The 224,331-nt window shown below is 72.9% G+C and carries 215 protein-coding genes, 6 tRNA genes and 2 pseudogenes (2 of these 223 running past the window's edge); 114 read left to right on the forward strand and 109 right to left on the reverse strand.

Features of this window, described 5'->3' with window-relative positions; translation table 11 throughout:
- The 3 genes from recA to rny all read left to right on the forward strand — a co-directional run.
- Positions 1-326: the 3' end of a recombinase RecA gene (recA, locus tag ACTMSW_RS10145; protein WP_441180288.1), read on the forward strand. The gene continues 721 nt to the left of window position 1, outside the view; only the last 326 of its 1,047 coding nucleotides appear in the window; the start codon falls outside the window, past its left edge; its stop codon occupies positions 324-326.
- A gap of 14 nt (positions 327-340) precedes the next feature.
- A complete protein-coding gene (locus ACTMSW_RS10150; RefSeq protein ID WP_441180289.1) occupies positions 341-1,039 on the forward strand; it encodes a regulatory protein RecX in 699 nt (232 codons plus the stop codon).
- 656 nt (positions 1,040-1,695) lie between these two features.
- The gene (gene rny / locus ACTMSW_RS10155) at positions 1,696-3,462 is read left to right on the forward strand and encodes a ribonuclease Y (protein ID WP_441180290.1); all 1,767 of its coding nucleotides are present in this window, start codon (positions 1,696-1,698) and stop codon (positions 3,460-3,462) included.
- A 67-nt stretch (positions 3,463-3,529) separates the two neighbouring features.
- Here rny and ACTMSW_RS10160 read toward each other — a convergent pair whose 3' ends face one another.
- From ACTMSW_RS10160 to ACTMSW_RS10175, 4 genes are read right to left on the reverse strand one after another with little or no spacing between them, the layout of a single operon-like run.
- Positions 3,530-4,495 carry an amino acid ABC transporter permease gene (locus ACTMSW_RS10160; protein WP_441180291.1) on the reverse strand — a complete coding sequence of 322 codons (966 nt, stop codon included), beginning with the start codon at positions 4,493-4,495 and terminating at the stop codon, positions 3,530-3,532.
- Complete coding sequence (locus ACTMSW_RS10165; protein ID WP_441180292.1) at positions 4,492-5,199, reverse strand: amino acid ABC transporter permease; 708 nt, start codon at positions 5,197-5,199, stop codon at positions 4,492-4,494. The genes ACTMSW_RS10160 and ACTMSW_RS10165 overlap by 4 nt, the downstream gene beginning before the upstream one ends.
- A gap of 38 nt (positions 5,200-5,237) precedes the next feature.
- A complete protein-coding gene (locus ACTMSW_RS10170) occupies positions 5,238-6,116 on the reverse strand; it encodes a glutamate ABC transporter substrate-binding protein (protein WP_441180293.1) in 879 nt (292 codons plus the stop codon).
- 54 nt (positions 6,117-6,170) lie between these two features.
- A complete protein-coding gene (locus tag ACTMSW_RS10175) occupies positions 6,171-6,926 on the reverse strand; it encodes an amino acid ABC transporter ATP-binding protein (RefSeq protein WP_357033427.1) in 756 nt (251 codons plus the stop codon).
- 194 nt (positions 6,927-7,120) lie between these two features.
- Here ACTMSW_RS10175 and selD point away from each other — a divergent pair, with 194 nt between their 5' ends.
- Positions 7,121-8,110 carry a selenide, water dikinase SelD gene (selD, locus tag ACTMSW_RS10180; RefSeq protein WP_441180294.1) on the forward strand — a complete coding sequence of 330 codons (990 nt, stop codon included), beginning with the start codon at positions 7,121-7,123 and terminating at the stop codon, positions 8,108-8,110.
- A 203-nt stretch (positions 8,111-8,313) separates the two neighbouring features.
- Positions 8,314-8,793 (forward strand): hypothetical protein, encoded by a 480-nt coding sequence (locus tag ACTMSW_RS10185; protein WP_441180295.1) that lies wholly within the window; start codon positions 8,314-8,316, stop codon positions 8,791-8,793.
- 164 nt (positions 8,794-8,957) lie between these two features.
- Here ACTMSW_RS10185 and ACTMSW_RS10190 read toward each other — a convergent pair whose 3' ends face one another.
- Positions 8,958-9,176 carry a DUF2277 family protein gene (locus tag ACTMSW_RS10190; protein WP_441180296.1) on the reverse strand — a complete coding sequence of 73 codons (219 nt, stop codon included), beginning with the start codon at positions 9,174-9,176 and terminating at the stop codon, positions 8,958-8,960.
- Between the two features lie 52 nt (positions 9,177-9,228).
- On the opposite strand from ACTMSW_RS10190, the gene miaB reads away from it, so the two are divergent.
- The gene (gene miaB, locus ACTMSW_RS10195; RefSeq protein WP_441180297.1) at positions 9,229-10,734 is read left to right on the forward strand and encodes a tRNA (N6-isopentenyl adenosine(37)-C2)-methylthiotransferase MiaB; all 1,506 of its coding nucleotides are present in this window, start codon (positions 9,229-9,231) and stop codon (positions 10,732-10,734) included.
- 93 nt (positions 10,735-10,827) lie between these two features.
- Here the strand turns inward: miaB and ACTMSW_RS10200 are convergent, their stop codons facing one another.
- Together ACTMSW_RS10200 and ACTMSW_RS10205 are read right to left on the reverse strand one after the other, a co-directional pair.
- The gene (locus ACTMSW_RS10200; protein ID WP_441180298.1) at positions 10,828-12,438 is read right to left on the reverse strand and encodes a cellulase family glycosylhydrolase; all 1,611 of its coding nucleotides are present in this window, start codon (positions 12,436-12,438) and stop codon (positions 10,828-10,830) included.
- Between the two features lie 536 nt (positions 12,439-12,974).
- On the reverse strand, positions 12,975-14,183 hold the full coding sequence (locus tag ACTMSW_RS10205; RefSeq protein ID WP_441180299.1) for a DUF349 domain-containing protein: 1,209 nt from the start codon (positions 14,181-14,183) through the stop codon (positions 12,975-12,977).
- Between the two features lie 248 nt (positions 14,184-14,431).
- On the opposite strand from ACTMSW_RS10205, the gene ACTMSW_RS10210 reads away from it, so the two are divergent.
- From ACTMSW_RS10210 to dapF, 4 genes are all read left to right on the forward strand, one after another.
- The gene (locus ACTMSW_RS10210) at positions 14,432-14,884 is read left to right on the forward strand and encodes a hypothetical protein (RefSeq protein WP_441180300.1); all 453 of its coding nucleotides are present in this window, start codon (positions 14,432-14,434) and stop codon (positions 14,882-14,884) included.
- 89 nt (positions 14,885-14,973) lie between these two features.
- Positions 14,974-15,693: a class III extradiol dioxygenase subunit B-like domain-containing protein gene (locus tag ACTMSW_RS10215; RefSeq protein ID WP_441180301.1), complete on the forward strand. Its 720-nt coding sequence runs from the start codon at positions 14,974-14,976 to the stop codon at positions 15,691-15,693.
- Positions 15,690-16,595, forward strand: coding sequence for a tRNA (adenosine(37)-N6)-dimethylallyltransferase MiaA (gene miaA, locus ACTMSW_RS10220; RefSeq protein ID WP_441180302.1), 906 nt, complete (start codon positions 15,690-15,692; stop codon positions 16,593-16,595). Before ACTMSW_RS10215 ends, miaA begins: the two co-directional genes overlap by 4 nt.
- A gap of 7 nt (positions 16,596-16,602) precedes the next feature.
- The gene (dapF, locus tag ACTMSW_RS10225; protein ID WP_441180303.1) at positions 16,603-17,457 is read left to right on the forward strand and encodes a diaminopimelate epimerase; all 855 of its coding nucleotides are present in this window, start codon (positions 16,603-16,605) and stop codon (positions 17,455-17,457) included.
- A 134-nt stretch (positions 17,458-17,591) separates the two neighbouring features.
- Here dapF and ACTMSW_RS10230 read toward each other — a convergent pair whose 3' ends face one another.
- A complete protein-coding gene (locus tag ACTMSW_RS10230; protein WP_441180304.1) occupies positions 17,592-19,064 on the reverse strand; it encodes an NAD-dependent malic enzyme in 1,473 nt (490 codons plus the stop codon).
- A gap of 177 nt (positions 19,065-19,241) precedes the next feature.
- On the opposite strand from ACTMSW_RS10230, the gene hflX reads away from it, so the two are divergent.
- Complete coding sequence (gene hflX, locus ACTMSW_RS10235) at positions 19,242-20,693, forward strand: GTPase HflX (protein WP_441180305.1); 1,452 nt, start codon at positions 19,242-19,244, stop codon at positions 20,691-20,693.
- Between the two features lie 50 nt (positions 20,694-20,743).
- A complete protein-coding gene (locus ACTMSW_RS10240) occupies positions 20,744-22,618 on the forward strand; it encodes a hypothetical protein (protein WP_441180306.1) in 1,875 nt (624 codons plus the stop codon).
- Between the two features lie 61 nt (positions 22,619-22,679).
- On the opposite strand, the gene lexA is transcribed toward ACTMSW_RS10240, so the two are convergent.
- Positions 22,680-23,462 carry a transcriptional repressor LexA gene (lexA, locus tag ACTMSW_RS10245; RefSeq protein WP_441180307.1) on the reverse strand — a complete coding sequence of 261 codons (783 nt, stop codon included), beginning with the start codon at positions 23,460-23,462 and terminating at the stop codon, positions 22,680-22,682.
- Positions 23,463-24,012: 550 nt separating this feature from the next.
- Between lexA and nrdR the strand changes: the two genes are divergently transcribed.
- The 3 genes from nrdR to ACTMSW_RS10260 all read left to right on the forward strand — a co-directional run bounded on the left by nrdR (position 24,013) and on the right by ACTMSW_RS10260 (position 27,847).
- Complete coding sequence (nrdR, locus tag ACTMSW_RS10250) at positions 24,013-24,516, forward strand: transcriptional regulator NrdR (RefSeq protein WP_441180308.1); 504 nt, start codon at positions 24,013-24,015, stop codon at positions 24,514-24,516.
- Positions 24,517-24,584: 68 nt separating this feature from the next.
- Positions 24,585-27,473, forward strand: a complete 2,889-nt coding sequence (locus tag ACTMSW_RS10255) for a vitamin B12-dependent ribonucleotide reductase (RefSeq protein WP_441180309.1) — start codon at positions 24,585-24,587, stop codon at positions 27,471-27,473.
- A gap of 137 nt (positions 27,474-27,610) precedes the next feature.
- Positions 27,611-27,847, forward strand: a complete 237-nt coding sequence (locus tag ACTMSW_RS10260; protein WP_441180310.1) for a DUF2188 domain-containing protein — start codon at positions 27,611-27,613, stop codon at positions 27,845-27,847.
- Between the two features lie 178 nt (positions 27,848-28,025).
- Here ACTMSW_RS10260 and ACTMSW_RS10265 read toward each other — a convergent pair whose 3' ends face one another.
- Together ACTMSW_RS10265 and ACTMSW_RS10270 are read right to left on the reverse strand one after the other, a co-directional pair.
- Entirely contained in the window at positions 28,026-28,196 is a 171-nt protein-coding gene (locus ACTMSW_RS10265; RefSeq protein WP_441180311.1) for a DUF397 domain-containing protein, read from the reverse strand.
- A gap of 10 nt (positions 28,197-28,206) precedes the next feature.
- Positions 28,207-29,049 (reverse strand): helix-turn-helix domain-containing protein, encoded by an 843-nt coding sequence (locus ACTMSW_RS10270; RefSeq protein ID WP_441180312.1) that lies wholly within the window; start codon positions 29,047-29,049, stop codon positions 28,207-28,209.
- A 478-nt stretch (positions 29,050-29,527) separates the two neighbouring features.
- On the opposite strand from ACTMSW_RS10270, the gene ACTMSW_RS10275 reads away from it, so the two are divergent.
- Together ACTMSW_RS10275 and ACTMSW_RS10280 are read left to right on the forward strand one after the other, a co-directional pair.
- On the forward strand, positions 29,528-29,746 hold the full coding sequence (locus ACTMSW_RS10275) for a hypothetical protein (protein WP_441180313.1): 219 nt from the start codon (positions 29,528-29,530) through the stop codon (positions 29,744-29,746).
- A 238-nt stretch (positions 29,747-29,984) separates the two neighbouring features.
- Positions 29,985-31,445 carry an alpha/beta fold hydrolase gene (locus tag ACTMSW_RS10280; protein WP_441180314.1) on the forward strand — a complete coding sequence of 487 codons (1,461 nt, stop codon included), beginning with the start codon at positions 29,985-29,987 and terminating at the stop codon, positions 31,443-31,445.
- Positions 31,446-31,499: 54 nt separating this feature from the next.
- Here ACTMSW_RS10280 and ACTMSW_RS10285 read toward each other — a convergent pair whose 3' ends face one another.
- Positions 31,500-31,820, reverse strand: a complete 321-nt coding sequence (locus tag ACTMSW_RS10285) for a TraR/DksA family transcriptional regulator (RefSeq protein WP_441180315.1) — start codon at positions 31,818-31,820, stop codon at positions 31,500-31,502.
- A gap of 118 nt (positions 31,821-31,938) precedes the next feature.
- Here ACTMSW_RS10285 and ACTMSW_RS10290 point away from each other — a divergent pair, with 118 nt between their 5' ends.
- Complete coding sequence (locus ACTMSW_RS10290; RefSeq protein ID WP_441180316.1) at positions 31,939-32,067, forward strand: hypothetical protein; 129 nt, start codon at positions 31,939-31,941, stop codon at positions 32,065-32,067.
- 75 nt (positions 32,068-32,142) lie between these two features.
- Here ACTMSW_RS10290 and ACTMSW_RS10295 read toward each other — a convergent pair whose 3' ends face one another.
- A complete protein-coding gene (locus ACTMSW_RS10295; RefSeq protein ID WP_441180317.1) occupies positions 32,143-32,709 on the reverse strand; it encodes a dihydrofolate reductase family protein in 567 nt (188 codons plus the stop codon).
- A gap of 208 nt (positions 32,710-32,917) precedes the next feature.
- On the opposite strand from ACTMSW_RS10295, the gene ACTMSW_RS10300 reads away from it, so the two are divergent.
- The gene (locus ACTMSW_RS10300) at positions 32,918-33,166 is read left to right on the forward strand and encodes a DUF5522 domain-containing protein (protein WP_441180318.1); all 249 of its coding nucleotides are present in this window, start codon (positions 32,918-32,920) and stop codon (positions 33,164-33,166) included.
- Between the two features lie 30 nt (positions 33,167-33,196).
- Here the strand turns inward: ACTMSW_RS10300 and ACTMSW_RS10305 are convergent, their stop codons facing one another.
- Entirely contained in the window at positions 33,197-33,883 is a 687-nt protein-coding gene (locus tag ACTMSW_RS10305) for a metal-dependent transcriptional regulator (RefSeq protein WP_441180319.1), read from the reverse strand.
- 97 nt (positions 33,884-33,980) lie between these two features.
- On the opposite strand from ACTMSW_RS10305, the gene ACTMSW_RS10310 reads away from it, so the two are divergent.
- The 3 genes from ACTMSW_RS10310 (at position 33,981) to ACTMSW_RS10320 (ending at position 38,655) form a co-directional block, all read left to right on the forward strand.
- Positions 33,981-34,826 carry a sulfurtransferase gene (locus ACTMSW_RS10310; protein WP_441180320.1) on the forward strand — a complete coding sequence of 282 codons (846 nt, stop codon included), beginning with the start codon at positions 33,981-33,983 and terminating at the stop codon, positions 34,824-34,826.
- Positions 34,827-34,889: 63 nt separating this feature from the next.
- Positions 34,890-36,071, forward strand: coding sequence for an acetoin utilization protein AcuC (locus tag ACTMSW_RS10315; protein ID WP_441180321.1), 1,182 nt, complete (start codon positions 34,890-34,892; stop codon positions 36,069-36,071).
- A gap of 28 nt (positions 36,072-36,099) precedes the next feature.
- Positions 36,100-38,655: a bifunctional acetate--CoA ligase family protein/GNAT family N-acetyltransferase gene (locus ACTMSW_RS10320; RefSeq protein WP_441180322.1), complete on the forward strand. Its 2,556-nt coding sequence runs from the start codon at positions 36,100-36,102 to the stop codon at positions 38,653-38,655.
- Between the two features lie 74 nt (positions 38,656-38,729).
- Here the strand turns inward: ACTMSW_RS10320 and ACTMSW_RS10325 are convergent, their stop codons facing one another.
- From ACTMSW_RS10325 to sigB, 4 genes are all read right to left on the reverse strand, one after another.
- A complete protein-coding gene (locus ACTMSW_RS10325; protein ID WP_441180323.1) occupies positions 38,730-39,137 on the reverse strand; it encodes a VOC family protein in 408 nt (135 codons plus the stop codon).
- Positions 39,134-39,634 carry an SRPBCC family protein gene (locus ACTMSW_RS10330; RefSeq protein WP_441180324.1) on the reverse strand — a complete coding sequence of 167 codons (501 nt, stop codon included), beginning with the start codon at positions 39,632-39,634 and terminating at the stop codon, positions 39,134-39,136. Before ACTMSW_RS10330 ends, ACTMSW_RS10325 begins: the two co-directional genes overlap by 4 nt.
- Entirely contained in the window at positions 39,631-39,978 is a 348-nt protein-coding gene (locus ACTMSW_RS10335) for an ArsR/SmtB family transcription factor (protein ID WP_441180325.1), read from the reverse strand. The genes ACTMSW_RS10330 and ACTMSW_RS10335 overlap by 4 nt, the downstream gene beginning before the upstream one ends.
- Before the next feature lie 121 nt (positions 39,979-40,099).
- Positions 40,100-41,116: an RNA polymerase sigma factor SigB gene (sigB, locus tag ACTMSW_RS10340; protein ID WP_441180326.1), complete on the reverse strand. Its 1,017-nt coding sequence runs from the start codon at positions 41,114-41,116 to the stop codon at positions 40,100-40,102.
- 259 nt (positions 41,117-41,375) lie between these two features.
- On the opposite strand from sigB, the gene ACTMSW_RS10345 reads away from it, so the two are divergent.
- Complete coding sequence (locus ACTMSW_RS10345; protein WP_441180327.1) at positions 41,376-42,164, forward strand: sporulation protein; 789 nt, start codon at positions 41,376-41,378, stop codon at positions 42,162-42,164.
- 105 nt (positions 42,165-42,269) lie between these two features.
- Here the strand turns inward: ACTMSW_RS10345 and dtd are convergent, their stop codons facing one another.
- A complete protein-coding gene (dtd, locus tag ACTMSW_RS10350) occupies positions 42,270-42,692 on the reverse strand; it encodes a D-aminoacyl-tRNA deacylase (protein WP_441180328.1) in 423 nt (140 codons plus the stop codon).
- The gene (locus tag ACTMSW_RS10355) at positions 42,692-44,176 is read right to left on the reverse strand and encodes a DUF7782 domain-containing protein (RefSeq protein WP_441180329.1); all 1,485 of its coding nucleotides are present in this window, start codon (positions 44,174-44,176) and stop codon (positions 42,692-42,694) included. The genes dtd and ACTMSW_RS10355 overlap by 1 nt, the downstream gene beginning before the upstream one ends.
- A 250-nt stretch (positions 44,177-44,426) precedes the next feature.
- Between ACTMSW_RS10355 and ACTMSW_RS10360 the strand changes: the two genes are divergently transcribed.
- A complete protein-coding gene (locus ACTMSW_RS10360) occupies positions 44,427-45,581 on the forward strand; it encodes a S8 family peptidase (protein ID WP_441180330.1) in 1,155 nt (384 codons plus the stop codon).
- A 150-nt stretch (positions 45,582-45,731) separates the two neighbouring features.
- Here the strand turns inward: ACTMSW_RS10360 and ACTMSW_RS10365 are convergent, their stop codons facing one another.
- The 3 genes from ACTMSW_RS10365 to ACTMSW_RS10375 all read right to left on the reverse strand — a co-directional run bounded on the left by ACTMSW_RS10365 (position 45,732) and on the right by ACTMSW_RS10375 (position 49,529).
- Entirely contained in the window at positions 45,732-46,790 is a 1,059-nt protein-coding gene (locus tag ACTMSW_RS10365) for an ABC transporter ATP-binding protein (RefSeq protein WP_441180331.1), read from the reverse strand.
- 76 nt (positions 46,791-46,866) lie between these two features.
- Positions 46,867-48,402 carry an ABC transporter permease gene (locus tag ACTMSW_RS10370; protein WP_441180332.1) on the reverse strand — a complete coding sequence of 512 codons (1,536 nt, stop codon included), beginning with the start codon at positions 48,400-48,402 and terminating at the stop codon, positions 46,867-46,869.
- A 65-nt stretch (positions 48,403-48,467) separates the two neighbouring features.
- Entirely contained in the window at positions 48,468-49,529 is a 1,062-nt protein-coding gene (locus tag ACTMSW_RS10375) for an iron ABC transporter substrate-binding protein (RefSeq protein ID WP_441180333.1), read from the reverse strand.
- Between the two features lie 157 nt (positions 49,530-49,686).
- Here ACTMSW_RS10375 and ACTMSW_RS10380 point away from each other — a divergent pair, with 157 nt between their 5' ends.
- The gene (locus tag ACTMSW_RS10380) at positions 49,687-50,268 is read left to right on the forward strand and encodes an HhH-GPD-type base excision DNA repair protein (protein ID WP_441180334.1); all 582 of its coding nucleotides are present in this window, start codon (positions 49,687-49,689) and stop codon (positions 50,266-50,268) included.
- A gap of 51 nt (positions 50,269-50,319) precedes the next feature.
- The gene (locus tag ACTMSW_RS10385) at positions 50,320-51,555 is read left to right on the forward strand and encodes a low temperature requirement protein A (protein ID WP_441180335.1); all 1,236 of its coding nucleotides are present in this window, start codon (positions 50,320-50,322) and stop codon (positions 51,553-51,555) included.
- Between the two features lie 25 nt (positions 51,556-51,580).
- Here the strand turns inward: ACTMSW_RS10385 and ACTMSW_RS10390 are convergent, their stop codons facing one another.
- Both ACTMSW_RS10390 and ACTMSW_RS10395 read right to left on the reverse strand, forming a co-directional pair.
- On the reverse strand, positions 51,581-51,889 hold the full coding sequence (locus tag ACTMSW_RS10390; RefSeq protein WP_441180628.1) for a hypothetical protein: 309 nt from the start codon (positions 51,887-51,889) through the stop codon (positions 51,581-51,583).
- 12 nt (positions 51,890-51,901) lie between these two features.
- On the reverse strand, positions 51,902-52,189 hold the full coding sequence (locus ACTMSW_RS10395; protein ID WP_441180336.1) for a hypothetical protein: 288 nt from the start codon (positions 52,187-52,189) through the stop codon (positions 51,902-51,904).
- Between the two features lie 106 nt (positions 52,190-52,295).
- Here ACTMSW_RS10395 and ACTMSW_RS10400 point away from each other — a divergent pair, with 106 nt between their 5' ends.
- Positions 52,296-52,652 carry a DUF3099 domain-containing protein gene (locus tag ACTMSW_RS10400; RefSeq protein ID WP_441180337.1) on the forward strand — a complete coding sequence of 119 codons (357 nt, stop codon included), beginning with the start codon at positions 52,296-52,298 and terminating at the stop codon, positions 52,650-52,652.
- A gap of 30 nt (positions 52,653-52,682) precedes the next feature.
- Here ACTMSW_RS10400 and ACTMSW_RS10405 read toward each other — a convergent pair whose 3' ends face one another.
- Both ACTMSW_RS10405 and ACTMSW_RS10410 read right to left on the reverse strand, forming a co-directional pair.
- Positions 52,683-53,579: a carbohydrate kinase family protein gene (locus ACTMSW_RS10405; RefSeq protein ID WP_441180338.1), complete on the reverse strand. Its 897-nt coding sequence runs from the start codon at positions 53,577-53,579 to the stop codon at positions 52,683-52,685.
- Positions 53,576-54,502, reverse strand: a complete 927-nt coding sequence (locus tag ACTMSW_RS10410) for a pseudouridine-5'-phosphate glycosidase (protein ID WP_441180339.1) — start codon at positions 54,500-54,502, stop codon at positions 53,576-53,578. The genes ACTMSW_RS10405 and ACTMSW_RS10410 overlap by 4 nt, the downstream gene beginning before the upstream one ends.
- 87 nt (positions 54,503-54,589) lie before the next feature.
- Here ACTMSW_RS10410 and ACTMSW_RS10415 point away from each other — a divergent pair, with 87 nt between their 5' ends.
- The 3 genes from ACTMSW_RS10415 to ACTMSW_RS10425 all read left to right on the forward strand — a co-directional run bounded on the left by ACTMSW_RS10415 (position 54,590) and on the right by ACTMSW_RS10425 (position 57,502).
- Positions 54,590-54,808: a DUF3039 domain-containing protein gene (locus tag ACTMSW_RS10415; RefSeq protein ID WP_357042512.1), complete on the forward strand. Its 219-nt coding sequence runs from the start codon at positions 54,590-54,592 to the stop codon at positions 54,806-54,808.
- A gap of 40 nt (positions 54,809-54,848) precedes the next feature.
- Positions 54,849-55,490 (forward strand): trimeric intracellular cation channel family protein, encoded by a 642-nt coding sequence (locus ACTMSW_RS10420; RefSeq protein ID WP_441180340.1) that lies wholly within the window; start codon positions 54,849-54,851, stop codon positions 55,488-55,490.
- Between the two features lie 278 nt (positions 55,491-55,768).
- Positions 55,769-57,502, forward strand: coding sequence for a DEAD/DEAH box helicase (locus tag ACTMSW_RS10425; protein ID WP_441180341.1), 1,734 nt, complete (start codon positions 55,769-55,771; stop codon positions 57,500-57,502).
- A gap of 167 nt (positions 57,503-57,669) precedes the next feature.
- On the opposite strand, the gene ACTMSW_RS10430 is transcribed toward ACTMSW_RS10425, so the two are convergent.
- Positions 57,670-57,903, reverse strand: a complete 234-nt coding sequence (locus tag ACTMSW_RS10430) for a DUF7455 domain-containing protein (RefSeq protein ID WP_089153815.1) — start codon at positions 57,901-57,903, stop codon at positions 57,670-57,672.
- Between the two features lie 246 nt (positions 57,904-58,149).
- The gene (locus tag ACTMSW_RS10435) at positions 58,150-59,751 is read right to left on the reverse strand and encodes an RNA polymerase sigma factor (protein WP_441180342.1); all 1,602 of its coding nucleotides are present in this window, start codon (positions 59,749-59,751) and stop codon (positions 58,150-58,152) included.
- A 287-nt stretch (positions 59,752-60,038) separates the two neighbouring features.
- On the opposite strand from ACTMSW_RS10435, the gene ACTMSW_RS10440 reads away from it, so the two are divergent.
- Complete coding sequence (locus ACTMSW_RS10440) at positions 60,039-60,863, forward strand: inositol monophosphatase family protein (protein WP_441180343.1); 825 nt, start codon at positions 60,039-60,041, stop codon at positions 60,861-60,863.
- Positions 60,864-60,867: 4 nt separating this feature from the next.
- Here ACTMSW_RS10440 and ACTMSW_RS10445 read toward each other — a convergent pair whose 3' ends face one another.
- Positions 60,868-61,383, reverse strand: coding sequence for a LytR C-terminal domain-containing protein (locus tag ACTMSW_RS10445; protein WP_441180629.1), 516 nt, complete (start codon positions 61,381-61,383; stop codon positions 60,868-60,870).
- Between the two features lie 436 nt (positions 61,384-61,819).
- Here ACTMSW_RS10445 and ACTMSW_RS10450 point away from each other — a divergent pair, with 436 nt between their 5' ends.
- Complete coding sequence (locus ACTMSW_RS10450; protein WP_007075406.1) at positions 61,820-62,116, forward strand: DUF4193 domain-containing protein; 297 nt, start codon at positions 61,820-61,822, stop codon at positions 62,114-62,116.
- 142 nt (positions 62,117-62,258) lie between these two features.
- Positions 62,259-63,095 carry a hypothetical protein gene (locus tag ACTMSW_RS10455; RefSeq protein ID WP_441180344.1) on the forward strand — a complete coding sequence of 279 codons (837 nt, stop codon included), beginning with the start codon at positions 62,259-62,261 and terminating at the stop codon, positions 63,093-63,095.
- A 33-nt stretch (positions 63,096-63,128) separates the two neighbouring features.
- On the opposite strand, the gene ACTMSW_RS10460 is transcribed toward ACTMSW_RS10455, so the two are convergent.
- A complete protein-coding gene (locus ACTMSW_RS10460; RefSeq protein WP_441180345.1) occupies positions 63,129-63,677 on the reverse strand; it encodes a DUF3093 domain-containing protein in 549 nt (182 codons plus the stop codon).
- Positions 63,678-63,760: 83 nt separating this feature from the next.
- Here ACTMSW_RS10460 and dut point away from each other — a divergent pair, with 83 nt between their 5' ends.
- The 4 genes from dut (at position 63,761) to ACTMSW_RS10480 (ending at position 66,192) form a co-directional block, all read left to right on the forward strand.
- A complete protein-coding gene (gene dut / locus ACTMSW_RS10465) occupies positions 63,761-64,306 on the forward strand; it encodes a dUTP diphosphatase (protein WP_441180346.1) in 546 nt (181 codons plus the stop codon).
- A complete protein-coding gene (locus ACTMSW_RS10470; RefSeq protein WP_441180347.1) occupies positions 64,303-64,971 on the forward strand; it encodes a DUF3710 domain-containing protein in 669 nt (222 codons plus the stop codon). Before dut ends, ACTMSW_RS10470 begins: the two co-directional genes overlap by 4 nt.
- Before the next feature lie 130 nt (positions 64,972-65,101).
- The gene (locus ACTMSW_RS10475) at positions 65,102-65,482 is read left to right on the forward strand and encodes an OB-fold nucleic acid binding domain-containing protein (protein ID WP_357034091.1); all 381 of its coding nucleotides are present in this window, start codon (positions 65,102-65,104) and stop codon (positions 65,480-65,482) included.
- A 32-nt stretch (positions 65,483-65,514) separates the two neighbouring features.
- The gene (locus ACTMSW_RS10480) at positions 65,515-66,192 is read left to right on the forward strand and encodes a DUF3159 domain-containing protein (protein ID WP_441180348.1); all 678 of its coding nucleotides are present in this window, start codon (positions 65,515-65,517) and stop codon (positions 66,190-66,192) included.
- Positions 66,193-66,235: 43 nt separating this feature from the next.
- Here ACTMSW_RS10480 and ACTMSW_RS10485 read toward each other — a convergent pair whose 3' ends face one another.
- Both ACTMSW_RS10485 and ACTMSW_RS10490 read right to left on the reverse strand, forming a co-directional pair.
- Positions 66,236-66,925, reverse strand: a complete 690-nt coding sequence (locus ACTMSW_RS10485) for a potassium channel family protein (protein ID WP_441180349.1) — start codon at positions 66,923-66,925, stop codon at positions 66,236-66,238.
- A 2-nt stretch (positions 66,926-66,927) separates the two neighbouring features.
- Positions 66,928-67,593: a potassium channel family protein gene (locus ACTMSW_RS10490; RefSeq protein WP_441180350.1), complete on the reverse strand. Its 666-nt coding sequence runs from the start codon at positions 67,591-67,593 to the stop codon at positions 66,928-66,930.
- A 160-nt stretch (positions 67,594-67,753) separates the two neighbouring features.
- Between ACTMSW_RS10490 and ACTMSW_RS10495 the strand changes: the two genes are divergently transcribed.
- The 4 genes from ACTMSW_RS10495 (at position 67,754) to dxs (ending at position 74,446) form a co-directional block, all read left to right on the forward strand.
- Positions 67,754-69,811, forward strand: a complete 2,058-nt coding sequence (locus tag ACTMSW_RS10495) for an APC family permease (RefSeq protein WP_441180351.1) — start codon at positions 67,754-67,756, stop codon at positions 69,809-69,811.
- A 68-nt stretch (positions 69,812-69,879) separates the two neighbouring features.
- On the forward strand, positions 69,880-71,112 hold the full coding sequence (locus ACTMSW_RS10500) for a class I SAM-dependent RNA methyltransferase (protein WP_441180630.1): 1,233 nt from the start codon (positions 69,880-69,882) through the stop codon (positions 71,110-71,112).
- Positions 71,113-71,245: 133 nt separating this feature from the next.
- Positions 71,246-72,418, forward strand: a complete 1,173-nt coding sequence (locus ACTMSW_RS10505) for an anhydro-N-acetylmuramic acid kinase (protein ID WP_441180352.1) — start codon at positions 71,246-71,248, stop codon at positions 72,416-72,418.
- 69 nt (positions 72,419-72,487) lie between these two features.
- Entirely contained in the window at positions 72,488-74,446 is a 1,959-nt protein-coding gene (gene dxs, locus ACTMSW_RS10510) for a 1-deoxy-D-xylulose-5-phosphate synthase (protein ID WP_441180353.1), read from the forward strand.
- A gap of 103 nt (positions 74,447-74,549) precedes the next feature.
- On the opposite strand, the gene ACTMSW_RS10515 is transcribed toward dxs, so the two are convergent.
- Positions 74,550-75,740: a hypothetical protein gene (locus ACTMSW_RS10515; protein ID WP_441180354.1), complete on the reverse strand. Its 1,191-nt coding sequence runs from the start codon at positions 75,738-75,740 to the stop codon at positions 74,550-74,552.
- A gap of 153 nt (positions 75,741-75,893) precedes the next feature.
- On the opposite strand from ACTMSW_RS10515, the gene ACTMSW_RS10520 reads away from it, so the two are divergent.
- Together ACTMSW_RS10520 and ACTMSW_RS10525 are read left to right on the forward strand one after the other, a co-directional pair.
- The gene (locus tag ACTMSW_RS10520) at positions 75,894-77,897 is read left to right on the forward strand and encodes a hypothetical protein (protein WP_441180355.1); all 2,004 of its coding nucleotides are present in this window, start codon (positions 75,894-75,896) and stop codon (positions 77,895-77,897) included.
- Positions 77,897-79,729, forward strand: a complete 1,833-nt coding sequence (locus tag ACTMSW_RS10525) for a hypothetical protein (RefSeq protein WP_441180356.1) — start codon at positions 77,897-77,899, stop codon at positions 79,727-79,729. Before ACTMSW_RS10520 ends, ACTMSW_RS10525 begins: the two co-directional genes overlap by 1 nt.
- A 78-nt stretch (positions 79,730-79,807) precedes the next feature.
- On the opposite strand, the gene ACTMSW_RS10530 is transcribed toward ACTMSW_RS10525, so the two are convergent.
- On the reverse strand, positions 79,808-81,673 hold the full coding sequence (locus ACTMSW_RS10530; protein ID WP_441180357.1) for a hypothetical protein: 1,866 nt from the start codon (positions 81,671-81,673) through the stop codon (positions 79,808-79,810).
- A 75-nt stretch (positions 81,674-81,748) separates the two neighbouring features.
- Here ACTMSW_RS10530 and ACTMSW_RS10535 point away from each other — a divergent pair, with 75 nt between their 5' ends.
- A complete protein-coding gene (locus ACTMSW_RS10535; protein WP_441180358.1) occupies positions 81,749-83,041 on the forward strand; it encodes an outer membrane protein assembly factor BamB family protein in 1,293 nt (430 codons plus the stop codon).
- Positions 83,042-83,057: 16 nt separating this feature from the next.
- Positions 83,058-84,344: an outer membrane protein assembly factor BamB family protein gene (locus ACTMSW_RS10540; RefSeq protein WP_441180359.1), complete on the forward strand. Its 1,287-nt coding sequence runs from the start codon at positions 83,058-83,060 to the stop codon at positions 84,342-84,344.
- A gap of 10 nt (positions 84,345-84,354) precedes the next feature.
- On the opposite strand, the gene ACTMSW_RS10545 is transcribed toward ACTMSW_RS10540, so the two are convergent.
- Complete coding sequence (locus ACTMSW_RS10545; protein ID WP_441180360.1) at positions 84,355-85,551, reverse strand: peptidase C39 family protein; 1,197 nt, start codon at positions 85,549-85,551, stop codon at positions 84,355-84,357.
- 141 nt (positions 85,552-85,692) lie between these two features.
- Here ACTMSW_RS10545 and ACTMSW_RS10550 point away from each other — a divergent pair, with 141 nt between their 5' ends.
- From ACTMSW_RS10550 to ACTMSW_RS10560, 3 genes are all read left to right on the forward strand, one after another.
- Entirely contained in the window at positions 85,693-86,361 is a 669-nt protein-coding gene (locus ACTMSW_RS10550) for a response regulator transcription factor (protein ID WP_441180361.1), read from the forward strand.
- A 23-nt stretch (positions 86,362-86,384) separates the two neighbouring features.
- Entirely contained in the window at positions 86,385-87,542 is a 1,158-nt protein-coding gene (locus ACTMSW_RS10555; protein WP_441180631.1) for a sensor histidine kinase, read from the forward strand.
- Positions 87,543-87,810: 268 nt separating this feature from the next.
- A complete protein-coding gene (locus ACTMSW_RS10560; RefSeq protein ID WP_441180362.1) occupies positions 87,811-88,197 on the forward strand; it encodes a VOC family protein in 387 nt (128 codons plus the stop codon).
- 52 nt (positions 88,198-88,249) lie between these two features.
- On the opposite strand, the gene ACTMSW_RS10565 is transcribed toward ACTMSW_RS10560, so the two are convergent.
- From ACTMSW_RS10565 to ACTMSW_RS10590, 6 genes are all read right to left on the reverse strand, one after another.
- Complete coding sequence (locus ACTMSW_RS10565; RefSeq protein ID WP_441180363.1) at positions 88,250-89,203, reverse strand: hypothetical protein; 954 nt, start codon at positions 89,201-89,203, stop codon at positions 88,250-88,252.
- A gap of 165 nt (positions 89,204-89,368) precedes the next feature.
- A complete protein-coding gene (locus tag ACTMSW_RS10570) occupies positions 89,369-90,205 on the reverse strand; it encodes a hypothetical protein (protein ID WP_441180632.1) in 837 nt (278 codons plus the stop codon).
- A gap of 471 nt (positions 90,206-90,676) precedes the next feature.
- A complete protein-coding gene (locus tag ACTMSW_RS10575) occupies positions 90,677-92,746 on the reverse strand; it encodes a 3-hydroxyacyl-CoA dehydrogenase NAD-binding domain-containing protein (RefSeq protein ID WP_441180364.1) in 2,070 nt (689 codons plus the stop codon).
- The gene (locus tag ACTMSW_RS10580; protein WP_441180365.1) at positions 92,743-93,936 is read right to left on the reverse strand and encodes a thiolase family protein; all 1,194 of its coding nucleotides are present in this window, start codon (positions 93,934-93,936) and stop codon (positions 92,743-92,745) included. Before ACTMSW_RS10580 ends, ACTMSW_RS10575 begins: the two co-directional genes overlap by 4 nt.
- 220 nt (positions 93,937-94,156) lie before the next feature.
- Positions 94,157-95,530: a ribonuclease D gene (locus ACTMSW_RS10585; RefSeq protein ID WP_441180366.1), complete on the reverse strand. Its 1,374-nt coding sequence runs from the start codon at positions 95,528-95,530 to the stop codon at positions 94,157-94,159.
- A gap of 90 nt (positions 95,531-95,620) precedes the next feature.
- A complete protein-coding gene (locus ACTMSW_RS10590) occupies positions 95,621-96,193 on the reverse strand; it encodes a DUF3000 domain-containing protein (RefSeq protein ID WP_441180367.1) in 573 nt (190 codons plus the stop codon).
- 218 nt (positions 96,194-96,411) lie between these two features.
- Here ACTMSW_RS10590 and hemE point away from each other — a divergent pair, with 218 nt between their 5' ends.
- Genes hemE through hemQ form a run of 3 tightly spaced genes read left to right on the forward strand, consistent with a single transcriptional unit; the run spans position 96,412 to position 99,619 of the window.
- Positions 96,412-97,509: a uroporphyrinogen decarboxylase gene (hemE, locus tag ACTMSW_RS10595; RefSeq protein WP_441180368.1), complete on the forward strand. Its 1,098-nt coding sequence runs from the start codon at positions 96,412-96,414 to the stop codon at positions 97,507-97,509.
- 5 nt (positions 97,510-97,514) lie between these two features.
- Positions 97,515-98,921, forward strand: a complete 1,407-nt coding sequence (gene hemG, locus ACTMSW_RS10600; RefSeq protein ID WP_441180369.1) for a protoporphyrinogen oxidase — start codon at positions 97,515-97,517, stop codon at positions 98,919-98,921.
- Positions 98,918-99,619: a hydrogen peroxide-dependent heme synthase gene (hemQ, locus tag ACTMSW_RS10605; RefSeq protein ID WP_441180370.1), complete on the forward strand. Its 702-nt coding sequence runs from the start codon at positions 98,918-98,920 to the stop codon at positions 99,617-99,619. The genes hemG and hemQ overlap by 4 nt, the downstream gene beginning before the upstream one ends.
- Before the next feature lie 318 nt (positions 99,620-99,937).
- Here the strand turns inward: hemQ and ACTMSW_RS10610 are convergent, their stop codons facing one another.
- The 5 genes from ACTMSW_RS10610 to ACTMSW_RS10630 form a co-directional block, all read right to left on the reverse strand.
- Positions 99,938-101,038: a lytic polysaccharide monooxygenase auxiliary activity family 9 protein gene (locus tag ACTMSW_RS10610; RefSeq protein WP_441180371.1), complete on the reverse strand. Its 1,101-nt coding sequence runs from the start codon at positions 101,036-101,038 to the stop codon at positions 99,938-99,940.
- A 119-nt stretch (positions 101,039-101,157) separates the two neighbouring features.
- Complete coding sequence (locus tag ACTMSW_RS10615; protein ID WP_441180633.1) at positions 101,158-101,598, reverse strand: GNAT family N-acetyltransferase; 441 nt, start codon at positions 101,596-101,598, stop codon at positions 101,158-101,160.
- Between the two features lie 35 nt (positions 101,599-101,633).
- A complete protein-coding gene (locus tag ACTMSW_RS10620) occupies positions 101,634-102,530 on the reverse strand; it encodes a cytochrome c biogenesis CcdA family protein (RefSeq protein ID WP_441180372.1) in 897 nt (298 codons plus the stop codon).
- 6 nt (positions 102,531-102,536) lie between these two features.
- Positions 102,537-103,130, reverse strand: coding sequence for a redoxin domain-containing protein (locus ACTMSW_RS10625; RefSeq protein ID WP_441180373.1), 594 nt, complete (start codon positions 103,128-103,130; stop codon positions 102,537-102,539).
- A 195-nt stretch (positions 103,131-103,325) separates the two neighbouring features.
- Positions 103,326-103,586 carry a Prokaryotic metallothionein gene (locus ACTMSW_RS10630; protein WP_441180374.1) on the reverse strand — a complete coding sequence of 87 codons (261 nt, stop codon included), beginning with the start codon at positions 103,584-103,586 and terminating at the stop codon, positions 103,326-103,328.
- A 154-nt stretch (positions 103,587-103,740) separates the two neighbouring features.
- On the opposite strand from ACTMSW_RS10630, the gene ACTMSW_RS10635 reads away from it, so the two are divergent.
- The 3 genes from ACTMSW_RS10635 to ACTMSW_RS10645 all read left to right on the forward strand — a co-directional run bounded on the left by ACTMSW_RS10635 (position 103,741) and on the right by ACTMSW_RS10645 (position 105,487).
- A complete protein-coding gene (locus tag ACTMSW_RS10635; protein WP_441180375.1) occupies positions 103,741-104,016 on the forward strand; it encodes an isoamylase early set domain-containing protein in 276 nt (91 codons plus the stop codon).
- 107 nt (positions 104,017-104,123) lie between these two features.
- Complete coding sequence (locus ACTMSW_RS10640) at positions 104,124-104,864, forward strand: lytic polysaccharide monooxygenase (protein WP_441180376.1); 741 nt, start codon at positions 104,124-104,126, stop codon at positions 104,862-104,864.
- Positions 104,849-105,487: a DUF305 domain-containing protein gene (locus tag ACTMSW_RS10645; protein WP_441180634.1), complete on the forward strand. Its 639-nt coding sequence runs from the start codon at positions 104,849-104,851 to the stop codon at positions 105,485-105,487. The genes ACTMSW_RS10640 and ACTMSW_RS10645 overlap by 16 nt, the downstream gene beginning before the upstream one ends.
- Positions 105,488-105,506: 19 nt before the next feature.
- On the opposite strand, the gene msrB is transcribed toward ACTMSW_RS10645, so the two are convergent.
- Positions 105,507-105,917, reverse strand: a complete 411-nt coding sequence (msrB, locus tag ACTMSW_RS10650; RefSeq protein ID WP_441180377.1) for a peptide-methionine (R)-S-oxide reductase MsrB — start codon at positions 105,915-105,917, stop codon at positions 105,507-105,509.
- Positions 105,918-105,964: 47 nt separating this feature from the next.
- Between msrB and ligD the strand changes: the two genes are divergently transcribed.
- Positions 105,965-107,002 (forward strand): non-homologous end-joining DNA ligase, encoded by a 1,038-nt coding sequence (gene ligD / locus ACTMSW_RS10655; protein ID WP_441180378.1) that lies wholly within the window; start codon positions 105,965-105,967, stop codon positions 107,000-107,002.
- Between the two features lie 201 nt (positions 107,003-107,203).
- Here ligD and ACTMSW_RS10660 read toward each other — a convergent pair whose 3' ends face one another.
- Positions 107,204-107,398, reverse strand: coding sequence for a hypothetical protein (locus tag ACTMSW_RS10660; RefSeq protein ID WP_441180379.1), 195 nt, complete (start codon positions 107,396-107,398; stop codon positions 107,204-107,206).
- 389 nt (positions 107,399-107,787) lie between these two features.
- Here ACTMSW_RS10660 and ACTMSW_RS10665 point away from each other — a divergent pair, with 389 nt between their 5' ends.
- On the forward strand, positions 107,788-108,531 hold the full coding sequence (locus tag ACTMSW_RS10665) for a GntR family transcriptional regulator (protein ID WP_441180380.1): 744 nt from the start codon (positions 107,788-107,790) through the stop codon (positions 108,529-108,531).
- A 138-nt stretch (positions 108,532-108,669) separates the two neighbouring features.
- Positions 108,670-109,095, forward strand: coding sequence for a hypothetical protein (locus ACTMSW_RS10670; RefSeq protein WP_441180381.1), 426 nt, complete (start codon positions 108,670-108,672; stop codon positions 109,093-109,095).
- 55 nt (positions 109,096-109,150) lie between these two features.
- Here the strand turns inward: ACTMSW_RS10670 and ACTMSW_RS10675 are convergent, their stop codons facing one another.
- Complete coding sequence (locus ACTMSW_RS10675; RefSeq protein ID WP_441180382.1) at positions 109,151-109,603, reverse strand: N-acetyltransferase family protein; 453 nt, start codon at positions 109,601-109,603, stop codon at positions 109,151-109,153.
- A 74-nt stretch (positions 109,604-109,677) separates the two neighbouring features.
- On the opposite strand from ACTMSW_RS10675, the gene ACTMSW_RS10680 reads away from it, so the two are divergent.
- Positions 109,678-110,190 carry a potassium channel family protein gene (locus ACTMSW_RS10680; protein WP_441180383.1) on the forward strand — a complete coding sequence of 171 codons (513 nt, stop codon included), beginning with the start codon at positions 109,678-109,680 and terminating at the stop codon, positions 110,188-110,190.
- Here the strand turns inward: ACTMSW_RS10680 and ACTMSW_RS10685 are convergent.
- On the reverse strand, positions 110,117-111,664 hold the full coding sequence (locus ACTMSW_RS10685) for an alpha/beta hydrolase (protein WP_441180635.1): 1,548 nt from the start codon (positions 111,662-111,664) through the stop codon (positions 110,117-110,119). The two genes, ACTMSW_RS10680 and ACTMSW_RS10685, sit on opposite strands and share 74 nt — an antisense overlap.
- A gap of 66 nt (positions 111,665-111,730) precedes the next feature.
- Positions 111,731-112,843, reverse strand: coding sequence for an ATP-dependent DNA ligase (locus ACTMSW_RS10690; RefSeq protein ID WP_441180384.1), 1,113 nt, complete (start codon positions 112,841-112,843; stop codon positions 111,731-111,733).
- Between the two features lie 135 nt (positions 112,844-112,978).
- On the opposite strand from ACTMSW_RS10690, the gene ACTMSW_RS10695 reads away from it, so the two are divergent.
- Complete coding sequence (locus ACTMSW_RS10695) at positions 112,979-113,191, forward strand: hypothetical protein (protein WP_441180385.1); 213 nt, start codon at positions 112,979-112,981, stop codon at positions 113,189-113,191.
- Between the two features lie 423 nt (positions 113,192-113,614).
- Here the strand turns inward: ACTMSW_RS10695 and ACTMSW_RS10700 are convergent, their stop codons facing one another.
- On the reverse strand, positions 113,615-114,109 hold the full coding sequence (locus ACTMSW_RS10700) for a GNAT family N-acetyltransferase (RefSeq protein WP_441180386.1): 495 nt from the start codon (positions 114,107-114,109) through the stop codon (positions 113,615-113,617).
- 88 nt (positions 114,110-114,197) lie between these two features.
- Between ACTMSW_RS10700 and ACTMSW_RS10705 the strand changes: the two genes are divergently transcribed.
- Entirely contained in the window at positions 114,198-114,704 is a 507-nt protein-coding gene (locus ACTMSW_RS10705; protein WP_441180387.1) for a DUF1990 family protein, read from the forward strand.
- Between the two features lie 48 nt (positions 114,705-114,752).
- Here ACTMSW_RS10705 and ACTMSW_RS10710 read toward each other — a convergent pair whose 3' ends face one another.
- The 9 genes from ACTMSW_RS10710 to ACTMSW_RS10750 form a co-directional block, all read right to left on the reverse strand.
- The gene (locus ACTMSW_RS10710; RefSeq protein ID WP_441180388.1) at positions 114,753-115,673 is read right to left on the reverse strand and encodes a DNA-3-methyladenine glycosylase family protein; all 921 of its coding nucleotides are present in this window, start codon (positions 115,671-115,673) and stop codon (positions 114,753-114,755) included.
- Between the two features lie 165 nt (positions 115,674-115,838).
- Positions 115,839-116,489 (reverse strand): COG4315 family predicted lipoprotein, encoded by a 651-nt coding sequence (locus tag ACTMSW_RS10715; RefSeq protein WP_441180389.1) that lies wholly within the window; start codon positions 116,487-116,489, stop codon positions 115,839-115,841.
- A gap of 202 nt (positions 116,490-116,691) precedes the next feature.
- Complete coding sequence (locus ACTMSW_RS10720; RefSeq protein WP_441180390.1) at positions 116,692-117,471, reverse strand: anti-sigma factor family protein; 780 nt, start codon at positions 117,469-117,471, stop codon at positions 116,692-116,694.
- The gene (locus ACTMSW_RS10725) at positions 117,468-118,163 is read right to left on the reverse strand and encodes a sigma-70 family RNA polymerase sigma factor (RefSeq protein ID WP_441180391.1); all 696 of its coding nucleotides are present in this window, start codon (positions 118,161-118,163) and stop codon (positions 117,468-117,470) included. Before ACTMSW_RS10725 ends, ACTMSW_RS10720 begins: the two co-directional genes overlap by 4 nt.
- A 78-nt stretch (positions 118,164-118,241) precedes the next feature.
- Positions 118,242-119,099: a spermidine synthase gene (locus tag ACTMSW_RS10730; RefSeq protein WP_441180392.1), complete on the reverse strand. Its 858-nt coding sequence runs from the start codon at positions 119,097-119,099 to the stop codon at positions 118,242-118,244.
- Positions 119,099-120,049, reverse strand: coding sequence for a hypothetical protein (locus ACTMSW_RS10735; RefSeq protein ID WP_441180393.1), 951 nt, complete (start codon positions 120,047-120,049; stop codon positions 119,099-119,101). Before ACTMSW_RS10735 ends, ACTMSW_RS10730 begins: the two co-directional genes overlap by 1 nt.
- Before the next feature lie 30 nt (positions 120,050-120,079).
- Positions 120,080-122,554: an AAA family ATPase gene (locus tag ACTMSW_RS10740; protein WP_441180394.1), complete on the reverse strand. Its 2,475-nt coding sequence runs from the start codon at positions 122,552-122,554 to the stop codon at positions 120,080-120,082.
- Positions 122,554-123,702 carry an exonuclease SbcCD subunit D gene (locus ACTMSW_RS10745; protein WP_441180395.1) on the reverse strand — a complete coding sequence of 383 codons (1,149 nt, stop codon included), beginning with the start codon at positions 123,700-123,702 and terminating at the stop codon, positions 122,554-122,556. The genes ACTMSW_RS10740 and ACTMSW_RS10745 overlap by 1 nt, the downstream gene beginning before the upstream one ends.
- A 71-nt stretch (positions 123,703-123,773) precedes the next feature.
- A complete protein-coding gene (locus tag ACTMSW_RS10750) occupies positions 123,774-125,525 on the reverse strand; it encodes an ATP-binding protein (RefSeq protein WP_396713433.1) in 1,752 nt (583 codons plus the stop codon).
- A gap of 294 nt (positions 125,526-125,819) precedes the next feature.
- Here ACTMSW_RS10750 and ACTMSW_RS10755 point away from each other — a divergent pair, with 294 nt between their 5' ends.
- The gene (locus ACTMSW_RS10755; RefSeq protein WP_441180636.1) at positions 125,820-127,394 is read left to right on the forward strand and encodes a hypothetical protein; all 1,575 of its coding nucleotides are present in this window, start codon (positions 125,820-125,822) and stop codon (positions 127,392-127,394) included.
- A gap of 8 nt (positions 127,395-127,402) precedes the next feature.
- Here the strand turns inward: ACTMSW_RS10755 and ACTMSW_RS10760 are convergent, their stop codons facing one another.
- Together ACTMSW_RS10760 and ACTMSW_RS10765 are read right to left on the reverse strand one after the other, a co-directional pair.
- Positions 127,403-127,819: a DUF7144 family membrane protein gene (locus ACTMSW_RS10760; RefSeq protein ID WP_441180396.1), complete on the reverse strand. Its 417-nt coding sequence runs from the start codon at positions 127,817-127,819 to the stop codon at positions 127,403-127,405.
- 40 nt (positions 127,820-127,859) lie between these two features.
- Positions 127,860-128,606 (reverse strand): pyrimidine reductase family protein, encoded by a 747-nt coding sequence (locus ACTMSW_RS10765; protein WP_441180397.1) that lies wholly within the window; start codon positions 128,604-128,606, stop codon positions 127,860-127,862.
- Positions 128,607-128,758: 152 nt separating this feature from the next.
- Here ACTMSW_RS10765 and ACTMSW_RS10770 point away from each other — a divergent pair, with 152 nt between their 5' ends.
- From ACTMSW_RS10770 to ACTMSW_RS10795, 6 genes are all read left to right on the forward strand, one after another.
- On the forward strand, positions 128,759-129,304 hold the full coding sequence (locus ACTMSW_RS10770) for a plasmid pRiA4b ORF-3 family protein (protein ID WP_441180398.1): 546 nt from the start codon (positions 128,759-128,761) through the stop codon (positions 129,302-129,304).
- Positions 129,305-129,533: 229 nt separating this feature from the next.
- Entirely contained in the window at positions 129,534-130,823 is a 1,290-nt protein-coding gene (locus tag ACTMSW_RS10775) for an ABC transporter substrate-binding protein (RefSeq protein ID WP_441180399.1), read from the forward strand.
- A gap of 110 nt (positions 130,824-130,933) precedes the next feature.
- The gene (locus ACTMSW_RS10780) at positions 130,934-131,905 is read left to right on the forward strand and encodes a carbohydrate ABC transporter permease (protein WP_441180400.1); all 972 of its coding nucleotides are present in this window, start codon (positions 130,934-130,936) and stop codon (positions 131,903-131,905) included.
- 10 nt (positions 131,906-131,915) lie between these two features.
- Positions 131,916-132,758, forward strand: coding sequence for a carbohydrate ABC transporter permease (locus ACTMSW_RS10785; RefSeq protein ID WP_441180401.1), 843 nt, complete (start codon positions 131,916-131,918; stop codon positions 132,756-132,758).
- Positions 132,755-134,188 carry a GH1 family beta-glucosidase gene (locus ACTMSW_RS10790; protein ID WP_441180402.1) on the forward strand — a complete coding sequence of 478 codons (1,434 nt, stop codon included), beginning with the start codon at positions 132,755-132,757 and terminating at the stop codon, positions 134,186-134,188. The genes ACTMSW_RS10785 and ACTMSW_RS10790 overlap by 4 nt, the downstream gene beginning before the upstream one ends.
- Positions 134,189-134,270: 82 nt before the next feature.
- Positions 134,271-135,317 carry a LacI family DNA-binding transcriptional regulator gene (locus ACTMSW_RS10795; RefSeq protein ID WP_441180403.1) on the forward strand — a complete coding sequence of 349 codons (1,047 nt, stop codon included), beginning with the start codon at positions 134,271-134,273 and terminating at the stop codon, positions 135,315-135,317.
- Positions 135,318-135,457: 140 nt separating this feature from the next.
- On the opposite strand, the gene ACTMSW_RS10800 is transcribed toward ACTMSW_RS10795, so the two are convergent.
- A complete protein-coding gene (locus ACTMSW_RS10800; protein WP_441180404.1) occupies positions 135,458-136,678 on the reverse strand; it encodes an acyl-CoA dehydrogenase family protein in 1,221 nt (406 codons plus the stop codon).
- Entirely contained in the window at positions 136,678-137,748 is a 1,071-nt protein-coding gene (locus ACTMSW_RS10805; RefSeq protein WP_441180405.1) for a phosphotransferase family protein, read from the reverse strand. Before ACTMSW_RS10805 ends, ACTMSW_RS10800 begins: the two co-directional genes overlap by 1 nt.
- A 149-nt stretch (positions 137,749-137,897) precedes the next feature.
- Here ACTMSW_RS10805 and ACTMSW_RS10810 point away from each other — a divergent pair, with 149 nt between their 5' ends.
- Positions 137,898-138,596, forward strand: a complete 699-nt coding sequence (locus ACTMSW_RS10810; RefSeq protein ID WP_441180406.1) for an amino acid-binding protein — start codon at positions 137,898-137,900, stop codon at positions 138,594-138,596.
- Positions 138,597-138,737: 141 nt separating this feature from the next.
- On the forward strand, positions 138,738-139,802 hold the full coding sequence (locus ACTMSW_RS10815) for a GNAT family N-acetyltransferase (protein ID WP_441180407.1): 1,065 nt from the start codon (positions 138,738-138,740) through the stop codon (positions 139,800-139,802).
- 122 nt (positions 139,803-139,924) lie between these two features.
- Here ACTMSW_RS10815 and ACTMSW_RS10820 read toward each other — a convergent pair whose 3' ends face one another.
- Both ACTMSW_RS10820 and ACTMSW_RS10825 read right to left on the reverse strand, forming a co-directional pair.
- Positions 139,925-141,490, reverse strand: coding sequence for an aldehyde dehydrogenase family protein (locus ACTMSW_RS10820; RefSeq protein ID WP_441180408.1), 1,566 nt, complete (start codon positions 141,488-141,490; stop codon positions 139,925-139,927).
- A gap of 357 nt (positions 141,491-141,847) precedes the next feature.
- Positions 141,848-142,591, reverse strand: a complete 744-nt coding sequence (locus ACTMSW_RS10825) for an LPXTG cell wall anchor domain-containing protein (RefSeq protein WP_441180409.1) — start codon at positions 142,589-142,591, stop codon at positions 141,848-141,850.
- Between the two features lie 389 nt (positions 142,592-142,980).
- Here ACTMSW_RS10825 and ACTMSW_RS10830 point away from each other — a divergent pair, with 389 nt between their 5' ends.
- Positions 142,981-145,884: a glycoside hydrolase family 9 protein gene (locus ACTMSW_RS10830; RefSeq protein ID WP_441180410.1), complete on the forward strand. Its 2,904-nt coding sequence runs from the start codon at positions 142,981-142,983 to the stop codon at positions 145,882-145,884.
- A 175-nt stretch (positions 145,885-146,059) separates the two neighbouring features.
- Here ACTMSW_RS10830 and ACTMSW_RS10835 read toward each other — a convergent pair whose 3' ends face one another.
- A complete protein-coding gene (locus ACTMSW_RS10835; RefSeq protein WP_441180411.1) occupies positions 146,060-146,899 on the reverse strand; it encodes a hypothetical protein in 840 nt (279 codons plus the stop codon).
- Positions 146,900-147,023: 124 nt separating this feature from the next.
- On the opposite strand from ACTMSW_RS10835, the gene ACTMSW_RS10840 reads away from it, so the two are divergent.
- Both ACTMSW_RS10840 and ACTMSW_RS10845 read left to right on the forward strand, forming a co-directional pair.
- Positions 147,024-147,587, forward strand: a complete 564-nt coding sequence (locus ACTMSW_RS10840; protein WP_441180412.1) for a DUF488 domain-containing protein — start codon at positions 147,024-147,026, stop codon at positions 147,585-147,587.
- A gap of 9 nt (positions 147,588-147,596) precedes the next feature.
- Positions 147,597-148,121, forward strand: coding sequence for a GNAT family N-acetyltransferase (locus tag ACTMSW_RS10845; RefSeq protein ID WP_441180413.1), 525 nt, complete (start codon positions 147,597-147,599; stop codon positions 148,119-148,121).
- A gap of 1 nt (position 148,122) precedes the next feature.
- On the opposite strand, the gene ACTMSW_RS10850 is transcribed toward ACTMSW_RS10845, so the two are convergent.
- The 3 genes from ACTMSW_RS10850 to bioB are packed head-to-tail and all read right to left on the reverse strand — an operon-like array spanning position 148,123 to position 149,823.
- Positions 148,123-148,614 carry a GNAT family N-acetyltransferase gene (locus ACTMSW_RS10850; RefSeq protein WP_441180637.1) on the reverse strand — a complete coding sequence of 164 codons (492 nt, stop codon included), beginning with the start codon at positions 148,612-148,614 and terminating at the stop codon, positions 148,123-148,125.
- A 19-nt stretch (positions 148,615-148,633) separates the two neighbouring features.
- Complete coding sequence (bsaP, locus tag ACTMSW_RS10855; RefSeq protein WP_441180414.1) at positions 148,634-148,828, reverse strand: biotin synthase auxiliary protein BsaP; 195 nt, start codon at positions 148,826-148,828, stop codon at positions 148,634-148,636.
- A complete protein-coding gene (bioB, locus tag ACTMSW_RS10860; protein ID WP_441180415.1) occupies positions 148,828-149,823 on the reverse strand; it encodes a biotin synthase BioB in 996 nt (331 codons plus the stop codon). The genes bsaP and bioB overlap by 1 nt, the downstream gene beginning before the upstream one ends.
- Positions 149,824-149,980: 157 nt before the next feature.
- Between bioB and ACTMSW_RS10865 the strand changes: the two genes are divergently transcribed.
- The 4 genes from ACTMSW_RS10865 to ACTMSW_RS10880 all read left to right on the forward strand — a co-directional run bounded on the left by ACTMSW_RS10865 (position 149,981) and on the right by ACTMSW_RS10880 (position 154,181).
- Positions 149,981-151,117 carry an 8-amino-7-oxononanoate synthase gene (locus ACTMSW_RS10865; protein ID WP_441180416.1) on the forward strand — a complete coding sequence of 379 codons (1,137 nt, stop codon included), beginning with the start codon at positions 149,981-149,983 and terminating at the stop codon, positions 151,115-151,117.
- A gap of 79 nt (positions 151,118-151,196) precedes the next feature.
- Positions 151,197-151,901 (forward strand): dethiobiotin synthase, encoded by a 705-nt coding sequence (gene bioD / locus ACTMSW_RS10870; protein ID WP_441180638.1) that lies wholly within the window; start codon positions 151,197-151,199, stop codon positions 151,899-151,901.
- Between the two features lie 52 nt (positions 151,902-151,953).
- Complete coding sequence (locus ACTMSW_RS10875) at positions 151,954-153,507, forward strand: sensor histidine kinase (protein WP_441180417.1); 1,554 nt, start codon at positions 151,954-151,956, stop codon at positions 153,505-153,507.
- On the forward strand, positions 153,504-154,181 hold the full coding sequence (locus tag ACTMSW_RS10880) for a response regulator (RefSeq protein WP_441180418.1): 678 nt from the start codon (positions 153,504-153,506) through the stop codon (positions 154,179-154,181). The genes ACTMSW_RS10875 and ACTMSW_RS10880 overlap by 4 nt, the downstream gene beginning before the upstream one ends.
- A 17-nt stretch (positions 154,182-154,198) precedes the next feature.
- On the opposite strand, the gene ACTMSW_RS10885 is transcribed toward ACTMSW_RS10880, so the two are convergent.
- The 4 genes from ACTMSW_RS10885 to ACTMSW_RS10900 all read right to left on the reverse strand — a co-directional run bounded on the left by ACTMSW_RS10885 (position 154,199) and on the right by ACTMSW_RS10900 (position 157,882).
- Positions 154,199-155,017: an ABC transporter permease subunit gene (locus tag ACTMSW_RS10885; RefSeq protein ID WP_441180419.1), complete on the reverse strand. Its 819-nt coding sequence runs from the start codon at positions 155,015-155,017 to the stop codon at positions 154,199-154,201.
- Positions 155,014-155,946: an ABC transporter ATP-binding protein gene (locus tag ACTMSW_RS10890; RefSeq protein ID WP_441180420.1), complete on the reverse strand. Its 933-nt coding sequence runs from the start codon at positions 155,944-155,946 to the stop codon at positions 155,014-155,016. The genes ACTMSW_RS10885 and ACTMSW_RS10890 overlap by 4 nt, the downstream gene beginning before the upstream one ends.
- Before the next feature lie 97 nt (positions 155,947-156,043).
- On the reverse strand, positions 156,044-157,204 hold the full coding sequence (locus ACTMSW_RS10895) for a cytochrome P450 (RefSeq protein ID WP_441180421.1): 1,161 nt from the start codon (positions 157,202-157,204) through the stop codon (positions 156,044-156,046).
- Positions 157,205-157,213: 9 nt separating this feature from the next.
- Positions 157,214-157,882, reverse strand: coding sequence for a class I SAM-dependent methyltransferase (locus ACTMSW_RS10900; RefSeq protein WP_441180422.1), 669 nt, complete (start codon positions 157,880-157,882; stop codon positions 157,214-157,216).
- 188 nt (positions 157,883-158,070) lie between these two features.
- Here ACTMSW_RS10900 and ACTMSW_RS10905 point away from each other — a divergent pair, with 188 nt between their 5' ends.
- Both ACTMSW_RS10905 and ACTMSW_RS10910 read left to right on the forward strand, forming a co-directional pair.
- A complete protein-coding gene (locus tag ACTMSW_RS10905) occupies positions 158,071-158,922 on the forward strand; it encodes a hypothetical protein (protein WP_441180423.1) in 852 nt (283 codons plus the stop codon).
- Between the two features lie 88 nt (positions 158,923-159,010).
- Entirely contained in the window at positions 159,011-160,201 is a 1,191-nt protein-coding gene (locus ACTMSW_RS10910; protein ID WP_441180424.1) for an alkane 1-monooxygenase, read from the forward strand.
- Between the two features lie 51 nt (positions 160,202-160,252).
- Here the strand turns inward: ACTMSW_RS10910 and ACTMSW_RS10915 are convergent, their stop codons facing one another.
- Both ACTMSW_RS10915 and ACTMSW_RS10920 read right to left on the reverse strand, forming a co-directional pair.
- Positions 160,253-160,828, reverse strand: coding sequence for a TIGR03086 family metal-binding protein (locus ACTMSW_RS10915; RefSeq protein ID WP_441180425.1), 576 nt, complete (start codon positions 160,826-160,828; stop codon positions 160,253-160,255).
- Positions 160,829-160,878: 50 nt separating this feature from the next.
- The gene (locus ACTMSW_RS10920; RefSeq protein WP_441180426.1) at positions 160,879-161,481 is read right to left on the reverse strand and encodes a TetR/AcrR family transcriptional regulator; all 603 of its coding nucleotides are present in this window, start codon (positions 161,479-161,481) and stop codon (positions 160,879-160,881) included.
- A gap of 276 nt (positions 161,482-161,757) precedes the next feature.
- Here ACTMSW_RS10920 and ACTMSW_RS10925 point away from each other — a divergent pair.
- From ACTMSW_RS10925 to ACTMSW_RS10935, 3 genes are all read left to right on the forward strand, one after another.
- Positions 161,758-161,830 (forward strand) — tRNA-Gly (locus tag ACTMSW_RS10925).
- A gap of 34 nt (positions 161,831-161,864) precedes the next feature.
- Positions 161,865-161,935: transfer RNA gene (locus ACTMSW_RS10930), tRNA-Cys, on the forward strand.
- Positions 161,936-161,947: 12 nt separating this feature from the next.
- Positions 161,948-162,019 (forward strand) — tRNA-Val (locus ACTMSW_RS10935).
- A gap of 101 nt (positions 162,020-162,120) precedes the next feature.
- Here ACTMSW_RS10935 and ACTMSW_RS10940 read toward each other — a convergent pair.
- Positions 162,121-162,363, reverse strand: coding sequence for a DUF6458 family protein (locus tag ACTMSW_RS10940; protein WP_441180427.1), 243 nt, complete (start codon positions 162,361-162,363; stop codon positions 162,121-162,123).
- 187 nt (positions 162,364-162,550) lie between these two features.
- On the opposite strand from ACTMSW_RS10940, the gene ACTMSW_RS10945 reads away from it, so the two are divergent.
- Positions 162,551-162,623, forward strand: a tRNA-Gly gene (locus ACTMSW_RS10945).
- A 48-nt stretch (positions 162,624-162,671) separates the two neighbouring features.
- Positions 162,672-162,746: transfer RNA gene (locus tag ACTMSW_RS10950), tRNA-Val, on the forward strand.
- A 116-nt stretch (positions 162,747-162,862) separates the two neighbouring features.
- On the opposite strand, the gene ACTMSW_RS10955 is transcribed toward ACTMSW_RS10950, so the two are convergent.
- Positions 162,863-164,368 carry a hypothetical protein gene (locus ACTMSW_RS10955; protein ID WP_441180428.1) on the reverse strand — a complete coding sequence of 502 codons (1,506 nt, stop codon included), beginning with the start codon at positions 164,366-164,368 and terminating at the stop codon, positions 162,863-162,865.
- Positions 164,369-164,585: 217 nt separating this feature from the next.
- On the opposite strand from ACTMSW_RS10955, the gene ACTMSW_RS10960 reads away from it, so the two are divergent.
- Complete coding sequence (locus ACTMSW_RS10960; protein ID WP_441180429.1) at positions 164,586-165,587, forward strand: NAD-dependent epimerase/dehydratase family protein; 1,002 nt, start codon at positions 164,586-164,588, stop codon at positions 165,585-165,587.
- 11 nt (positions 165,588-165,598) lie between these two features.
- Here the strand turns inward: ACTMSW_RS10960 and ACTMSW_RS10965 are convergent.
- The 6 genes and pseudogenes from ACTMSW_RS10965 to ACTMSW_RS10990 form a co-directional block, all read right to left on the reverse strand.
- Positions 165,599-166,241 (reverse strand): annotated as a pseudogene (locus tag ACTMSW_RS10965) (Acg family FMN-binding oxidoreductase); the annotation flags it as partial.
- Between the two features lie 166 nt (positions 166,242-166,407).
- Positions 166,408-167,316: a universal stress protein gene (locus tag ACTMSW_RS10970; RefSeq protein WP_441180430.1), complete on the reverse strand. Its 909-nt coding sequence runs from the start codon at positions 167,314-167,316 to the stop codon at positions 166,408-166,410.
- A complete protein-coding gene (locus ACTMSW_RS10975; RefSeq protein ID WP_441180431.1) occupies positions 167,268-169,670 on the reverse strand; it encodes a phosphoketolase family protein in 2,403 nt (800 codons plus the stop codon). The genes ACTMSW_RS10970 and ACTMSW_RS10975 overlap by 49 nt, the downstream gene beginning before the upstream one ends.
- 153 nt (positions 169,671-169,823) lie before the next feature.
- Entirely contained in the window at positions 169,824-170,645 is an 822-nt protein-coding gene (locus ACTMSW_RS10980) for a universal stress protein (RefSeq protein WP_441180432.1), read from the reverse strand.
- 107 nt (positions 170,646-170,752) lie between these two features.
- Positions 170,753-171,577 (reverse strand): oxidoreductase, encoded by an 825-nt coding sequence (locus ACTMSW_RS10985; protein WP_441180433.1) that lies wholly within the window; start codon positions 171,575-171,577, stop codon positions 170,753-170,755.
- The gene (locus ACTMSW_RS10990; protein WP_441180434.1) at positions 171,574-172,137 is read right to left on the reverse strand and encodes a TetR/AcrR family transcriptional regulator; all 564 of its coding nucleotides are present in this window, start codon (positions 172,135-172,137) and stop codon (positions 171,574-171,576) included. The genes ACTMSW_RS10985 and ACTMSW_RS10990 overlap by 4 nt, the downstream gene beginning before the upstream one ends.
- 467 nt (positions 172,138-172,604) lie before the next feature.
- Between ACTMSW_RS10990 and ACTMSW_RS10995 the strand changes: the two genes are divergently transcribed.
- The 7 genes from ACTMSW_RS10995 to ACTMSW_RS11025 all read left to right on the forward strand — a co-directional run bounded on the left by ACTMSW_RS10995 (position 172,605) and on the right by ACTMSW_RS11025 (position 178,802).
- Complete coding sequence (locus ACTMSW_RS10995; RefSeq protein WP_357033994.1) at positions 172,605-172,841, forward strand: HTH domain-containing protein; 237 nt, start codon at positions 172,605-172,607, stop codon at positions 172,839-172,841.
- On the forward strand, positions 172,841-173,419 hold the full coding sequence (locus tag ACTMSW_RS11000) for a Clp protease N-terminal domain-containing protein (RefSeq protein WP_441180435.1): 579 nt from the start codon (positions 172,841-172,843) through the stop codon (positions 173,417-173,419). Before ACTMSW_RS10995 ends, ACTMSW_RS11000 begins: the two co-directional genes overlap by 1 nt.
- 268 nt (positions 173,420-173,687) lie before the next feature.
- Complete coding sequence (locus tag ACTMSW_RS11005; protein WP_441180436.1) at positions 173,688-174,692, forward strand: diacylglycerol/lipid kinase family protein; 1,005 nt, start codon at positions 173,688-173,690, stop codon at positions 174,690-174,692.
- On the forward strand, positions 174,685-175,686 hold the full coding sequence (locus tag ACTMSW_RS11010) for a YihY/virulence factor BrkB family protein (protein WP_441180437.1): 1,002 nt from the start codon (positions 174,685-174,687) through the stop codon (positions 175,684-175,686). The genes ACTMSW_RS11005 and ACTMSW_RS11010 overlap by 8 nt, the downstream gene beginning before the upstream one ends.
- Before the next feature lie 77 nt (positions 175,687-175,763).
- On the forward strand, positions 175,764-177,254 hold the full coding sequence (locus ACTMSW_RS11015; protein ID WP_441180438.1) for a phosphatase PAP2 family protein: 1,491 nt from the start codon (positions 175,764-175,766) through the stop codon (positions 177,252-177,254).
- A 7-nt stretch (positions 177,255-177,261) separates the two neighbouring features.
- Complete coding sequence (locus ACTMSW_RS11020; RefSeq protein WP_441180439.1) at positions 177,262-178,068, forward strand: endonuclease/exonuclease/phosphatase family protein; 807 nt, start codon at positions 177,262-177,264, stop codon at positions 178,066-178,068.
- Positions 178,069-178,106: 38 nt separating this feature from the next.
- Entirely contained in the window at positions 178,107-178,802 is a 696-nt protein-coding gene (locus ACTMSW_RS11025) for a hypothetical protein (protein WP_441180440.1), read from the forward strand.
- Between the two features lie 139 nt (positions 178,803-178,941).
- Here the strand turns inward: ACTMSW_RS11025 and ACTMSW_RS11030 are convergent, their stop codons facing one another.
- Both ACTMSW_RS11030 and ACTMSW_RS11035 read right to left on the reverse strand, forming a co-directional pair.
- Positions 178,942-179,799 (reverse strand): alpha/beta fold hydrolase, encoded by an 858-nt coding sequence (locus ACTMSW_RS11030; RefSeq protein ID WP_441180441.1) that lies wholly within the window; start codon positions 179,797-179,799, stop codon positions 178,942-178,944.
- A complete protein-coding gene (locus ACTMSW_RS11035; RefSeq protein WP_441180442.1) occupies positions 179,796-180,758 on the reverse strand; it encodes a TIGR03557 family F420-dependent LLM class oxidoreductase in 963 nt (320 codons plus the stop codon). Before ACTMSW_RS11035 ends, ACTMSW_RS11030 begins: the two co-directional genes overlap by 4 nt.
- A gap of 242 nt (positions 180,759-181,000) precedes the next feature.
- Here ACTMSW_RS11035 and ACTMSW_RS11040 point away from each other — a divergent pair, with 242 nt between their 5' ends.
- Positions 181,001-182,359, forward strand: coding sequence for a cellulase family glycosylhydrolase (locus ACTMSW_RS11040; RefSeq protein WP_441180443.1), 1,359 nt, complete (start codon positions 181,001-181,003; stop codon positions 182,357-182,359).
- Between the two features lie 66 nt (positions 182,360-182,425).
- Here the strand turns inward: ACTMSW_RS11040 and ACTMSW_RS11045 are convergent, their stop codons facing one another.
- The 6 genes from ACTMSW_RS11045 to ACTMSW_RS11070 all read right to left on the reverse strand — a co-directional run bounded on the left by ACTMSW_RS11045 (position 182,426) and on the right by ACTMSW_RS11070 (position 189,679).
- Entirely contained in the window at positions 182,426-183,682 is a 1,257-nt protein-coding gene (locus tag ACTMSW_RS11045) for an RNA polymerase sigma factor (protein ID WP_441180639.1), read from the reverse strand.
- 3 nt (positions 183,683-183,685) lie between these two features.
- A complete protein-coding gene (locus ACTMSW_RS11050) occupies positions 183,686-184,087 on the reverse strand; it encodes a YciI family protein (RefSeq protein ID WP_441180444.1) in 402 nt (133 codons plus the stop codon).
- A 104-nt stretch (positions 184,088-184,191) separates the two neighbouring features.
- Positions 184,192-186,333 (reverse strand): alpha-galactosidase, encoded by a 2,142-nt coding sequence (locus tag ACTMSW_RS11055; protein WP_441180445.1) that lies wholly within the window; start codon positions 186,331-186,333, stop codon positions 184,192-184,194.
- A gap of 122 nt (positions 186,334-186,455) precedes the next feature.
- The gene (locus tag ACTMSW_RS11060) at positions 186,456-187,367 is read right to left on the reverse strand and encodes a carbohydrate ABC transporter permease (protein ID WP_441180446.1); all 912 of its coding nucleotides are present in this window, start codon (positions 187,365-187,367) and stop codon (positions 186,456-186,458) included.
- Positions 187,364-188,326 (reverse strand): carbohydrate ABC transporter permease, encoded by a 963-nt coding sequence (locus tag ACTMSW_RS11065; protein WP_441180447.1) that lies wholly within the window; start codon positions 188,324-188,326, stop codon positions 187,364-187,366. Before ACTMSW_RS11065 ends, ACTMSW_RS11060 begins: the two co-directional genes overlap by 4 nt.
- Positions 188,327-188,350: 24 nt before the next feature.
- Entirely contained in the window at positions 188,351-189,679 is a 1,329-nt protein-coding gene (locus tag ACTMSW_RS11070) for an ABC transporter substrate-binding protein (RefSeq protein ID WP_441180448.1), read from the reverse strand.
- A 282-nt stretch (positions 189,680-189,961) separates the two neighbouring features.
- On the opposite strand from ACTMSW_RS11070, the gene ACTMSW_RS11075 reads away from it, so the two are divergent.
- From ACTMSW_RS11075 to ACTMSW_RS11085, 3 genes are all read left to right on the forward strand, one after another.
- The gene (locus tag ACTMSW_RS11075) at positions 189,962-191,974 is read left to right on the forward strand and encodes a beta-galactosidase (protein ID WP_441180449.1); all 2,013 of its coding nucleotides are present in this window, start codon (positions 189,962-189,964) and stop codon (positions 191,972-191,974) included.
- Positions 191,975-192,010: 36 nt separating this feature from the next.
- Positions 192,011-192,787 (forward strand): DeoR/GlpR family DNA-binding transcription regulator, encoded by a 777-nt coding sequence (locus tag ACTMSW_RS11080; protein ID WP_441180450.1) that lies wholly within the window; start codon positions 192,011-192,013, stop codon positions 192,785-192,787.
- Between the two features lie 99 nt (positions 192,788-192,886).
- A complete protein-coding gene (locus ACTMSW_RS11085; RefSeq protein ID WP_441180451.1) occupies positions 192,887-193,843 on the forward strand; it encodes a sporulation protein in 957 nt (318 codons plus the stop codon).
- A gap of 72 nt (positions 193,844-193,915) precedes the next feature.
- On the opposite strand, the gene ACTMSW_RS11090 is transcribed toward ACTMSW_RS11085, so the two are convergent.
- The gene (locus ACTMSW_RS11090; RefSeq protein ID WP_441180452.1) at positions 193,916-194,323 is read right to left on the reverse strand and encodes a hypothetical protein; all 408 of its coding nucleotides are present in this window, start codon (positions 194,321-194,323) and stop codon (positions 193,916-193,918) included.
- Positions 194,324-194,510: 187 nt separating this feature from the next.
- Positions 194,511-196,553 carry a glycerophosphodiester phosphodiesterase family protein gene (locus ACTMSW_RS11095; protein ID WP_441180453.1) on the reverse strand — a complete coding sequence of 681 codons (2,043 nt, stop codon included), beginning with the start codon at positions 196,551-196,553 and terminating at the stop codon, positions 194,511-194,513.
- Between the two features lie 195 nt (positions 196,554-196,748).
- Here ACTMSW_RS11095 and ACTMSW_RS11100 point away from each other — a divergent pair, with 195 nt between their 5' ends.
- Positions 196,749-197,159 (forward strand): hypothetical protein, encoded by a 411-nt coding sequence (locus ACTMSW_RS11100; protein ID WP_441180454.1) that lies wholly within the window; start codon positions 196,749-196,751, stop codon positions 197,157-197,159.
- A 112-nt stretch (positions 197,160-197,271) separates the two neighbouring features.
- Here ACTMSW_RS11100 and ACTMSW_RS11105 read toward each other — a convergent pair whose 3' ends face one another.
- Both ACTMSW_RS11105 and ACTMSW_RS11110 read right to left on the reverse strand, forming a co-directional pair.
- A complete protein-coding gene (locus ACTMSW_RS11105; protein ID WP_441180640.1) occupies positions 197,272-199,491 on the reverse strand; it encodes a HelD family protein in 2,220 nt (739 codons plus the stop codon).
- Positions 199,492-199,775: 284 nt separating this feature from the next.
- Positions 199,776-200,873, reverse strand: coding sequence for a LolA family protein (locus ACTMSW_RS11110; protein WP_441180455.1), 1,098 nt, complete (start codon positions 200,871-200,873; stop codon positions 199,776-199,778).
- 96 nt (positions 200,874-200,969) lie between these two features.
- Between ACTMSW_RS11110 and ACTMSW_RS11115 the strand changes: the two genes are divergently transcribed.
- Positions 200,970-201,626 carry a response regulator transcription factor gene (locus tag ACTMSW_RS11115; protein ID WP_441180456.1) on the forward strand — a complete coding sequence of 219 codons (657 nt, stop codon included), beginning with the start codon at positions 200,970-200,972 and terminating at the stop codon, positions 201,624-201,626.
- A gap of 142 nt (positions 201,627-201,768) precedes the next feature.
- Positions 201,769-203,154: pseudogene (locus ACTMSW_RS11120) on the forward strand (sensor histidine kinase); the annotation flags it as partial.
- 84 nt (positions 203,155-203,238) lie between these two features.
- Here the strand turns inward: ACTMSW_RS11120 and ACTMSW_RS11125 are convergent.
- Both ACTMSW_RS11125 and ACTMSW_RS11130 read right to left on the reverse strand, forming a co-directional pair.
- Entirely contained in the window at positions 203,239-204,819 is a 1,581-nt protein-coding gene (locus tag ACTMSW_RS11125; protein WP_441180457.1) for a tetratricopeptide repeat protein, read from the reverse strand.
- Positions 204,820-204,866: 47 nt separating this feature from the next.
- Positions 204,867-205,328 (reverse strand): MarR family winged helix-turn-helix transcriptional regulator, encoded by a 462-nt coding sequence (locus ACTMSW_RS11130; protein ID WP_441180458.1) that lies wholly within the window; start codon positions 205,326-205,328, stop codon positions 204,867-204,869.
- Between the two features lie 50 nt (positions 205,329-205,378).
- Between ACTMSW_RS11130 and ACTMSW_RS11135 the strand changes: the two genes are divergently transcribed.
- Positions 205,379-205,900 carry a VOC family protein gene (locus ACTMSW_RS11135; protein WP_441180459.1) on the forward strand — a complete coding sequence of 174 codons (522 nt, stop codon included), beginning with the start codon at positions 205,379-205,381 and terminating at the stop codon, positions 205,898-205,900.
- A gap of 59 nt (positions 205,901-205,959) precedes the next feature.
- A complete protein-coding gene (locus ACTMSW_RS11140; RefSeq protein WP_441180460.1) occupies positions 205,960-206,859 on the forward strand; it encodes a hypothetical protein in 900 nt (299 codons plus the stop codon).
- Here ACTMSW_RS11140 and ACTMSW_RS11145 read toward each other — a convergent pair.
- Both ACTMSW_RS11145 and ACTMSW_RS11150 read right to left on the reverse strand, forming a co-directional pair.
- Positions 206,828-207,346 (reverse strand): potassium channel family protein, encoded by a 519-nt coding sequence (locus tag ACTMSW_RS11145; RefSeq protein ID WP_441180461.1) that lies wholly within the window; start codon positions 207,344-207,346, stop codon positions 206,828-206,830. The two genes, ACTMSW_RS11140 and ACTMSW_RS11145, sit on opposite strands and share 32 nt — an antisense overlap.
- A 194-nt stretch (positions 207,347-207,540) precedes the next feature.
- Complete coding sequence (locus ACTMSW_RS11150; protein ID WP_208569874.1) at positions 207,541-207,720, reverse strand: DUF4236 domain-containing protein; 180 nt, start codon at positions 207,718-207,720, stop codon at positions 207,541-207,543.
- 250 nt (positions 207,721-207,970) lie between these two features.
- On the opposite strand from ACTMSW_RS11150, the gene ACTMSW_RS11155 reads away from it, so the two are divergent.
- From ACTMSW_RS11155 to ACTMSW_RS11185, 7 genes are all read left to right on the forward strand, one after another.
- Positions 207,971-208,048 (forward strand): putative leader peptide, encoded by a 78-nt coding sequence (locus tag ACTMSW_RS11155; RefSeq protein WP_349881247.1) that lies wholly within the window; start codon positions 207,971-207,973, stop codon positions 208,046-208,048.
- Between the two features lie 139 nt (positions 208,049-208,187).
- The gene (locus ACTMSW_RS11160; protein ID WP_441180462.1) at positions 208,188-209,219 is read left to right on the forward strand and encodes an ABC transporter substrate-binding protein; all 1,032 of its coding nucleotides are present in this window, start codon (positions 208,188-208,190) and stop codon (positions 209,217-209,219) included.
- On the forward strand, positions 209,216-210,043 hold the full coding sequence (locus ACTMSW_RS11165; protein WP_441180463.1) for an ABC transporter ATP-binding protein: 828 nt from the start codon (positions 209,216-209,218) through the stop codon (positions 210,041-210,043). Before ACTMSW_RS11160 ends, ACTMSW_RS11165 begins: the two co-directional genes overlap by 4 nt.
- A complete protein-coding gene (locus tag ACTMSW_RS11170; protein ID WP_441180464.1) occupies positions 210,036-210,899 on the forward strand; it encodes an ABC transporter permease in 864 nt (287 codons plus the stop codon). The genes ACTMSW_RS11165 and ACTMSW_RS11170 overlap by 8 nt, the downstream gene beginning before the upstream one ends.
- Positions 210,900-210,911: 12 nt before the next feature.
- Positions 210,912-212,246, forward strand: a complete 1,335-nt coding sequence (locus ACTMSW_RS11175) for an LLM class flavin-dependent oxidoreductase (protein WP_441180465.1) — start codon at positions 210,912-210,914, stop codon at positions 212,244-212,246.
- Entirely contained in the window at positions 212,243-212,830 is a 588-nt protein-coding gene (locus ACTMSW_RS11180; RefSeq protein ID WP_441180466.1) for a flavin reductase family protein, read from the forward strand. The genes ACTMSW_RS11175 and ACTMSW_RS11180 overlap by 4 nt, the downstream gene beginning before the upstream one ends.
- On the forward strand, positions 212,827-213,429 hold the full coding sequence (locus tag ACTMSW_RS11185) for a malonic semialdehyde reductase (protein WP_441180467.1): 603 nt from the start codon (positions 212,827-212,829) through the stop codon (positions 213,427-213,429). Before ACTMSW_RS11180 ends, ACTMSW_RS11185 begins: the two co-directional genes overlap by 4 nt.
- Here the strand turns inward: ACTMSW_RS11185 and ACTMSW_RS11190 are convergent.
- Genes ACTMSW_RS11190 through ACTMSW_RS11200 form a run of 3 tightly spaced genes read right to left on the reverse strand, consistent with a single transcriptional unit; the run spans position 213,426 to position 215,438 of the window.
- Complete coding sequence (locus ACTMSW_RS11190; RefSeq protein ID WP_441180641.1) at positions 213,426-213,956, reverse strand: GNAT family N-acetyltransferase; 531 nt, start codon at positions 213,954-213,956, stop codon at positions 213,426-213,428. The two genes, ACTMSW_RS11185 and ACTMSW_RS11190, sit on opposite strands and share 4 nt — an antisense overlap.
- Positions 213,941-214,396 (reverse strand): RrF2 family transcriptional regulator, encoded by a 456-nt coding sequence (locus ACTMSW_RS11195; protein WP_441180468.1) that lies wholly within the window; start codon positions 214,394-214,396, stop codon positions 213,941-213,943. Before ACTMSW_RS11195 ends, ACTMSW_RS11190 begins: the two co-directional genes overlap by 16 nt.
- Before the next feature lie 7 nt (positions 214,397-214,403).
- The gene (locus ACTMSW_RS11200) at positions 214,404-215,438 is read right to left on the reverse strand and encodes a helix-turn-helix domain-containing protein (protein ID WP_441180469.1); all 1,035 of its coding nucleotides are present in this window, start codon (positions 215,436-215,438) and stop codon (positions 214,404-214,406) included.
- A gap of 139 nt (positions 215,439-215,577) precedes the next feature.
- On the opposite strand from ACTMSW_RS11200, the gene ACTMSW_RS11205 reads away from it, so the two are divergent.
- Positions 215,578-216,354: an SDR family oxidoreductase gene (locus ACTMSW_RS11205; RefSeq protein WP_441180470.1), complete on the forward strand. Its 777-nt coding sequence runs from the start codon at positions 215,578-215,580 to the stop codon at positions 216,352-216,354.
- Positions 216,355-216,458: 104 nt separating this feature from the next.
- Here the strand turns inward: ACTMSW_RS11205 and ACTMSW_RS11210 are convergent, their stop codons facing one another.
- A complete protein-coding gene (locus ACTMSW_RS11210; RefSeq protein ID WP_007457244.1) occupies positions 216,459-216,890 on the reverse strand; it encodes an SsgA family sporulation/cell division regulator in 432 nt (143 codons plus the stop codon).
- Between the two features lie 274 nt (positions 216,891-217,164).
- Between ACTMSW_RS11210 and ACTMSW_RS11215 the strand changes: the two genes are divergently transcribed.
- Both ACTMSW_RS11215 and ACTMSW_RS11220 read left to right on the forward strand, forming a co-directional pair.
- Complete coding sequence (locus ACTMSW_RS11215; protein WP_441180471.1) at positions 217,165-217,734, forward strand: TIGR02611 family protein; 570 nt, start codon at positions 217,165-217,167, stop codon at positions 217,732-217,734.
- Positions 217,735-217,786: 52 nt separating this feature from the next.
- A tRNA-Val gene (locus tag ACTMSW_RS11220) sits at positions 217,787-217,858 on the forward strand.
- A 77-nt stretch (positions 217,859-217,935) separates the two neighbouring features.
- On the opposite strand, the gene ACTMSW_RS11225 is transcribed toward ACTMSW_RS11220, so the two are convergent.
- The 3 genes from ACTMSW_RS11225 to ACTMSW_RS11235 are packed head-to-tail and all read right to left on the reverse strand — an operon-like array spanning position 217,936 to position 220,918.
- Positions 217,936-219,156: a tyrosine-type recombinase/integrase gene (locus tag ACTMSW_RS11225; protein ID WP_441180472.1), complete on the reverse strand. Its 1,221-nt coding sequence runs from the start codon at positions 219,154-219,156 to the stop codon at positions 217,936-217,938.
- The gene (locus tag ACTMSW_RS11230; RefSeq protein ID WP_441180473.1) at positions 219,156-219,353 is read right to left on the reverse strand and encodes an excisionase family DNA-binding protein; all 198 of its coding nucleotides are present in this window, start codon (positions 219,351-219,353) and stop codon (positions 219,156-219,158) included. Before ACTMSW_RS11230 ends, ACTMSW_RS11225 begins: the two co-directional genes overlap by 1 nt.
- Positions 219,350-220,918 carry a replication initiator gene (locus tag ACTMSW_RS11235; protein WP_441180642.1) on the reverse strand — a complete coding sequence of 523 codons (1,569 nt, stop codon included), beginning with the start codon at positions 220,916-220,918 and terminating at the stop codon, positions 219,350-219,352. Before ACTMSW_RS11235 ends, ACTMSW_RS11230 begins: the two co-directional genes overlap by 4 nt.
- Before the next feature lie 1,135 nt (positions 220,919-222,053).
- On the opposite strand from ACTMSW_RS11235, the gene ACTMSW_RS11240 reads away from it, so the two are divergent.
- The 4 genes from ACTMSW_RS11240 to ACTMSW_RS11255 form a co-directional block, all read left to right on the forward strand.
- Entirely contained in the window at positions 222,054-222,506 is a 453-nt protein-coding gene (locus tag ACTMSW_RS11240) for a hypothetical protein (protein WP_441180474.1), read from the forward strand.
- Between the two features lie 78 nt (positions 222,507-222,584).
- On the forward strand, positions 222,585-222,860 hold the full coding sequence (locus tag ACTMSW_RS11245; RefSeq protein ID WP_441180475.1) for a hypothetical protein: 276 nt from the start codon (positions 222,585-222,587) through the stop codon (positions 222,858-222,860).
- Between the two features lie 100 nt (positions 222,861-222,960).
- On the forward strand, positions 222,961-223,152 hold the full coding sequence (locus ACTMSW_RS11250) for a hypothetical protein (protein ID WP_441180476.1): 192 nt from the start codon (positions 222,961-222,963) through the stop codon (positions 223,150-223,152).
- A 934-nt stretch (positions 223,153-224,086) separates the two neighbouring features.
- Positions 224,087-224,331, forward strand: partial view of a hypothetical protein gene (locus ACTMSW_RS11255; protein WP_441180477.1) — the beginning only. The gene runs 346 nt beyond the window's last position; the window shows 245 of its 591 coding nt (coding positions 1-245); its start codon is at positions 224,087-224,089; the stop codon falls past the right edge of the window.

Raw genomic sequence — 224,331 nt, forward strand, 5'->3', positions numbered from 1 at the left:
ACCGCACCCGGGTCAAGGTCGTGAAGAACAAGGTCGCCGCGCCGTTCAAGCAGGCCGAGTTCGACATCATGTACGGCAAGGGCATCTCCCGCGAGGGCTCGCTGATCGACGTCGGCGTGGAGCAGGCGATCATCCGCAAGTCCGGCGCCTGGTACACGTACGACGGCGACCAGCTCGGCCAGGGCAAGGAGAAGGCCCGCGAGTTCCTCCGGGAGAACCCGGACGTGGCCGCCGAGATCGAGAAGAAGATCCTGGAGAAGCTCGGCGTCGGGCAGGGCGTGGGCGACGCCGCCGGTGGCCCGGAGCTGCCGCCGGTCGACTTCTGACCGGCCGCTGACCGATGGCAGGACGACGTGCCCGCACGGGGCGCGGCTGGGATGCCAGCCCGCCCCGGTCGGGTGACGGCGACACCACGCCCCGGCCTCGTCCGGGCCGGCGTGCCCGCGGCGCGGACACCGAGCCGGAGGCGACGCCGTCCCCACCCCGGGACGAGGCCGAGGTGGCCCGCGAGATCTGTCTCCGGCAGCTCGCCGTGCGCCCGCGTACCCGGGCCGAGCTGGCCGGCGCGCTCGCCAGGAAGGGCATCTCCGACGAGGTGTCGGCCGAGGTGCTCGACCGCTACGACGAGGTCGGCATCATCGACGACGCGGCCTTCGCGAAGGCCTGGGTCTCCAGCCGGCACGCCGGCCGGGGTCTGGCCCGTCGGGCGCTCGCCAACGAGCTGCGGCAGCGCGGCGTCGACGGTGAGGTGGCCAGCGAGGCACTCGGTGAGCTGGACGAGGAGACGGAGGCCGAGACGGCCCGCGCGCTGGTCGACCGGAAGCTCCGCTCGGCCCGGGGTGAGCCCGATGCGGTGTTCCGCCGGCTGGTCGCCATGCTGGCCCGCAAGGGCTACCCGCCGGGTGTGGCGATCCGGGCGGTGAAGGACGCCCTGGCCGCGCAGAGCGCCGAGGCGGCCGAGTTCGCCGACCAGATCGACGCCGACGCCCTGGCCGACGCCGAGGGGGACCTCGACCGGCCCGGTCGCCCGGTCGACTGAGCGTGACGGGCCGCCGCCTCGGCCGGGCGGCGAGGGGCCCCGGGCACGCCGACCGCCCCGTCTCCGGCCCACCTTTGTCCCCTGGTGTCCGGTCCCCGATCAGCGGTGAGTCACCTCACGAATTCTCTCCGTTCGGGGGGTTTGATCATGAGTCCTTGACCGGAGCACCCCTGGAGACCTAGCCTCGCCATACAGGCTCACATTGCCCGACCAGCGCAGGCTAAGCGCACAACATAGAACGCGTAACGGAACCGCATCACTTTGGCCGATTCAGCGGCCTTCGGTGTCGACTCCGGCCTGGCCGGTCCGGAGTCGAGGCGACAACTGCACCCGGTCGCCGACGATGCCCGCGGGCACCGCCGGCGGAGAAAGCTACCCACGGCCAGCCGCTCCGGTCGGGCGTCCAGAGCCGCAGGAGTGTGCCCACCGGCACGTCCTGCGGCGTGACGTTCAGGGGAGGCACGCCATGGCGAGGCGGCACAGGTCCACCGGGGGACCGGCATGAGCGGGCAGGCCGGCGAGCCCGGCACGCGGATGTCCCGAGCCGCTGACGCGGGCGACCACCACTCCCGCAGGATCCTGGAGCGTCGCGGCTCCTCCAGCGGCCCGTCCCGATTCCTCCGCCCATCCGCACCGCGCCCGGGTGGAGGGGCGGCGTGAACGGCTTCGACCTGCTCCTCCTCGTGGTTGTCCTGCTGCTGGCCGTGGTGGTGGTCGGCGCCGTGCTGGTGGGCGTGCGGACGCTGCGGCGCCTCACCAGCGCTCCGAGGCCCGAGGACCCGGCCTTCATCGCCGAGAAGGATCGCCAGGAGCAGTCCCTGGCCGCCCTGCGTACCGCAGCCGACGAGGTCAACAGCACCATCGACGTGGCGAAGTCGGCGGCCGCCGCCGCCCGCACCGAGGCCGCCGCCGCCAAGGCGGAGGCGAAGTCGGCCCGGGCCGAGGCGCGGCGGGTGCTCGACGACGCCCGGACCGAGGCCGACACGATCCTGGAGCGGGCCCACAAGCAGGCCGAGATCGACGCCGAGCAACTGCGGACCGCCGCCCGGCGCAGCGGTGAGCGGGAGATGGCGGTGCTCGCCGCCACGACCCGCGAGCAGGCCGCCGAGGTGGAGCGGCGGGCGGCCCGGATGGACGAGCGGGAACGCCTGCACACCGAGGAGGTGGAGCGGCTCGCCGAGCGGGAACGGCAGCTCAGCGCGGCCAGCGCCGCCCTCGCCGCGCGCGAGTCGGCGATCGCCCAGCGGGAGGCGGAGCTGGCCGAGGCCGAGGAGCGGCGTCGTCGGGAACTGGAGCGGGTGGCCGGGTTGACCGCCGACGCGGCCCGGGCCGAGCTGATCGAGGCGATCGAGACGCAGGCGAAGCGGGAGGCCGCGCTGCTGGTCCGGGACATCGAGTCCGACGCGCGCAACACCGGTGAGCAGCGGGCCCGGCACATCGTCGTCGACGCGATCCAGCGGGTGGCCAGCGAGCAGACCGCGGAGAGCGTGGTCAGCGTCCTGCACCTGCCCGGCGACGAGATGAAGGGGCGGATCATCGGCCGAGAGGGCCGCAACATCCGGGCCTTCGAGTCGGTCACCGGGGTCAACCTCATCATCGACGACACCCCCGAGGCGGTGCTGCTCTCCTGCTTCGACCCGGTCCGCCGGGAGGTCGGCCGGCTCACCCTGGAGAAGCTGGTCCTCGACGGGCGGATCCACCCGCACCGGATCGAGGAGGTGTACGACCTGGCCCGCCAGGAGGTGGACCAGCTCTGCCAGCGGGCCGCCGAGGACGCCCTGGTCGAGGTGGGCATCACCGAGATCCACCCGGAACTGGTGACCTACCTGGGCCGGCTGCGCTACCGGACGTCGTACGGGCAGAACGTGCTCAAGCACCTCGTGGAGACCGCGCACATCGCCGGCGTCATGGCCGCCGAGCTGCGCCTGGACGTGCCGACGATCAAGCGTTCGGCGTTCCTGCACGACATCGGCAAGGCGCTCACCCACGAGGTGGAGGGCAGCCACGCCATCATCGGCGCGGACCTGGCCCGCAAGTACGGCGAGAGCGAGGACGTCGTCCACGCCATCGAGGCGCACCACAACGAGGTGCCGCCACAGACGATCGAGGCCGTCCTCACGCAGGCGTCCGACGCCTGTTCCGGCGGTCGGCCGGGCGCGCGCCGGGAGAGCCTGGAGGCGTACGTCAAGCGCCTGGAGCGGATCGAGGAGATCGCCGCCGGCAAGCTCGGCGTGGACAAGGTCTTCGCGATGCAGGCGGGCCGGGAGATCCGGGTGATGGTCAAGCCGGACGACGTCGACGACATCGGCGCGGCCGTGCTCGCCCGGGACGTGGCCAAGCAGATCGAGGAGGAGCTGACGTACCCGGGTCAGATCCGGGTGACCGTGGTCCGCGAGTCCCGGGTCACCGAGATCGCCCGCTGACGCCGGTGACGCGGAAGGGCCGGCCCGATCAGTTCGGGCCGGCCCTTCCGCGCATGGAGGCCGAAGCTCAGATGGAGCCCGTGCTCTCCGCCTGCGCAGTGAGGGCGGCAGGAGGCGGGTTCTGCGCCGGCGTGCCGGCGGTCTTCCGGCCCCGGGCGAGGCGGTGCTGCACGTACTGCGCGAGCTTCGACAGCGAGTAGTTGATGACGATGAACAGCACCGCGATGACGAAGTACACCTGGATCGGGTTGTCCAACGAACCGATGATTTGCTCGGCGATCGTCAGGGTCTCCTCGTAGCTGATGATGAAGCCGAGCGAGGTGTCCTTGAGCACCACCACGAGCTGGCTGATCAGCGCCGGGAGCATGATGCGGAACGCCTGCGGCAGCAGGATCATCCAGGTGGTCTGCAGCGGGGAGAGCCCGATCGCGGCCGCCGCCTCCCGCTGCCCCCCGGGAAGGCCCTCCATGCCGGAGCGGAGGATCTCACCGATGACCACGGAGTTGTAGATGGTCAGGCCGATGACCAGGTACCAGAGCGTGTCCATGGTGATGCCGAACTCGGGGAAGCCGCGTCCCACGAAGAAGATCGTGATCACCACGGGCAGGCCCCGGAAGACCTCGACGCAGACCCGGGTGACCGCCGACAGGACAGCGCTCAACCCGCGCAGCAGGTACGCCAGCGGGGTGGCGAAGCCGGTGAAGCGGCGCTGGGCGAGGCTCTTGAGCTGGATCCGCAGCAACGCCAGCAGGGTGCCGACCACCAGCGAGGACACGATGGCCAGCGCGGCCGCAGTGAGCGTGTTGCGGAACCCGGTGCCGATCCGCTGCCACACGAGGGAGAAGTTCTCGTGGGAGGGGTCGATCAGCGGACCCCAGAGCTCCATCGAGAACTGGCCGTTCTCGTCGAGCGGCCGGTAGATCAGGAAGTAGGCGCCGATCAGCAGGACCACCGTGGCGACCACGCTGCTGATCAGGGTGATCCGGCGCTGCCGGGGACCCGGGACGTCGTAGAGGACGCTCTGCTGACTCATCGAGCCACCGCCTGACGCTTCTCGATCCGGTCGAGGAGGGCACCGAGGGGCACGGTCATGATCAGGTATCCGATCGAGATGCCGATGGCGACCGGGATGAAGGCGTAGCCCTCGGCCGAGGTCAACTGGTCGGCCGTGGCCGACAGGTCGCCGACCACTCCGAAGAACCCGACCAGCGCGGAATTCTTGATCATGGCGATGATGACCGACCCGAGCGGCACGATCGATGCCTTCCAGGACTGCGGCAGCACCACGTAGCGCAGGTTCTGCCCGAAGGTCAGGCCCAGCGAGCGGGCCGCCTCCGCCTGGCCGGCGGGTACCGCGTTGACCCCGGAGCGCAGCGCCTCGCAGACGAACGCCGCGGTGTAGAGCACGAGGGCGATCAGCGCGAACCGGAAGTACGGCAGGTCGGTGCCGAGCCGGGTGAACAGCGAGTCGATCACCGGGATGCGGAGGAAGTCTGCGTTGGAGCCGAGCGCCGGCAGGCCGAAGGCGGCGAAGAACATCACCACGGTCAGCGGCATGTTGCGGAAAACGTTGACGTAGCCGGTACCGACCGCGCGCAGCGGCGGGATCGGGGAGATCCGCAGTACCGCCACGACGGCGCCCAGGATCAGGGCGCCGATCGCGGCGAGTACGCAGATCTGGAGGGTGAGCCAGAAGCCACCCGCGAAAACGTCGAACCGGTCGATGAGCACACTCACGGGTCGGTCGTCCTCCCCACCCTCCAGATCAGCAGGAATCAGTAGCGGTTGATGGCCGGCGCAGCGCCGAGCTCGGCACCGAACTTGCCGGCGGTCTCGTCCCAGGCCTTCTTCCAGCTGCCGTCGGCGAACGCCTTCTCCAGCGTGTCGTTGACGAAGTCGCGGAAGGCGGTGTCCTCCTTCTTCACCCCGATGCCGTACGGCTCCTTGGTGAAGTTGTCACCGGCCAGCTTGAACGAGGCCTCGTCCTTGGCGATGTAGCCGAGCAGGATCACGTTGTCCGTGGTGACGGCGTCGACCTGGCCACCCTTGAGGGCGTCGCGGCACTTGTCGTAGGTGTCGAAGAGCACCACCTGCGTGGCGACGTCCTTCACGTACTCCTTGATCTTCTCGGCCGGGGTGGAGCCGGTGACCGAGCAGACCTTCTTGGCGCCGTCCTTGAAGGAGTCCGGCCCCGTGATGCTGGTGTCGTCCTTCTTCACCATGATGTTCTGACCGGCCTCGTAGTACGGACCGGCGAAGGCGATGCGCTCCTTGCGCTTGTCGTTGATCGTGTAGGTCGCCGCGACCAGGTCGACGGTGCCGTTCACGATCACGTCCTCGCGGACCTTCGAGGGAGCCTCGACCCACTCGATCTTGTCCTCGGGGATGCCGAGCTCCTTGACGATGATCTTCGCGACCTCGACGTCGAAGCCCTCCGGGTCGCCCGAGAGGCCCTTCTGGCCGAAGCCGGGCTGGTCGAACTTCGTGCCGATCTTGATCGCCTGCGCCTTGTTGAGGCGCTCCATGGTGCTGCCGGCGGCGAAGGACTTGCTGCCGGCGCCGGTGCCCTCTCCGGCGTCGTCGCCGCCACAGGCGGTCAGGCCGAACGCCAGGGTGGCGGCCGCCGCAAGCGCCGCTACGCGCGTGATACGCATACTCTTCTCCTTCTTCGAGTGGTGCCCGCCGGGGGACGGCGCGCTCCGGAACGCCTAATGCGTGAGGATCTTGGAGAGGAAGTCCTTGGCCCGCTCGCTGCGCGGGTTGGCGAAGAACTCGGCCGGCGGGGCGTCCTCGACGAGCTGCCCGTCGGCCATGAAGATGACCCGGTTCGCCGCGTGCCGCGCGAAGCCCATCTCGTGGGTGACCACCACCATCGTCATGCCCTCGCGGGCCAGTGACGTCATCACGTCCAGCACCTCGCCGACCATCTCCGGGTCGAGCGCGCTGGTCGGCTCGTCGAAGAGCATCGCCTTGGGCTGCATGGCCAACGCGCGGGCGATCGCGGCCCGCTGCTGCTGGCCGCCGGAGAGCTGCGCGGGGAACTTGTCGGCCTGGTTGGCGATGCCGACCCGGTCCAGCAGGGCCAGACCGCGCTCGCGGGCGGCGGCCGGCTTCTCCTTGCGGACCTTGATCGGCCCCAGGGTGACGTTCTCCAGGATGGTCTTGTGCGCGAAGAGGTTGAACGACTGGAAGACCATGCCGACCTCGCTGCGCAGCCGGGCGAGGTCCTTGCCCTCGGCCGGCAGCGGGCGCCCGTCGAAGGTGATGGTGCCCGAGTTGATCGGTTCCAGCCGGTTGATGGCGCGGCAGAGCGTCGACTTGCCGGAGCCGGACGGGCCGATCACCACGACCACCTCGCCGCGCCCGACCGACAGCGAGACGTCGTCCAGCACGTGCAGCGGCCCGAAGTACTTGTTGACCGCGTCCAGCACGATGAGCGGTTCGCCCGTCGTCACGTCGTACACCGTCCCTGTGGTCGCCCGGAGTGGGGTCGGACGACCCCCGGTTGGGCCACTGTAGGCGGGGTGATGTGGCGGATTGCAACTCAGTTGGTCACGGAGCGGTAACACCAGCGTCGAACAGGGTGCGGAGTCCGATTCTGACCGCCGAACGGGTCGCTCCGGTGGCGGCGGCGACACCCCGCCGAGATCATGTGGGGATGACCACACCGGTTCGTCTGACCGAGTACGCGCGCGGTGGTGGCTGCGCCTGCAAGATCCCTCCGGGCGAGCTGGAGGCGATGGTCGCCGGCCTCGGCCCGGCCACCGGCACCGCCGAGCTGCTGGTCGGCCTCGACCACGGCGACGACGCCGCGGTGGTCCGGCTGGACGCGCGCACCGGCCTGGTCACCACCGCCGACTTCTTCACCCCGGTCGTCGACGACGCGTACGACTGGGGCCGCATCGCCGCGACCAACGCCCTCTCCGACGTGTACGCGATGGGCGGCACGCCCCTGGTCGCGCTCAACCTGCTCTGCTGGCCGCGCGACGTGCTCCCGCTGGAACTGGCCCGGGAGGTCCTGCGGGGTGGGCAGGACATCGCCCGCGAGGCCGGCTGCCACCTGGCCGGCGGTCACAGCGTCGACGACGAGGGCCCGAAGTACGGTCTCGCCGTCACCGGGGTGGTCCGGCCCGAGGAGCTGATCACCCTCGACGCCGGTCGGGCCGGCCTGCCGCTGTCGCTGACCAAGCCGCTGGGGGTCGGGGTGCTGAACACCCGGCACAAGACCACCGGCGAGAGCTTCGCCGAGGCGGTCGCCGTGATGACCACCCTGAACCGGGACGCCGCCCGGGCCGCGGTGGCCGCCGGGGTTCGCTGTGGCACCGACGTGACCGGCTTCGGCCTGTTGGGGCACGCGTCCAAGCTGGCCCGGGCGAGCCGGCTGACGGTGGCGATCGACACCGCCCGGGTGCCCTACCTGACGGGTGCCCGGGAGGCGGTCCGGGACGGGTACGTCAGCGGCGGCAGCCGCCGCAACCTGGACTGGGTCTCCCCGTGGACCGACTTCGGCGGGGCCGGCGAGGAGGACGTTCTCCTGTTGGCCGACGCGCAGACCTCCGGCGGTCTGCTGGTGGCCGGCGAGATCCCGGGAGCCCCCGTGATCGGCGAGCTGCTGCCTTCCGGCGAGCACCGGGTGGCGCTCCGCTGAGTCGGGTCGTCCGGCGGCGTGTCGCGGCACCATACCCGATAAACTGTCATCTTCGCGCTACTCGGAGCAACGGCGCCCGAGGAAATTTTGCCCGGAATGGTCACAGACCGGTAACTTGCCCCCGGGTGCGGTCAAATTCCCCCCACCATCGTCAGTAAGGCCCGATTCGGAGGCCGGTGGGACGAGCACAGCGAGGAGGCGGCATGACCGAGCTGTGGAACTGGAGAATCGACCAGGCGAGGCCGGTGGAGGTCTACCCGGCACTGGCCGAGGCGCTCGGCCGGGTGGTGATGCCCCTGGCCGTGGCCGATCCGGCACGACTGCCGACGTACGCGGTGATCTGCGACGTCTGGCAGGCGCCGGGGGAGTTCGCGACGATCGTCGACTGTTACGGGGTGCCCGAGTCGCTACCCGAGCACGCCAGCGTCGCGTCGCTGGCCCGGCTGCTGGACCGCAACTGTCTGCTCCGCGACGACACGCTCGACGCGACCCGGCACCTGCTGGTCGCCCCGGACGGCACGATCCGGCCGGTGCACTTCGACGTGCGGGAGACCGACGACGGCGAGGTACTCGGCAACCAGCGGCTCTGCACGGACGCCGACCCGCGCTGCCGGGGCTGGTCGCAGTGCCACCGCTCCCGCTGGGCCCCCGACTCGGTGCTCCCCGCCCTAGCCGCCGCCTGAGGTGCAAGGAAGGGCCCCCGCTTAACGCCTGGTGCATAGGAAGGGCCCCTTGTTAACAGGGGGGCGGCGCTGGGGCGCCGAACAGGGGCAGGGCTGGGGCGCCGATGACGGCGTTAAGAAGGGGCCCCTGCTCTACCGGAGGCGTTAACGGGGGGCCCTTCCTTTCACCTGGCGCGTTGTCCGCGTACCTCCAGCTGGGCCAGCAGGGTCGCGGTGGCCGCGGCGACCGCGGCCACCGCGGCGTCGAACGCCTCGGCGTTGTGCGCGGCCGGCGCGCGGAACCCGGAGATCTTCCGGACGTACTGCAACGCGGCGGCCTGGACGTCCGCGTCGGTCACCTCGGGGGTGTACGGCTCACGCAGGGTCTTGATGCTCCGGCACACGGCTCCTCCTCGTCTCGGTCCATCCGGTCGGCCCGGATACGCTGTGCATGTCATGACTACCGCAGCGGCGAGCAGCCCGCGCACCTACCAGGTGCGCACGTACGGCTGCCAGATGAACGTGCACGACTCCGAGCGCATCTCCGGCCTGCTGGAGCAGGCGGGCTACGTGCGCGCCCGCGAGGCCGACGACAACCCCGACGTGGTGGTCTTCAACACCTGCGCGGTCCGGGAGAACGCCGACAACCGGCTCTACGGCAACCTGGGTCATCTGCGTCCCGTCAAGGACAAGCACCCCGGCATGCAGATCGCCGTCGGCGGCTGCCTGGCCCAGAAGGACCGGGGCGACATCGTCCGCAAGGCGCCCTGGGTCGACGTGGTGTTCGGCACGCACAACATCGGGTCGCTGCCGGTGCTGCTGGAGCGCGCTCGGCACAACGCCGCCGCCGAGGTCGAGATCCTCGAATCCCTCGACGTGTTCCCGTCGACGCTGCCGACCCGCCGCGAGTCGACGTACGCCGGCTGGGTGTCCATCTCCGTCGGCTGCAACAACACGTGCACGTTCTGCATCGTGCCCTCCCTGCGCGGCAAGGAGAAGGACCGGCGCCCCGGCGACATCCTCTCCGAGGTCCGCGCGCTGGTCGACGAGGGCGTTCTGGAGGTGACCCTGCTCGGGCAGAACGTCAACTCCTACGGCGTCGAGTTCGGCGACCGGTACGCGTTCGGCAAGCTGCTGCGCGCGTGCGGCGACATCGACGGGCTGGAGCGGGTCCGGTTCACCAGCCCGCACCCGAAGGACTTCACCGACGACGTGATCGCCGCGATGGCCGAGACGCCGAACGTCTGCCACTCGCTGCACATGCCGTTGCAGTCCGGCTCCGACGACGTGCTGAAGGCGATGCGCCGCTCGTACCGGTCGGAGAGGTACCTGGGGATCATCGAGAAGGTCCGTGCGGCGATGCCGGACGCGGCGATCACCACCGACATCATCGTCGGCTTCCCGGGCGAGACCGAGGCCGACTTCCAGCGCACCCTCGACGTGGTGCGTGCGGCCCGGTTCTCGTCGGCGTTCACCTTCCAGTACTCCAAGCGTCCCGGCACCCCGGCCGCCACGATGGACGGCCAGCTGCCCAAGCAGGTGGTGCAGGAGCGGTACGAGCGGCTGATCGCCTGCGTCGAGGAGATCACCTGGGCGGAGAACAGGAAGCTGGTGGGGGAGACCGTCGAGGTGCTGGTCGCCGTCGGCGAGGGCCGCAAGGACGAGCGCACCGGGCGGATGTCCGGCCGCGCCCGCGACGGCCGGCTGGTCCACTTCGACGCGGGTTCCCTCGTCGGGCAGATCCGGCCCGGCGACATCGTGCACACCACGGTCACGTACGCCGCTCCGCACCACCTCAACGCCGACTCCGAGCCGCTGTCGCACCGGCGCACCCGGGCCGGTGACGCGGCCGAGGCGGGACGTTCCCCGCGTACCCCCGGGGTGTTGCTCGGTCTGCCCACGATCGGCGCGCCCGCCCCGGCGCCCGCGCCCACGACCGGCGGCTGCGCCGTCGCCCACTGAGCCCACGAAGGAAGGGCCCCTTCTTAACGCATCCTGTTAAGAAGGGGCCCTTCCTCTACACCAGGCGTTAACGGGGGGCCCTTCCTTACACCCTCAGCAGGCGGTGCCGTTCAGCTTGACCGAGCCGGGGGTGGAGGCAGCGCCGTTGGCGGTGAAGCCGACGGTCACCGACGCGCCCGCGGCCAGTGACGGCGCCCAGCTCGGCGCCGCCGCGGTGACCGTGGTGCCGGACTGCGTCACCGTGGCGTTCCAGCCGCTGGCCAGGGTCACTCCGGCCGGCCAGGTCCACGTCACCGACCAGGGGTTGAGCGTGCCCGTGCCGGTGTTCTTCACGGTCAGCTCGCCTTGGAACCCGCCCTGCCACGCGTTGACCTGCTTGTAGGTGGCGGTGCAGCCGCCGGTCGGCGCCGGCGTGGTCGGCGTCGGGCCGGGCGTCGTCGGTGTGGGGGTGACCCCACCGCCCCCGCCGCCGACCGGCGGGATCAGGTACGGCTGGAGGATCGCCTGCTTGGTCGTGTTGATGCTGGTCCAGTCGTCGAGTGCGATGCCGCCGGTGTCACCGGAGTTCGGGTTCCACGACCAGTAGGTGAAGGACATCCCGTTGACGCCGGTGCCGGTGTAGGCCATCAGCTTCTCCAGCCACACCTTGTCCCGCGGGTCGGCCAGCGTGCTGCCGAACTCGCCCAGCATGATCGGGGCGACGTTCTGCTTGTACAGGTAGCCCCAGTACTTGTCCCAGATCGCCGGCAGGTTGTTCGGGAAGTCCGGGCTCTTGAACCAGGTCTGCTCGTAGACGCTCGTGGCGTAGTCGTGTGGGGAGTAGACCAGCCGGTTCGCCACGTTCAGCCGTACCGGGAACTGCCCGGCCTTCGACAGGTTCCCGCCCCACCAGCCGCAGTCCTCGTCGTTGCTGGGATCGTTGTCCCAGACGTTGGAGAGGCCGCCGCTGGGGCAGCTCACCCCCTCCACGAAGATCAGCCAGTTCGGCTGCACGGACAGGATGGCGTTGCCGGCCCGCTCGGCGGCGAGCCGCCAGTCCCGGGCCGGGTCGCCGCAGCCCCAGCACGCGCCGGTCGCGTTCGGGTTCGTACCGTCGGCGTGCGGCTCGTTGTGCAGGTCGGCGCCGATGACCGTGGTGTTGCCCGCGTACCGCTGGGCGAGCATCTTCCAGTCGTTGATCCAGGTCGCCTCGGAGACGGTGCCCGTGTACCAGAGGGCGGACTGCCCGGCGGACGTCGGCCGGTGCCGGTCGAGGATGATCCGCATCCCCTTGCTGCCCGCGTAGTCCACGACCTTGTCGAGGATCTGCAACGGCGAGAGCCCGACCAGGTCCGGGTTGACGTAGTCGTTGATTCCGCTGGCGGTGGCGCCCGGCTTCAGCGCGTCGTTGGAGTACGGCACCCGCAGCGTGTTGTAGCCGAGGCTCGCCATCTTGTCGATCTGCCCCCGCCACGGGTTGCTCGACCAGAGCCCGTGGAAGGTCTTGTTGTCGGTCTCCATCCCGAACCAGTTGATGCCGGTGATCCGGACGGTCGCGCCGGTGCTGTCGACGATCTTGTTACCGCTCGTCTTCAGATAGCCGGTGCCGGTTCCGGCGGGGGCGGCGACGGCGGGTGAGGTGCTGACGGCGGCGGCGACGAGGACGCCGGCCGCGGCGGTGGCGAGCGCGGTGAGCGCGCCGCCGAGGGCGGTGGGTCGTGGCATGGATGCTCCACTTCGGACGCCCGTCGCCGCTCACGGCGGCGCGGGCGGAGGGCCAGGTGGGTGGTCACGCTCTTTCCGGAGTACGCGGACAGGCGTGCTCCGGTGCCGTCACGTGGACGGGTCACTCGCGGATCGACCCCGGCGACTTCCGACGGCGGTGTCCACCGTCGACGCCCTCGCGCCGGGCCCTACCTGGCTCTGCCGCCCATTCTGATCAGCTCAGGTCGATGCGTCAACCACTCCCGCCGCTCCGCCGCCGCAGGAGTGGGGTCGGCCGTCAGGACGCGGCGTGTTGCGCCCCTTGCCGGGGGACGCGGCGCCCCTGCTGGTCGCGGCTCCCGTCATGATCGACTCGATGTCATTGATGTCGGGGTGTCGGCGTGTCGGTGATACCGCGATATCAATGACATCGCGATGATCTTGGTGCGCGGCGGCGCGCGGCGCGGCGGCGCGGCGGCGCGGCGGCGCGGCGGATGGGGCAAAGGGAAGACCCCGGCCCCCACGTGGGGGCCGGGGTCTTCCGTGCGTGTCCGGGGTCAGCCGGCCCGCTCGGCGAGCTGGAGGAACTGCCGCTTGGAGGCGAGGGCCTGCTCGGCCTCCTTGATGCGGCGGGTGTCACCGGCGGCCTGGGCGCGGGCCAGCCGCTCCTCGGCCTCGGCGACCTGGGCCCGCATCTGGGCCAGGAGGGGGTTGTCCTCCTTGGTGGTACGCCGCCACGCGGAGTCCATCACCTCGCGGACCTTCTCGTCGATCGTGCGCAGCCGGCGCTCCAGCCCGGTCGCCGCCTCGCGGGGCACCCGGCCGGCCTCGTGCCACTGGGCCTGGATCTCCCGCAGCTTCGCCTGCGCGCCCTTCGGGTCGCCGTCGATGTCGAGGGCCTCGGCCTCGGCCAGCAGCGCCTGCTTGCGCTCCAGGTTGGCCCGCTGCTCGTTGTCCCGGGCGGAGAAGACCTCGCTGCGCCGGGTGAAGAACTCGTCCTGCGCGGCCCGGAACCGTTCCCAGAGCTTCTGCTCGGCCTCCTTCGAGGCGCGGGGCGCGGCCTTCCACTGGTTCATCAGGTCCTTGAGCTGGTTGGCGGTGGCCGCCCAGTCGGTGGACTCCTTCAGCTTCTCGGCCTCCGCGACCAGCTCCTCCTTGACTCCCTGCGCCTGCTTGCGCTGGGTGTCGAGGGAGGCGAAGTGGGCGCCGCGGCGGCGGGTGAACCCGTCCCGGGCGGCGGCGAACCGCTTCCACAGCTCACCGTCGGTCTTCTTGTCGACCCCGCGGATGGTCTTCCACTCGTCGAGGATCTCCTTGAGCCGGTCGCCGGCGGTCTTCCAGCCGGTCGACTCGGCGGCCAGCTTCTCGGCCTCCTCGACCAGGGCCGTCTTGCGGGCCAGCGCCTCTCCGCGGGCGGCCTCCTTGGCGGCCTTGGCCTCGCCGGCCTTCTCCTCGGCGACGACGGCGAGCTTGTCGAGGCGCGCGGCCAGGGCGTCGATGTCGCCGACCACGTGCGCCTCGGGGAGCGAGGCGCGGATCCGGCGGATCGTGCTCAGTGAGTGGCCGGCGTCCGCCGCGCCCGAGTTGAGCCGGGCCTCGGTCAGGTCCACCTCGGTCACCAGGTCCGCGAAGCGGCGGGCGAAGTGCGCCAGGCCCTCCTCCGGTGCTCCTGCCTGCCAGGATCCGACCACCCGCTCGCCCTCGGCGGTCTTCACGTACACGGTGCCGTCCGCGTCCACCCGTCCGAAGGCAGTCCAGTCGCTCATGTGCCCATCCTCGTTCTCCCGGCGTCGAAGGAGCAGCCCCTCGATCGCCGCCACGGCGCAGCCAAGTTTCTCCGGGCATTGTCACAGGTCCGACCCGGTTCCCGTCGAGCGCCTATCGCCGACCGTGACCATACGGTGTCCTACCACCTCCGGGTGGTCGTCCGGACGGGTGTGTCGGAATTTGCCGTACGGTGTACCGTACGGCGTACGACGACGCTGGCCCGGCAGGGCACGACGAGGAGAAGCAGATGACCCGTTCCCGTACGCAGCTCACACCCCCGGTCGACGGGGGTTTCGTGCCCGACCCGGCCGACCTGGCCGAGCTCGACGAGTGGTTCCGCCGGTACGACGCGCTGGCCGAGGCGGGCGACGTGACGGGCACCGCCGACCTGGCGATGTTCCCGCTCAACACGGTCACCGACGACGTGGCCGGGGAGGGCTCGGCCCGCCAGCTCGACCGGGCGGCGTACCTGGAGATGATGGGTGGCGTGCTCGGCGGCGGGGGCGGCGACCTGACGATGGAGTCGCGGCGCACGCCGTACTTCCTCACCCGCAGCCTGGTCGTCGTCTTCACCGACGCCGAGTTCACGGTCGACGGGGAACGGCAGCGGGTGCGCTACGCCGACCTGCTGGTCCGCACCGGCGGGCAGTGGCGCTTCCAGACCATGGTCCAGGGCGGCTGGGGCGGCCAGGCCGGCTGAGCCGGCCAGCGCCCGGGCGGGTGGCGGGCGGTGGCGGCACCGAGCGAGGTCCGGGGCGTGGCGGCCGGCGCGACCGATACGGTTGCCTCGTGTCACTGGTCGCCGCCGCCGTCTGCCCGCATCCGCCGCTGCTCGTCCCGGAGGTGGCCGGCGCGGCCGCACCCGAGCTGGACGACCTGCGCACGGCCTGCGACGAGGCGGTCGCCGGGCTGCTGGCCGCCGGACCGGACGAGATCGTCCTGCTCGGCGGCGGCCCGGAGACCGCCCGGTTCGACCCCGCCGACTCCGGCACGCTGCGACCGTTCGGGGTGGACCGGGCCGTCCGGCTGTGGAAGGTCAACTGTGCGGGGTCCGAGCGGCTTCCGTTGAGCCTGACCATCGGCGCGTGGCTGGTGAACCGGACCGGCACCGATCTGCCCCGGTTCGCCGAGGCGGTCGCCGGCGACGCGGCGCGGGCCGAGTGCGTCGCGCTCGGGACGGAGCTGGCCGAACGGCCCGAGCGGCGTACCGCCCTGCTGGTGCTGGGGGACTCCTCGGCCTGCCGGGGCGAGAAGTCACCCGGCTACGACGACCCGCGCGCGCCCGCGTACGACGAGGGGGTCGCCCGGGCCCTGGCCGAGGGGGACACCGAGGCCCTGCTCGGCCTGGACCCGGGGCTGTCGGCGGAGCTGAGGGTCGCCGGCCGCGCGCCGTGGCAGGTCCTGGCCGGCGCGGTCCGCGCGGCGGGCGGCAACTGGCGCGGCGAGCTGCGCCACCACTCGGCGCCCTACGGGGTCGCCTACCTCGTGGCGTCCTGGGAGCGGGCATGACCGTCGTGGCGGTCGTCGGGCCGACCGCGGCGGGCAAGTCGGCGCTGAGCATCGCCCTCGCCCACGCCCTCGGCGGCGAGGTGGTGAACGCCGACTCGATGCAGCTCTACCGGGGCCTGGACATCGGCACCGCCAAGCTCACCCCGGCCGAGCGCGAGGGCGTGCCGCACCACCTGCTGGACATCTGGGAGGTCACCGAGCCGGCGAGCGTCGCGGAGTACCAGCGGCTGGCCCGCGCGGCGGTCGACGACATCCTGGCCCGGGGCCGGGTGCCGCTGCTGGTGGGCGGCTCCGGCCTGTACGTGCGGGCCGTGCTGGAGCGGTTCGAGTTCCCCGGCACCGATCCGGCGGTCCGCGAGCGGCTGGAGGCGGAACTGGCCGCCGCCGGGCCCGCCCCCCTGTACGCGCGCCTGCGCGCGGCCGACCCGGAGGCGGCGGCCAGCATCCTGCCCGGCAACGGCCGACGGATCGTCCGCGCCTTGGAGGTCGTCGAGCTGACCGGGCGGCCGTTCACCGCGTCCCTGCCGCAACCCACGCCGTACTACCCCTCGGTCCAGCTCGGGGTCGACCTGGACACCGCGCTGCTGGACGAGCGGATCGCACTCCGGGTCGACCGGATGTGGGCCGACGGGATGGTCGCCGAGACCCGTGAGCTGGTCGGCCGGGGCCTGCCCGAGGGGCGTACGGCCAGCCGCGCCCTCGGCTACCAGCAGGTGCTGCGGTTCCTGGCCGGCGAGCTGACCGAGGCCGAGGCGCACGACGAGACGGTCCGCGCCACCCGCCGGTTCGTGCGCCGGCAGCGCTCCTGGTTCCGCCGTGACCCGCGGATCCACTGGCTGGACTCGGCCGCACCGAACCTGATCGAGACCGCCCTGCGCCTGGTGCCCGCCGCTGCGCGATGATGGAGGCGTGCAGTTCACCAAGGGCCACGGCACCGGCAACGACTTCGTCATCCTCCCCGATCCGGACAACCAGCTCGATCTGACACCGGGGACGGTGGCGGCGCTGTGCGACCGGCGGCGCGGCCTCGGCGGTGACGGCGTGCTGCGGGTGGTCCGGGCGGCGAAGCATCCCGAGGCCGTGGCGATGGCCGGCGAGGCCGAGTGGTTCATGGACTACTGGAACGCCGACGGTTCCTTCGCCGAGATGTGCGGCAACGGCGCCCGCGTCTTCGTCCGCTACCTGGTCGCCACCGGGCTGGCCACGCCCGACGGGGACGCGCCGCTGCCGGTGGCCACCCGGGCCGGCGTCGTGCGCGCGGTGGTCACGGCCGACGCGGTCGCCGTCGAGATGCGCCGCCCCCGGTTGTACGACAGCGCCACCGCCACCCTGGGCGGCCTGACCCTGCCCGGTACGGCCGTCGACGTGGGCAACCCGCACCTGGTGTGTGCGCTGCCCGCCGGGCTGCCGTTGACCGGGCTGGACCTCACCCGGGCGCCGGACGTCGACGCGAGGGTGTTCCCCGCCGGGGTCAACGTCGAGTTCACCGCACCGGGCGAGCCGGTCGACGGCGCCGACGGGCACGTGCTGATGCGGGTGTACGAGCGCGGCTCCGCCGAGACCCTGTCCTGCGGCACCGGGGCGTGCGCGGTGGCCGCGGTCGCCCTCCGCGACGCCGGCCGGGACAGCGGCGTGATGGCGGTCGACGTGCCCGGCGGACGCCTCTCGGTCACCATCGGCGACGACTCGTGCTGGCTGGCCGGCCCCGCCGCCCTCGTCGCCACGGGCGAGATCGACCCGGCAGCCCTCACCACGACGGCCTGACCCCGACCCCCGAGTCCCGCGATCTTGCAGTTGCGGTCGTTGATATGTCTGCTTCTGGGCCGAATGTCGCGACCCAAAGTGCAAGATCGCGGGCTGCGGAGGGGTGGACCGAGCTGCGGAGGGGTGGACCGGGGTTACGGGGTGGCGCTGGCGCCGGCGGCGATCTCGGGGAGGTCGGCCGGGCCCGAGTCGGCGGCGGGGGGCGGGGTGACCGACGGGTTCTGTGCGGCGGCGCGGACGGCCGCCGCGACCGCCGGGGCGACCCGGGAGTCGAAGACGCTCGGCACGATCACCGTCGGGTTGATCTTCTCCTCGCCCACCACGTCGGCGATGGCCCGCGCGGCGGCGATCGCCATCTCCTCGGTGAACTCCTCGGCGTGCGCGTCGAGCATGCCCCGGAACACGCCGGGGAACGCCAGCACGTTGTTGATCTGGTTCGGCTGGTCGGAGCGGCCGGTGGCGACGACGGCGGCGTGCTTGCGCGCCTCCCGCGGGTCGACCTCCGGGTCCGGGTTCGCCAGCGCGAAGACGATCGAGTCCTTGGCCATCGCGGCGATGTCGTCGCCGGTGAGCAGGTTCGGCGCGCTCACGCCGATGAACACGTCCGCGCCCCGGATCGCACCGGGCAGGTCGCCGGAGTAGCTCTCCTTGTTGGTGTGCTCGGCCAGCCACTGCCAGGCCGGGTTGAGGTCGGGCATCCCACGGTGCAGCGCGCCCTGCCGGTCGTACGCGATGATGTCGCCGACGCCCTGGCGCAGCAGCAGCTTCATGATCGCGGTGCCGGCCGCGCCCGCGCCGGAGACCACGACCCGGACGTCCGCGAGCTGCTTGCCCACGACGCGCAGCGCGTTGGTCAGCGCGGCGAGCACGCAGATGGCGGTGCCGTGCTGGTCGTCGTGGAAGACCGGGATGTCCAGCGCCTCGCGCAGCCGGGCCTCGATCTCGAAGCAGCGCGGCGCGGCGATGTCCTCCAGGTTGATCCCGCCGTACGCGGGCGCGATGGCCTTCACGATCTGCACGATCTCGTCGGTGTCCTGAGTGTCCAGCACCACCGGCCACGCGTCGACCCCACCGAAGCGCTTGAACAGCGCGGCCTTGCCCTCCATCACCGGCAGGGACGCGGCCGGTCCGAGGTTGCCCAGGCCGAGCACGGCGGAGCCGTCGCTGACCACGGCGACGGTGTTGCGCTTGATGGTGAGCCGCCGGGCGTCCGCCGGGTTCTCCGCGATCGCCATGCAGACCCGGGCCACGCCCGGGGTGTACGCGCGGGACAGCTCGTCGCGGTTGCGCAGCGCGACCTTCGGGGTGACCTCGATCTTGCCGCCCAGGTGGAGCAGGAACGTCCGGTCGGAGACCTTGCGGACGTCCACGCCCTCCAGCGCGGTCAGCGCGTCCACCACCTGGTCGGCGTGGCTGGAGTCGGCGGTGTCACAGGTCAGGTCGACGAGCACGTGGGTCGGGTCGGAGTCGACCACGTCCAGCGCGGTGACGATCGCACCGGCCTCGCCGACGGAGGTGGTGAGGCGTCCGATCGAGGAGGCGTCCGCGGGCACCGCGATCCGGATGGTGATCGAGAACCCGGCACTCGGGAGACGGGTGATGGCCACGGTGTTTTCCTCCGTCGACGCTGAACGGTTCGCCCCGCATTTCTACTCGCCTCGCTGGTCCGGCCGGCATCCGACCCCGCTACCGACGGGTACGGCCACGGGCATATAGCGGGTGCATCGTGCGTTGACACATGTCAGGATTGCGTTCTACGTGACCAAACGGACAGGAGATCGAGTTTGCGAGAGCAGGAGACCTACGTTCCCAACGAGGACGACGAGTTCGACGCCACAACCGGTGACTTCGAGCTGTCGGAGCGGCAGGCGTTGCGGCGGGTCCCCGGCCTCTCGACCGAGCTCACCGACATCACCGAGGTCGAGTACCGGCAGCTGCGCCTGGAGCGCGTCATCCTGGTCGGGGTGTGGACCGAGGGCAGCCAGAGCGACGCGGAGAACTCCCTCACCGAGCTGGCCGCGCTCGCCGAGACGGCCGGCTCCGAGGTCCTCGAGGGGCTGATCCAGCGGCGCAACCGCCCGGACCCGGCCACCTACGTCGGCCGGGGCAAGGTCGAGGACCTCGGTTCGGTGGTGCTCGCCACCGGCGCCGACACCGTCATCTGCGACGGTGAGCTGTCCCCGTCGCAGCTGCGCAACCTGGAGCAGCGCACCAAGGTCAAGGTGGTCGACCGGACCGCCCTGATCCTGGACATCTTCGCCCAGCACGCGAAGAGCAAGGAAGGTAAGGCGCAGGTCGAGCTGGCCCAGCTGGAGTACCTGCTGCCCCGGCTGCGCGGTTGGGGTGAGACCCTCTCCCGGCAGACCGGTGGTAGCGGTCGCGGCGGCGGTGCCGGCGGCGGCGTGGGTCTGCGCGGTCCCGGTGAGACCAAGCTGGAGACCGACCGGCGTCGGATCCGCCACCGCATCGCCCGGCTGCGCCGGGAGATCAAGGGCATGCGGACGGTACGCCAGACCAAGCGCGCCCGGCGCTCCCGCAACGCGGTGCCGGCCGTCGCGATCGCCGGCTACACCAACGCCGGCAAGTCCAGCCTGCTCAACCGGCTGACCGGTGCCGGCGTGCTGGTGGAGAACGCGCTGTTCGCCACGCTGGACCCGACCACCCGCAAGGCCACCACCTCCGACGGGCGCCTCTACACGCTGTCCGACACCGTCGGCTTCGTCCGGCACCTGCCGCACCAGATCGTCGAGGCGTTCCGCTCGACCCTGGAGGAGGTCGCCGAGGCCGACCTGGTGGTGCACGTGGTCGACGGCACCCACCCCGACCCGGAGGAGCAGGTCCGCGCGGTCCACGAGGTCCTCGCGGAGGTCGGCGCCGACCGTCTGCCCGAGCTGCTGGTGGTCAACAAGACCGACGCCGCGGACGAGGAGACCCTGCTGCGGTTGAAGCGACTCTGGCCGGACGCCGTCTTCGTGTCGGCCCACACCGGGCGGGGCGTCGACGGGCTGCGCGAGGCCATCGAGGAGCGGCTGCCCCGTCCGGCGGTGGAGGTCCGCGCCGTGCTCCCGTACGACCGGGGTGACCTGGTCGCCCGGCTGCACCGGCAGGGCGAGGTGCTGAGCACGTCGCACCTGCCCGAGGGCACCCTGCTGCACGTCCGGGTCGGCGAGGCCCTCGCCGCGGAGCTGGCGCCGTTCGAGGCCGGGGCCGAGCAGGCTCTCGCCCAGCGTTCGTAAGGGCGTCCCGGCGCCCGGGAGAGCCCCGCGGGACATGCGACACTAGCAAGATGCGCCGCGTACTCTCCTCGGTCACGGTTGCCCTCAGCCTGCTGGGGGCAACCGTGGCGTGGGCCGGGGTCGCCCTGGCAGCCCCCACCTCCGCCACCTCCGCGCTCGCTCTCGCCGCAGGTCAGAAGCGGTGCACGGTGGCCGACGAGCGCCTCCGCGAGGTCTCCGGCCTGGTGGCGACGAAGACCGGCTACGTCGTGATCAACGACGGCACCACCGACGAGCGCCGCAAGCGCGTCTTCTTCCTCGACACCAAGTGCAAGATCACCAAGGATCCGGTCCGCTACTCCGGCGGCGGACCCCTCGACACCGAGGACCTGGCGCTCTCCCCGGACGGCAGGACGCTGTGGATCGCCGACACCGGCGACAACGTCACCAGCAAGACCCGCCGCGAGCGGGTCGCCCTGTGGAGCATGCCGGTGGGCGGCGGCGAACAGCCGGAGCTGCACCGCATCGCGTACCCGGACGGCAAGCCGCGCGACGCCGAGGCGCTGCTCCTCAACGGCGACGGCACCCCTCTGATCATCACCAAGGTGACCGCCGGCAAGGCGGAGATCTTCACGCCGGGTGCGAAGCTGCGCACCGGCGACACCGAGCCCGTGCCAATGAAGAAGGTCGGCGACGTCAGCCTGCCGAAGACCGAGACGGAGAACCCGTTCGGCTCCCTCGGCCGGACGGCTGTCACCGGCGCCGCCCGCTCCCCGGACGGGTCCCGCGTGGTGCTCCGCACGTACGCCGACGCCTTCGAGTACGACGTCTCCGACGGTGACGTGGTGAAGGCGCTGACCTCCGCCGAGCCCCGGGTGACCGCGTTGGCGGACCCGTTCGGCGAGGCGATCTCCTACACGCCCGACGGCAGGTCGTTCCTCACCATCTCCGACGGCGGTCAGCTCGAGGACGAGGAGCCCATCAACATCCTGGCCTACAAGCCGTCCACCGAGGGGGCGAAGCCCGTCGCGGGCTCGGCGGCTGGGCCCAAGTCGGCCGCGAGCCAGTCCTGGATGGACTCGCTCACGCTCCAGGACATCACCTATCTGATCGGTGCGGTCGGCGCTCTCGGCGCGGTGCTGGTCGGTGCCGGGGTGGTCGGCATCCTGCGGGCACGGCGGAACCCTCCGCCGGGTCGAGACTCCGACGACGGTCCGGACCGCGACGGCGGGCCCGACGACGACGCGGAGGGCTTCCTGCCTCCGGGTGACCGGGCGGCCCGCGCCGGTGTCTACGGCGGTGCGCCCTCCGCCGGTGTCTACGGCGCACCCGGCGGTGGCCCTCGCGGTGGCGCGGTCCCGCCCGGCGGTGGTCGTGGTGCCGCGGTCCCGCCCGGTGGCGGTCGCGGTGGTGCCGCTCCGGCCGGTGGCGCGGTCTACGGGGGCAAGCCGGCCGGCGGAGGCGTCTACGGCGGTGGCCGCCCGGCCGGCGGTAGCGGCAGTGGTGTGTACGGCGGCCGACCCGGTGGCGGCGGTGCCCCGTCGGGCGGTGGCCGGGCAGGTGGCGTACCCCCGGCCGGCGGCGGTCGCGCCGGTGGTGCGGCTCCGGCCGGCGGTGGCCGTGGCGGTGTGCCGGACCGTGGTGGTGTGCCGGACCGTGGCGGTGTGCCGGACCGTGGCCGTGGTGGCGACGGCGCCCGTGGTGGCGGTGGTCGCCCGGCGGCCGGTGGTCGTCCGGCCGGCGGCGTCTACGGAGGCGGCCCGGCCGGCGGTGGTCAGCCGGCTGGCGGTGGCGGCCGGGCGGAACCCCCGCGCCGCGGCCCGGACCCGGAGGCGGGCGGTCAGCGGTCGGGTCGGCGGCGCGACGACGGCCACCGAGACGAGCGGGGCGGTTCCTACGGCCAGGTGCCCGGGGGTGGCCGCGGCTACCGGGGCGACCGGTACTGAATCGGCCGCACGGAGATCGCGTCCGGGGTGACCGCTCGACCGGCGGCCACCCCGAACAGCGTCAGATTCGGCGGAGCACCGCGACGACCCGGCCCATGATGGTCGCATCGTCGCCGGGGATCGGGTCGAAGGCCGGGTTCTGCGGCATGAGCCAGACGTGCCCGTCGCGGCGCCGGTACGTCTTCACCGTCGCCTCGCCGTCGAGCATGGCGGCGACGATCTCGCCGGAGTCGGCGGTCGGCTGCTGACGGACGACCACCCAGTCGCCGTCACAGATGGCCGCGTCGAGCATCGAGTCGCCCTTGACCTGGAGCATGAAGACCTCGCCCTCGCCGACGAGCTCGCGGGGCAGCGGGAAGATGTCCTCCACGGCCTGCTCGGCGAGGATCGGCCCACCGGCGGCGATGCGGCCCAGCATCGGCACGTACGCCGGGGCGGGGCGCTGTGCCCGGGTCATCTCGTCGTCCACGTCGCTGGGTGCCCGGACGTCCACCGCGCGGGGACGGTTGGGGTCGCGGCGCAGAAAGCCCTTCTTCTCCAGCTCCTTGAGCTGGTAGGCGACGCTCGACGGTGAGACGAGACCAACCGCCTCGCCGATCTCCCGGACGCTCGGGGGGTAGCCGTGGCGCTCGACCCAGGTGCGGATGAACTCCAGGATCCGCCGCTGGCGGGCGGTCAGGTCGACCGTCGTCGGGTCGGGGAAGGCGCTCACCACCGGGGTGACCGGTCGTACGGCCGGCTGCCCGGCCCGGCTGCGTGCGGCGCCGCGGCGTCGGGTGGCCGGCGGACCCGCCTCGGTGATCTGCTGCGGGGTCTTCGGCCGGCTGGCCCGGTCCTCGGTCACGTCCGTCCTCCCTGGTCGGCGCTGGGTGCCTCGGCGGCTCGTGGCGCGTGTGATGTCGTGTCCGGATCGACGGGGGAGCGCCGAAGCCGGTTGTTGATGACCGTATAGGTGAGATCAGTCATTTTCAAACATCTGTACGACCTCGTTCAGCGTGTCGGGGTGAAAATCCGATCAGTTCGTACTCGTGTTCTGATAAATGGTACGTCGGGTCGCACGGCTGTTCGATCCCGGCGGTTCGTCGGCACCTCCCGGCCGGGCGGCCGGTAACCCCCTCGGCGGCGTGGCGTTGGGCTCTCTGGTCGCCCGGACGGAGGTGGTGCAGGTGACGCGCCGGACACGCCCGCCAACTTGACCTCGGATCATCGGCGGCATACGGTCGACCCCTAGATGTAGTAGTCACACGGGCGTAAGTCGCCTACAGGTTGGGTTCGACTACCGAACGCACTCCCGTACCGTCGGCACGGCGACACCATCGGACGATGGTTCCGCCGTGATGACGCGTGCCCGAGGGCGGGTCGGCGGACCCGCGGTCGATGGAGGAGGTCGGGCGATGCGGTGTCCGTACTGCCGGCACCCTGACTCCCGGGTCGTCGACTCGCGGGAGGCCGACGACGGCCAGTTGATCCGCCGGCGGCGGTCCTGCCCGGAGTGCGGCAAGCGGTTCACCACCGTCGAGGAGGCGGTGCTCGCGGTGGTCAAGCGCAGCGGGGTGACCGAGCCGTTCAGCCGTACGAAGATCATCGGCGGGGTGCGCAAGGCGTGCCAGGGCCGGCCGGTGGACGAGGACTCGATCGCACTGCTGGCGCAGAAGGTCGAGGAGACCGTCCGCGCCAAGGGGGCGGCCGAGCTTCCGAGCCACGAGGTGGGGTTGGCGATCCTGGGCCCCCTGCGGGACCTGGACGAGGTGGCCTACCTGCGGTTCGCCAGCGTCTACCGGTCGTTCGACTCGCTCGCGGACTTCGAGCGGGAGATCGACACGCTGCGGGCCGCCGCCCGCGCCCGGGCCGAGGGCGCCGGTGCCGACGCGGCCGGCGCTGCCGGCCGTACCCATTGAATTGTGCGTTTTTGAGAAGACAGTCGGAGCGCGCGGCGGGTGACCGTGCGGACGAGGGGGCGGATGAGATGTCGGGGGATGGTGTGACAACGAGCAGGTCACGGTCGAAGGCTGGCGCGACGGCGGGCCTCAAGATCGAGCGGGTCTGGACCACCGAGGGGGTGCACCCCTACGACGAGGTCGCGTGGGAGCGGCGCGACGTGGTCATGACCAACTGGCGCGACGGCTCGATCAACTTCGAGCAGCGCGGCGTGGAGTTCCCCGAGTCGTGGAGCGTCAACGCGGCCAACATCGTCACCACCAAGTACTTCCGTGGCGCGGTGGGCACCCCGGAGCGGGAGTGGTCGCTCAAGCAGTTGATCGACCGGGTCGTCGCCACCTACCGCACCGCCGGTGAGGAGTACGGCTACTTCGCCAGCCCGGCCGACGCCGAGGTCTTCGCCCACGAACTGACCTGGATGCTGCTGCACCAGGTGTTCAGCTTCAACTCGCCGGTGTGGTTCAACGTCGGCACGCCGTCCCCGCAGCAGGTCAGCGCCTGCTTCATCCTCGCCGTCGACGACTCGATGGACTCCATCCTGGACTGGTACAAGGAGGAGGGGCTGATCTTCAAGGGCGGCTCCGGCTCCGGCGTCAACCTGTCCCGGATCCGGTCCTCCCGCGAGCTGCTCTCCTCCGGCGGCAACGCCTCCGGCCCGGTCAGCTTCATGCGTGGCGCGGACGCCTCCGCCGGCACCATCAAGTCCGGCGGCGCCACCCGGCGCGCGGCGAAGATGGTCATCCTCGACGTGGACCACCCGGACATCCAGGAGTTCGTGGTCACCAAGGCGCGTGAGGAGGACAAGATCCGCGCCCTGCGCGACGCCGGGTTCGACATGGACCTGGGCGGCGCCGACATCGTCAGCGTGCAGTACCAGAACGCCAACAACTCGGTCCGGGTCTCCGACGAGTTCATGACGGCGGTGGAGAACGACGGCGGGTTCGACCTGCGCGGCCGGCTGGACGGGTCGACGATCGAGACGATCAACGCGAAGAAGCTGTTCCGCAGCATCGCCCAGGCCGCCTGGGAGTGCGCCGACCCCGGCCTCCAGTACGACGACACCATCAACGACTGGCACACCTGCCCGGAGACCGGCCGGATCACCGCGTCGAACCCGTGCTCGGAGTACCTGCACCTGGACAACTCCTCGTGCAACCTCGCCTCGCTGAACCTGATGAAGTTCCTCCGCGCCGACGGCGGCTTCGAGGTGGAGAAGTTCGTCAAGTCGGTCGAGCTGGTCATCACCGCGATGGACATCTCGATCTGCTTCGCCGACTTCCCGACCGACAAGATCGGCGAGACCTCCCGCGCCTACCGGCAGCTCGGCATCGGCTACGCCAACCTCGGCGCCCTGCTGATGGCCTCCGGCCTGCCGTACGACTCGGAGCAGGGCCGCTCGGTCGCCGCGGCGATCACCTCGCTGATGACCGGCACCGCCTACCGCCGCTCGGCCGAGCTGGCCGGCGTCGTCGGCCCGTACGACGGCTATGCCCGCAACGCCGAGCCGCACAAGCGGGTCATGCGCAAGCACGCCGCCGCCAACGACGAGATCAAGCCCACCAGCCCGGTGGCCACCGCGATCGTGCGGGAGGCGACCAGGCAGTGGACCCAGGGCAACAAGGTCGGTGACAAGTTCGGCTGGCGCAACGCGCAGGCCAGCGTGCTGGCGCCGACCGGCACCATCGGCTTCATGATGGACTGCGACACGACCGGCGTGGAGCCGGACCTGGCGCTGGTCAAGTTCAAGAAGCTGGTCGGCGGCGGCTCGATGCAGATCGTCAACCAGACCGTCCCGCGCGCACTGCGCAGCCTCGGCTACCCCGAGGAGCAGGTCGAGGCGATCATCGAGCACATCGCCGACCACGGCCACGTGGTGGACGCCCCCGGCCTCAAGCCGGAGCACTACCCGGTCTTCGACTGCGCGATGGGTGAGCGGTCCATCGCCCCGATGGGCCACGTGCGGATGATGGCGGCCATCCAGCCGTTCGTCTCCGGCGCCATCTCCAAGACGGTCAACATGCCGGAGCAGGCAACCGTCGAGGACGTCGAGAAGATCTACTTCGAGGGCTGGAAGCTCGGCCTCAAGGCACTGGCGATCTACCGCGACAACTGCAAGGTCGGCCAGCCGCTCTCGGTGGGCAAGGCCAACAAGACCGCCGAATCGGCTCCGGCCGTGGTCGAGGCGCCCGAGAAGGTCGTGGAGAAGGTCGTCGAGTACCGCCCGGTGCGCAAGCGGCTGCCGAAGAAGCGCCCGTCGCAGACGGTCAGCTTCTCCGTCGGCGGCGCCGAGGGCTACCTCACCGCGTCGTCCTACCCGGACGACGGCCTCGGCGAGGTCTTCCTCAAGATGTCGAAGCAGGGCTCGACCCTCGCCGGTGTGATGGACGCCTTCTCGGTGGCCATCTCCATCGGCCTCCAGTACGGCGTGCCGCTGGAGACGTACGTCAGCAAGTTCACCAACATGCGCTTCGAGCCGGCCGGCATGACCGACGACCCGGACGTGCGCATGGCCGCCTCGGTGATGGACTACATCTTCCGTCGCCTGGCCCTGGACTTCCTGCCGTACGAGCGCCGCGCGGAGCTGGGCATCTTCACCGCCCAGGAGCGGGCCGCCCAGCTGCGGGCCGAGGCGGAGGCGGAGGCCGGCGGTGCGGACCTCACCGCGATGGCCTCCTCCGCCCCGGTCGAGGCTCCCGTCGAGCCGAAGACCGGCCCGATCGCCCAGCCGGCGCAGGAGACCGCCGACGTCGTCGCCGCCAAGCCGGCGCCGTCGGTCGGCTCCAGCACCGAGCTGCTGGAGGCCGTGATCGGCAAGGCCGCCGACGCGCCGCTCTGCTTCACCTGCGGTACGAAGATGCGCCCGGCCGGTAGCTGCTACGTCTGCGAGGGCTGCGGCTCCACCAGCGGCTGTAGCTGACCCAAAGCAACGAGCCCCGGGCGTTGGAGCGCCCGGGGCTCGTGAGCCGGGATGGAGCCCGACCAAATGGTTGCAAGACGGATCCTCGCTCCTCCCGGCTCGATTCCGCAAGTTGATCGAGTACGAAGGAGAAAAGGATGGCGACACCAAGGAAGCCGGTACATGTTGTTCCTCACCCCGATGGCTGGGCGGTGAGGCGGGAGGGCAGCCAAAGGGCAGCCTCAGTCCACGACACTCAGGCCGAGGCTGCAAGGCAGGGCCGCGCGTCAGCTCGAGCGAGCGAGACGGAGTTCTACCTGCACGGTAGGAACGGGCAGATCCGTGAGCGCGACAGTTACGGAAATGACCCTAATCCACCACGAGACCGGAACTAGGTGAACGAGGCTCTGGCCTGCTAGGCAGGCCAGAGCCGTTCGTCTTCTGTCTCGGTGTCCACTCCCATGACCTGATCGGTGCCCGTTGTGCCAGGTCCCGGATCACCTCAAGCCCACTACGGATCCCGGGCCACCAATGGCCATAAATGGCCTGCGCAGCGATGCCCTAAAGCCGCCGTTAGCGCTTCAACTGCGCGAGGAAAGTCAACCAGGTCGACCCGTCGAAGCGAAGAGTTCGACCCGAGCGGTCCTTGCTATCACGGACCTCGACGGTGTGGTCGGCGAACCTGACTTCGACGCAGGCACCGTTGCTGCCGCTGCGGGTGCTCTTGCGCCACTGCGAGTCCACGCCACGCCTCCTACTCCTCGCGCCGCGCGTCCCGGATCTCCTCGATCATTGCGGCCGAGTCCGTCGGTGACATGGCTGCGGCGCGCAGGCTGTTGAAGATGACTGTACAGCGGCGGACATCCTCACCCTCCGCGTAGAGGTCGCCGGTGATGCCCTCGATGTAGACCACGCCGGGGCCGTCTGTGAAGTTCAGGATGTGGAAGCTCGACAGCATGGACGCGTACGCGCCCTCCCTGAACGGGATCACCTGGACTGTCACGTTCCAGCGCTCTCCGGCTTCCAGAAGTGCGGTCAACTGGTCCGCCATGACCTTCGCTCCGCCGATCTGGCGGTGAAGGACGGCCTCGTCCAGGACTGCCACCAGACGCAGCTTCCCTGACGTGATCAGCTCCTGTCGCTGCATCCGGACGGCCACCCGTCGTTCCACCGCCTCCGGAGACGGTTCGAAGGCGTCTTCGCTCGTCATCGCCCGTGCGTAGTCCGCGGTCTGGAGCAGCCCGGGAACGACCAGCGTCTCGAAGTTCTGCACCTCGTCGGCTGCGGACTCCAACCCGATGTACTGACGGTACGACGACGGGAGATCGCCGTACTTGGCCCACCAACCTCGCTGCTTGCCGCTCCTGGCCATGGAGAGGAGCAGGTCGCGCAACTCAGGGTCGGTCATGCCGTATCGATCGAGCAGGGCGTTGAGCGCCGGTGCCTTGATGCCAACCCGCCCGGCTTCGATGCGCCGCAGGGTGCTGGCCGATACCTCGATCACCTCGGCAGCCTGCTCAGCCGTGACGCCTGCTTCCTCGCGAGCCCGCCGGAGCTGAGCGCCGAGCTGGAAGCGAACGAAGGTAGGGCTCTCCATGGCGCTCATTGTGCCGTCGGAGTGCCTGTACGGCACCGACACACGCCCGTCCTCTTTGGCAGGTCGTCGTTGACCAGCCCAGAATGCCCGCGCAAAATGGTGTGCGCAACCAGGGTGCGTGTGGCCGGAGGTTCAGATGGCGCGGCGTGTGTCATACGACGAGTACCTGCTGGCCGTCGCGCTCACCCCGGCCCGTCGGCATTGGCCGGTGTGGTCGTGGCGCCGGTGGCGTCGCACATGCCGCTGCGGTGCCGACCTCCCGTGCCGCGCCCGCCACCGCATCCCGATCGGGCGCGGCCACTGGCCGGAGGAGGAGCAGAAGTGAGCGAGGACCTGATACGCCAGATCCTGGCGATCCACGTCGCCGGCGTCAACGGTCTCTGCGTCGGGTGCCGGTGGCGTTGGGCGCGGCGGACGCCGTACCCCTGCTCTCAGGCCGCATGGGCGACGCGACCTGGCGGTTCCTGGGAGGCCGGTCGTGACCACCCACGGCCCGGTCCTTCCGATGTGGAGCTGCGGTGGTTGTGGTGGGCCGTGGCCGTGCGCGACGAGGCGTGCCGAGCTGCGGGCGGAGTTCGACGGCGTTCCCGTCTCGCTCGCGATCCACATGGGCTCGTACCTCGTCTGGGCCGCCGAGGACCTGACCTGGGTTCCGGCGGGACTGCTGCACCGACGCTTCCTCGGGTGGGTGCGGTGAGTGTCCTGCGGCGAGGGGATGAGCGCTTCCACTACAGCGACGGCTCGCACCGCTGGATTCCGCCCAACCCGGACCACGACCAGGAGGTGTGGGACGAGATGGTCCGCCAGCACCAGCGGAAGCACCTTGAGGAGATATCGAGTCGGAGAACGCCGTTCCGTGGTCCGAAGGGGACAGCTCAAGAGATCGATCATGGCTAGGGTGGGCGGTGCGATGATCGCCGATACGGGGAGGCGTCATGGGGAATCCGTCGATCCTTGCGCGACTGGTAGCCGCCGGGCTGCTGCCGGTGCTGTGGGGAGTGCTGGTCAGCTGGTGGACGCCGCGTGGCCCCGGCACGGGCACGGAAGCGCTGGTCTCGATCGCCGTCAGTCTCACCGTCGGGCTGGCCGCCGGCTGGTTGACGCGGTCCCGCTGGGCCATGCTCGCCGTGCCGGTGCTGTTCGTGGCAGCCGTCGAGGTGGTCCGGATGCGGCTGCGGGGGCCGACCGTCGACGCTCCGCACCTCAGCGGCTTCGGCTTCATCGCCCTGCTTCTCGGCCGGGGTCTGCACGGCCTGTTCACCATGCTGCCGCTGCTCGTCGGTGCCGCGTACGGCGCGGCCGTGGCGCGGCGCGGCGACCCGTCCGCGGTCCGGCGGCCGGTGTGGCAGTGGGCGGGCCGGATCACGACCGGGCTGCTCGCGGTGGTGCTGGTCCTGGTCGGGGTCGCCGTGGCGCTGCCCGCCCGCACCGAGCCGATCCCGGGTGGCGTCGCCGAACTGACCACCGTTCGCAGCGGCGACCGGGACCTGGGGCTGATGGTCCGGGGCGCCAGGCCGGACGTGCCCGTCCTGCTCTTCGTGCCGGGCGCCCCGGGCAGCTCGGAGATCGGCTCGGTACGCCGGCACCTCGCCGGCCTGGAGCAGCACTTCGTGGTGGCTACCCTGGAACGGCGGGGCGCGGCGAAGTCCTGGGCCGCGTTCGCCCCCTCGTCGACGTTCACGCTGGACAGCGAGGTCGCCGACGTCCTGGCGGTCACCGAACACCTGCGGCAGCGCTTCACCAGGGAGAAGGTCTACCTGGTGGCGCACTCCGGCGGCTCGATCGTGGGCGTGACGGCCGTCCAGCGCCGGCCCGAGCTGTTCGCCGCGTACGTGGGGGTGGGTCAGGCCGTGAGCCTGGACGACGCCGACCGCAGCCAGTACGCCGACACGATCGCCTGGGCCCGCCGCACCGGCCGCGCCGACCTGGCGGACCAGCTGACCGACCTGGGCCCGCCGCCGTACCCGGACATGTACACCTACGAACCCCTGCTGGCCAACGAGGCCGGCGCGTTCGACTTCGACCGTACGGGTGCCGGCGAGGGGCGCGGTGGGGCCGTCGAGAACCTGGACGTGCCCGAATACACCCTGCTGGAGAAGGTGCACGCGCTCAGCGGCATCTTCGACGGGTGGGACGTGCTCTACCCCAGGATGCAGGACGTCGACCTGCGCACCCAGGTCCGCGAGCTCGCGGTACCGGTCTGGCTGGTCGATGGCGCCCACGAGGTGCCGGGCCGGCTGACCCTGCTCGCCCAGTGGCACGCCCAGTTGCGGGCGCCCCGCAAGGAGCGGGTGGTCCTGGAGGGCGCCGGACACCGCTCGCTGTTCGAGCGGCCCACCGAGTTCACCGCCCTGCTCACCCGAGTTCTCGGCGAGACGCGGAGCGCCGGCGTCTGACCGTACGCCCACGGCGACTGCCGTGCCGAAACCCGGCACGGCAGTCGTGGGCCGTCAGCCGGCGTGCTTCTGCTGGCAGGGCACGCAGAAGCGCGCGTGGGGGAGCACCTCCAGCCGTTCGGCGGGGATCGGCGCGGCGCACCGCTCGCACACGCCGTACCGCCCCTCGGCGATGCGGCGCAGGGCGTCGGTGACCTGGTCCAGGCTCTGCCGGGTGGCGGCGATCAGCGCGCTGCGGGTGTGGGCCTCGCCCGGGTCGCCGGTGTCCGCGGTGAGCTGGGTGAGCCTCGCCGTGTGCACCTCGAAGTCGTGGGTCAGTGCCGTACGCAGCATGTCGAGTCGTTGCCGCTCGTCCGGGTGCAGGTGGGTGGTCATGGTGTGAACTCCTCCGGAAAAAGAAAAAGGGCCGAAGCGTTGACGCTTCGCCCTGGTGGCTGGTCGGGATGTACTCGTACCGAGCCAGGGAGGGCCACGTCCGGTCGGGCGCGGCGGCATGGAGACCGCCGAACCGGCGGGAGACGGTGCGGCGGTGCGCACCACCCGGATCGCGGGGGCGGTCGACCGGGCGCGGCGGGCGGCAGCGTACGACGCCGCCGTCACGACGGCGGCGCCCGCCTGCTGACCCGACCGACGCATCCGGCCACCATAGGCCGGAAGCACGCGGAAACCAATCGCCATTCCGCGCGCAGCCGCCGCGTCAGCTCCGGACGCGCTCGTGCCGCAGCAGAACCACTCCGTTGCCGAAGGTGCGGGTGCCGGCCAGCCGCAGCGGTCGCCGGTCGCCGTCCGCGGGAAAGAGCGGCCGGCCCGCGCCGAGGAGCACCGGGTGTACGTAGATCCGGTACTCGTCGATGAGGTCGTGCCGGGCGAACTCGGCCATCAGGTCCGCTCCGCCGAGCGCGAGGTCGCCGCCGGGCTGGGCCTGGAGCCGGCGGACCTCGTCCGGGTCCACCTCGCGGACGATGGTCGCGTTCCAGTCGGCCCTCTCCAGGGTGCGCGAGTACACCACCTTCGGCATGTCCCGCCAGATGCCGGCGTACTCGACCATCGCCGGGCTGCTCGCCGGATCCTCGTCCGCCGTCGGCCAGAACTCGGCCATCAGCTCGTACGAGCGCCGCCCGTTGAGGAACCCGCCCATCTCGCGGATCTCGGCGTTGAAGTGCCGGTGCAGCTCCTCGTCGACCTGGTGCCAGTCGAGGCCGCCGTCGGGCCCCTCGAAGTAGCCGTCCACCGACACGTTCATGTGCACGACGATCTTCCGCATGGGCTCGCCTTCCTGCCGGCCGTCAGTCGGCCCCCAGCATCCCGGTCACCTGTGACAACGAGGGCCCGGTCCCGTGGCGTGATCCACGCGGTGTCAAGGACATCGGGGCATCCCGGCGGCGTGGACGACCCGATGTGCGGGACATCGAGTGGATCAAGCGGCCCGCCCGCGGCGGTCGGGCCCTGACCGGTCCCTAGACTGACCCCCGATGACCGGAGAGCGACGACCCCTGGCCGGCCGGCCGCTCACCGAGCCGCACCCGTCCCGCCTCGCGCACGACCACCCCGACCGGAACCGGATCCTCGCCGCGCACACCGCCGCGCTGGCCGCCGGCGAGGCCGGCTACCTGGACCCGGCGACGGGCCTGTTCGTGCTCAGCGCGGGGTTCCTGGCCCGGCGAGGCACCTGCTGCGGGCGCGGCTGCCGGCACTGCCCGTACGTCGACGACCCGGCCTGACAGCCGGGGCCCGCGCGAAAGAGCGGAACGTCAGCCGGCGGCGACGAAGACCCGGGAGGCGACCTCGCGCGGCAGGCGGACCCGATCGCCGGAGCGGTCGATGGAGACGCCGTCGCGTTCCTGGGCCACGGTCACCGTGGCACCCGGGTCGACCCCCGCCGCGTGCAGTTGCCGCAGCACGTCGGCGTCGGTCTGTACGCTCTCGCAGATCCGCCGGACCACGACCGGCCCGGAGAGGCCGGGGAACGCCAGGTTGCGCTCACCCTCGGCGGCCTCGGGGGCGGCCGGCTCGGGGGAGCCCAGCTCCTCCAGCCCCGGGATGGGGTTGCCGTACGGCGAGCGGGTCGGCCGGTTGAGCAGGTCGTAGACCCGCTTCTCGACCGCGTCGCTCATCACGTGCTCCCACCGGCAGGCCTCCTCGTGGGCCTCCTCGTAGGGCATGCCGATGACGTTGACCAGCAGCAGTTCGGCGAGGCGGTGCTTGCGCATGACCGACACGGCGGCGCTGCGACCCTCCGACGTGAGCGCGAGGTGGCGGTCGCCCTCGACGGTGAGCAGGCCGTCGCGCTCCATGCGGGCGACGGTCTGGCTGACCGTGGGGCCGCTCTGCCGGAGCCGCTCGGCGATCCGGGCACGCAGCGGCGGCACCCCCTCCTCTTCCAGCTCGAGGATGGTGCGCAGGTACATCTCGGTCGTGTCGACCAGATCATGCTTCACGTCAGTGGCCCTCCGGTGCACGATGCTACCCCGCGCGACCGACGACGCCCGCTGTCGAACCGCGAGGCCGGTGCCCGGATGGTGTTGACTGGTCGCCATGTCCGGTACCGAAGATCTCCTCGTGGAGGCCGACCGGCTCGCCGTCGAGCTGGACCGCGCCGACCCGCCCACCGTGCTCGACGTCCGCTGGCGGCTGACCGGCCCACCGGGGCGGGACGACTACGCGGTGGCCCACCTGCCCGGGGCGGTCTTCGTGGACCTGGACACCGAGCTGTGCGGCCCGCCGGGCGCCGCCGGTCGGCACCCGCTGCCCGACCCGGCTGCGCTCCAGGCCGCGCTGCGGGCCGCCGGCGTCCGCGCGGGTCACCCCGTCGTGGTGTACGACGGCGGCGACGGGATGGCCGCCGCCCGCGCCTGGTGGACCCTGCGCTGGGCGGGCCACCGGGACGTACGCCTCCTGCACGGCGGCTTCCCGGCGTGGCTGGCCGCCGGGCTGCCCACCACGACGGCGGTGCCCACCCCGGCGGCCGGTGACGTCGAGGTGCGTCCGGGCGCCCTGCCGGTGCTCGACGCCGGGCGGGCCGCCGCGCTGGCCGCCGCCGACGAGGGGGTGCTGCTGGACGTGCGGGCCGCGCCGCGCTTCCGGGGCGAGACCGAGCCGATCGACCCGGTCGCGGGTCACGTGCCCGGCGCGGTGAACGTGCCCGCCCCCGGGTACGTCACCGACGGTCGCTTCCCCGGCGACGACGTGCTGCGGGAACGGTTCGCCGCCGCCGGGGTGGCCGCCGACCGGCCGGTCGGGGCGTACTGCGGCTCGGGGGTGACCGCTGCGCAGGCCGTCCTCGCCCTGCACCTGGCCGGCCGTCCGGACGCCGCGCTCTACGTCGGCTCGTGGAGCAACTGGGTCGCCGACCCGTCGCGCCCGGTGGCCACGGGGGAGTAGCGCGTCGGCGACACCCGCCCGGCGTGCGGCGGGCCGCCGCCGGTGGCGTGCGACGATGGGCGCATGTCCGACGACACGGTGGTGGTGTGGGACTCCTCGCTGCTCGCCTACGACATGGGTGACCACCCGCTGGACCCGGTACGCGTCGAGCTCACCATGGCGCTCGCCCGCGAGCTGGGGGTGCTGGAGCGGCCCGGCGTGCGGCTGGTCAAGCCGGAGCCGGCCGACGACGACCTGCTGGCCCGGGTGCACGACCCGCGTTACCTGGACGCGGTCCGCGTCGCGCCGCGCGACCCGCTGTTCGCCGGCTTCGGACTGGGCACCTCCGACAATCCCGTGTTCGACGGGATGCACGAGTCCAGTGCGCTGATCGCCGGGGCCACCGTCGCCGCCGCCGAGGCGGTCTGGCGGGGCGAGGCACGGCGGGCGGTCAGCGTGGCCGGCGGGCTGCACCACGCGATGCCCGCCCGTGCCGCCGGCTTCTGCGTCTACAACGACCCGGCGGTGGCCATCGCCCGGCTGCTCGCCCTCGGTGCGGAGCGCATCGCGTACGTGGACGTCGACGTGCACCACGGCGACGGCGTCCAGCAGGTCTTCTGGGACGACCCCCGGGTGCTCACGGTCAGCCTGCACGAGACGCCGCTGGCGCTGTTCCCGGGCACCGGATTCCCCGACGAGACCGGCGGACCGGAGGCGCAGGGGACGGCGGTGAACGTGCCGCTGCCACCGGGCATCGACGACGCCGGCTGGCAGCGTGCCTTCCACGCGATCGTGCCGTCGGTGCTGCGCGCGTTCCGGCCGCAGATCCTGGTGACGCAGTGCGGCGCCGACGGTCACCGGCTGGACCCGCTGGCCGACCTGCACCTGAGCGTGGACGGGCAGCGGGCCACGTACATCGCCCTGCGGAAGCTCGCCGACGAGCTGTGCGAGGGCCGCTGGGTGGCCACCGGCGGCGGCGGGTACGCCCTGGTCGAGGTGGTGCCCCGGGCATGGACGCACCTGCTCGCCGTGGCGACCGGTGCGCCGCTGGAGCCGGCCACGCTGACCCCGCCGGCCTGGCGGGAGCTGGCCGCCGCCCGTCGTCCGGGTCGGGAGATCCCGCTGCGGATGACCGACGACGTGGACCCGGCGTACGAGCCGTGGCAGCCGACGGGCGAGCCGACCGCGGTGGACCGGGCCATCGCCGCGACCCGCAGGTCCGTCTTCCCGCTGCTCGGGCTCGACCCCCACGATCCGCGCGACTGATCGTGCGCGGACCCGGGATGGTGACGCGGTGACCACGGTGGACCAGCCGGTGGACGTGCTGCTCAGCGACGGCACCACCATCCAGTTGCGGCCGATCCGGCCGTCGGACGGGCCGGGGATCGTGGCGATGCACTCCCGCTTCTCCGAGCGCACCCGGTATATGCGCTACTTCTCGCCGTACCCCCGGATCCCCGACCGCGACCTGCAACGCTTCGTCAACGTCGACCACCGCGACCGGGAGGCGTTCGTGGTGCTGGCCGGTGACCAGATCGTGGCGGTCGGCCGGTACGAGCGTCTCGGCCCCCAGGCGCCGGAGGCCGAGGTGGCGTTCGTGGTGGAGGACGCCTACCAGGGCCGCGGCATCGGCTCGGTGCTGCTGGAGCACCTGGCCGACGCGGCCCCGCGGGCCGGCATCATGAGCTTCGTCGCGGAGGTGCTGCCGAGCAACGGCGCGATGCTGCGGGTCTTCTCCGACTTCGGCTACCAGGTGCAGCGCCAGTTCGCCGACGGCGTGGTGCACCTGACCTTCCCGATCGCGCCCACCGAGGCGACCCTGGAGGTGCAGCGCGGCCGGGAGCACCGCACCGAGGCCCGTTCCATCGCCCGACTGCTCGCGCCGCGCGGGGTCGCGGTCTACGGCGCCAGCGCCACCGGGCAGGGCGTCGGCGCGGCGGTACTGGGTCACCTGCGGGACGGTGGCTTCACCGGCGCGGTGGTGCCCGTGCACCCGACCGCGCGGACGGTGGCCGGGCTGCCCGCGTACCCCTCGGCCGCCGACGCGGGCCTGCCGGTCGACCTGGCCGTGGTGGCGGTGCCGCCGGAGGCGGCGGCTGCGGTGGTCGCCGACGCGGCCGCCGCCGGGGCGCACGGCCTGGTGGTCATCTCCGCCGGCTTCGCCGAGGCCGGCGCGGAGGGCGCGGCGGCGCAGCGCGCCCTGGTCCGCGCGGCGCACGCGGCGGGCATGCGTGTGGTCGGCCCGAACTGTCTCGGGGTGGCCAACACCGACCCGACGGTACGCCTGAACGCCACGCTCGCCCCGAGGCTGCCGGTGCCCGGCCGGGTCGGGCTCTTCAGCCAGTCCGGCGCGTTCGGGGTGGCGCTGCTGGCCGAGACAGACCGGCGCGGCCTGGGCCTGTCCAGCTTCGTCTCGGCGGGCAACCGGGCCGACGTGTCCGGCAACGACCTCCTGCAGTACTGGCAGGACGACCCCGCTACCGACGTGATCATGTTGTACCTGGAGACCTTCGGGAACCCGCGCAAGTTCGCCCGGCTGGCCCGACGGATCGGGCGGGAGAAGCCGGTGGTCGCGCTGGCCTCGCCGGCCCGGCCCCCCGGCCTGGGCCCCTCCACCGGCCCGGACGAGGTCGCCGTCAGCGCCCTGTTCGCCCAGTCCGGCGTGATCCGCGTGGACACGGTGTCCGAGCTGCTCGACGTCGGGGTGCTGCTGGCCAACCAGCCGCTGCCGGCCGGTCGCCGGGTCGGCGTGGTCGGCAACTCCTCGGCGCTGACCGGCCTCGCCGCGACCGCCTGCGCGGCACAGGGACTGACCCTCGCCGACGGCTACCCGCGGAACGTCGGGCCCCGGGCCGGCGCGTCCGAGTTCGCCGCCGCGCTCGCCGGGGCCGCCGCCGACGACCGGGTGGACGCCCTGGTGGCGGTCTTCGCGCCACCGCTGCCCGGCCAGCTTCCCGATGTGGAGGGGGACTTCACCGCCGCCCTGCCCGCCGCGCTCGTCGCCGGCAAGCCGACCGTGGCGACCTTCCTGGTCGGCCGGGCGCCGGCCGGCGTGCCCGCGTACGGGGGAGTGGAGGAGGCGGTCCGCGCCCTCGCCCGGGTCACCGCGTACGCCGACTGGCTCCGCCGGTCTCCGGGCACCCCGCCCGAGCTGCCCGACGTCGACCCGGAGGCGGCGCAGGCGGCGCTGCGACCGGAGGCGCTGGACCCGATGGGGCTGCTCGCCGCGTACGGCGTCGACGTGGTCGAGTCGGTGCCGGCGCACACGGTCGACGAGGCGGTCGACGCGGCGACGCGGCTCGGGTTCCCGGTGGCCCTGAAGGCCGCCGCGCCCGGTCTGCGGCACCGGCTGGACCTCGGAGCGGTCCGCCTCGACCTGCCGGACGCGGCGAGCGTGCACCGTGCGTACGCCGAAATGGCGGCGGTCTTCGGCGCGGACGTCCTGGTCCAGCCGATGGTCCCGCCCGGCGTGGCCTGCGTGGTGGAGCTGGTGGAGGACCCGGCGTTCGGCCCGGTGGTGGGCTTCGGTCTCGGTGGGGTCGCCACCGAGCTGCTCGGCGACCGGGCCTGGCGGGCGGTGCCGCTGACCGACCGTGACGCCGCCGAACTGGTCGACGAGCCGCGCGCGGCGCCGCTGCTGCGGGGTCACCGGGGTGCGGCCCCGGTGGACCGTGCGGCCCTGGCGGAGCTACTGCTGCGTGTCGGCCGGCTCGCCGACGAGCAGCCGCGGGTGCGTGCGCTGACGCTGAACCCGGTGCTCGCCCGCCCCGACGGCATCTCGGTGCTGCACGCGACCGTCCGCGTCGGGTCCGCCGCCGCCCGCCCCGACACCGGCCCCCGCCGCTTGTGAAAGGAAGGGCCCCCTCTTAACGCCTGCGGTAGAGGAAGGGCCCCTTCTTAACGTCTCCCCGGCGGGGCGGCCCGTCAGGGGCGGCTGGAGATCTGCTGCACGCCCCACGAGTTGCCGTCGGGGTCGGTGAAGAAGACGAAGCCGACGTTGTCCAGTGGGTCCGGCACGGGGTGCGGGTTCGCGCCCAACACCTGGATCTCGCTGACCTCGACACCCCGCTCGACCAGTTCGGCACGGGCCTTGTGGAGGTCCGGCACGACCAGTTGGAGACCCTTGAGCGATCCCGGCGGCATGTCGGGCACCACGCCCTTGCCGATGACGATCGAGCAGCCGGAGCCCGGCGGGGTCAGCTGCACGATCCGCGCGTCGTCGTCGATCACGGTGTCGTGGTCGACGGCGAAGCCCAGCCGCTCGGCGTAGAACTCCTTCGCCCGGTCCACGTCGGAGACCGGTACGACCACCACTTCCAGCGTCCAGTTCACGGCGTCTCTCCTGTCGTCGATGTCTGGTGGAGCAGGTCGGCCAGGCGGGTGAAGCTCTCCCCGACGCCACGGGCCATCGGGTAGCGCAGCACCGTGTCCCGGCCCTCGGGGGTGGCGTACCGCAGGGTGGTGGTGACGGTGGTCCGCCCGACCAGTTCGGTGAACTCGTGGTCGACAAGCGTCTCGCCCGGATAGGACTGGTCCTCGAAGAGTTCGGTGCAGGTCAGCCGGTGCGGCGGGTCGATCGTCCGATACGTGCCGTACTGCACCATCCGACCGCCGGGGCCGCGCGAGACGAAGCGCCAACGACCGCCCACCCGCAGGTCGACCTCGCACTCGACGAGCCGCCAGCCCCGTGCCCCGTACCAGCGGACCAGCAGCTCCGGTCGGGTGAACGCGGCGAAGACCAGCGGGGCCGTCGCGTCGAAGATCCGGCTGAGCACGATCTCCCGGTCGCCGGGGGCGTGCACCACGAGCGGGTCGTCGGTGCCCGTCACGGGGCGCCGCTTCCGGTGTCGGTGTGGTGGAGGTCGTCCAGCAGCGCGTCGAGGCGCTGGTAGCTCTCCGCCCAGTAGTCGCGGTAGTCCGCCAGCCACGCCGTGGCCTCCCGCAGCGGCGCGGCCGCCAGCCGGCAGGGGCGCCGTTGGGCGTCCCGTCCCCGGGTGACCAGGCCGGCGCGTTCCAGTACCCGGAGGTGCTTGGAGATGGCCGGCTGGCTCATCGCGAACGGCGCGGCCAGCTCGGTCACGGTCGCCTCGCCGGCCGCGAGCCGGGCGAGGATGGCCCGGCGGGTCGGGTCGGCGAGCGCCGCGAACGTGGCGTCGAGCGCCTCCGTGTCCACTGAAGGTAACCTCCTGGTTCCATAACCAGATGGTTTCTATCCTGAATCTCCGCCGAGGTCAAGCACCACAGCGACGCGGGGCCCCGGCGAACCGCCGGGGCCCCACGTGGTCCAGATCGCGTCAGCAGGCGTACGCCTCCAGGCGCTGCGCCCGCTCCGGGGCGCGCAGCTTCAGCAGGGTCACCTTCTCGATCTGCCGGATCCGCTCCCGGGACAGGCCGAACTCCCGGCCGACCTCGTCCAGGGTGCGCTGCCGGCCGTCGTCCAGACCGAACCGCAGCCGGATCACCGCCTGCTCGCGCTGGGAGAGGGTGGCCAGGACGATGCTCACCTCGTTGCGCAGCTCGCCCTGCGCCGCGACGTCACCGGGCCCGGCCGCCGGGTCGACGGCGGCGACGAAGTCACCGAGGGCGCTCTCGCCGTCCTCGCCGACCGCCTGGTCGAGGCTCACCGGCTCCCGGTCGTACGAGATCAGCTCGATCACCTGGAACTCCGGGACCTCCAGCGCCCGCGCCACCTCGCCGAGGGTGGGCTCACGGCCCAGCGTCACCGACAGCTCCCGGCGTACGCGGACCATCCGGTTGACCTGCTCGACCATGTGCACCGGGATGCGGATGGTGCGGGCCTGGTCGGCCATGGCGCGGGTGATGGCCTGGCGGATCCACCAGGTGGCGTACGTGGAGAACTTGTAGCCCTTGGTGTAGTCGAACTTCTCGACGGCGCGGATGAGGCCGAGGTTGCCCTCCTGGATCAGGTCCAGGAACGCCATGCCGCGACCCGTGTAGCGCTTGGCGATGCTCACCACCAGCCGCAGGTTCGCCTCCAGCAGGTGGTCCTTGGCCGCGCGGCCCTCGGCGACGATCGTCGCCAGGTCGGCGTGCAGTTCGGCGGAGACGGGGGTGCAGGTGGCGAGCTTCTCCTCGGCGAAGAGGCCGGCCTCGATCCGCTTGGACAGCTCGACCTCCTGGGCGGCGGTCAGCAGCTTCGTACGGCCGATCCCGTTGAGGTACGCCCGGACCAGGTCCGTGGAGATGCCCCGCTCGTCGGTGGCGTCCAGGTCGGCCATGGTCTCGGTGCCGTGGTCGGCGTCGGTGCGACCGACCGTGCTCATCCGGTGCTCCATCATCTGCAGGGCCATCTTTCGTCTCTCCCCGTGTCCACGTCTGCGCCGCTGTCCGGCCCAGTGGTGCCGGTGACAAACAGCTTGGCGGGCGGGGCGTGAAACGGGGGTGAGGCGATCGGGGACCCGACAGAGATCCGCGTGGGTCGCTCGGGGCGTACGCGTGTCGTCGCCGTCCGTGCCTTGTCCCCGCCGGTTACCGTGCCTGCGGTCGGCCGTGGTGGCCGGACCGCACCGGCGAACGCCGGTGGACAGGGGACAGGTAACGGAGGGCGTCGTGGTCTTCAAGCGGCTCATGCAGGCGATGGGCGTCGGTGGCCCCTCGGTGGAAACCGTGCTGGCGAACCCGAACTGCCGCCCCGGCGGCCAGGTGGAGGGCACCGTGCACGTCGCGGGTGGCGACCACCAGGTCGAGGTGTCCTATGTGTCCCTCGGGCTGGTCACCCGGGTCGAGGTGGAGAGCGGTGACAACGACTACCAGACCACCCAGGAGTTCCAGCGCCAGAAGGTCACCGGCCCGTTCCGGCTGGAGGCCGGGCAGCGGTACGACGTTCCGTTCCGCTTCGACGTGCCGTGGGAGACCCCGCTCACCGAGGTGTACGGGCAGCACCTGCACGGCATGACGATGGGGCTGCGTACCGAGCTGGAGGTGGCCCGCTCGGTGGACAAGGGTGACCTGGACGCGGTGGCCGTGCACCCGCTGCCGGCCCAGGAGCGGATCCTGGAGGCGTTCCTGCGGCTGGGCTTCCGCTTCGCCCGCGCCGACGTCGAGCGCGGTCACGTCTACGGCGTGCACCAGACCCTGCCGTTCTACCAGGAGATCGAGTTCCACCCGGCGCCGCAGTACGCCGGGGCGATCAACCAGCTGGAGGTCACCTTCGTGGCCGATCCGCGCCAGATGCAGGTGGTGCTGGAGCTGGACAAGCGGGGCGGTCTGTTCACCGAGGGCCGGGATGCCTTCGGCCGTTTCACCGTCGACCACGCCACCGCCGACCGTACCGACTGGACCGCCCAGCTCGACGCCTGGCTGCGCCAGTCCCTACAGCGCCGCGGCCTCTTCGGCTGACCGACCCCCCGCACCCCCCACCCCGACCGCGTTGATCATGAAGTTGTTGTTGCGACACGCCGTGTCCGAAGGCGACAACTTCATGATCAACGGGAGGGGTGGGGGTCAGAGGTCCAGGAGGATGGTGCGGGGGCCGACGTTGACGCTCTCCACCAGCATGTGGGCGCGGAAGCGGCCGGTCTCGACCTTGGCGCCGCGGCTGCGCAGCGCCTCGACGACCTCGGTCACCAGGGGCTCGGCGACCTCCGCCGGGGCGGCGGCGGTCCAGCTCGGACGGCGGCCCTTGCGGGCGTCGCCGTAGAGGGTGAACTGGCTGACCACCAGGATCGGCGCGCCGGTGTCGGCGGCCGAGCGCTCGTCGTCGAGGATGCGCAGCTCGTGCACCTTGCGGGCCATCGTCCGCGCGGTCTCGGTGGTGTCGGTGTGGGTCACGCCGAGCAGCACCAGCAGCCCGTCCTCGATGGCCCCGATCACCGCTCCGTCCACCGTCACGCCGGCCCGGCCGACCGTCTGCACCACCGCGCGCATCAGTCGGTCACCGGCTCGATGAAGCCGCGCTCGACCAGGTGCCCCACGATCGGGCCGGCCGCCTCGGCCAGTTCCTCCGGTGCGACGTCGTGGGCGACGGCGAGCAGGGCGAGCTGGTCGCGCAGCGCGAGACGACCGTCCGCGCCGCCGACCAGGGCGAGCACCAGCGGGTCGATCTCCTCGGTCCAGCGCAGCCCGTGCGGCATGGCGAGGACCTGCCGGTCCACCGCCCAGCCCTCGTCGCCCATGGTGGCCTCCTGGCGCAGTTGGAGGCCGTCGGCCGCCCGGTAGCGCGCGGCGAGCAGCCCGTCGGTGTCGCGTACGCGGAGCCAGTCCTGGCGGTCGAACCAGCCGGCGACGCGGTCGCCGAGCGGTCCCTCGACCCGCTGGCGCAGGTCCTCGACCCGCACCGTCGGGTCGTCGTGGCCGGCGCGGCGCAGCGAGACGATGCCGAAGCCGATCGCCTCCACCTTGTGCGCGTCGAACCAGTCCAGCCAGTCCGCCATCCGCTGCGGGTCGGCGGTGTGGCCGACGTCGGTGAGCCACAGGTTGACGTACGCCATCGGGTCCGCGACCTCGCGCTGGATCACCCAGGCGTCCAGGCCGGTACCGGCGAACCAGCCGGCGACGCGCTCGTCCCACTCCTCGCCGGTGACGTGCACCCAGTTGGCGAGGTACTGCATGGTGCCGCCGTCGGTGAGCAGCTCCGGTGCGGCGGCGGCCAGCTCCGCTCCGATGGCGTCGCCGACCCGGCCGGAGTCCCGGTAGACGTGGGTGGTGGTGCCGGGGCCGACCACGAACGGCGGGTTGCTGACCACCAGGTCGAACCGGCGACCTTCGACCGGCGACACCATGTCGCCGCGCAGCAGCTCCCAGTCCTGCCCGTTGAGCGCGGCGGTGGTGGCGGCGAACCGCAGCGCCCGCTCGGAGAGGTCGGTGGCGGTCACCCGCCCGGCGTGGGTGGACAGGTGCAGCGCCTGGACGCCGGACCCGGTGCCCAGGTCCAGGGCGGTCTCCACGGGCCGGCGGACGGTCGCGCCGATCAGCGTCTGGGTCGCTCCGCCGATGCCGAGCACGTGCTCGGCGTGTAGCGGCCGGCCCGGTCGGGCGCTGGCCGGAACATCGGCGAGCACCCACCACTCGTCCCCGTACGGCTCCAGGTCCAGGCCCATCCGCAGCCCGTCGCCGTGCCGTTCCACCAGGCCCCCGGCGAGCGCCTCGGACAGCGACAGCGGCGCGAGCGCGGCGGCGACGGCGGCCTCCGGCTCGGTCTGCTCGCAGATGAAGACCCGGATCAGGGTGCCGAGGGGGTCGCGGTCGACGGTGGCGCGCAGGGCGGCGCGGAAGTCGTTGCGGGCCACGCCTCCGGTGGCCTGCGGCCCGAGCCGGGCGGCGATGCCGTTCGAGGTGAATCCTGCCCGCGTCAGCGCGGTCCGCAGCGCGTCCACCCCGGCGGGGGAGAGCAACATGTCGTGTTCGTCCACGTCGTCATCCTGCCTGCCGTTCCCCACGCGGTCGGCGTCACCCGCCGGATCGCCGGCGCCGGCACTTCAGTTGATGAACATGCTAGTGATGACGATCTATGGAATGACTAGCATGACCTGCACAGACCATCGATGGCGTGGCCCCAGAAGGCCAGAAGCCGTCGGGCCCGCCGGTAGGGAGGCAGACGATGCCAGCAGGGTCCGTCCGCGGCGGCGCCTCATCCGGGCGTTCGCCGTCGTCGCCACCGCGGTGGCCGTCTCGGCGGTCACCACCGTCCCGGCCCAGGCCGCGCCCGTCGGCGAGATCCGGGGTGCCGGGGCGCCGAACGCGATCAGCGGAAGCTACCTGGTCGTCCTCAAGTCGGACGCGGTCGGCGCCGCCGGCTCGTTCACCGCCCGCACCGCCGTGCCCGACCGGGCCGCGAAGCTCGCGAAGCGGTACGGCGGCAGCGTCGGCGACGTCTACAGCGCCGCGCTGACCGGCTTCAGCGCCACGCTGAGCGTCGGCCAGGCGCGCCGGCTCGCCGCCGATCCGGCGGTGGCGTACGTCGAGCAGGACCAGGTGCTCACCGCCTCGGCCACCCAGACGAACCCGCCGTGGGGGCTGGACCGGATCGACCAGCGCACGCTTCCGCTCAGCCGCAGCTACACCTACCCGAACACCGCCCCCACCGTCCGGGCGTACATCATCGACACCGGCATCCGGACCACCCACACCCAGTTCGGCGGCCGAGCCACCTGGGGCACGAACACGGTGGACAGCAACAACACCGACTGCAACGGCCACGGCACCCACGTCGCCGGCACGGTCGGCGGGTCCACGTACGGCGTCGCGAAGCAGGTCCGGCTGGTCGCGGTGAAGGTCCTCAACTGCTCCGGCAGCGGCAGCACCACCGGCGTCGTCAACGGCGTCAACTGGGTGACCGCCAACGCGGTCAAGCCGGCCGTGGCCAACATGAGCCTCGGCGGCGGCGCCAGCAGCGCCCTCGACAACGCCGTCGCCAACTCGATCAGCTCCGGCATCACGTACGCGCTGGCGGCCGGCAACTCCAACGCCAACGCCTGCAACTCCTCGCGGCCCGGACCCCGTCGGCTGACCGTCGGTTCCACCACCGGCACCGACGCGCGCTCGACGTTCTCGAACTACGGCTCCTGCGTGGACCTCTTCGCGCCGGGGTCGAGCATCCTGTCGGCGTACCGGACCAGCGACACCTCGACCGCCACCCTCAGCGGCACGTCGATGGCCGCACCGCACGTGGCCGGCGCCGCGGCCCTGGTGCTGTCGGGCAACCCGTCCTGGACCCCGTCACAGGTCGGCAGTTACCTGGTCACCAACGCCACCACGGGCCGGGTGACCAGCCCCGGCACCGGCTCGCCGAACCGGCTGCTCTTCGTCGTCAACTGACCCTCCCCACCGGCCCGGTGGACCGTGCCCGCCACGGTCCGCCGGGCCACCCGCGTGCCGGTCGTCGCGTCCGCACGGCCGCCGCGTCCGGGATGGTGGTGTTAACAGGGGGCCCTTCCTCTACCGGAGGCGTTAAGAAGGGGCCCTTCCTTACACCTGGGCGGGGGTTGGCGTGGGTGTGCCGATCGCGGGGAACGCGCGGGCGGCGCCGTCGACGCGTACCGACACCACGGCGCCGACCGGGGCCGTCGGGCCGCCGTCGAGGATCCGCGCGGTGAGCCGGGTGCCGTCGGCCAGCCGGAGTCCGACCAGCGCGTCGTGTCCGTGGAAGTCGTGCCGCAGGACCGTGGCCGTCACCGTGCCGGCTCCGGGCGTGAGACGTACCTGCTCGGGGCGGACCAGCACGGTCACCGGGCCGCTCGGCGCGGCCCCGGTCAGCGGCACGGTGCCGAGCACGGTCCGGGCGGCGCCGTCCTCGGCGACCGCCGCCAGCAGCACGGCCTCGCCGACGAAGCCGGCCACCCACTCGTCCGCCGGCTCCCGGTAGACGGTGGTCGGGGTGCCGGCCTGGACGACCCGGCCGGCGCGCAGCACCACCACCTCGTCGGCCACCGAGAGCGCCTCGCCCTGGTCATGGGTGACGAGGACGCCGGTGGCGCCGTCGGCGCGCAGCGCCTCCCGGACGTCGTGCCGCAGCCCGGCCCGCAGCCCCGCGTCGAGGGCGCTGAACGGCTCGTCCAGCAGCACCACCGACGGCCGGGGTGCCAGCGCGCGGGCCACCGCGACCCGCTGCTGCTGCCCACCGGAGAGCTGGTGCGGCATCCGGTCGCCGTAGCCGGCGAGACCGACGAGGGTGAGCACCTCCTCGACGCGGTCGCTCCGGCGGGCGGCCCGGTCGAGGCCGTACCCGACGTTGGCGGCCACGCTGAGGTGCGGGAACAGCGCACCCTCCTGCGGCACCACGGCGATCCGGCGGCGGTGGCTCGGCAGGTGCCGGCCGTTCCCGGCGACCGGGACCCCGTCGATGCGGATCTCCCCGGCGTCCAGCCGCTCGAAGCCGGCCAGGCAGCGCAGCAGTGTGGTCTTGCCGCAGCCGGACGGGCCGAGGACGGCGGTGAGCAGCCCGGACCCGATGGTGAGGTCCACACCGGCCAGCGCGGTCACCGATCCGTACCGCTTGACCACTCCGGCCAGCACGACCTCGCTCATGCCGGCACTCCGCTTCGCTCCGTGCCCGCATGAGGCACCAACGCGCTGAGCCTGATGATTCGCTCGCTTCGCTCGCTCATCCCCGGTCCTCCTTGTCGAGCAGGCCGCTGCGGGCGACCAGCAGCCAGGTGGGCAGCGCCGAGATCGCCACCAGCAGGGCCGCGTACGGTGCCGCGGCGGCGTACGCGCCGACGGCGGTGGCGGTCCACAGCTCGGTGGCGAGCGTGTCCGTGCCGGTCGGGCGCAGCAGCAGGGTGGCGGGGAGTTCCTTCATGCCGGTGAGGAACACCAGCGCCGCGCCCGCCCCGATGCCGGGCAGGGTCAGCGGCAGGGTCACCGTGCGGAGCACGGTCAGCGGCCCGCGCCCGAGGGAGCGGGCGACCTCCTCCAGGCCGGGCGGGGACTGGGCGGCGGCACCGGCCACCGCGCCGACCGCGAGGGGCAGGAACAGCGTGGCGTAGGCGAGTGCGAGCAGCCACCGGGTCTGGTACAGCGGGAACGCCACATTGATGCCGAAGAAGATCAGCGACAGCCCGATCACCACGCCGGGCAGGGCGTGGGCGAGGTACGCCAGCCGGTCCAGCGCGGTGGTGAGCGGCCCGGGGGCGCGCGCGGCGAGCAGACCCAGCGGCAGCGCCAGCAGCATCGTCAGCGCGGCGCCGGCCAGCGAGACGGTCAGCGAGTTGCCGGCGGCGGCGAGCACCTCGGACAGCGCACCCGGCCGGGACACCCCGGTGACGAGCCGTCGGGCGAGGCTGGCCGCCGGCACGCCCAGCGCGAGGACGGCCACGGCGAGCAGCGCCGCGAGGGCGGGCCAGCGGACGGCCCCGAGCCGCAGGCGCAGGGCGGGACGGCGGGCGCCGCCGAGGCGGGCGTACCGGGCGCCGCGCCGCCGGGTGACCGTCTCGCCGGCCAGCAGCAGCACGGTCAGCACCACCAGCACGCTGGAGAGCACCAGCGCGCCGGTGCGGTCGAAGCCGAGGTCGAAGGCGACGAAGATGGCCCGGGTGAAGGTGTCGGTGCGCAGGATCGACACCGCGCCGAAGTCGGAGAGCACGTACAGGGCGACCAGCAGCGCGCCGGCCGCGGTGGCCGGGCGGATCTGCCGCAGCGTCACCGCGGTGAAGGTCTGCCAGCCGGTGCGGCCCAGCGAGCGGGACACCTCCTCCTGCGCCGGGTCCGCGCCGCGCAGGGCGGCCGCGACGGGCAGGAAGACGTACGGGTAGGAGCAGAGGGTGAGCACCAGCGCGGCCGGCCAGAAGCCCTCCAGGCCGGCGACCTCGGAGACCCAGGCGAAGGCGGCGATGTAGGTCGGCACCGCCAGCGGCAGTGCCGCCAGCACGGCGAAGAGTCGCCGGGCCGGCAGGTCGGTGCGGGTGACGAGGAACGCGGTGCCGACGCCGAGCACCACACACGCGACGGTGACGACGGCGGCCAGGCCGAGGCTGCGCAGGGCGAGCAGGCCGACCCGCTCGGTCCACAGCTCGTCGGCGACCCGCGCGGCACCCGCCTCGGCGGTGCGTACCGCGAGGTAGACCAGGGGCAGCAGGGCCACGGCCACCGCGACGGTCGAGGCCGCGAGCAGTGTCGGGCGCGGGGCCAGTCGCCGCACCCGCCCGCGTACGCCGGACAGGGCCGGCCCCGGAAGGGCCGGCCCTGCGGTGGTCGTGGGGGTGCTCAGGGCACCAGCCCCGATTCGGTGATCATCTTGACGGTGGCGTCGAGCGTGTCCAGGTCGTTGAGGTCGATGGCCGGGACCTTCAGGTCGGCCAGCGGCGGCACGAACGCCGGGCCCGGCACACCGGTCACCACCGGGTACTCGGAGGTCTCCTCGGCGAAGTACTTCTGGGCCTCGGCGCCGAGCATGAAGTCGACGAACGCCTTGGCGTCCGCGTCCTCGGCGGAGCCCTTGAGCACTCCCACGCCAGCGACGTTGACCAGGGCGCCGGTGTCGCCGCCGGGGAAGAAGTGCAGCTTGGCCTTGAGGCTCTCCGGCGTGGTGCCCTGCTCCTTGGCGACCTCGCCCAGGTAGTAGTGGTTCACCAGGCCGACCGGGACCGAGCCGCCGTTGACGTCCTCGACGATCTTGACGTTGCTGTCCCGGACCTGCGGCTCGTTGGCCTTGAGGCCGGCGAGGAAGTCCTTGGCCTTCTGGTCGCCGTGCTGCACCCGGATCGCGGTGACGAACGCCTGGAAGGAGGCGTTGGTCGGCGCGACGGCGACCTTGCCCTTCCACTTCGGGTCGGTCAGTTCGAAGACGGACGCCGGCAGGTCGGCGGCGGGAACCTGGTCGGCGTTGTAGACCAGCACCCGGGAGCGGGCGCTCAGGCCGACCCACGCACCGTTGCGGGCGCGGTAGGTCTCGGCCACCTTGCCGGTGGTCTCGGCCGGCAGGGTGGCGAGCATGCCCTTCTTGGCCACGGTGCCGAGCGCGCCGGCGTCCTGGGCGAAGAAGGCGTCGGCCGGGGACCGGTCGCCCTCCTCCACCAACTGGGCGGCCAGCTGGGCGGTGGTGGCGTACCGGGTCTGCACCTTGATGCCGGTCTGCTGGGTGAACTTCTCCAGCAGGGGCTTGACCAGCTGCTCGTTGCGGCCGCTGTAGACCGTGATGACCTTGTCGTTCGGCTTGCCGGGGTCGGCGGCGCCGCCGTCCTCGTCGGACCCGCAGGCGACCAGGCCGAATCCGAGCAGCCCGGTGGCGACCAGTGTCGCGGTGGACCTGCGGAGCGAGACGGACACGGTGGAACCCCTTCACGAGGGTGGACGGTTGGCCGAGGGAGAAGTTAGCACAGGCTAACCTCACCGTGAACCGGAGTGCGGGTCGCGTCACGTGGCCGTCCGCCCCGGAACGGGGCGTCGACGCCCCGGTCCGGTCACCGGGCGGCAGGATGGCCCCATGACGCTCGTCCTGCCCATCGACCCCGAGGCCAACCGGCTGCTGGAACGCAACCCGCTGGCGCTGCTCGTGGGGATGGTCCTCGATCAACAAGTCTCGATGGAGAAGGCCTTCTCCTCGCCGTACGTCCTCGTGCAGCGCCTCGGTCACGAGCCGGACGCCGCCGAACTGGCCGGGTACGACCCCGAGGCCCTGGTCGCGCTCTTCGCCACCCCGCCGGCGTTGCACCGGTTCCCCAAGGCGATGGCCGCCCGGGTGCAGGAGGTCTGCCGCGTGCTCGTGGACCGGTACGACGGCGACGCCGCCCGGTTGTGGGCCGACGCCTCGGACGGCACCGACCTGTTGCGCCGCGTCGCCGAGCTGCCCGGCTTCGGCCGGCAGAAGGCGCAGATCTTCGTGGCGTTGCTCGGCAAACGCTTCGGGGTGACCCCGGAGGGCTGGCGTGAGGCCGCCGGTGGGTACGGCGACCCGGGCGCCCACCGGTCCGTCGCCGACGTGACCGACGCCGATTCGCTACGGCGGGTACGCGAGTACAAGCAACAGATGAAGGCGGCGGCGAAGGCGAAGGCCGTGGCGGACTGACGCAACGGGCCCGGCCGCGGCTCGTTGAAGCGAGGTGACCAGGATCACCGGATGAGCAGCGGTAGAGGGGCGGCCCTGCTGCGCCCGTCGAGCAGTTCGCCCCGGACCACCTTCCTGGAACTCTTCTTCGACCTCGCGTTCGTCTTCGCGTTGAACCGCGTGTCCCAACGGCTGGTCGAGGACGTCGGGGCGGGGGAAGTGCTCGTCGGCATCGTGCACACCCTGATGCTGTTCCTCGCGCTGTGGCTGGTCTGGTCGCTCACCACCTGGGTGACCAGCCGGTACGAGCCCGAGCGGTCGGTGATCCAGTTCGCGGTCGCCGGCTCGATGTTCGGCAGCCTGGTGATGGCCGTGGCGTTGCCCCGGGCGTTCGAGGAGCGGGCGCTGATCTTCGTTGTCGCGTACCTGACGGTGATGATCGGCCGTCCGTTGCTCATCGCGGTGGCCCTGCGCGGACATCCGCGCCGGCGGGTGCCGTTGCAGGCGGCCGCCTGGGCGGCGACGGGCGGCGTGCCCTGGGTGGCCGGCGCGCTCGGGCCCGAGGACTGGCGGCTGTCCCTGTGGGCGCTGGCGCTGGTCGTCGACTGCACGGGGGCCCTGACCGGTTGGCCGGTGCTCCGCCTGGGCTCGGCGCCCGCCTCCGGGTGGCGGATCGAGGGGGAGCACCTCGCGGAGCGGTACCAGCAGATATTCCTGATCTCTCTCGGGGAGATGATCCTGGTCATCGGGGCCACCTACAGCGGCACCGAGTACTCCTCCGAGCGGGCGGGCGCGTTCACCGTCGCCTTCCTGATCACCGCGCTGCTGTGGCGGATCTACTTCCACCGGGCGGGGCACCTGCTCGCCGAGGCGCTGCGCCTGGCGCGGTCGCCGGGCCAGCTGGGTGCGTCGGCGGCGCGTACCCACCTGTTCATCGTCCTCGGCGTGCTGGTCACCGGGGTGGGTCACGAGATAGTGATCAAGCATCCGTTCGACCGGCTCGACCCGGCCTGGCTGATCTTCATTCTCGGCGGGCCGGCGCTGTTCCTGCTCGCCCGGGCGCGCTTCGAGTACGAGATCTTCGGCCGGGTCTCCGCAGCCCGGCTGGTGGCGGTCGGGGTGCTGGCCGCCGTCGCCGCGCCGCTCACGGCGGGGTCGCCGATGTTCGCCCTGTCGGTGGTGACCATCGTGCTGGCCGGCGTGGCGGTCGCCGACGCCTGGCGCAGCCGGGGGCGTGACCCGGAGATGTCGGCCTCGCCACTGGGGCGCGGTGAGTCCGGCGGGGGAAACTTCTCGCCGGCGCCCTGAGCGGTCGGCCGGGCGCCGGTCGGTGTCAGGCGGCGGTGGGCCGGGAGAGGGCGGCGAGCGCCCGCCGTACGTCGGCGAGGGAGACTGTCGCCGAGTCGTCCAGGTCGGCCAGGCCGGCCTCGATCCACTGCCGCATCAGGGTGGTGACCCCGATGCCGCGCGCGTCGGCGGCCGCCCGGACCCGCTCGTACGTCTCCAACGGCAGCCGGACCGAGCGGCTCACCATCGGGGTGTCGGTGTCCGGCGTGGGCAGTTCCGCCGCCGCGCTCTCCTCGATCAGCTCGGCGAACCCGTCGCCGCCGTGGAACTGCTTGGTCGCGTCGTCACGGTTCATGGTCACGCCCCCTCATCGGCGAGATCTCCGCACGGCCTCGTCGTAGCGCTTGGCTTCGGCGTCGCTCAGCTCGCGGGCGGAGAGGATGTCCCAGTCGTTGTCGGTGCCGTCGGCCTCGGCGAGCAGCACGGCCAGCCGGCGACCCCGGCGGGCGGCGGCGTAGACGACCATCACGTCGTCGCCCAGGTGACGGATGACCCGCCGGCTGCTGTGCAGCGCCTCCCAGACTTCCCCCGACGTGACGTCGTAGACCCGCAGGTTGGCCAGAGCCTCCTCGGTGAAGCTGAACCTGCTGCCCACGGGCCGAGCGTACCACGTGCGTAACACGGAACCGGATGCGTCGATTCTCGCTGATCATGCACGGGGAGTGACAGGATGGGTCGTAATCCCCTCGAGGAGGTCCGTGGTGAAGCGTCAGGCGTATCAGCCGATTCTGATCACCGACGCCTCGCGCAGCCAGGACGATCAGCTCACCAGTCGCCAGAAGCGTTACGTGCTGATGATGGGCATCCGGGTGGCCTGCGTGATCGTCGGAGCGGTCCTGGTCGGCGTGCAGGCCCCGCTGCTGTGGCTGTGGCTGCCCCTGGTCGGCCTCGGCATGATCCTCATCCCGTGGCTGGCGGTGCTGCTCGCCAACGACCGGCCGCCCAAGGACGAGCACCGGCTGATGAACCGGTTCCAGCCGCGTCAGCAGGACGACACCCCACCGATGAGCCTCACCGCCGAGGAGCGCCCGCACCGGGTCATCGACGCCGAGCCCTGACCGGGCCGCACGCCGGCCCGCTCGTCCCCGTCAGGGCCCCGGCCGGGCACCGATCCGGGAGACCGCCGCCGCGCCCAGGTCACCGGCCCGCCGCAGCGCCGCCTCCGGGGTGGCGCCGGCGAGCCAGGCCGCCAGCAGGCCGGCGGCGAACGCGTCGCCCGCCCCGGTCGCGTCGACCACCTCCATCCGGCGGGTGGGGGCCGACGTGACCGTCGCGGCCCGGTCCACCCAGACCGCACCGGCCGCTCCCCGCTTGAGCACCACCCGCCGCGCCGAGGCGCACAGCACCCGCCCCTGCGCCGCCGGGTCCAGCCCGCCGGCCAGCACCGCCGCCTCGTCGACGTTGACCAGCAGCAGGTCCACCTCGCGTACCCAGGCCAGGAAGGCCGCCGCGCCGACCCGCCGCAGCGGCGCCGCGGACGCCGCGTCGACGCTGGTGGTGAGCCCGCGCTCGCGGGCGGCGGCCAGCGCGCGCAGCCCGGCGCCGCGCGATCCGGCGTCCAACAGGGTGTACGCGGACAGGTGCAGATGCCGCGCGTCGGGTGCGCCGGCCAGGGCCGCGTCGACCGCCTTCGCGGTCAGCGCCAGGTTGGCGCCCCGCTCGGTGATCATGGTGCGCTCGTCGCCGGACGCCAGCACGATCACGGTGCCGGTCGCCCGGTCCGGGTGGCGGGTGACCGCGCAGTCGACGCCGGCCCGCTCCAGCTCCGCCACCCGCTCCCGGCCCGGGCCGTCGTCACCGACCGCCCCGACCAGCGTCACCGGTACGCGCAGCGCGGCGAGCCAGGCGGCCGTGTTCGCCGCCTGGCCACCGCCGCTGAAGCTGATCCGCGCCGGGGTGTCCGACCCGGTGGCGGGCGGTCCGGTGAGCACCGCCACCACGTCGGTGATCAGGTCCCCGACGACGAGGACACGACCTGCGGTCATGCGGCGCGGCGGGCTGCCGCCGCCACCGCGACGCGCGCGGCGAGGTCGGCGTTCCGCAGGATGATCCGGACGTTCACCGCCAGGCTCGCGCCCTGCGTCGACGAGTGGAAGTGCGCCAGCAGGTACGGGGTGACGGCCTTGCCCGTGACCCCGTCGCGCTCCAGCAGCGCCAGCCCCTCGGTCAGGGTGCGGTCGTGCAGGGCCGGGTCGAGCTGCTCGTCGACCGGCAGGGGATGGGCCACGATCAACCCGCCGTGGTGCACCCCGTGCTGCTCACGGGCGACGAGCACGTCCGCCACCTGCTCCGGGGACTCCACCGACCAGTCCAGGTCGAAGCCGGCGTCGGTCAGGTAGAAGCCGGGGAAGCGGCGGGTGCGGTAGCCGACCACGCCCACGCCGAGCGTCTCCAGCCGCTCCAGCGTGGCGCCCACGTCGAGGATCGACTTCACCCCGGCGCAGACCACCGCGATCGGCGTCCGGGCCAGCGTCACCAGGTCGGCGGACTCGTCGAAGGTCTGCGCGGCCTCCCGGTGGACCCCGCCCAGGCCGCCGGTGGCGAAGACCCCGATCCCGGCCGCGGCGGCGACCGCGCTGGTGGCGGCCACGGTGGTGGCGCCGTCCGCGCCGGTCGCCGCCGCGAGGGCCAGATCGCGTACGGAGAGCTTGGCCACACCGTCGACGGTGGCGAGCCGGGTCAGCTCGGCGTCGTCGAGGCCGACCACGAGGTGGCCGGCCACCATGCCGATGGTGGCCGGTACCGCGCCCGCGTCCCGGACGGCCTGCTCGATCTGCCGGGCGACGTGCAGGTTGTCCGGCCGGGGCAGGCCGTGCGAGACGATGGTGCTCTCCAGGGCGACCACCGGGCCGCCGGCGCGCAGCGCCTCCGCGACCTCGGCGCCGTAACGGATGTGAAAGTTGGTCACGATCATCACGGTACGTCGCCGGGCCGTCGGGCCTGAAGTGGACCGGGGGGTGTTGACCTGCCAGACTTGACGGTCGGAGGTGCAGAAGTGAGCACAGAGGTTCTCGAGCGGCCGGAGCTGAAGGATGCGGACACCGGTCCGGAGATGTTCCATTACGTCCGCAAGGAGAAGATCGCCGAGAGTGCCGTCATGGGCACGTACGTCGTGGCGCTCTGTGGCGAGACCTTCCCGGTGACCAAGGCGGCCAAGCCGGGCTCGCCGGTCTGCCCGAAGTGCAAGGAGATCTACGAGTCACTGTCGGAGTGATCCGGGGCGGGCGGCTCGGCCGCCCGCGTAACCTGCGCCCGTGAACACCTCCACCGCCCTGCTCCTGGCCGACCTCACCGGGGTCGCGGTCTTCGCCGCCTCGGGGGCCTCCGCGGCGGTGGCCAAACGGCTCGACCTGTTCGGCGTCGTCTTCGTCGGCTTCGTGGCCGCCCTCGGCGGCGGGATCTTCCGGGACCTGGCCATCGACGAGGTCCCGCCCCTGGCGTTCGCCGACTGGCGGTACGCGGCGACCGCCGCCGTCACCGCCGCCGCCGTCTTCTGGCTCCACCCCCAGTTCGCCCGGCTGCGCACCACCGTGCTCGTGCTGGACGCGGCCGGCCTCGGCCTGTTCACCGTCACCGGCACCCTCAAGGCGCTCGACGCCCAGGTGCCGCCGGTCGGCGCCTGCGTGATCGGGATGCTCACCGCGATCGGCGGCGGTCTCGGACGGGACCTCCTCACCGCCGAGATCCCGGTGGTGCTGCGACGGGAGATCTACGCGGTGGCCGCGCTCGCCGGCTCGGTCCTGGTCGCGCTGCTGGACGCCCTCGGCCACGCCAACGCCGCCTGGCTGACGGCGGCGGCGGCCTTCGTCGTCGGCCTCCGCCTGATCTCGCTGCGCCGCCGCTGGTCCGCCCCGGTAGCCACCGCCCGCCCCCCAAGAACCAACACCCACCCCTAACCCCCGCCCCCCGGGTCCGCCCCCCGCCCCGCCCGCCGGGACTGCGATCTTGCAGTTTCGGTCGGGGCAAAAGCCGCTCTATGGGCCAATTCGGCGACCGAAAGTGCAAGATCGCGGGCGGGATGTGACCAGCGTGGCGTCGAGTGGGTTGTGGGAGCTCCGCTGGTTATGCTGAGTCGGCCTTCGCGGCATCTTCTGCGCGGAGGCGTTTTCATGGGCGGCGGCACCCGTGGCCCTCGGCCGGGGTCCGCTCGTAGGCGGTCGGAGAGGAGCTTCGCGTGGCGGCCCGCATGCCGGCGATCGAGACGTTCCCCGCCCTCCGTGCGTGGCAGCGCAAGGCGCTCGTGGAGTACCTCCGTCGCCGCGACCCCGACTTCACCGCGGTCGCCACCCCCGGGGCCGGCAAGACCACGTTCGCCCTGCGGATCGCCGCCGAGCTGCTGGCGGACGGCACCGTCGAGGCGGTCACCGTGGTCGCCCCCACCGAGCACCTGAAGACCCAGTGGGCCCAGTCGGCCGCCCGGGTCGGCATCCAGCTCGACGCCGCGTTCCGCAACGCCGACCTGCACTCCTCCGCCGACTTCCACGGCGCCGTCGTCACGTACGCGCAGGTGGGTATGGCCCCGCAGGTGCACCGGCGGCGTACCCTCACCCGTCGCACCCTGGTCATCCTGGACGAGATCCACCATGCCGGTGACTCCCGATCCTGGGGCGACGGGGTCAAGGCCGCCTTCGAGGGCGCCGAACGACGGTTGATGCTCACCGGTACGCCGTTCCGCTCCGACGACAACCCCATCCCGTTCGTCACCTACGAGCGGGGCGGCGACGGGTTGCTGCGCTCCCGCGCCGACTCCGTGTACGGGTACTCCGACGCCCTCCGCGACAACGTCGTCCGGCCGGTGCTGTTCCTCGCGTACTCGGGGGAGACCCGGTGGCGCACCAACGCCGGCGAGGAGCTGGCGGCGCGGCTGGGCGAGCCGATGACGCAGGACCTCGTGGCGCAGGCGTGGCGCACCGCGCTGGACCCGGCCGGGGACTGGATGCCGCAGGTGCTGCGCGCGGCCGACGCGCGGCTGACCGTCCTGCGCAAGGCCGGCATGCCGGACGCCGGTGGGCTGGTGATCGCGAGCGACCAGCAGACCGCCCGTTCGTACGCCAAGCTCATCGAGCAGGTGACCGGTGAGCGGGCCGCGGTGGTGCTCTCCGACGACGTGGGCGCGTCCGCGCGGATCGCGTCGTTCGCGGAGTCCGACCAGCGCTGGATGGTCGCGGTCCGGATGGTGTCCGAGGGCGTCGACATCCCCCGCCTGGCCGTCGGCGTGTACGCGACCAGCGCCAGCACCCCGCTCTACTTCGCCCAGGCGATCGGCCGGTTCGTCCGCGCCCGGCGCCCCGGCGAGACCGCCTCGGTGTTCCTGCCCAGCGTGCCCCACCTGCTCGGGCTGGCCAGCGAGATGGAGGCCGAGCGCGACCACGTGCTGGGCAAGCCCAAGGACCGCGAGGGCTTCGACGACGACCTGCTGGAACGGGCCCAGCGTGACGACCAGGCCAGCGGCGAGCTGGAGAAGCGCTTCGCGGCACTTTCCGCCACCGCCGAGCTGGACCAGGTCATCTTCGACGGCGCCTCATTCGGCACGGCGGCCCAGGCCGGCACCCCCGAGGAGGAGGAGTACCTCGGCCTGCCCGGTCTCCTCACCGCCGACCAGGTCTCGCTCCTGCTCACCAAGCGGCAGGCCGAGCAACTGGCCGCCCAACGTCGTCGTGCCGCCTCCAGGGCCGCTGAGCCGGCCGCTACGGCCCCCGCCGCGCCTCCGGCACCAATGAGTGCCGCCCAGCGTCGGGTGGCGCTACGTCGCCAGCTGAACGCCCTGGTGGCCGCCCGGCACCACCGTACGGGCCAGCCGCACGGCAAGATCCACGCCGAGCTGCGTCGGATCTGTGGCGGCCCGCCGAGCGCCCAGGCGACCATCGAGCAGCTCGAAGAGCGCATCGCCACCGTCCAGACCCTCTGACCCCGGGTGCAAGGAAGGGCCCCTTGTTAACGCTTGCCGTTAAGAAGGGGCCCTTCCTCTACCGCAGGCGTTAACCGGGGGCCCTTCCTTACATGCGCGGGATGCGAAAAAAGCCGGCCGGAGGCGCCCTTTCGGGTGCCTCCGGCCGGCTATGTCGGGTTACTGGGTCAGTTCGCCATCAGATCGGCGCCACGCCAGCTGAACTCCGGGTCGGACGCGTAGCGCACGGTGATCTTCACGAGATCCTCCGCGTACTTGTTCGCGTGGTGTCCACAGAACACCAGCTCACTCCCACCCGAGAGGGTGATCCGGAGCTTGCCGGCGGCGTTGCAGCGGTCGCACCGTTCATCGGCGGCCGGGGGGCTCACCGTCTCGGGCGGCGGCGTGAGGGTCGGGGTCATCGCCTTCCTCCTCTGGTCGTCACCGATGAACACTCTCTTCGGTCGTTGCTCACCTATCGTGCAACACCCAGGTCGGGCGCTGCCTTCCCTGTGTGCCCGCGGGGGACCGAGGTCACACATGGCACCGGACAGTGTGCCGTGCACCAAGGGTGCCACGTCAACGATCACAATCGTGCATCCATGTGATCACCATCAGACGTTGCACGCCAAGTGTCCAAAACGACACGCTCAGTTGACGGCCGGGGCTCAGTCCAGGTAGTCCCGGAGAACCTGCGACCGCGACGGGTGGCGCAGCTTCGACATCGTCTTGGACTCGATCTGGCGGATGCGCTCCCGGGTCACCCCGTACACCTGGCCAATCTCGTCCAGCGTCCGGGGCTGGCCGTCGGTCAGACCGAAACGCAGGCGGACCACGCCGGCCTCCCGCTCGGAGAGCGTCTGCAGCACCTGCTGGAGCTGGTCCTGCAGGAGCGAGAAGGACACCGCGTCGACGGCGACGACGGCCTCCGAGTCCTCGATGAAGTCGCCGAGCTGGCTGTCGCCCTCGTCGCCGATGGTCTGGTCCAGCGAGATGGGCTCCCGAGCGTACTGCTGGATCTCCAGCACCTTCTCGGGTGTGATGTCCATCTCCTTGGCCAGCTCCTCCGGGGTGGGCTCGCGGCCCAGGTCCTGGAGCAGCTCGCGCTGGATCCGGCCGAGCTTGTTGATCACCTCGACCATGTGCACCGGGATACGGATGGTGCGGGCCTGGTCGGCCATGGCGCGGGTGATGGCCTGGCGGATCCACCAGGTGGCGTACGTGGAGAACTTGTAGCCCTTGGTGTAGTCGAACTTCTCGACGGCGCGGATGAGGCCGAGGTTGCCCTCCTGGATCAGGTCCAGGAATGCCATGCCGCGACCCGTGTAGCGCTTGGCCAGCGACACGACGAGCCGCAGGTTGGCCTCGAGCAGGTGGTTCTTGGCGCGCTCGCCGTCCCGGGAGATCCACCCGAGGTCGCGGACCATCTCGCGGCTGAGCTTCTCCTCGCCCTCCTCGGAGGCGCGCAGCCGCTCGGCGGCGTACAGGCCGGCCTCGATCCGCTTGGCGAGCTCGACCTCCTGCTCGGCGTTGAGCAGCGGAACCTTGCCGATCTGCTTCAGGTACGCCCGGACGGAGTCGGCGGACGCGGTCAGCTCGGCGTCCCGCCGGGCCTGCTTGAGGGCCTCGGACTCCTCGTCGTCCCACTCGAAGTCGTTGTCGGTGGCCGAGCTGGCCGCGTCGGCCTCGGCGGCCCGGGTCAGCTCCGCGGGCTCCTCGACCACGACGTCCTCGATCTCGGCGGCCAACTGCTCCGGATCGATGTCGCCCTCGGCACCCTCGCCGCCCTCGGCCTTGCCGCCCGCCTTCGCGGTACCGGCGGCGGCCACCGTGGCCTTGGTGGCCCGGGTCGCCTTCTTGGCCGGCGCGGCGGCCTTGGCGGCCACCTCGGCGGTGGTGCCCGCGGCCTTGCGCGGGGCGGCCTTGCGCGGGGCCGGGGCCGGCGCCTCCTCGGCGGCCGGCGCCTGCTTCGGCGCGGGCGCGGCGGCCTTCTTGGTGGTCTTGGCCGTGGTCGCCCGGGACGCCGGGGTGGCGGAGCGGGCGGCCGCGACGCGACGGCGGGTGCTGGCGGAGCCGTCCACCACGACGGTCACCCCCGCCTCGGAGAGCGCCCGCAGGATCTTCTTGGCCTGGGCCGGAGTCACCTCGGCGGACTCGACGGTGCGCGCGAGCTGAGCCGACGTGAGCTGGCCGCCGGCGCTCTGCGCGTGGGCGATCAGGGTGTCGGTGAGCGAGCGAACGTCGGCGCCGTTCTGGCGGGGTTCTGTCACGAATGACCTTCCGGAGGCGAAGAGCGGGCACGGCCGGGTCGTCCGGCGTGGCGCGGAGCGCGGTGCCGGGCGATGTCGTTGAGGGGCCCCCGTGTCCCGGTCCCGCCGGTCGCTGGCGGCCCGTGGCGCGTGGGCAGGGTGAATTGTAACGCCGTCTGCGGCGATCATCCTGCGGCGCACGGCGTACCGGCGGCGGGGACCGCCGATTCGGCGCAGATGTGGACTTTGTAAGGATGATAGCGCGCGCGATCCGCAACACCCCGGACGTGCGGGAAGGGGACCGACGAATGGATCGCTCGACACCGGCGCCGCAGGAGCTGCTGGAGATCGCCGTCGATGTGGCACGGGACGCCGCGGCGACCGCGTACCGCATGCGGGCCGAGGGAGTCTCGGTGGCCGCGACGAAGAGCACGGTCACCGACGTGGTGACCGCCGCCGACCGGGCGGTGGAACGGCAGGTGATCGACGCGCTGCGCAGGCTCCGGCCCGGCGACGCCGTGCTCGGCGAGGAGTTCGGCGCGGGCGAGGCCGCCGGCCCGTCCGGCCCCGGCGCCGTACGGTGGATCGTCGACCCGATCGACGGCACCGTGAACTACCTGTACGGCCTGCCGCACTCCGCGGTCTCGCTGGCCGCCGAGGTCGACGGCAGGGTGGTCGCCGGGGTGGTGCGCAACGTCAGCACCGGGGACGAGTGGACGGCCACGGTCGGCGGGGGCGCCTGGCGTGCCGGTGAGCGGTTGCGGTGCTCCACCGAGACCGACCTCGGTCAGGCGCTCGTGGCCACCGGCTTCGGGTACGACCCGCGGCGCCGGGCGCACCAGGCGCGCGTGGTGGCCGAACTGATCACGCAGGTGCGGGACATCCGGCGACTCGGCGCCGCCGCGATCGACCTCTGCTACGCGGCGGAGGGCCGGGTGGACGCCTACTACGAGAAGGGGCTCGCCGCCTGGGACCTCGCGGCGGGCGGCCTGGTGGCGAGTGAGGCCGGGCTGCGGGTGGACGGCCTGCGGGGTGTGGCCGCCGGACCGGACATGGTGGTGGCCGCCCCGCCGGCCCTGTTCGAGCCCCTGCACGCCCGCCTCGCCGACCTCGACGCCTCCGGCGGCCCCTGACCGGTCAGCCCTTCGCGGGGCCCGGGCAGGAGCCGGGCGGCGCGACCGGCGAGCCAAGGTCACCGAGGGACTGGTTGACCTCGGTGGTGGTGGCGAGCTGCTGGAAGGACGCGCCCAGCACCACGTCGACGATGTCGTCCTTGCGCTTCGGGTCGTACTCGTACTCGGCGTTGTCCAGGAAGTAGGCGCGCAGCAGGTGTGCGGAGCCGACGCCCTTCGGGCCGTACCGGAGCACGGCGATCTCGTCGATCTTCTTCTTCTGGTCGGCGACCTTCTTCACCTGGAACTTGCGGTTACGGAAGTCGTCCGCGACGTCGGCGGCGCGGCCGATCTGGTCGCTGCCGTTGAAGACGTTGATCTTGACGTCCTTCTGCTCGCGCAGTGCCACGTCGGCGACCGGCCAACCCTCGGGGCAGCCACCGGCGACCCCCGCGTCGCTCTGGGTGTCGCGGACCAGGGCGACGACCACGAAGACCAGCGCCACCACCGCCAGCAGACCGACGACAACGAGTGCTCGCACTCGCGCAAAGCTCATCAGGGCGCTCCCCGGACAGAGGTGTGGCGGCGGCCGTCGGTGCGGTCGGGCCGCCCCGCCGGCCGTCGGAGTACGCCGCTGAGGTTAACGGTTGTCCGGCGGTCGCGTGGAAACAGCCGGACATGCCGGCGCGCCATCCGGGAACCGGGTACTACTACCCCTATCTTCGTGTCGCCTGAGTCACATTGGGAACAACTTCGCGTGCGGGGGCGTACATCTCAGCCACGAGGGCGGTATACATGCCACGCCCAACGGGGGGGTAAGGTACCGCGCTCGCTGGAGGAGTTTCTTCTGGCGGCTCCGAACCGGCCTCGGTCGGGTCGGGTGACCGACACAAGTGTTGGCCGGCCAGCGGAACCGAAACAGCGTCGTCCGGCGTTACAACCGGAAGCGACAACATCGATATGGGAGAGTGAAACCGATGGCCACCGACTACGACGCCCCGCGTCGCGACGAGGTCGACCTCGGCGAGGACAGCCTGGAAGAGCTCAAGGCCCGGCGCGTCGACTCACAGTCGGGCGCCGTGGACGTCGACGAGGCCGAGGTGGCTGAGAGCTTCGAGCTGCCCGGTGCCGATCTGGCCGACGAGGAACTCACAGTCAAGGTTCTGCCGATGCAGCAGGACGAGTTCCGCTGTGCTCGCTGCTTCCTGGTGCACCACCGCAGCCAGCTCGCGGTCGAACGCAACGGCGAGCTGATCTGCCGCGAGTGCGTCTGACGCCGTACGAGGAACGACACGGGCGGCGGCTCCCACGGCGGGGCCGCCGCTTGCTCCGCTCGCCGTGCGCCGCACCGGGGGACCTGCTTGACTCGTGACGGGCCACCGTCGCGTCGGCGGCGGGCCACGAAAGGGCGTACCGATGAGCGAGCGGAGCGAGCCGGACGGTCGGCTCGGAGCGGAGCGGACGCGCGTCGAGGGCGGCACTGACGACGCCGGAGCCACCGAGGACCTGGGTGCGACGGTCGCGGCACTGACCGCCGACGACATCGCGCCCGGACGCCGCCGGCAGTTGCTCGGCCGGATGGTGGCGCAGGCCCGCGCGCGCGGCGTGTCCGACCTGTTCAAGCCGAAGGCCGCCGTGCGCTGGATGGTGGACACGGTCGCCGAGATCGCCCCGCACGTGCCCGTCCGCGACCTCGCGACGCTGCGGCGGCACTTCCCCGACCTGGACGGCGAGGACCTCGCCGACCGGCTGGTGCGCAACGCCGCGCGGGCGACAGCCGGTGTCGGCGCCGCCGGCGGGGGCGTCGCGGCGGTCGAGTGGGCCGTCGCACCGACCCTGCTCTCCGCGCCGGTGCTGCTGGCCGCCGAGACGGTCGCGGTGGTCGCGATCGAACTCAAGCTGATCGGCGAGCTGCACGAGGTCTACCGCGTCCCGCTGCCGCCCGGGGGCACGCCGCGCGCGGTCGCGCTGGTGCAGTCGTGGGCCACCCAGCGGGGCATCAACCCGATGATGCCCGGCGTCGGGGTCAGCGCGGTGCTCGGCACCGCCGCCCGCAAGGAACTGCGGGACACCCTCCTCAAGCGCTTCGGCCGCAACCTGACCACGCTCGGGCCGTTCCTCACCGGGGCCGCCGTCGCGAGCTACCTCAACCGGCGGGCCACCTACACGACGGCCGACCAGCTCCGGTCCGACCTGCGCCGCAAGGGCGTGACCCGGCCCGGCGGCCCGGCGGCCCTGCCCACGTCACCCTGACCACGGACCTCTCCCGCCCGGGCCCGAGCGCCGTCAGGCGGGTTCGGCGACGCCGGTGCGGGATCCGGTGTCCGTACCGGCGGCGGCGCCGGCACGGGCCGCGTCGCGCGCGGCGAGCAGCGACTCGGCCAGCTCGACCGGCCGTCGCGAGCTGACCACCCAGAATGGCGTGGGGTCGGCCGGGTCGTCCAGCACGACCTGCACGGCGCCGGGCACCCACGGCCGCTGCACGATGAAGGCCAGCGGGTCCGACCCGACGCCCAGCACCTCGCGCCGACCCACGGCGTCCAGCGGGATCGCGTCCGCGACGAACCGGACCGGCAGGCGGGCGTCGTCCACCCGCAGCTCGCCGTCGGCGACGGCGATCCGGATCCGGCCCAGCCACACCAGGCCGGCCACGGTCGCCGGCAGCAGCACCGCGAAGGGCAGCCAGGCCCGCATCCCGGGTGCGCCCATCCAGATCTCGGCGGCGAGCAGTGCGGCGACCGCCAGGCCGAACAGCCACAGCCACCAGGGCAGGCCGAGCCGCTCGGAGTGCGCGGCGGACGGCGCCGGGGACGACGAGGAGGGCGACAGGCTCACAGTCCGAGGGTACGGCGCACGACGGCCCGGGTACCGGGCAGGATGGCAGGGTCACCCCGCGAAACGGACGGAAGAGGGGAACCGTGACCGACGTCGTACCCGTACCCGTACGGCAGCTCGACCCGGAGCTGCCGCTGCCGGCGTACGCCCATCCCGGCGACGCCGGTGCCGACCTGGTGGCCGCGACGGACGTCGAGCTGCCCCCCGGCGGTCGGGCGCTGGTCCCGACCGGCGTGGCGATCGCCCTCCCCGAGGGGTACGTGGGGCTGGTGCACCCGCGCTCCGGGCTGGCGGCGAGGCTCGGCGTGACCGTGCTCAACGCGCCCGGTACGGTCGACGCCGGCTACCGGGGTGAGATTCTGGTCAACCTGATCAACCATGATCGGGAGGTGCCGGCGAGGATCTCCCGTGGCGACCGCATCGCACAGCTCGTTGTGCAGCGGGTGGCCCGCGCGGATTTCCAGCCGGTGGCCGAGCTGCCCGGGTCCCGGCGCGGTACGGGCGGGCACGGCTCCACCGGCGGGCACGCCGGTCTGGTACCGCCCCCGCCCGGTCCGGACGACCGGGCGGTCGAGCAGGACGGAAGAGGTGGCACGGTGAGTGTGAACAGCGGAGGGTGGGCGCAGTGATCTTCTCCCGAAAGCGGGCCGGTTCCGGACGGCACGCGCGTGACGAGGGGGCCGCGGAGGTCCTCGACTCCACCGATCTGGAGGCGACGCCGACGCGTGGTCCCTACGACGTGTCCGAGGCGCCCGAGGGGGTGCAGCGGCTCGACCTGGGCAGCCTCCAGATCCCCGCGGTCCCCGACGTCGAGGTCCGGGTCCAGGCCGACCAGGAGGGCGTGATCCAGCAGGTCGTGCTCGTGCACGGCGACAACGCCCTTCAGCTCGGCGTCTTCGCGGCGCCCCGTACCGAGGGTATCTGGGACGAGGTGCGCGAGGAGATCCGCAAGTCGCTGTTCGCCGACGGCGCCGCCGCGCAGGAGGCTCAGGGGGAGTACGGCACCGAGCTGCACGCCCGGGTGCGTACCCCCGACGGCCTGACCGACCTGCGCTTCGTCGGCATCGACGGCCCGCGCTGGATGGTTCGCGGCGTCTACCAGGGCCGGGCGGCCACCGACCCGTCCGCCGCCGGCCCGCTCGCGGAGTGCCTCGACGGTCTCGTGGTCGACCGCGGCCAGGAGGCCAAGCCGGTGCGCGAGCCGCTGCCGCTGCGGCTGCCCCGCGAGGTGGCCGACCAGGCGGCCGGTGCCGCCCCGGACGGCGCGCCCGCCCCCGCTGCCCGCGAGGCCTGACCGCCTCCTCGGCCGGACGGCCGGGACCGGCCCTGTCGGCGTACGCTGGCGGGACGGTCCCGGCGTCGTCGGGTCCGCAAGCCAGTGCCGGCGGAGCGCCGGTCAGCGTGGAGAGGGTGACGCGGAGGTCATGACGACCGACGAGCGCCAGAGTTCACTGCGACGGATGCTGCGCCGGCTCACCGCCAGCGAGGCGGAGATCGAGGCGCAGGAGCTGCGCAGGGAGAGCGCCGAGCACGGATGCCCGCCCGCTCAGCAGTGCATGCGGGGCCAGGTGGTCTCGGTGGCCGGACGGCTCCGCACGGTGGTCTACACGCCCCGGACGAACCTGCCGACGCTGGAGGCGGACCTCTACGACGGCAGTGACGTGGTCACCCTGGTGTGGCTGGGCCGGCGGCACATCACCGGCATCGAGCCCGGACGTCACCTGACCGCCCGTGGGCGGATGGCCGTACGGGACGATCGCAAGGTCATCTACAACCCGTACTACGAGCTGGAACCGCCGAGGTGAAGCCCCCGGGTGCGGCGGACGGAAGGCAGGGCATGACGACGGGACAGCACCGCTCGGCGCAGCCGGACCTCGGGCCGGTGGAGGAGGAGCCGCTCCCCACCCTCGCCGAGCAGATGGCCGAGCAGTTGGGCGGCTGGCGGGGGCTGGTGGAATCCAGCATCCCGGTGGTCGTCTTCGTGGTGGCGAACATCCTCGGTGACCTTCGCCCCGCCGTCATCGCCTCGATCGCGGTCGCGCTCGCGATCGCCGTGCTGCGGCTGGCCCAGCGCCGGCCGGTCCGGCACGCGGTCAACGGTCTCTTCGGCGTGGCCATCGGCGCCGCGATCGCCTGGCGTACCGGTGACGAACGCGACTTCTACCTTCCGGGCATCCTCTACGGCATCGGCTACGGGGTGGCCCTGCTGATCTCGGCGGCGATCCGGCAGCCCCTGGTGGGCTGGCTCTGGTCGGTGCTGGTCGCCAAGGGCAAGTCGGAGTGGCGGGACGACCCACGCCTGGTGCGTACCTTCACCCGGCTGACCGTCCTCTGGGGCGTGGTGTGGCTGGCCAAGGTCGGCGTCCAGGCGGGGCTATACCTCGCTCACCAGGACACCGCGCTCGGTGTGGCCCGGTTGGTGCTGGGCTACCCGCCGTACGCGCTGCTGCTGCTGATCACGGTCTGGACCGTCCGTCGGGTCACCCGGGAGACGGCGCCGGTGTCCGGCGCCTGAGCCGGCGCCGCGGGCCGGCGGGCCCGCCGGCCGGCCCGGGGTGTCAGCGGGACCCGCGGGTCCGTTCCACGCTGTCCGGGCCGAGCACGACCGCGCGGACCTCGTCCTCCACCTCGGCGGTGCAGACGAAGATCAGCTCGTCGCCGGCCTCGAGCGGGTCGTCCGGGCTGGGCACCAGGACCCGCTTGCCGCGCAGGATCGCCACCAGGGCGGAGTCGCGCGGCAGGGGCACCGCGTGCAGGGCCTGGCCCACGTACGGTGCGGTGGGCGGGAGGGTGATCTCGACGAGGTTCGCCTCGCCCTGCCGGAAGGTCATCAGCCGGACCAGGTCCCCGACGGTGACCGCCTCCTCGACCAGGGCCGCCATGACGCGGGGCTTGCTCACCGCGACGTCCACGCCCCACTGCTCGGTGAAGAGCCACTCGTTCTCGGCCCGGTTGACCCGCGCCACCACCCGGGGCACCGCGAACTCGGTCTTGGCCAGCAGCGACACCACCAGGTTCACCTTGTCGTCGCCGGTGGCCGCGACGACCACGTCGCAGCCGGCGACGTTCGCCTCCTCGAGGCTGGTCAGCTCGCACGCGTCGGCGAGCACCCACTCGGCGGCGGGCACCCGGTCCGGGCGGAGCATCCGGGGCTGCCGCTCGATCAGCATCACCTGGTGGCCGTTCTCGATCAGCTCCTGGGCGATCGAGCGACCCACGTTGCCGGCGCCGGCGATGGCGATCCGCATGCTCAGTGCCCTCCTTCCGGCGGCGTCGCCGCCACCGACGTGACCGACGCCACGATGTCGTCGGTGACCAGCATGAAGATCTGGTCGCCCTCCTGGACGACGGTGGACACCGTGGGCAGCGTGCCGATGCCGAAGCGGATCAGGTACGCCACCCGCGCGCCGCTCGACGCCTCCAACGCGCGCACCGACCGGCCGATCCACTCCTTGTGCACCGGCACCTCGACGATCGACACGGTGCTGGTCGGATCGCGGAAGATCTCGACGTTGCCCTCGGGGACGAGGTGGCGCAGCATCCGGTCGGCGGTCCACCGGACGGTGGCCACGGTGGGAATGCCGAGCCGCTCGTACACCTGCGCACGGCGCTGGTCGTAGATGCGGGCGGCCACGCGGGAGACGCCGAACGTCTCCCGGGCCAGCCGGGCGGAGATGATGTTGGAGTTGTCGCCGCTGGAGACGGCCGCGAAGGCGTCGGCGCGCTCGATGCCGGCCTGCCGCAGCACCTCGCCGTCGAACCCGGCGCCGGTCACCGTGATGCCCGCGAAGTCGGGGCCGAGCCGCCGGAACGCGTCGGAGTCCTGGTCGATCACCGCCACCGAGTGCCCCCGGGACTCCAGGCTCTGGGCGAGCGTCGAACCCACCCGGCCACAGCCCATGATCACGACGTGCACCGCGTCCCCTCCTCACCGGCCCGCACCGCGTGCGTCACCCCGACAGCGAGCCTGCCACGTTTCCCCGCGCGGGCGCGGCCCGACGGTACTCCGGCCGTACACCCCGTCGTGATCGGCCACCCCGGCGGTCCCGGCGGCGATGGTCGTACGCTTGGCCGTTGTGGCCAGACCCACCTCGCTGCTGAAGCGGCTGCTCCTCGGTCGACCGTTCCGGTCCGACCGCCTCCAGCACACCCTCCTGCCGAAGCGCGTCGCGCTTCCCGTCTTCGCGTCCGACGCCCTGTCGAGCGTCGCGTACGCGCCGGACGAGATCCTGCTGACGCTGTCCATCGCCGGCGCGTCGGCGTACTTCTTCTCGCCGTGGATCGCGCTCGCGGTCGTCGTGGTGATGCTCACGGTGGTGGCCAGCTACCGGCAGAACGTGCACGCCTACCCCTCCGGCGGCGGCGACTACGAGGTGGCCACGGTCAACCTGGGGCCGCGGGCCGGTGTCGCGGTGGCCAGTGCGCTGCTGGTGGACTACGTGCTGACCGTCGCGGTGTCCGTCTCCGCGGGGGTGGCCAACCTCGGCTCCGTGGTGCCCTTCGTGGCCACCCACAAGGTCCTGATCGCGGTCATCGCGGTGGCGACGCTCACCGCGCTGAACCTGCGCGGCCTGCGGGAGTCGGGCAACCTGTTCGCGATCCCCACCTACGGCTTCGTCATCGTCATCGGCGGCATGCTGCTGACCGGCCTGATCCGGATCTTCGTGTTCGGCGAGGACCTGCGCGCGCCGAGCGCCGACCTGGTGATCCAGGCCGAGCACAGCGTCACCGGATTCGCCCTGATCTTCCTGCTGCTGCGCACGTTCTCCTCCGGCTGCGCGGCACTGACCGGCGTGGAGGCGATCTCGAACGGCGTACCGGCGTTCAAGGCCCCGAAGAGCCGCAACGCGGCCACCACGCTCCTGCTGCTGGGCGCCATCGCGGTCAGCATGCTGGTCGGCATCATCTGGCTGTCCCGGCTGACCGGGCTCCAGTTCGTCGAGGACCCGGACCTCCAGATCGTCTCCGGCCCCGAGGGGTACGTGCAGAAGACCGTCACCACCCAGCTCGGCGAGACGGTGTTCGGGTCCGGCTCGGTGCTGCTCTTCGTGGTGGCCGGCGCGACCGCGCTGATCCTGTTCCTGGCGGCGAACACCGCGTTCAACGGGTTCCCGGTGCTCGGTTCGATCCTGGCCCAGGACCGCTACCTGCCCCGGCAGCTGCACACCCGCGGTGACCGGCTGGCCTTCTCCAACGGCATCCTCTTCCTCGCCGTCTTCGCGATCGTGCTGATCGTCGGCTTCCAGGCCGAGGTGACGCGGCTCATCCAGCTCTACATCGTCGGTGTCTTCGTCTCGTTCACGCTCTCCCAGGCCGGGATGATCCGGCACTGGAACCGGCACCTGAAGACTGAGCGCGACCCGCTGGCCCGCCGCCGGATGGTCCGCTCCCGGGCGATCAACACGTTCGGCATGGTGATGACCGGTACCGTGCTGATCATCGTGCTGGTGACGAAGTTCCTCCTCGGCGCCTGGATCGCCATCGCCGCGATGGCGATGATCTACGCGCTGATGCTCGCCATCCGACGGCACTACGACCAGGTCGCCGTGGAACTCACCCCGGACGAGGGACGCCCGGTGCTGCCGGCCCGCAACCACGCGGTCGTGCTGGTCAGCAAGCTGCACCAGCCGACCCTGCGGGCACTGGCGTACGCCAAGGCCACCCGGCCCGACACACTCACGGCGGTGACGGTCAACGTGGACGACAAGGACACCCGGCAGTTGCAGTCCGAGTGGGAACGGCGCGGCGTCCCGATCCCGCTGACCGTGGTCGACTCGCCGTACCGGGAGATCACCCGGCCGATCCTCAACTTCGTGGCCGGCGTCCGTCGGGAGTCGCCGCGCGACGTGGTCACCGTCTTCATTCCCGAGTACGTGGTCGGGCGTTGGTGGGAGAACCTGTTGCACAACCAGAGCGCACTGCGCCTCAAGGGGCGGCTGCTGTTCGAACCGGGCGTGATGGTGACCAGCGTGCCGTGGCAGCTCGCCTCCACCGCCGGCAAGAACCTGGACCGGCTGGACGCCACGCTGAGCCAGGGCCCACCCCGCGGCCCCCGGGTGGTTCCGCGGAGCACCCCACCGCCGGTCGTCTCCGCTCGCCCCGGCGAGCGCGGCAGGGACGGGGACCGCCCGTGAGCGAGCGTGGGAAGCGAACCAGCCGGCACCTCAGCGTGGTGCCGAGCGCCACCGCCGAGCGCCGCGAGGTGGCCCCCGGACGCGGGCTGGAGGAGGCCGAGCGGGTCGAGCTGACCGTCGACGCGGTCGCCCCCGGCGGCCACTGCGTCGCACGGGTCGACGGGCAGGTCGTCTTCGTTCGGCACGCGCTACCCGGCGAGCGGGTCGTCGCCGAGGTGACCGAGCTGCACCGGGGCTTCGCCCGGGCCGACGCGGTGACCGTGCTCCAGGCCGCACCGGACCGCGTCGAGCCGCCCTGCCCGTACGCCAAGCCGGGCCGCTGCGGCGGCTGCGACCTCCAGCACGTCGCCCCCGCCGCGCAGCTGGACTGGAAGACGGCCGTGGTCCGCGAGCAGCTGACCCGCCTGGCGAAGCTGACCGACGCCGAGTGCGACGCCCTGGGCGTGCGGGTCGAGGCACTGCCCGGCGGCCTGCTGGGCTGGCGTTCCCGGATCCGGTACGCCGTCGACGGCGTGGGCCGGGCCGGGCTGCTCAAGCACCGCTCGCACGAGGTGGTGCCCATCGACCGTTGCCTGATCGCCCACCCGGCGATCCAGGAGCTGCCGGTGCTCGCACCCGGCGGGGCCCGGTGGCCGGACGCGGACGCCGTCGAGACGGTCGCCTCCACCGGGGGCGACGTGACCGTCACCGCGTACGCCGAGGGCGTGCCGACGACCGTGAGCGGCCCGGAGCGGGTCCGCGAGCGGGCCGCCGGCCGGGAGTGGGCGCTGCCCACGTCGTCGTTCTGGCAGGTGCACCCGGCTGCCGCGGACACGCTCGTCGGCGCGGTGCTGGAGCAGCTCGACCCGCGGCCCGGAGAGCGCGCCTGGGACCTCTACGGCGGGGCCGGACTCTTCGCCGCGGCGCTCGCCGCGCGGGTCGGCGACACCGGCCGGGTCACCCTCGTGGAGTCCGCCGAGCAGGGCGTCACCGCCGCCCGGGACAACCTGGCCGACCTGCCGCACGTGGAGATCGTCGCCGCCCGGGTGGAGACCGCGCTGGCCCGCCGACGGATCACCGGCCCGGTCGACGTGGTGGTGCTCGACCCGCCCCGCTCCGGCGCGGGCGCCCCGGTGGTGCGGGACGTCGTCGCCGCCGGGCCCCGCGCGGTCGCGTACGTGGCCTGCGACCCGGCCGCCTTCGCCCGGGACGTGCACACGTTCACCGGCCTGGGCTGGCGGCTCGCCGCGCTGCGCGGCTTCGACCTGTTCCCGATGACCCAGCACGTGGAGCTGGTCGGACTGCTCCTGCCACCGGCCTAGACGTCGGCCGGCGGCCCGGATGCGCTGCCGCCGGTCCGGATGTGCTCCGCCGGCCTGGATGTGCTCCGGCGGCCTGGATGTTAAGAAGGGACCCTTCCTCTACCGCAGGCGTTAACGGGGGGCCCTTCCTTTCATGAAGATCGTCGGGTTGATGTCGGGGACGTCGTACGACGCGGTGGACGTGGTCGCCGCCGAGTTCACCGTCGAGGGGGACACGCTGTGGTTGCGCCCGCTGGGGCACCGCAGCCTGGACCACGACGAGGAACTGCGTGGGGAGATCGGAGCGGTGCTGCCCCCGGCCGCCACGACGGTCGAGGCCGTCTGCCGCCTGGACAACCGCCTCGGCGCGGTCTTCGCCGAGGCCGCGGCGGTCGGGGTCGAGCTGGCCGGGGGTGCCGTCGACGCGGTGGTCTCGCCCGGCCAGACGGTCTTCCACTGGGTCGACGACGGGGTCGTCCGGGGCACCCTGCAACTCGGGTCGGTGGCCCGGGTGGCCGCCCGGGTCGGCGTACCGGTGCTCGGTGACCTGCGCGCGGCGGACGTCGCCGCCGGCGGTCAGGGTGCCCCGCTGGTGCCGGCCTTCGACGCCCTGCTGCTGGCACCGGAGGCCGGTGACGCGGCGCCCCGGGCGGCGCTCAACCTGGGCGGTATCGCCAACATCACCGTGGTCGCGCCGCACGCTCCCGTGCTCGGGTACGACGTCGGGCCGGCCAACGCGCTGCTCGACGCCGCCGCCCGCCGCTTCCTCGACCGGCCCTGCGACGTCGACGGGGCCGTGGCGGCGGCCGGACGGGTGCACCCGGGCCTGCTGCGCCTGCTGCTCGCCGAGCCCTACTACGCGGCGCCACCGCCGAAGTCGACCGGCAAGGAGCTGTTCCACGGCGGCTACCTGGACGACCGGCTCGCCGCCCTGGGGGAGCCGGTGCCGGTCGAGGACCTGCTGGCCACGCTGACCGTCCTCACCGCCACGACGGTGGCCGCCGAGTGCGCCCGCCACGAGGTCACCGAGGTCGTCGCCGCCGGCGGCGGCGTGCGCAACCCCACACTGATGTCGCGGTTGGCCGAGCTGGCCGCCGGTCGCTGGCGGCTGCGCACCACCGACGAGCTGGGCGTGCCCACCCAGGCCAAGGAGGCGTACGCGTTCGCCCTGCTGGGCTGGCTGTCCTGGCACGGGCTGCCCGGCGCGCTGCCGTCGGTGACCGGCGCCGCCCGGGCCGCCGTGCTGGGGTCGTGGACCCCGGCCGGACCGGCGTACCGGGGCGGGCCAGCCGTCGCGCCGCCCCGCCGCCTGCGGGTACGGGCCTGACCAGCCGCTCAGAGCCCGCATGTCCGGGCCGGGCTGCGGACCGTGCGGCGGCCGATAGACTCTTCCGTCATGAGTGTTGAAGAGGGCACGGTCCACCACACCGGGCTGCTGGCCACCGTCCGTGGCCCGCAGGACGTCAAGCGGATGTCGGTCGAGCAGGTCGGCATCCTCGCGGCCGAGATCCGTGACTTCCTGGTCGCCAAGGTTTCCCGCACCGGCGGGCACATCGGCCCGAACCTGGGTGTGGTGGAGCTGACGCTGGCCCTGCACCGGGTCTTCGACTCCCCCCGGGACCGGCTGCTCTTCGACACCGGTCACCAGGCGTACGTGCACAAGATCGTCACCGGTCGGCAGGTCGGCTTCGACAAGCTCAAGCAGCGCGGTGGCCTCTCCGGTTACCCCAGCCAGGCCGAGAGCGAGCACGACCTGATCGAGAACTCGCACGCCTCCACGGCCCTGTCGTACGCCGACGGTCTGGCCAAGGCGTACGCGCTGCGCGGCGAGCAGCGCAGCGTCGTCGCGGTGGTCGGCGACGGTGCGCTGACCGGCGGCATGTGCTGGGAGGCGCTGAACAACATCGCCACCGCCGGCAATCCGCTCGTGATCGTGGTGAACGACAACGGCCGGTCGTACGCGCCGACCATCGGCGGGCTCGCCGACCACCTCTCCTTCCTGCGGCTCAACCCGGGCTACGAGAAGGTGCTCGACACCGTCAAGGACGCCCTCGGCTCCACCCCGCTGGTCGGCAAGCCGATGTACGAGGTGCTGCACGCGGTCAAGAAGGGCATCAAGGACGCGGTCGCCCCGCAGGCGATGTTCGAGGACCTCGGCATCAAGTACGTGGGCCCGGTCGACGGCCACGACGTCGTCGCGGTCGAGTCGGCGCTGCGGGCGGCGAAGAACTTCGGCGGCCCGGTGATCGTGCACGCGGTGACCCGCAAGGGGTACGGCTACCGCCCGGCCGAGGAGGACGAGGCGGACTGCTTCCACGGGCCGGGTGCCTTCGACATCGCCACCGGCAAGTCCACCGCCGCGCCGTCGGTCAAGTGGACCAACGTCTTCGCCGACGAGCTGGTCGCGATCGCCGACGAGCGGCCCGACGTCGTCGGCATCACCGCCGCGATGGCCGAGCCCACCGGCATCGTCAAGCTGGCCCGCAAGTACCCCGAGCGGGTGTACGACGTGGGCATCGCCGAGCAGCACGCCGCCACCTCCGCGGCGGGACTGGCGCTCGGCGGGCTGCACCCCGTCGTGGCGGTCTACGCGACCTTCCTCAACCGGGCGTTCGACCAGGTCCTGCTGGACGTGGCGATGCACAAGCTGCCGGTGACCTTCGTCCTGGACCGGGCCGGCATCACCGGCCCGGACGGGCCGAGCCACTACGGCATGTGGGACATGTCCGTCTTCGGCGTGGTGCCCGGCCTGCGGATCGCCGCCCCCCGCGACGCCGCCACGCTCCGCGAGGAGCTGCGCGAGGCGGTCGCCGTGGACGACGCCCCGACCATCGTCCGCTTCCCGACCGGAGCGGTCGCCGCCGACCTGCCGGCCGTACGCCGGGTCGGCCCGGTCGACGTGCTGACCGAGTCCGCGCGTACCGACGTGCTGCTGGTCGCCGTCGGTGCCTTCGGCAAGCTGGGCATGGAGGTGGCCACCCGGGTCGCCGAGCAGGGCTACGGGGTCACCGTGGTGGACCCGCGCTGGGTCCGGCCGGTCCCGGCCGAGCTGGTCGAGCTGGCCGCCGGGCACCGCCTCGTGGTGAGCGTCGAGGACGGTGTCCGGGTCGGCGGTGTCGGTTCGGCCCTCGCGCAGGCCATGCGCGACGCCGACGTGCGGGTGCCGCTCAAGGACCTGGGCGTACCGGCCGACTGGCACCCGCACGGCAGCCGCGCGCAGATCCTGGCCGACCTCGGCCTGACGGCGCAGGACGTGGCCCGCGACGTCACGGGCTGGATCTCCGGCCTGGACGCCGAGCAGGTGGAGCCCGTAGCAACCACCCCCACCACCAAGAACGCCCCCGCCCAAAACTGACCACCCACCCCACCCCCCCGCTCTGATACAGAGAAAGAGTGGCTATCCGCGTCGGAATAGCCACTCTTTCTCTGTATCGGCGTGAACGTGCGGGGGAGGGGGGTCAGCCGCCGGCGGAGCGGTAGTGGGTCTCGTCGGCGGAGGCCAGGCTGAACGTCTCGCGCTTCTCGGGCCAGTCGAGCACCACCAGGCCGGGGCGGTCGACCAGCTTGGTGGTGCCCGGCGGGACGGACAGCGAGCTGTCCCGCGTCGCCCGCCAGCTCAGCACCAACAGCTTCCGCTCGCCCACCGGCAGCAGGTACGACTGGAGGGGATCGACGCGGTCCGCCCGTGACACCGCGGCGGCGCCCCCGCCGGCCGGGCGGTGGACCACCGCGGTCATCGTCCCGTCGGCGGTCTCCCAGCTCAGCTGCTCCAGCTCGGCCGGTGCGCCGCCGCCGAGGGCGAGTTCGCCGACGGTGCGGACGGCGATCTTCGCCATCGGCCAGGACGACGGCACCGACTCGGCGACGTCCCGGTCCCCGACGCGCCGCAGGATGCTGCCGAACGGACCCCGGTCGTCGGCCAGCGCGCAGGTGTCCAGATCGGTGAGGGCCCGCCGACCGGAGCCCGACTCGTCCCGTACCAGCGGGTAGCGCGGTGCGGCGGTGGCCGTACCGAGGTCGAGCAGCCGGTCTGCGGCCCGGCCCCGGGGCAGCGACTCGGTGGCCCGCAGCGTCGCGGTCAGCGGCACGGCGCGGCAGGGCGGTACGGCGACCGGGGTGGTGAGACCGTCGGTCTGCGCCACCGGTCGGCCGTCCGGGCCGAGCAGCCGTTCCACCCGGGAGGAGACCAGGTAGCGACGCTCCCCGGCGGCCCACACCGGGAGCACGTCGGCGTAGACCAGGTAGCCGGGGTCGGTGTACTCGGTGGCGTGGGTGACCGCCCACCGGCCGTCCCGGTTGCCGACCTGCAACAGCCAGGAGGCCTTCTCGCCGGGCACGTCGGCGGCGACCAGGGCCAGCGGGGCCCCGCCGACCTCGCCGGACCAGAGGATCCCCGACGTGGGCAGGTGGGCCCGGTCGTCGACCGGGGACCGCCACGTCCGCACCGCGTCGGTGACGTTCCTGGTCACCTCGTCGTCGTCGGTGAGCGTGCCGCGCGGCGGCCACACCGCCAGGGAACCGTCGAGACTGTCGTAGCCGACGCGCAGGTCGCGCGGCTGACGGTCGGCGACCGGCCCGCAGGCGGTCACGGTCAGCAGCAGGGCCAGCAGAGCGGTGACCGTTGTGCCAGGCCGGCGGGCTGGAACCACCTGGTACGTCCCCTCGATCGCCTCGGCGTCGTTGACGAAAGCGCCATACTACGCAACGCCGGGTGACCGTCGACATTCAGGCACCACGCCGTCCACACCGGACGCGCCGGGGGCTTTGGTGCCTTTTGGCCCCTCGGGTAGACTCCGCCGACTGTGACGCCTGCCGAGACCCGCGCCGAGTCCTCGCCGGAATCCGTCGCCGCCACGGACTCCGCGTCCGCCCTGGCCACCGGCGCCGGGAGCGACGGCGCAACGACGCAACGGCGTACATCCTCGGCCGGCCCGGCCCCCACCGCCGCACCGGCGGCGCCCGCCCTCGACGGCGCCACCGCCGCGGCCACAGCCGAGACCGGAACGACGGCGGACACGCTCGGCGGCCCCGGCCGCGTCCCGGTCGGCACGCGGCTCCGCCGGTTCGTCCGGGGAACCCGGCGGCGGCAGGATCTCACCGTCCTCGGTGTCTTCCTGCTCGCCGCGGTCTGGGTGACCAGCCAGCACTGGGCCGACCCGTCCGGCCGGGTGGCGGCGCTCTACAGCAGCGACCCGGCGCAGGTGCAGTTCTTCCTCGCCCACTCGGTACGGGTGGTGCTGCACGGCGAGTTCCCGTTCTTCACCGAGCAGTTCAACTACCCCGACGGGGTCAACCTGATGGCCAACACGGCCATCCTGGCGCTGGGCATCCCGATGGTGCCGGTGACGCTGCTCTTCGGCCCGGCGGTGACGTTCGTGCTGCTGGTGACGCTGGCACTGGCCGGCACCGCGACGGCCTGGTACGTCGTCCTGTCCCGGAACGTGGTGCGCAGTCCGCTCGCGGCGGCCGTGGGAGGCTGGTTCTGCGGATTCTCGCCGGCGATGCTCGCGCACGCCAACTGGCATCCGAACATCATCTCCCAGTTCCTGCTGCCGTTCATCGTGTGGCGCGTACTCGTGATCACCCGGTCCCGTCGGCCGTACGCGGACGGTGCGCTGCTGGCCCTGCTGGTGACCGTCCAGGCGTTCATCAACGAGGAGATCCTGCTCTTCACCGCGCTGGCCTGCGGGGTCTTCCTGATCGCCGTGGTCGTCCAGCGGCCCGCGATGTGGTCGGCCGCCTGGCGTCCGCTCGGCAAGGCGCTGGCCACCTGCACGCTGTTCGCCGGAGCGCTGCTGGCGTACCCGCTCTACATCCAGTTCGCCGGGCCCATGGCGTACCACGGGCTCAGCGACGCGGTCCGCAACTACGGCAACGACATCGCCGCCTTCTTCGCCCCCGGCTCTCCGACGCTGGGCGGCAACGAGCGGGCCAACGTCAACCTGGCGCCGAACTACTCCGAGGAGAATGCCTTCTTCGGTTGGAGCCTCTCCCTGGTCGCCGTGGGCATCGTGGTCTGGCTGCGCCGGGAACCGCTGGTCCGGGCGCTGGCCGCGACCGGGGCGTTCTTCGCCGTGCTCTCGCTCGGCGAGCGGATCTCCTGGTGGGACCGGGACCTGTTCACCGGGCCGTGGGAATGGCTGGTGCGGCTGCCGCTGCTCGACGCGGTGGTGCCGACCCGCTTCGGGTTGATCACCACGGTGGTCGTCGGGCTGCTGCTGGCGTACGCGGTCGAGCGGTCCCGGACGCTGCCGGTGCCGCCGTCCACCCTGCGGTCGCTGACCGTCGCCGGGCTGACCCTCGTGCTGCTGCCGATCGCGCCGATGCCCCTCGCGGTGACGTCCCGCCCGGCGGTGCCGGCCTTCATCACCGCCGACCGTTGGCGTGGCTACGTCGGGCCGGACCAGACGCTGGTGCCGATCCCGGTGCCGAGCATGGGCAACACGCACGGTATGCGCTGGGCCGCCTCGACCAACCTCGACTTCAAGATCCCCGGGGGCTACTTCCTCGCTCCGCGCAACGGCAACACCGGCGACCCGGGTCGCTTCGGCGGACGGCCCAGCGGGATGGGACAGCTGCTGGAGGAGGTCGCCACGACGGGGCGTACCCCGCAGCTGGACGACCGGCAGCGCCGGCGGTCCCTGGACGAGCTGCGGCACTGGCGGGCGGCGATCCTCGTGCTGCCGGTCGGGCAGCACCAGGTCGAGCCGCTGCGGCGTACCGTCGACCAGCTGGTCGGCCCCGGCCGCCGGGAGCTGGACGTCTGGGTCTGGGACGTCCGGGCGCTGACCGACCCACCGGCCTGATGGCCCCCGCGACGCCCGCCTCCGACGCGCCGCCCGCCTCCGATGCGCCGCCCGCCCCCACCGAGCCGCCCGCTCGGGACCGGGAGCCGGCCCGCCGTCTCCGCCGGGCCACGGCGTGCACCCGGGACGCGCTGGTCGTGGCCGGGTACGTCGGCCTGGCGGTGCTGCTCACCTCCGGTCAGTGGGGTCGTGGGGACCGGATGTTCCACCAGGCCGGGGACCAGATCCTCTTCGAGTGGATGCTGGCCGGTGCGGCCCGCGCGGTGGTCGACCTCGACAACCCCCTGTACAGCGCGGCGCTGAACGCCCCGGACGGGGTGAACCTGATGGCCAACACCTCGGTGCTCGGCCTCGGTGTGCCGCTGACCCCGGTGACCCTGCTCCTCGGCTCGCAGGCCGCGTTCCTGGTGGCCGTCGTCGCGTGCCTGGCCGGCACCGCCACCGCCTGGTACGTCCTGCTGCGCCGCCGGCTCGTCGACTCCCGGGTCGCGGCGGCCGTCGGCGGTCTCGTCTGCGGCTTCGCCCCCGGGATGGTGGCCCAGGCCGGGGCGCACCTGCACATGGCCGCGCAGTTCCTGGTGCCGCCGATCCTGGCGCTGGTGTTCCGCCCCGACAGCGGCCGGGTGGTGCGGCACGGGGTGCTGCTCGGTCTTCTGGTGGCGTACCAGGTGTTCCTCGGCGAGGAGGTGCTGCTCTTCCTGGCGCTCGCCGCGGGTGTGTTCGCCCTGGCGTACGCCGCGGCCGATCCGGGGACCGTCCGTCGTCGGGCACCCGCCCTGCTCGGCCGCGTCGGCGTCGGCGCGGCGGTGGCGGCGCCGCTGCTGGCGTACCCCCTCTGGTTCCAGTTTTTCGGCCCCGGCCACTACCGGGGCATGCCGTTCCACGCCTACGGCTACCAGTTGGACCTGGCGTCGTTCACCGCCTCGGCCCGGCAGACGGTGCTCGGCGACAGCTACGTCCCCGGCCTGCTCGCCCCGAATGCCACCGAGGAGAACTCGTTCTTCGGTCCGGGGTTGCTGATCCTCGCCGTGGTGGTCGTGATCTGGCTGCGCCGCCGGCCGCTGGTCCGCGCGCTCGCCGTCTGCGGCGCGCTCTTCGCGCTGCTCTCGCTCGGTGCGCGGGTACGCCTGGACGGCGCTCCCACGTCGGTTCCGGGCCCGTACCGGCTGTTGGGGGAGTTGCCGCTGCTCGACCTCGCGGTCCCGGCCCGACTGGTCCTGGTGTGCGTTCCGGTGCTGGGCATCCTGGTGGCGCTGTCCCTGGACCGGGTCCGGGCGGCCACCGCCGGCGCGTCCCCCGGCGTGCCGGTGCGGTTGCTGTGGGGTGGTGCGGTGGCCGCCGCGCTGCTCCCGCTGACCCCCACCCCGATCCGTACCGTGCCGGTGTGGCCGGTGCCGGCGCCCGTCGCCGACGGCCGCTGGCGGGAGTACGTCCCGCCGGGCCGGACGGTCGTCGCGGTTCCCCCGGTGACCGGGGCGGGGGAGAGCCCGGCGATGTTCTGGTCGGCGCGGACCGGGCTGGCGTTCCGCGCCCCGGGCGGCTACTTCATCGGGCCGAGCGCCCCGGACGACCCGACCGCCCGGTGGGGTGCCCCGGACCGGCCCACCGCCGCGCTGCTGCGCCGGGTCGCGGAGACCGGTGAGGTGCCCGTCGTCACCGACGCTGATCGCCGGGCCGCCGTCGAGGACCTGCGGCACTGGCGCGCCGCGGTCGTCGTCCAGGGTGGACTGCACCTCGGCCATCCGGTCCGGCGTACGGTCGACGCGCTGCTCGGGCCGGGTCGGCCGGTGGACGGCGCGTGGGTGTGGGACGTCCGCCCGCTGGTGGGCTGACCGCTCGGCCGGAGGCCGACGGTGTTGTTAAGAAGGGCCCCCTGCTCTACCGCAGGCGTTAAGAGGGGGCCCTTCCTTTCACCTCACCAGGGGGCGGACGTCCCAGAGCCAGACGTCGTCGACGCGCTGGGGCGGGGCACCGAGCAGGGCGGTCATCAGCTCGCGCAGCACCACCTCGCGCGGGTGGGCGCCGAGGACCACCACGGACGCCTTCCAGAACCGCAGGTCCTCGACGGCCTGGCGGCGGTTCTCGTCGGTGATCGCCATCGGCGTCGCGTTCCGGTCCATCGTGGAGTAGATGAGGGTGCTGGTCGGCCGGTTGGGCGCGCCGAACACGCCCTCACCCAACTCGTTCGGGCCGATGAAGTAGCCGCCCGGGACCGGGAACTCCTGCCGGGTCAGGGCGCTCCAGCGCAGCGTGGGCAGGCCGTGCACGTTGCTGGGGATCGGCACCGGCACCAGCGTCCGGCCGTCCGGGACGTACGGGCGCCAGCCGCCCGAGGTGATGAAGCGCGGGGGCGGGTCGACGGGCTGCGCCGGCAGGGGACGCGGAAGCAGGGGCAGCACGGCGAGCGCGATGACCGCGTACCCGACCGGGCGGAGCCACCGGCGACCGGGACGGGCGGTCGGGGCTGTGCCGTCGTCCCCGGGGGTGCGCGGCGCGGGCACCGGCGGGCGGCCGTTGCCGGCGACCGCGTCCCACGCCAGGGCGAGCAGCACGCCGACCGCCGCCGCCACCACCAGGGCCAGGCGTGTCGGCATCATCATCTCGACCAGCGGCAGGTCGTCCGGGATGTACGACCACGGGCCGGCGGTCTCCGTCTCCACCCCGTTCAGGCGGATCACCGGGCCGAGCGAGGCGACCGTGAAGACCACGGCCAGCACGGCGAGGATCCGGGCGACGAGGGAGCGGCGGACCAGCAGCACCAGGGCGACGATCGCCACCACGACCAGCGGCCAGCCGAACCACGTGTTCTGCTCGGTCAGACCGATGGTCTTCTCCACCGCCTCGTCGCCGGCGATGGTGTCCCGGGGGAAGGTCACGAACGCGGCCAGGTCCTCGCCCCAGTTGTGGAACACACCGCCCTGCAGGCCGCGGTAGGACTGCGGGCCGTTGAACTGGAACCAGATCGGGTAGGCGGTGAGCAGCAGCGCCAGGCCGCCGCCGAGGCCGAGCGCCGCGGCGTACGCGCCGGCCTGCCGCCACGCCGCACGCGGGCGGAGCACGGCGTACGCGACCACGGCGACCAGGCAGGCCAGCGCGGTCAGCAGCAGCATCTCCTCGTTGATGAAGATCTGGTACGCCACCAGCAGGCCGAGCACGATGCCGTTGCGCCGCCAGCGTCCCGGCTCGCCCAGGCGGAACACCCGCAGCACGATCAGCGGGAGCAGGAAGTTGGAGACGAAGTTCGGCTGGCCGTTGGCGTGGTGCACGATGCCGGGCGCGAACCCGAGGAACGCGCCGCCGACGAAAGCCGCCGCCCGGGACCGGACCAGGTGCCGGGACAGCACCCAGTACGAGGTGCCGGCCGTGGCCGCGAGGGCGCCGCCCAGGTAGAGCGCGTACATCACCTGGGGGCCGAGCAGGAGGGTCAGTGGTGCCAGCGGCAGGGTCACGCCGAGCAGCGAGGTGTTCGCCATCATGTTCACCCCGTCCGGGGCGTTCTGGCGGGTGGTGAAGAGCGGGTTCTCCAGGTGCGACACCGAGTACGCGCCGTGCGCGAACAGCCATTCGAACCAGCTGTGGTCGGTGGGCAGGTGCGACGACACCCGGTTCTGCACGTCCGCCCAGTAGTGCAGGCACACGAGGACGCCCAGAAGCACGTACGCTCCGATGGCCAGGACGTCGGCACGGGCGGGCCGTCGACGAAGCCGTCGGGTCGACTGCGCCTCGACGGGCTCGGAGTCGGTTGTCAGCAGGGGGTGTATCACCGGCACGGCCACGACGCGTCATCGTACAGGCGTGAATGAGTGCGATTTGCCGCGCAGTGATCCATGTCGCTCCCGGCCGGAGGACACATGACCCTGATCGACCTCGGAGACCTCCGGGACGAGGCGGAGCCGTCGGCGCCGTCGCGGCGGCCCCGCGCGGTGGGCCGGCCGGTGCGTGTCGGGCTGGTGTTCGTCGTGCTGCTGGCCGTGCTGGCCGCCGCCGCGCCGCCCGCCGGGAGGGTCCACGCCGTGGTGCCCGGCACGTCCGGTGCGCAGGCGTTCCTGACGGCGCACACACTCTTCGTCGCCGAGCCACCGGCGGGTGGCGGAGAGCTGATCGCCTACCCGCTACCGGACCGGACCACCGGCCGCCCGCAGCGGCTCGAGCCGCGCTGGCGGATGCGGATGCCGTCTCCGGGACCGGTGTGGTGGGTACAGAGCGCCCCGGACGGCATGGTCGTGGTCGCACTGGAGGCCGGGGGTGGCAGCGGGATCGAGACGGTCGTCCTGGACGGTGCGACCGGGCGGGTCCGGTGGCAGCAGCCGGGGTTCATGGCCCACGACGCCACCGGTCAGGCGCTGGTCCAGTCCGTCGGCGGGGAGGGCGGGTCGGGTCTGAAAGGCGTCGACCTGTCGTCGGGTGCGGTGCGGTGGTCACGGTCGGAGTCGCTGCCGGAGGGGTTCCAGATCCACCAGAGCGACGGGGTGATCGAGGCGGTCGTGCTGGTTCGGGAGAAGGGACCGATTGAGGTGCTCGACCCGCGTACGGGCGCGGTTGTCGTCGCCGCCGAGCTGCCGCGGGCGGCCTCCCTCGGTGAGCTGCGGTACCAGGTGGTCGGCGACCTGCTGGTGGGGACCGGGACCGGCGTCGTCGCCGCGTACGGGTTGGACGACCTCGGCCTGCGGTGGCGGACAGCGCTGTCGTTCACCGAAGGTGTCGCCCCGTGCGGAGACCTGATCTGTGCGATGGGGCAGACCGGAGGGGTGCGGGCGCTCGACCCAGCCACGGGTGACGTGCGCTGGGAGGCGCAGGACGTGGTCGGGATCGAGCCGGACAGCGGCCGGCAGGTGCTCGCCTTCGGGCCGGACGGTGCCGCGAGCACCCCACGGGTCCTGGTGCTCGACGTGACCTCCGGCCGGGAGGTCGCCGACCTCGGGCTCTGGATGCCGACGAACTCGCACGACGACGGCGGGTCGCTGGCGGTGACGCGGCCGTTGCGGGGCGGCGGGTTGCTGGTGGCCACACTGGACCCACGGACCGCCTCGACCCGGGGCGTGACACCGCTGCGCGAGGCGGCCGGTGACTGCCAGATCGTGGACGCCACCGTGGTGTGCCGGCGGCGTGGCGGCGGCTTCGGCCTGTGGCAGCTGGCCGGCTGAGAAGGGGGCGCGCCGGATGACCCTGATCGACCTGGGTGACCTGCGCGACGCGCCGCCGCCCGTGCCGTCCCGCCGCTCCCCGCGCCGCCCGTCCGGCCGCTTCCTGCCGTGCGTCGCGGTCCTGGCGGTCGCCCTGGCCACACTCGCCGCGGCGACGCCGCCGGCCGGGCGCGTCGAGGTCACCGTGCCGGCCCCACCCGGCGCCGATCTGCTCGTGGCCGGCGACCTGGTCCTCGTCGTCGACCCGGTCGCCGAACGGCCGGCGGCACGCACCGTGGCCGCGTACCGGCTGGACGGTGGCGAGCCGCTGTGGCGGGTTCCGCTGCCGGTCGACGCCGGCCGGCTGTGGTCCGTCCCGATGGGGTCGGGATCGCTGGTGCTGACCGGCCAGGAGACCGACGGGCCGGGCACGAGCACGATGGCACTCGACCCGGCGACGGGTGCGCTGCGGTGGCGGATTCCGGCCAGCGTGGTCGAACGGGCGGGTGACGGTCTGCTGGTACAGACGTTCGGCGGCGGAGCCGACCCGGGCACCGTGCAGGTCGTCGACCCCTGCTGCGGAACCCTGCGCTGGCGGGCCGCCACACCGGCCGGCGAGATCTCCTTCCGGTCGACGGACGAGGGCGTGGACCGGGTGGTGTTCAGCGACCCCAAGGGACGGGTCGAGGTGCGCGACGCCGCGTCCGGCGCGGTGCTGGCCGCCGCCGACCTCTGGTCGCCGGAGGACCGGCCGTACGGGTCCACCCAGGTGGTCGGGGACCTTCTGGTCACCGTGGGCGGCAGCCCGCCGGTGGTCACCGCGTACGGCCTGGACCGGCTGGACCGGCGGTGGCGGGTGGCGGTCGGCGATGCCCAGTACGCGACGCCCTGCGCCCCCCTGGTCTGCGTCCAGTCCGACGGGGGGCGGTTGCGGGCGCTCGACCCGGCGACCGGTGCTGTGGTGTGGACGGACGACCGGTGGGACGGTTTCTGGGAGGTCGACGGGGCGCTGGTCACCCAACCTGTCGGGAGCGCCGGCCCGGGCGGCGGGGAGTACGTCGTGCTCGACCCGGCGACCGGGCGGGTCATCGGGAACTGGGGACGCTGGGAGATCACGTGGTCCACCGGCCCCGACGTCCGGCTCGTGGGGACCCGGCTGTATCCCGGTGGTGGCCTCGTCGTCGCCGAGTTGGACGTGGCGGCGCGGCGGGCGCGGCCCCTCGACGTGCTGCGGGACGCGGCGGGGGAGTGCCAGGTGACCGGTGACCGGCTGCTGTGCCGCCGGATCGACCGGACCGTCGGCGTGTGGCGGCTGCCCCGCTGACGCGACGGCGCTACCAGTTCGGCTGGGCCGGCGGTGGGGGCAGGGCAACCCCGGGCGGGCGCAACACGTACGTCACGCCGCCGCTGCCGGCCTGCCAGGCCGCCTCGAACGGCCCCCGGGGCACGGTGCGGCGCACGCCCTCGTCGTCGGACGCGTACGGGTCGTTGAGCACCGGGTCGCCGGTCGACGTGAACCCGACCAGCACCATCAGGTGCCCGGCGGTGTCGTAGTCCAGCCCCGGCACCTGCCCGGAGCGGAACGCCGCCGAGACGACCAGGGGTATGCCGGCCGCGACGAACGCCTCCGCCTCGGCGAGCGAGCGCAACCGCGTGACGAAGGCGTCCACCCCGTGCAGACCGGCGTACGCGGTGTTGAACGGCCAGTTGCCCGCGCCGCCGTACGCGTGGTCGAAGCAGTGCCGCGCGGCGTGCACCACCACCGGGCGGGGGCCGGGCGGGTCGACCCAGGCGTACCGGTCGTGGGTCGGGGCGGCGTCCCAGTAGGCCAGCACCATCGAGATGCAGGTGGGGCTGCACCAGGAGTCGCCCCCGCCGCCCCAGCCGTGCACCCCGGCGTGCAGCCGCTGCGAGTAGCGCGGCACGTCCAGCACGGTGCCCCACGCGACCGGATCGCCGGTCGGACCCGCCGGCGGACCGGTGGGCCCGGGATCCGGGCCGGAGGCGACGGCACCGACGGTGTGCAGCAGCGGGCCGTCGGTGGCGTCCTCCGGGCGCAGCAGCGTCACCCGCAACTGCCAGCCGGTCACCGTCGCGTCGTCCAGCACCAGCGTGTCGGTGTCCACCCGAGCGGTCCCGTCGCGCTGCCCGGGCACCGAGGTGCGGCGTACCGCGTGGTCGCCGGCGGCCCAGTCGGCGAGCGCGTACCAGCCGGTGGCCGGCCCGCCGTCGCCCCATCCGCGGACCTCGACCCGCAGCCAGCTGTCGCCGGGCGTGTCCGCGGTCCAGGAGGGCACCACCTCGCGTACGACGAAACCCGCCTCGACCGGCGCGGACGTCCAGCGGCCGGCGACGTGGCGGCGCAACCGGCCGTCCGGGCCGGTGCGGTCGACGAGGCCGGCCGGCTCGGCGAGCACCAGGCTGCGCCCGCGCGATTCCAGCCCCTCGGCGACGCTCCCGTCGAGACCGTCCGGGAACCGGAAACCCCGGTAGGCGATGTCGCGCCCCGTCGTGGGCGTCGTGCTGATCATGGACCGTCCGTTCCTGCCGGTGACGACTGCCGGCAGCATCGCGTACGCCGAAGGTTCTGTGCAACGGTGGCCGGACGCGCGGGACGGCCGGTTGCCGCCTCGCACTAGGTTGTCGGGAGGTCAGGCGGGAGGAGACCGGGGATGCGGGTGCTGGTGGTGGAGGACGAGCGCAACCTCGCCGACGCGATCGCGCGGGGGCTGCGCAAGCGGGGAATGGCGGTCGACGTCGCCTACGACGGCGACGCGGGTCACGAGGCCGCCTTCGTCACGCGGTACGACGTGGTCGTGCTGGACCGCGACCTGCCCGGCGTGCACGGCGACCAGATCTGCGCGGACCTGGCCGCCTCCGGCGCGCTCACCCGGGTGCTGATGCTGACCGCCAGCGGCACGGTCGCCGACCGGGTGGAGGGGTTGCAGCTCGGCGCCGACGACTACCTGGCCAAGCCCTTCGCCTTCGACGAGCTGGTGGCCCGGGTGCAGGCGCTGGGCCGGCGCGCCACCCCGCCCGCCCCGCCGGTGCTGGAGCTGGCCGACCTGGTGGTCGACCCCGCCCGGCGGGTGGCCACCCGCCGGGGTGCGCCGGTCGACCTCACCAACAAGGAGTTCGGTGTGCTGTGCGAGCTGCTCAAGGCGCGCGGCGCGGTGGTGTCCAGCGAGGAACTGCTGGAACGGGTCTGGGACGCCAACACCGACCCGTTCACCACCATCGTCCGGGTCACCGTGATGACCCTGCGCCGCAAGCTCGGCGACCCGCCGCTGATCGAGACCGTCGTGGGGGCGGGCTACCGCACGGCCGGGACGCCGTCGTGAGCGCGCGGGCCGAGTCCGACCCGGTGGCCCGGCGTTCCCGGTTACGGCCCACGCTGCGGCTGCGGCTGACCCTGCTCAACGGTGTCCTGCTGGTCGGTGCCGGCGCGATCCTGGTGCTGCTGGCGTGGCTGCTGGTCCGGGACGCGCTGCGCCCCACCGACGAGCTGCTGCCGGGCACCACCGTGGTGCTCGCCGACGGCCGGTCCCTGGACGCCGCGCAGTGGCAGCGGCAACTCGTCGACGCCGCAGGCCGGGAACTGCTGGCCAAGGGCCTCGCCGCCCTGCTCGCCGTCGGGATCGTCGGGGTGGCCGGGGCGTACGCCGTGGTGGGTCGGGCCCTGCGCCCCCTGCACCAGGTGACCGCGACCGCGCGGCGGCTCGGCGAGACCACTCTGGACCAGCGGATCGGCTACTCCGGGACCGACGACGAGGTGGCCGAGCTGGCCAAGACGTTCGACGACATGCTGGACCGGCTGGGAGAGGCGTTCGAGGCGCAGCGGCGGTTCGTCGCCAACGCGTCGCACGAGCTGCGCACCCCGCTCGCGGTGATGCGTACCGAGATCGACGTGACGCTCAGCGACGACGACGCGGATATCGGTGAGTACCGGCGGATGGCCACCGTCGTCCGGGACGCCTCCGAACGCGCCAACGGCCTCGTGGACGCCCTGCTGATCCTGGCCCGCAGCGAGGCCCAGGCGGGCCGTCGGCTCGGCAGGCGCGCGGAGTGCGACCTGGCCGAGGGCACCGCGAACGCCCTGTCCGCCGTACGCCGGGAGGTGGAGCGGATCGGGGTGCACGTGCAGACCTCGCTGGAGTGCGCGCCGGTCGTCGGCGATCCGGGGCTGCTGGACCGGCTCGCCGGCAACCTCGTCGAGAACGCCGTCCGCTACAACCACCTGCACGGCCGGATGTGGGTGCGGACCGGCTCCGACGGGCACCGGTCCTGGCTGGTGGTGGGCAACACCGGGTTCGAGGTGGACGAGGCCGACGTGCCGGGGCTGTTCGAGCCGTTCCGGCGTGGGGGCCGGGAGCGTACCGGCGCCCGGGGCTCCGGCCTGGGGCTCTCCATCGTGCGGGCCGTCTGCGACGCCCACGGCGGCACGGTCCGCGCCGTGGCCCAGCCCGGCGGCGGCCTGGAGGTCACCGTGACGCTGCCGGCCGGTCCCGGCGCGGCCGGCTGACCGGGTACGGGGTTGCGGCGGGCGCCCCGACGGTGTGAGGATCACGGCGTCAGCCCGATGAAGGAGGGGGGTGCGTCGATGTCCACCGTCAAGCTGTCCGCACCCCGCCTCGCAGGCTGACCCTCACGCTCGCGGGGTGCCCCGACCTCTCAGGAGGAGACCCCGTGCATCCACGGATCCACGACGTCAGTGTCGACTGTCCCGACACCAACGAGTCCGGCCGCCCGCTCGGCGGGGCGGAGCTGGTGTCGAGGACGAAGGAGCCAGCGTGAGCGCACGCATCCACAACATCAGCATCGACTGCCATGACACGTACGCCCTGGCCGGTTTCTGGGCCCAGGTCTTCGAGTGCCCCCGCCATCCGGACGACTTCCCCGGGGACCCGGAGGCCATGCTGCTGCCCCCCGGTGGCCCGGAGGTGCTCTTCCTGGCCGTGCCGGAGGGCAAACAGGTGAAGAACCGCGTCCACCTGGACCTGCAACCGACCGACCGGACGCGCGACGAGGAGGTACGCCGGCTCCTGGAGATCGGCGCCGTCCACGTGGCCGACCACATCGGGCCGCAGGGCCAGGGCTTCGTGGTGCTCCGCGACCCGGAGGGCAACGAGTTCTGCGTCGTCCGCAGCGCCGCCGAGCGGGCGGCGCAGACCGCCTGACGAGACGGGCTCCGTCCAGGTTGGACGGAGCCCGTTCCGGCGGTCGGTCCGATCAGCCCTGCTGCTCGATCTGCCCGCGCATCGTCACCAGTTCGTCCGCCACCTGCGCGCCGGACTTGAAGTAGACGAGAATCATTCCGACGCTGCCCCGGTCGCTCCAGACGCAGAAGCCGATCTGGACCTGCGAGGCCTTCGCGTCACCGCACTTGGCCTCACCGCCGAGCGGCCCCGCCTCGACGTCGGTCATCGGGCCGACCTCGACGCCGCTCTGCCTCGCGCCGGTGATCGTCTCGTTCAGCGTCTTCGCCGGGTCCGCGTTCGGCCCCGACGCCGCGGCGACCATCACCAGGTCCTTCTTGGCCGGGGTCCCGTAGAACGCGCCGACGGTGCTGGTCGCTCCCGGGAGCGACGTGTTCAGGCTCGCTTCGAGCTGCTTCGCGATGTCCAGCAGCTCCGGGTTGGTGACCTTCGGCCGGCCGGCCAGGGTCTCCGGCGCGACCACCCGGGTCTTGGTGGCCGTGTCGACGGCGTCCTTGACCTCGCCGCCGACGAGGACCACCGCCACCGCCGCGCCACCGCCGCAGAGCACCAGCACCGCCAGCAGCACGATCAGCAGGATCTTGCCGGTGGACCGCTTCTTCGGGGCGGGCGTGAACGGGGGAGTGCCGTACGGCTGGCCGGGACCGCCGGAGAACTGCCCCGGCTGCGCGTACCCGCCGGTCTCCGGGGCGGACGGGTAGCCGCCGGGTGCCGGCGGAGGGTAACCGGCCGGCTGCGAGGAATCCGCCGGCGGGTAGCCGCCGTACTGCGGCGCGGAGGGGTAGCCGCCCTGCTGCTGCGCGGGCGGGTAGCCGCCCTGCTGCTGCGGTGCGGGCGGGTAGCCGCCGTACTGGGGTGCCGACGGCTGACCGCCGTACTGGGGTGGCGTGCTACCCGGCTGCGGAGGCGGGTACGCGCCGTACGGCGCCCCGCTTCCCGGCTGGGAGGGGTACGGCGGCTGCGTCATGACAGGTCAGCTCCAGGTCGTCAGGGTGCGAACGCGTGCTGCCGGCCACCCGACCGGCGACCCGCCGCACCCGTCCGACGAGGACGGTGGCGGCGAGCCGGCGGGAAGGGGGCCGTCATCGGTGGGGACGGGTACGGCGGCGGTGGTGCACCGCCGGCGGTGGGGTCAGGAACGCTTCTCGATCTGGCCCCGGATGGAGACGAACTCGGCCTTGGCCTTGGAGCCGGAGGAGAAGAACATCACGATCATCCCGACGCTGCCCTGGTCGGCCCAGACGCAGACACCGAGCGGCACCTCGGAGGACTCGCCGTCGCCGCACTTCGCCAGGCCGCCGAGCGGTCCCGGGCTGACCGTGGCCATCTTCCGGACCGACAGGTCGGTGGTGACGCCCTTGACCGCGTCGTTCAACTCCTTCTCGGGGTCGAGGACGAAGCCGGAGGCGCCGACCACCATGACGATGTTCTGCTTCTCCGGGCTGCCGTAGAAGGCGCCGATCGCGCCGCTCTCGCGGCTCACGGTCGACTTCATGTCGCGCACCATCTGGTCCGCCAGGGTCTTCAGCTCGGGGTCCGTGCTCTTCGGACGGCCCCCCAGGCTCTTCGGTGTGACCAGCCGGGTCCGGGGGTCCGCGCTCGGATCGTCGGACGGGGTCTCCGCCGGCGCGGACTCACCGTCGTCCGGACCGGTGCTCGGGGCCGCGCTCGGAGTGGCGCCGGAGGAGGCGACCGGGGCCGGCTCGTCGTCGCCGGAGAGCGCGACGTAGGCCAGGCCGCCGCCGCCCAGGCAGAGCACCAGGATCCCGGCCAGGGCCAGCGACAGCACCAGGGGGACCCGGGACCGCTTCGCCGCCGGGGCGGCCGGAGCGCCGTCGTACGGCGGGTCGCCGTAGGGCTGGGCGGCGGGGAAGCCGCCGGGCTGGCCGGCGTACGGCTGGCCGCTCGGGTACGCGCCGGACTGCGGCGGCGGGGAGTAGGCGCCCGGGGGCGTGCGGCCGGACGAGATGCGCGGCTGGATCTCGGTGGGCTGGTCCTCGGGGCGTGCCGGCGGGCCCCACGGCTGCGGCGCGGCCGGCGGGGTCGCGCCGGGCCAGGCGCCGGGCGAGGTGGGCTGGTTGCCCGGCTGCCCCGCGGCCGGCCAGGCCGTCGTCGGGGCGGGCTGGCCACCCGGTCGGGGCCCACCCGGCCAGGGAGCGGCCGGGGGCTGGGCGCCCTGGTCGAACGGTCGTGCGGGCGGACCGGAGGGGCCGCCGTACGGCGGGTGACCGGGGGGCTGGCCCTGGTGGGGCTGCCCGGACCAGGGGTCGACCGGCGGTGAGGACATGACATCAGCTCCAGGCGTGTGCGAACGGGCGATCCTAGCGAATCGGCCGCCCGTCGCGCTGCCCCTGTTCGAGGAGGACAGACGAACGCGGTGGCCGCCACCGTCACCCGGGACGGTAGGCGACCACCGCGAACGCGACGGAACGGGGTGGGGTCAGCCGCGCAGGCTGGCCACGCCGCGCGGCAGGAACCGCTGGCCGGTGACCTGCTCGCTGGTGCCGGTCCGGTCCAGGTACGGCGTGACGCCGCCCAGGTGGAACGGCCAGCCGGCACCGAGGATCATGCACAGGTCGATGTCCTGCGCCTCGGCGACGACGCCCTCGTCGAGCATCAGGCGGATCTCCTGGGCCAGCGCGTCGAGCGCGTTCTGGCGGACCTGCTCCTCCGTGAGTGGCTGGTCCCCGACCACGAGCAGCTTCGCCACCTCGGCGTTGATCTCGTCGTCGGCCACGATGGGCTGGCCGGAGTCGGCGATCCGCTTGAGGTTCTCGCTGACGCCGAACCGGTCCGGGAAGGCGGCGTGCAGGGTGCCGCCCACGTGGTACGCGACGGCCGGCCCGACCAACTGGAGCAGGGCGAGCGGGCGCATCGGCAGGCCCAGCGGGTCCAGCGCGCGGTTCGCCACCTCCAGCGGGGTGCCGGCGTCGACGGCGGCGAAGACCGTGCCGAGGAAGCGGGTGAGCAGCCGGTTGACGACGAACGCGGGGGCGTCCTTCACCAGCACGCTCGACTTCTTCAGCTGCCTGCTCACGGCGAACGCCGTCGCGAGGGTGGCGTCGTCGGTCCGCTCGCCCCGCACGATCTCCAGCAGCGGCAGCACCGCCACCGGGTTGAAGAAGTGGAAGCCGACGACCCGCTCCGGGTGCTCCAGGTCCTCGGCCATCGCCGTGATCGAGAGCGACGAGGTGTTCGTCGCCAGCACGGCCTCCGGCTTGACGATCTTCTCCAGCTCGGCCCAGACCTGCTTCTTGACGTTCAGGTCCTCGAACACGGCCTCGATGACGAAGTCGGCGTCGGCGAAGACACCCTTGTCGACGGAGCCGCTGACCAGGCCGTACAGCTTGGCCGCGGTGCCCTTGTCCATCCGGCCCTTGCTGACGGCCTTCTCGATCTGCGAGTGCACGTAACCGACACCCTTGTCCACCCGGGCCTGGTCCAGGTCGGTCATGACGACCGGCACCTGGAGGCGGCGCGCGAACAGCAGGGCGAGCTGGCTGGCCATCAGGCCGGCGCCGACGATGCCCACCTTGGTCACCGGCCGGGCGAGGCCCTTGTCCGGCGCGCCGGCCGGCCGCTTGGCCCGCCGCTGCACCAGGTCGAACGCGTACAGGCCGCTGCGCAGTTCCTCGGAGAAGACCAGGTCCGCGAGGGCCTCGTCCTCGGCGGCGGTGCCGGTCGCGAAGTCCGCGTCCTTCGCCGTCTCCAGCAGGTCCAGCGCCTTGTACGCGGCCGGGACCGCGCCGTGCAGCCGCTGGTCCAGGGTCTGTCGGGCGAAGTAGAGCACCCCGGCCCACATGTCCCGGTCGACCTCGGGCCGGGTCACGGTGACCTCGCCCTTGACCACGCCGGCGGCCCACTCCAGGGACCGCTCCAGGAAGTCGGCCGGCTCCAGCAGCACGTCCGCGATGCCCATCTCGGCCGCCTGCTTCGGCTTGAGCATCTTGTTCTGCATGAGCGGGTTCTGGATGATCACCTGGGTCGCGGCGGGGATGCCGATCAGGTTCGGCAGCAGCTGCGTGCCACCCCAGCCGGGGACCAGCCCGAGCGAGACCTCGGGCAGCGCCAGCGCCGCCGCGCCACCGGACAGCGTCCGGTAGTGGCAGTGCAGGGCCAGCTCCAGGCCGCCGCCCATCGCCGCGCCGTTGACGAAGGCGAACGTCGGGACCGTGCTGTCCTTGAGCCGGGCGAAGACCCGGTGACCGAGCCGGCCGACCTCCAGCGCCTGGGCGCGGTCCTGCAACGCCGGCAGGCCGACGATGTCCGCGCCGACACAGAAGATGTACGGCTTGCCGGTCACCGCGATGAACGCGGGGTCCGCCGCCAGAGCGGCGGTGATCGCCTCGTCCAGGCTGGTCAGACCGGCCGGGCCGAAGGTGTTCGGCTTGGTGTGGTCGAAGCCGTTGTCCAGGGTGATCAGCGCGGCCGGCCGGTCCAGGCCCGGCACCCGTACCGCGCGCAGCAGCGCCTTGGTGACGACCTCGTTCGGTGCGGCGAGCGCGCTCACTTGTTGCCCTCCCAGTGTGGGTTCTCCCAGATCACGGTGCCGCCCATGCCGATGCCGATGCACATGGCGGTGAGGCCGTAGCGGACCTCGGGGTGCTCGGCGAACTGCCGGGCGAGCTGGGTCATCAGCCGTACGCCGGAGGAGGCGAGCGGGTGACCGATGGCGATCGCGCCGCCCCACGGGTTGACCCGGGGGTCGTCGTCGGCGATGCCGAAGTGGTCGAGGAAGGCGAGCACCTGCACGGCGAACGCCTCGTTCAGCTCGAAGAGGCCGATGTCGTCGATGGTCAGGCCCGCGATGCGCAGTGCCTTCTCCGTCGACGGGATCGGGCCGACGCCCATGACCTCGGGCTCCACGCCGACGAAACCGTACGACACCAGCCGCATGGCGACCGGCAGGCCCAGCTCGCGGGCGGTGGCCTCGTCCGCCAGCAGGCTGGCGGTGGCGCCGTCGTTCAGGCCGGCCGCGTTGCCGGCGGTGACCTTGCCGTGGGGGCGGAATGGGGTCTTCAGGGTGGCCAGCTTCTCCAGCGAGGTCTCCCGGGGGGCCTCGTCGGTGGTGGCCAGGCCCCAGCCGTTCTCCTCGTCGCGGATCGCGACCGGCACCAGGTCGCCCTGGAGCTTGCCGTTGGCGTACGCCTTCGCGGTCCTCTGCTGCGAGGCGAGCGCGAACGCGTCGGTGCGCTCCTTGGTGATGTGCGGGACCCGGTCGTGCAGGTTCTCCGCGGTCGCGCCCATGACCAGCGCGGACGGGTCGACCAGCTTCTCCGCGATGATCCGCGGGTTGGGGTCGACGCCCTCGCCCATCGGGTGACGGCCCATGTGCTCGACGCCGCCGGCGATGGCGATGTCGTACGCGCCCATGGCGATGCCGCCGGCGACGGTGGTCACCGCGGTCATCGCGCCGGCGCACATCCGGTCGATGGCGAAGCCGGGGACGGTCTTGGGGAGGCCGGCCAGCAGCGCGGCGGTCCGACCGATGGTCAGACCCTGGTCGCCGATCTGGGTGGTGGCGGCGATGGCCACCTCCTCGACCCGCTCCGGCGGCAGCTGCGGGTTACGGCGCAGCAGTTCGCGGATGCAGCGGATCACCAGGTCGTCGGCGCGGGTGTTGGCGTACATCCCACCCGCCTTGCCGAACGGGGTGCGGACGCCGTCGACGAAGACGACATCCCGGACTTCACGGGGCACTTGAGCCTCCTCTTCGACCATCATCCGGTCACCGCGCCGACAGGCGGCACCACGAACCGGATGAGGTCGCCTGCACGGGCGTGTTCCCCCGGATGCTACTCGCGGGTAACTACTCGCGTCAGCACGCCCCCTGTGGCACGGGACACATTCCCGCCGCCGTTTCCGCCGATCACGAAGCTGCCGCCGCGACACGTCGCGTGCGCCGACGACAACTTCATGATCAACTCGGGTGGGCCGGGGCGGTCGAGGGAGCGGAAGCGGACGGCGAGGTGGAGGGTGCGGGGTCACGCAGGGCCACGGTCAGGTCGGCCGTCAGCAGACCGATCTGCCACTCCCGGGCACCGAAGCCGCGCAGGGTCTCCGCCACCGTCTCCTCGGTCACCTCCTCCGGCGGCACCCAGGCCAGCCGGCGGATCGAGTCCGGGGTGACCAGATTCTCCGCCGGCAGGTCGTGGGCGCCGGCGATGCGGACCACCACCTCCCGGCACCGGGCCAGCCGGGCCGCCGCCACCGGATCCCGCTCGGCCCAGCGGTGCGGCGGCGGGGGACCCTCCACCGCCGGCGCGACCGGCAGCGCGTCGTCCGGCAACTGCCGGGCGTCGTCCAGCGCGGCCAGCCAGGTGCGGGCCAGCCGGCGGACCGACCGACCACCGAAGCCGGGGAGCGTGAGCAGGGTCTTCTCGTCCTTCGGGTCCAGCTCGGCCGCGGCGACGATCGCCGAGTCCGGCAGCACCCGGCCCGGCGCGGCGTCCCGGCGGGCGGCGATCTGGTCCCGGGCGTACCACAGGGAACGAACCCGGGCCTGCGCCCGCGCCCCGCGGACCCGGTGGATGCCGGAGGTGCGGCGCCACGGCTCGGCGCGCACCCGGGGCGGGCGGGCGCCGTTGCGGACCAGGGCGGCGAACTCCTCCGCCGCCCACTCCGACTTGCCCTGCCGGGCCAGCTCGGCGTCGAGGGCGTCCCGCAGGTCGACGAGCATCTCCACGTCCAGCGCCGCGTACGTCAGCCACGACTCCGGCAGCGGCCGGCTGGACCAGTCGGCGGCCGAATGGTGCTTCTCCAGGCTGAACCCGAGCAGCTGCTCGGTCAGCGCGGCCAGCCCGACCCGTTCGAAGCCGGCCAGCCGGGCGGCCAGCTCGGTGTCGAAGAGCCGGCGAGGACGCAGACCCAGCTCGGCCAGGCACGCCAGATCCTGGCTCGCCGCGTGGAGCACCCACTCGGCCTGGCCGATCACCTCGTCGAGCGCGGTCAGGTCGGGCAGCGGCAACGGGTCGATCAGCACCGTGCCGGCACCGGCGCGGCGCAGCTGCACGAGGTAGGCGCGTTGGCTGTAGCGGTACCCCGAGGCGCGTTCGGCGTCCAGGGCGACCGGGCCGCTGCCCGCCGCGAAACGGGCCACGACCTCGTCGAGCTCACTCGGCGTGGCCACCGGCTGGGGCGTGCCGTCGCGGGGGGCGGTCAGCGGAACGGGCCCGCCGGCGGTCGGGGCGTCCCCCGCGTCCTCCGGCTCCGGCAGGGCCGACGGCGGGTGGTGCGGTGCGTTTCCCGTACGGCTTTCGGCGGCCCGACGGCGCAGGGGTGGTTCGTCGGTCACCTGACAACCCTAGTGCGCGAGTCGAATCCGTGTGTGCAGCCGGTCCGGCGTGTGTCGGTCGGATGACGTGCGGGTGTCGTCGGGGGACGCTCAGGCGGCGCCGGCGGGACGTCGCCCGGGCAGCGCCGTGACCCCCGGCGGGGGCAGGCCGGCCGTCGAGGCGAGCAGCGCGCACCAGGCGTGCAGATGCGGGGCCAGGTCGTCGTCGAGGGGCGTCCAGGAGGCCCGGATCTCGACGTCACCGGCGGTCGGTGGCCCGGCCAGGTCGCCGAACCGCGTCGACATGGTCTGGGTGATCGTGCCGCCGATCGCCCGGTGCCCGGCGTCCTGCGCGTCGAGGGCGTCGGTCAGCCACGTCCAGCCCACGCCCGGCAGCAGCGGGTCGGCGGCCAGGTCCACCTCCAGCTCCGCGGTCACGTACGTGACCAGCCGCAGGGTGCCCTGCCACGCCTCGTGCCCCGCCGGGTCGTGCAGCAGGATCAGCCGCCCGGTGGCCACCTCGTCGTCGTCTCGCAGCACGGTCGCGGAGAGCGCGAAGGCGTACGGGGCGAGCCGCTGCGGCGCGCCGACCTCCTCCAGCAGGATCTCCGGCCGGGGCGTCGCGGACCGCAGCCCGGCGACCGCGCGGACGAAGGTCTCCGGGAGCGCGATCGGGGGGGCCATGCCGGAAGCGTATGCCGCCGCCCGTCCGCCGACCCGTACGGCGCGCCGAAGTCCCGGCGGCGGGACGGGGGCGTCCCGCGCGTGCGCGCCGACTGTTAACGAGGGGCCCTTCCTCTACCGGAGGCGTTAACGGGGGGCCCTTCCTTTCACGTTCTTTCGCGTCACAAAAGGTGATGGGGGCCGTGGGTGCGGGTGGGCCGCGTGGCACGATTGCCGCGATGAGCACCGACACCACGGGCACCGTCGCCCGAGACGACGACCCCCGCCCCGGCGGACCGGCCGACTCACCCTTCGTCCGGGCGTGCCGGCGTCAGCCCCGCTCGCACACCCCGGTCTGGTTCATGCGCCAGGCGGGCCGCTCGCTGCCGGAGTACCGGGAGATCCGGGCCAACGTCGCGATGCTGGAGTCCTGCCGCCGTCCGGACCTGGTCACCGAGATCACCCTCCAGCCGGTCCGCCGGCACGGGGTGGACGCCGCGATCCTGTTCAGCGACATCGTCGTGCCGGTCGCCGCCGCCGGTGTCGATCTGGACATCGTGCCCGGCACCGGACCGGTCGTCGCCGAGCCGGTGCGCACCCTCGACGACGTCGAGAAGATCCGCCCGATCACCCGCGAGGACGTCTCGTACGTGGACGAGGCCGTCCGGCTGCTCGTCGCCGAGCTGGGCGACACCCCGCTGATCGGCTTCGCCGGGGCGCCGTTCACCCTGGCCAGCTACCTCGTCGAGGGCGGGCCGTCGCGGACCCACGCGAAGACCAAGGCCCTCATGTACGGGCAGCCGGAGCTGTGGCACGCCCTCGCCGGCCGGCTGGCCGAGGTGACGCTGGCGTTCCTGAAGGTGCAGATCGACGCCGGGGTGTCCGCGGTGCAGCTCTTCGACTCCTGGGCCGGGGCGCTCTCCGAGGCTGACTACCGCCGCTTCGTGCTGCCGCACTCCGCCACCGTGCTGTCCGGGCTCGCCGACGCCGGTGTGCCCCGCATCCACTTCGGGGTGGGCACGGGCGAGCTGCTGGCCACGATGGGCGAGGCCGGTGCCGACGTGGTCGGCGTCGACTGGCGTACGCCGCTGGACGTCGCGACCCGCCGGATCGGTCCGGACCGGGCCGTGCAGGGCAACCTCGACCCGTGCGTGCTGCTCGCGCCCTGGCCGGTGGTGGAGGCCGAGGTGCGGCGGATCGTCGAGCAGGGCCGCGCGGCGCCGGGCCACGTGTTCAACCTGGGGCACGGCGTGCTCCCGGAGACCGACCCCGACGTGCTGACCCGGGTGGTCGCCCTGGTGCACGAGGTGTCCGCCCGGCCGTCCGACCAGGGCTGAGCATCGTGCGGACGCCGTGGCGGGTGGCGGTGGTCGGCGGCGGGATCGCCGGGCTGTCCGCCGCGGTCCGGTTGCGCGACCACGCGCCCGCCGGCACCGAGATCACCGTGTACGAGCAGTCCGGCGCCCTCGGCGGCAAGCTGCGCACGGGCGAGGTGGCCGGCTCGGCGGTGGAGTTCGGTGCCGAGTCGTTCCTGATGCGCGACCCGGCCGGCGGCGAGTCGGCCGCGGTGACCCTGGTCCGCCGGCTCGGTCTGGCCGACCGCATCGTGCACCCCACCGTCGGGCAGGCCGCGCTGGTGGTCGACGGAGGGCTGCGCCCGATCCCGGGCGGCACGCTGGTCGGCGTACCCGGGGACCTGGAACGGGTGACCACGGTCGCGCGGCCGGCCGCGGACGCCGACACCGACGGTGGCGGCCCGCTGCTCGGCGCGGACGACGACGTCGCGGTCGGCGCCCTGGTGCGGGCGCGGTTCGGCGACGAGGTGGTCGACCGGCTGGTCGACCCGATGCTCGGCGGCGTGTACGCGGGCCGCGCCGACGACCTGTCCCTGGTCACCACGATGCCCGCGCTGGCCCGCGCCGCCCGTGTGGAGCACACGCTCGTCGGCGCGGTCCGCGCCGCGCAGGCGGCGGCGCCCCGCGCTCCCGGCACGCCGGTCTTCGGCACCCTGGCCGGCGGCCTGAGCACCCTGGTCGACGCCGCCGCGACGGCCAGCGGCGCGACGGTCCGCACGAACGCGACGGTCCGCGAGCTGACCCCGGTCGGCGACGGCTGGCGACTGACCGTCGGCCCGACCCGCGACCCCGGGTACGTCGACGTCGACGCGGTGGTCCTCGCCGTGCCGGCCCGGCCGGCGGCGCGCCTGCTGGCCGGCATCGCCGACGAGACGGCGGCGGGCGTCGGCGGGCTGGACTACGCGAGCGTCGCGCTGGTCACCCTCGCGCTGCCCGAGCCGGCCCTGCCGGAACTGTCCGGCTTCCTGGTGCCGTCCACCGAGGGGCTGCTGGTCAAGGCGTCCACGTTCTTCACCACCAAGTGGGGGCACCTGCGCCGGCCGGACGGGCTGGCCCTGGTCCGCGCGTCCGTCGGCCGGTACGGCGAGGAGGAGCAGCTCCAGCGCCCCGACGCCGACCTGGCCGCCACCGTGCACCGCGAACTGTCGGCCGTGCTCGGCACCCCGCTGCCGGCGCCGGTCGCGGGCCACGTGCAGCGGTGGGGCGGGTCCCTGCCGCAGTACACCCCGGGTCACGCCCACCGGGTGGCCGCCGCGCGCGCCGCCCTGCGGAGCAGCCACCCGACCCTGGCGCTGGCCGGCGCCGGCTACGACGGGGTCGGCATCCCGGTCTGCGTCCGCTCCGGCGGCACCGCGGCCGAAGAGATCATCACTGCACTGGGAGGATCGGCATGACCGAGCAGACCAACGCGGCCCGGCTTCGGGAGCTCAACGCCAGCATCCGCTACACCATGTGGTCGGTGTACCGGGCCAGCAGCCCGCTCCCGGCGCTGCGCGAGAACGTCACCGGCGAGGTCGACGCCCTCTTCGAGGAGCTGGCCGGCAAGGATGTCGTGGTCCGCGGCACGTACGACGTGTCCGGCCTGCGCGCCGACGCCGACCTGATGATCTGGTGGCACTCCGCCTCCAGCGACGCGCTGCAGGACGCGTACCTGCGGTTCCGTCGCACCACCCTGGGGCGGGCGCTCACCCCGGTCTGGTCGCAGATGGCGCTGCACCGGCCGGCCGAGTTCAACAAGAGCCACATCCCGGCGTTCCTCGCCGGTGAGGAGGCCCGACCGTACCTGTGCGTGTACCCGTTCGTGCGCTCCTACGAGTGGTACCTGCTGCCCGACGCCGAGCGGCGGGAGCTGCTCGCCGAGCACGGCCGGCTGGCCCGTGGCTACCCGGACGTGCGGGCCAACACGGTCGCGTCGTTCGCGCTCGGGGACTACGAGTGGATGCTCGCCTTCGAGGCCGACGAGCTGCACCGGATCGTCGACCTGATGCGCGACCTGCGAGCCTCCGGCGCCCGCCGGCACGTACGCGAGGAGATCCCGTTCTACACCGGCCGCCGCCGCTCCGTGGCCGACATCGTCAACTGCCTCGTCTGAGGTGTAAGGAAGGGCCCCCGCTTAACGCCTCGCGTGGTAGCGGGGGCCCCTTTTAACACACCGCCCCGCACCGGCGGGCAGGATCGGCGGTCTTCGTCGGCGACACGTACGCGGCGGACCACGTCGGGCCGGAGGCGGTCGGCATCCGGGCATTCCTCGTCGACCCGGACCGCCGGTACCCAGTGCCCGCCGGTCGGCGCCGCGACTCCCTCTTCGACCTGCCCGCCCGCGTAACCGCCGGGGCGGGCCGCGTCGGCCGATCGCCGGGCCGGCCGGGGTCGCGCCGGAGGGAGTAGGTGGCGCGACCCCGGCCGGGTCTCAGGTGGCGGTGCAGGTGAGTGTCGGTACGGGGTTGGTGCCGCTCCACGAGCCGAGGAACCCGAACGTGGTGCTCGCTCCGGCACCGAGGGCGCCGTTGTACGACATGTTGCGGGCGGTGACCCTCGTGCCGCTGGTGCTGACGGTGGCGTTCCAGGCCGAGGTGACCTGTTGCCCGCCGGCGAGGGTCCACGTCACCGACCAGTTCGTGACGGCCCCGCCGCCGGCGGTCACCGTGACGTCACCCTGGAAGCCGCCGGCCCACTGGGCGGTCACCCGGTAGGTGGCCGTGCACGCACCGGCCGGCGGCGGCGTGGTGGGCGGGGGAGTGGTGGGCGGAGGGGTCGTGGGCGGCGGGGTGGTCGGCGGCGGCGTCGTGGGCGGGGGAGTGGTCGGCGGCGGGGTGGTCGAGCCACCGCCGAAGTCCACGTCGCTGCACAGGTAGTACGACTGGTCCAGGTGGCTGGCCTGCCAGATGGTGTAGACGACGTGCCGGCCGGTGCGACCGGGTGCGTTCGCCGGGATCTCGATCGAGACGCCGTTGGTCTCCGACTTCCACTGCGACGCCGGGGTGTTGCCGATCTGACCGACCAGCTCCAGGTCGTCCCAGCCCAGCGGCTCGGTGAGCGCGTTGAAGCCCTGCCTGGTCGCGTACACCCGGATGTAGTCGGCGCCGTGGCTGGCCTGGTCGTACAGGCGGACCCGGAAGTTGGTGGACGCCGGGGTGGTCTTCCAGGCGCCGACCGTGTCGAGCGCGTCGTAGCGCCCGTTGGCGGTGTGCCCCGCGCTGCACAACTGCCCGTTCGGGATGGCGCCCTGGTGGTTGCCGGCGACACCCTCCCGGAACAGGCCGTTCCAGTTCCACATGGCGTTCGGGTCGGCCTGCCAGGCCTGCCAGCACATCGGGTCCTCGGTGGCCATCTGGGGACTCTGGAAGTTGCTGCCCCAGCGCTGCCAGCAGCCGTAGTTGCGCGAGGCCGGGTCGACCACGGACCCGTGCGCGGAGACGGGGTTGGCCAGCGCGGTGGTCAACAGGAGGATGGCGGCCGCCACGACGGCGAGCGGCCACAGGAGGCGGGGTGATCGGAGCTGAGGGGACACGTGAGCCCTCCGGGAGAGAGGTCGGACGACGGCGCCCGGACGCGCCGGGAGTTGCCCCTCCCGGGCCGGCGGCGTGGCTCTCGTGCTGGCTCCGCCCGCAGACTCGCACACCTATCGTTCTACGTCAATGCGCTCCTGCGCATGGGAGTGTGCGGGATGCCGTCCTCGACGTACTCCGGGCCGCTGACCGTGAACCCGTGCCGGGCGTAGAAGGCGACCAGGTGCGACTGCGCCTCCAGCACGCACGGCCGGTCGCCGACCTCGTCCAGGGCCGCGGCCATCAGCCGCCCGGCGTGGCCGCCACCGCGCGCCTTCGGCGCCACCACCACCCGGCCGATCCGTGCCACGCCGCCGGGATCGGCGAGGATCCGCAGGTAGGCCAGCGGCGCGTCGGCACCGGCCAGCCACAGGTGGCGGGTGCCCGGCTCGACGTCCCGCCCGTCCAGCTCCGGGTACGGGCACGCCTGCTCGACCACGAACACGTCGATGCGCAGCCGGATCAGGTCGTGGAAGGTGCGGACGTCCAGCTCGGCGAAGGAGGCGGACCGGACCTCGGGCATCTGCGGCACCCCGCGATCGTAGGGCCCCGGTCGGCTCAGGCGTCGACCTGCTCGGCGCTGGCGGGCGTGGGACGCGCGGCGGTGCGCCGGTGACGTACCACCGTGACGCCCGCGGCGACCGCGAGCAGCGCGGCGGCGACGGCCGCGACCCACCACGGGCCCAGACCGTCCAGCCAACCGGCGAGCTCCCGCTGCACCCCGGCGGCGGCGTCGATCACCCGGTCCTCGGCCGAGCCGCCGCCGAAGAGGCGGATCTCGTACCAGCCGTACCACGCCACGTAGCCGCCGGTCAGCACCAGCAGCGCACCGGCGATCCGACCGAGCAGCGGCGCGGCCCGCCGGGTGCGACGCACCAGCGACTCCCGGGCGAGCGCCACCGCGAGGGCGGCCGCGCCGACCACCAGGCCCATTCCGATCGCGTACGTCACGAAGAGGCCCATCCCGGCCACCGGGCTACCGGCGCGGAAGCCGGCGACCACCACCGCCAGGAACGGGCCGATGGTGCAGCCGAGGGAGGCGACCGCGTACGCCGCGCCGAACAGCACCATCGAGCCGAACCGCCGCCGTACCTCCGGCCCGGTGGCCAGGCGCGGCGTGAACGTGGGCAGCTGCCGGCCGGCGAGCAGCCAGCCGCCGGCCACCACCAGCGCCACGCCGATCGCCACCGAGAGCCAGGGCAGCCGTCGGGCCACGGCGTCCGCCGCCGGGCCGGCGAGCAGCCCGAACGCGCCGAACACCCCGACGAACCCGAGGGTCATCGCGCCGGTCAGGGCCAGGGCCCGGCCCACCGGCGCGAGCGGTCCGCGCCGGTCCGCCGGGTCGTCGCCGAGGACCAGCATCGAGAGGTACGCGGGCAGCAGCGCGAAGCCGCACGGGTTGACGGCGGCGAGCAGGCCGGCGCCGAGCGCGAGACCGTAGGGGGCGTCGGTCATCTCGGCTCAGCTCAGTTCGGCGACGCGTCGGCGCAGGTCGGCCTGGGACAGCGGCCCGTTGTGCCGGACCGTCCCGGCGGAGTCCAGCAGCACGTAGTGCTCCTGGCTGGTGACGCCGAACCGGCGCCACACGACGCCGTCGTCGTCGGCCAGGCTCGGGAAGCCGGTGATGCCGGTGTCCCGGGCGAATCGTCGCATCGCGTCGTCGCCGCTGCCGAGGCCGGCCACGCCGACCACGGTCACCCGGTCGGCGTTGTCCCGCTGCACGGCGGCGACCGAGTCGGCGACGCCCCGGCAGCGCGTGCACCACGCCGCCCAGAACCACAGCACCGCCGGCTTTCCGGCGAGGCTGATCCCGGGGAAGCTGCCGCCGTCGAGGGTGCGGGCGGTGAAGTCGAGCGTCTTCGGCACGGCGCCCACGGTCGGGCTCGTGGTGGTGCCGGTACCCGGACTCGCGGCGGCGCCTGTCGGCGCCGGCGTGGCGCTGGCGGCGGTCGGCGCGGCATCGGACGGTGCGTCGTCGGCGCCGCCGCAGGCGGCCAGAGCCAGGATGGCAGCGGCCAGCGCCGCGGCGATCGCTCGGGTGGTCATGACGGGCATGTCCGGATGCTAGCCGCCCGCACCGGCAGAGCCCCCTTACCGCTCGCTTACGTCCACCCCGTCCACCCCACCCCGCTCGGTGAGGATGCAGTTTCACGGCAACAGTCGCCATTCGGCGCGGAATGACGACTGTTTCCGTGAAACTGCGCCCACGCGGCGGGGAGGGGGCGGGAGGGGGCGGGAGGGGGCGGGGGGTCAGGCGGGGCGGGCGCCTACGGCGTCGCGGATCTGGGCGCCCTGGTCGCCCTCCTCGGCGCGGGCGCAGTGCGCGCAGCAGAAGAAGCGGCCGGACACCTCCACGCCGTGCCCGACGATCTTGATCTGGCAGTGCTCGCAGATCGGGGCCATCTTGTGGATGGCGCACTCGAAGGAGTCGAAGGTGTGCACGTCGCCGCTGACCGTACGCACCTCGAACGCCATCCAGTAGTCGTTACCGCAGACCTCGCAGGTCGCCATGACGAAACCCCCGTGAAATGGACAAGTCACCTCAGCGTCGACGAACCGCAGCAGGACGGCAACCGGAACCGGTGAACCTGGTCCGGCCTGCGGCGAGTCGTCCCCGGCGTGTCGCCCGTTGGACCTGGTGCAGGCCTCGATACCGGAGGAATACGTGATCAAGCGCAACAAGCTCTTCGGCAACCAGACCCGGGTGACCTTCTGCCTTCCCCGGGATGCTCCGCCCGGCCCGGTCAGCGTCGTCGGCTGCTTCAACGACTGGGAGCCGGGCCGGCACGAACTCGTCGCCCGTCGGGACGGCACCCGGACCGTCACCGTACGGCTCGGGCCGGGGGAGTACCGCTTCCGCTACCTCGCCAGCGGCGGCGTGTGGCTGGACGACGAGTCGGCCGACCGGGTGGACGAACGGGGCAGCCTGCTGAAGCTCTGAGCTGCTCGCACGTCATCGCTTTTATCGACAGGAGTCTTTACTGTTAACAAGGTTTAATTTATGTTGGGTGGCATCTCGGCAGGTCGAACCTCGAAGGAGATGCCACCATGCGACGAAGACTGACCCTTCCGCTCGCGGCGACCGGCGCGGTCGTCGCCTCGCTGGCGGTAGCCGTGCCCGCCCAGGCCCACGGGTACGTGTCCGGGCCACCCAGTCGGCAGGCGCTCTGCGCCCAGGGCCGGGTACCCGACTGCGGCCAGATCCGATGGGAGCCGCAGAGCGTCGAGGGTCCCAAGGGCCTGCGCAGCTGCCACGCGGGCATCACCCAGTTCGCCGTCCTCGACGACGACGGCCGCGGGTGGCCCGCCACCAGCGTCGGCAGCTCGGTCACCTTCACGTGGACCAACACCGCCCGCCACGCCACCAGCAACTGGGAGTACTTCATCGGCAGCACCCGGGTCGCGGTGTTCAACGGCGGGGGCCAGCAGCCGGGGGCGTCCGTGTCGCACACGGTGAACCTGAGCGGGTACTCCGGCCGGCAGAAGGTCCTCGCGGTGTGGAACATCGCCGACACCGCCAACGCCTTCTACTCGTGCGTCGACCTCCAGGTCGGCGGCGGCAGCGGACCCACGCCGACCACGCCGCCACCGACCACCCCCGCTCCGACGCCGACCGCCGCACCCACCACCCCGCCTCCTGCCCCCGGAGGCACGTGGACGGCGGGCCGCGCCTACCAGGTCGGTGACCAGGTCACCTACGGCGGGTCGAGCTACCGGTGCCGCCAGGCGCACACCGCGATCGCTGGTTGGGAGCCGCCCTACACCCCGGCGCTCTGGACCCAGGTCTGACCGAACCGGGTGCGGCCCGTACCCAGAGCGCGCCGCACCCGCCGACCGTCGATCGGAGGCTCGGCATGATCCGCCGGCTCGCGTACACCCTGCTCGTCGTCATGGTCCTCGCCGGCTGTGCCGGCGGCGACGGTGACACCGTGCCGGCCCCCGCCCCGACCCCGGTCAGCCTTCAGGGCGTCGACGCGCCGTTCCTCGAGGCGCTCGTCGCGCACAGCGAACGGACCCTGGAGATGACCCGCGCGGTCCGCGGCCGGCTGGCCGATCCGCACCTGCAGACCCTGGTCGCCGCCGTCGAGGCCACCGAGACCGACGAGCTGCACACGTCGCGTACGTGGTTGCGCGACGCCGGCCGCCCCACCGCCGGAGGCCGGCACGACCACGCCGGGCACGCCGACGCCGACGACCTGGAGCGGCTGCGCCGGGCCGGACCCGCCGACGTGGACCGGGTCCTCGGTACGGTGCTGACCGCGCACCAGCGGGCGGCGGCGGACCTGGCCCGTGCCCACCTCGCCGTCGGGGGCAGCACGCCGGTCCGGGAGCTGGCCGAACGGGTGGCCCGCTCCCGGGACGCCCAGGTCGAGTTGCTGGCGACGCTGCCGGCTGGTGACCGGAGGCGGTGACCGCCGGCAGGAGACTGCGTCAGGACTCGCGCGGCTCCAGCCGGATGGAGACGGAGTTGACGCAGTGCCGGGTGTCCTTCGCGGTGAAGCCCTCACCGTGGAAGACGTGCCCGAGGTGGCTGTCGCACCGGGCGCAGCGGATCTCGGTGCGGGTCATGCCGAGGGTGCGGTCCTCGATCTCCTTGACCCGGCCCGGGATGGCGTCGTCGAAGCTGGGCCACCCGCAGTGCGAGTCGAACTTCGTGTCGCTGGTGAAGAGTTCCAGGCCGCACGCCCGGCAGTGGTAGACGCCCGGCGTCTTCGTCTCCACGTACTCGCCGGTCCACGGACGCTCGGTGCCGGCCTCGCGCAGCACCCGGAACTCCTCGGGGCTGAGCCGGACCCGCCACTCTTCCTCGGTGCGGGGCAGTTCGCTGTCGTCAAGACTCACCCGCCAACGGTACGTCGGACGTCGCACCCGTCGCATATGGTCGCGCAATGGGTGGCACGAAGAGCGCAGCCGAGGAGGTCGAGGTCGCCGGGCGCACCGTCCGGCTGAGCAGCCCCGACCGGGTGATCTTTCCGCAGCGCGGCTACACCAAGGCCGACGTGTTCCACTACTACCTGGCGGTCGGTGACGGCATCACGCGCGCCCTGCGCGGCCGGCCGACCACCCTGCAACGCTTCCCCGAGGGCGTCGAGGGGGAGATGTTCTTCCAGAAGCGGGTGCCGACCCGGGGCGTGCCCCCGTGGATCGAGACCGCGCGGATCGCCTTTCCCAGCGGTCGGACGGCCGACGAGCTGTGCCCCGCCGACCTCGCCCACGTGGCCTGGGCCGCCCAGATGGGCACCGTGGTGTTCCACCCGTGGCCGGTGCGCGCCGCCGACACCGACCGTCCCGACGAACTGCGCGTCGACCTCGACCCGCAGCCGGGCACCGACTTCGCCGACGCCGCCGCGGCGGCGGCCGAGCTGCGCGGCATCCTCGACGAGCTGGGTGCGACCGGCTGGCCGAAGACGTCCGGCGGTCGGGGCGTCCACGTCTACCTGCGCATCGCACCCCGCTGGACCTTCACCGAGGTCCGCCGGGCCACCATCGCACTGGCCCGCGAGCTGGAGCGCCGCCGGCCCGAGCTGGTCACCACGGCCTGGTGGAAGGAGGAGCGCGGCACGCGCGTCTTCGTCGACTACAACCAGATGGCCCGCGACCGGACGATCGCCTGCGCGTACTCGCTGCGCGCCAACGCCCGCGCTACCGTCTCCACCCCGGTCACCTGGGACGAGCTGCCCGACGTCGACCCGGACGACTTCGACCTGCGCACCGTCCCCACCCGGATGGCCGAGCGCGGCGACCCGCACGCCGGGATCGACGACGCCGCGTGGGACATCACCCCGCTGCTGGAGTGGGCCGACCGGGACGCCGCCGCCGGCCAGGGCGACATGCCGTACCCGCCGGACCATCCGAAGATGCCGGGCGAGCCGAAACGGGTCCAACCCTCCCGAGATCGGGACTTGAACAGGAAAAACACCGACTGAGCGACAAACCTTACGACGACCGGTCGGGGCATCCTGATGGCTACAACAACCGCACCGGACCGACGTACTTCTGGACCGTCGGCACGTCACGCAGGCGCTCACGCTGCTCGCGTACGAATGGAACCTGGAACCACGGGAGAAAAGGGACCGGAGGACGGTCACCCCGATAGACGGCACCGGGGCGGTTGCTTGTATGTCGGCTCAGGTGGCCCGTTGCAGGCCGTACCGGATGGCTCTTTCTTCGCGGTAGGTGGTCAGGATGCAACGGGCGTCGTCCAGGGCCGGACACCCGTCGTCGGTGCAGCGGGCACAGCGGGCCGCGTCGTGCGCGCCGACGCAGTACGACGCCTGTTCGACGTAGAACGGAATCCGCGTCAGGGGCTTACTGGTGGTCACGGCGGCCCCGCGATCGGTACTCCTGGCCCCGCGTCATCAGGGGCCCGGTGGCCGGGTAGACGTCGGTTCGCTGGTTCCATGACGGGACGTGAGGGCCGTGAGCGCCGGACCGGTTCGGGTAGACCGTGGCGGCCCTGGCGATGGGTTCGGCGGGCGGGGTTCGGCGGCGACGGAATGACCACAGGTTCACGGGAGCCTCCCGAGGCTCGGTGACGGGGCGGGGGACTTCGTCACCGGTCGCCGTGGTTGCAGACCGGAAGCAACCGGTGACGGAGCCACTTCGAAAGTTAGTGCACTAACCTTCGTGGGGCAACGACTCTGCCGAGATTTGTCGCACTAACTCGGGTGTGGTCGACTGACCGGGCAGACCGGAGAGGGAGCAGTTCACCGTGCCCGAACCCGCTTACGTGCGCATCGTCAACGAGATGCGCGACGCCATCACCACCGGCACCTATGGGCCCGGTGACAAGCTGCCCACCGAGGCGCAGCTACGCCAGCGGTACGCCGTGTCGACAACCGTCGTGAAAGCAGCCCTGTCGATCCTGCAACGCGAAGGATTGATCGAAGGTCGGCGAGGTTCCGGCAACTACGTCCGGCAGCGACGCAGACTCACCCGTCGGGCTCACGGCCAGGACGTGCGTACCGCCACCGGACCGACAAGCCCGTTCGCCCGCGACGCCACAGCCGCCGGTCAGCGGGGCACCTGGGAACACGAGTCGGCGCACACCACCGCTGGCCCGGATATCGCGGCCCGACTCGGGATCGGACCCGGCGACCCGACCATGACCACCCGGTACCGGTTCATTGCCGACGGCGAACCGATCCAACTGTCCACCAGCCACGAATCGTTGGCGGTGACCGGCGGTACCGCCATCGAGTGGCCCGAAGACGGCCCGGCGGTCGGAGTCGTCGCCCGCATGGACACGATCGGCGTCCGCATCGACTCGTTCACCGAGAAGGTCTCCTTCAGGCCCGCGACCCCGGAAGAGATCCAAGCCTTGAACCTAAAGGCGACCGGGTCGCATGTCCTGACGATCGAACGGACCTACTACGCCGCAGACCTGGCCGTCGAGACCGCTGACATCGTCCTGGGGCCGGATTACGACGTGGTGTACCGGGTGCCGGTGGACTAACGCCGAGATCCACATGGCATCCGCCATGCCGATCCTGTGGACCGGGCGGTGCGTTCCAGGTTGCCTAGGGCCGCGCATACGGGGTACTGAACCACCTCGTCCAGCGTTCGCTCAGACGGGCGGGGCACACTGGCCCCCATGACCTCTCCGAGCGGTGTGATCCGCCGGCTGGTCGGCGTGTACCACGCCGACGGCGGCCTGCGTGGCGAGCTGGCGTACGTCGTCGGCAAGGTCCGCGGCACCGCCGAGTGCGCGCTCTGCGACATCACCCACGGGCCGCTCGGCCGCAAGCGCGAATGGCGGCACCTCGTGCCCGAGCTGGGCGTCCCGGTCGACCTCGTGCACCTCAACGAGCGCTCACCGGAGGTCCGCGCGGCCAGTGAGGGACGTACGCCGTGCGTGCTGGCGATGACCGACGACGGCCCGGTGCCGCTGCTCGGTCCCGCCGACCTGGACGCGCTGGACGGCAGCGTGGCCCGGTTCGCCGAACGGCTGCACGCCGCCGTCGAGGCCGCCGACCTGCGCTGGGTGTCGCGCGAGGACCGGCCCGCACCGACGGCCTGACGGGCATCGGGCCGGAGCCCCGGAGGCCGACGCCACCCGGGTCGACCCGGCCGGGTCAGAGGTGGAGTTTCATGCCCTCGTGGCTGGCGACGAAGCCGAGGCCCAGGTAGAAGCGGTGCGCGTCGTGGCGGGACTTGTCGGTGGTCAGCTGGACCAGCGCGCACCCCCGCTCCCGCGCCCGGTCGACCGCCCAGGTCATCATCTTCCGGCCCAGGCCCCGGCCCCGCTGGTCGGCCCGGACGCGGACCGCCTCGATCAACTGACGCTCCGCGCCGTGCCGGCTGAGCCCCGGGATGTAGGTGAGCTGCATGCACCCCACCACCTCACCGTCGGCCTCCGCCACCACCAGGTCGTTGCGCGGGTCGGCGGTGATGTCGTCGAACGCCCGCTCGTACGCGGCGTCGACCTCTCCGACCTCACGGGACCGGCCCAGCGAGTCGTCGGCGAGGAGCACCAGGACGGCGGGCAGGTCGGACCGGACGGCCGCACGGAAGATCAGGTCAGTCATGGCGCCGAGCCTGGCACAGCAACACCGACGGATGTACGGGCGGTGGTTGCGGTCACCGGGCAGCATGATGCCCCATGGACACCCTCCTGGAGCCGTTCCGGTGGATCTACCGGGGGCTGGTCTGGTTCGCGAACTCGCCACGGACCTTGATCACCTCCTACCTGCTCATGATCGTCGTGGCCGGCATCATCTACAGCCAGGTGGAGAACAGGAGCGCCGCCGACGCGGTCTGGTGGGCGGTGGTGACCGCGTCCACCGTCGGCTACGGCGACATCTCACCGACCACCTGGGCCGGCCGGACCCTCGCCGCGCTGCTCATCTCGACCATGGTCCTGCTGGTCATCCCGCTGATCACGGCGCACTTCGCCAGCCGGCTGATCGTCGACGACGACGCCTTCGAGCACGAGGAGCAGGAACAGCTCAAGGCGGACGTGCACCGGATGCGGATGCTGCTGGAGGAGATCGCCCGGCGCTACGACATCGAGATGCCGGAACTGCGGCCGGAGCCCCCGGTCAGCGGGCCGGGCAGCGCAGCCCCTCCCTGGGAACGGTCAAGCCGATCAGGTAGGCGTCGACGGCAGCAGTGATGCACCCCGTCTGCGGATAGGCGGTGTGCCCCTCGCCCTCCCAGGTGAGCACCCGGCCCACCCCGAGCATCGAGGCCAGGGCGGGGGTCTGCTCGTACGGCGTGGCGGGGTCCCCGGTGGTGCCGACCACGAGGATCGGCGGCGCACCGTCGGCCCGGCCGGTCGGGTACGGGTCCCGGCCGCCCGGCCACTCCGCGCAGGAGAGCATGCCCACGGCCAGGGCGGGGCCGAACAGCGGGTACTTCTCGCGCCACTGCGACTGGAGCTGACGGATCTGCTCCCGGGTGGGCTTCTCCTCCTCGTCGGCGCAATTGACCGCGAGGTTCGCGTCGAAGAGGTTCGAGTACCGGCCGTCGTCCTCGCGGTCCGCGTACGCGTCGGCGAGGCGGAAGACCTCCGTCGGGTCGCCGCCCTGCAACTCGTCGATCGCCCGACCCAGCTCCTCCCAACCCGCCTCGGTGTAGAGGGAGGAGATCACGGCGTAGAACACCCAGCCGGGGGTCGCCTCCCGCCCGCCGTCGCCCCGGACCGGTGAGACCCGGGCCTTCTCGATCGCCGAGGTCACCGCGGCCCGGGCGTCCGGGGCGATCGGGCACCGGCCGGCGTTGGCCGCACACCACCGCGTGAAGTTGTCGAACGCCCGCTCGAAGCCCTTGGCCTGGCTCTCCGAGGAGGCGACGAGCCCCATCCGGGGATCGACCGCGCCGTCGAGCACCAGCGCCCGGACCCGCTGCGGGTAGAGCTGCGCGTACGTGGCGCCGAGCAGCGTCCCGTACGAGTAGCCGAGGTAGGTGAGCTTCTCGTCGCCGACGGCGGCGCGGACCGCGTCCATGTCCCGTGCGGCCTGCTCGGTGCCGTACAGCGGGAGCTGGTCACGGTACTTGGTGCCGCAGCCCTGGCCGATCCGCTGGTTGAGCGCGACGAACTCGTCAAAGGCTTGCTGACTCCGGGGATCGGGGTCGTAGCCGAAGGTCGCGTCGAGGTGCACGTCGAGGATGCACTTCACCGGGCTGGAGCGGGCCACTCCGCGCGGGTCGAAGCCGACGATGTCGAAACGGTCGGTGATCGAGGTGGGCAGCCCGCCGAAGGTCGGCCCGAACGAGAGGTAGACGGCGGTGTCGACACCCGAGCCGCCAGGGCCGCCGGGGTTGATGACCAGCGAGCCGATCCGGTCGCGCTGTTTCGTGGAGCGGGCCCGCAGCAGTGCGATCTCGAACATCATGCCGATGCCGGGCCCGGAGGTGGCACCGGTGCCGGTGCCCCAGTTGCTCGGGACCTCGATGGTGGCGCACTCGTAGCGCATGTCCGGCGCACTGCGCCCGACCAGTTCCTCGGGCACCTCGGGGCACGCGCGCCAGGCCGGCGCGGAGCCGGGTGCGGCAGCCTCACCCTCGACGTCCGTGCTGGGGGCGAACGCCGGCAGGGTGCAGCCGGCCGTGACCAGCGCGGCGGCGGCCAGACCGGCGAGAGCCAGCCGGAACCGGGGGCGGTCGGAGGTGCGGGTCACGAGGAAGCCTCCCTGATCGGGTCGAGCGCCAGGCTACGCCGGACCGGCGGGTGACCCCACGGTCGCCGTCGGATCGCCGCGCAGCACCTGGTCCACGTCGAACCGGACCGGGCGGTCGAGCTGGTCGTAACGGCAGGAGCGGGGGTCACGGTCGGGCCGCCAGCGGACGAAGCGTGCGGTGTGCCGGAACCGCTCGCCCTCCATCGCGTCGTAGCCCACCTCGACCACCAGCTCGGGGCGCAGCGGCTCCCACTCCAGGTTCTTCGTGCCGGTCCACCGGCTGACCCCACCGGGGATGCGTTGCCCGCGCTCGTGGTCGCCGTGCACCCACGGGTGCGTGCCGTCGGTGTCCCGGTACGGCGCCAGCTCCTCCAGCAGCTCCTCCCGGCGGGCCATGGTGAACGACGCGCTCACCCCGACGTGGTGCAGGACCCCGTCGTCGTCGTAGAGGCCGAGCAGGAGCGAGCCGACCACCGGCCCGGACTTGTGCCACCGGAAGCCGGCCACCACCACGTCGGCGGTGCGCGCGTGCTTGACCTTGAACATGAGCCGCTTGCCCGGCTCGTACGCCAGATCGGCCGGCTTAGCGATGAGGCCGTCCAGGCCGGCGCCCTCGAAGACGTCGAACCAGCGGTGCGCGGTCTCCGGGTCGGTGGTGACCTGGGTGACGTGCACCGGCGGCCGTACCCCGGCCAGCGCCTCTTCCAGCCGGGCCCGCCGGCGCGGATAGGGCTGCTCCAGCAGCGACTCGTCGCCCAGGGCCAGCAGGTCGAAGGCGACGAAGTCGGCGGGGGTGGTCTCGGCCAGCAGCTTCACCCGTGAGGCCGCGGGGTGGATGCGCTGGGCGAGCAGCTCGAAGTCGAGGCGTGGCTGACCGTTCGGCCCGTCCCGTCGGATGACGATCAGCTCGCCGTCGACCGCGCACCGCTCCGGCAGCTGGCGGCGGGCCTGCTCGACGACCTCCGGGAAGTAGCGCGTCATCAGCTTGCCGCCCCGGCTGGCCAGCTCGACCTCGTCGCCGTCCCGGAAGACGATGCACCGGAAGCCGTCCCACTTCGGCTCGTACGTCATGCCGGGGGAGGTCGGCACCCGGGGCACGCTCTTGGCCAGCATCGGCTCGACCGGCGGGTTGATCGGCAGCTCCACGGCGACCAGTCAATCAGACGACACCGACAGCCGTGAGGCAGATCACTGGCGGCTCGCGGGCGGTGTGTCCTCCGACGTACCCGCCGTCACTCCGGCCGGAATCAGATAACCGCAGGTCAGAGCTACTTTCGGCGGGTGTCGGAGTGGGTCTGCGGGTGTTGCGGGCGGTGGCGGGTCAGCATCGAGCTGATCCGTGGGCGCTACCGCTACCGGCTCGTGCACCGCTACCCGCGCTCGTACGGCGGCGGCAAGAACGTGCTCGGCGAGGTCGGCTCGGTCGCCGAGTTGGCGGAACTGCTCCGCACCCGTACGCCGCTGGAGCTGGCCGACCTGCGCGAGGCCGCCTGACCACCGACCGGTCGGGCGAAACCCTTTCCGCGAGCTTCCCCCGCACCCGGTCAGCACAATCAGTCACATGTTCGTCTCGTCACTGTTGGTGACGGGACGGCCCGTGTCGGCACCGCGCCTTCGCCGCTTTGCTCTGCACCCCCGGATGCACCAGCCTTCCCAGCTGCTGTTTCCCGGTGGTCCCCGTGCGGGCCCCGATTACTAGACGTGGCCGGTGCGTATCAGGGTGCAGAGCAAAGCGGCGCGCACGTCGTCATGCCAGGCGCGCGAGGGTGACCCTGCGTGAGCGCCTCCCCGGCCCCGACAGCGGGCGGCCGGCCGTCCCGCGTCCACGGTGCGGCCTCCGCCATCGGAGCGTCGTCACCGGCGGGTACGCGTCCGACAGCGGAGTGCGGCAGGTGGGTGGCCGAGGACCAGTGCGGCTCAGGCGTTGGCGCGGACGGCGGTGACCGACGGCTTCTCCAGCAGGACCAGGCGCACGCCGTTCGCGTCCGACCGGTGTCCGACCACCCGGTACCCGTGCCGCTGGTACAGCCGGAGGTTCTGCTCGCTGTCCGCGCCGGTGAACAACGCGAAGCGGTCGACCCGGGCGGCGTACATCGCCTCGACGGCCCGGAGCAGGCGCCCGCCGACGCCGTGACCCTGCTGGTCCGGGGCGACGGCGAGCCGGCCGACATGGGCGACGCCAGCCTCGACGTGGGCGCGCACCGAACCCACCAGCCGTGGACCGATCCGGGCGGTCAGCACGGTCCGCGCCCCGGCGATGGCGGCGCGCACCTCCTCCAACGTCTCGGTCAGCGGCGGCAGGAACGGGTCGGCGTAGCGCTGCGCCTCGGTGAGGTAGGCGGCGCGCTGCACCGTGAGGATCTCGCCGGCGTCGAGGGGGGTGGCCGGCGCGATCAATGGGGGTGTTCTCACGGGCCCAGCCAACCACAGTCGACCGGGAGCGCGATGCCCCCGATCCGTACGCTGGACGGTGTCCGTCGAACCGAAAGGGGTGACTGCCGTGCCGGCACTGACCTATCCGCACGTCGGCGCCACCCGGGCCGGGGACCTGCCGACCGGCTGGCGGCACGTGCGGCACCGGATCCGGCTGCCCGGCGACGCGTTCGACGCGGCGGGCGAGGCCGTGCTGTCGTGGCACCTGCACCGGGCCGCGGGCATCCGGATCGACGCCTCGGCCGACCGGGCCGCGCCCGGCGTACGGGTCGTCTCCGGGCTCGGTGTCGGCCCGCTGCGGTTGCCGGCGCCCTGCGAGGTGGTCTGGGCGGTCGACGACGGCTCCCGGGCCGGCTTCGGCTACGGCACCCTGCCCGGCCACCCCGCCCGGGGTGAGGAGGCGTTCCTCGTCGGCCGCGACGCCGCCGGCGAGGTCTGGTTCGAGGTACGCGCCTTCAGCCGGCCCGACCGCTGGTTCATGCGCGCCGCCGGGCCCGCCGGCCGGCTGTTCCAGCACGCGTACGCGTGGTGGCTCGGACGGACGCTGCGCCGGCTCTGCGCCCGGCGGGGCTGACCGCCGATATCGTCCGCCGGCTCGACTCCGGGCTGGCCGGTGCGGCCGTCAGAACCGGGCGAAGGAGCGGATCGGCGCCCGGGGGCCGAACTTCGGCGCCTGGATGCCGGCGGCCTCCAGCAGCCCGCACACCCGGCCCCGGTGCCCCCGGAACGGCTCCAGCAGGGCCAGCATCCGGGCGTCGTCGCCGCGCGCCTCCCCGGCGAGTGCCCAGGCCACGGTGTTCGGCACGTGGTAGTCGCCGACGCTGACCGCGTCCGGGTCGCCGTACGCGACGCGGACCACCTCCGCCGCCGTCCACGGGCCGATGCCGGGGATCGCGGTGAGCCGGCGGGTCGCCTCGGCCGAGTCGGCGCAGCGCTCCAGTCGGTCGGCCACGGCCGCGACCCGGCGCAGCGTCTCCGCCCGACGCTGCTCCACCCCGAACGGGTGGAAGACCCAGTACGGGGCGGCCGCCACCGCCGACGCCTCGGGCGGCAGCAGGAGCGGCTGCATCGGGCCCGGTGCCGCCGCGCGGAAATGCCGGACCGTGGCGGCGTACGCCCGGTACGCCTCCTTGCCGGTCACCTTCTGCTCGAAGACCGCCCGCAGCAGCCGGGGGAAGACCTGACCGGTGGTCGGCATCCGCATCCCGTGGTACCGCGCGGCCAGCTCGGCCACCAGCGGGTGGGCGGCGGCCAGGTCGGCGAAATCGGTCAGGTCGTCGCGGAGACCGGCAATCGCGTCGGCGCGCTCGACGACCCAGTCGGCTCCCGGGCCGTACCCCTCGGCGAGGAGATCCCCGGCGGACGGGCGCAGCGCCAGGGTGGCCGGCCCGTCCGGAGTGCGGGTGGCCCACCAGAAGGTGCCCGCCGCGACCCGCGCGCACGGGTCGTACGGGCTGAAGGTCAGCGACCGCACCGACGCGGCCAGGCGGTAGCCGGCCGGTGGGCGCAGCACCCGGCGGGCGTCGGCTTCGGTCGCGGTCACCCCGCCATGCTGCCACGGGAGGAGACGGTCGCGGCGCCGGCCCGTGGTACGGGCCGGCGCCGCGGGCCGGGTGGAGACGTTGCCGGTACGTCCCGTACCCGGATCCGGCGGTGGCCGGCCGCGCCCTCCCAGCTGCGACCGGCCACCGTGCCTGGAGTGGTGCGCTCAGTACGAGTAGCCGGAGTCGGCCTCGGCGTCGTCGGCCGGCGGGGCGACCGGCTTGGGGGTGCCGGTCGGCAGGCAGGTCAGGTTCTTCTTGCCGTTCGGAGCCACCACGAACCAGGTGCCACCGACGCCCTGGCCCTTCCACTGGCCGGGCTTCTTGTCACCGATGTAGCGGTACAGCGGCCAGCCGTCCAGCGTGATCTGCCGGGTGCCGTCCTGCCGGGTGATGGTGCCGACCTTGTCGTCGGCGACGCCGTTGAGCTGCGGGCTGCCGTCGGTCAGCGCGGGCGGCCACACCTCGGCGCACTTGTCGACGCAGTTCGACGCCGGCGGGTCGTTGGTGTCCTTGTCGAAGCGGTAGAGGATCCAGCCGTCCTGGTCGGTGACCACGCTGCCCATCCGGGCGACCTTCTTGCCGTTCAGCTCGTCGGTGAGGTCGGCGTCGGCGGGCGGCGGGGCGTCCGCGGGCGCTTCGGGTGCCGCCGAGGCCTCGGGCGCCGCCGACGCCTCGGCCGACGCGGTGGGTTCGGCCGCGGCGACGGCGACCGGCTCGGCCGCGCCCGCGTTCGCCCCGTCGTAACCCGCGGGAGCGCAGGCCGTAAGTGCGACCATCGCGCTCGCGACGATGACGGTCCGCTTCATCTGTGCCACGTGCCCTCCTCATTCTTGGCAGTTCACCGGGTAATACGGGAGGCTTGCTGTCAAGGTTGAATGGTTGACAGTGGTCAATTTCACGCGAATGCGTTGAACCGAATGGCCCGGATATCCGTAGGTCGGCACGAGGGTGCGGTGGAAACGACGACGACTGATCGGCGCCGGCCAATGTGGCCGGCGCCGATCCATGTCGTACGGGTCAGGCCGGGGTGACTGTGACCAGCGGGCTCGCCACCCCGTTGATGTCCACCGACTGCACCTGGAAGTGCTTGATCTCACTGGTCGGCGTCGAGGTGGAGGCGGCCAGCGTCAGGCGGTTGGGATTGGTGTTGGTGCCGTAGCCGCCGCCCGGTACCGACCAGGTGGAGATGATCTCGGAGGTGTTGTTCTTCCGCACCACCACCAGGCGGCAGACGCGCGGGCCGGGCAGTTTCGCCAGGGTGAAGTTCACCCCCGTACCGAACTCCTTCGACGCCACGAAGAACGTCGCCACCACCCCGGTCGTGGTATCGGTGACGTTGCGCTGCTTGCCCTCCACCGGGTTGCCGCCGACGCCCGGGTCGCCCGGCTGACCGGGGCGGGTCACGGGCGGGCTCGCGGGCGCGCTGGTGGTCGGCAGGGCTCCCACGTCGGGCGCGCTGTCCTCGGTGACGCTGGCGAAGCCCACCCCGGTCAGCCCGCCGAAGACCACCACCGCGGCGGCCGTGGCGAGCAACTGCCGGAACCGCGTCTTCCGCCGATGGGCACGGACCGCTACCAGCGTCCGGTCCAGCAGGGCCGGGTCGGTCTGCGTCTGCTCCAGCGCCGTCATCGTCTCGCCGTCGATCCCGGAGAGCATGCCCACGACCGGGACCATCGTCTCCAGCTCCGCGGCACACGCCCAGCAGGTCGCCAGGTGCTCCTCGAACCGTTCCGTGTCGTGCTCGTCCAGTACGCCGAGCGCGTACGCGGCGACGTCCATGTGGTCTGCCCGGCTCATTCCGTCACCCCCCGTTCCTGCAGAGCCGTGCGCAGGGCGCGCAGCGCGTAGTAGACCCGTGACTTCGCGGTGCCGAGCGGCAGGCCCAGTTCCTCGGCGGCCTCCGGCACCGTCCGGCCCCGGAAGTACGTCGAGACCAGGATCTCCCGGTGCGACTGACTGAGCGTCCGCAGAGCGTCCGCCACGGTCATCGTTCGCAGCACCCGGTCGGTGCTGTCCGCCTCGGCGAAGGCGGTCAGGTCCCGGTCGTACGTCTCGGCCGGCCGGGCCTGTTCACTGCGGTGTTCGTCGATCGCGATCCGCCGGGCCACCGTCACCAGCCACGGCCGCAGCGAACCCTGCCCCTGCGCGCCCAGTCGGTGCGCGTTGCGCCAGGCCCGCAGCAGTGTCTCCTGCACGATGTCCTCGGCGCGCTGCCGGTCACCGCCGGTGAGCCGCATGACGAAGGCCAGCAGCGGGCCGGCGTGCTCGGCGTAGAGCAGCCGGATCAGCTGGTCGGAGTGACTGGACTCGCCGGACGGTGGTGCCTGATGGCGTCCGGGCGCGGGTCGGGGCGGCACCGGATCATTCTGGCGAGGGATGGGGCGGGCGTCGACCCCGCGAGCAGACGCGCTCGGCCGGGACTGGGAGCGCGCGGACATCCAGCCCGGCCGAACCCTGTCCCCGTGCCAGCCGGCCGCCACCGCATGCATGCAGACCTCCGGTTCCGATACATCGGCTGCCCCCCACGGGCCTGCCGCCGGATGATACGGAGCCGGCCGCCGAGCGGATCAACGACCCACCGAAAAAATTCCGGGCGGGGGCGGCGTCGAGTCGGTGGCGTCGGCGTCGTGCACCACCGGTGCGCCGCCGGCGAAGCGGTCCAGCTCCGAGCCGGCCAGCACCCTGCCCGGGAAACAGTCCCCGGCGGCGCGGCGGGTCAGCTCCGGCACCGGTGGCTCGGTCCGGCCGGCGACCAGCACCAGGTTGCCGTACCGGCGACCGCGCAGCACGGCCGCGTCGGCGACGAGCGCGGCGTGCGGCAGCACCGCCCGGACGGTGGCCACCTGCGCCCGCGCGTGCCGCAGCGGTGGGCCGTCGGCGACGTTGGCCAGGTACCAGCCACCCGGCCGCAGCACCCGGGCCACCTCGGTGACGAACTCCACCGAGGTCAGATGGGCCGGGGTACGCGCACCGGCGAAGACGTCGGCGACGACCACGTCCAGACTGGCCTCCCGGGTGGCGGTGACCACCGCCCGGGCGTCGCCGACCCGGACCTTCAACCGGCCGTCGGCGGGCAACGGAAGCTTGCGGCGGACGAGGTCGACCAGGGCGCCGTCCACCTCGCACACCCGTTGGGTGGAGCCGGGACGGGTGGCCGCCACGTACCGGGGCAGGGTCAGCGCCCCGCCGCCCAGGTGGAGCATCCGCAGCGGCGTGCCGGCCGGCGTCACCAGGTCCACGGCGGCGGCCAGCCGGCGGACGTACTCGAATTCCAGGTGCGTCGGATCGGACAGGTCCACGTGGGACTGCGGCGTACCGTCGAGCAGCAGCGTCCACGAGCCGGGCCGGTCCGGGTCGGGGACCAGTTCGGCCTGGCCGGTGTCGACCTGCTCGACCACCCGGTCGGCGGCCCTCCGGCGGCCCATCAGGCGCGCGGCCGGGCGGCCGCGGTCAGCACCCGGTGCAGCAGTCGCGCGTCGCCGAGCAGAGCGCGCAGGCGGCGTTCCAGCCCGGCGATCGGCACCAGGTTCTGCGGCGCCCGCGGATCCTTGTACGGCGTGGACGCGAACCGGGGAAGGGTGACCAACGACAGGTCGGCCAGGGCGACCGCCTCGGCGACGTCCAGCTCGGCGGAGCACTCCACCCGCACGATGCCCGCCCAGGGTGCACCGGCCGCCACCGGCAGCCGCAGATACCAGGACCAGCCGCCCCAGGCCGTGCCGAGCCGGAACACCGGGGACCGCTCGCCCGGCGCCAGACCGGTCACCACGGCGGTCAGCCGGGCGTCCAGGTACTGGCTGTGCTGGGTCTTGATGTAGCCGAGGGTGCGCGGCAACTGCCGGCGGTTGCGCAGCGGCCCGTCGACCACCAGCAGGTCACCGTCGATCCGCGCGGCGCCGGAGACCTCCACCTCCAGCGCGGTCAGCGGTCCCTGCACGGCGGCCGGCAGCTTCGCCAGCTCGCCGGTCCCGCCGACCCGGTGGACGGGGTAGTGGACGCTGCCCGCGACGACGTCCTGCGCGGACGGGCTGGCGGTGAACAGGCCCCGACCCACCTTCGCGCCGGCGAGCTGCGCCGCGCCGCGTTCCAGGTCGCACCGGACCACCCCGGCGGCGTACGAGGCGGCGATCCCCGGGTACGAGTTGCCGTCGTCCTCGGCCGTCCACACGCTCGCGTCGATCCGGCGTACCCCGTCGACCAGCAGCACCACGTCGGGTGCCCGCACGCCGGGGCGCGGGCCGATCGCCCGCCAGTCCACCGCCGGCACCTCGTGGTCGGGCTCCACCCGGGCGCTGCTCGGCGCCGCCGGACCGCCACCGGCCTCGAACGACGCCCCGTACGCCGGATCCCAGGCGTCGACGAAGAAACGGCTCACACCGCCACCTTGCCAGGCCCGCTCACCCTGTCACCGGCCGGTCCGTTCGACGCGCGCCGTCCGGGCGTCCTTGCGGACCTCGAACCGCACCGGGATGCGCTCGGCCAGCGCCGGTACGTGGGTGACCACGCCGACCATCCGGTCGCCCCGGGCGGCCAGGTTCTCCAGGGTGGCGGCCACCGTGTCCAGGGTGGCCACGTCCAGGGTGCCGAAGCCCTCGTCCAGCACGATCGACTCCAGGCTCGCCGCCGTCGTGGACATCCCGGCCAACTGCTCGGAGAGGGCCAGCGCGAGCGCCAGCGACGCCTGGAAGGTCTCACCGCCGCTCAGGGTGCGGACGCCTCGCCGCAGGCCGGCGTCGTGGTGGTCGACCACGAAGAACTCGCCCTTGTCGTGCACCAGGTCGTACTGGTCGCCGGAGAGTTCCCGGAGGATGGCCGAGGCACCGTCGACGAGCAGGTCCAGTGCCTCGGCGAGCAGCCACCGCTCGAAGTTGTTGGCCCGCAGGTGCCCGGCGAGGGCGCGGGCCACCTGCGCCTCGCGCTCGTGGACGGCCCGCTGGTCGCGCAGCCCGGTGGCCTGGTCGCGCCGCTCCACCAGCCGCCGCAGCTCGGCCTCGGCGCGTTCGACGGCGACGGCGGCGTCGCGTACCGGATCGTCCGTGGCCGGCAGCCCGGCGGCGGCGAAGAGGCCGGCGATCCGCTCGCGGACGGCGGCGCTGACGACCTCCGCCTCGGCCACGGCGCCGGCCCGGCCGGCCCGCTGCTCCCGGCGGCGCTCCGCCTCCGCGTCGGCCCACGCGGTGAGCGCGGCCCACGCGGCGGCGACGTCCTCCCGGTCGGGGGCCGGCGGGCCGAACCGGGCAAGCCCGTCCCGAGCCGCGTCGAACGCCCGCCACGCCGTCCGCAACCGCTCCTCGGCGGCGTCGGAGGCGGCGCGGGCCCGGCGGGCGGCGTCGCGCCCGGCCCGGACGGCCGCCGCCGACTCCTCCAACGCCGCACGCAGCCGCGCGTGCTCGGCCAGCTCGCGCCGCAGCACCGCCGGCTCGGCCGCGCCGGCGAGCTGGGCGTCCAGCTCGGCGATCCGGCCGTCGAGCTGGTCGGCGCGGGCGCGGGCCCGCAGCAGCACCCGCTCGAGCTCCCGGGCCGCCGCGTCCCGCTCGCTCACCGCCGCCTCGGCGGCCTTCGTCGCGGCGCGGGCCGCCCGGCCCGCCGCGGTCGCGGCGGCCACCGCCGAGTCGTGCGGCACCGCCGGGACACGGGCCACCGTCTGCTCGCAGACCGGGCAGGCGTCACCGTCGCGCAGGTGCGCCCGCAGCGCCACCGCCTGGTCGGTCGCCTTCGCCTCCTCGTGCGCGCGGAACGCCGCCTCCAGCTCGGCCTCCGCGCGGGCCGCGGCGGCGCGCGCGTCGGCCAGCGCGGCAGCCGCAGCGGCGTGCTCGGCCTCCGCCGCCGTCACCGCCGCGCGGACCGTCGCGGCCTCGCCGACCAGCGTCTCCCGATCGGTGTACGCCTTCAGCTGGAGCCGCAGGGCGCTCTCGTCCCCGGCGGCGGCCAGCTCGCCCCGGAGCTTCTCCTCCCGCTCCTCGGCCAGTGCCACCGCCCTCGCGGCCTCCTCGGCTTCGCCGCGGGCGGTGGTCACCGCGCGAGCCACCTCGGCCACCCCGGCCGGCGCCCGGACCCCGGCCAGCACGGTCAGCTCGGCGTCCAGCGCGGCCAGCGCCGCGGCGGCCTCCCGGGCCGTCGACCGGGCGGCCTCCCACTCCGGTACGGCGGCCGTCACCGCCTCGCCCAGTTCCCGCATCGCGTCCACCCGCGCGGTCGCCACCTCCAGCGTCGCGTCGTCGGTGTCGGCCAGCCCGGCCAGCATCCGGTCGACCGTCTCCAGCTTCGTCTCCGCCCGGGCGGCCCGCTCGGTCGCCTTCTTCTGCACCTCCTCGTAGACCCCGAGGCCGAGCAGGTTGACCAGGATCTGCTGGCGGGTGGCCGGCTTGGCGTGCAGGAAGTCGGCGAACTGCCCCTGCGGCAGCACCACGCAGCTGGTGAACTGCTCGTACGGCAGGCCGACCGCCTCCAGCACCGCGCCGTCCATCTCGGCCGCCGTGCCGGCGACGACCTCGCCCAGGTCCTCCGGGCTGAGCCCGGTGTCCAGCTTGGTGACGTCGAAGCCGGCCGGCATGAGTTGGAGCCCGGCGCCGGCGGTCTTGACGTTGCCCCGACCATCGCGGCGGACCACCCGGGTCGCCACGTAGCGGTCGCCCGCCGACTCGAAGACCAGCCGGACCCGGGCCTCGGTCGCCGACGGGGCCAGCGCGTTGGCGAGACCCCGGGCACCGCCCCAGCGCGGCACGGTGCCGTAGAGCGCGAAGCAGATGGCGTCCAGCACGGTCGACTTCCCCGAGCCGGTCGGGCCGACCAGCACGAAGAAGTCGGCGTCGGTGAAGTCGACGGTGGTCTCGTCGCGGAAGACGGTGAACCCCGCCATGTCCAACCGGATCGGCCGCATCAGTGGTCGACCTCCTCGAAGAGCTCGTCGAAGAGCTCCCGGACGCCGTCGTCGTCGTGCCCCCGGCTGTCCAGGTAGTCGGCGAACAGGTCGCGGGGGGAGCGGCCGGCCCGCTGCGCGACCCGGGTGCCGCTGCCCGGCGCCGGCACCAGCTCCGGGTCGATGCGGATCTCCAGCGCCCGGGGCAGCAGTTCCTGCACCTCCTCGCGTAGGCCGGCGCGCGGCTGCTCGCGCACGAACACGCGCAGCCAGGCGTCCGGCGCGTCGATCTCGGCGAGCTGCGCGAGGGTGCCCCGCACCGTCCGCAGGGCGGCCGCCGCGGTCACCGGCACCTCCCGGACCTGCGCCGCGGTCGTGGCGGTCACCTCGACCAGCGTCACCGAGGGCACGTTCTCCTGCTCGCCGAAGTCGACCGCGAGGGGGCTGCCGCTGTAGCGGATCGGGCACGGCCCCTGCACCCGCTGCGAGCGGTGCAGGTGGCCCAGCGCCACGTAGTGCGCCGTGCCCGGGAAGACCGTGGCCGGGACGGCGTAACCGAGCACGGTGTGCGCGTCCCGCTCGCCCCCGCCGGAGGTCGCGCCCACCACCGTCAGGTGGGCGGTCACCAGGTGCACCCGGTCCGGCTCCGTGAAGCTCTCGGTCAGCCGTCCCAGCACCCGGCCGAGGTGGTCGGCGTACGTCTGGGTGGCCTCGGCGGCGGTCAGCTCGTACATCTCCACGGCGCGGATCGCGTACCGCTGCGAGAGGAACGGCAGCGCGGCCAGCCGCCAGCGCTCCCCGCCGGCGGTGGTGCCGTCGATCACGTGCTCGTCCGGGTTCTCCCGGACGCCGCCGCGCAGGGTGATGCCGGCGGCGTCGGCCCACGGCCGCAGCGCGTCGAGGGCCTGCCCGTTGTCGTGGTTGCCGCCGATGGCGACCACGTCGGCGCCGGTGCGGCGCAGCGCGGTCAGCGCCCGGGTGACCAGCCGGGTGGCCTCCGGTGTCGGTGCGGCGGTGTCGTACAGGTCGCCGGCGACGATCACCAGGTCCGGCTGCTCCCGTCGGGCGACGTCGATCACCCCGGCGAGGACGGCCTTGTGCTCCTCGGCCCGCGACTGGCCCTTGAGGACCTTGCCGACGTGCCAGTCGGAGGTGTGCAGGATCTTCACTGTGCCGGCCTCTCGTTCGCGACTGCGGGGCTCCGCCTCGCCGCACTCCTCGCGCTCATGGCTGGCGGCCCCTAGAACGGGATGTCGTCATCGCTGCCGCCGCCGGAGCCCACGACGGCGAACGGGTCCGCCGAACCGGTGATCGAGCGGAGCGTCTGCGACGGGGCCCGCCCGGCCTCGGAGACCCGGGTGGCCCAGGCCGGGAACGGGAACTCCAGGCAGAGCGGCACCGGGATGTCCGGCTGGTTGACGAACATCGTGCCGGGCTTGGCCAGCAGCGCCCGCTGCCGTTGGGCCGGCGGGAGGAAGCCGTACTCCGGCCGGGACGCCTCGGCCGGATCGAGTCGGCCGACCACCCGGATCGCCGAGTTGGTGACGATCCGCCGCTCCACCTCACTCGCCGTCTGCTGCGCGCCGACCAGGATCACCCCGAGCGAGCGCCCCCGCTCGGCGATGTCGAGCAGCACCTCCTTGATGGGGGAGGAGCCTTCCCGGGGCGCGTACTTGTTGAGCTCGTCGAGCACGACGAAGAGCAGCGGCTTGGCGGTGCCGGACTTCTCCTTGCGCTCGAACTCGGCCTTGAGCGTCACACCCACCACGAAGCGCTGCGCCCGGTCCGGCAGGTTGTGCAGGTCCACCACGGTGACCTGGGCGGACTCGGCGGTGTTGATGCTGTGCGGCCGGCGGGTGGCCAGGTCGCCCCGGATCAGCCGGGACAGGTCCTTCTTGCTGCCGATCAACCGCCGGGCGAACGCGTTGACCGTGCCCAGCCCGACCGCGCTGCCCGCCCATTCGGAGCGGGTCTCGTCGTCGTTGAGCTGCTCCACGATGTGGTCGACCAGATCCGCGTACGACCCCAGGCGCACCCCGTCGAGGCTCACCCCGCCGTCGGCCGGCTGGGCGTGCCGGGCCAGGTGGGCGGCGACCGAGTGCACCACCATCGTGTACTGCTGGCGTTCGTCGTCGGCGTCGGCGAACACGTACGGCAGCAGGCGGTCGGCGCAGAACTCGGCGAGCGTCCAGTAGAAGCTGTCCACGCCGGTGAGGCGGCTGCTCACGTCCGGTGTGCCGGAGGAGTCACCGACCCGGGGCGGCGCGTAGACCCGGACGTCCGGGAAGGCCCCGGCGGCCAGGCCGAGTCGGGCGTACGCCGCGCGGGTCGCGTCGTCGAGGCGGGTGTTCGGGTGGTCGAGGAAGAGCAGGTCCTCGCCCTTGACGTTGAAGATCAACGCCTTGGCGTTGACCGCGTCGCCGCCGAGCACCCCGGAGCGGAAGACCGAGTAGAGCAGGAAGGTGGCGAAACTGGTCTTGGTGGCGACGCCGGAGATACCGGAGATCGACACGTGCGCGCCCCGGCTGCCGTCGAGGAAGTCGGCGTTCAGGTAGACCGGCACCCCGTCGCGGCCCATGCCCATCGGGATGCGCCGCTCCATCCGGTCGAAGTGCAGCGCCCGGGCCCGGGCGTCGCCCGTCGCCCGGTGCACCACCGCACCGGGCGAGGGCGGGACGTACAGCTCCGGGTCGACCCGGGTGGTGGTGATCTCGGCCGCCTCCTGCACCTGGGCCGGCAGGGTGCCGTCGGCGATGGCGAAGACGTCGGAGTCGAACTGGGCACCCTCGTGCCGGGCCCGCACCTGCGTGACCACGCCGGCGATCGTCACCGGCTCACGGTCGGGCAGCTCCCGGCGGGTCACCACGACGTCGTCGAGCTGGAGGTAGCTGCCGGGGGAGACCGCCGTCCAGAACTGCAACGGGGTGGCGTCGGCGGTGCCGAGCACCCGCCCGACCTGCTCGGCCGGGCCGTCGAACGCCTCGTCGGTCATGGGGCAACTCTTTCCGGCTGGTCGTCGCGGGCGGGGCACACGCCCTGCATCCTGCCCGAGACGTACGACAGGCCGCCACGCGACGCGGCGGACGCCACGTGGGTCGCCATCCGCCCTCGCTCTGGGTGACCGTCCTTCGACGTCCCGTGTCCGCGTGATGCACCGATCCGGCCCTCCGGCCGGTCCCGCCCGGGGGATGCTTCGGACAGGCCGACGGCGTGACGGGCGGGAGGACGCGTGGCATCGACGCGGGGTCGACTGGCGGCGCTGCTCGCTCTCGCGGTCGTGCCGGCGATGGCGGAGGCCGTGGTGCTGGTGGCCATCGGGTTCAGGGCGGCGCAACCGCTCGCGCCGCAGGCCACCGCCGTCTGGCCGTACGACTCCTACCATGATCTGCGGTGGCTGTTCGTCTACCACGACTCGTGGACGACCTTCTTCCTCGGCCTGCTGCTCCTGATCCTGCTCCGGGGTCTGCTCTCCGCCGGGCTGACCGCGTTGGCGTGGCCGGACGACGTGCCCCGCCCCTCCCGGCGCTGGCTGGTCCTGCGCAACCTGGAGGTCGCCGCGCTCGCCGCGCTGATCATCTCGCCGTGGGCGGCGCTCGCCGTGGCCTTCTCGGCGGTCGGGCTCTCCTGGTACCTGTTCGCCTCGTTGCTGCCGATGCTGTTGCTGGCACCCTTCCTGCAACGCGCGGGTGTGGTCGCCCACTGGTGGCGCGGGCTGCCCTCGGCGGGGATGTTCGGCTGGTCCCTGCTCAACTTCGCGGTGCTGACCGTCTCGGGCGCCCTGATCGCCAACGCGCCCGGCTGGGCCGTCGTCGTGGTGGCGGGCCTCGCCGGCGTCGGCAACGGGCTGCTGTGGCGGCAGACCGTGCACGCCGCCGCCCAGCCGCGCCGCCTCCGCTGGGCCCGCGTCCCGGTCGCGCCCCTGGCGGTCGTCGCGGTCCTGGTCGGCTCGGTGGTGGCTCAGTCGGTGATCGGCATCGTCGCCGGCGGGGACGGCGAATGGCGTCCGCCCGTCGTCGTCGAACGCCTGCCGGACCAGGTGCCGCACGCGGTGATCGCCATCGCCGGGCACGACTCGAGCTGGGACGGGCGACCGCCGCCCGACCCTCGCGTCGAGCGTTTCTCCTACCGGGGCCTGGACGACCGGCAGCGCCCCCTGCCGTACGACCCGGCGGCCACCCACCGCTCGCTGGACTCCAGCGCGGCGTTGCTCGCGACGCAGGTGGACCTGTTGCACCGGCGGACCGGGCGCCCGGTGGCCCTGCTCGGGGAGAGCGAGGGCGCGATGGTGGCGCGGACGTACCTGGAGAAGTGGCCGGAGGGGCCGGTCGAGGCGGCCATGATGTTCAGTCCGTTGGTCCGGCCGGGGCGGGCCTACTACCCGCCGCCCGGTTACTCCGGATGGGGCGTGGCCACCGGGTGGCAGCTACGCGGCATCACCGCGCTGGCCAACCTGCCGAAAAAGGTGAAGAACAGCCCCGACGAGCCGTTCGTCCGGTCGGTGCTGGTCGACGCGCCGTTCTACCGCAACCGGACGCTCTGCCCGGTGCCCGGCGTACGCATGATCGCCTTCCTGCCCACGGTGAGCGCCGCCGAGGCGCCGCCGGGGGAGTACGCCCGGATCCCGGTCTTCCAGTTGCCCGCCCTGCACGGTGGGGTGCTGCGGCAGCGGGCGGTCCACGACCGGCTGGTCGACTTCCTGACCGGCGACATGACCACCCGACCACGGGAGGAGTACGGCCTGCTCCAGCGGCTGGGCGCCGGCTGGCAGCCGCCCCCGCTGGCGTTGTCCCTCAACCCGGTGTGGGCGGCCGGCCGGGAGGCCGACCCGGCGTTCACCGGACGGATCTGCGAGGCGCGCTGAGAGTGCGCTCAGCCGGGCGGCCGGGGTCGGCGGTACTGGAGCAACAGCCGGACCGCCGCGATGTTGAGGCCGAGCGTCAGGGCCGCCCGCCACGGCGCGAAGGGAAAGATGAGGAGGTCGGTGGTGATCGCTACGGCGGCGGCCACCAGGCCGACGAGCACCGCCCAGCGGCGGCCGGTGAGGACGAGCAGCGCGGCGAGCACCGTCGCCGCGCTGACGCCCGCGTGCGACCACGCCCAGATGGTGATGTCGAGCTCGTAGACGCCCCGCCGGGTGATCAGCGCGAAGGAGTCCCGGCCGGCGTCGGCCAGCGCTCCCAGCAGGTCGAGCAGACCGGCGCCGGCCAGCAGGCCGGCGGCGAGCAGTGGCCGGCGCGTCCCGGCGGGTGGCGCCCCGACGCCGTCGGTCACCCGCGGAGTGCTCATTTCCCCAGGCTAGACGGGCGCGGACCGGGTCGCGTGCGGGTCAGTCGCGCGCGTAACGGAGCATGAGCACGCCGTCGGCGGCGGCCAGGACGTGTCGTAGCGGCAGGTGGCGGACGGCGGCCTCCTCGCCCGCGGTGATTCGGCCCGGCCCGGGCCCGGCGAGCAGCGGGGCGACCGTCAGGCACACCTCGTCGACCAGGTCGGCGGCGGTGAGCCCACCGAACAGGTGTGGGCCGCCCTCGCACAGCAGCTGGTCGAGGCCCCGGCCGCGCAGCTCGGCCAGACCGGCGGTGAGGTCCACCCGGTCGCCGCCGACGCGTACCACGTCCGCGACGTCGGTCAGGCCGGGCGGCGCGGTGGCGTCGGCCCGGGTGAGCACCACCGGCCGCACCGGGGCGTCGGCGAAGGCCGCCTGCCCGGGATCGAGGTCGAGCGAGCCGGAGACCACGACGAGCGTGGGGTACTCGGCCAGGCCGTGCTCGCGGCGCCAGGCGCGCCGGCGTTCGTTGAGCCGGACCGCGCGGTAACCCTCGTGACGCAGGGTCCCGGCGGCGACCACCAGGGCGTCGCAGAGCATCCGCAGCAACCCGAACACCCGCTTGTCCGGCTCGCCCGACAGACCGGCGGAGTAACCGTCGACGGTGACCGCGCCGTCGACGCTGGCCACGAAGTTCACCCGCAGGTGGGGACGGTCGGCGCGGCCGTAGAGAGCGGTGAGCGCGGCGTCGTCCAGCGGCTCCGGCGAGGGGTCGGGCCAGAGCCGCGAGATCGGGATTCCGACGCTCATTCGCTGGCCGGACCGGTGACCGGAGGGGTGGGTCGGGGGGTACGGTGCTGGCAGTCGCACCAGTTCCGACCCCGACAGTCGTCGTGCCGCCTGGCCCGGCACGCTCGGCAGATCATGTTCGCAGCCTAGTTCCCTCAGGAGGGTGGGACCCTATGCCGCGTCAGATCTTCCAGCTGAGGATCTCCCTGACCGGGGTCCGGCCGCCGGTCTGGCGCCGGGTGCTCGTGCCCGGTGGTTACACCCTCGACCGTGTGCACCGGGTGGTGCAGTACGCGGTGGGTTGGCGGGACTGTCACCTGCACTCGTTCGAGATCGACGGCGCCCAGTACGGCGAGCCCGACCCGGACGGCGAGCTGGCCGTGGACGACGAGCTGGACGTCCGGCTGGACGCGGTGGTCGGCAAGGGCAGCCGGTTCCACTACACGTACGACTTCGGTGACTGGTGGGAGCACGACCTGGTGGTGGAGGACGTCTTCACCGCAGACCCGGAGGGGCGCTACCCGTCCTGCGTCGACGGGGAACGGGCCGGCCCGCCCGAGGGCGTCGGCGGGCCGTCCGGCTACCAGCTCCTGCTCGCCGCGCTGGCCGATCCGGGGCATCCCGACCACTGGGACATGCGCGACTGGGTGGGGGACCGCTTCGACCCGGCCGCCTTCGATGGCGGTCCGGTCTCGACGCTGCTGCGTCGCCTCTGCTGAGAATCCACCCGGCGAGCTGTCACCTTCCGGCGGTAACGATCTGGGAACGCTCCCAACGGCCTATTGACACCCCCGATACCCGGCGGCAATCTCATGGGAGCGCTCCCGGCGTGGTGCGGATCACCCACCCACGCCGGCGAGCCACCCGTCGGTACCGGGCTCCGGCCCTCGCCACGGCACCCCCCACCACACCCGACAGACAAGCCTCACCACCGAAAGAGGGGTCAGGATGAGCCTCACCACGCGGCGCACCCGCCTGGCGGCCGTCGCCCTGGCCGCGATCACCGCCGTCAGCGGTCTCGCGGCATGCGGCAGCGACGACGACGCGCCGGCCGCCGGCGAGAAGCCGGCCAAGCTGGTCGTCGACACGTTCGGCGAGTTCGGCTACGACGAGATCGTCAAGCAGTACGAGAAGGACACCGGCATCAAGGTCGAGCTGCGCAAGACCGCCCAGCTCGGCGAGTACCGGCCCAAGCTGGTCCGCTACCTCGCCACCGGCAAGGGCGCGGCCGACGTCGTCGCCCTGGAAGAGGGCATCCTCAACGAGTTCAAGGCCAACCCGCGCAACTGGGCGGACCTCACTCCGCTGGTCGCCGACCACTCCAAGGAGTACCTGCCCTGGAAGTGGGAGCTCGGCAAGGCACCGGACGGTCGGCTGATCGGCCTCCCGACCGACGTCGGCAGTCTCGCCGTCTGCTACCGCAAGGACCTGTTCCAGGCGGCCGGCCTGCCCACCGAGCGGGACCAGGTGTCGGCGCTCTGGGCGGACTGGAAGGGCTTCCACGAGGCCGGCCGCAAGTACAAGCAGGGCAGCGGCGGCAAGGCGTTCATCGACTCGATCACCGCCGTCTCCAACGGAGTTCTCTTCCAGCAGGGCAGCGATCTGTTCTACGACAAGGAGAACAACATCATCGCGGACACCAGCCCCGCGGTGAAGAACGCCTGGGAGACCGCCACCTCGATGGTGGACATCTCCGCCAAGGCGTCCACCTGGTCACCGGAGTGGTCGGGCGGATTCAAGCAGGGCACCTTCGCGGCCACGTTCTGCCCGTCCTGGATGCTCGGCATCGTCTCGGACAACTCCGGTCCGGCCAACAAGGGCAAGTGGGACGTGGCGGCCGTGCCGGGTGGCGGCGGCAACTGGGGTGGCTCGTGGCTCGCGGTTCCGGAGCAGAGCAAGTACCCGAAGGAGGCGGCGAAGCTCGCCGAGTACCTGACCAGCGCCACCAGCCAGGTGGAGGCCTTCAAGGCCAAGGGTCCGCTGCCGACCAACCTGGAGGCGCTGAAGAACGAGGCGTTCCTCAGCTACACCAACGAGTACTTCAGCAACGCGCCGACCGGCAAGATCTTCGGGGACAGCGTCGCCAAGATCCAGCCGATCCACCTGGGTCCGAAGCACCAGGCGGTGAAGGAGAACGCGCTCGAGCCGGCCCTGCGGGCGTTCGAGAACGGGCAGGCCGACAAGGCCAAGGCCTGGGAGCAGTTCACGAAGGACGCCAAGACGCAGGGTGCCTTCTGAGTGATTTCCCTGCCGGTGGCGTTCGGGACCTCCCGGACGCCACCGGTCGGTCCTCTCCGCGTTGCGCCCTGCGCGAGGGCCTCCGGGCCTCGCCGGAAAAGGAAACTCGCATGAGCTTGTCGGCCACGACGGCACCGCCGTCGCCAGCAGCACCGCCGTCCCCCGACGTCCCTCCCCGACGTCGCCGGGGATATCTCCTCACCCGCCTCGACCTCAAGTACTCGCCGTACCTCTACATCGCCCCGTTCTTCCTGATCTTCGGGGCGTTCGGGCTGTACCCGATGGTGCGTACCGCGTGGATGTCCCTGCACGACTGGGACATGATCGGCGACCGGGCGTTCATCGGCTTCGACAACTACACTCGGCTGGCGTCCGACGAGTACTTCTGGAACGCGCTGGTCAACACGATCGGCATCTTCGCCCTGTCGACGATCCCGCAGCTGTTGCTCGCGCTCTTCCTGGCGAATCTGCTCAACCGGACCTTCCTGCGCGCCAAGACCTTCTTCCGGATGGCCATCTTCATGCCGAACGTGGTCTCGGTGGCCGCGGTCGCGATCGTCTTCGGGATGCTGTTCCAGCGGGAGTTCGGCCTGTTCAACTGGCTGCTCGGCCTCGTCGGTGTCGACCCGGTCGACTGGGACGGGCACCGGTGGAGTTCCTGGACCGCCATCGCCTCCATGGTCAACTGGCGGTGGACCGGTTACAACACCCTGATCCTGCTCGCCGGCATGCAGGCGATCCCGAAGGACCTCTACGAGGCCGCGGCGATCGACGGCGCCAGCCAGTGGCGGCAGTTCTGGCGGATCACCCTGCCCATGCTCAAGCCCACCTTCATCTTCGTGGTCATCCTGTCCACGATCGGCGGCATGCAGCTCTTCACCGAGCCCCTGCTCTTCGGCAACGGCAACATCATCGGCGGCAACCAGCGGGAGTTCCAGACGCTGGCCATGTACATGTACGAGATGGGCATCGTGAACCTCAACACGGCGGGCTACGGGGCCGCGGTCGCCTGGGCCATCTTCATGATCATCCTCGTGGTGTCGTTGTTCAACTTCCTACTCGTCCGCCGCTCGGCGAAGTGAGGAGAGATCGATGATCTCGGCTTCCCAGCGCCTGTGGCGCACCAGTCCGCTGACCTACGTGGCGCTCGTCCTGGCGGCGCTGCTGTCGATCTACCCCTTCTACTACATGGTGGTGATCGGCACCCGCAGCCTGGACTCCATCAACGACGTGCCGCCGCCGCTGACCCCCGGTGGAGCGTTCGGTGACAACTTCGGGCGGGTGCTCGACAACGACGCCGCCAACTTCCTCACCGGCATGATGAACTCGATCATCGTCTCCTCGGTGGTCACCCTGTCGGTGGTGCTCACCGGCTCGCTGGCCGGCTTCGCCTTCGCGAAACTGCGGTTCCGGGGGCGGAACATCCTGCTGCTGGCGATCATCGTCACCATGATGATCCCGACCCAGATGGGCCTCATCCCGCTCTGGGGCATGATGCAGGACCTGCGGTGGTACGACACCCTCTACGCCGTCACCGTGCCGTTCCTGGTCAGCGCCTTCGGTGTCTTCATGATGCGGCAGTACGCCAGCCAGGCGATCTCCGACGAGCTGATCGAGGCCGGACGCGTCGACGGCGCGAGCACGTTCCGGATCTACTGGAGCATCGTGCTGCCCGCGCTGCGCCCCGCCGCCGGCGTACTCGGCCTGCTGACCTTCATGGAGACCTGGAACTCGTTCCTCTGGCCGTACGCGGTCCTCTCCCCGGAGAACCCGACCCTCCAGGTCTCGCTCTCCTTCCTCTCGTACGCCTACTACACCGACTACTCCCAGGTGTTCGCCGCCACCGCGGTGGGCACCATTCCCCTGGTGCTCGTTTTTCTCCTGTTCGGCCGCCAGATCATCGGCGGGATCATGGAAGGTGCCGTCAAATCGTGAGCAACCCCGTCCGCCCGCCCGCCGCCGGTGCCCTCGCCGAGCGTCCTCCGCTGACCTTCCCGCCCGGCTTCCTCTGGGGCGCCGCCACCGCGGCGTACCAGATCGAGGGCGCGGCGACCGAGGACGGCCGGACCCCGTCGATCTGGGACACCTTCAGCCACACGCCGGACCGGGTGGTGGGCGGGCACACCGGTGACGTGGCCTGCGACCACTACCACCGGCTGGACTCCGACGTGGCACTGATGGCCGAGCTGGGGCTGAAGTCGTACCGGTTCTCCGTCTCCTGGCCGCGCGTGCAGCCGGGCGGGTCCGGCCCGGCCAACGCCGCCGGCCTGGACTTCTACCGGCGGTTGGTGGACGAGCTGCTGACCCACGGGATCGAGCCGTGGCTCACCCTCTACCACTGGGACCTGCCGCAGCCGCTGGAGGACGCCGGCGGGTGGCCGGCCCGGGACACCGCCGCCCGGTTCGCCGACTACACCGCGCTGGTCGCCGACGCGCTCGGCGACCGAGTGCGGTACTGGACCACGCTCAACGAGCCGTGGTGCTCTGCGTTCCTCGGCTACGGGTCGGGCGTGCACGCGCCGGGCCGCTCCGACGGGGCGGACGCGGTCCGTGCCGGGCACCACCTGATGCTCGGTCACGGCCTCGGCGTGCAGGCGTTGCGGGCCGCCCGCCCGACCGCCGAGGTGGGCGTCACCGTCAACCTCTACCCGGTCACCCCGGCCAGTGACGCGCCCGGCGACGTGGACGCCGCCCGACGCATCGACGGGCTCGCCAACCGGTTCTTCCTCGACCCGCTGCTGCGCGGCGCGTACCCCGCGGACCTGATGGCCGACCTCGCCGGCGTGACCGACTTCGGCCACGTGCGCGACGGTGACCTGGCGACCATCTCCAGCCCGCTGGACCTGGTCGGGATCAACTACTACAGCCGGCACGTGGTGGCCGCCTCGGTCCCGGGCGAGCAGCCCGAGGCGTACTGGCGGGCGCCGTCGTGCTGGCCGGGCAGCGAGGACGTGCGCTTCGTCACCCGGGGCGTACCGGTCACCGACATGAACTGGGAGATCGACGCCCCCGGCCTGACCGAGACGCTGCGGCGGGTCCACGAGGAGTACACCGACCTGCCCCTCTACGTCACGGAGAACGGCTCCGCCTTCGTCGACACGGTGGTGGACGGGGAGGTCGACGACGTCGACCGGCTGGCCTACTTCGACGCCCACCTGCGCGCCTCGCACGAGGCCATCGAGGCGGGCGTGCCCCTGCGTGGCTACTTCGCCTGGTCACTGATGGATAATTTCGAGTGGGCCTGGGGCTACACCAAGCGGTTCGGCATGATCCACGTCGACTACGACAGCCAGGTCCGCACCCCCAAGTCCAGCGCCAGGTGGTACGCCGAGGTGATCCGACGCAACGGTCTGGCCGCACAATAGGCTCGGGCCAGCCATCCGGGCGGTCCCGGTGCCGCACCCCGCGGGGTGGCACCGGGTCCGCCCGACGTCGGAGGAGCAGACGATGACAACGCAGCGCACCCGGTCGCTCGGGCGCCCGACCCTCGACGCGGTCGCCGCCCGCGCCGGTGTAGGGCGGGGCACGGTCTCCCGCGTGGTCAACGGCTCTCCCCAGGTGAGCCCGGAGGCGCGGGCCGCGGTGCAGCAGGCCATCGCCGAGCTGGGCTACGTGCCGAACCGAGCCGCCCGGGCCCTGGTCACCCAGCGCACAGACTCCATCGCCCTGGTGGTGTCCGAGTCGGGCGAACGGGTCTTCACGGAGCCGTTCTTCGCCGGCATCGTCCGGGGCGTCAGCTCCGGACTGCTGGAGACCCCGCTCCAGCTCTGGCTGGCCATGGTGCAGTCCCCGATCGAGCGCGAACGGGTCGAGCACCACCTCACCAACCAGCACGTCGACGGTGTCCTGCTGCTGTCGCTGCACGACGCCGACCCGCTGCCCACCCTGCTGGAGGAGCGTGGCCTGCCCACCGTGCTCGGTGGTCGTCCGGCCCGGATGCTGCGTCCCGGCGCCCAGCCGGCCTGGTTCGTGGACGTGGACAACGTCGGCGGCGCCCGCAACGCGGTGGAGCACCTCGCCGCGCGGGGGCGGCGCCGCATCGCCACCATCGCCGGCCCGCAGGACATGGGCGCCGGCCTGGCGCGGTTGACCGGCTACAAGGAGGCGGTCAAGGCCGCCGGGGGCGGGCTCGACCAGGACCTCATCGCGTACGGGGACTTCAGCGAGGAGAGCGGGGTGGCCGGGATGCGCCGGCTGCTGGAGGCCTGCCCCGACCTGGACGCGGTCTTCGTCGCATCGGACCTGATGGCGTTCGGCGCGCTGCGGACGCTGCGCGAGGCCGGCCGCCGCGTCCCCGACGACGTGGCGGTGATCGGCTTCGACGACGCGCCGATCTCCCGGCAGGCCGATCCGCCGCTGACCACGGTCTTCCAGCCGGTCGAGGAGATGGGCCGGCAGATGGCGCGCCTGCTGGTGAGCCGCATCCGGGGCGAGGAACTGTCCTCCCCGCACCTCCTGCTCGACACCCAGCTCATCGAACGCGCCAGCGCCTGACCCCCCACCCCCACCCCCACCCCCACCCTCGGCGCAGTTTCAGGGAAAGAGTGGCTATTCGACGCGGAATAGCCACTCTTTCGCTGAAACTGCGGACCGGCGCGCTGAGGGAGGGGGTGGGGGAGGGAGAGCGGGGCTGGTCAGGCGGGCGTGGTCCAGCGGCGGAGTTCGCGCTTGGCCAGGGAGGAGCGGTGCACCTCGTCGGGGCCGTCGGCCAGGCGGAGGGTACGAGCGGCGGCCCACAGCCCCGCGAGCGGGGTGTCCTGGCTGACGCCGGCGCCGCCGTACCCCTGGATGGCCTTGTCGACCACCCACTCGGCCATCGCCGGCGTGGCGATCTTGATGGCCTGGATCTCGGTGTGCGCGCCCTTGTTGCCGACGGTGTCCATCAGCCAGGCGGTCTTGAGCACCAGGAGCCGGGCCTGCTCGATGCGGACCCGGGACTCGGCGATCCACTCCCGCACCACGCCCTGCTCGGCGAGCGGCCGGCCGAAGGCGACCCGCTCGGCCGCCCGCCGGCACAGCAGCTCCAGGGCGCGTTCCGCCATGCCGATCAGCCGCATGCAGTGGTGGATGCGGCCGGGACCGAGCCGGGCCTGCGCGATCGCGAAACCGGTGCCCTCCGCGCCGATGAGGTTCTCCGCCGGTACGCGGACGTCGTCGAAGTCGATCTCGGCGTGCCCGCCGTGCGCGGCGTCGGTGTAGCCGAACACCCGCATGCCGCGGCGGACCGTGACGCCGGGGGTGTCCCGGGGGACCAGGACCATGCTCTGCTGGCGGTGCCGGTCCCCGGTCGGGTCGGTCTTGCCCATCACGATGAAGATCTCGCAGGTCGGGTCCATCGCACCGGAGGACCACCACTTGCGCCCGCTGATCACGTACTCGTCACCGTCGCGGGTGATCCGGGTGGCGATGTTGGTCGCGTCGGACGAGGCGACGTCCGGCTCGGTCATGCAGAACGCCGACCGGATCTCGCCCTCCAGCAGCGGCTTCAGCCACCGGTCCCGCTGGGCGTCGGACCCGAACTCGGCGAGCAGTTCCATGTTGCCGGTGTCGGGTGCGGCGCAGTTGAGCGCCTCCGGGGCCAGGTGCGGACTGCGGCCGGTCAGCTCGGCCAGCGGCGCGTACTGGAGGTTGGTGAGCCCGGCACCGTAGCGCCGGTCGGGCAGGAACAGGTTCCACAGGCCCCGCCGGCGCGCCTCGGCCTTCAGCTCGGCCATCACGGCCGGCCGTGCCCACGGGTCGCCGGTCGCCTCGACCTGCTCGGCGTGCACCGGCTCGGCCGGGTACACGCACTCGTCGAGGAAGGCGCTGAGCTGCCCGTGCAGCTCCTCGGTGCGGGTGTCGTACGCGAAGTCCATCACGTCCCCCTGACGGCGTGCAGTCCGTGTGTGACCAGCGGCTCCACCATGTCGCCGATCCGGTCGAAGCCCTCACCCAGCGTCTGGCCGAGCGTGTGCCGGTAGTGGATGCCCTCGCAGATGACCGCGAGCTTGAAGCAGCCGAGCGCGATGTGCCAGTGCAGCGGGCCGACGTCGACGTCGCTGCGGCCGGCGTACCGCTCGATCAGCTGGGCGCCGGCGGGGAAGCCGGCGCGCGGGCCGAGGCCGTCGGCGACCGGGTTGCCGGCGGCGGCGTCGCTGTCGCCGAGCACGTCCCAGTAGGTCAGCAGCAGCCCGAGGTCCGCGAGAGGGTCGCCGAGGGTGGCCATCTCCCAGTCCAGCACGGCCCGTACGGCGACCGGCTCGACGGTGGCGAGCAGGTTGTCCAGGCGGTAGTCGCCGTGCACGATCCGGCCGGCGTTGGCGCCCTCCGGTGCGGTGGCCGCGAGCTGGTCGCGCAGCTCCTCGATGCCCGGCAGGGGACGGCTGCGGGACCGGTCGAGCTGCCCGGCCCAGCGCCGGACCTGCCGGGCGAGGTAGCCCTCGGGGCGGCCGAAGTCGGCCAGCCCGACCTGCGCGGGGTCGACGGTATGCAGCGCGGCGAGGGTGTCCATCATCGCCATGGCCAGGTCGCGGCGCTGGGCGGCGCTGAGCGGGTCGGTCTGACCGCGGCTGCGGAACACCTCGCCGTGGACGCGTTCCATCAGGTAGAACGGCGCTCCGATCACCTCGGCGTCCTCGCACAGCAGCAGCGCGGCCGGCACCGGTACGGCGGTGGGGGCGAGTGCGGAGATCACCCGGAACTCCCGCGCCATGTCGTGCGCGGTGGCCAGCACGTGCCCGAGCGGCGGCCGGCGCAGCACCACCTCCTGCCCGCCCGTCCGGAGGAGGTAGGTGAGGTTGGATTTGCCGCCGGCGATGAGGGTGGCCCGCAGCTCGCCGCCGGCCAGCTCGGGACGGTGCTCCGTCAGGTACGCCGTGAGCCGGTCCAGGTCCAGCCCTCGCGGTGCGGGGGCGGGGGCGTGCGCGTCGAGGGCCGGCTCGGTCATCCGATTAGTTGATGGCAGCTCAGCTTTCTTGTCAAGGTCAGATTTTGCCCCCGGGACATGGCGCTGCAACGGGGACGAAATGGTCACGGGACAGGCTGGTGCCCAGCCTGCCGGCCGCCGTGCCGGCCCGCCGAGCGGAGGATTCACCGATGTTGCTGCGAGTTCGGGTCACCCTGCCGGATCGTCCGGGCACCCTCGGCCAGGTGGCCCGCACCATGGGCGTGTCCGGTGCGGACATCGTCCAGGTGGTGGTGCTGGAACGGCTCGGCGGGCGCGCGGTGGACGACTTCACCGTGGTGTGGCCCGGCGCGGCGCGGGTGGAGCGGCTGCTGGCCGGTCTGGCGGCGATCCCCGGCGTGCGGGTCGACGGGGTGTGGCGGGCGATCGGCGCGCCCACCACGACCGGCCAGGACGCGGAGCTGCTGGCGCAGGTGGCCGGCAACCCGGTCGACGGACTGGTCACCCTGGTCGACGCGGTGCCCGGCCTGCTGGCCGCCGACTGGGCGGTGGCGGCGGTCGTCCCGGTCGACTGGGCGTCCCGCGCAGGGGCGGGCAGCGAGGCGACCGTCGGGCACGCGAGCTGGCGGGCCCCGGTGCCGCCCCGGCTGCCCGAGATCACGCCGCTGCGGGCCCGGGCGATCACCACGGCCGAGGGCGACCACTTCGCGGTCGCGCCGTTCGGTCGGGCGGGCCTGGTCCTGCTGGTGGCGCGGGAGCGCAGCGACACGCTCGCCGCCCCGGCCTTCCACTCCACCGAGGTGGACCGGCTGGCGCAGCTGGTACGGGCCAGCGCGGTGATCCTCGGCGACCGGCTCGACCTGGTGGGCGCCCCGCCGGTGACCACCTGAGCGACGGCCCGTGGCCCGGGTACGCGAGCCCGGGCCACGGGTGTGGCGCAGACCGCACCGGCGGAACCGGACCCGTCACCCTGAGGCAACCGGCCGGCAACAGCCGGCGGCGAGGGTCGTACCCGGGGAAGGGAGACAACCATGACGCTCTGGTGGATCCGGGCGACCGTGGACGACCGACCGGGCTACCTGTCGGTCCTCACCGCGAGCCTGGCGTTGCGTGGGGTCAACATCCTCACCGTGCAGGTGCACACGACCGAACAGGGCGCGGTCGACGATTTCCTGGTCGACGCGCCGGACACCCTCGACGAGGCCGACCTCCTCGCCGCCGTGGAGCGGGGACGGGGCCGGGACTGCTGGGTGGCGCGCAGCGAGGCGCGCGGGCTGGCGGACCAGCCCACCCGGGTGCTCGGTCTGGCCAGCCGCCTGGTCCGGGACCCGGACGGAACCGGGGAGGCCCTGCGCGCGCTGCTCGGCGCGGACACCGTCACCTGGCGGCCGGCCCGGGCCGAGGCGGCGGGGATCTCCGGCACCACCATGGTGCTCGCCGATCCGGGCGGCGGGTCCTACGCGCTGCGACGTGCCGCCCCCGGGTTCACCCCGGCCGAGTACGCGCGGGCGCAGGCCCTGGTCGAGCTGGCGGCCACCGTCGGACGCCGGGCCGTCGAGCACGTCACCCTGGTCCTGCCCGACGGGGCCGAGCTGGGCGTACGGCCGGCGGTCGCCGATGACCTGACCGCTGTGGTGGAGCTGCACCAGCGGTCCTCGACACGCACCCGGCACCGCCGCTACCTGGGCGGTGCGGCCGTACCCGCGCCGGTCCGACTGCGGCGGCTGCTGGAGCCGGCGCGCGGGCTGACCCTACTGGCGACGGCCGCCGGCTCCGACGGGGCGGCGGATCCGGTGGTCGCGATGGCGAACCTGCTGGCCGAGGGCGACGAGGCCGAGGTGGCGCTGCTGGTGCGCGACGACTGGCAGCGGCGGGGGCTCGGCTCGGCGCTGCTGCGCCGGTTGGTCCGGCAGGCCGACATGGCCGGGTACGCGGCTCTGGTGCTGCACGTGCAGGCCGACAACGCGCCGATGCTGCGGACGCTGCGCCGGCTCGGTCGCCCGACGACGGCCGAGCACGACGGCGCGCTGATCACCCTCACTGTCCCGCTCACGACGCCCCACCCCGCAAAGGTGCAAGGAAGGGCCCCCCGTTAACGCCTGCGGTAGAGGAAGGGCCCCTTGTTAACGGCGGCTCGATCGGGCGATGTGGAGCGTTAACAGGGGCCCCCTGCTATGCGGAATGCGTTAACAGGGGGCCCTTCCTTGCACCGCGGCGGTCAGGTGGTGGGGTAGCTGCTGTAGTCGGGGAAGTTGCCGTAGAGCCTTCCGTCGCCGCCGACGGTGACCGCCTGCACCAGCAGGTCGCCACCGACGAAGGCGCCCTTCCACGAGGCGCCCCGGCCGCCGAAGGGTTCGTCCCGGTCCCCCCGGGAGCGCGGCTTGTTGATGCCCACCTTGAACGCCTGCAGGTCGACGGCGAGCTTCGCGGCGAGATCCTCGTCGTCGCAGGCGAGCGACGCGACCAGCGCGCCGTTGGAGGCGTTCATCGCGGCCAGCAGCTCGTCGGTGGTGTCCACCACGACGATGGTGTCGACCGGCCCGAACGGCTCGGCGTGCATCAGGCGGGACCGGCCGGGCGGGGCCAGCAGCACCGACGGCGCCACGTACGCGGAGGTGTCCTGCCCGTCGAGGAAGGGTGCGCCGTCGAGCTTGCCGCGGTGCAGCGGGATCGCGCCGCCGCGTACCGCCTCGTCGACCTTGCGGCGCAGCTCGTCGGCCTTGGCGGCGCTGATCAGCGGACCGAAGTCCAGCTCCGGCAGCGCGTCGCCGGTGGACCAGTCGTCGCCGACGGCGAGCGGGTGTCCGAACCGGACGGAACGCACCACGGGCAGGTACATGTCGAGGAACTCGTCGACGAGGTCCCGCTGCACGACGAAGCGGGGGTACGCGGTACAGCGCTGCTTGCCGTACTCGAAGCCCTTCTTGAGGTGCGCGGCGAGCAGGTCCCACTGGGAGAAGTCCCAGACGCCCCAGGCGTTGAGGCCCTCCTGCTCGATGAAGTGCCGCTTGTCGGTGTCCAGCAGCGCGGCGGCGACCTTCCCGCCGTTGGAGCGCCCGCCGACGAAGGCCACCGCGCCGATCTCGGGAGCCCGGACCAACACTTCGGACAGCTCCTCGCCGCTGCCGGAGACGAGAGCGGCGGGGAGCCCGGCGCGGCGCATGAGCGCGTGCGCCACGGTGAGGCAGACCGCGCCGCCCTGCGACGGGGTCTTGGCGATCACCGCGTTGCCGGCCAGGAGCTGCACGAGTTCGGCGTGCACGAGCACGCTCATCGGGTAGTTCCAGGAGGCGATGTTGCTGACCGGGCCGGGCAGCGGTTCCCGGCCCTCGGCGAGCATCCGGTCGATCTCGTCGACGTACCACCGAACGCCGTCGAGGGCGCGGTCGACGTCGGCGCAGGCGAGCCGCCACGGCTTGCCGATCTCCCAGACCAGCAGCATGGCGAGCAGGTCGCGGTGGGCGGTGAGGGCGTCCACCGCCTCGGTGACCCGGGCCTTGCGTTCGGCGAGGGGCGTCTCCGCCCAGTCCCGGTGCGCGGCGGTGGCGTGCGCCACGGCGGCGCGGGCGGCCCGCGCGTCCAGGCGGGGCAGGTTGACCAGGACGGTGTTGTCCACGGGCGTACGGACGGCACCGGGCGAGCCCACGGCCCGCCACTCGCCCTCGATCAGGTTGTGCAGGGTGGTGACGCCGTCGACCTCGGATCCGAACGCCTCCGGGGTGGCGGCGACCGCGCGGGCGAGAGTGTCCGACCAGGCGGTTCCGTCAGCGAGTCGTAGAGCCATCGCATCCTCCTCAGGGTGGTCCGGGGAGCGGCGGCGTCGATGGCACCGCTGGTGCCGCGTACTGTCGCGTGCCGTGCGACGGGGCGGCAACAGTACGTTCGTATGTCAGGACGCGCAGACCCGTGCGCGAACCGGCGTGCCACACTTTCCGCACCTTACGCACTGCATCTGAGCAGGAAAAACGAACGTTTATAATTGATGTAGATCGATGGTGTGACGTATCTCCGGATGACATGGAGACGGGTTACCCGTCAGTACCGCGCAGCGGCCGTGACCGATTCCGCAGCCATGGTGCGGAGACGGCGAAACGGCCGCCGGGCGACTGCCCGGCGGCCGTTTCAGTGGTACGAGCCGTGATCAGCTGGTGAAGGTGATGCTGTCCCGGCGACGACGCAGCACGGTCAGCGCCACGCCACCACCGATCAGGGCGAGGCCGGTGAGCGCGATGCTGGTGCCGGCGACACCGGTGACCGGCAGGCCTCCGTCGTCCTCGCCGCCGCCACCGCCACCCGGCGTCGGCGTGCCGGAGCCGCCCGGGGTGCTCGGGCTCTCCGAGTCGCCCGGGGTTCCCGGCGTCGTCGGGGCCGGGGTCGTGGGCGTGGGCGTGCCCGGCGTGGGCGTGCCCGGCGTCCCCGGGGTGCCGGTGCCGGCACAGGTGTGGCTCAGGTTGAACTTGGCGGCGGTGCCGCTGACGGTGGCCGTGCCGTCGACCAGCTTCCACCCGGCGGGGGTGAAGACGTAGGCGTGCTTGACCTGGGGGTTTTTGCCGCCGGTGGAGTAGAAGGCGTCCGGGTAGGCGTCCGTGGCGTCCGGCACCTTGACGGTGACCGTGGTGCTGCCGTCGGAGAAGGTCAGCGTCAGGGTCTCGAAGTTGCCGCCCTCCTTCGTGGGGAGGACGAAGTGCCAGCCGTCGTGGTCGGCGGGGCGGTTGGCCATCCGCTCGTCGCCGCACTCCTGCTGGAAGCCGGCTGCGGTCGAGCCCTTGTGGGCGGTGTGGAGCGGGACCGTGCTGGACGCCCACGCGGGAGTCGCGAGGGTGAGGCAGGCCGCGGCGGCGGCAGTGGAAACAGCCGCGCGCACCACGCGCCGACGCTGTGGCATGAGGATTTCCTCCGGGATTGATCGAGGGGACAGCACATGATCGCACGGACGGTCACCGTGCGCGACATCAGATGATCGGCTCTTACTTGGGCTACCTGCGGGTTCATCGAATGCTTCGATGGAATTGGTCACGCTCCGCAGGCGTGTCGGCGTAACGCATTCGGCGGGTGTGACGCTGCGGATGTCGTTCCGAGGGCCGCGGCGCCGTCCACGATGGCCGCCCTTCACAAACGGGTGACGCTCCGATTACATTGTCGCTTATCCATGGGAGCGCTCCCGGTCCATGGTTCACCCCACCACCACCCGCCGCCGGCACGCCGAAGCCCGGCGTCGCCGTCACGCGCCCCACGGCCGGCGAGCCGGCGGCACCACCGACAGGAGCAACCGTCATGCACCAACCGAGACGCCCCTGGCGAACACCGGCCGACCAGCCCTGGCCGCGTCGCCTGCTCGCCGCCGGCGCGGCCCTCGCCGTCGGGCTCACCCTGACCGCCGCACCGGCACCCGTCTCCGCAGCTCCTCCCGCCGCCGCTGCGGCTGCCGCCGCCCCCGCCTTCAACTACGCCGAGGCGCTGCAGAAGTCGCTCTTCTTCTACGAGGCGCAGCAGTCCGGCCGGAAGCCGTCCTGGAACCGCGTCTCCTGGCGGGGCGACTCCGCGCTGACCGACGGCGCCGACGTCGGCCTCGACCTGACCGGCGGCTGGTACGACGCCGGCGACCACGTCAAGTTCGGCTTCCCGATGGCGTTCAGCGCCACCATGCTGGCCTGGGGAGCGGTCGAGTACCGGGACGGCTACGTCGCCTCCGGGCAGCTGCCGCACCTGCTCAACAACCTGCGCTTCGTCAACGACTGGTTCGTCAAGGCGCACCCGGCGCCGAACGTCCTCTACGGACAGGTCGGCAAGGGCGACGACGACCACAAGTGGTGGGGCCCGGCCGAGGTGATGCCGATGGCGCGGCCCGCGTACAAGATCGATGCGAGCTGCGGCGGTGCGGACCTGGCGGGGGAGACGGCGGCCGCGATGGCCGCCTCGTCCATGGTCTTCCGGCCCACCGACGCCGCCTACGCCGACAAGCTGCTCGGCCACGCCCGGCAGCTCTACACGTTCGCCGACACGGTGCGGAAGAGCTACCACGAGTGCATCACCGACGCGACCAGCTTCTACCGCTCCTGGAGCGGGTGGCAGGACGAGCTGGTCTGGGGCGCGATCTGGCTGTACCGGGCCACCGGCGAGGCCAGCTACCTGGCCAAGGCCGAGAGCGAGTACGACAAGCTCGGCAACGAGAACCAGACCACCACCAAGTCCTACAAGTGGACGATCGCCTGGGACAACAAGCAGTACGGCGCGTACGTGCTGCTGGCGCGACTGACCGGCAAGCAGAAGTACCTCGACGACGCCAACCGGTGGCTCGACTACTGGACCGTCGGCGTCAACGGGCAGCGGGTGCCGTACTCGCCCGGCGGGATGGCGGTGCTCGACTCCTGGGGCGCGCTGCGCTACGCCGCGAACACCAGCTTCGTCGCCCTGCTGCACGGTGACCACATCACCGACGCGACCCGCAAGGCGCGGTACGCGGACTTCGCGCTGCGGCAGATCAACTACGCGCTCGGCGACAACCCGCGCAACTCCAGCTACGTCATCGGGTTCGGCGCCAACCCACCGAAGAACCCGCACCACCGCACCGCCCACGGCTCCTGGTGGGACAGCCAGACGGTCCCGGAGGAGACCCGGCACGTGCTCTACGGCGCGCTGGTCGGCGGCCCGTCGTCGGCCAACGACGCCTACAGCGACAGCCGTTCCGACTACGTGATGAACGAGGTCGCCACCGACTACAACGCCGGCTTCACCTCCGCCCTCGCCGGGCTCGTCGCCAAGCACGGCGGCGCCCCGCTCGCCGGCTTCCCGGTCGCCGAGACCCCCGACCGGGACGAGTTGACGGTCGAGACCACGGTGATGCAGGCCGAGCCCCGGGCCACCGGGCTCAAGGCGATCATCTACAACCGGTCCGCCTACCCGGCCCGCGCCCTCACCGACGGGCGCTTCCGCTACTACTTCCGCGCCGAGGGCACGGCCGCCGCGGTGGTCACCCCCGGCTACACCCAGGGCTGCCCGTCGCCGTCCACGGCCCGCCAGGTCTCCGGCGACCTCTGGTACGTCGAGGTCGCCTGCACCGGACACACCATCGCCCCGGCCGGCCAGTCCGCGCACCGGATGGAGGTGCAGTTCAAGATCGGCGTACCGGAGGGTGGCACCTGGGACCCGACCAACGATCCGTCGTACCAGGCGACCGCCGGGCCGAACCGCAAGGTTCCGCTCTACCGCGGTGGCACGCGGGTCTGGGGTGAGGAGCCCGGACCGGCCACTCCCGACACCACCGCGCCCACCGCGCCCGGTACCCCGGTCGCCTCGTCGGTGACGGCGACCGGGCTGACCCTGACCTGGCCGGCCTCCACCGACACCGGCGGCAGTGGACTGGCCGGCTACGAGATCACCCAGGCGCAGGTCGGCAGCGACGCGCTGGTGCTGCTCACCACCTCGACCACCAGCCTCGCCGTCACCGGGCTCACGCCGGAGCGGACGTACCAGTTCTCGGTACGGGCCCGCGACGGTGCCGGCAACCGGTCCACGACCTCGCCGACGGTCTCGGTGACCACGCCGGCCCGACCCGCGCCGGACACCACCGCGCCGACCGCACCGGGCACCCCGACCGCCTCGGCGGTCACCGCCACCGGGCTGACCCTGAGCTGGGCGGCGTCGACCGACAACGTGGGCGTCACCGGCTACCGCGTCCACCGCCGCACCGGCAGCGGTGACGTCCTGGTCGGGTCGCCCACCGGCACCACGCTGGCGGTGACCGGGCTGACCGCATCCACGGCGTACACCTTCCACGTGGTGGCCGTCGACGCGGCCGGCAACACCTCCGCGGCGTCCGCGCCGGTCACCGTCACCACCGCGGACCCGCCGGCCGCCGGCGCCTGCCGGGTGACGTACGCGACCAGCGACTGGAGCACCGGCTTCACCGCGACCATCACGATCACCAACACCGGAACGGCCACCGTCGACGGCTGGACCCTGGCGTTCGCGTTCCCGCTGTCGTCCCAGCGGGTCGGGCAGGGCTGGTCGGCCACGTACGCCCAGACCGGCACGGCGGTGACCGCGACGAACCTGTCCTACAACGGCTCGCTGGCGCCGGGGGCGTCGACGGGCATCGGCTTCAACGGCACCCACACCGGCAGCAACCCGAAGCCGACCAGCTTCACCCTCAACGGCGTCCCCTGCACCGTCGCCTGAGTCTCCGTGTCGAGATCTTGGCGAGTTGCCGTTCCACCCGAACGGCAACTCGCCAAGATTCACGTCTCGGGTCGCCAGCCGGCCGCCGTGAGCGCACGGCGGACGGTTTCCGCCACCTCGTCGGGGCGGGTGCGGACCAGCCAGGCGGGGAAGCGCAGGATGCGGTCCCCCGTGGTCAGATGTCGTTCTGTCGTCGCATGTCCGCCGCCCAATGCCGGACGTCCATGTGGTGAGACCCGTCCACCTCGACGTGCAGCCCCCACTCCCGCCAGTACGCGTCGAGGAACCGGACGCGGCCGGTGGCGTCGGCGCGGCGGTGCTGCAGGTCGGGCCGGGGCAGTCGGTGTCGCCGGCACAGCGCCAGGAAGTCCAGCTCGGACAGGGCTTCCGCCCCGCCGGCGATGTCCGCCGTGGTTCGCCGGATGAGCTGCCGTCGCCGCGCCCGGGGCAGCGTGTCGAGCACCGCGGCGATCTCTTCCGGCAACACCCGACGTTGCTGACAGGCGGACGCCAGCACCGACCGGGCCTCCTCGTCGCTCCGGGCCCACCCGGCTGCGTCCACCACGGCCCGGGCCGCCGTCGTCCGGGGCGGCGGGGCGAGTTGGAGATGGGCGTCGGGCAGCACCGCCGTGCGGTGCACCACGACGGCGGGCATGTCGATCGGAAGCCGGCGCAGCAGCGTCGCCACGTGCCGGCCGGCGGGGACCAGGACGTGCAGGGGTTCGGTCCGAAGCCCCCGTACGCCGGCCTCGGCGGCGGCGGTCACCCCGGCCAGTACCGCCCGTGGCCCGGCGGCCAAAACCGCCACCCACAACTGCTGGTCACGGCTCAGCCGCCCGTTGCCAGTGAGGACGATTCCCCGGCAGATCGATCGCCAGCGTCCGGCGCGGACCAGGCCGCGGACGACACCTTCGGTGAGCAGTCGGGTGACCTGGGCGGTGGTCACGACACCGGACTGTTCGAAGGCCAGCCAGTCCAGGGCGTCGGCCCCGTCGGCGGGCAGCGCGGGCAACACGCGCACCAGTGTGGCCACTGGCACCGTCCGCGCGCCGCCCCGTCTACGGACGCTCCCGAGATCTTGGCGAGTTGTCGTTCGGTGTGAACGGCAACTCGCCAAGATCTGCGGCAACATGGGGAGGATGCTGGTGACTGTCGGGCATGGGGCGGCGGGCCGGGCCGGGCTGGGGGAGCTGCTGCGGGGGGCGGGAGTGGCGTTGGTCGTCGACGTGCGGCGCTACCCGGCTAGTCGGACCAATCCGGACTTCCGTCGGGAGGAGCTCGAACGCTGGCTTCCGGAGGTCGGGATCGACTACCGCTGGGAGCCGCGCCTCGGTGGTCGCCGGCATACTGCGGCCGGCGTGACCGAGCCGGACACCTGGTGGACGGTCGCCGCGTTCCGGGCGTACGCGGCCCACACCCGCTCGGCGGAGTTCGACGCGGCGTTGGACGAGCTGCTCGGCGACGCGGCCCGACGGACCACCGTGGTGATGTGCAGCGAGAGCGTGTGGTGGCGCTGCCACCGGCGGCTGATCGCGGACGTCGTCGTGCTCGCGCGCGGAGTCGAGGTGCGGCACCTCATGCCGAAAGGCCGGCTCAGCCTCCACCGCCCGGCCGAGGGCGCCCGCCGCCTCCCGGACGGTCACCTCGTCTGGGACGGCGACGCCACGGAAACCCCGTCGCCCGCACCGGAACCGCCCGGCTAGCCTCTCCGCATGCCTGGGTTGATCACCCCGACCGCCCGCCTGCACCGGTCCTGGCTCGCCGCCCGGGACGACTGGGGGCGGGGCGTGCATCAGGACGGCAGCGGGCTGGGGCCGGACGACGACGTGGACACGCCCCAGGGTTTCGCCGACTGGGTGGACCGGTTGCGCGCCGGCGAGGACGAGGCCCGGCTGCCGGCGGGCCGGGTGCCGGCCCGCTACTGGTGGATCGTCGAGGACGACGAGGTGCTGGGGGCGGTCTCGCTGCGGCTGCGTCTCAACGACTTCCTGTGGCGCGCCGGCGGGCACATCGGCTACGGCGTACGCCCGTCGGCCCGGCGGCGCGGCCTGGCGACCTTCGCGCTCGGCGCGGCGCTCGCCGAGGCCGGGCGGCGCGGTATCGACCCGGCCCTGGTGACCTGCAACGACGACAACGTCGCCTCGGCGCGCACCATCGAGCGGCACGGCGGGGTGCTGGAGGACGTCCGGGACACCGAGCTGGGGCGGACGCGCCGCTACTGGATCGCTGCCCGCTGAGTCAGTCGGCCAGTTCTTCGGCCAGGAGGTCCATCAGGACGGCGTCGTGCCAGCGGCCGTCGGCGCCGCGCTCGTACCGTCGTAGGACGCCGACCGGCCGGAAGCCGACCTTGGCGTACGCGCGGATGGCCGCGGTGTTCGCCGCCGCCGGGTCGATGGTGAAGCGGTGGTGGCCGTACTCGTCGACCAGGTACCGCACGAGGGTGCGGATCGCGTCACCGCCCAGCCCGGCACCGCGTACCGCCGGGTCGAGGAAGATGTCCATGCTGGCGTGCCGGTAGTCCGGGTCGTCCTCGGCGTACCACTGGATCGCGCCGACGACCCGGCCGTCGTGCTCCACCGCGTACACGGTGAGGCCCTCGTCGTCGAGGTCCGCGCGGACGGCGGCGGCGAGGTCGTCGCCGCCGCGCCACCAGCGCCGCACCTCGGGCTGGGCGCGGATCGCCGCGAGCGCCTCCACGTCCTCGGCGGTCATCGGCCGCAGGGTCACCATCCGCCCGCGCAGCACGGCGTCAGCCCCGGATCTCGCCGTGCTCGACGCAGACCGCCGACCAGCCGACCGGCAGCACCTGCACCTTCATGCGTCGGCGGCAGTGACCGCAGTAGCGGGGCGGTTCGAGCGTCCGCGCCGCCGCGCACCCGTCGTGCGACCCGACCGCTGCGGCCTCGCCGCAGCGGTCGCACCACGTGCCCGTCACCGTCGACATCACAGCGTCGAGGAGAGCGCCTTGACCGGCATCTTCAGGTCCTCGAGCAGGTCGAGGTCCGCCGTCGCCGGCCGACCGAGGGTGGTCAGGTAGTTACCGACGATCACCGCGTTGATGCCACCCAGCAGCCCGTCACGGGTGCCGAGGTCGCCGAGGGTGATCTCCCGGCCGCCCGCGTACCGGAGGATCGTCCGCGGCATCGCGAGCCGGAAGGCGGCGATGGCGCGCAGCGCGTCCTTGCCCTCCACCACGGGGCGGTCGCCGAGCGGGGTGCCGGGGCGGGGGTTGAGGAAGTTCAACGGGACCTCGTGCGGGTCCAGTTCGGCGAGCTGCGCGGCGAACTCGGCGCGCTGCTCGACGGTCTCGCCGAGGCCGAGGATACCGCCGCAGCAGACCTCCATGCCGGACTCGCGGACCATCCGCAGGGTCTCCCAGCGCTCCTCCCACGAGTGCGTGGTGACCACGTTCGGGAAGTACGAGCGGCAGGTCTCCAGGTTGTGGTTGTAGCGGTGCACGCCCATGTCGACCAGCTCGTCGACCTGCTCCTGGCTGAGCATGCCGAGCGACGCCGCGACCTGGATGTCGACCTCGGCCTTGATCGCGGCCACACCCTCGCGCATCTGCTTCATGAGTCGGGCGTCCGGACCCCGCACGGCGGCGACGATGCAGAACTCGGTCGCCCCCGTCTTCGCGGTCTGCTTCGCCGCCTCGACCAGCGAGGGGATGTCCAGCCAGACCGACCGGACCGGGGAGGTGAACAGGCCGGACTGCGAGCAGAAGTGGCAGTCCTCCGGGCAGCCGCCGGTCTTCAGCGAGACGATGCCCTCGACCTCGACCTCCGGGCCGCACCAACGCATCCGCACGTCGTGGGCGAGCTGGAGGGCGGCGGGCAGGTGCTCGTCGGGCAGGTTCAGCACGGCGAGGACACCGGCCTCGTCGAGGCCGACGCCGTTCTCCAGCACCTGGGTACGGGCCTGGTCGAGGATCTCTGGCATGGCTCGTACCCTACAAGGCCGCCCGGCGGGGGAGAACGGCCCGCGTGTCGGCCGGCGGGGCTGGGGTGGAAATGCCGGTCGGGTACCGGCGGGTGGTAATTTCGCCCGGCGGAAGCGGCCGGGCGGACCGCCCGGGTGACAGCGGTGAGGGGTGACGGTGGCGGACTGGCTGACGGCACTCGACCGCCGCGCCGAGCTGCGCGCGAAGGCGGGACTGACCCGCCGGCTGCATCCGCGGGCCGCCGGCGACGCCGTGGTCGACCTCGCCGGCAACGACTACCTCGGCCTGGCCACCCACCCCGAGGTCACCGCCGCCGCCGGCCGGGCGCTGGCCGCGTACGGGCTGGGGGCCACCGGGTCGCGTCTGGTACGCGGGTCCACCGACGCCCACCACGCCCTGGAGGACGCCCTCGCCGACTGGCTCGGCGCCGAGCGGGCGCTCGTCTTCTCCTCCGGCTACCTGGCCAACCTCGGCGCGGTCCGGGCCCTGGTGCAGCCGCGTACGCTGCTCGTCTCCGACGCCCACAACCACGCCTCGCTGATCGACGGGTGCCGGATCTCTGGCGCGGAGACCGTGGTGACCCCGCACGCCGACGTGGCGGCGGTGGCCGCCGCGCTCGCCGTTGCCCCGGGCCGGCCCGCCGTGGTGGTCACCGAGTCGGTCTTCTCCGTCGACGGCGACCTCGCGCCGTTGGCCGACCTGCACGCCGTGGCCCGCGCGCACGGCGCCCTGCTGCTGGTCGACGACGCGCACGCGCTCGGCGTGACCGGCCCGGCCGGTGCCGGTGGCGTGGCCGCCGCCGGGCTGGCCGGTGCGTCGGACGTGGTGGTCACCGCCACCCTCTCCAAGGCGCTCGGCGGGGCGGGCGGCGTGGTCGCCGGTCCGGCCGCGTTCGTCCGCCACCTGGTCGAGACCGGGCGGACCTTCATCTTCGACACCGCACCGCCCCCGGCGGTGGTGGCCGGCGTGCACGCCGCCGTCGAGCTGGCCCGTGCGGGCGACGACCTGCGGGCCGAGCTGATCGACCGGGCGGCGTTGGCGGTCCGCCGGCTGCGCGCGGCCGGACTGGACGTGTCCGCTCCCGACGCGGCGGTGGTCTCGGTGACCGCGCCCGGTCCGGAGGCGGCGACCGCCTGGGCGGCGGACTGCCGCGACCGGGGCGTCGCCGTGGGCTGCTTCCGCCCGCCGTCGACCCCCGACAGCCGTTCCCGCCTGCGCCTGACCATCGGCGCCGGGGTGCCCCGGGCGGAGTTCGAGCGAGCCCTGGAGGTCATCGTGGAGTGTCAACCGTGAGCGCGAGGAGTGAGCCGGGTCTGCGAGCCCCGCAGTCGCGAACCGAGGTGGCGCCGTGAGCGATCCGTGGCGGGGGCCGGTGCTGGTGACCGGCACCGACACCGAGGTGGGCAAGACCGTGGTCACCGCGGCGATCACGGCGGCGGCGCAGGCCGCCGGACTGCGGGTCGCGGTGATCAAACCCGGCCAGACCGGTACGGGGACCGGCGAGCCCGGCGACGTGGACGCGGTGACCCGGCTGGCCGCCCCGTTGACCGGCCGCACCCTGGCGAGTTTCCCTGACCCGCTCGCCCCGTTGGCCGCGGCCCGGGTCGCGGAGCTGCCGCCGCTGGAGCTGTACGCGGCCGTCGACGCGGTCCGTGAGGAGGTCGACAAGCACGACCTGGTGCTGGTCGAGGGTGCCGGCGGCCTGCTGGTGCCGATGGGACTGCGGCCGTCGGGGGAGCCGTGGACCGTGGCGGACCTCGCCGTGTCGCTCGGCTGCCCGGCGGTGGTGGTGGCCCGTGCCGGCCTGGGCACGCTCAACCACACCGCACTGACCCTGGAGGCGTTGGAGCGCCGGGCCGTACCGGCCGGGGTGGTGATCGGCGCGTGGCCCACCGAGCCGGAGCTGGTGCACTGGATGAATGTCACCGACCTGATGCCGAACCTGCTCGGCGCGCTGCCGGCCGGTGCCGGCGCGATGGACCCCGGCGTGTTCCGGCGGTCCGCGCCCGGGTGGCTCACTCCGGAGCTGCACGGTGTGCTCGACGACTGGCGGGCGTGGGCCGAGGAGATCAGCTGACACCTGACTTTCGTCGGTGTCCGGGCAGGTCGGACGTGGGTAGCCTGGCGCCGTGCCGGGCGGGATGCGGGATCGGTTGGCGGAGCGCGGCGGGCTGCGGTGGCTCGCCGACGCGCTGCTGTGGCTGGTGGCCGCCGGGCCGCTGCTGGTCGCCGGGCTCTCGCCGCCGTACGACGCGCTGTCCCTGACGACCCTCGTCGGCGGGCTGGCACTGATCACCGCCGCGGTCGCGGTGGGCCGGCGGTTCCCGGTGGTGGCCCTGGTCCTGGTGGTGTCCGGCTCGCTCTTCGACGGCAACTTCCTCTTCGTCATCCCGGTCTTCAGCTTCCTGGCCGGTCGTCGGGCCACGACCGCGCTGCCGGCCGGGGTCGCGTTCGCCGCCATCGCCGCTCTCGGCACGGTGCTCAACCTGGTGTTGCTCGGCACCGGCGCGGCCACCTGGTTCCTGCTCGCCTCGGTGCTGCTCTTCGGAGGGGTCCTGCCCTGGCTGGTGGGCCGGCACCGGCGGCAGCACGAGGTCCTGGTCGAGGCGCGGCGCCGCCACGACGAGGCCCGGCAACGGGAGCGGGAGGGCCTGGCCGAGCGGGTGCGACTGCGGGAGCGGGCCCGGATCGCCCGGGAGACGCACGACTCCCTGGGGCACGACCTGAGCCTGATCGCCCTGCGCGCCGCCGCCCTGGAACTGGCTGACGACCTGCCCCCGCGGCACCGGGCGGCGGCCGGGGAGCTGCGGGCCAGCGTGGCCGCCGCCACCGAACGCCTGCACGGCATCATCGGGGTACTGCGCGAGGACGGCGGCCCGGAGAGCGTCCGACCGGCCACCGAGACCGTCTCCGACCTGGTGGACGGGGCCCGGGAGGCCGGGATGGACGTGCGTCTCGCCCCGTCCGACGGCCTGCCGGTCCTGCCGCCGACGGTCGCCTCGGCGGTGCACCGGGTGGTCCGCGAGGCGCTGACCAACGCGGCCCGGTACGCCCCGGGCGCGCCGGTCACCGTGACCCTGGAGGCGGACGGGAGCCGGGTCGCGGTGTGCGTGGTCAACGGCCGCCCTCCGGCCGGGCCACTGCCCGGTCCGCCGTCGACCGGCTCCGGCCTGCTCGCCCTCACCGAGCGGGTACGCGTGGCCGGTGGCGTCCTCACCGCCGGTCCGCGTCCGGACGGCGGTTTCGAGGTGCACGCCCGCCTGCCCCGGCTCGCCGGGGCGGTGCCCGAGGAGCCGGGTGCGCCGCGACCACCAGCCGGAGCGCCGGCAGCCGGGGGTGTCGGCGAGGCCGAGCGGCGGCTGCGGGACGCCCGACGGCGGGTCCGGCGCAGTCTGGTGGTGGCGTTCGGTGCGCCCGCCGGCCTCGCGGCAGTGCTGGCGCTGATCTACTACCCCGTCGCGACGGCGGGCACGGTGCTCGACGAGGAGACGTTCGCCCGGATGCCGGTGGGGGCGGAGCGGTCCACTTTGACCGGGCTGCCGCGTCGTCAGCTCACGCCGCCGGAAGTCGCCCGGGCGGGCTGCGAGCACTACACCGACGGAAGCTTCCCGCTGGCCCAGCCGACCTGGCGGCTCTGCTTCGCCGACGGCCGGTTGGTCAGCAAGGAGCGGGTGAAGGAATGACCAGCGAACAGGCCGCACCGGTACGGGTGGTCCTCGCCGACGACGAGGCGATGATCCGGGCCGGCGTGCGGGCGATCCTCGCCACGGACCCGGGCATCGAGGTGGTCGGTGAGGCCGCCGACGGACGGGCGGCGGTCGAGTTGGTCCGGGCGCACCGCCCCCGGGTGGCGCTGCTGGACATCCGGATGCCGAGGCTCGACGGCCTGTCCGCCGCCGCCGAGATCCGCCGCCTGGCGCCGGAGACCGCCACGGTCATGCTGACCACGTTCGGCGAGGACGACCACGTCGCCCGGGCGCTCGGGCACGGGGCGAGCGGGTTCCTGCTGAAGGCCGGCGATCCTCGTGAGTTGATCGCCGGGGTGCGCGCGGTGGCCGACGGCGGCGCGTACCTGTCGCCACGGGTGGCCCGCCGGGTCATCGAGCTGGGCGGTGGGCGGATGGCCCGCCGGCCGGTGGCCCGGGACCGGCTGGCGGCCCTGACGGAGCGGGAACTCCAGGTGCTGGCACTGGTCGGCGCGGGCCTGTCGAACGCCGAGATCGCCCGCCGGCTGCACCTGGTGGAGGGCACCGTGAAGAGCTACCTGACCAGCATCTTCACCCGTCTCGACGTGCGCAACCGGGTGCAGGCGGCGATCCTCGCGTACGAGGCGGGGCTGGTCGAGCCGTCCGGCTGACCCGCCCCGCCCCGGTGTCACGCGTCCCGGCGGCGCAGCGCGGCCCGGCCGGCCAGCAGCGCGGCGACGGTCCACGCGGTCAGCAGCGCGAGCCCGACGGCCGGGGGGTACGGGTCGCCGCCGCCGGTGAGGAAGTGCCCGCCGGCCTCCCCGGGCAGGGCGTCGGCGATCCGGTCCAGCGCGGTGACGTCCAGTTCGCGCAGGGCCGACGGCACGACGGACAGTGTCAGGAACAGCACGATCAGGGTGAGCACCGCGCTGCGCAGGACCGCCGCGAGCCCGAGCGCGAGCACGCCGACCAGCGCGAGGTAGACCGCCACGGCCACCAGGTCGCCGACGGTGGCGGCCGGCGGCACGGTGCCCCAGCGGCCCAGCACCGGCCCGGCCACCAGGACACCGATGCCGCCGAGCAGCAGCCCCGCGGGGACGGTCACCGCCGCGGTGACCAGAGCCTTGGCCAGGAGTACGCGGCCACGCGACGGCGTGCACTGCATGGTCGTCCGGATGGTTCCGGTGGTGAACTCGCTGGTGACGGCGAGCAGTCCGAGCGCCAGCACGGCGAACTGGGTGAGCCCGACCGCGTCGACCACGACGTCGGTCACCGGGAGCACCCCGAGGTCGTTCGCGGGATTATCGTCGGTGTTGGCGTTCGCCGCGTAGATCGCCAGCTGGCCGGCGGTGGCGGCCATCAGCAGCGCCCCGCCCAGCAGAGCCCACCACGTGGACCGGACCGACCAGATCTTCGTCCACTCGGCGGCGACCGCGCCGGTCAGCACGCCGGTGGTTCGGGGTGGCGCCGCCGGGGCGGGGCGGGTGGGTGCGGTGGTCGTGGTCATCGGTGCTCGCCTCCGGTCGGGGTGGCGGCGTACTCGACGCTGCCGGCGGTCAGGGCCATGAACGCCCGCTCCAGGGACGCCTCCTGCGGGCTCAGCTCGTGCAGCCGGATCCCCAGGTCGTACGCGAGGTCGCCGATCCGTTCGGCGGTCAGGCCGGTGACGGTCAGGGCGTCCGGGCCGGCGGGCTCGACCCCGCCCCCGGCGGCGACGAGCCGCGCGGTGAGCACCGCCAGGTCCGGCGGGTGCGGGCTGCGGACCCGGACGGCGCCCCGGTCACCGGCGACCACCTCGTCGATGGGCGCGTCGGCCAGCAGCCGGCCCCGACCGATGACGACGAGCCGGTCGGCGGTCAGCTGCATCTCGCTCATCAGGTGGCTGGACACCAGCACGGTCCGGCCCTCGGCGGCGAGGTCCCGGGCGAGGTGCCGGACCCAGCGCACCCCGTCCGGGTCGAGGCCGTTGACCGGTTCGTCGAACATCAGCACCGGCGGGTCGCCGAGCAGCGCACCGGCGATGCCGAGTCGCTGGCCCATGCCGAGGGAGAGGGTCCGGCCGGGCTTCCTCGCGGCCCGGTCGTCCAGCCCCACGGTCGCCAGCACCTGGTCCACGCGGCGGGGCGGGATGCCGTTGCTGCGCGCCATGGCCAGCAGGTGCGCGCGCCCGGACCGGGCGGGGTGGACAGCGCGGGCGTCGAGGAGGGCCCCGACCTCGTGCAGCGGGTGCCGCAGCTCCCGGTACGGCCGTCCGCCGACGAGCGCCTGCCCGGCGGTGGGCCGGTCCAGTCCCAGCACCATCCGCATGGTGGTGGACTTGCCCGCTCCGTTGGGGCCGAGGAACCCGGTGACCCGGCCCGGCCCGATGTCGACGGTCAGGTCGTCGACCGCGACCGTACGCCCGAAGCGCTTGGTCAGTCCGCTGAGTGTGATCATGTCTGACGCTAGGTCCGACCCCGCTGCCCGCGCCGCCCCCGAACGGCAGCACCCTGCCCTGACTTCGGTCAGGTGGCGCCCCCCGGTGGGCGGGCGGTCAGCGGCGGACGACGAAGGCGTCGGGCATCCGGAAGGTGAGGTTGTCCGGGCACCACGGCGGCCGTACCACGGCCACGCCGTCCAGCAGCGGCGCGACCTCCGTGACCACGACCGCCGCCTCCATCCGGGCGAGCTGGTCGCCGACGCAGCGGTGGGCGCCGGCGCCGAAGGCCAGGTGCCGGCGGGAGCCGCGCTGGCCGGGGCGGAACTCGTCGGGCAGGTCCACGACGGAGGGGTCCCGCCCGGCGCGGGCCAGCCAGAGCACGACGCTGGTGCCCGCCGGGACGGCCGTCGCACCCAGCACCGTGTCCACCGCCGCCACTCGCCGCCAGGTGACGATCGGCGGTTCCAGCCGCAGCCCCTCCTCCACGACGTCGGCGGCGGCGACCGAGCCGTCCCGCAGCCCGGCGCGGACCGCCGGTTCCCCGGCGAGCCGGTGCAGCAGCAGCGTGAGGAACTGTGAGGTGGTCTCCTGGCCGGCGACCAGCAGGAAGAACAGGGCGCCGACCACCACGTCGGGCGGGTGCCCGGCGGACCGCAGCGACGCGGCGAGACCGCCGCCGGTCGCGGCGAACTCCCGCAACACCCGGTGGAAACGCCCGACCTCGGTGGCCAGGGCGAGCTGGCGGTCGGCGTCCAGCGGGGCCCAGAACAGCTCCAGGGCGGCCCGCGCGAACTCCTTGACCGCCGCCACCGGCGCGTCCGGCAGCTCGACCAGCCGGGCCAGCACCAGCAGCGGCAAATCGGCCGCCAGATCGGCGTGCAGGTCGACCGCCGCGCCGGCGTCGAGTGTGGCGTCGATCCGGCTGACCCGTTCGCGCACCAGCGCGGTCAGCCAGGGCCGCTGCGCGGCGACGCGCGTCGGGTGCAGGGCCTCGGCCACGGCGGCGCGGATGCCCGGGTGGCTGGGCCCGCCGTTGTTGGCCAGGGTCGGCGGCAGCCGGAACCGGTGCCCGGCGAGCACGCGCAGGGCTGCCACCGGCATCGGGGTGACCGCGTCGAGGGCGTTGTCCGGGCGGTACGTGACCGGGTCGGTGAGCACCTGCCGGACCAGCGCGTGCCGGGTCACCACGAGGTGGTCGACGCCGACGTGGTCGGCGACGCGGGCCACGTCCGGCCAGGGCGCCCCCGCCGGCTCCGCCCAGGTCCGGAACAGCACGCCGTCACGCTAGCCGGCAGCTCCCGGCAGCCCGGCCCGCAGTTGCCACACCGTGGTGCGCTTCACCCGTACGCTCTCCAGCGTCTCCGGCACCGGCACCTCGTAGGCGGCCCGCTCGTCGAAGCGGTCGCGGGGCAGGAAGGCCCGGCCGGGGTCGCCGACCAGCACCGTGGCGCCGGCCCGGGCCGCCCGGAGCAGGAAACGGAGCATCCGGTTGGCCATCGCCTGGCTGTAGAAGACGTCACCGGCGAGCACCACCTCGGCGCCGCCCGCGTCGCCGTCGAGGATGTCGGCGAGGTCGGCGTCGACGCGTACGCCGTTGGCGTCGGCGTTGACCGCGACGGCCGCGACCGCCAGGGGGTCGACCTCGACGGCGCGGACGGCGGCGGCGCCGGCCCGCGCGGCGGCGATCGCCACCAGACCGGACCCGGCGGCCAGGTCCAGCACCCGGCGGTCGGCGACCAGCTCCGGGTGGTCCGTGACGTACCGCGCGAGGGCCTGCCCGCCGGCCCAGGCGAAGGCCCAGAACGGCGGCGGCTGGCTGCTGCGGAACTCGCCCTCGGTCAGCTCCCAGAGCCCGACGGCGTCGTCGGCCTGGTGCAGCCGCACCTCCGGGACGAAGGGCACCGGGGCGAGACGGGCGTGCAGGCGGACGAACGCGGTGGAGAGTTCGGACACCGGCCGATTCTCCCCCGCGTCGGTCACCGGGCGTGTCGCGGGGGAGTGGTGACCGGTTCACCACGCTCGGTGAAACCGACCCTCGGATGTGGCGACCGGTGCGAACACACCCGTCTACCGGGTGGCCTGATCCACTCCTAGCGTTGCTCAGTGGAGGCGACCGACGGGAGGGCGGAACAGTGCGGACGGTGTGGCGGTACGTGTTGCGGACCGGGGTGGTGCTGGCCTGTCTGACCGGGGTGGGCCTGGCGGCGCCCACGCCCGCACTGGCGGCCAACACCACCGAGCTGAGTGGCCTGCCGGACGAGTTCCGGGCCGGTGAGCGGGCGGAGACGGTGTCGGCGGTGGTCCGCCGGGACCGGGGCGGATGCGTCAAGGTGCGGTGGTCGATGGTGGTGCGGGTGAACGGTCTGCGGCTCGACCAGGTCAGGATGGACCGGGTCGAGGAGACGGGCTCGTTCCCGCTGGACATCCGCACCGAGGGCGACGTGGCCCGGCTGACCGACCGGCAGTTGGATCCGGGCACGCTCTGCCCGGACCGCACGGTCACCGCGCGCTACCAGGTGTCCTTCGCCGAGGACGTCACCCGGGGCCGGGTCACCCTCGCGGCCGAGGCGTACGACGCGAACCTGCGCCTCCTGGCGCGCCAGACCGCGACCCGCTCGGTGGTCGGGCAGGGTGCGGCCACGCCGACCTCGGCGGCGCCGGAGCCCACGACCGCCGAGCCGACGGAGCCTGCGGCCGAGGAGACCGAGGTCGCGCCGACGGACGAGGCGGTCGAGGAGGCGCCGCCGGCGGCCGGGGAGCCACCGGTGGCGGGAGCGGGCACGCCGGTGGCCGCCTCCGGCGGGTTCGGCGTCGTGCAGGCCGCGTTCCTGCTCGGTGGGCTGCTGCTCTCGATGGGGTTCGGCCTGCTGCTGCGCCTGCGGCATCTCACCAGGACGGCCGGGGCGGCCGGGTCCGGCGGCGACGACACCGGTGCGGACCGGCGGTGGGAACGGCCGACGGCCCGTGCGGGATGGCGACCCGCCCGCCGCTGATCGACGCTTTACAAAATAATGCCTCTTGTAAAATCGAGTGACGGCTGCCACAGTCGGAGGGGAGACCGCGAGAGATCGGAGGTCGGCCATGGCCGTCGACGCGACCGTCACCCCCACCACCTGGCGGGACACCCGCAGGCCGCTCTGGCCGCTGGCCCTGCTCGTCCCGGCGCTGCCCTTCCTGGGCTGGGCCGCCTGGCGGGCCGGCGGCGGTGCCTGGGCCTGGTGGCTCACCCCGGCGTTCGTCTTCGGGCTCATCCCCGTGGTCGACCTGCTGATCGGCGACGACCGGCGCAACCCGCCGGACGAGGCGGTGCCCCGGTTGCAGGCCGACGGCTACTACCGCTGGCTGACCTACCTCTACCTGCCGGCCCAGTACGCCGCCCTGGTGGTCTGCTGCGCCGTCTGGGCCGCCGGCGACCTGACCCCACTGGGCGCGGCCGGTCTGGTCGCCACCATCGGGGTGGTCAACGGCATCGCCATCAACACCGCCCATGAGCTGGGCCACAAGCGCGAGTCGATGGAGCGCTGGCTCTCCAAGGTGGCCCTCGCCCCCACCGGGTACGGGCACTTCTACGTCGAGCACAACCGGGGCCACCACACCCGCGTCGCCACCCCCGAGGACCCGGCCAGTTCCCGCCTCGGCGAAAGCTTCTGGGCGTTCTGGCCGCGTACCGTCTGGGGGAGCCTGCGCTCGGCCTGGCGGCTGGAGACCAGCCGCTTCCGCCTCCGGGGCCGCAACCCCTGGACGTGGCGCAACGACGTGCTCAACGCCTGGGCGATGACGCTGGCGCTGTTCGGGCTGTTGGTCGTCGCGTTCGGCCCGGTCGTGCTGCCGTTCCTGGTCCTCCAGGCCGTGGTCGGGTTCTCCCTGCTGGAGGCGGTCAACTACCTTGAGCACTACGGGCTGGCCCGGCAGCGCACCGCCGCCGGCCGCTACGAGAAGGTCGATCCCCGGCACAGCTGGAACAGCGACCGCACCGTCACCAACGTGTTCCTCTTCCAGCTCCAGCGGCACAGCGACCACCACGCCAACCCGCTGCGCCGCTACCAGGCCCTGCGCAGCTTCGACTTCTCGCCGCAACTGCCCGCCGGCTACGCGACCATGCTGGTCACCGCGCTGTTCCCGCCGGTGTGGCGCCGGGTGATGGACCACCGGGTGCTCGCCCACTACGGCGGCGACCTGGACCGCGCCAACGTCCACCCGCCGGCCCTGCGCCGGCTGCGGGAGCGCCAGGGCCGCCGCACCACGACCGCCCCCGAGCCGTACGCGGGCTGACTCACCGGTGGGGAGGACGTGCCCCCTCGCGTCCTCCCTGCCGGTACCCGGTCAGGGCGCCCAGTCCGGGTCGCGGCCGAAGGCGGCGAGGAGGCGGTCCTGCTCGTCGGCGTCCTGCGGCACGTCCACACCCGGCGCCACCAGGTCGCTCCGCCGGTAGTCCGCGACCCGCCCGCCGAACCACCGCGCGCACTCGGCGACGGCACCCGCGTCCAGCCGGGGGTCCGTTCCCGTCGCGACCGCCAGGTCCCACCCGTGCACGAGATGCTCGGCGATGAGCTGGTGCAGGTACTCGTCGGCGGAGGTGGGGCCCGAGGAGAGCGCGACGGTGGCGTCCAGGGCTCCCGGCCGCGTGAAGGCCGTCTCCGCCTGCCCCGCCGCCTCGCGTGCCGCCCCGGCCGGGTTCTCGCCGAGCTGATCGCCGTCGTACCGGTCGCCGACCTCCTCGATGGTCCGGCCGGCGAGCAGCGCCACGCTCCAGCGGTCCTCGGCGACCACGTGGTTGACCACCGTCCGGACGTCCCAGTCGGAGCACGGGGTCGGGTCCGACCACTGCCCGGGGCCGATCTGCGCCACCCGCTCGGTGAACTCAGCCAGGCTGCGGCGGTACGTCTCCAGCAGGTCCATGTCGCCGATTGTTCCGGCTGGTCCACCGCCTTCGTGGCGGTTCCCGGTGCTCAGTCCAACTGCGCCGGATCGAGCCCCAGCTCCCGGGTGGTGACCAGGCGCACCCACTCGGAGAACTGGCGCCGCGAGATCACCCGGTCGTGCACCGCGAGCTGCACCGCCAGCCCGTCCATCACCGCGCTGATCCGCCAGGCGGCGCCGTCCGGGTCCGCGCACTCGAACGTGCCTTCGGCGACCCCGGCGGCGATCACCCCGGCCAGGTCCTGCCGCCACCGCAGGTCCAACCGCCGGGACACCTTCTCCAACTCCGGGGTCCGCAGCGACTCCGCCCAGCCGTCGATCCACAGCGACCAGGAGGTGGGCCGGCCCGTCGGGGTGTAGAGCTTCACGAGCCGGCGCAACTTGGTCAGCGGCGGCGCGTTGGACCGTACGACCGCGTCCAGCCGGGCGAGATCCTGCTCGACGGCGTACGCGAACGCCTCGGCGAGCAGCCGGTCCTTGGTGGCGAAGTGGTAGAAGACCAGAGCCTGACTCACCCCGGCGGCCTGTGCCACGTCGGCCGTCCGGGTGTTGGCCAGACCGCGCTCGACGATCACGTCACAGGCTGTGCGCAGCAGGGCATCCAGGCGGATCTCAGCCGCACGTCTCGTCACGACCGTCACCGTAGCCCATCGTCCCGAACACGGCGCGTCACCAACGCGGTGGATCAGAGGTCTCGACAGTCGGAACCCGGACACTTGTCGCGACCCTCCGGAGATGATGAAATGCGTCGATCGGGTCTCGCGTTCCGACCCTGCCCACGCCCGTCGCGCCGCCTCTCCGCCGGAGTGTCCGGTGCCACCGGGACGCGCCGGTGCGCCCCCAAGTTGGCAACCGGCCCACGGCTCGGCTAAAGTTCTCATCCGTCACCGGGGAACGCTCGGGGACACGCGGACGTAGCGCAGCTGGTAGCGCATCACCTTGCCAAGGTGAGGGTCGCGGGTTCGAATCCCGTCGTCCGCTCGGAGCTGCCGCCACGCATGACGGGGGCAACCTCGGTGGGGTGGCCGAGAGGCGAGGCAACGGCCTGCAAAGCCGTGTACGCGGGTTCAAATCCCGTCCCCACCTCGGTAACGACGAGGGCGATTGGCGCAGTGGGAGCGCGCTTCCTTGACACGGAAGAGGTCACTGGTTCAAACCCAGTATCGCCCACAGGTACGAAAGGCCCGTCACCGGATGGTGACGGGCCTTTCGTCTGTCCGCTTGTCGGGTCGACGACCGTCCAGCTCCGTCGGCCGTCCGACCGCTTCCCGTCAGAGCGGCGGGGCGACGTCCCGACGCTCCTCGACCCGCCGGTACTCCACCGGCTCGGCCGTGGTGACGACCTCACGGCGGCGACGACCCCAGATCAGCGAGGTCATGATCAGGCCGAGCACGCCGGCGGCCATGAGGATCCAGCCGACCACGTCGAGGTTGATGCCGCCGACGCTGGCGTCCAGGGCGAAGGTGAGGATCGCGCCGAGCGCGATCAGGAAGATGCTGGTGCCGATACCCACGACAGCCTCCTTCTCGAAAGGGTGTGGTGTGCTGTCGAGGAGCATCAGTACCCCACCGCTCACCTGCGCAACCCTTCCGCCCCGCCGGCCGGCGGGACCCCGCGCCGCGCCGGGCGTGGGGCCGCCGCGTCACGCGATCTTGCCGTCGGGTACAGTTCTCCCTGTCGTCGACGCACGTCGTCGACACGCGGACGTAGCGCAGCTGGTAGCGCATCACCTTGCCAAGGTGAGGGTCGCGGGTTCGAATCCCGTCGTCCGCTCGCGATCCGCCCCGAGGGCCCGGTCGACCGGGCAGGGCGGGTGCCCACGGGCGATTGGCGCAGTGGGAGCGCGCTTCCTTGACACGGAAGAGGTCACTGGTTCAAACCCAGTATCGCCCACCAGGAAGACCACGAAGGCCCGTCACCGGTTCCGGTGCCGGGCCTTCCGCCGTTCCCGGTCCCGGTCCGCCGGGCCGGTCGCGGCGGCCGGGGGTGCCGGCCACCGCGACCGTACGGGGTCAGCGCATCGTCTTCGCCACGTACGCCGCCCAGGCCTTCTCGAATTCGTCGAACGACACCCCCAGCTCGTCGCGCATCGCGGCGCTGACACCGCTGCCCTGGTAGTGGGCGGCGACGAAGCGGACCACCTTCGCGTCGCCGTACCGCTCGGCCAGGTAGCCGATCGCCGAGTGCGCCAGCCAGTAGTGGTAGCTGCCCTTCCCGTTCTGCGCCCACTGGGCGTTGGACGGGAGCTGCTCCAGCTCGCCACGCTGGCGGAAGACCGGCCGGGACTCGGCGGTGCGCTCGCTGGTGGTCCACGGTCGCCGTTCGTGGCCCAGCCACTCGGCGAACCCCTCGACCACCCACTCGGCGTGGCCGTCCAGCCCCGCGACACCCGGCTTGAGCTCGCTGAGCACGTTCGTGATCCCGTGCGCCAGCTCGTGCCGGAACAGGTTGGCCTGCCGGTCCGCGCCGCCCTTGGTGAAGTGGTACTCGTCGGCCACGTCGATCACCACGCGGGTGGTGGCGACGTCCAGGGCGTCCACCGTCTCCCCGTCGATGGCCCCGACCGGCGGCACCGGGATCGCCAGCCCGGACTCCACCGGCGTCTCCTTCGTGGTGCGGTAGAGCGAACCCAGCTCCTTCTTGCCCTTCACCAGGGCGATGACGAAGCCCTGCGGGACCTCGGCGGGCACCTCGCCGGCCCGCCACGCAGCCAGGTTCGCCGCCGCGGCGCGCTCCGCGACCGGCGCCAGCCGCCGTGCCTCGGACCGCAGCGACGCGTCGGAGATGACCAGCGTGTGCGGGGTCCGCTCGACGTGGATCTCCCGCCACATGTCCCACGGCGCCGGGTGGTAGGTGGTCATGTCGCGACCCTGGCGACCGGGCAGGCCGCCGGCCACACCGGTGACCCGCAGCGGGGCGTCCCGCGCGGAGCGGACCACCGTCCAGGCGTACAGCTCCTCGACCGGCTTCGGGTCGAACCCCTCGAACTGGTGCACGAACGACACGATCGTCGTGAAGGTCACCCCGGAACCCGAGTCGGTGAAGTCGCGCGAGATGAACTCCTTGAAACGGCTCTCGCGCAGCGGCAGCTTCGTCAGGTTGCGGTAGAGGTCGGTCTGCTGCGCGACCAGCTTCCGGTCCGCCGGGTCGAACGGGGCCACGAACGCCTTCTCGTCCCGGTCGCGCAGCGCCCGCGTGTGCTCGGCCAGCAGACCCTCGATGTCCGCGTACGCGACCAGGTCGTGCGGGCCGGCCGCGTCCGTGCCGCCGTGCCTGTCCAGGTACGCCGACAGGGCGAACACCGACCCGACGACGAGCAGGACGAGGACCAGTCCGGCGGCGCCGAGCCCGATCCAGAGCCCCCGTCGCGACCGCTTCGGCGTCGACGGCGGTGACGCGTACGGGCCGGCTGCCGGGTGGACCGGCGGACCGTACGGGTACCCGCCGGGCGGTGGTGGCACCGGCGGGCCGTACGGCGGGGTGGGCGGTGGTGGAACGGAGGGGTGCCCCTCGGTCATGTCGGATCCTCGCTCGTGTCCGTCGGGTGGGGAGCGTCCGCGAACGAACCGCCCCGAAACGGTGTCGACGGCCATTATTTCCGCCGACCGCCCCGATCTCTGCCCCGTCCCGCTCGCGCCGGCCGGCGGGGGCGACCGGGCAGAATTAGCTGTCAGCAGATCCGCTCACCGTGAACATCGGGCGGGGTCCGGCCTCGGACCGGGCACAGTGGAGCGCATGAGGCTTCTGGTGCTGGGCGGTACGGGGTTCGTGGGCGGTGCGACGGCGGCCGAGGCAGTGCGTCGCGGTTGGTCGGTGACGGTGTTCAACCGCGGGTTGCACGGGACGGCGCCGGCGGGCGTACACCGGTTGCGGGGTGACCGGACCGCGCCCGACGGCCTGGCCGCGCTGGCCGACGGCGAGTGGGACGTGGTGGTCGACACCTGGGACGGCGCTCCCCGGGTGGCGGGTGCCGCCGCCGCCGCGCTGGCCGACCGGGTCGGGAGGTACGTCTACGTCTCCAGCGGCTCGGTGTACGCCGAGCCGGTGACCCCGGGGTCCGATGAGGACGCCCCGACGATCGACGCCGCGCCGGACGCCGACGAGGCGGACTACGCCCGCAACAAGTCCGGTGCCGAGCGTGCCGTCCACGCGGTCTTCGGGGACCGCGCGCTGCTCGCCCGGGCCGGGTTGATCCTCGGCCCGGGCGAGGACATCGGTCGGCTGCCCTGGTGGCTGACCCGGGCCGCCCGGGGCGGCGACATGCTGGCTCCCGGGCCGGTGGACCTGCCCGTGCAGTACGTCGACGTGCGGGACCTGGCCGCCTTCCTGCTCGAATCGGGCGCGTCCGGTCCGGTGAACGTGGTCGGTCGGACCGGTCACACCACCATGGGCGATCTGCTCGACGCCTGTGTGACGGTCACCGGGTCGGACGCGCGGCTGCGCTGGACCGACCCGGACGCCATCCTGGCCGCCGGTGTGGAGCCCTGGAACGACCTGCCGATCTGGATCCCGGAGGGTCACGAGTACCGCTGGTTGCAGGAGTGTGACGTCACCCGCGCGTACGCCGCCGGCCTCGCGTGCCGGCCGGTGGCCGAGACGGTCGCCGACACCTGGGCGTGGCTGCGCGAGGTTGGGACGGTGCCACCCCGGGCGGGCCGTCCGCAGCGGGTGCCGGTGGGTCTCGACCCGGCCCGCGAGGCGGCCCTGCTCGCCGCGACGGGCGCCGCGCCGGCCTGACCTGCCCGGGATCAGCCCGGCCGGACCGGCAGGTCGAGCACGTCCTCGACCGGGCGGCGCGGGCTCGGCCAGCCGGGCTGGCCGTACCCGATCCGCATCACCATCTGCGGAGTGCCGAACCGGCCCAGCGACAGCCGCAGCTGCTCCCGCGCCCCGGGCACCTCGATCGGCTGGGAGAGCATCGACACGGCCAGCCCGGCGTCGGTGGCGGTGAGCAGCACGCGCTGCAACGCCTGGCCGGCGACCACCTGGTCGAGCCGTGTTGCCGGGCGAGCCGAGCACCGCCACCAGCGGCTCCGGCTCGAAGTCCCGTCCCGGCGCGCGGTCCCGCCCGCCGAAGCCCCGCGACGGCAGCAGGTCCTGTGGCTCGCTGCGCGGGCCGCCCGCGGCTGCCGGGACACCGTCGGGGGCGGGGTGCCTGCGGATCCACTCCTCCCGCTCGGTCCGGTACGCGACGTCCCGCTCCAGCACCCGGTGGGCGCTCCGGGCGATCTCCGCGAACGCGTTCACCGCGCTCGTCCCGATAAGCAGCTCCAACCAGCACTGCTCGGCGCGGGCCGCCTCGCCCAGCCGCCACCGGGCGTCGGCGGGCACCGGGTCCGGCCAGAACGGCGCGCGGTTGCTGAACCGGCGGGGGATCGCCGCGTACAGGGCGCCGGGGGCTCGTGGCTCCTCGTCACGACCTTTCCGTGTTCACGCCGGGTGACCCGGGCGGGGCTGCCGCTCCGTCCTGCGACATTCCCGGCGGGGCCGCACGGGACACAGGTCCCGTACCGGCAGGGCATTTCGCCCCGGTGGCCCGACCCGCGACACGCCGGCCTCAGCGCTCCCGGACCACCGCCACGGGGCAGTGGGCGTGGTGCAGGAGCTGCTGGCTGACCGAGCCGAGCAGCATGCCGCGCAGTCCGCCCCGGCCGCGCGTGCCGACCACCACCAGGCCGGCGTCACGGCTCGCCTCGACCAGCAGCGACGACGCACTCCCCACCGCCACCTCGACGCTGAGTTCCACGCCGGGGAACGTCTCGCGCCAGCGCGCCAGCGGCTCGTCCAGCTCGGCCCGGGCCGCGTCACCGTCGCTCTGCGCGGCGGGCGGCGTCCACCCACCGGACGGCGGCTGCCAGGCACGGACCACGCGCAGCGGCACCCCTCGCGCCGCGGCCTGCTCGTACGCGAAACCCAACGCGAGCAGGGAGCACTCCGACCCGTCCACGCCGACCACCACGGGCCCGGCCCGCCGCTCGGTGGCCCCGGCGCGGACCACCACCACCGGGCAGTGCGCGTGGGCGGTCACCGTGACGGCGGTCGACCCCGCGAGCAGTTCGCCGAACCCACCGTGCCCCCGCGTGCCGAGCACCAGCAGACCAGCGTCGACCGACGCCTCCTGGAGCACCAGCGCCGGTGGCCCGTCGAGCACCACGCCGGTGACGGTCAGATCCGGGTGCGCGGCCCCCGCGTCCCGGGCGGCCCTGCTCACCAACTCCTCGACCTGCCGCCGGGCCTCCTCGTCCGGCCAGACGCCGGGTGCCACCCCGGGGCCGATCCAGCCGGCCACCGTCAGCCACTCGAAGACGTACGCCAGCCGGACCGGCCGTCCGCCGCGGCCCGCCTCGTCGAGCGCCCAGTCCAGCGCCCGCTCGGCGTCCGGCGACCCGTCGTAGCCGACCAGGATCTCCTCGCCGCTCACTGCTCGCCCCGCACGTCGGGGTCGGCCTCCCGGATCCAGCGCCACTCCGCCACCCGCGGGTCGTCCTCGCCGTACCGGCGGGTGTGGTCGCGGCACGCCTGGCGCGCGTCGACCATCTCCTGCCGCAGGTGCGCGGCGCGGGCGGCCAGTCCCGGCACCCGGTCGATCACGTCGATGACCAGGTGGAAGCGGTCCAGGTCGTTGAGCATCACCATGTCGAACGGCGTGGTGGTGGTGCCCTCCTCCTTGTATCCGCGTACGTGCAGGTTGTCGTGATTGGTCCGCCGGTAGGTGAGCCGGTGGATGAGCCACGGGTAGCCGTGGTACGCGAAGATGATCTGCTTGTTCTGCGTGAAGATGGTGTCGAACTCGGAGTCGGTCAGCCCGTGCGGGTGTTCCGACGACGGCTGGAGCCGCATCAGGTCCACCACGTTGACCACCCGGACCTTCAGCTCCGGCAGGTGCCGGTGCAGCAGATCCGCCGCCGCGAGGGTCTCCAGCGTCGGCACGTCGCCGGCGCACGCGAGCACCACGTCCGGTTCGCTGCCGGCGTCCGTGCTGGCCCAGTCCCAGATCCCCAGGCCGCGCCGGCAGTGCTGGATCGCGTCCTCCATCGACAGCCAGTTCGGCGCCGGCTGCTTCCCGGCCACCACCACGTTGATGTAGTGCCGGCTGCGCAGGCAGTGATCCATGGTGGACAGCAGAGTGTTCGCGTCCGGCGGCAGGTAGACCCGGACCACCTCGGCCTTCTTGTTGGCCACGTGGTCGATGAAGCCGGGGTCCTGGTGGGAGAACCCGTTGTGGTCCTGCCGCCACACGTGGCTCGACAACAGGTAGTTGAGCGAGGCGACCGGCTGACGCCAGGGGATGCCCCGGGTCACCTTCAGCCACTTCGCGTGCTGGTTGAGCATCGAGTCGACGATGTGGATGAACGCCTCGTAGCTGGTGAAGACGCCGTGCCGCCCGGTGAGCAGGTAACCCTCCAGCCAGCCCTGGCACAGGTGCTCGGAGAGGACCTCCATCACCCGGCCGTCCGGGGAGAGGTGGTCGTCCCCGGGCACCGTGGCGGCCATCCACGCCCGGTCGGTGACCTCGAACGCCGCGCCGAGCCGGTTGGAGGCGACCTCGTCCGGCCCGAACAGCCGGAACGTCTCCGGGTTGGCGGCGATCACGTCGCGGATCCACGCGCCCAGGGCGCCGGTCGCGCCGGCGATCGTGGCGCCCGGACGCGGCACGTCCACGGCGTAGTTTCGGAAGTCCGGCAGGGTGAGGTCCCGGAGCACGAGCCCGCCGTTGGTTACCGGGTTGGCACTCATCCGCCGGTCCCCGCGGGGTGGCAGGGCGGCCAGGTCGGCGACCGGGGCGCCGGTGGCGTCGAACAGCTCCTCGGGCCGGTAGCTGCGCAGCCAGCGCTCCAGGCCGGCGAGGTGCTCCGAGTTCTTGCGGACCTCCGACAGCGGCACCTGGTGCGCGCGGTAGGTTCCCTCGACCTGCTTGCCGTCGACGTCGCGGGGGCCGGTCCAGCCCTTCGGTGTCCGGAGGATGATCATCGGCCAGCGGGGACGTTCGACCGGTCCGCCCGAGCGGGCCCGCCGCTGGATCTCGGCGATCTCGTCGAGGACCCGGTCCATGGTGGCGGCCAGCGTCTGGTGTACGCGGACCGGGTCGTCGCCCTCCACGACGTACGGCTGGTAGCCGAAGCCGCGCATCATTGCGCTCAGGTCGTCGGCAGGGATCCGCTCCAGCACGGTCGGGTTGGCGATCTTGTAGCCGTTCAGGTGCAGGATCGGCAGCACCGCGCCGTCGCGGGCCGGGTTGAGGAACACGTTGGAGAGCCAACTGCCGGCCAGCGGACCGGTCTCCGCCTCACCGTCGCCGATGACGCAGGCGACCAGCAGGTCCGGGTTGTCGAAGGCCGCGCCGTAGGCGTGGCTGAGGGCGTACCCCAGCTCGCCGCCCTCGTGGATCGAACCCGGCACCTCCGCCGCGACGTGGCTGGGGATGCCGCCGGGGAACGAGAACTGCCGGAACAGCTGGGCCATGCCGGCCTCGTCCCGGCCGACGCCGTGGTAGCGCTCGCTCCAGGTGCCCTCCAGCCAGGTGTTCGCGACGATGGCCGGACCGCCGTGGCCGGGGCCGGTCACGAAGATGGCGGACAGGTCGCGGGCGACGACGACCCGGTTGAGGTGGGCGTAGAGCAGGTTCAGGCCGGGGCTGGTGCCCCAGTGGCCGAGCAGCCGGGGCTTGACGTGCTCCGGCCTGAGCGGCTCCCGGAGCAGGGGATTGTCCAGCAGGTAGATCTGCCCGACGGTCAGGTAGTTCGCCGCCCGCCAGTAGGCGTCCAGCCGGCGCAGCTCGTCTCCGGTCAGGGGGCTGTGCAGGTCGAGAGCGGTGTCCATGCTGTCGAGCCTCTCGCGGTAGGGAAGTGGCGCATCCCGATGAGCGCGGATTCGCCTCCGAGCTTCGTCGGATCAGCCGCCGTGGATCAGTGCCATTGGTCCCGCGTGGGCCGGCCGTGCGGCCTGGTACGCCCGCCGGGGCCCGTCCGGGCGTCACGCGCCGTCCCCCGGAGCCGCGGCGATTCCGCGTACGACGATCACCGGCGACGGCGCGTGGTACAGCAGGGACTGGCTGACCGCGCCCAGCATGCCGCGCCACGGATCGTCACCCCGGGCGGCGACCAGCGACAGCTGGGCCGAACGGGACTGCTCGACCAGGACGGTGCCGGGATCGCCACGGATGGTGTGGCACTCGGCGGACACCTCCGGATGCCGTTCCGCGCAGCGGGCGACGATCCCGGCGAGCAGGCCGGGATCGTCGGAGTCGTCGGCCTCGGCGACCCGGACGACGAGCAGCCGTGCCTCCCGCCGGGCGGCACAGTCGTACGCCCAGGCCAGAGCCCGCTGTGAGCTGGCGGAGCCGTCGACGCCGACCAGCACCGGCCCCTGCGGCGGCGGGTCGCTGCGGGCGACCAGCACCGGACTGCCCGCGCGGGCGGCCAGCTGTACCGCCGGCGCATCGGTCGACACGCAGGTCGCACAGGTGGTCATGCCGCTGTCGCCGACGGCGACCAGGAAGGCCGCCTCGGACCGGCGCACCAGGGCGGGAACCGGGCCGCCCTCGACGATCTCCCCGCTGACCGGGAGTGCCGGCTCCACCTCGTTGGCTACCGCTGCCGCCCGGGCGATCAGGTCCTCGGCCTCGGCGCGGGGCCCGGCCACCGACGGGGCCTCCAGGGCGCCCGCCCAGTTGAACGCGTGCAGGAGGTGCAGCGGACGCGCGTGCGCGGCGGCCTCCTGGGCGGCCAGCCGGACCAGCGGCAGATTGCGCTCCGAGCCGACGCCGACCAGCACCGCGTCGGTGGGTGCGGCCATCGGACATCACCTCCGCAGGCGTCGCGCCCGGCTCTCACCCGAGGCTAGTCGCGGCGCCGCGGCGGCGGGGCGGGATCGTCCGGTTCACCCGGCCCGCCCCGTCCCGGTCAGCGGAACTGGAGCCGGTTGACCGCGTCGAACACCCGCGCACCGAACAGGCGACGGGTGTGCACCATGGCCCACGCCGCCGCCGTGACCAGGTACCGGGTACGCGGCCGGCGGGCGGTCACCGCGCGCTCGATCACCCGTGCCACCGTGTCCGGGGTGGCGGCGAGCAGCTTGTTCCCGTACGACGTGGTCATCGCCGTGTCGACCGCGGCCACCATGCTCCGGTACGGCCCGGACGGGTCCGCGCCCGCGCCGAGCGACTCGGCGGCCACCGCGCCGAAGCCGGTGCGGATCAGGCCGGGCTCGATGATCGACACGTCGATACCGAAGGGTCGCACCTCCTGGCGCAGCGCGTCGGAGACCGCCTCCACGGCGTACTTGCTGGCGTGGTAGTAGCCGCCGCCGGGGAAGACGATCCGGCCGCCCATCGAGCTGACGTTGACGATGCGGCCCTTCCCGGCCCGGCGCATCCCGGGCAGCACCAGTTGGGTGAGCCGGCTGAGCCCGAACACGTTCGTCTCGAACTGGGCCCGGACCCGGGCCATCGGGGTCTCCTCGATCGGGCCGTACTCGCCGTAACCGGCGTTGTTGATCAGCACGTCGACCTGGCCGTGCTCGGCCTCGATGGCGGCCACGGCGGCGGCCATCGACGCCTCGTCGGTCACGTCGAGGGGGAGCAGCCGGGCGCCGGCCTCGGCGAGGTCGGCGATCGCCTCGACCTTGCGGGCGGTCGCGTAAACGGTCAGTTCGGGGCGGCGGGCGAGCCGCCGGGCGGTGGCCCGGCCGATGCCGGAGGAGGTGCCGGTGATGAGGACGGTGGTCATGAGGGGGCTCCAGGCTTCTCCAGCCCGGCCACGACGAGCGCGACACCGTCGCGCAGCCGCTGCCGGGGCAGGTCGGGGTCGGTGAGGTCGGCCTCCAGGCCGCGGGTGAGCGCGACCAGCACCTCGGCCACCGCGCGGGCCTGCGGGCCCGCGCGGTCGGCGAGCGCGCCGGCCACCACGTCGGTCAGCTCCCGGGTGTACGCCTCGACGAGGTCACCGGTCAGCTTGGTGCTGGCGTCGAGCAGTTCGGCGGCGTGCCGGCTGTCCCGGTGCAGGGTCAGCGTCAGCTCCAGCTTCGCCCCGAGCACCGCCGTGAGTCGCTGGGCCGTCGAGGCGGCCGGATCGGCGGCGGCGGCCCGCGCCTCGGCGAGTGAGCTGGCGAAGAGTCGCTCGGCGAGACGCCGGTACGCGTCGTCCTTGTTGCGGACGTACTGGTAGACGGCGGGACGGGACATGCCGGCCGTGGCCGCGATGTCGTCCATCGTCGTGCGCCGTACGCCGTGCCGCGTGAAGCACTCGTACGCGGCGGCGAGGATGGCCTCCAGACGTTCGTTCGACATGCTGACAATCCTTGCACAGTTTGTCAGACCGTCAAGTGTGTCCGCCGCCACCGCTGTCGACGGTCCGTCTGGCTCCCCACATCCCGAGATCCGCGTAGATCTTGGTAGCAAACGGCCTCTCCGAGGGCCATTTCCTACCAAGATCTCCTTTGTCCCCGGGGGCGGCCCGCCCGGATGCGTCAATGCGGACGATCGAGCGGCAGGCGGCGTTCCTGAAGGGTCTCAAGCAGGCCGACGGCTGGCAGGACATGCCGCTGACCAAGACCGCCCAGACCGCCGGCCGGCGGCCTTTCCGCAGATCTTGGACAGTTGCCGTCCCCAGCCAACGGAAACTGTCCAAGATCTACAGCAGTCCGGCCCCGCACCGAGAGCGCCGTGGGAAGCCGACCGCCGCCGGCGATGCCGAGCGTCCCCGGATCCGTCAACGAGGGTTGACACGATCCCTCCTGTCAACGTAAGTTGACGGCATGAGTCAGGCAACGGAACTCGCGGCGGAGGCGGGCAGCACCGATCCCCGGGTCGGGCTGCGTGCCGTCCGCGCGCTACGCCGGCTGCTCGAGCGGCTCGAGGTGGTCCAGGTGGACAACGCCCGACGACAGGGCTGGTCCTGGCAGGAGATCGCCGACGCGCTCGAGGTGAGCCGGCAGGCGGTCCACAAGAAGCACGCCGGGCGGCCGGCGGTCGGAAACTCCTGGGAGGCGTGATGTTCGAACGGTTCACCGACCGGGCCCGCAACGTGGTGCGGCAGGCTCGGGACGAGGCGAGGAACGAGGGTCGGCGGCCGGTCGGCACCGAGCACCTGCTGCTCGCCGTCCTCGCCGACGGCGACAGCCTCGCCGTGCGGATCCTGCGTGAGGCGGGGATCGACGCCGACGACCTCCGAACCCGGATCCGGCGGCACACCGAGCGCGGGAGCACCGGCCTCGCCGACGCCGACGCCGCCGCACTGCGGGAGATCGGCATCGACCTGGCCGCCATCGTCGCGCGGATCGAGGAGAGCTTCGGCCCGGACGCGCTCCGCGAGGCCGTGCCCGCGCCGCGCCGCCGCTGGGGTCTCCGACGGTACGCGGGCGGCCCGTTCTCCCCGCGCTCGAAGAAGGTGCTGGAGCTGTCCCTGCGCGAGGCGCTCCGGTTGCGGCACTCCCACATCGGCACCGAGCACATCCTGCTGGGGCTGCTCCGGGAGGGCGACGGTCTGGCCGCGCTGGTCCTGCACGAGGCCGGCGTCGACCTCGACGACCTGCGCCGGCGAGTCGAGACGGCGCTCCGAACGGCCGCCTGACGTCTTGCGCACGTCGCCACCTTCCGCGATCTTGCACTCTTGGTCGTCTTCATGGGCGTCATGCCACTTGTGCGGCGGCAGGAAGTGCAAGATCGCCGGGACGGGACGGGACGGCACCCGGCGGACGCGGGTGACCGGGACGGCAAGGCAGGCCACCCGGCGTGAGTGCGCCAACCGGTGGCGGCCCCGCTGAAACATGTCTGTGGGACTGTCGACGCCGCCGGCACGTGGGCTCGCTGAACCACGGGTCGTGCTGCACACTTGCGCCGTGGATGTCGGACAGGACGAGCGGCCCGGGGCCGCCGATGGCGGGCTGCGGTCCGCGGTGGTGGTCAATCCGGTCAAGGTCGCCGACCTCGACGAGCTGCGTCGCACGGTCGACGACGTGCTCGCCGCCGCCGGTTGGGCGGAGCCGTTGTGGTTCGAGACCACCGTCGAGGACCCGGGCCGGGGCCAGGCCGAGGAGGCCGTGCAGGCCGGCGTGGACGTGGTCTTCGCCTGCGGCGGCGACGGCACCGTGATGGCGTGCGTCAGCGCACTCGTCGGCACCGACGTGGCGCTCGCCATCCTGCCCCAGGGCACCGGCAACCTGCTCGCCGCCAACCTCGGCCTCTCCAACGACCTCGCGGCCGGCCTGGAGGTGGCCGTCGAGCGCGGGCGGCGGCTGCTCGACGTCGGCCAGGTCGAGGAACACCACTTCGCCGTGATGGCCGGCATGGGCTTCGATGCCCAGATGCTCGCCGCCACCTCGGAGACCACCAAGAAGCGGATCGGCTGGCCCGCGTACGTCGTGGGGGCCGCCCGCCACCTGCGGGACCGGCCGATGAGGGTCTCCATCCGCATCGACGACCAGCAGCCCATGCGGCGCCGGGCCCGCTCGGTTCTGGTCGCCAACGTCGGCCGCCTCCAGGGCGGGGTGACCCTGCTGACCGAGGCCGAGCCGGACGACGGCTACCTGGACGTCGCCGTGCTCACCCCGCGCACCCTCCGGCACTGGCTCGCCCTCGGTTGGGCGGTCGCACGCCGGCAGGGCCGGGTCCCCGGGATGGAGGTGTTCCGGGCCCGGCGCGTGGAGATCACCAGCAACCGCGCGCAGCCGCGCGAGCTGGACGGCGACCTGATCGCGCCGGGCCGCGTCCTCAAGGTGGAGATCCGCCGGCGGGCGCTGTGGCTGTGCGTACCGCAGCCGGCGGCGGCGCCGGACCTGTCCGACGACGCGAAGGCGGCGGCCGAGCGAGGCGAGGAGCTGGTCGAGGAGGCGCGCCGTGAGTAGCACCCGGATCGTGCCCGAGACGCGGTTGATGGCCGACGAGGAGCTGTCCGCCGACGACGCCTGGCACACACTGCGCCGGCAGGGCGGCTGGCACCTGCTGCGGGACGCGTTCATCCGGTTCCGCTACGGCGACGGGTTCAGCCACTCCCGGGCGTTCGCCCTGCAGCTCTGCCTGGCCGTCGTGCCGTTCCTGATCGCGCTCACCGGTCTGATCTCCGAGCTGGGCGTCGAGGAGGGCGGCGAGGTCGTCGCCGACACCGTCCTGGCGCTCTCCCCGGGCGCCAGCGACGAGGTGGTGGGGGAGCTGCTGGGCGAGGGGGAGCGCACCGAGGAGGCGGGTGAGCTGGCGCTGAGCCTCGGTCTGCTGACCGGCCTGGTCGCGCTGACCACCACGATGGCACAGATCGAGCGGGGCGCCAACCGGATCTACGGTGTCGAGCGGGACCGCCCGGCGCTGAGCAAGTACCTGCGCGCGGCGGTCCTCGCCCTCGGCGCCGGCCTGCCGGCGCTGGCCGGCTTCCTGATCCTGGTGGCCGGCGGGGCGATCGGTGACTCGGTGCAGCGGCACTACGCCTGGGGTGAGGTGGCCGACGGCATCTGGGACGTGGTCCGCTGGCCGTTGAGCCTCGGGCTGACCGTGCTCGCCGTGGCGGTGCTGTTCCGGCACGCGCCCCGGCGCAACCAGCCGGGCCTGTCCTGGCTGTTCTTCGGCGCCGGCATCGCCACCGTGCTGTGGTGGGTGGCCAGCCTCCTGCTCGCGGCGTACGTGGTGCTCAGCGACGACTTCAACCAGACGTACGGGGCGCTGACCGGGATGATGGCCCTGCTGCTGTGGGCCAACCTCACCGGCATGGCGCTCTTCGGCGGGTTGGCCTTCGCCGCCCAGTTGGAGGCGCTGCGGATCGGTGTGGACGAGCCCGCGCAGCCGGACCTGTGGGAGCCCGAGGCCGACCGTGTGGAACTCCGCGACACCGGCGAGATGACCTCCCTCTAGGGCCGCCCCGGACCGCCTCCCGGTGTACGCGAAGCGCCGATCGGGTAAAGCGGCACGCCAGAGAGAGGGAGGCTGTCGTGGGCACGGTCAAGGATGTGGTGCGGCGACCCCTGGGTCACTTCACCGAGCGGACGCTCGCCGGTCTGGCGATCGTGCTCGGTGGCGGAGTGGGCTTCGGTCTGCTGCTCGTGCTGGTACGAGTGCGGTGGAGTCCGCTCTACGACATCGACCACGGCGTGGCGCAGTGGCTCAACGACCAGATCGCGCCGCACGGCGCACTGGTGACGGTGCTCAACGCGCTGACCGACCTCGGCGGCCGGGCGGTCATCCTCTGGCTGGTGTCGGTGGCGGTGATCGGCCTGCTGATCCGCCGGCAGGGCCGGCTCGCGGTGTTCCTCATCATCGCCGGGGTGGGCGCGCTGATCCTCGACCCGGCGGTCAAGACGCTGGTCGACCGGCTCCGTCCGGAGGTGGAGGTGCCGATCGGCAGCTACGCCGGGCAGAGCTTCCCGAGCGGCCACGCGCTCGGGTCGTTCGTCGCGTACGGTGCGCTGCTGCTGGTCTTCCTCCCCGCCCTCCGGCCCCGCTGGCGCCGGCCGGCGATCGCGCTGGTCGGCCTGGTCGTCTTCGCGATCGGACTGACCCGCATCGCGCTGGGCGTGCACTTCGTCTCCGACGTGCTGGGCGCCTGGCTGCTGGGCGCCGCATGGCTGGGCGTCACCGCGTACGCCTTCCGCCTGTGGCGGCTGGAGCGGGGCCGGCGGGTCCCGGCGCTGACTGAGGGCCTGGAGCCGGAGGCCGCGCACGACGTGGCGCCGGCGCCGGACGAGGCGCACCTGCTGCCGCACCCCCGGGCCGCGGTGTTCGAGCTGCTGGTCGGCTGGGTGTTGATCCTCGGCGCGCTGTACGGGTTCGGCCTGTTCGTCAGCTACCACGCCGGTGGCACCTTCTTCGCGACGCTGGACACCGACGTGCCGCGCTGGTTCGCCGACCACCGCACCCCGTCGTGGGACGACGTCAGCTACTGGTGGAGCAAGGCCGGCGACACCCACGCCATCCTGCTCGTCTCGCTGATCTTCTGCCCTCTGGTGCTGGCGGTGTGGCGGCGCTGGCGGCCGGTGCTGTTCGTGGCGTTGACCATGTTCGGCGAGCTGAGCCTCTTCCTCGCCACGGCCGCCGCGGTGGACCGGCCCCGCCCGCCGGTCGGGAACCTGGACGGGCCGATGCCCACCTCGTCCTTCCCGTCCGGGCACATCGCCGCGACGCTGTGCCTGTGGACGGCGATCGCGCTGATCGTCTTCCCGCGTACCGACCGGTGGTGGCGGTGGATCTTCGTGGCGCTCGCGGTGATCATGCCGACCGGCGTGGCGATCTCCCGGATGTACCGGGGCATGCACCACCCGACCGACTTCATGGGCGCGATCATCCTCACCGCGCTGTGGGTGGGCCTGCTCTACTGGGTGGTCCGCCCCAACGAGGACCTGCGCGAGGGCAACCGGCCCAGCATCGGGTCCGGGGGTGTGGGCACCCTCGACGACGAGCTGGTCAAAGCCGGCCGGCCGGACTGAGCCGACGATGCTGCGGGTGATGACCTGGAACATCCGGACCGGCGGCCGGGACGCGGGCGGCGACCGCACCGACGCGATCGTCGGGGTCGTCACCGACCTGCGGCCCGACCTGCTCCTGCTGCAGGAGCTGCGGGGCTTCGACCGGGGGGACATGCTCGGCGGGTTCGCGGGCCGGGTGGGGATGCATTCCCACCTGGCCCGGGCGTGCTTCGGGCAGCCGGTGGCGGTGCTGGTCCGACCGCCGCTGCGGGTGCTGGACGCCGGCCGGGTACGCCGTCCGTTCCACCACGCCGCCGCCCGGGTACGGGTGGCCACGTCGGCGGGGCCGATGACCGTCCTCAGCACCCATCTGTACCCGTACTCCGGTGGGCGGCGGCGGACGGAGGCCGACTGGCTGGCGGCTGCCGTACGCCGGAGCCGCGACTCCCTGGCCCTGCTCGGCGGCGACCTGAACACCCTGGACCCGGCGTCCGATCACGCCGAGCGGCTGGCCACCATGCCGATGTTCTACCGCCGCCGGCACCTGCGCCGCGACCGCCGTACGGTCGACACCCGGGCGGTGTCCCGCCTGCTCGACGCCGGCCTGGTGGACCTCTGGGCCGCCCGCGCCGGTGACGCGGCCGAGGCGGACGGGCGGACCGTGCCGACCCGGCACGGCGGAACGGAGTTCGTCGGGGCCCGGCTGGACTACCTGCTCGCCACTGCGCCGGTCGTCCCGCTCACGCGGTCGGTGCGGGTGGTCCGGGGCGGTGCCGCGGACGTGGCCTCCGACCACTACCCGGTCGTCGCGGACCTGGACCTGGACGCCGCCTGATCCCCGGCGCGCTTGCGGTCGCCGGCTACGGTGTGCCCGTGATCGACGCGCCGGGTCCCGTGGCCCGGGAGGCCCCTCCCGCGCCGCCGCCGGTGGTCGCGGTCGTCCGGGGCGTCGCGCTGGTGGTGGTGCTGCCGATCCGCGTGCTGTGGGAGTTGCTCGTGGCGGGCGCCCGGTTGGCGGACCGCTGGTTGATCGGCCCGGTGGGGCGGTTCCTGGCCCGCTGGTTCCTGGTGCCTCTGGCCTGGCTGCTGCGGCAGCTGATCTGGATGCCCCTGGTGTGGCTCGGCCGGGCGCTGGGCTGGCTGGCCCGCAGACTGGTCTGGATCCCGCTGGCGTGGTTGGCGTACCACCTGCTCCAGCGGCCGCTGAGCTGGTTGGGCCACGTGCTCGCGCCGGTCGGCCGCCTGCTCGTCGCCGTCCTGGCTGCGCTCGGGCGGGGGCTGGGTCGCGCCGGCCTCGTCCTGGGGCGGGTGCTGTGGGCCGGGGCACGCTGGGCGTGGTGGGCCGCCGGTCGCCTGCTGTGGTGGATCCACGTGGTGACGCTGCGGCCGGTCGTCCACGGCGTGGCCCGGGTGTGGCGGCACGGCGTGGCACCGGTGGGCCGGGCGCTCGCCGCTGCCTGGCGGGCAACCGTCTCCCCGATGGGGGCCTGGGTGCGGCGTACGGTCGTCGACCCGGTCCGCGCCACCACCCGTGAGGTGCTGGCCGCCTTCGGCGTCCGTCGCCCCTGACGGTCCGTTCCGGCGCTAGAGGACCAGGTTGAGCAGGACGGTCAGCACGATCGAGGCGACCACCGAGAACAGGATCATCAGGAGGCAGCCGAGGCCGCCGCCGGCCGGACGGATCTCCGTGTTGCCGATGCGCATGTGATCATCCGTTCGTCAGGGAGAGGGCGAGGAGCCGGCGGACCGCGTCGGCCACCGGGCCGGGAGCGGTGGTCAGGACGTTGTGCGCCGCCCGGGGCACCACCAGGTCCCGGGCGTCGGGGACGAGCCGGGTCACCTGCGACCGCCAGCCGGGTGGCACGACGGGGTCCCGCGAGCCGGTGACCACCAGGGTGGGCGCGGAGATCCGCACCAGATCCTCCTCGATGGAGTTGCGTACCGAGTGGGTGAGCGTCGCGTACACCCGCCACGGACGTGCGTCCCACACGTCACGGAGCAGGATCGGCGCCTGCAGGGGCGCCTCGACCAGCGTGTCCACCAGCCAGCGGCCGAACTGTCCGCGCCGCGAGCGGGCCGCCGGGTCGCTGGTGGGCCCCGCCAGGACCACGGCGCGGACCGCGTCGGGGTGTCGGGCGGCCGTCGCCGCCACGACCTCCGCGCCGAAGGAGTGGCCGACCAGGCAGGCCGGCGGCAGACGGTACGCGGACAGCCAGGCCGCCAGGTGGTCGGCGTGCCGCCGCACGTCGTACGCCGTGCCGGGCCGTTCGCTCAGCCCGAAGCCGGGCAGGTCGGGCACGTACACCGGGTGGGTGTCGCTGAGCGCGACGGCCAGCGGGGTGAGGTACCGGTGGGAGACCGCCAGTCCGTGCACCAGCACCACGGGCGGTGCGCCGGTGCCGGGATCGGCGGTGCGCCGGGTGTGCGTCCGCACCCCGTCCACCAGGTGCCACTCGCTGGTCAGCCCGGCCGCGGGCCGGGGTGCGGCCAGGGTGAGCCGGAGCTCGGCCGGCCCGAAGCGGCCGGCCGCGGTGGTGCGCGGCCGGCGCAGCAGGGACGGCTTCACAGCTCTCGCAGCTGCGGCAGCAGCTGCTCCTGCGCCCAGTCCAGGAACATCGGCTGACTGTCGCCGCCGACCTGGACGACCGCGACGTGGGTGAAGCCGGCGTCGACGAACTTCTTGACCGCCTCGACGTGCCGGTCCACGTCCGGCCCGCAGGAGATGCCCTGCGCGACGTCCTCCTCGCGGACGAACTGGGTCGCGGCGGCGAAGGCGTCCGGCCCGGGAAGGTCGGCGTTGACCTTCCAGCCCAGCCCGAACCACCGGAACTGGTCGTGCGCGATCTTGCGGCACTCCGCCTCGTCCGGGCCGTAGCAGATGGCCACCTGCCCGTAGCGGGGGCGACCGGCGCCGCCGGCCTCCTCGTACATCTCGATCAGGTGGGGCAGCGGGTCGGTGGCGACGATGCCGTCGGCGTACTCGGCGGCGAGAGTGGCCGACTGCCGGCCGGACGCGGCGATGGCCATCGGCACCGGCTGCTCCGGCCGGTCCCAGACGTACGCGTCGGGCACGTCGTAGTGGTTGCCGGAGAAGGTCAACGTCTCGCCGTTGAGCAGCGGGCGGATGATCTGGAGTGCCTCCTCGAACATCTCGTGCCGCTGCTCGACGTGCGGCCAGCCACCGACCACGTGCTCGTTGAGGTTCTCCCCGGCGCCCAGGCCGAGGGTGAACCGGCCGTCGGACAGCACGCCGACGGTGCTCGCCTTCTGCGCCACCACCGCCGGGTGGTACCGCCGGATCGGGCAGGTCACGAACGACATCAGCTCGGCCCGGCTGGTCGCGTGGGCGACCGCGCCGAGCACCGACCAGGCGTACGGGGAGTGGCCCTGCGAGTCCAGCCACGGGTAGTAGTGGTCGGACATGACGAGGTGGTCGAAGCCGGCCGCCTCCGCGCGCACCGCGTAGTCGACCAGTTCCTTCGGACCGGCCTGCTCGCACATCAGGGTGTAGCCGACGTTGACCATGGTTCTGCTCCCCTTCCCCGGGCGGGCGGATCATCACCGGATACCCCGGGAGGCGTCCGCCAACCCTGGCGTCCCGATCGGCCGCGGTTTCCTTAACCGGTTCATTGCGTCGGGAGGATCCATCGGCCTACGCTGATTCCTGCGTCGCCGGGAGCCCGGTGACGGCTGTCGGGCTGCAGCCGTCGCCGTTCGTGACGTCCCCACCCCGCCCGGGCAGCGGGGGACCCTCGGTGAGGAAGACCATGAAGACACGACTGACCGCCGTCGCCGCGGTGCTGCTGGCGCTGCTCGTCGGCGTCCTGGCGTTCGGCCAGCCCGCGCGCGCGGCAACCGGTTTCTCGGTGGCGAACGGCAAGCTCTACGACGCGGGAGGCACAGAGTTCATCATGCGTGGGGTCAACCACGCCCACACCTGGTACCCGCAGCAGACCAGTTCCTTCGCCAACGTCAAGGCGCTCGGCGCGAACACCGTACGGGTGGTGCTCTCCAGCGGCGACCGGTGGACCCGTAACGGCAACGCCGACGTCGCCAACGTCATCGCGCTGTGCAAGGCCAACCGGCTCATCTGTGTGCTGGAGGTGCACGACACCACCGGCTACGGCGAGCAGAGCGGCGCGATCACCCTGGACCGGGCGGTCGACTACTGGCTGAGCATCGCCGACGTCCTGTCCGGCCAGGAGAAGTACGTCATCGTCAACATCGGCAACGAGCCGTACGGCAACCAGAACTACGGCTCCTGGGCGACCGACACGTCCAACGCCGTCAAGCGGCTGCGGACCGCCGGCCTCGACCACACGATCATGGTCGACGCGCCCAACTGGGGCCAGGACTGGTCCTTCACCATGCGCGACAACGCGTCGACGGTGTTCGCCGCCGACCCGGACCGCAACACCGTCTTCTCCATCCACATGTACGGCGTCTTCGACACCGCCGCGGAGATCACCGACTACCTGGGCCGCTTCCGCAGCGCGGGCCTGCCCATCGTGGTCGGCGAGTTCGGCTTCGACCACTCCGACGGCAACCCGGACGAGGACACGATCCTGTCGTACAGCCAGGCCAACGGGATCGGCTGGCTGGGCTGGTCGTGGAGCGGCAACGGCGGCGGCGTCGAGTACCTGGACCTGGCCACCGCCTTCGACCCGGCCCGCCTGACGAGCTGGGGTCAGCGTCTCTTCAACGGCACCAACGGGATCCGGCAGACCGCGAAGGAGGCGACCGTCTTCGGCACCGCCCCGCCGACCACGCCGCCGCCCACGACCCCGCCGCCGACCACTCCACCCCCCACCACGCCGCCGCCGAGCGCCGGCTGCACGGCCACGTACAGCGTGGTCAACTCCTGGCCGGGCGGCTTCCAGGGTGAGGTGCGGGTGACCGCCGGTTCCTCCGCGATCACCGGTTGGACGACCCGCTGGACGTTCGCCAACGGCCAGACGGTCAGCCAGTCCTGGAACGCCACGGTCAGCGCCTCCGGCTCGACGTACACCGCCCGCAACGTCGACTACAACGGCCGGCTCGGTGCCGGCGCCAGCACCAGCTTCGGCTTCATCGCCAGTGGGAACGGCACCAACGCCCGGCCCGCGGTGAGCTGCACCGCGAGCTGAGGCCCGTCGTACACCGGTGGCCGGGTCCGCGCGGACCCGGCCACCGTCGGACGGGAGACCCCTCACTCACCGGCGGTCGGCAGGCACGCGGGCGGCACGCATCAGCAGGTAGCGCTGCTCGGGCACACTCGTCGTGGCGTGCGCTGCCGCCCGGTAGTGGGTGACCGCCCGCTCCCGGTCGCCGGCCATCTCGTGCAGGTGCGCCCGGACCGCGTCGACGCGGTGGTGCCGGACCAGACGCGGGTCGTCGGCGACCGCGTCGACGGCAGCCAGCCCCGCAGCCGGACCGTCCACCATGGCTGTCGCGACGGCCTTGTTGAGCTGCACCAACGGGTTGTCGGAGAGGCGTTCCAGCACCCCGTAGAGCGCGCGGATCTGTGGCCAGTCGGTCTCCCCGGCGCTCGGCGCCTCGTCGTGCAGCGCCGCGATGGCGGCCTGCACCTGGTACGGCCCGACCGGCCCGCGCGTCATCGCCCGGGTGACCAGCGCCGTCCCCTCGGCGATCGCGGCGACGTCCCAGCGGCTCCGGTCCTGGTCGGCGAGGGAGATCAGCTCGCCGGACGGGCCGGTACGGGCGGCCGCCCGCGCCTCGGTCAGCAGCATCAGCGCCAGCAGCGCGGCGACCTCGCTGTCGTGGGGCAGCAGCGCGTGCACCTGACGGGCCAGGCGGATGGCCTCCTCGGCGAGATCGACCCGGCGCAGGTCCGCGCCGGCGCTGGCGGTGTGCCCCTCGGTGAAGATCAGGTAGAGCACGTGCAGCACCGACGCCAACCGCCGGTCCCGGTCGGCGGGATCGGGCATCACGAAGCCGACGCCGGAGGCGCGGATCCGCTGCTTGGCGCGGCTGATCCGCTGCGCCATGGTGGCCTCCGGCACCAGGAATGCGTGCGCGATCTCGGCGGTGGTCAGGCCACCCACCGCACGCAGGGTGAGCGCGATCGCCGACGCCGCTGTCAGGGCCGGGTGGGCGCAGAGGAACAGCAGCACGAGGGTGTCGTCGCGCGACGCGGTCAGGTCCTCGTCGGCCGCCGGCGCGGCGCGCCGGTCGTCCGTCTCGCGTCGCGCGGCCAGGTCCTCCCGCCGCCGCCGGGCCGTCTCGGCCCGGACCAGTTCGACCATCCGCCGGTACGCGACCTGCGTGAGCCAGCCGCGCGGGTTGTCCGGCAGCCCCTCGACGGGCCACTGCGTCGTCGCCGCCAGCAGGGCCTCCTGCACAGCGTCCTCGGCGGTGGCGAAGTCGCCGAACCGACGGGCGAGCACGCCGAGGACCTGCGGCGCCAACTCGCGCAGCAGGTCCTCGGCGGTGGGGCCGGCGGTGGCCAGGCGTCACATCTCCTGCGGCGGGGCCGACATGACGGGGTGCACCTCGATCGGCATGTTCAGCGGACGTCCGCCCGGGCCGGGCGCGGTGGAGATGTGCGCGGCGATCTCGACCGCGCGCTGCGGGGTCTCGCAGTCCACGATCCAGAAGCCGGCGAGGAACTCCTTGGTCTCCGCGAACGGCCCCTCGGTCACGACCGGGGTGCCGTCGGCGCCCGCGCGGACGATCTTCGCCTGGGCGGGGCCGGCGAGACCCTGCCCGTCGACCCACTCGCCGTCGGCGACCAGCTTCTCGTTGACCTCGCCCATGAACCCGATGTGCGCCCGGATCTCCTCGGGCGTCCAGGTGTCGATCGAAGGGAAGTCGGTACCGGCGGCGCTGAACTGCATCAGCAACATGTACTTCATGTCTGGCTCCTCACGACTGGGCACCATCCTCGGTGCTCTCACCCGTTGGTAGAAGCCGGCGCACCGGTTCTCGACATCCGCGCCGGAAAAATCTCCCGGAAATCTCAGTCGACCGCGGTGACCTCCAGCAGCAGGGTCTGCTCGGGGTGCAGGGCGGGCATCTGGAGGCCCACGGTGGCCAGCACCGTCCCGCCCAGCGTGGTCTCCGCCCCCCAACCGGGTTCGGTCATCTGGAGGACCGCCGGTTCCGGTACGCCCACCGCCGGGCGCACCGCGTACCGTCGCCGCGGGGCCAGGCCGGGCAGGCGGACCGGCCCGGGCACCTGGGCCACCGACGTGGCCAGCCGCGCCACCGCGTACACCGCTCGGGAACCGTCGTGCGCGACCACGCCGTGCGCCCAGACGGCCGGGTCCGGGTGGTCGACCCGGACCACCCGCCCGGCGTGCAGCAGCGGCCGGAGCCGCTTGTGCAGCGCGACCCACGCGGCCAGCTCGCGGCGCTCCTCGGCGCTGATCGCACCGATGTCCCACTCGATGCCGTGGTGGCCGAAGAGCGCGGTGGCGGCCCGGAAGCCGAGGTCGTGCACCCGGTGGGTGGTGTGCGAGCGCTCCGGCCCGACGTGCGTGCCGACCAGCTCGGGTGGCAGCAGCAGTCCGGTCCAGCGCTGGATGGCCAGCCGTTCCAGGGCGTCGTTGCAGTCGCTGGCCCAGACCCGGTCGGTACGCCGCAGGATCTCCAGGTCCACCCGGGCGCCGCCGGAGGCGCAGCTCTCGATCTCCACCTCCGGGTGGCGGGCCCGCAGCTCGTCGAGGAGCCGGTAGACCGCGAGGGTCTGCTCGTGCACCCCGGGACGGCCGTGGTGGCCCGCCTCGGTGAGGTCCCGGTTGTGGTCCCACTTGAGGTAGCTGATCCCGGGATGCTCGGTGAGGATGGCGTCCAGCCGCCCGAGCAGGTACGCGTACGCGTCCGGGTGGGCGAGGTCGAGCACCTGCTGGTGTCGCCACTCCGGCGGGAACCGACCGGGCACCGACAGCACCCACTCCGGGTGGGCGCGGAACGTCTCCGAGTCGGGGTTCACCATCTCCGGCTCGACCCAGAGCCCGAACTGGAGCCCCCGCCCGGTGACGTGGTCGATCAGCGGGTGCAGCCCGTCCGGCCAGACGTCGGTGTCGACGAACCAGTCGCCGAGCCCCGCCCGGTCGTGCCGTCGGCCCCGGAACCAGCCGTCGTCGAGGACGAACCGCTCCACCCCGACCTCGGCCGCGTGGTCGGCCAGGGCGGTCAGCCGCGCCAGGTCGTGGTCGAAGTAGACCGCCTCCCACACGTTGAGGGTGACCGGCCGGGGCGTACGCGGGTGGGTCGGGCGGGCCCGCAGGTGGCTGTGCAGGACGTCGCTCAGCCCGTCCAGGCCGGCGGCGGAGAAGACGGCGTAGAGGTGGGGGGTGGCGTACTCGGCGCCGGGGCCGAGGACCACCTCGCCGGGGGCGACCAGCTCCCCGCCGCCCAGGGTGGACTCCCCGGTGGGCCGCCGTTCGGCGAACGTCACGTGGTCACCGCTCCACGCGGTGTGCACCGCCCACACCTCGCCGTGGCCGAAGCCGAATCCGGCGGTCCCGGCGACCAGGAGCAGGGTCGCGTCGTGCCCGGTCCGCCCGTGCCGGCCCTCCCGTACCCAGGTGCCCATCGGCCACGGGTGCCGCTGCGGGCTCCGCTCCCGGCACCACCGGCCGGTCAGGTCGAGCAGCTCGGTGGCGACCGCCGGCACCGGCAGGACGGGGGCCAGCTCCCGCAGCTCGTACGGGGTGACGCCGTCGTTGCGCAGCCGGTGGCGCAGCAGCAGCAGGCCGGTCGGGTCGAGTTCGATCTCGACGGTCAGCGACAGCTGCGCGTCGCCGTCGACGGCCCGGACGGTGACCCGGGCGGGCCCCTCCGCCGGGTCGTCGACGTCCAGCCCGTCCAGGCGGAAGGCGGTGGACCAGGCGGCGCCGTCGCGGTGCCCGGCCAACGCCGGACGCCCACTCCAGCCGGCGCCCGCCTCGGGCAGCACCGACAGCACGGTCGGAGCGTCGAAGCTGCTCGGCACCACCGGTGGGACGGTCGCGTCGACCAGGGCGGGCAGGTCGCCGGGCGGCATCGGGCCGAGGTCGGCGCCCCAGTGCACGACGCGGGGGAGTCCGGCGCCGCGCGCGTCGAGCACCAGGCTGGTCCGCGCGCGGCGCAGGTGGACGATGGTCGGGATCGGCATGGGCATCATCTCTCGGCGGGATCCGGAGGGGTATGAGAGCGGTGAGCGATATGCCTGCCAGTCATATTCATGCCTGACAGGCATATCGCTCGTGGAGATGTCCGTGGCGGCGGCGCCGGCCCTCAGCCCTTTGACGCGCCCAGGGTGAGCCCCCGGACGAACTGCTTCTGCAGCAGGAAGAAGATCACCAGGGTGGGGATCGCGACCAGCACCGAGCCGGCCGAGACCAGGTTGTTGTCGGTGAAGAACTCGCCACGCAGGTTGTTCAGCGAGCTGGTGACGGGGAACTTGTCGCCGGTGCGCATGAGCACGGTGGCCCAGAAGAACTCGTTGTAGATCCAGGTCACCTCCAGCGTCGCCAGGGCCGCCAGGGCGGGCCGGCACAGCGGCATCGTGACCTGCCAGTACTGCCGCCAGATGCTCGCCCCGTCGACCATCGCCGCCTCGTACAGGTCCCGGGGCAGCGCCTTCATGTAGTTGCTGAGGACGAACACGCAGAATCCGCACTGGAAGGCGACGTTGACCAGGATGAGCCCCCAGTAGCTGTCGTAGAGCAGCTCCGAGTCGCTCATGAACGCCGGCAACGGCACCTGGGTGAAGAGCCGGAACAGCGGGATCAGCAGAGCCTGCTGGGGCAGCAGGTTCGCCGCGGTGAACAGGCCGAGCAGGACGATGTTGGTCTTCCAGCTGAACCGGGCGATGACGAACGCCACCATCGAGGCGAGGAAGAGCGTCAACAGCACGGCCGGCACCGTGATGTACGCCGAGTTCAGGAAGTGCTTGCCGAACTCGGCGGTCTGCCAGGCGGTGACGTAGTTGTCCAGGGTCCAGCCGCCCAGCGAGACGTACCCGTTGGCGGCGGTGTACTCGTAGGACCGCAGGGAGGTCAGCACCGCCCACAGGATCGGGAACAGCCAGCCGACCGCCACCGCGGCGAGGAACAGGTGCAGCACCACCCGCGCCGGCCGCACGGGCCGCCGCGCCGGTGCGGGTGTCCGGTCCGTCGTCTCGCGGGTCACGGTCGCGGTGCTCATCGGCGGTCCTCCCGCATCACGGTGGCCAGGTAGACGGTGATGAACAGCAGCGAGACGACCAGCATGATGGTGGCCAGGGCCGAGCCGAAGCCGATCCGGCTGGCCTCGCCCACCACGTTGGAGGTGACCAGCGCGGAGATCAGCTCCAACCCGTTGCGGCCCTTGTTGATGACCCACACCAGGTCGAACGCGCGCAGCGACTCGATCACCGTCACCACCAGCACGATGATGTTGATCGGACGCATCACCGGGAAGACGACCTTGAAGAAGGTGCTGGTCTCCGATGCGCCGTCCACCGCGGCGGCCTCCCGCAGCGACGGGTCGACGCCCTTCAACCCGGCCAGGTACAGCAGCATGATGTAGCCGACGTGCCGCCAGCCGGCGGCGAACAGCACCGCCCAGATGTTCACGTCCGGGTCGCCGTACCAGTCGACGCTCGTGCCGAGCACGGCGTTGAGCAGGCCCTGGTCGCGGGAGTAGATCAGCTGCCAGATGAAGCCGATCAGCGCCAGCGAGAGCACGACCGGCAGGTAGAGCGCGGTCTGGTAGAACCGGCTGCCGCGGATCTCCTTGTCCAGCAGAACGGCCAGGAACATGCCGATCGGCGTGGCCACCACGAAGAGCGCCACCAGCCAGAGCAGGTTGTTCTGCACGGCGGGGACGAACGGCGGGTAGATGTTGACCACGTCGGAGTAGTTGCGCCCGCCGACCCACTCGATCTCGCTGACCGGGCCGATGCCGTCCCAGTTGGTGCCGGACAGCAGAACGGTGGCGACGGACGGCAGCCAGACCAGGCCGACGACGAGCAGCAGCGGTACGAGCACCATCAGCGCGATGACCACGCGGTCGGTGCGGGACAGGAGCCGTAGCCGGCGACCGCGACCACCACCCGTGGAGGTGGTGGTCGCGGCCGGTGGCGGCACGGCGCGATCCGCTTGGATCAGGGGCAGGTCGGACACGATGTCCTTCCCCTCTCGCCGTCGTCAGTCAGTGAAGATCGACTTCTTCTGGTTCTCGATGCTGTTGACCAGACCGTCGATGTCGGCCGGGTTCTTGATGAACTGCTGGATCGCCGGGATGATCACCGTCGAGGCGAAGTCGGGGCGGGTGTCGCGGTCCAGGAACTGCGCGATCTCGGTGGCCGAGCCGACCAGTTCGGCGGCCTTCTTCTGCAGCGCGGTGTAGCCGCTGGTGTCGGCCTCGGTGTTGGCGACGAGGGTGCTCGGGTCGTTCTTGACCGTGATGTCCGCCGCGGCCTTCGAGCCGACGTACTCCAGCATCTTCCTGGCGTTCTCCTCCTCCTTGGGCTTGCGCGCCATCATGTAGCCGTCGATCGGCGCGTCCAGGGCCTTGGCCCCGATCGCCGGGTCGATCTCCGGGAAGGTGAAGAAGTCCAGGTCGTCCTGCTCGTCGGCGTTGAACTGCTGGGCAACGAAGAGGCCGAGCAGGTACATGCCGCTCTTCTTCTGCTGCAGCGACTGGGCCGCCTCCTGCCAGGTCCGGCCGAGGGAGTCCGGCTGGTGCAGGGGGAGCAGCCCGCGCCAGGTGTCGAAGACCTTCTTGACCTTGTCGGAGGTCCAGGACTCCTTGCCGGCCATCAGGTCGACGTGGAACTGGTAGCCGTTGATCCGCAGGTTGAGGATGTCGAAGGTGCCCATCGCCGGCCAGCCGTCCTTGTCGGCGAAGGCGATCGGGGTGAGGCCGTCCTTCTTCATCTCGGCCGACAGCGCGGTGAGCTGGTCGAGGGTCGTCGGCACCTGGTAGCCGTTCTGCTGCCAGACCGACTTGCGGTAGAAGACCGCCCACGGGTAGTACGACGACGGCACGAAGTACTGCTTGCCGTCGTCGCCGGTGGACGCCTTCTTGAACGCCTCCGACTGCCCGGAGAGCTTGCCCCAGACGTCGCTGACGTCTCCGGCGAGGCCCTTGGCGGCGAAGAACCGCATCCGGTAGCCGGCGAACCACATGAACACGTCGTCCGGCTTGCCCTGGAGGTAGTTGTTGATGTTCTCCTGGTACGTGTTGTGGTCGACGGTGTTGACCGCGACCTGGAGGCCGGAGGACGTCTGGAAGCCGTCGACGACCTTGGCGATGACCTCCTTGGGCTTCGGGTCGGACTGGTTCGACCCGAGCGACACCGTCTTGGACCCCGACCCGCCGGAGTCGGAGTCGCCGCCGCAGCCGGCGAGCAGGCCGGTGCCGAGCAGCGCGCCGCCGGCGGCCCCGGCGAGCACCGAGCGGCGGCGGAGGCCGGCGACGGACGGGGGTACGAGCCGGGCCAGGTACTCGGCTTGGGATCGGGGACGGGACATGGTGCCTCCTGCGGAAGAAGAGGTGCGCTGCGCCCAAGGGCCGTCAGAGGAGTGGCGGGGTCGGCCGTCCGTGATCCCACATCCGGATCCATCGCGAATCCACATTGGCAAACACGAACTGCCAGTGGCGCCTGAAACTACTCGCCCTTCCGGCGCTGTCAAGAGGGGGAGGTAGCGCGGATAACCCAGTCGTGACAAGGCTGTAATCAGGTAAACGTTGGAAACGAAGTCGATGTTGGAAACTGTTGACTTGTCTTCCAGGTCGGGGCACGCTCTGCAGCCATGCGGCGATGGCAGGGCGACCGGATCTGGTACGGCGCCGACTACAACCCCGAGCAGTGGCCCGAGTCGACGTGGGCCGAGGACGTCGAGCTGATGCGCCGCGCCGGGGTGAACCTGGCGTCGGTCGGCATCTTCTCCTGGGCGCTGCTGGAGCCGGCCCCCGGTGAGTTTGACTTCGGCTGGCTCGACCGCGCGATCGACACGCTGCACGCCGGCGGGATCGCCGTCGACCTGGCCACCGCCACTGCCAGTCCGCCGCCCTGGCTCGCCCACCGGCACCCCGAGACCCTGCCCCGCCGCGCCGACGGCGCGGTCCTGTGGCCCGGCGGACGCCAGGCGTACTGCCCCAGCTCACCGGTGTTCCGGGAGCGTTCGCTCGCCCTGGTCGAGGCCGTCGCCACCCGGTACGCCGAGCACCCGGCCGTCGTCATGTGGCACGTCTCCAACGAGCTGGGCTGCCACAACGTGCACTGCTACTGCGACGTCAGCGCCGAGGCGTTCCGCCACTGGCTGCGCGAGCGGTACGGCGACCTGGACGGCCTCAACGCCGCCTGGGGCACCGCGTTCTGGAGCCAGCGGTACGGCGACTGGGCCGAGGTGAACCCGCCCCGGCTTGCCCCGACCTTCGCCAACCCCACCCAGCAGCTCGACTTCCTGCGCTTCTCCTCCGACGAGCAGCGGGCCCAGCTGCGCGCCGAGCGGACCGTGCTCGACCGCCTGGGCCGGCAGCCGGTCACCACGAACTTCATGATCGGCAACCTGGGCATCAAGTACCTGGACTACCACTCGTGGGCGTCCGATGTGGACGTCGTCTCCAACGACCACTACCTCACCGCCGCCGACCCGGACTCCCACGTCGGGCTGGCGCTCGCCGCCGACCACACCCGAGGCGTCGCCGGTGGTGACCCCTGGCTGCTGATGGAGCACTCCACCAGCGCGGTCAACTGGCAGCCCCGCAACGTCGCCAAGACGCCGGGGCAGCTGCGCCGCAACAGCCTCGCGCACGTCGCGCGCGGTGCCGACGGGGTGCTGTTCTTCCAGTGGCGGGCCTCCCGCGCCGGTGCGGAGAAGTTCCACTCCGCGCTGCTTCCGCACGCCGGTCCCGACACCAAGGTGTTCCGGGAGGTGTGCCGGCTCGGGGCGGACCTGGCCGCGATCTCCGAGGTGATCGGCAGCCGCGTCGACGCCGAGGTGGCGATCCTCTTCGACTACGAGGCCTGGTGGGGCGCCGAGCTGGACTCGCACCCGAGTGTCGACGTGACGTACGGCGACCGGCTCACCGCCCTGCACGGCACGCTCCTCCGGGCCGGGATCACCGCCGACGTCGTGCACCCCTCGGCCGACCTGTCGCGCTACCGCCTGGTCCTGGTTCCGACCCTCTACCTGGTCCGCGACGCGCACGCCGAGGCTCTGCGCGCGTACGTGGCCGCCGGCGGCACCGTGCTGGTCACGTACTTCAGCGGCATCGTCGACGAGAACGACCACATCCGCCTCGGCGGCTACCCGGGTGCGTTCCGCGAGTTGCTCGGTGTGCGTACCGAGGAGTTCTTCCCGCTGCGGACGGGGGAGCGCGTCCACCTCGACGACGGCTCGACGGCCGACGTGTGGACCGAGTGGCTGCACGCCGAGGGCGCCGAGGTGCTCGCCGCGTACGCCGACGGTCCGCTGCCCGGCGTGCCGGCGGTGACGCGGCACGCCTTCGGCGACGGCGCCGCCTGGTACGTCGGCACCCGCCTCGACTCCGACGCCACCGACGCGCTGGTGGCCCGGCTGGTCACCGAGTCCGGCGTCCGGCCGGTGGCCGACGTCCCGGCGGGGGTGGAAGTGGTCCGGCGCCGGGCCGGCGACCGCAGCTGGCTCTTCGTCGTCAACCACACCGGGACCGCGGTGCGGGTGGCCGTCACCGGCACCGACCTGCTCACCGGGGCGGCCTGCGCCGGCGAGTTGACCGTCGCCCCCGGCGAGGTGGCCGTGGTACGCGAGGACGTGGCGCGCCCCGCGGATCCGGCCTGACCGACTACCCTTCCCCACGGCCGTCAAGGAGGTCCGATGCTCGCCCAACAGCGGCAGACCGCCATCCTCGACCTGATCCGGCAGCGTGGCGGCGTCCGCGTCAGCCACCTCGTGAGCCGGTTCGGGGTCTCGGACATGACCATCCGCCGTGACCTCGAGGTGCTCGCCGAGCGGGGCCTGGTGGACAAGGTGCACGGCGGCGCGACCCTGGCCGGTCCCGGCTCCGCCGAGGAGCCGGGCTTCGCCGCCAAGTCCATCCGGCAGCAGGCCGAGAAGCGGGCGATCGCCGAACGGGCCGCCACGTTGGTCGAGCCCGGCATGGCGATCGCGCTGTCCGCCGGCACCACCACCGCGGCCCTGGCCACCCTGCTCGCCGACGTGCGGGGCCTGACCGTGGTGACCAACTCGATTCCGGTCGCCGACGCGCTCTACCAGAACCCGCGCGCCGACCAGACGGTCGTGCTGACCGGCGGCATCCGTACGCCGTCGGACGCGCTGACCGGGCCGGTGGCCGAGGCGGCGATCGGCACGCTCAACGTGGACCTGCTCTTCCTCGGCGTGCACGGGATGAGCCCCCGGACCGGCTTCACGACCCCGAACCTGCTGGAGGCGGGGGTGAACCGCTGCCTCATCAACGCCGCCCGCCGGCTGGTGGTGCTCGCCGACCACACCAAGTGGGAGACCATCGGCATCGCCACCATCGCGCCGCTGGAGGAGGCGGACCTGCTGGTCACCGACTCCGGACTACCCGCCGAGGCGCGCAGCCAGATCGGTGACCAGGTGGGCGAACTCATCGTCGTGGAGACCGCCTGACCCCGGCACGCTTCACAGCGACCTCACAGGGCATCTGGATAGGGTCCGCACCAGCGAACCGTTCCAGACAGGAACGGGGATCGGTATCCGGGAGTCCCGATGGTCTTCAAGAAGATGTTGAGTGCGTTCGGCGTGGGCGGTCCGAGCGTGGACACGGTCCTGACGAACCCCAACACCCGACCCGGCCTCACCCTCGACGGGCAGGTCAACCTGGTCGGCGGCGACGCGCCGGCGAACATCGAGCAGATCGTCGTCGGGCTGGTCACCCGGGTCGAGATCGAGGGCGGCGACCACGAGTACGCCGGGGTCATGGAGTTCCACCGGATGCCGGTCAGCGGCGCGCTCCAACTCGCCCCCAAGCAGCAGCTGTCCCTGCCGTTCCAGCTCCCCGTGCCGTGGGAGACCCCGATCACCGACGTGTACGGGCAGCGCCTGCACGGCATGACGATGGGCCTGCGCACCGAGCTGGCGATCGCCCGCGCCGTCGACAAGAGCGACCTGGACCAGGTCAACGTGCACCCGCTGCCGGTGCACGAGCGGATCCTGGAGGCCTTCCAGCGGCTCGGGTTCCGGTTCAAGCGCGCCGACCTGGAGCGGGGCCACATCCGGGGCACCCAGCAGACCCTGCCGTTCTACCAGGAGATCGAGTTCTTCGCCGCGCCGCAGTACGCGCAGCTCATCAACGAGGTCGAGCTGACCTTCGTCACCGGCCGGCAGGGCGTCGACGTGATCCTGGAGTGCGACAAGCGCGGCGGGTTCCTGAGCGCCGGCCACGACGTCTTCGGTCGCTACCAGGTCTCGCACGCCGACGCCGACCGCGTCGACTGGGCGCAGGTGGTGGACGGCTGGCTCAAGGAGACCACCTCCCGCTACGGCGGCCTGCGGGCGCAGGGCGGCTTCGGCAACCCGTACGGCGGTCACCGTCGGGGTCCCGGCATGGGCGGCATGGTCGCCGGCGCGGCGCTCGGCGTGGCCGGCGGCATGGTCGCCGGTGAGATGATCGAGGACGCCTTCGAGGGCGACCTCGGTGGTGACTTCGGCGGTTTCGAGGAGTAGTCCTCCACGCACGACGGTGCCCTCCGGGACGGATCCCGGAGGGCACCGTGATGTCACGCGGTGGTGCGCCGGTCAGTGCCGGGCCTTGCGCTCCTCGCTGCTGCGGAAGTTGCTGCCCGCCTTGGCCAGACCCCGGCTGCCCAGGTAGCCGATGGTCAACAGCGTGATCATGAACCAGGCGTTGTCGGCCCGGAAGATGTCCACACCGGTGGAGTTCCGGCCGACCACCTGGGAGGCGGCGAGGACGCCGATGACCGCGGCGATGTAGACCCAGAACTCGGTCGTCCGCAGCGACGGCTTGGTCTCGGTACCGGGCGCCTGAACCGCCTCGCGCCGTCCGTCCTGTGCCATCGGCATCGGACGGGTGGGCGTCTCCACGGCCGCGCGGTCCATGGTGGCGCGATCCTGCATTCCCGTGCGGTTCTGTACGTCGGCCGCCGGACGGTTCATCGGCCGGGTGCTTGCTGCCTGCGTGCTCATCGGGTCCTCCTCGGATTTGATGAGTCCCCCGCCCCGTCACCGCGTGTCGGCCACGGCACGGTTCGCGTTCCTGCCGGGGGCACCCTGCGACTACCCGACCCGCCGGGGGCAGTAACACCCACGTCCGGCCGGATAGTTGTCGCGACGCCGGGCGGGCGGGTGATCCCGTGCCGCCCGGCGTCGCGGGTCAGCGCAGGCCGTTGCGGATCGCCACCTGGACCAGCAGGTCCGGGTCGTCGGTGATGATGCCGTCGACACCCAGGTCGACGACGCGCTGCATGACCGCCGGATCGTTGACGGTGTAGGGGATCACCTTCAGCCCGTACCGTCGCTGAAGGGTGCGGACGTCCGGTCCGTGGTAGTACGCCGGGTTCTGCCGCAGGTACCAGTCGGCGGAGGCGACGGTGCCCTGCGCCGGGTCGTGCACCTGCCAGTTGGCCGAGACGGTCCGCGCGCCGGCGGACCGGGTGAGCTTGCCCAGGTCGCGGTGCTTCCACCAGTCCAGGCCGGCGGTCCACGGGCTCTTCACCGTCGGGTCCCCGTACACGGCCTGGAGCGAGCACTCGTCGGCGAGGCTCGCGCACTCGGCCGGGCCGTACTGCCACACCAGGGCGACGGTGCCGATGCGGCGGTTCAGGTCCCGGGCGTACGTGATGGTGCGCCAGTCGAACGACTGGATCGTCGCCCGCCGCTCGAATCCGGCCCGCTCGATGGCGCGGACCAGCTTGCGGGTGAAGCTGCGGTACGGCTCCGTGTCGTCGACCACCGGGCTGATCTTCGTCTCGATGTTCATCCGCACGTCGTCCCGGCCGCTGGCCCGGACCAGCGCGAACACCTCGTCCAGGGTGGGGATGCGGGCACCCGGGGCCGGCACCTGGTCGGGCGCGTCCGCCGGCACCGTCGAGCCGCAGTCGAGGGTCTTCAGCTGGGCCAGGGTGAGGTCGTGCACCCGCTTGCCGACGTACGGGAACTGCGGGTCACCCGGCCACGCCGGGGCGGTGTCCGCGCAGTGCGAGCCGTTGACGGTGCGGTCGTGCAGCACCATGAGGTGACCGTCGGCACTGACCCCGGTGTCCAGCTCCAGGGTGGAGATCGCCGGGTTGTCCAGCGAGTGCGCGAACGCGGGAAGGGTGTTCTCCGGGCGGGTGGCCCGGCCGCCGCGGTGGGCCTGCACGTCGAACGGTGACGCGTACCCGCGCGGCAGCGCCATTCCGCGCTGGGCCAGCAGGCCGCGCAGCCGGTCCGGGTAGTCGGTGATGATGCCGTCGACCCCGTCGTCGATCAGCTTCGCCATCGTGGGTACGTCGTTGACCGTCCACGGGACGACCCGGATCCCGTTGCGGTGGGCGTGGTCGACCATCTCCCGGGTGACGTACGGACGGTAGCCGGGGTCGGTGACCGTGCCGTTCTGCGGGAAGCCGTGCACGGGGGAGAACGTGGTGGCGCCGAAGGTGCGGATCGCGGCGATCGGGTCGCCGCCGAAGTCGTCGATGTCGAGGCCGCCCAGCCAGGGCGACGCGCCCGGCTGTCCGGTCCGGAGGAAGTCGTAGTTGGTCAGCGCCACCAGCGGCAGGCGCGGCTCGACCTGGCGCATGCGCATCAGCGCACCCCAGTCGAAGCTCTGGATCGTCACCTGCCGCAGCAGCCCGGCGGCCCGGACCTCGGCGGCCGTCACCTGCACGAACTGCTCGCGCGGGGCGGTCTCGGACGGCGCGCCGGCCTCCACCTTGGTCTCCACGTTGAGCGTGACGTCGTCCGCCCGGTAGCGCTTGACCAGCGCGAAGACCTCCCGCAGCAGCGGCATCCGGGCACCTGGCACGGCGAGCTGGCCGGGTCGGTCGGCGAGGGTCTTCGCGCCGCAGTCGAGGCTGCGCACCTGGGCCAGGCTGAGCGTGTTCACGTACTTCCCGACGTACGGGAACTCGGGGTCGCCCGGGGTGACCGGTGCGGTGTCGGCGCACTTGGCGCCGCTGACCCGGCGGTCGTGGGTGACGACGGCCTGCCCGTCCTCGGTGATCTGCACGTCCAGTTCGAGGGTGCGGACCCCCAGCTGGAGCGCGTTGCCGAACGCGGCGAGGCTGCTCTCCACCCGCAGTCCCAGGCCGCCGCGGTGGGCCTGCAGGTCGAATGTCCGGTCCGGGCGCGGCTTCGCCTGGCTGGGCGCTCCGATCCCGGCTGTCACGGTCGCCGCCACCAGGGCGGCGACGGCGATACGGCGTACGGTGTGCACGTTTGTCCCTCCGGGGGCGGGCCGTTCCCGCCGACCCGCCGGACAGCATGGGCGGCCGGCGCAGCCCGGAGGCGACGGTCGGGGGACGGCCGGGTGAACGTGCTGGTGCGGTTTCGGCCGGCCGGCGCTGCGGGTTTGGCCGGCCGGTGGCCGGGCACGCTCAGATCACCGACGTCTTCTGCGAGGTGAATCGACGTGCGTGAGGACGACATGCGACAGGACGCCGCCCGGCGGGCCGAGGACCGGATCGCCGGCGGGGAGTACGGCGAGGGTGTCCTGGACGAGGTGACCGTGCCCCAGACCGATGTGCAGCGGGTGATCCAGGACGTGGACCCGGACGACCCCGCCCATGCCCGGGTCGACCCACAGGTGCTGCGTGACGGCGGCCCCACCCGCGGTCAGGGTGCGGTCACGACGACCGGTGGCACCGCCGGCCCGGCGAGCGTGCGCCGGCTGGCCCGCCAACCCGAACGCCATCCCGGCAAGGTCGCACCGACCACGACCGGTGACGCCACCACAGGGGGCCTCAGCACCCCCACCGGCGGCTCGACCAGCGACCAGTCCACGACAGCCACCGGCCCCGGCCGCTCCACCACCAACCAATAACCCACCACCCACCCACCAAGACCCCGTTGATCAAGGAGTTTGCGTCAGCCGGAGCCAGGATCCTGACGCAAACTTCTTGATCAACCCCGAGGGGTGGGGGTGGGGTGGCAGGTTAGGCGGGGCGGAGGATGCCTAGGCGTTGGGTGGCGCGGGTGAGGGCCACGTAGAGGTCGCTACGGCCTCTCGGGGACTCCTGGACGATACGGTCGGGGTCGGCCAGCAGGACCGAGTCGAACTCCAGGCCCTTGGCCTGGGCGACGGTCAGCACCACCACGGCGCTCTCCAGCTCCGGGTGCTCGCCGACGGCGGCCTCGGGCAGGTCGGCGGTGAGCGCCGCACCCAGCTCGTCGACCCGGCCGGCGGGCACGATCACGCCGAGTCGTCCGCCCGCCAGGTCGGCCGCCTCCCGGGTGGCCGCCTCGATCAGCTCCGCGGTGAGCCGGTTGGCCGGCACCGTACGGTCCCACGGCGGTACGCCGCTGTTGCGGACCGAGCGGGGCGGGCGCAGTGCCGGGTCGATCTCGGTGAGCACGTCGGCGGCGACCGCCATGATCTCGGCCGGGGTGCGGTAGCTGACGGTCAGCTCCTCCAACCGCCACCGCTGCGCCACGTACGGCTCCAGCGCCTCGGCCCACGAGGGCGTGCCGGACAGCGCGCCGGTCTGTGCCACGTCACCGACGATCGTCATCGACCGGCTCGGGCAGCGGCGCATCAGCAGCCGCCACGCCATCGGCGACAGTTCCTGCGCCTCGTCGACGATGACGTGGCCGAACGCCCAGCTCCGGTCGGCGGCGGCGCGCTGCGCGGTGGTCAGCCGCTCGGCCTCCTCCTGCCGTTCCAGCAGGCGGTCGGCGTCGATGAGGTCGGTGACGCCGAGGATCTCGCCGCCGTCGGCCTCGTCCTCCACGTCGATCGAGCGGGAGCCGCGGGCGATCTCCAGCACGCCCTCGGCGTACTCCCGCTCGAAGGCCCGGATCCGTTCCCGGCGGGCCGCCGCCGCGCGGTCGTCCTCGCCCAGCAGCTCGGCTGCCTCGTCGAGCAGCGGCACGTCGGCCGGCGTCCAGCCGCCCGGCTCGCGGTGCAGCAGGGCCCGCTCCGCGTCGGTCAGCGTCGGCGCGGCGGCGGCGATCCGGTCGGGGTCGGCGAACAGGTCGGCGAGCAGGCGCTGCGGGGTGAGGACCGGCCAGAGCTGGTCCAGTACGGCCTTCACCTCGGGTTCCTCGCGCAGCTCACGGCGGATCTCGGCGACGTCGGCCTCGTCCAGCAGGTTCTCCCCGCCCAGCGGGTCGGCGCCGATCCGCTCGGCCACCTGGGCGGCGAGGGCGTGCACGATCTCGACGTCGAACACCGCGCGGGCCAGGTTGTGCGGCCGGCCCGAGCGCCGGGCCCGGTCCCGGGCCACCCGGACCGTCTCCGGGGCCAGCGTCAGGACCTCCCGCTGCGGGAGTTCGATCTCCAGGGGCTCGTCGGGCACCCACTGCCGGTCCCGGACGGCGGCACCCAGCACGTCGACCATGACCGGGCGGCCCTTCAGCGCCGCCGCCTCGGCCGACTCGACCCGTCGGGCGTTGACGCCGGGGAACAGGTCGGCCTGGGTACGCAGCAGGACGCCGGTCTCGGCCAGCGCGGGCAGCACCTGGGAGATGTAGCGCAGGAACGTCGCGTTCGGGCCGACCAGCAGCACCCCTCGGGTGGAGAGCTGCTGCCGGTGGGTGTAGAGCAGGTACGCCGCCCGGTGCAGCGCCACCGCGGTCTTACCGGTGCCCGGCCCGCCCTGGACGACCAGCACACCCGGCAGGTCGGCCCGGATGATCCGGTCCTGCTCGCCCTGGATGGTCTCCACGATGTCGCGCATCCGGCCGGTCCGGCCGGCGTTGAGGGCGGCCAGCAGCGACGCCTCGCCGGTCAGCTCCTCGTGCGCCGTGGGGGAGGCGGCCTCGATGTCGAGGACCTCGTCGTTGAGGCCGGTGACCTTCCGGTGCCGGGTACGCAGGTGCCGCCGGCGGCGTACGCCCTGGGGGTTCGCGGCGGTGGCGAGGTAGAAGGCGCGTGCCGCCGGGGCCCGCCAGTCCATCAGCAGCGGGTCGTAGTCGCCGGTGGTGTCGAAGATGCCGATGCGGCCGACGTAGTGGCGACCGCCGTCGTCGGTGTCGAGCCGGCCGAAGCAGAGCCCGTTCTCCACCGCGGAGTACTGCTCGACCTGGTCGGCGTACATCTGGACGGCGCCGTCGCGCTGGGAGCGGGCCTGCAGGGTGCCACCGGTGGCGCGCAGCTCGCCGGTCAGCCGGCGGGACGCCTGCTCGCGCAGCCCGTCCAGGCGCGCGTAGAGCATCGAGACGTACTCCTGCTCGCAGCCGATCTCGTCGTCGGGCTGCGCTGCACCGGGACCGCCGGAGTGCCTTGACAAGCCGTCTCCCAATTGGTTAGTATCTTTCCGAGAACGGCCTTTGAGCCGTTCTTTTTTGTTGCCTGAACTGAGAAAGATACCGTCCGCCGGCGCACCGGGCCAAGCCCGCGCGGCGAGTCCCGGACCACCACCCGCCGACCGCGTCGCCGCCGTACACGACCACGGGGGCCCGCGCGGTGCGCGGACCCCCGATCAGGCTGTGGTGTCGCTCAGCCCCTGGCCACCTCGTAGAGCCGCTCCGGGGTCACCGCCCCGGCGATCACCCGCCCGTCGTCGGTGAGCAGCACGTTGACCATCTTGGTGGAGAACAGGCGGCCGCTGCCCCAGTCGCCCTTGACCGCCGGCAGGCTGCCGAGCATCGCGCCCAGGTCCGGCGCGTCCGCGGCCGCGGCGTCCCGCTTCTCGCGCGCCGGTCCCGCGCCGTCGACCCGCGCGACCACCACCGTGGCCCAGCCCTCGCCGACCGTACGCACGTCCGGCTTCTTCCCGTCGGCCGGCTTGGCCCGGTCCTCGGCGGGCCGCGCCCCGGCCTTCTCCTCGGTCACCGTCACGCCCGGCGGCGGGTTGAAGGTGAACTGGTCGGCGTCCGGTCGGGCGTACGAGATCTGGGTGAAGGCCATCTCGAACGCGGGGGAGTCGCTGCCGTCGGCGAACACCTCGAACCGCAGCGGCACGTGCTCGCGGGCGTCGATGGCGATGCGCACCTGGCTGACCAGCGAGGCGGCGTCGCGCGGGGCGAGCACCAGCTCGTACGCGTTTCGCCCGGCCACCGTGGCGGCCCGGCCGACGCTCACCTCGGTGCTCGGGTCGATCGCCGCGAGCGCCCGGTCGGCCGCCTCCTTCGGGGTCACCGGCAGCTCGGGGGCCGACTCGCGTCCGGCCTCGGCGGGCAGCACCCGGTGGCTGGCGGTGTTGGTCCGGCTGTTCCAGGTCCACACGTCCCGACCGTTGCGGACGATGTCCTGCTCGCCGAGGGTGTCGAGCAGGGCGACGCGCTGCTTGTCCGGCCCGGAGTGCCACACCCGCAGGGTGTGCGTACCGGTCAGCAGGGTGGTCAGCTCGTTGCCGCCGACCAGCCCGACCAGCGGCGGCAGGCCGAGGTCGGCGCGCTGCACGACCGTGCCGGACAACCCGTCGAGGCGGGACGTCTGCAGGTCGACCAGGAGCTGGGCGGCGGTACGGGGCGGCAGGCTCGGCTCGGCCTGGGCGGCGAACGTGCCGATCGCGGCACCTCCGCCCACGACGGTCACGGCGGCGGTCAACGGGACCAGCCAGCGCAGGACGGGACGACTTTTCAGGACGGACATGTGGCACCTCCTGCGACCATCCTGCCCGGTTGCGGCTGTGAGAGTGCTGAGGAAGCCCCCTACGGGTGCGGGCGTAGGGGTGGCACTCTTGACCCCGTGCGGTTGCTGGTGGTGGAGGACGAGTCCCGGTTGGCGTCGGCGCTGCAGCGCGGCCTGGCGGCCGAGGGGTTCGCGGTGGACGTCGCGGTGAGCGGCCCGGCCGGGCTGGACGCCGCCCGGCACGGCGGCTACGACGCGATGATCCTCGACGTGATGCTGCCCGGCCTCTCCGGTTACGAGGTGGTCCGCCGGCTGCGCGCCGAGGAGCACTGGCTGCCGGTGCTCATGCTCTCGGCCAAGGACGGCGAGTACGACCAGGCCGACGGGCTGGACTGCGGCGCCGACGACTACCTCACCAAGCCCTTCTCGTACGTGGTGCTGCTGGCCCGGCTACGGGCGTTGCTGCGGCGCGGCGCTCCCGAGCGCCCGACCGTGCTGACCGTCGGTGACCTGCGGTTGGATCCCGCCCGGCGGCGGGTGACCCGGGCGGACGCCGAGGTGGCCCTGACCGCGCGGGAGTTCGCGCTGCTGGACTACCTGATGCGGCGTGCCGGTGAGGTCGTGTCGAAGACCGAGCTGCTGGACCACGTGTGGGACGCCGGGATGGAGACCGCCCCGAACGCCGTCGAGGTCTACGTCGGCTACCTGCGGCGCAAGATCGGCCGCGAGCGGTTGGAGACCGTGCGCGGCGCCGGCTACCGGCTCGCCACGTGAGCGCGAGGAGGCAGCCGGCGTGGCGAGCCCCCCGGTCGCGAGCCGAGGCGGCGCCGTGAGCACCGCCGCCGACGCGGGGGCGGGTCCGGCGGCACGACCGTGGCGGCGGCTGCGGGCGGCGCTCGGCCTGCGGGGCCGGCTCATGGTGATCGGCGTGCTCGGTGTGTCGGTCGGCCTGGCCGTGGGTGGGCTGGTGCTGCTCGGCGTGCTCACCTGGGCCCTGCACCGCACCGTCGACACCGAGGCGTTCCGTACCGCCGACGCGGTGGCCCTGCTGGCCGCCGAGGACGCCCTGCCCGACCCGCTGCCGGTCGCCGGTGGGCAGGTCCGGGTGCAGGTCGTCGACGCGCAGGGTCGCGTCCGGGCCGCCTCGATCGACGCCGACCGGCTGGTGCCGATGGTGCGGCCGGAGCAGATCGACCGGGGCATCCGGACCCGGCTGACCGTGTCGGGGGAGCGGGTCGGCCTGACCGGGCCGGTCCGGGTCGTCGCCGTGCCGGCGGGCACCGTCGAGGATCCGCTCACCGTCCTGGTCGCCCGGTCGCTCGGCGACGTCCGGCAGAGCGGACACGTGGTCCGGACCATCCTGCTGGTCAGCTTCCCGCTGCTGGTGGGCGTGCTCGCGGCGGTCGCCTGGCGGGTGGTGGGCGCGACCCTGCGGCCGGTCGAGGCGCTGCGCCGGGGTGCCGAGGAGATCACCGGCCGGGACGGCAGCGGGCGGCTGCCGGTACCGGCGTCGCAGGACGAGATCCACCGGCTGGCGGTCACCCTGAACGACATGCTGGACCGGTTGCGCTCCGGCCGGGACCGGCAGCGGGCCTTCGTCGCCGATGCCGCGCACGAGCTGCGCAGTCCGCTGACCAACATGCGGACGGAGCTGGAGGTCGCGCAGCGGCTGGCGGACCGCACCGACTGGCCGGCGGTGTCGGTGAACCTGCTGACCGACGTGGAGCGGCTCAGCCGGCTGGTGGACGACCTGCTGCTGCTCGCCCGCACCGACGAGGCGCCCGCCGTCCGGGCGGCCGAGCCGGTGGAGCTGGGCGGGTTGCTCGCCTCGGTGGCCGCCCGGTACCCGTCGCCGCCGGTGTGCCCGGTCGCCCCAGCCGCTCCGGCGTGGACGGTGGGGGATCCGGACGAGCTGCGCCGCATCCTCACCAACCTCGTCGACAACGCGGTCCGGCACGCGCGGACCCGGGTGCTGCTGGCCGTGGAGCCGTCTACGGCGGACGCACCGTCCGGCGCCCCGGACCGGGCGGGTCCGGGCGCGGGAGACGACGGCGTCGGCGCGTACCACCGGGTGACGGTGACCGACGACGGACCCGGCATCCCGGTCGCGGACCGGGAGCGGGTCTTCGGCCGGTTCACCCGGCTCGACCCGGGCCGGGACCGCGACGCCGGCGGCGCGGGTCTCGGCCTGGCGATCGTGCGGGAGCTGGCCCGCCGGGCCGGCGGGAGGGTCCTCCTCGCCGACGCCGCTCCCGGGCCCGGGCTGCGGGTGGAGGTGCTGCTGCCGGTCCTGCCCGGCGAGGAGGCGGCCGGTGATCGTCTGCGCGTGGCCGGTCCGGTGACCGGCGTGCCGGACCGCTGAGGTGCAGACGATCGACCGGGGCGGTCACCGGCGGTCGGTGCAGACCGCCTTGCTGGTGGCGATCGTGTCGGCGGACCAGACCACCCCCACCGTGAAGCAGTAGTCGGTGCTGCGGTCGAGGTTGTAGGCGATGAACTGGGTGGCGCCCGCGGGCAGGTTGGCGAAGGCGTTCGGCGTCTGGCCGGCCCGGCCCCCGGAGATGACCACCGGCCCCTCACCGCCGGCCGGATAGGTCCAGCGGAGTACGACGCTGTCCCGGTTGTCCCGCAGGGTGAACGCGCCGGGTGGGGTGCCCGGCGGGGCGGGCGCTCCCGCCGTCGGGCTGGCCGGAGCGGTGGTGCCCGTCGGTGTGGTGCCGCTCTGGGCCGGCACGGGTGTGCCGCTGGCGGCCGGCGCGGCCGGCTCGTCGTCGCCGTCGAAGCGGGACACCCCGGCCACCACGGCGGCGGCGCCGAGCAGCACCACCGCCACGCCGCCCGCGACCAGCGGCAGCATCCGGTTGCGCGACGGCGCGGGCGCCCGGTGCACCGGCACCGGCAGCAGCCGGGACGGGGTGTACGGCTCGTCGGTCGCCTCCGGTGCCGCGTGGTGACGCACGCGGTGCACGCCGTCGGCCTCGTCGGTGCCGGCCAGAGGAACCACCGACGGTGGGACGGCGGGCTCGTCGCGGCGGTCGTGCTCGGGCGGCCACCAGCCCTGGTCGGCCGGCGTGGTGTCGGTCGGGCCGTCCACCGGCTGCCGGGGCGACGGCACGGTGTGCGTCAGGTCGGTGTGGGGTGGCGGCGGCTCGGCTGGCCGGTAACCGGCCTGCGAGGGGTGGTACGCGTACGGCGGGGCGGGCCCGTCGCCGGGCGGGGGCGTCCGGGCGGTCGGCACGATCGGGGTGTCCCGGTCGACCGGCGAGGTGTCCGCGCACATGTGGTCGGGGTTCGCGGCGGCCCGGGCCAGGCTGGCCACCTGCGCCGCCAGGGGGTCGTCCGCCGGCAGGTGCTGGCGGCACAGCTCCCGGGCCAGTGCCAGGTTGTCGTGCGCCTCGGTGAACTCGCCGCAGTCGCGTTGCATCGCGCCCAGCCGGGCCAGCATCTTGATGCCGCTGGCGTGGCCGTCGCCGTACACCTCGCGGTGCAGCTCCCAGGCGTCGGCCAGCCGGTCCCGAGCCACCTGGCACTGGCCGCGCGCGTACTCCACGGTGGCCAGGTCGGCGTGCGCGGCGAGCACCCGCAGCGACTCCGGGCCGTCAGCGGCGGTCAGCTCGATGATCACCTCCTGGTAGAGCCGCGCGGCGCGGGACCAGCTGCCCACCCGGTGCAGCACCGCCGCCAGGGTTGCCGCGGCGGCGATGGTGCGCTGGTCGGAGCGGCCGTGCAGCCGGGTCGCGGCCGCGTACGCGAAGGCGGCCCAGCCCCGCGCGGAGTGCGGCTCGCCGAGCGCGACCAGGACCCGCGCCTGGAGACCGGCCGCCTCGGCCAGCTCGGGCGTGGCGTTGGCCGGGCGCGGGTCGGCGTCGGTCAGCGCGTCGGCGAGGAGCCGCTGGGCGCCGGCGAGGTCGCCGGTGGACACCAGGTGGTGCGCTTGGTCAGTCAGGTCGCCGAAGCCGGAGGGCACGCCCCATCGTGCTCATCCGACGACGGTAAGTACAAGACCCGCGCCGGTCAGGTTTCGCGCAGATGGTCGACGAGAGCCTCACTGATCCGGCGTAGCTGGTCGACCTGGGCCGGACTCAAGGCGTCGAACAGGTGCCGGCGTACGCCCTCCACGTGGCCGGGCGCGGCGGCCGCGAGGGTCGCGAAGCCCTCGTCGGTGAGCAGCGCCACCTGCCCGCGGCGGTCGGTCGGGCAGTCCTCGCGGCGGACCCAGCCGGCCGTCTCCAGGCGGGCCACCGCGTGGGAGAGGCGGCTGCGGGACGAGCCGCTGGCGTCGGCGAGGTCGCTCATCCGCAGCCGCCGGTCGGGCGCCTCGGAGAGGCGGACCAGGATCTCGTAGTAGGCGTGCGGCATCCCCGCGTCGCGTTGCAGCTCGCGGTCGAGCGTCTCCATCAGGCCCCGGGAGGCGGTCAGGAACGCCCGCCAGGTGTGCTGCTCGTCCGGGTCCAGCCAGCGGGTCATGACGCCCATCATACGGCATTTAGTTGAACGCTCAACAAAATCGGGGTACCGTCGGTGGCATGGGAATCCACCGTCTCAACCACGCCGTCCTTTACGTCAGCGACCTGGAGCGCAGCGTCGCCTTCTACCGTGACGTGCTCGGTTTCCGCCCGGTCGCGATGACGCCCGACGGCTTCCGGGGCGCCACCTTCCTTCAGGCCCCCGACTCCACCAACGACCACGACCTCGGCCTGTTCTCCATCGGCGCCGGCGCCGGACGCTCCACCGCCGGCCGCGCCACCGTCGGCCTCTACCACCTGGCCTGGGAGGTCGACACCCTCGACGAGCTGGCCGCCACCGCCCAGCGGCTCACCGCCGCCGGTGCCCTGGTCGGCACCTCCGACCACGGCACCACCAAGAGCCTCTACGGGCAGGACCCCGACGGGCTGGAGTTCGAGATCGTCTGGCTGGTGCCGGCCGCGCTCCTCGACGACACCGCCCTCGCCGCCCGCAAGCGCATCGGCCGCCTCGACCTGGACGCCGAACGCCGGCGCTACGGCGGCCAGACCCGCGGCGGCGTCGGCATCTCCGTCTCCGCCTGACGCCCGGCAGGTTGCCCTCCGCCGGTCCGCGCGGCGGGCCGGTGGGGTAGAACGGCAGCATGCCGACCGACGCCGTCCTGCGCGAACTGCTCGTCCGACACCTCGAGGTCTGGTTGCCGGGCGTCGCGCACCGCGCGCGGCGGGCCACCGTCGCCCTGGCGTACGCGGGTGACGACGCGGGGACGCCGGAGGCCGCCCTCGGCGTGGTGGCCGAGTACGTCGACCGGCTGCGCGGTCGACAGCTGACCGTGGTGGTGCTCGCCGGCGGGGGGACCGAGCTGGCGGGCCGGCTGGGCGCCGCCGAGGCGGCCCTGCCCAGCGAGGTGACCGTCCACCTGGTGCCCGGTGGGCCCGACCGGCTGCCGGTCGCGCTGAAGGCGGCCGGCGCGGCGGGCGCGCCCCTGCTGTCGTACGTGGACGGACCGGTGGACCCGGCGGTGCTGCGCGGGGCGGCGGGCGGCCGACCGGCCGAGCTGCTCCTCGTCTCCTCCGGCCCGGTGCCCTCGACCCGGCCGGCCCTCGTCGACGCCGGGTTTCCGCTGGTCACCGAGGTCGACCTGGTCCCCGCCGACGAGACGCCCGCGCGCCGGCTCGCCTTCGCCACCGGGTTCGACCGGAGCCTGGAGGCGTTCAAGGAGGCGCTGTGGGCGGTCGACGAGTACGCCGGGGTGCGCTACCGCGACCCGGCCGATCCCGCCAGCCGGGTGCTGGACATCGCGGCCGACCCGGAGCCGGGCCCGCTGCGCCGGGAGTTGCTGGCCGAACTGGCCCGCTCCGGTCCGCGTACGGTGACGGAGCTGCGCCGGTACGCGCTCACCTCGACCGTCTACCGGGCGGCCGACGCGGTCCGGGCGCTGACCGGGCTGCTCGCCTCGGGCGCGGTGACCCGCGACCCGGAGCACGGCCGGCTGGGCGGCGACGTGGTCGTCACCGCGGCGGCACCCGCATCAGCTGCCTGACCACGATCGACGCTCCGGTGGCGATCACCCCGATGCTGAACAGCATCTGCGCGCAGACCGCCAACCGGGCGACCTGCCCCTGCGCGTGCACGTCGCCGTAGCCGATGGTGGTGAGGGTGGCCAGGGCGAAGTAGAGCGCGTCGATCCGGGTGCTCAGGTTGACGAACTGGTCCGGGGTGCTGCGGGCGAGCACGTAGTCGGCGAGGGCGAAGACCAGCAGCCCGGCGACCAGCGTGACCGCCAGCCGGGTCAGTGCGCGTACCTCCGGCTCACCGGAGGGGGTGTCGACGCGGAGCTGCCGGCGTACCTGGCTGGTCACCAACCAGGCCACCACGACCACCAGCAGGAGCGTGCCGGCACTGCGCAGGGCGAGGCGCACGCCGTTCGGATCCGCCTCGACCGGAACCACGAAGTAGACGGCCAGGAGCAGCAGGCAGGTCAGCAGCGCGTGGCGGCGTTCCCGCCGCGAGGGCCGGTCGCGGGTCATGCGGGGATTCTCCGCCGACCGTCCGGTCCGATCGTCGCGATCGGCGAACTCGCTTCCGATCGCTGGCCGGCTCCTGGGTGTTAAGCGGGGGCCCTTCCTCTACCGCAGGCGTTAACGGGGGGCCCTTCCTTTCCGTGGGGCGAAGCCGAACGGGGTGCCGGTGGACCACCGGCACCCCGTTCGACCTCGGGACGTCACGCCCGGGACTTGTCCTGCTTCCAGGACAGCGGACCCGGCAGGTCCACGCGGTGCGCCTTGGCCTTCGAGTTCCAGGACCAGCGACCGATCTTGATGCTCCAGGACGAGAAGCCGTTCTCGGTGAAGTTGAGGATGATCGGGCCGTACTTCTTGCGCTTGCGGAACATCAGACCCATCGTGGCGCTCCCTTCAATGTCCCTTCCCTGCTGTGTCGAACCTGAACATGCCCGGAACCACGATTCGCGAAACCCGGTCCGATCCAGGGTGGACGACCCGGTCGGACGGCCGAACCAAGTCCTATAAATCCGGTAGGTGTTTCGGGTCGGTAAACCCTGCTGGTGCGAGTCTGCGACAACACGAGCGATGCGAATCTCACTCTTCGGAAGGCCGTTGACCGCTCGCCGGAAGCAGCGGCACGATGAACGCATGTCGCAGCGGGACGAGCTCCTCCTCACCGCTCGCGTGCACGTCGACCTGGTCCGGCACGCGAGCGCGCTCTGTTGAGCTGACCGGTTCTCCTCCGGTTCGGCCCCATCGCCGCACATCCACCGCTCGCCCGCTCGTCGCGGAGCGGCGTGCCTCCGTACCCCTTTCTCGGGGTCCTTCCTCCACTTCCATCGTGGACAGATCAGGAGACTCCTCCATGGCTTCACCCCGTCGTGCCTTCCTGCGTACCCTCGCCGCCGCCGCGACCACCGTCGCCCTCGTCGCCACCGCCGGCTGCGGCGGCGGCGCGGAAGCCGCCGAGCAGACAAAGGAGCTGCGCTACCAGGGCTCGGTCGGGCAGGTCACCCTGCCCGAACTCGCCGCCGACCTGGGCTACCTCGGCGACGTCGAACTCACCTGGATCGGCAACGTCACCGGCGGCCCGCAGGACATCCAGGCCACCGCCACCGGCCAGAGCGACGTCGGCGGCGCGTTCAACGGCGCGATCGTCAAGCTCGCCGCCGCGAACGCCCCGATCACCGCCGTCGTCAGCTACTACGGCTCGGACAAGGACACCTTCCAGGGCTACTACGTGCTCGACGGCAGCCCGATCCGGGGCCCGCGCGACCTGATCGGGAAGAAGGTCGGCATGAACACCCTCGGCGCCCACGCCGAGGCGGTGCTGAAGACCTGGCTCGCGAAGGGTGGGCTGACCCCGGCCGAGATCCGGCAGGTCGAACTGGTCGCCCTGCCACCGGTCAACGCCGAGCAGTCGCTGCGTCAGAAGCAGATCGACGTGGCCGTGCTCGGCGGCGTCATCCGCGACAAGGCGGTCGCGAGCGGCGGCGTCCGGACCATCTTCACCGACTACGAACTGCTCGGGGCGTTCAGCGCCGGCACGTACGTCTTCCGCGACGACTTCATCCGCAAGAACCCCGACACGGTCCGCGCGTTCGTCCACGGCGTCGGCAAAGCCATCGAATGGGCCCGCACCCAGCCCCGGGAGACCGTGGTGGCCCGCCTGGAGTCGATCATCTCCAAGCGGGGTCGCAACGAGGACACCTCGCTGGTGAAGCTCTGGAAGAGCAGCGGCGTCGCCGGGAAGGGCGGCGTGATCAGCGACCAGGAGTTCGCCACCTGGATCGACTGGCTGGCCGCCGAGGGCGAGATCAAGGGCGCCCGGCCGAAGCCGGGTGACATCTACACCAACGAGTTCAACCCGTTCGCCACCGGCGGCGGTGCGGCATGACCACCGACAAGATCCTCTTCGACCGGGTGTCCAAGAGCTTCCCGGTCCGCGCCACCCGGCGCTCGCCGGCCGGCGCGGTCACCGCGCTGGACCAGGTGACCCTCGGCGTACGCCCCGGCGAGTTCCTCGTCGTCGTCGGCCCCAGCGGCTGCGGCAAGTCCACCCTGCTCGACCTGCTCGGTGGGCTGTCCCGGCCCACCGCCGGGCAGGTGCTCGTCGACGGCGAGCCGGTCACCGGGCCCGGCCTGGACCGGGGCATCGTCTTCCAGCAGTACGCCCTGCTGCCCTGGCGCACTGCCGCCGGCAACGTCGCGTTCGGTCTGGAGGCCAAGGGCGTGCCCCGCGCCGAGCGCGCCGACCTGGTCGCCCACCACCTGGAACTGGTCGGGCTCACCGGCTTCGCCGACCGGCACCCGCACGAGCTGTCCGGCGGCATGAAGCAGCGGGTGGCCATCGCCCGCAGCCTCGCGTACGACCCGGACATCCTGCTGATGGACGAACCGTTCGCCGCCCTCGACGCGCAGACCCGCGACTCCCTGCAGGACGAGCTGGTGCGGATCTGGCAGGCCACCGGCAAGACCATCGTGTTCATCACCCACGGCATCGACGAGGCGGTCCACCTCGGCCAGCGGGTCGCGGTCATGACCTCCCGGCCGGGCCGGATCAAGCAGGTCATCGACATCGACCTCGGTGACCGCTCGGTGGAGGACGTCCGCTCCACCGACGCCTTCCGGCACCACCGTCACGAGATCTGGACGCTGCTGCGCGACGAGGTCCGCGCCGCCCAGTCCGCCGAACGTCACGAGGAGGCCCGCGTTGGTTGACATCGCCGAACGACCCAGGTTGGTGACCCCCGCCGCCGCGATCGCCGCGGCGCCCACCGACGCCGCACCCCGGCTGCCCCGGCGGCTGCTCGGCCTCGGCGGGAAGGCCCTGCACCGCACCGCCGCGCTGCTCGCTCTGGCCCTGGTCTGGGAGACCGCGCCCCGGCTCGGGCTGGTCGACCGGGTCTTCCTGCCGCCGCTGTCGGAGGTGCTGGTGGGCTGGACGGCGCTGCTGCGCAGCGGCCAGCTCGCCGAGCACGTCGGCGCCAGCCTCACCCGTTCGCTGACCGGCCTCGGGCTGGCGGTGGCCACCGCCATCCCGCTCGGGCTCCTCATCGGGTGGTACCGGCCGCTGGCGAACCTGCTCAGCCCGCTGCTGGAGGTGTTCCGCAACACCGCCGCCCTGGCCCTGCTGCCGGTCTTCGTGCTGATCCTCGGCCTGGGGGAGACGTCGAAGATCGCGCTGGTGCTGTACGCCTGCTCGTGGCCGATCCTGCTCAACACCATCGCCGGGGTGAAGGGCGTGGACCCGCTGCTGATCCGGTCGGCCCGCTCGATGGGGCTCAACCACCTGCGGCTGTTCCAGAAGGTGATCCTGCCGGCCGCCGTGCCCACCATCTTCACCGGCGTTCGGCTGGCCGGGGCGTACTCGATCCTGGTGCTCGTCGCGGCCGAGATGGTCGGCGCGAAGGCCGGCCTCGGCTACCTCATCAACTACGCGCAGTACAACTTCGCGATCGCCGACATGTACTCCGGGATCATCACGATCTCCGCGATCGGCCTGGTCGTCAACCAGCTCCTCGTCACCCTGGAGCGCCGCTTCTCCACCTGGCGCGTCGACGTCTCCGCCTCCTGAAGGGACCCCTCCATGCCCCGCACCCTGCACCTCAACGCGTTCCTCATGGGCGTCGGCCACCACGAGGCGGCCTGGCGGCACCCGCGTACCGACCCGCGCCGGGTCGCCGACGTCGGCCACTTCGTGGAGCTGGCCCGCACCGCCGAACGCGGCACCCTCGACTCGGTCTTCCTCGCCGACGGCCTCGCAGTCGGCCCGGCGGTACGGCACAACATCCAGGCCGTCTTCGAGCCGATCACCCTGCTCGCCGCCCTGGCCACCGCCACCGAACACGTCGGCCTGATCGCCACCGCCTCCACCACCTACAACGAACCGTTCAACCTGGCCCGCAAGTTCGCCTCGCTGGACCACCTCAGCGGCGGCCGGGCCGGCTGGAACATCGTCACGTCGGCGCAGGCCCGGGAGGCGTGGAACTTCAACCTCGACGACCACCCGGCGCACGCCGACCGCTACCGGCGGGCGGCTGAGTTCGTCGACGTCGCCGTCAAACTCTGGGACAGCTGGGAGGACGACGCTCTGGTCCTCGACACCGCGGCCGGGGTGTTCGCCGACACCGACCGGGTGCACGAGGTCGCCCACGCCGGTCCGCAGTTCCGCGTCCGGGGCCCGCTGAACACCCCCCGCCCGCCGCAGGGCCGGCCGCTGCTGGTGCAGGCCGGCTCGTCGGCCGACGGCATCGCCTTCGCCGCCCGGTACGCCGAGGCCGTCTTCACCGCCCAGCAGACCCTCGCCGACGGGCAGCGCTTCTACGCCGCCCTCAAGCAGGCCACCATCGCCGCCGGCCGGGACCCGGAGCTGGTGAAGGTCCTGCCCGGCATCGCCCCGGTGCTCGGCGGCACGGAGGCCGAGGCGCGGGCCCTCGCCGCCGAGCTGGAGGACCTGATCGTCCCCGAGCACGCCCTTGCCCAGCTCTCCGGCATGACCGGCCTCGACCTCACCGGCCTGCCGCTGGACGGGCCGCTGCCCGACCTGCCCGACGTCACCGCCGTCCAGTCCCACCAGAGCCGCTACCAGCTCGTCGTCGACCTGGCCCGGCGCGAGAACCTGACCATCCGGCAGCTCATCGGCCGGCTCGGCGGCGGACGCGGCCACCGGGTCGTCGCCGGTACGCCCGAGCAGATCGCCGACCAGATCGAGCAGTGGTTCACCGGAGGCGCCGCCGACGGGTTCAACATCATGCCGCCGCTGCTCCCCTCCGGGCTGGAGGACTTCGTCGACCACGTGGTGCCGCTGCTGCGGGCCCGCGGCCTGTTCCGCCACGAGTACGCCGGCCGCACCCTGCGCGAGCACTACGGTCTGCCCCGACCGGCCAGCACGTACGCCGCGCCGGCCCTGGTGCCGGCGTGACCACCGTGGAGCGTCCCCGGGCGGACGCGCTCCCCGACACCCACGCCGACCTGCTGCCGGTGGACCGGGACCTGTTCCGGGGTCTGCTGCGCCGGCAGGCCGCCACGGTCACCGTCGTCACCGCCGTCGCCCGCGGCACCTGGAACCGGGCCTGCCTGGGGGGCGCGGGGGAGCCGGTGCGGGCCGGCTTCACCGCCACCTCGTTCACGTCGGTCTCGCTCGACCCGCCGCTGGTCTCCTTCTGCCTCGGTGTGGCCTCGTCGAGCTGGCCGGTGCTGGCCCGCGCCGAGCACGTCGCGGTGCACCTGCTCGCCGCCGGTCAACGTGACGCGGCCCGGATCTTCGCCACCAGCGGCATCGACCGGTTCGCCGCCTACCGGGACTGGGCACCGGGGCCCTTCGGCGTCCCGCTGCTGCACGGGGCGCTGGCCCAACTGCTCTGCCGGGTGGTGGACCGGGTGCCGGCCGGCGACCACACCCTGGTGATCGCCGAACCCCTCGCCCTCGGCGCGGGCGTCGACGGCGACCCGCTGGTCTACCACCAGGGCGGCTACACCACCGCCGAACCGTCGGTGCCGGAATGACCGCGGACAGGCTGCTGGCGCTGGACAAGGCCGGACAGGACCTGCTGTTCCGCGCGGCCCGTACGGCGAACACCTTCACCGGCGAGCCGGTCACCGACGCCCAGGTCGCGGCGATCCACGACCTCGTCCGGTACGGGCCGACCGCGCTCAACGGTCAACCCCTGCGGGTGCTGCTGCTGCGCTCGCCGGAGTCCCGGGCCCGGCTGCTGCCGTACGTGTCCGGCGGCAACCGGGCCAAGACGGCCGGTGCCCCGCTGACGGCGGTCCTCGCCGCCGACGTGGACTTCCACGAGCGGCTTCCGGAGCTGTTCCCGCACCGGCCGGACGCGAAGGACTGGCTGTCCGACCGGGAGGAGCGGGTGGCGCAGGCCCGGTTCAACGCCACCCTCCAGGTCGGCTACCTCGTCGTCGGTGTCCGCGCGGCGGGGCTCGCCGCCGGCCCGATGGCCGGGTTCGACGCCGAGGGCGTACGGCGGGAGTTCTTCCCCGACGGCCGGCACGAGGTGCTGCTCCTGCTGAACATCGGCCGCCCCGGCCCGGACGCCGCGCGCGAGCGCCTGCCCCGCCTGGCCACCGAGGAGGTGGTGCGGACGCTCTAGGCCCGCTCCGGGGCGTGGGCGGTGAGGACGCGGGTGGTGCTCCCGTCGGACTCGGTGATGTCGCGCTCGTGGACGAAGCCGACCCGGGTCAGCAGCGTGAGGCTGGCCCGATTGGCGTCGGCGACGGTGGCGTGCACCCGGGGCAGGCCGAGGGTGTCGAACCCGTACGCGACCAGGGCCCGGGCCAGCTCGGTCCCGAGACCGGCGCCCCAGGCGGGCTTCGCCAGGGCGTACACGATCTCGTGGCCGTCGACCTGGTCGGTCCGCTTGATCTCGGCGTGCCCGACGTACCGTCCGTCGTGGTGCACCGCCCAGACGTCGAAGAGGTCCTCGGCGTAGACGACGGTGAACACGCGTCCGAACAACTCCGCCGCCTCCCGCGTGGTCAGCGGCCCGTCGCCCATGAAGCGGCCCACCTCCGGGTCGCTGAGCAGGGCGACGAAGTCCTCCGCGTCGTCCGGCCGGTACGCCCGCAGCAGCAGCCGGTCGGTGCGCAGGGTCGGGGTCGGTCTCAGCGGGGTTCCCAGGCGTCCGGCAGGGCGGTCAACTTGCGGACGTGCGCGGGGAGACGCCCGTTGACGATCTCGGCGAGGCTCACCTCGTCGACGACCCGGCGCACCGCCGCGCGGACGGCCACCCAGAGCCCGGGCAGGTTCTCCGCCGAGCCCTCGTACCGGGTCTCCTCCGGGCGCAGGCCGCGTACCCCGGCGAGCGGGCCCTCGACCGCCCGCAGCACCGCACCCACAGTCACCTCCCGCGGTGGACGCGCCAGGGTGTAGCCACCCTCCGCGCCGCGCTGCGCCCGGACGATGCCGGCGCGACGCAGGTCGGCCAGGACCGCCTCCAGGAACTTGCGGGGCATGTCCTGCTCCGCCGCGATGGCCTGGGTGGAGAGCAGCCGGGGGTACGCGGTGGCCAGGCTCAGCGCCGCCCGTACCGCGTAGTCGCCGCGCGCGGAGATCTGCACCCTGCCATCATGCCGGGCGGCGGGTACCCGTCGCGTCGGCAGGTGGGCGTGGACGGACCATCCGCCCGTTCTTCGGCTTTTCCCGACCGGTCGGGGAGGTCGCCGGTGCGCCGGTCGGTGCGGGCGTACGGTCGCCCGGCTCGGCCGACGCGGACCCGCGCGGTGCCGGCTGTCCCGAGGTGGGCCGGGCGGTTCCGGTCAGGGGCTGGTCGCGGGCGGCGCGGAAGGCGCCGGGACTGGACCCGACCTCCCGGGTGAAGAACCGGCCGAAGTTGGTGGGCTCGGTGAAGCCGAGCCGCCGACCGATCCGGGCGATCGGCTCGTCGGTCGCGGCCAGCAGCCGGCTGGCCTGGAGTGCCACCCGCTCGTCGAGCACCTGCTTGGCGCTGCGACCGGTGACGGCCAGGCAGGCGCGGGTCAGCGTCCGCACCGAGCACCCGAGCTGGGCCGCGTAGTCCTCGACGCGGCGGGTGTGCGGGTAGCCGCGCTCCACCTCCCGACGGAACCGCTGGTAGGTGGCCGTCTCGGCGCGCGGCGCCGTCGCCGGGGCGACGCCGGGAAGCAGCGACAGCCGCAGCAGCAGGACGGCGAGCTGGTGTCGGAGCAGTGCCTGGGCGGCGGGCACGTCCCGGTGCCGGTGGGCGTCGACGGCCAGCTGGCTCACCTCGTTGATCACCGCGTCCTCGTCCTCGCCGACGAGCTGCCGCCACGGCGGGACCGCGTCGAGATCCACCTCGAACCCGCGCAGTGCCTCGGCGTCCCAGCGCACCACCGTGGCGTCCAGCGGGGGGACGGTGCAGCGCAGCACCTGCCCGGCCCGCACCCGCAGCAGCGTCCCCGGTCGGCAGGGCAGCGGGCGGAAGTCCAGGTCCGCCGTGCCGTGGCCACCGGTGGTCAGGACGAGCAGGTCGCGGTCCACCAGCACCGGGCGCCGCCACCCGGAGCCGGGCGCGAGATCACCCAGCGTGAGGGTGTCGATCGGGGTTGCGCCGGTGTCGACGCCGGGGGACGGGACGGGGGAGAACTGACCGGGAGGGACCATCACCTGCGACGGTAGCCCGAGGTCACGCCCATTGCATCCTGGCCGGGGCTTGTTCTCGCTTCGGCGGCCGGGCTACGTTACCGGGCGGTAGCTCCGGTTCGGGGCCACACCCGGCGTTGGACGACACGATGGGATGGGCATGACGGATCTGTTCTCGGTCGACGGCAAGACGGTTCTGGTCACCGGTGGCTCGCGGGGTATCGGCCTGATGATCGCCCAGGGCTTCGTCCGAGCCGGGGCGCACGTGATCATCTCGTCCCGCAAGGCCGACGTCTGCCAGGCGGTCGCCAAGGAGCTCTCCACCGAGGGCCGGTGCGAGGCGATCCCGGCCGACCTCGGCAACGACGAGGGCGCGCAGGGGCTCGCCGCCGCGGTCCGGGAACGGGTCGACAGGCTCGACGTCCTGGTCAACAACGCGGGCGCGACCTGGGGCGCACCCCTGGAGTCGTACCCGGAGGCCGCGTTCGACAAGCTCTGGGCGGTCAACGTGAAGGCCGTCTTCCGGCTCACCACCGCGCTGCTGCCGGCCCTGCGCGCCGGCGCGAGCGCCGACGACCCCGCCCGCGTGATCAACATCGGGTCCGTCGACGGCCTGCGCGTCCCGTTCATGGAGGTGTACGCGTACTCCGCCACCAAGGCGGCCGTGCACATGCTCACCCGCAGCCTGGCCCACCAGCTCGCCGGTGAGCAGATCACCGTCAACGCGATCGCGCCCGGACCGTTCGAGAGCAAGATGATGGCGTTCGCGCTGGACGACCCCGCGTCGCGCGCGGCCATCGCGGCACAGGTGCCACTGGGCCGCATCGGCCGGCCGGAGGACATGGCCGGCACGGCGATCTACCTGTCGTCGCGCGCGGGGGCGTACCTGACCGGTGCCGTCATCCCGGTGGACGGTGGCATCACCACGCACGGCTGAGCACCACCGGAGGGCACGGGCGCTGTCCGCGTACCTCCGGGTAGCCGGAACCGCGCGGACTCGGCAGATCCGCGCGGCCCCGGTGTGGCCGGTTGCCCGGTCGTTCAGCGACCGGCGAGCAGCCGATTCACCGCCGTGTCGACGTCGAGGTGCTCGGCCTCGCGGCCGCGTGGCACCACGACGTAGGTCCGCCGCAGGAAGCGCACGAGTACGCTCCGCGGCACCTCGAAGAGGGCGTTGCCGTCCGGTGACGACAGCGCCAGGGCGACGAAGTCCCCGCGCGGGGTGGCCCAGGGCCAGACCCGCACGTCGCCGATGCCGGCCGGCTCGTCGAGACCAGTCACCAGCAGTTCACGGGCGAAGGACCAGCTGACTGCCTCGCCCCCGGCCGATTCGGCATGGAACAGGACATGGACCGCGTACGGATCAGCTGGGTCGTAACGCAGACTGGCACGCACCGGCAAGGCCGTGGCGTCAGGTGCGACGAGCCTTAGCGACGTCTCGACCTCTACGGTCGTCGGTCGGATGACACTCATGGACGATCTCCCCCCGGCACCGCTGCGGAACGCGCGTGTCCCGCTTTTCCCATACTCAGGTGCTGCCCCTAGCTACGCTCCGCCATACGCTGACTTCACCCAGTGGTGGGAAGGGGGTCGGAAAGCCCGCGTGAATGTGAAGATTCATGTAGGATTTCCGGTTCTGCCCAGTGCGTTGGTCCCGCCCGGCATCGGGTGGCTCAGTCGACGACTTACTCCGGTAACGTCCAGTCGACCGTTGCAGTGACGGGCGCGCGCCACACTGGGAGTGGAAATGGTGACGAAGCGATCCTCATTGGAGAGGACGACCGCGCCGGGACCACCGAACGTCGCGGTCCGCTCAGCCGAAAAGCGGGGGTACGGGGTGCCGAAGGAGCAGCAGGGCCGGCCCGGACGGCCGGTCCAGGAGCAGGGGGGTGGCCTTGCCGTGGCGGAACGGCGCAGCCGTCCACGCTGGCGGCAGCGGGTGTCGACCACCCTCGAGTTGATCCGCGCCAATCCCACCGGCCGGGTGGCTCTCAAGATCTTCATCGGCATCGCCGGCGCCCTCGTGGTGACCATCGGCATCGCGCTGATCCCACTGCCCGGGCCCGGGTGGCTGCTGGTGATCGCCGGCCTCGGCATCTGGGCCGTCGAGTTCCACTGGGCCCGCCGGCTGCTCGCCTTCACCCGACGACACGTGCACGGCTGGACGCAGTGGGTGACCCGACAGTCACTCGGCGTGCGGTTCGTGCTGGGGGCGGTCGGGCTGGTGTTCGTGTCGGTCGTCGTGTGGCTGTCGCTGAAGTACAGCCTCGGCATCGACCTGGTGGCGCAGGCACTGAAGTACCTGGCGACGAACTGAGGCCCCGGGTTTTTGGTCCGGTCGCACGATCAGGTAGAGTCATCGGCGCTGAGGGCGATTAGCTCAGCGGGAGAGCGCTTCGTTCACACCGAAGAGGTCACTGGTTCGATCCCAGTATCGCCCACGCAGGTCAAAGGCCACTTCCCGGCTTCGGGAGGTGGCCTTTCTGCTTGCGTACAGCAGCTAAGTACAGCAACGGCGTCAGCGGCCGAGAGAATCGCCAAGGCGCTTGAGTGCGTCTCTGGTCGCCTTCGTCGATACCTGGGTGTAGATCTCCATCGTCACGGAGAAGCGGGCGTGCCTCAGCACCTGCATGGCGACTCTGGGGTGGACGTCGAGGTCGGCCAGGAGCGTGGCGCAGGTCCTTCTTGCGTCATGAACGGTGATCGGCTTGACGCCCGCTTTCTCGCACCTCGTCTGCCAGGAGCGCTGGAAGTTGCGCGGCTCGATCGGTGTGCCATAGCGGGTGGTGAAGACGAGGTCGGTTTCGTGCCATGCCTTTCCGGCGGCTGCTCGTGCCTCGTCGCGTTGTTCGCTTCGCAGCTTGAGCGCTGTCAGGCAGATGTCGGGCAGGGGGAGGGTGGCGTCGGACGCCTGGGTCTTGGTGTCGCGGTGCAGAAGCTGCCCGCGTACGCGTTGTAGTTGGCGGCCGATGGTCAGCTCTCCGGCGTCGAGGTCGACGTCTTTCCACGTCAGTCCGAGGGCCTCGCCCTTGCGTAGGCCGGTGACGAGGACCAGGGCATAGGCGGCGTAGAGCGGGTCGTCGTCTGCTCTGGCGGATTCGAGGAACTTGCGGGCCTCGTCGCTCGACCATGACTTGCCCCGCCGCCGGCGGACCGTGGCCAGGGTGACCGGTACGGCCGGGTTCTTGGTGATGAGGTCTTCGGCTTGGGCGTGAGTGAGGGCAGCTCGTAGGGCGGCCCGGATGTCGCTGACCGTGCGCGTCGACGGGACGGCCTGGCAGCAGCGGCCGACCGCGCAGCAGCGCCGTTTGTCCTTCCTGCGGGCGGCGTCCTTGCCCTGGGCGCAGCACTGGCAGGTGCGGGCCACCTGGTTGATCCAGGTCTGCACGTCCCGGGACTGCAGCCGGTCGAGCCGCTTGCTGCCGAGGCCGGGGGCGATATAGCGGCGGACGAACGTCTCGTAGGTCGCGTAGGTCAAGGGTGCCCGGTTCGGCTGGATGATCTCGGCCAGCCAGTAGGTGAGGAAGCTGCCGACCGTGGGGACGCTCGTTGCTACCGGTCCCTGCTTCGCCTGCTGGTGCAACTTGATCCACTTGTCGTGGACGGCCTCCCGTGTCTTGCCGTAAACGTACTTGCGGGTCCGTCGGCCGTCTGGCTTGGTGACCCAGACGTAGGCGGCGTAGCCGTTGCGGTAGGGGAAGATGGAGCCTTCGCCGTTGGCTCGTGCGCGTGCGGGCATCAGGCGGCCTCCTGGCGTTTGACTTGTTCGCGGATGTAGTCGTCGACCCATTCGGGGAGGATGCGGCGGTACTTGCCGTCCTTGATGGAGCGCAGTTCGCCGGTGGCGATCTTCATCTTGACCTTGGAGATGCCGAAGCCGAGCAGGACGGCGACCTCGGCGGGGGAGTACCAGCGGGGTCGGAGGTCGTGGGTCATGCGGCGGCTCTGGTGAGCCAGGCTTCGTAGGCGAGTTCCTCCCGGCCGACGCGTCTGCTCTCGCGTCGCTGCCTAGCGGCGGTGTTGGCCAGGAGTGCGTCACCTTCGGTGAGCCAACCGGCCCCGGCGTAGCTGAGAACGCCCACCATCACGGTGTCGGAGTTCTCGCCGTCCTCGGTTCGACGATGGGTGGCGCGGATGTCGCGGAGCTGGCCGAAGGTGACCGAGTAGCGACGGGCTTTGGTGAGGAAGTGGCCACCGAAGCCGAGCATGTGGGTCCACCGACGTAGGCCGGCGTAGGCGTTGGGTTTGGTGTCAAGCCTGCCTTGACGCTCGTCGGCGGTTGCGGCGCCGCTGGTAGTGGCGTCGTGGGTGGGGCGGCCGAGTCGCCAGCAGGCGTCGATGAGGCGGGCGAGGTGGTCGCCTTCGGGGTCGGCGTAGTCATCGATGGTGGCGGGGGTGAGGCGGGTGGAGCAATGACCGGTGGCTTCGGTGGCCTTAGTGGCGTATTTGGCGAGGTAGGCGGCGACCTTGCTGTCGGTCAGCTCTCCGCCGGTGGCGTTGATGCGGCGGACGTCGACCTGCTCGCCCCAGGCGACCAGCCAGCCCTGCGGCCGGTCTGGGTGCTCCGGTGTGGTGACGGTGATCTTGCGAGCGGCGGCGTCGGCGGCTGCCTCCAGATCGTCGATGGTGAGGCCGTCCGGTGGCCGCACGAGGGCGTCGGGGTCGTCGGGGTCGACGCCATCGAGGCGCAGCAGGATGTGGAAGTGGACAGCGGCGCGGCGTTGCATCTCGGTGACCTTGCCGTGGGACACCCGAACGGGCGGCACCCAGCGGACCTTGCCGGAGGCGGTGACGACCCGGACGAGGGGGATACCGCGCTTCCGGCAAAGGGCGGCGAGGTGGCGTTCGATGGCCTGCTTGGTGCGCCGCCACAGCTCGCCGGAGAAGTAGTTCCAAAGCACCTGGTGGTCGTGGTCGTAGCAGTCCAGGCACAGCGGCCGCCCGAGCCGCGGATCGTCGGCCTCGTGGCGGGCGAAGCACATTGCGGGCTGCCCGTGCGGGCAGGTGCCGGCGGTGCTGCGGGCACGGCAGGGGGCGGGGCGGCAGTCGCAGCGCCGCCGGCTGGTGCAGGTGTGGCGCGGGACGTGCCGGTGGTGGACTGCGCCGAAGGACGGGGCGGTGAGGGTGGCGAAGACGACCGGGTGCCGGCCGACCGAGGCCGGGACGCCTTTGCCGCCGGTCAGGCCGGAGCGCACCACCTGGTAGGCGTCCCCGGCATAGACCCAGGCGCAGTCGGGGCACTGGACTTCGCGGCGGTTGCCGCACGCCTTGTAGAGCGCCTGGTCGGGCAGCTCGTCAGTGTGCTGCTCGCGCAGGATTCTGCCGCTGTCAGCGTCAACGGCGGCGATGGTGCCAGTAAGGCGGATCGGGTGGGCGCAGCCGCCCGCAGGAGCCGAGTGCTCCAGCCAGCCGGAGAACCCGGGCATGGCAGCGCGGTGCACGGCTTGGGCGTCACGGCCCTCGGCGAGGCCGGGCCGGTACAGGTCGAGCGGGGTGGACAGGACTTCCTCCTCAGGTGGTGTCAGTGACGGGAGACGAAGCACCACCAGCCGTGGACATCGGTCCGCTGGCGGTGTTCGTCGTGTCTCCTGGCACCGCCGGGAGGGCGGCTGACGCCGGAGGGCGGAGTCGTGGTGGTGCCACGTTCCGCCGATGAGTCATGTCCTTTCGCGCTCATGGACCTGACGAGTGGGACGGCACGGGCGGGGAGCCTGGAATGCCGGCATCGGGCGGGTTGCCGCAGGCTGCCCCACCCGTGGAGGTGGGCGAATCCGGGCCATCGTGGACGGCAGGGAAGGCCGTACTGGGCCGCTCAGCGGATTCAGGGGACCGGCACAGCGGCCGGTGCGATCGAGAGCCGGCGGGACGTGGCCCGCCTCAGCGGCAGGAAGGTCGCTCGGCATCTCCGACGTCGAGTCCAGCGATCCGGCAGGAAGGCCGCGCTAGCGTGCTCGACGGGCGCCAGAGTAGCACCGGGTGCCGACACGTCAACCCGTCGTGACCCCGCAGCCCCTGGCAGACCGGCCGGCTGCCGGCGGGTGTGGGAGGACTTTCTGTACATCTATCAAGGCGGCCCTTGACGGGCCGCACGCGCCGCCGCCAGGGCGCGCGGCCTGCACTTCGCTGCCGCTCCGCTCCGCTCCGGCAACGCAACACGCCCGGCGGCTGGCGCGGAGAGCGGGAAGCCCGGAGGGCCGCCACAGACGGCAGCGACGAAGCCGATGGACGTTCGGGGGCCGGCAGCCGACCGGGGCGCGGCGGCCCCCGCACCGCCGCGCCGCAGGGCGACTTGCGGCCGGCCGTCATGGGGGTGCGGCGCGGAGGATGCGGGGCCGCCCCTCCGGCCTCAAGGGTGCTTCGCATCGCTGCGCGACGGCCCTGCGGGCCGTCCTTGACCCCGGAGCCTCTGCGACCCCTCGGGCCGGCGTTGCCGGCAGGCGGGGGCCTGCCCGTGATGCGCGCGCCGCACCCCCACCACGACCTCGTCGCGCCGCTCGCCGCCCTCCTTCGCCGTCAAGAAAGGCTTGACGGCGAACAAACAACCAGGATGCCTCTAGATCGCGCCATCGATCCTGTCCGTGGCCGTGCTGACTGACGTCGGCTGGCCTGTGTCCGATCTTCGAGAGGGTGGGTGCGATGCGCCGCTGGCTTGTGACGCCTGCTGTGATGGTCCTCGGGTTGTTCCCAGCCGGCTGCGGCACATCATCGGTGGGTGCCCCGGACCCGGTTGACAACACAGCGCAGGTCTGTAGCGACTTCCGCAAGGTCTTCGACCGTTACTCGAACGGCGATTCTCCTGAGCGGCTCGCCTACGTACAGGCGGTGGAAGCGGACTACAAAGGAAACGGTAAGCCAGGCGCAGCAAGCGCGGCGAAAGTGGCCTACTTTCAGGCGTGGGCTCGTGACCTTCGTCCAGTCGCAGCCCACGCGAGTAACCCGGAGCTAGAAACAGCTCTAAACCGGGCAGCCGATGCCCTCAACGCGATCGCCGATGGGCGGGCATCGGCCATGGCGGAGTTGAACAACACTTGGCAGCCGCTCCTCGACACCTGTCCGGAGGCGTCGCCCGGTGTCTCACCCGCCCGCTAGATGCACTGCCCGAGGGACAAGAGGCCAAGCGGTAGCGTGATCGGCGGGTAGCCGTCGCTCAATGGGTAGAGCGCCGGCGTGACGACGGAGGATGCGGATTCGAATCCCGCCGGACCACCCACCCATACGAAAGCCGCCGCGATCCGTGCCCGTAGCGTGCCCGACACAGCGGTCAACATCAGCCAACAGCGGCTCGTCGCACAGCTCCAAGGCGGCGGCCATGACTTTGCCACCAGTCAACACCACCTCCAGGGACTGCAAACCAACCCGATTCCCAAGCTGATGCTCGGCACCTTCGAAGGTGGCGGTGTCACCCCTGACCGACGGGCGTCGGCTGTCAGCGCTCGGCAATGATGGACCGATGGGCAACTGCCAGAGGTGCGGAGCTGATGTCGAACCTGACGGGCCAGCTGTGGAGGTTGTAGGAGGCGGTGTCTGCTGGTGGGTGCCGTTCGTGGAGGACCTTCGTCGTACCTCGCCGAAGCTGGTCCACTGGCGTTGCTACATGGACCAGAACGGAGCCGATGCGCTGCTAGCCCTGGTCACGGCTTCCGACCGTGAGCGGCGCGGCTTCATCCGTCTCCTGCGCCGCAATCTCAACGAGGAACGCCGAGCGGAACACCCGACGGGACCCGGCGGTGAGTGACTAACTGGGTGACGATCAGGACGTCCAACGGCGAACAGCCCTGGACGACCGTGGACGTTAGACGTCAGGTCTTGAGCGTGATGACGCAGGTAGAGACCGGCTGATGGTTGCCTGGGGGTCAAGGTCGCGGAGTTGTTGTCCCTCTGCGCTCGGCAGGGATGGGTCCGTCAGCGTTCTGTCGGGAACGTCTTTTCGCACGACGCAATGCAAGGGTGCTCATCAAGGCGAGCGCGCCTGAGGCGATGATCCCGAAAGGGAGGTGGTTGGCCCAGCCTTGCCAGATTGCGACACCCCAGACGAGCCAACTGCTCCAGGCCGCCACGACGAAGGCTCGCCATACCAGAGGCCGCCAACTCATGCGGCAGAGTCAAGCAGATCTCCACCAGGGTGTCGACGAGGAACTTGAGTTCATCGCCGTCGCCGTATCCCGCCGGGCCCAAACGAGGACCGATCAAGCCGGCTGGCCGCTGATCCGCCCGGTGGTTGACGAGGGCCACGCCCAGGCCGTCACTAGGCCGCCGGAGGCCGATCGCGAGCAACCAACGACGACCACTGGTGACGGCGTCTGCCCAGGTGACAGGGCGTATTCGGCGCGATGATCAGGTCGGCCGGGACCGCCTTACCTGTAGTTGGTGAACTGGCGGCTAAGGCTGGTAGTCCTCAGCGCCAAGCCGTGCGTGCAGCACGGCGTCGGCGGTCGGAGGCGTCGGCGGAACGAGCGGCTTGTACCCGGTATCCGGCCCTCGGGGTGGTCGTGCGACGACCTGCGCAGGCTGGGGCGACAGCCTGGATCAGTGATCCTGAAGGGCTGCTGCCCGGGGAAGCGATGGGTGATTGCTCGTCCAGTTGGTTAGGTGGCATATCGGGAACCGTGATGGGACAACGCCCGTCATAGCCCTGGCGGCAATCCAGGTAACGGCTCGGAGGGTGCTCGATGCGGCGCAGGCTTGTCATCGCGATTGTTGCTGGAGTGCTCGCCGCTGCGGCGGTGGGCACCGCGGGCTGCGCCCGCAATACCCCAGCGGGCACCACACCACCGGAAGGAGCGCCGGCAGGGGATTGGCCGGCTGGTGTGAAGGAGTCCGAAGTCTATGTGCAGGTGTTGCGCAGTTACCTCAGTACGCCGGCTGAGAACTCCTTCCCTGGGCAAGCCTTCAAGTCGGTCTACGTGCTCGACCA

Source organism: Micromonospora sp. BQ11, assembly GCF_052068135.1.
GTDB lineage: Bacteria > Actinomycetota > Actinomycetes > Mycobacteriales > Micromonosporaceae > Micromonospora.

Excerpts from the sequence above, each read along its gene's own strand:
- ACTMSW_RS10150 (WP_441180289.1), top strand. The coding sequence starts at position 341 with ATGGCAGGACGACGTGCCCGCACGGGGCGCGGCTGGGATGCCAGCCCG.
- ACTMSW_RS10160 (WP_441180291.1), bottom strand. The coding sequence starts at position 4,495 with ATGAGTCAGCAGAGCGTCCTCTACGACGTCCCGGGTCCCCGGCAGCGC.
- ACTMSW_RS10170 (WP_441180293.1), bottom strand. The coding sequence starts at position 6,116 with ATGCGTATCACGCGCGTAGCGGCGCTTGCGGCGGCCGCCACCCTGGCG.
- selD (WP_441180294.1), top strand. The coding sequence starts at position 7,121 with ATGACCACACCGGTTCGTCTGACCGAGTACGCGCGCGGTGGTGGCTGC.
- ACTMSW_RS10185 (WP_441180295.1), top strand. The coding sequence starts at position 8,314 with ATGACCGAGCTGTGGAACTGGAGAATCGACCAGGCGAGGCCGGTGGAG.
- miaB (WP_441180297.1), top strand. The coding sequence starts at position 9,229 with ATGACTACCGCAGCGGCGAGCAGCCCGCGCACCTACCAGGTGCGCACG.
- ACTMSW_RS10200 (WP_441180298.1), bottom strand. The coding sequence starts at position 12,438 with ATGCCACGACCCACCGCCCTCGGCGGCGCGCTCACCGCGCTCGCCACC.
- ACTMSW_RS10205 (WP_441180299.1), bottom strand. The coding sequence starts at position 14,183 with ATGAGCGACTGGACTGCCTTCGGACGGGTGGACGCGGACGGCACCGTG.
- ACTMSW_RS10210 (WP_441180300.1), top strand. The coding sequence starts at position 14,432 with ATGACCCGTTCCCGTACGCAGCTCACACCCCCGGTCGACGGGGGTTTC.
- miaA (WP_441180302.1), top strand. The coding sequence starts at position 15,690 with ATGACCGTCGTGGCGGTCGTCGGGCCGACCGCGGCGGGCAAGTCGGCG.
- ACTMSW_RS10240 (WP_441180306.1), top strand. The coding sequence starts at position 20,744 with ATGCGCCGCGTACTCTCCTCGGTCACGGTTGCCCTCAGCCTGCTGGGG.
- nrdR (WP_441180308.1), top strand. The coding sequence starts at position 24,013 with ATGCGGTGTCCGTACTGCCGGCACCCTGACTCCCGGGTCGTCGACTCG.
- ACTMSW_RS10255 (WP_441180309.1), top strand. The coding sequence starts at position 24,585 with ATGTCGGGGGATGGTGTGACAACGAGCAGGTCACGGTCGAAGGCTGGC.
- ACTMSW_RS10260 (WP_441180310.1), top strand. The coding sequence starts at position 27,611 with ATGGCGACACCAAGGAAGCCGGTACATGTTGTTCCTCACCCCGATGGC.
- ACTMSW_RS10270 (WP_441180312.1), bottom strand. The coding sequence starts at position 29,049 with ATGGAGAGCCCTACCTTCGTTCGCTTCCAGCTCGGCGCTCAGCTCCGG.
- ACTMSW_RS10280 (WP_441180314.1), top strand. The coding sequence starts at position 29,985 with ATGGGGAATCCGTCGATCCTTGCGCGACTGGTAGCCGCCGGGCTGCTG.
- ACTMSW_RS10285 (WP_441180315.1), bottom strand. The coding sequence starts at position 31,820 with ATGACCACCCACCTGCACCCGGACGAGCGGCAACGACTCGACATGCTG.
- ACTMSW_RS10290 (WP_441180316.1), top strand. The coding sequence starts at position 31,939 with ATGGAGACCGCCGAACCGGCGGGAGACGGTGCGGCGGTGCGCACCACC.
- ACTMSW_RS10295 (WP_441180317.1), bottom strand. The coding sequence starts at position 32,709 with ATGCGGAAGATCGTCGTGCACATGAACGTGTCGGTGGACGGCTACTTC.
- ACTMSW_RS10300 (WP_441180318.1), top strand. The coding sequence starts at position 32,918 with ATGACCGGAGAGCGACGACCCCTGGCCGGCCGGCCGCTCACCGAGCCG.
- ACTMSW_RS10310 (WP_441180320.1), top strand. The coding sequence starts at position 33,981 with ATGTCCGGTACCGAAGATCTCCTCGTGGAGGCCGACCGGCTCGCCGTC.
- ACTMSW_RS10315 (WP_441180321.1), top strand. The coding sequence starts at position 34,890 with ATGTCCGACGACACGGTGGTGGTGTGGGACTCCTCGCTGCTCGCCTAC.
- sigB (WP_441180326.1), bottom strand. The coding sequence starts at position 41,116 with ATGGCCCTGCAGATGATGGAGCACCGGATGAGCACGGTCGGTCGCACC.
- dtd (WP_441180328.1), bottom strand. The coding sequence starts at position 42,692 with ATGCGCGCGGTGGTGCAGACGGTCGGCCGGGCCGGCGTGACGGTGGAC.
- ACTMSW_RS10365 (WP_441180331.1), bottom strand. The coding sequence starts at position 46,790 with ATGAGCGAGGTCGTGCTGGCCGGAGTGGTCAAGCGGTACGGATCGGTG.
- ACTMSW_RS10380 (WP_441180334.1), top strand. The coding sequence starts at position 49,687 with ATGACGCTCGTCCTGCCCATCGACCCCGAGGCCAACCGGCTGCTGGAA.
- ACTMSW_RS10385 (WP_441180335.1), top strand. The coding sequence starts at position 50,320 with ATGAGCAGCGGTAGAGGGGCGGCCCTGCTGCGCCCGTCGAGCAGTTCG.
- ACTMSW_RS10390 (WP_441180628.1), bottom strand. The coding sequence starts at position 51,889 with ATGAACCGTGACGACGCGACCAAGCAGTTCCACGGCGGCGACGGGTTC.
- ACTMSW_RS10405 (WP_441180338.1), bottom strand. The coding sequence starts at position 53,579 with ATGACCGCAGGTCGTGTCCTCGTCGTCGGGGACCTGATCACCGACGTG.
- ACTMSW_RS10430 (WP_089153815.1), bottom strand. The coding sequence starts at position 57,903 with ATGACCCCGACCCTCACGCCGCCGCCCGAGACGGTGAGCCCCCCGGCC.
- ACTMSW_RS10440 (WP_441180343.1), top strand. The coding sequence starts at position 60,039 with ATGGATCGCTCGACACCGGCGCCGCAGGAGCTGCTGGAGATCGCCGTC.
- ACTMSW_RS10450 (WP_007075406.1), top strand. The coding sequence starts at position 61,820 with ATGGCCACCGACTACGACGCCCCGCGTCGCGACGAGGTCGACCTCGGC.
- ACTMSW_RS10455 (WP_441180344.1), top strand. The coding sequence starts at position 62,259 with ATGAGCGAGCGGAGCGAGCCGGACGGTCGGCTCGGAGCGGAGCGGACG.
- ACTMSW_RS10475 (WP_357034091.1), top strand. The coding sequence starts at position 65,102 with ATGACGACCGACGAGCGCCAGAGTTCACTGCGACGGATGCTGCGCCGG.
- ACTMSW_RS10480 (WP_441180348.1), top strand. The coding sequence starts at position 65,515 with ATGACGACGGGACAGCACCGCTCGGCGCAGCCGGACCTCGGGCCGGTG.
- ACTMSW_RS10485 (WP_441180349.1), bottom strand. The coding sequence starts at position 66,925 with ATGCGGATCGCCATCGCCGGCGCCGGCAACGTGGGTCGCTCGATCGCC.
- ACTMSW_RS10505 (WP_441180352.1), top strand. The coding sequence starts at position 71,246 with ATGAAGATCGTCGGGTTGATGTCGGGGACGTCGTACGACGCGGTGGAC.
- dxs (WP_441180353.1), top strand. The coding sequence starts at position 72,488 with ATGAGTGTTGAAGAGGGCACGGTCCACCACACCGGGCTGCTGGCCACC.
- ACTMSW_RS10525 (WP_441180356.1), top strand. The coding sequence starts at position 77,897 with ATGGCCCCCGCGACGCCCGCCTCCGACGCGCCGCCCGCCTCCGATGCG.
- ACTMSW_RS10535 (WP_441180358.1), top strand. The coding sequence starts at position 81,749 with ATGACCCTGATCGACCTCGGAGACCTCCGGGACGAGGCGGAGCCGTCG.
- ACTMSW_RS10540 (WP_441180359.1), top strand. The coding sequence starts at position 83,058 with ATGACCCTGATCGACCTGGGTGACCTGCGCGACGCGCCGCCGCCCGTG.
- ACTMSW_RS10545 (WP_441180360.1), bottom strand. The coding sequence starts at position 85,551 with ATGATCAGCACGACGCCCACGACGGGGCGCGACATCGCCTACCGGGGT.
- ACTMSW_RS10550 (WP_441180361.1), top strand. The coding sequence starts at position 85,693 with ATGCGGGTGCTGGTGGTGGAGGACGAGCGCAACCTCGCCGACGCGATC.
- ACTMSW_RS10565 (WP_441180363.1), bottom strand. The coding sequence starts at position 89,203 with ATGACGCAGCCGCCGTACCCCTCCCAGCCGGGAAGCGGGGCGCCGTAC.
- ACTMSW_RS10590 (WP_441180367.1), bottom strand. The coding sequence starts at position 96,193 with ATGGCCCCCCCGATCGCGCTCCCGGAGACCTTCGTCCGCGCGGTCGCC.
- hemE (WP_441180368.1), top strand. The coding sequence starts at position 96,412 with ATGAGCACCGACACCACGGGCACCGTCGCCCGAGACGACGACCCCCGC.
- hemQ (WP_441180370.1), top strand. The coding sequence starts at position 98,918 with ATGACCGAGCAGACCAACGCGGCCCGGCTTCGGGAGCTCAACGCCAGC.
- ACTMSW_RS10615 (WP_441180633.1), bottom strand. The coding sequence starts at position 101,598 with ATGCCCGAGGTCCGGTCCGCCTCCTTCGCCGAGCTGGACGTCCGCACC.
- ACTMSW_RS10620 (WP_441180372.1), bottom strand. The coding sequence starts at position 102,530 with ATGACCGACGCCCCCTACGGTCTCGCGCTCGGCGCCGGCCTGCTCGCC.
- ACTMSW_RS10625 (WP_441180373.1), bottom strand. The coding sequence starts at position 103,130 with ATGCCCGTCATGACCACCCGAGCGATCGCCGCGGCGCTGGCCGCTGCC.
- ACTMSW_RS10630 (WP_441180374.1), bottom strand. The coding sequence starts at position 103,586 with ATGGCGACCTGCGAGGTCTGCGGTAACGACTACTGGATGGCGTTCGAG.
- ACTMSW_RS10640 (WP_441180376.1), top strand. The coding sequence starts at position 104,124 with ATGCGACGAAGACTGACCCTTCCGCTCGCGGCGACCGGCGCGGTCGTC.
- ligD (WP_441180378.1), top strand. The coding sequence starts at position 105,965 with ATGGGTGGCACGAAGAGCGCAGCCGAGGAGGTCGAGGTCGCCGGGCGC.
- ACTMSW_RS10670 (WP_441180381.1), top strand. The coding sequence starts at position 108,670 with ATGACCTCTCCGAGCGGTGTGATCCGCCGGCTGGTCGGCGTGTACCAC.
- ACTMSW_RS10675 (WP_441180382.1), bottom strand. The coding sequence starts at position 109,603 with ATGACTGACCTGATCTTCCGTGCGGCCGTCCGGTCCGACCTGCCCGCC.
- ACTMSW_RS10680 (WP_441180383.1), top strand. The coding sequence starts at position 109,678 with ATGGACACCCTCCTGGAGCCGTTCCGGTGGATCTACCGGGGGCTGGTC.
- ACTMSW_RS10720 (WP_441180390.1), bottom strand. The coding sequence starts at position 117,471 with ATGAGCCGGGCAGACCACATGGACGTCGCCGCGTACGCGCTCGGCGTA.
- ACTMSW_RS10725 (WP_441180391.1), bottom strand. The coding sequence starts at position 118,163 with ATGCATGCGGTGGCGGCCGGCTGGCACGGGGACAGGGTTCGGCCGGGC.
- ACTMSW_RS10730 (WP_441180392.1), bottom strand. The coding sequence starts at position 119,099 with ATGGGCCGCCGGAGGGCCGCCGACCGGGTGGTCGAGCAGGTCGACACC.
- ACTMSW_RS10740 (WP_441180394.1), bottom strand. The coding sequence starts at position 122,554 with ATGCGGCCGATCCGGTTGGACATGGCGGGGTTCACCGTCTTCCGCGAC.
- ACTMSW_RS10750 (WP_396713433.1), bottom strand. The coding sequence starts at position 125,525 with ATGACCGACGAGGCGTTCGACGGCCCGGCCGAGCAGGTCGGGCGGGTG.
- ACTMSW_RS10755 (WP_441180636.1), top strand. The coding sequence starts at position 125,820 with ATGGCGGAGGCCGTGGTGCTGGTGGCCATCGGGTTCAGGGCGGCGCAA.
- ACTMSW_RS10760 (WP_441180396.1), bottom strand. The coding sequence starts at position 127,819 with ATGAGCACTCCGCGGGTGACCGACGGCGTCGGGGCGCCACCCGCCGGG.
- ACTMSW_RS10765 (WP_441180397.1), bottom strand. The coding sequence starts at position 128,606 with ATGAGCGTCGGAATCCCGATCTCGCGGCTCTGGCCCGACCCCTCGCCG.
- ACTMSW_RS10770 (WP_441180398.1), top strand. The coding sequence starts at position 128,759 with ATGCCGCGTCAGATCTTCCAGCTGAGGATCTCCCTGACCGGGGTCCGG.
- ACTMSW_RS10775 (WP_441180399.1), top strand. The coding sequence starts at position 129,534 with ATGAGCCTCACCACGCGGCGCACCCGCCTGGCGGCCGTCGCCCTGGCC.
- ACTMSW_RS10780 (WP_441180400.1), top strand. The coding sequence starts at position 130,934 with ATGAGCTTGTCGGCCACGACGGCACCGCCGTCGCCAGCAGCACCGCCG.
- ACTMSW_RS10785 (WP_441180401.1), top strand. The coding sequence starts at position 131,916 with ATGATCTCGGCTTCCCAGCGCCTGTGGCGCACCAGTCCGCTGACCTAC.
- ACTMSW_RS10795 (WP_441180403.1), top strand. The coding sequence starts at position 134,271 with ATGACAACGCAGCGCACCCGGTCGCTCGGGCGCCCGACCCTCGACGCG.
- ACTMSW_RS10800 (WP_441180404.1), bottom strand. The coding sequence starts at position 136,678 with ATGGACTTCGCGTACGACACCCGCACCGAGGAGCTGCACGGGCAGCTC.
- ACTMSW_RS10805 (WP_441180405.1), bottom strand. The coding sequence starts at position 137,748 with ATGACCGAGCCGGCCCTCGACGCGCACGCCCCCGCCCCCGCACCGCGA.
- ACTMSW_RS10810 (WP_441180406.1), top strand. The coding sequence starts at position 137,898 with ATGTTGCTGCGAGTTCGGGTCACCCTGCCGGATCGTCCGGGCACCCTC.
- ACTMSW_RS10815 (WP_441180407.1), top strand. The coding sequence starts at position 138,738 with ATGACGCTCTGGTGGATCCGGGCGACCGTGGACGACCGACCGGGCTAC.
- ACTMSW_RS10820 (WP_441180408.1), bottom strand. The coding sequence starts at position 141,490 with ATGGCTCTACGACTCGCTGACGGAACCGCCTGGTCGGACACTCTCGCC.
- ACTMSW_RS10825 (WP_441180409.1), bottom strand. The coding sequence starts at position 142,591 with ATGCCACAGCGTCGGCGCGTGGTGCGCGCGGCTGTTTCCACTGCCGCC.
- ACTMSW_RS10830 (WP_441180410.1), top strand. The coding sequence starts at position 142,981 with ATGCACCAACCGAGACGCCCCTGGCGAACACCGGCCGACCAGCCCTGG.
- ACTMSW_RS10840 (WP_441180412.1), top strand. The coding sequence starts at position 147,024 with ATGCTGGTGACTGTCGGGCATGGGGCGGCGGGCCGGGCCGGGCTGGGG.
- ACTMSW_RS10845 (WP_441180413.1), top strand. The coding sequence starts at position 147,597 with ATGCCTGGGTTGATCACCCCGACCGCCCGCCTGCACCGGTCCTGGCTC.
- ACTMSW_RS10850 (WP_441180637.1), bottom strand. The coding sequence starts at position 148,614 with ATGGTGACCCTGCGGCCGATGACCGCCGAGGACGTGGAGGCGCTCGCG.
- bsaP (WP_441180414.1), bottom strand. The coding sequence starts at position 148,828 with ATGTCGACGGTGACGGGCACGTGGTGCGACCGCTGCGGCGAGGCCGCA.
- bioB (WP_441180415.1), bottom strand. The coding sequence starts at position 149,823 with ATGCCAGAGATCCTCGACCAGGCCCGTACCCAGGTGCTGGAGAACGGC.
- ACTMSW_RS10880 (WP_441180418.1), top strand. The coding sequence starts at position 153,504 with ATGACCAGCGAACAGGCCGCACCGGTACGGGTGGTCCTCGCCGACGAC.
- ACTMSW_RS10885 (WP_441180419.1), bottom strand. The coding sequence starts at position 155,017 with ATGACCACGACCACCGCACCCACCCGCCCCGCCCCGGCGGCGCCACCC.
- ACTMSW_RS10890 (WP_441180420.1), bottom strand. The coding sequence starts at position 155,946 with ATGATCACACTCAGCGGACTGACCAAGCGCTTCGGGCGTACGGTCGCG.
- ACTMSW_RS10910 (WP_441180424.1), top strand. The coding sequence starts at position 159,011 with ATGGCCGTCGACGCGACCGTCACCCCCACCACCTGGCGGGACACCCGC.
- ACTMSW_RS10915 (WP_441180425.1), bottom strand. The coding sequence starts at position 160,828 with ATGGACCTGCTGGAGACGTACCGCCGCAGCCTGGCTGAGTTCACCGAG.
- ACTMSW_RS10955 (WP_441180428.1), bottom strand. The coding sequence starts at position 164,368 with ATGACCGAGGGGCACCCCTCCGTTCCACCACCGCCCACCCCGCCGTAC.
- ACTMSW_RS10960 (WP_441180429.1), top strand. The coding sequence starts at position 164,586 with ATGAGGCTTCTGGTGCTGGGCGGTACGGGGTTCGTGGGCGGTGCGACG.
- ACTMSW_RS10975 (WP_441180431.1), bottom strand. The coding sequence starts at position 169,670 with ATGGACACCGCTCTCGACCTGCACAGCCCCCTGACCGGAGACGAGCTG.
- ACTMSW_RS10980 (WP_441180432.1), bottom strand. The coding sequence starts at position 170,645 with ATGGCCGCACCCACCGACGCGGTGCTGGTCGGCGTCGGCTCGGAGCGC.
- ACTMSW_RS10985 (WP_441180433.1), bottom strand. The coding sequence starts at position 171,577 with ATGACCACCGTCCTCATCACCGGCACCTCCTCCGGCATCGGCCGGGCC.
- ACTMSW_RS10990 (WP_441180434.1), bottom strand. The coding sequence starts at position 172,137 with ATGTCGAACGAACGTCTGGAGGCCATCCTCGCCGCCGCGTACGAGTGC.
- ACTMSW_RS10995 (WP_357033994.1), top strand. The coding sequence starts at position 172,605 with ATGAGTCAGGCAACGGAACTCGCGGCGGAGGCGGGCAGCACCGATCCC.
- ACTMSW_RS11000 (WP_441180435.1), top strand. The coding sequence starts at position 172,841 with ATGTTCGAACGGTTCACCGACCGGGCCCGCAACGTGGTGCGGCAGGCT.
- ACTMSW_RS11020 (WP_441180439.1), top strand. The coding sequence starts at position 177,262 with ATGCTGCGGGTGATGACCTGGAACATCCGGACCGGCGGCCGGGACGCG.
- ACTMSW_RS11035 (WP_441180442.1), bottom strand. The coding sequence starts at position 180,758 with ATGGTCAACGTCGGCTACACCCTGATGTGCGAGCAGGCCGGTCCGAAG.
- ACTMSW_RS11040 (WP_441180443.1), top strand. The coding sequence starts at position 181,001 with ATGAAGACACGACTGACCGCCGTCGCCGCGGTGCTGCTGGCGCTGCTC.
- ACTMSW_RS11050 (WP_441180444.1), bottom strand. The coding sequence starts at position 184,087 with ATGAAGTACATGTTGCTGATGCAGTTCAGCGCCGCCGGTACCGACTTC.
- ACTMSW_RS11055 (WP_441180445.1), bottom strand. The coding sequence starts at position 186,333 with ATGCCGATCCCGACCATCGTCCACCTGCGCCGCGCGCGGACCAGCCTG.
- ACTMSW_RS11060 (WP_441180446.1), bottom strand. The coding sequence starts at position 187,367 with ATGAGCACCGCGACCGTGACCCGCGAGACGACGGACCGGACACCCGCA.
- ACTMSW_RS11070 (WP_441180448.1), bottom strand. The coding sequence starts at position 189,679 with ATGTCCCGTCCCCGATCCCAAGCCGAGTACCTGGCCCGGCTCGTACCC.
- ACTMSW_RS11075 (WP_441180449.1), top strand. The coding sequence starts at position 189,962 with ATGCGGCGATGGCAGGGCGACCGGATCTGGTACGGCGCCGACTACAAC.
- ACTMSW_RS11080 (WP_441180450.1), top strand. The coding sequence starts at position 192,011 with ATGCTCGCCCAACAGCGGCAGACCGCCATCCTCGACCTGATCCGGCAG.
- ACTMSW_RS11085 (WP_441180451.1), top strand. The coding sequence starts at position 192,887 with ATGGTCTTCAAGAAGATGTTGAGTGCGTTCGGCGTGGGCGGTCCGAGC.
- ACTMSW_RS11090 (WP_441180452.1), bottom strand. The coding sequence starts at position 194,323 with ATGAGCACGCAGGCAGCAAGCACCCGGCCGATGAACCGTCCGGCGGCC.
- ACTMSW_RS11105 (WP_441180640.1), bottom strand. The coding sequence starts at position 199,491 with ATGCTCTACGCGCGCCTGGACGGGCTGCGCGAGCAGGCGTCCCGCCGG.
- ACTMSW_RS11110 (WP_441180455.1), bottom strand. The coding sequence starts at position 200,873 with ATGTCCGTCCTGAAAAGTCGTCCCGTCCTGCGCTGGCTGGTCCCGTTG.
- ACTMSW_RS11130 (WP_441180458.1), bottom strand. The coding sequence starts at position 205,328 with ATGGGCGTCATGACCCGCTGGCTGGACCCGGACGAGCAGCACACCTGG.
- ACTMSW_RS11135 (WP_441180459.1), top strand. The coding sequence starts at position 205,379 with ATGGGAATCCACCGTCTCAACCACGCCGTCCTTTACGTCAGCGACCTG.
- ACTMSW_RS11140 (WP_441180460.1), top strand. The coding sequence starts at position 205,960 with ATGCCGACCGACGCCGTCCTGCGCGAACTGCTCGTCCGACACCTCGAG.
- ACTMSW_RS11145 (WP_441180461.1), bottom strand. The coding sequence starts at position 207,346 with ATGACCCGCGACCGGCCCTCGCGGCGGGAACGCCGCCACGCGCTGCTG.
- ACTMSW_RS11150 (WP_208569874.1), bottom strand. The coding sequence starts at position 207,720 with ATGGGTCTGATGTTCCGCAAGCGCAAGAAGTACGGCCCGATCATCCTC.
- ACTMSW_RS11155 (WP_349881247.1), top strand. The coding sequence starts at position 207,971 with ATGTCGCAGCGGGACGAGCTCCTCCTCACCGCTCGCGTGCACGTCGAC.
- ACTMSW_RS11160 (WP_441180462.1), top strand. The coding sequence starts at position 208,188 with ATGGCTTCACCCCGTCGTGCCTTCCTGCGTACCCTCGCCGCCGCCGCG.
- ACTMSW_RS11165 (WP_441180463.1), top strand. The coding sequence starts at position 209,216 with ATGACCACCGACAAGATCCTCTTCGACCGGGTGTCCAAGAGCTTCCCG.
- ACTMSW_RS11175 (WP_441180465.1), top strand. The coding sequence starts at position 210,912 with ATGCCCCGCACCCTGCACCTCAACGCGTTCCTCATGGGCGTCGGCCAC.
- ACTMSW_RS11185 (WP_441180467.1), top strand. The coding sequence starts at position 212,827 with ATGACCGCGGACAGGCTGCTGGCGCTGGACAAGGCCGGACAGGACCTG.
- ACTMSW_RS11200 (WP_441180469.1), bottom strand. The coding sequence starts at position 215,438 with ATGGTCCCTCCCGGTCAGTTCTCCCCCGTCCCGTCCCCCGGCGTCGAC.
- ACTMSW_RS11205 (WP_441180470.1), top strand. The coding sequence starts at position 215,578 with ATGACGGATCTGTTCTCGGTCGACGGCAAGACGGTTCTGGTCACCGGT.
- ACTMSW_RS11210 (WP_007457244.1), bottom strand. The coding sequence starts at position 216,890 with ATGAGTGTCATCCGACCGACGACCGTAGAGGTCGAGACGTCGCTAAGG.
- ACTMSW_RS11215 (WP_441180471.1), top strand. The coding sequence starts at position 217,165 with ATGGTGACGAAGCGATCCTCATTGGAGAGGACGACCGCGCCGGGACCA.
- ACTMSW_RS11225 (WP_441180472.1), bottom strand. The coding sequence starts at position 219,156 with ATGCCCGCACGCGCACGAGCCAACGGCGAAGGCTCCATCTTCCCCTAC.
- ACTMSW_RS11230 (WP_441180473.1), bottom strand. The coding sequence starts at position 219,353 with ATGACCCACGACCTCCGACCCCGCTGGTACTCCCCCGCCGAGGTCGCC.
- ACTMSW_RS11240 (WP_441180474.1), top strand. The coding sequence starts at position 222,054 with ATGCGCCGCTGGCTTGTGACGCCTGCTGTGATGGTCCTCGGGTTGTTC.